The sequence below is a fragment of the Streptomyces sp. NPDC001604 genome (assembly GCF_042893475.1).
Lineage (GTDB): Bacteria > Actinomycetota > Actinomycetes > Streptomycetales > Streptomycetaceae > Streptomyces.
Map to the genome: position 1 here is coordinate 1 of NZ_JBIAUY010000013.1, position 229515 is coordinate 229515.

General features: G+C 69.8%; 202 protein-coding genes and 13 pseudogenes. 102 read left to right on the forward strand and 113 right to left on the reverse strand.

Going from position 1 to position 229515, the window contains the following annotated elements; translation table 11 throughout:
* The first annotated feature begins 711 nt into the window (after positions 1-711).
* The 12 genes and pseudogenes from ACFY1E_RS29940 to ACFY1E_RS29995 all read left to right on the forward strand — a co-directional run.
* Positions 712-1275 carry a hypothetical protein gene (locus ACFY1E_RS29940; protein WP_389081090.1) on the forward strand — a complete coding sequence of 188 codons (564 nt, stop codon included), beginning with the start codon at positions 712-714 and terminating at the stop codon, positions 1273-1275.
* A gap of 214 nt (positions 1276-1489) precedes the next feature.
* Positions 1490-1630: a hypothetical protein gene (locus ACFY1E_RS29945; protein ID WP_389081092.1), complete on the forward strand. Its 141-nt coding sequence runs from the start codon at positions 1490-1492 to the stop codon at positions 1628-1630.
* 105 nt (positions 1631-1735) lie between these two features.
* On the forward strand, positions 1736-2380 hold the full coding sequence (locus ACFY1E_RS29950; RefSeq protein WP_389081095.1) for a hypothetical protein: 645 nt from the start codon (positions 1736-1738) through the stop codon (positions 2378-2380).
* A gap of 303 nt (positions 2381-2683) precedes the next feature.
* Positions 2684-2884 (forward strand): hypothetical protein, encoded by a 201-nt coding sequence (locus ACFY1E_RS29955; RefSeq protein ID WP_389081097.1) that lies wholly within the window; start codon positions 2684-2686, stop codon positions 2882-2884.
* Between the two features lie 146 nt (positions 2885-3030).
* Positions 3031-3744 (forward strand): protein phosphatase 2C domain-containing protein, encoded by a 714-nt coding sequence (locus ACFY1E_RS29960; RefSeq protein ID WP_389081099.1) that lies wholly within the window; start codon positions 3031-3033, stop codon positions 3742-3744.
* 211 nt (positions 3745-3955) lie between these two features.
* Complete coding sequence (locus tag ACFY1E_RS29965; RefSeq protein WP_389081102.1) at positions 3956-4225, forward strand: hypothetical protein; 270 nt, start codon at positions 3956-3958, stop codon at positions 4223-4225.
* Positions 4222-5436 (forward strand): DUF6573 family protein, encoded by a 1215-nt coding sequence (locus ACFY1E_RS29970; protein WP_389081104.1) that lies wholly within the window; start codon positions 4222-4224, stop codon positions 5434-5436. Before ACFY1E_RS29965 ends, ACFY1E_RS29970 begins: the two co-directional genes overlap by 4 nt.
* Positions 5437-5495: 59 nt before the next feature.
* A complete protein-coding gene (locus ACFY1E_RS29975; protein WP_389081106.1) occupies positions 5496-5804 on the forward strand; it encodes a hypothetical protein in 309 nt (102 codons plus the stop codon).
* 71 nt (positions 5805-5875) lie between these two features.
* Positions 5876-7396, forward strand: coding sequence for a ParB/RepB/Spo0J family partition protein (locus ACFY1E_RS29980; protein ID WP_389081108.1), 1521 nt, complete (start codon positions 5876-5878; stop codon positions 7394-7396).
* A gap of 87 nt (positions 7397-7483) precedes the next feature.
* Entirely contained in the window at positions 7484-7747 is a 264-nt protein-coding gene (locus tag ACFY1E_RS29985) for a hypothetical protein (protein WP_389081110.1), read from the forward strand.
* A 28-nt stretch (positions 7748-7775) separates the two neighbouring features.
* Positions 7776-8108: a hypothetical protein gene (locus ACFY1E_RS29990; protein WP_389081112.1), complete on the forward strand. Its 333-nt coding sequence runs from the start codon at positions 7776-7778 to the stop codon at positions 8106-8108.
* A gap of 180 nt (positions 8109-8288) precedes the next feature.
* Positions 8289-8489: pseudogene (locus tag ACFY1E_RS29995) on the forward strand (ATP-binding protein); the annotation flags it as partial.
* Positions 8490-8505: 16 nt separating this feature from the next.
* Here ACFY1E_RS29995 and ACFY1E_RS30000 read toward each other — a convergent pair.
* From ACFY1E_RS30000 to ACFY1E_RS30010, 3 genes and pseudogenes are all read right to left on the reverse strand, one after another.
* Positions 8506-8980 (reverse strand): annotated as a pseudogene (locus tag ACFY1E_RS30000) (hypothetical protein).
* Positions 8981-10327: 1347 nt separating this feature from the next.
* Positions 10328-10795, reverse strand: coding sequence for a hypothetical protein (locus ACFY1E_RS30005; RefSeq protein ID WP_389081115.1), 468 nt, complete (start codon positions 10793-10795; stop codon positions 10328-10330).
* A gap of 386 nt (positions 10796-11181) precedes the next feature.
* Complete coding sequence (locus ACFY1E_RS30010; protein ID WP_389081118.1) at positions 11182-11520, reverse strand: hypothetical protein; 339 nt, start codon at positions 11518-11520, stop codon at positions 11182-11184.
* 436 nt (positions 11521-11956) lie between these two features.
* On the opposite strand from ACFY1E_RS30010, the gene ACFY1E_RS30015 reads away from it, so the two are divergent.
* From ACFY1E_RS30015 to ACFY1E_RS30025, 3 genes are all read left to right on the forward strand, one after another.
* The gene (locus ACFY1E_RS30015; RefSeq protein ID WP_389081120.1) at positions 11957-15589 is read left to right on the forward strand and encodes a hypothetical protein; all 3633 of its coding nucleotides are present in this window, start codon (positions 11957-11959) and stop codon (positions 15587-15589) included.
* A gap of 715 nt (positions 15590-16304) precedes the next feature.
* The gene (locus tag ACFY1E_RS30020; protein WP_389081122.1) at positions 16305-17234 is read left to right on the forward strand and encodes a hypothetical protein; all 930 of its coding nucleotides are present in this window, start codon (positions 16305-16307) and stop codon (positions 17232-17234) included.
* A gap of 29 nt (positions 17235-17263) precedes the next feature.
* Positions 17264-17524 (forward strand): hypothetical protein, encoded by a 261-nt coding sequence (locus ACFY1E_RS30025; RefSeq protein ID WP_389081125.1) that lies wholly within the window; start codon positions 17264-17266, stop codon positions 17522-17524.
* Positions 17525-18063: 539 nt separating this feature from the next.
* Here ACFY1E_RS30025 and ACFY1E_RS30030 read toward each other — a convergent pair.
* A complete protein-coding gene (locus tag ACFY1E_RS30030; RefSeq protein WP_389081127.1) occupies positions 18064-18636 on the reverse strand; it encodes a flavoprotein in 573 nt (190 codons plus the stop codon).
* Between the two features lie 118 nt (positions 18637-18754).
* Between ACFY1E_RS30030 and ACFY1E_RS30035 the strand changes: the two genes are divergently transcribed.
* The 6 genes from ACFY1E_RS30035 (at position 18755) to ACFY1E_RS30060 (ending at position 24029) form a co-directional block, all read left to right on the forward strand.
* Complete coding sequence (locus ACFY1E_RS30035; protein WP_389081129.1) at positions 18755-19939, forward strand: helix-turn-helix domain-containing protein; 1185 nt, start codon at positions 18755-18757, stop codon at positions 19937-19939.
* Between the two features lie 395 nt (positions 19940-20334).
* Complete coding sequence (locus ACFY1E_RS30040; protein WP_389081132.1) at positions 20335-20835, forward strand: DUF6415 family natural product biosynthesis protein; 501 nt, start codon at positions 20335-20337, stop codon at positions 20833-20835.
* Positions 20836-21111: 276 nt separating this feature from the next.
* On the forward strand, positions 21112-21678 hold the full coding sequence (locus tag ACFY1E_RS30045) for a hypothetical protein (RefSeq protein ID WP_389081134.1): 567 nt from the start codon (positions 21112-21114) through the stop codon (positions 21676-21678).
* Positions 21679-21909: 231 nt separating this feature from the next.
* Positions 21910-23019: a radical SAM protein gene (locus tag ACFY1E_RS30050; RefSeq protein WP_389081136.1), complete on the forward strand. Its 1110-nt coding sequence runs from the start codon at positions 21910-21912 to the stop codon at positions 23017-23019.
* 2 nt (positions 23020-23021) lie between these two features.
* Positions 23022-23162, forward strand: a complete 141-nt coding sequence (locus tag ACFY1E_RS30055; RefSeq protein WP_351483166.1) for a hypothetical protein — start codon at positions 23022-23024, stop codon at positions 23160-23162.
* A gap of 63 nt (positions 23163-23225) precedes the next feature.
* Positions 23226-24029, forward strand: a complete 804-nt coding sequence (locus ACFY1E_RS30060; protein ID WP_389081139.1) for an aminoglycoside phosphotransferase — start codon at positions 23226-23228, stop codon at positions 24027-24029.
* 905 nt (positions 24030-24934) lie between these two features.
* Here the strand turns inward: ACFY1E_RS30060 and ACFY1E_RS30065 are convergent.
* The 7 genes from ACFY1E_RS30065 to ACFY1E_RS30095 form a co-directional block, all read right to left on the reverse strand.
* Positions 24935-25396 (reverse strand): ATP-binding protein, encoded by a 462-nt coding sequence (locus ACFY1E_RS30065; RefSeq protein WP_389081141.1) that lies wholly within the window; start codon positions 25394-25396, stop codon positions 24935-24937.
* A 235-nt stretch (positions 25397-25631) separates the two neighbouring features.
* Positions 25632-25931: an ANTAR domain-containing protein gene (locus tag ACFY1E_RS30070; RefSeq protein WP_389081143.1), complete on the reverse strand. Its 300-nt coding sequence runs from the start codon at positions 25929-25931 to the stop codon at positions 25632-25634.
* A 399-nt stretch (positions 25932-26330) separates the two neighbouring features.
* Positions 26331-26786: a hypothetical protein gene (locus ACFY1E_RS30075; protein ID WP_389081145.1), complete on the reverse strand. Its 456-nt coding sequence runs from the start codon at positions 26784-26786 to the stop codon at positions 26331-26333.
* Between the two features lie 429 nt (positions 26787-27215).
* Complete coding sequence (locus ACFY1E_RS30080; protein WP_389081147.1) at positions 27216-29468, reverse strand: substrate-binding domain-containing protein; 2253 nt, start codon at positions 29466-29468, stop codon at positions 27216-27218.
* Positions 29468-29686, reverse strand: coding sequence for a hypothetical protein (locus tag ACFY1E_RS30085; protein ID WP_389081150.1), 219 nt, complete (start codon positions 29684-29686; stop codon positions 29468-29470). Before ACFY1E_RS30085 ends, ACFY1E_RS30080 begins: the two co-directional genes overlap by 1 nt.
* 840 nt (positions 29687-30526) lie before the next feature.
* On the reverse strand, positions 30527-31966 hold the full coding sequence (locus ACFY1E_RS30090; RefSeq protein WP_389081152.1) for a hypothetical protein: 1440 nt from the start codon (positions 31964-31966) through the stop codon (positions 30527-30529).
* The gene (locus ACFY1E_RS30095) at positions 31963-33393 is read right to left on the reverse strand and encodes a hypothetical protein (RefSeq protein WP_389081154.1); all 1431 of its coding nucleotides are present in this window, start codon (positions 33391-33393) and stop codon (positions 31963-31965) included. Before ACFY1E_RS30095 ends, ACFY1E_RS30090 begins: the two co-directional genes overlap by 4 nt.
* 706 nt (positions 33394-34099) lie before the next feature.
* On the opposite strand from ACFY1E_RS30095, the gene ACFY1E_RS30100 reads away from it, so the two are divergent.
* The 26 genes from ACFY1E_RS30100 (at position 34100) to ACFY1E_RS30225 (ending at position 62518) form a co-directional block, all read left to right on the forward strand.
* Positions 34100-35032 (forward strand): conjugal transfer protein, encoded by a 933-nt coding sequence (locus ACFY1E_RS30100; RefSeq protein WP_389081157.1) that lies wholly within the window; start codon positions 34100-34102, stop codon positions 35030-35032.
* Positions 35029-35370, forward strand: coding sequence for a hypothetical protein (locus ACFY1E_RS30105; RefSeq protein ID WP_389081159.1), 342 nt, complete (start codon positions 35029-35031; stop codon positions 35368-35370). The genes ACFY1E_RS30100 and ACFY1E_RS30105 overlap by 4 nt, the downstream gene beginning before the upstream one ends.
* Positions 35367-35939, forward strand: coding sequence for a hypothetical protein (locus ACFY1E_RS30110; protein ID WP_389081162.1), 573 nt, complete (start codon positions 35367-35369; stop codon positions 35937-35939). Before ACFY1E_RS30105 ends, ACFY1E_RS30110 begins: the two co-directional genes overlap by 4 nt.
* Positions 35936-38626 carry an ATP-binding protein gene (locus tag ACFY1E_RS30115; protein WP_389081164.1) on the forward strand — a complete coding sequence of 897 codons (2691 nt, stop codon included), beginning with the start codon at positions 35936-35938 and terminating at the stop codon, positions 38624-38626. The genes ACFY1E_RS30110 and ACFY1E_RS30115 overlap by 4 nt, the downstream gene beginning before the upstream one ends.
* On the forward strand, positions 38626-38976 hold the full coding sequence (locus tag ACFY1E_RS30120) for a hypothetical protein (protein WP_389081166.1): 351 nt from the start codon (positions 38626-38628) through the stop codon (positions 38974-38976). The genes ACFY1E_RS30115 and ACFY1E_RS30120 overlap by 1 nt, the downstream gene beginning before the upstream one ends.
* A 1-nt stretch (position 38977) precedes the next feature.
* The gene (locus tag ACFY1E_RS30125) at positions 38978-41737 is read left to right on the forward strand and encodes a hypothetical protein (protein ID WP_389081169.1); all 2760 of its coding nucleotides are present in this window, start codon (positions 38978-38980) and stop codon (positions 41735-41737) included.
* 38 nt (positions 41738-41775) lie between these two features.
* Positions 41776-42885: a C40 family peptidase gene (locus ACFY1E_RS30130; RefSeq protein WP_389081171.1), complete on the forward strand. Its 1110-nt coding sequence runs from the start codon at positions 41776-41778 to the stop codon at positions 42883-42885.
* 272 nt (positions 42886-43157) lie between these two features.
* Positions 43158-43538, forward strand: coding sequence for a hypothetical protein (locus ACFY1E_RS30135; protein WP_389081173.1), 381 nt, complete (start codon positions 43158-43160; stop codon positions 43536-43538).
* A complete protein-coding gene (locus ACFY1E_RS30140; protein ID WP_389081176.1) occupies positions 43514-46132 on the forward strand; it encodes an ATP/GTP-binding protein in 2619 nt (872 codons plus the stop codon). Before ACFY1E_RS30135 ends, ACFY1E_RS30140 begins: the two co-directional genes overlap by 25 nt.
* Complete coding sequence (locus ACFY1E_RS30145; protein ID WP_389081178.1) at positions 46123-47037, forward strand: replication-relaxation family protein; 915 nt, start codon at positions 46123-46125, stop codon at positions 47035-47037. Before ACFY1E_RS30140 ends, ACFY1E_RS30145 begins: the two co-directional genes overlap by 10 nt.
* 247 nt (positions 47038-47284) lie before the next feature.
* Positions 47285-47410: a hypothetical protein gene (locus tag ACFY1E_RS30150; protein WP_389081180.1), complete on the forward strand. Its 126-nt coding sequence runs from the start codon at positions 47285-47287 to the stop codon at positions 47408-47410.
* A 546-nt stretch (positions 47411-47956) separates the two neighbouring features.
* Positions 47957-48559, forward strand: a complete 603-nt coding sequence (locus ACFY1E_RS30155) for a hypothetical protein (RefSeq protein ID WP_389081182.1) — start codon at positions 47957-47959, stop codon at positions 48557-48559.
* On the forward strand, positions 48505-49401 hold the full coding sequence (locus ACFY1E_RS30160; RefSeq protein ID WP_389081185.1) for an ATP/GTP-binding protein: 897 nt from the start codon (positions 48505-48507) through the stop codon (positions 49399-49401). The genes ACFY1E_RS30155 and ACFY1E_RS30160 overlap by 55 nt, the downstream gene beginning before the upstream one ends.
* Positions 49402-49422: 21 nt before the next feature.
* A complete protein-coding gene (locus ACFY1E_RS30165) occupies positions 49423-50133 on the forward strand; it encodes an SAF domain-containing protein (RefSeq protein WP_389081187.1) in 711 nt (236 codons plus the stop codon).
* Positions 50133-50960 (forward strand): hypothetical protein, encoded by an 828-nt coding sequence (locus tag ACFY1E_RS30170; protein WP_389081190.1) that lies wholly within the window; start codon positions 50133-50135, stop codon positions 50958-50960. Before ACFY1E_RS30165 ends, ACFY1E_RS30170 begins: the two co-directional genes overlap by 1 nt.
* Complete coding sequence (locus tag ACFY1E_RS30175; RefSeq protein WP_389081192.1) at positions 50950-52434, forward strand: CpaF family protein; 1485 nt, start codon at positions 50950-50952, stop codon at positions 52432-52434. The genes ACFY1E_RS30170 and ACFY1E_RS30175 overlap by 11 nt, the downstream gene beginning before the upstream one ends.
* Complete coding sequence (locus tag ACFY1E_RS30180) at positions 52431-53387, forward strand: type II secretion system F family protein (RefSeq protein WP_389081195.1); 957 nt, start codon at positions 52431-52433, stop codon at positions 53385-53387. The genes ACFY1E_RS30175 and ACFY1E_RS30180 overlap by 4 nt, the downstream gene beginning before the upstream one ends.
* Entirely contained in the window at positions 53384-54268 is an 885-nt protein-coding gene (locus ACFY1E_RS30185) for a type II secretion system F family protein (protein ID WP_389081197.1), read from the forward strand. The genes ACFY1E_RS30180 and ACFY1E_RS30185 overlap by 4 nt, the downstream gene beginning before the upstream one ends.
* Positions 54269-54310: 42 nt before the next feature.
* Positions 54311-54631 carry a hypothetical protein gene (locus ACFY1E_RS30190; protein ID WP_389081200.1) on the forward strand — a complete coding sequence of 107 codons (321 nt, stop codon included), beginning with the start codon at positions 54311-54313 and terminating at the stop codon, positions 54629-54631.
* Complete coding sequence (locus ACFY1E_RS30195; protein WP_389081202.1) at positions 54631-55056, forward strand: TadE/TadG family type IV pilus assembly protein; 426 nt, start codon at positions 54631-54633, stop codon at positions 55054-55056. Before ACFY1E_RS30190 ends, ACFY1E_RS30195 begins: the two co-directional genes overlap by 1 nt.
* A 14-nt stretch (positions 55057-55070) precedes the next feature.
* Positions 55071-55517 carry a TadE/TadG family type IV pilus assembly protein gene (locus tag ACFY1E_RS30200; RefSeq protein ID WP_389081645.1) on the forward strand — a complete coding sequence of 149 codons (447 nt, stop codon included), beginning with the start codon at positions 55071-55073 and terminating at the stop codon, positions 55515-55517.
* Positions 55514-55960 carry a TadE/TadG family type IV pilus assembly protein gene (locus ACFY1E_RS30205; protein ID WP_389081205.1) on the forward strand — a complete coding sequence of 149 codons (447 nt, stop codon included), beginning with the start codon at positions 55514-55516 and terminating at the stop codon, positions 55958-55960. The genes ACFY1E_RS30200 and ACFY1E_RS30205 overlap by 4 nt, the downstream gene beginning before the upstream one ends.
* Positions 55960-59424: a hypothetical protein gene (locus ACFY1E_RS30210; RefSeq protein WP_389081207.1), complete on the forward strand. Its 3465-nt coding sequence runs from the start codon at positions 55960-55962 to the stop codon at positions 59422-59424. Before ACFY1E_RS30205 ends, ACFY1E_RS30210 begins: the two co-directional genes overlap by 1 nt.
* Positions 59425-59612: 188 nt before the next feature.
* Positions 59613-60851: a DUF2637 domain-containing protein gene (locus ACFY1E_RS30215; RefSeq protein WP_389081210.1), complete on the forward strand. Its 1239-nt coding sequence runs from the start codon at positions 59613-59615 to the stop codon at positions 60849-60851.
* Positions 60852-61330: 479 nt separating this feature from the next.
* Positions 61331-61690 (forward strand): hypothetical protein, encoded by a 360-nt coding sequence (locus ACFY1E_RS30220; RefSeq protein ID WP_389081212.1) that lies wholly within the window; start codon positions 61331-61333, stop codon positions 61688-61690.
* 57 nt (positions 61691-61747) lie between these two features.
* Positions 61748-62518, forward strand: a complete 771-nt coding sequence (locus ACFY1E_RS30225) for an aminoglycoside adenylyltransferase family protein (protein ID WP_389081215.1) — start codon at positions 61748-61750, stop codon at positions 62516-62518.
* A gap of 986 nt (positions 62519-63504) precedes the next feature.
* Here ACFY1E_RS30225 and ACFY1E_RS30230 read toward each other — a convergent pair.
* The 4 genes from ACFY1E_RS30230 to ACFY1E_RS30245 all read right to left on the reverse strand — a co-directional run bounded on the left by ACFY1E_RS30230 (position 63505) and on the right by ACFY1E_RS30245 (position 67206).
* Complete coding sequence (locus ACFY1E_RS30230) at positions 63505-64755, reverse strand: amidohydrolase family protein (RefSeq protein WP_389081218.1); 1251 nt, start codon at positions 64753-64755, stop codon at positions 63505-63507.
* Positions 64752-65933: an MAB_1171c family putative transporter gene (locus ACFY1E_RS30235; protein ID WP_389081221.1), complete on the reverse strand. Its 1182-nt coding sequence runs from the start codon at positions 65931-65933 to the stop codon at positions 64752-64754. Before ACFY1E_RS30235 ends, ACFY1E_RS30230 begins: the two co-directional genes overlap by 4 nt.
* Complete coding sequence (locus ACFY1E_RS30240; protein WP_389081223.1) at positions 65924-66313, reverse strand: hypothetical protein; 390 nt, start codon at positions 66311-66313, stop codon at positions 65924-65926. Before ACFY1E_RS30240 ends, ACFY1E_RS30235 begins: the two co-directional genes overlap by 10 nt.
* A gap of 425 nt (positions 66314-66738) precedes the next feature.
* Positions 66739-67206 (reverse strand): helix-turn-helix domain-containing protein, encoded by a 468-nt coding sequence (locus ACFY1E_RS30245; RefSeq protein ID WP_389081225.1) that lies wholly within the window; start codon positions 67204-67206, stop codon positions 66739-66741.
* Between the two features lie 867 nt (positions 67207-68073).
* Here ACFY1E_RS30245 and ACFY1E_RS30250 point away from each other — a divergent pair.
* Positions 68074-69060, forward strand: a complete 987-nt coding sequence (locus ACFY1E_RS30250; RefSeq protein ID WP_389081228.1) for an AraC family transcriptional regulator — start codon at positions 68074-68076, stop codon at positions 69058-69060.
* Between the two features lie 40 nt (positions 69061-69100).
* Here the strand turns inward: ACFY1E_RS30250 and ACFY1E_RS30255 are convergent, their stop codons facing one another.
* The 5 genes from ACFY1E_RS30255 to ACFY1E_RS30275 all read right to left on the reverse strand — a co-directional run bounded on the left by ACFY1E_RS30255 (position 69101) and on the right by ACFY1E_RS30275 (position 74834).
* On the reverse strand, positions 69101-69922 hold the full coding sequence (locus ACFY1E_RS30255; protein WP_389081230.1) for a hypothetical protein: 822 nt from the start codon (positions 69920-69922) through the stop codon (positions 69101-69103).
* Complete coding sequence (locus ACFY1E_RS30260) at positions 69919-71727, reverse strand: ABC transporter ATP-binding protein (protein WP_389081233.1); 1809 nt, start codon at positions 71725-71727, stop codon at positions 69919-69921. Before ACFY1E_RS30260 ends, ACFY1E_RS30255 begins: the two co-directional genes overlap by 4 nt.
* A gap of 35 nt (positions 71728-71762) precedes the next feature.
* Positions 71763-72824, reverse strand: coding sequence for a cupin domain-containing protein (locus ACFY1E_RS30265; RefSeq protein WP_389081235.1), 1062 nt, complete (start codon positions 72822-72824; stop codon positions 71763-71765).
* 287 nt (positions 72825-73111) lie between these two features.
* Positions 73112-73276: a hypothetical protein gene (locus ACFY1E_RS30270; protein WP_382244195.1), complete on the reverse strand. Its 165-nt coding sequence runs from the start codon at positions 73274-73276 to the stop codon at positions 73112-73114.
* Between the two features lie 871 nt (positions 73277-74147).
* Positions 74148-74834, reverse strand: a complete 687-nt coding sequence (locus tag ACFY1E_RS30275; RefSeq protein WP_389081238.1) for a rhomboid-like protein — start codon at positions 74832-74834, stop codon at positions 74148-74150.
* Between the two features lie 114 nt (positions 74835-74948).
* On the opposite strand from ACFY1E_RS30275, the gene ACFY1E_RS30280 reads away from it, so the two are divergent.
* Both ACFY1E_RS30280 and ACFY1E_RS30285 read left to right on the forward strand, forming a co-directional pair.
* Positions 74949-76151, forward strand: coding sequence for a sensor histidine kinase (locus tag ACFY1E_RS30280; RefSeq protein ID WP_389081240.1), 1203 nt, complete (start codon positions 74949-74951; stop codon positions 76149-76151).
* Positions 76148-76834: a response regulator gene (locus ACFY1E_RS30285; protein ID WP_389081243.1), complete on the forward strand. Its 687-nt coding sequence runs from the start codon at positions 76148-76150 to the stop codon at positions 76832-76834. The genes ACFY1E_RS30280 and ACFY1E_RS30285 overlap by 4 nt, the downstream gene beginning before the upstream one ends.
* Positions 76835-76997: 163 nt before the next feature.
* Here the strand turns inward: ACFY1E_RS30285 and ACFY1E_RS30290 are convergent, their stop codons facing one another.
* The 3 genes and pseudogenes from ACFY1E_RS30290 to ACFY1E_RS30300 all read right to left on the reverse strand — a co-directional run.
* The gene (locus ACFY1E_RS30290; RefSeq protein WP_389081245.1) at positions 76998-78329 is read right to left on the reverse strand and encodes a hypothetical protein; all 1332 of its coding nucleotides are present in this window, start codon (positions 78327-78329) and stop codon (positions 76998-77000) included.
* A gap of 332 nt (positions 78330-78661) precedes the next feature.
* Positions 78662-79159, reverse strand: coding sequence for a DnaB-like helicase C-terminal domain-containing protein (locus ACFY1E_RS30295; protein ID WP_389081248.1), 498 nt, complete (start codon positions 79157-79159; stop codon positions 78662-78664).
* Between the two features lie 42 nt (positions 79160-79201).
* Positions 79202-79420 (reverse strand): annotated as a pseudogene (locus tag ACFY1E_RS30300) (MBL fold metallo-hydrolase); the annotation flags it as partial.
* Positions 79421-79713: 293 nt separating this feature from the next.
* Between ACFY1E_RS30300 and ACFY1E_RS30305 the strand changes: the two are divergent.
* The 3 genes from ACFY1E_RS30305 to ACFY1E_RS30315 all read left to right on the forward strand — a co-directional run bounded on the left by ACFY1E_RS30305 (position 79714) and on the right by ACFY1E_RS30315 (position 83162).
* Positions 79714-80190, forward strand: coding sequence for a hypothetical protein (locus tag ACFY1E_RS30305; RefSeq protein WP_389081250.1), 477 nt, complete (start codon positions 79714-79716; stop codon positions 80188-80190).
* A gap of 261 nt (positions 80191-80451) precedes the next feature.
* Positions 80452-80940 carry a hypothetical protein gene (locus tag ACFY1E_RS30310; RefSeq protein WP_389081252.1) on the forward strand — a complete coding sequence of 163 codons (489 nt, stop codon included), beginning with the start codon at positions 80452-80454 and terminating at the stop codon, positions 80938-80940.
* A 77-nt stretch (positions 80941-81017) separates the two neighbouring features.
* Positions 81018-83162 carry a tetratricopeptide repeat protein gene (locus ACFY1E_RS30315; protein WP_389081255.1) on the forward strand — a complete coding sequence of 715 codons (2145 nt, stop codon included), beginning with the start codon at positions 81018-81020 and terminating at the stop codon, positions 83160-83162.
* 46 nt (positions 83163-83208) lie between these two features.
* On the opposite strand, the gene ACFY1E_RS30320 is transcribed toward ACFY1E_RS30315, so the two are convergent.
* Positions 83209-85014 (reverse strand): helix-turn-helix domain-containing protein, encoded by a 1806-nt coding sequence (locus tag ACFY1E_RS30320; protein ID WP_389081258.1) that lies wholly within the window; start codon positions 85012-85014, stop codon positions 83209-83211.
* Between the two features lie 1127 nt (positions 85015-86141).
* Between ACFY1E_RS30320 and ACFY1E_RS30325 the strand changes: the two genes are divergently transcribed.
* The 3 genes from ACFY1E_RS30325 to ACFY1E_RS30335 all read left to right on the forward strand — a co-directional run bounded on the left by ACFY1E_RS30325 (position 86142) and on the right by ACFY1E_RS30335 (position 88625).
* Positions 86142-86765, forward strand: coding sequence for an RNA polymerase sigma factor (locus ACFY1E_RS30325; RefSeq protein ID WP_389081260.1), 624 nt, complete (start codon positions 86142-86144; stop codon positions 86763-86765).
* A gap of 44 nt (positions 86766-86809) precedes the next feature.
* A complete protein-coding gene (locus ACFY1E_RS30330; RefSeq protein ID WP_389081263.1) occupies positions 86810-88039 on the forward strand; it encodes a sugar transferase in 1230 nt (409 codons plus the stop codon).
* Between the two features lie 151 nt (positions 88040-88190).
* Positions 88191-88625, forward strand: coding sequence for a hypothetical protein (locus tag ACFY1E_RS30335; RefSeq protein ID WP_389081265.1), 435 nt, complete (start codon positions 88191-88193; stop codon positions 88623-88625).
* Here ACFY1E_RS30335 and ilvY read toward each other — a convergent pair.
* Positions 88622-89506, reverse strand: a complete 885-nt coding sequence (gene ilvY / locus ACFY1E_RS30340) for an HTH-type transcriptional activator IlvY (RefSeq protein WP_389081267.1) — start codon at positions 89504-89506, stop codon at positions 88622-88624. The genes ACFY1E_RS30335 and ilvY overlap by 4 nt on opposite strands.
* Before the next feature lie 74 nt (positions 89507-89580).
* On the opposite strand from ilvY, the gene ACFY1E_RS30345 reads away from it, so the two are divergent.
* The gene (locus ACFY1E_RS30345; protein ID WP_389081270.1) at positions 89581-90297 is read left to right on the forward strand and encodes a class I SAM-dependent methyltransferase; all 717 of its coding nucleotides are present in this window, start codon (positions 89581-89583) and stop codon (positions 90295-90297) included.
* A 35-nt stretch (positions 90298-90332) separates the two neighbouring features.
* Here ACFY1E_RS30345 and ACFY1E_RS30350 read toward each other — a convergent pair.
* Positions 90333-91409, reverse strand: a pseudogene (locus ACFY1E_RS30350) (IS630 family transposase).
* Positions 91410-91480: 71 nt separating this feature from the next.
* On the opposite strand from ACFY1E_RS30350, the gene ACFY1E_RS30355 reads away from it, so the two are divergent.
* Positions 91481-91615 (forward strand): hypothetical protein, encoded by a 135-nt coding sequence (locus ACFY1E_RS30355; protein WP_389081667.1) that lies wholly within the window; start codon positions 91481-91483, stop codon positions 91613-91615.
* A gap of 787 nt (positions 91616-92402) precedes the next feature.
* Positions 92403-92951, forward strand: a complete 549-nt coding sequence (locus ACFY1E_RS30360) for a GNAT family N-acetyltransferase (protein WP_389081272.1) — start codon at positions 92403-92405, stop codon at positions 92949-92951.
* A gap of 51 nt (positions 92952-93002) precedes the next feature.
* On the opposite strand, the pseudogene ACFY1E_RS30365 reads toward ACFY1E_RS30360, so the two are convergent.
* From ACFY1E_RS30365 to ACFY1E_RS30385, 5 genes and pseudogenes are all read right to left on the reverse strand, one after another.
* A pseudogene (locus ACFY1E_RS30365) lies at positions 93003-93152 on the reverse strand (ATP-binding protein); the annotation flags it as partial.
* A 432-nt stretch (positions 93153-93584) separates the two neighbouring features.
* The gene (locus tag ACFY1E_RS30370; RefSeq protein WP_389081275.1) at positions 93585-94319 is read right to left on the reverse strand and encodes a nucleic acid/nucleotide deaminase domain-containing protein; all 735 of its coding nucleotides are present in this window, start codon (positions 94317-94319) and stop codon (positions 93585-93587) included.
* 69 nt (positions 94320-94388) lie between these two features.
* The gene (locus ACFY1E_RS30375) at positions 94389-94961 is read right to left on the reverse strand and encodes an SUKH-4 family immunity protein (protein WP_389081277.1); all 573 of its coding nucleotides are present in this window, start codon (positions 94959-94961) and stop codon (positions 94389-94391) included.
* A gap of 39 nt (positions 94962-95000) precedes the next feature.
* A complete protein-coding gene (locus ACFY1E_RS30380) occupies positions 95001-95828 on the reverse strand; it encodes a nucleic acid/nucleotide deaminase domain-containing protein (RefSeq protein WP_389081279.1) in 828 nt (275 codons plus the stop codon).
* Positions 95825-96547 (reverse strand): hypothetical protein, encoded by a 723-nt coding sequence (locus tag ACFY1E_RS30385; RefSeq protein ID WP_389081281.1) that lies wholly within the window; start codon positions 96545-96547, stop codon positions 95825-95827. The genes ACFY1E_RS30380 and ACFY1E_RS30385 overlap by 4 nt, the downstream gene beginning before the upstream one ends.
* 165 nt (positions 96548-96712) lie before the next feature.
* Between ACFY1E_RS30385 and ACFY1E_RS30390 the strand changes: the two genes are divergently transcribed.
* Positions 96713-96853, forward strand: coding sequence for a DedA family protein (locus tag ACFY1E_RS30390; protein WP_389081284.1), 141 nt, complete (start codon positions 96713-96715; stop codon positions 96851-96853).
* A 458-nt stretch (positions 96854-97311) separates the two neighbouring features.
* Here the strand turns inward: ACFY1E_RS30390 and ACFY1E_RS30395 are convergent, their stop codons facing one another.
* Positions 97312-97983, reverse strand: coding sequence for a hypothetical protein (locus ACFY1E_RS30395; RefSeq protein WP_389081286.1), 672 nt, complete (start codon positions 97981-97983; stop codon positions 97312-97314).
* A 607-nt stretch (positions 97984-98590) separates the two neighbouring features.
* On the opposite strand from ACFY1E_RS30395, the gene ACFY1E_RS30400 reads away from it, so the two are divergent.
* Both ACFY1E_RS30400 and ACFY1E_RS30405 read left to right on the forward strand, forming a co-directional pair.
* Complete coding sequence (locus ACFY1E_RS30400) at positions 98591-99175, forward strand: VanZ family protein (RefSeq protein ID WP_389081289.1); 585 nt, start codon at positions 98591-98593, stop codon at positions 99173-99175.
* A gap of 821 nt (positions 99176-99996) precedes the next feature.
* A complete protein-coding gene (locus ACFY1E_RS30405) occupies positions 99997-101802 on the forward strand; it encodes an alkaline phosphatase family protein (RefSeq protein WP_389081291.1) in 1806 nt (601 codons plus the stop codon).
* Between the two features lie 78 nt (positions 101803-101880).
* On the opposite strand, the gene ACFY1E_RS30410 is transcribed toward ACFY1E_RS30405, so the two are convergent.
* The 16 genes and pseudogenes from ACFY1E_RS30410 to ACFY1E_RS30485 form a co-directional block, all read right to left on the reverse strand.
* Positions 101881-102453, reverse strand: coding sequence for a transcriptional regulator (locus ACFY1E_RS30410; protein ID WP_389081293.1), 573 nt, complete (start codon positions 102451-102453; stop codon positions 101881-101883).
* Positions 102454-102480: 27 nt separating this feature from the next.
* Positions 102481-104040, reverse strand: a complete 1560-nt coding sequence (locus ACFY1E_RS30415) for a helix-turn-helix domain-containing protein (RefSeq protein WP_389081295.1) — start codon at positions 104038-104040, stop codon at positions 102481-102483.
* Positions 104037-104327 carry a helix-turn-helix domain-containing protein gene (locus tag ACFY1E_RS30420; protein ID WP_389081297.1) on the reverse strand — a complete coding sequence of 97 codons (291 nt, stop codon included), beginning with the start codon at positions 104325-104327 and terminating at the stop codon, positions 104037-104039. Before ACFY1E_RS30420 ends, ACFY1E_RS30415 begins: the two co-directional genes overlap by 4 nt.
* Before the next feature lie 224 nt (positions 104328-104551).
* The gene (locus tag ACFY1E_RS30425; RefSeq protein WP_389081300.1) at positions 104552-106036 is read right to left on the reverse strand and encodes a peptide MFS transporter; all 1485 of its coding nucleotides are present in this window, start codon (positions 106034-106036) and stop codon (positions 104552-104554) included.
* A gap of 81 nt (positions 106037-106117) precedes the next feature.
* A complete protein-coding gene (locus ACFY1E_RS30430; RefSeq protein ID WP_389081302.1) occupies positions 106118-106426 on the reverse strand; it encodes an antibiotic biosynthesis monooxygenase family protein in 309 nt (102 codons plus the stop codon).
* Positions 106423-106746 (reverse strand): antibiotic biosynthesis monooxygenase family protein, encoded by a 324-nt coding sequence (locus ACFY1E_RS30435; RefSeq protein WP_389081305.1) that lies wholly within the window; start codon positions 106744-106746, stop codon positions 106423-106425. Before ACFY1E_RS30435 ends, ACFY1E_RS30430 begins: the two co-directional genes overlap by 4 nt.
* 1 nt (position 106747) lies before the next feature.
* Complete coding sequence (locus tag ACFY1E_RS30440) at positions 106748-107497, reverse strand: SDR family NAD(P)-dependent oxidoreductase (protein WP_389081307.1); 750 nt, start codon at positions 107495-107497, stop codon at positions 106748-106750.
* A 29-nt stretch (positions 107498-107526) separates the two neighbouring features.
* On the reverse strand, positions 107527-108285 hold the full coding sequence (locus ACFY1E_RS30445) for an SDR family NAD(P)-dependent oxidoreductase (RefSeq protein WP_389081648.1): 759 nt from the start codon (positions 108283-108285) through the stop codon (positions 107527-107529).
* Positions 108277-108735 (reverse strand): annotated as a pseudogene (locus tag ACFY1E_RS30450) (SRPBCC family protein); the annotation flags it as partial. The gene ACFY1E_RS30445 and the pseudogene ACFY1E_RS30450, both read right to left, overlap by 9 nt.
* Before the next feature lie 25 nt (positions 108736-108760).
* A complete protein-coding gene (locus ACFY1E_RS30455) occupies positions 108761-110020 on the reverse strand; it encodes a ketosynthase chain-length factor (protein WP_389081310.1) in 1260 nt (419 codons plus the stop codon).
* A complete protein-coding gene (locus tag ACFY1E_RS30460) occupies positions 110017-111300 on the reverse strand; it encodes a beta-ketoacyl-[acyl-carrier-protein] synthase family protein (RefSeq protein ID WP_389081312.1) in 1284 nt (427 codons plus the stop codon). Before ACFY1E_RS30460 ends, ACFY1E_RS30455 begins: the two co-directional genes overlap by 4 nt.
* On the reverse strand, positions 111297-111728 hold the full coding sequence (locus ACFY1E_RS30465) for a cupin domain-containing protein (protein ID WP_389081315.1): 432 nt from the start codon (positions 111726-111728) through the stop codon (positions 111297-111299). The genes ACFY1E_RS30460 and ACFY1E_RS30465 overlap by 4 nt, the downstream gene beginning before the upstream one ends.
* A complete protein-coding gene (locus ACFY1E_RS30470; protein WP_389081317.1) occupies positions 111725-112096 on the reverse strand; it encodes a TcmI family type II polyketide cyclase in 372 nt (123 codons plus the stop codon). The genes ACFY1E_RS30465 and ACFY1E_RS30470 overlap by 4 nt, the downstream gene beginning before the upstream one ends.
* A gap of 92 nt (positions 112097-112188) precedes the next feature.
* A complete protein-coding gene (asnB, locus tag ACFY1E_RS30475) occupies positions 112189-114066 on the reverse strand; it encodes an asparagine synthase (glutamine-hydrolyzing) (protein WP_389081320.1) in 1878 nt (625 codons plus the stop codon).
* Positions 114063-114617: a hypothetical protein gene (locus ACFY1E_RS30480; protein WP_389081322.1), complete on the reverse strand. Its 555-nt coding sequence runs from the start codon at positions 114615-114617 to the stop codon at positions 114063-114065. The genes asnB and ACFY1E_RS30480 overlap by 4 nt, the downstream gene beginning before the upstream one ends.
* Positions 114614-115066: a DUF1772 domain-containing protein gene (locus ACFY1E_RS30485; protein ID WP_389081325.1), complete on the reverse strand. Its 453-nt coding sequence runs from the start codon at positions 115064-115066 to the stop codon at positions 114614-114616. The genes ACFY1E_RS30480 and ACFY1E_RS30485 overlap by 4 nt, the downstream gene beginning before the upstream one ends.
* A gap of 246 nt (positions 115067-115312) precedes the next feature.
* Here ACFY1E_RS30485 and ACFY1E_RS30490 point away from each other — a divergent pair, with 246 nt between their 5' ends.
* The gene (locus ACFY1E_RS30490; RefSeq protein ID WP_389081327.1) at positions 115313-116902 is read left to right on the forward strand and encodes an FAD-dependent monooxygenase; all 1590 of its coding nucleotides are present in this window, start codon (positions 115313-115315) and stop codon (positions 116900-116902) included.
* 76 nt (positions 116903-116978) lie between these two features.
* On the opposite strand, the gene ACFY1E_RS30495 is transcribed toward ACFY1E_RS30490, so the two are convergent.
* The 5 genes from ACFY1E_RS30495 to ACFY1E_RS30515 all read right to left on the reverse strand — a co-directional run bounded on the left by ACFY1E_RS30495 (position 116979) and on the right by ACFY1E_RS30515 (position 124410).
* Positions 116979-118583 carry an FAD-dependent monooxygenase gene (locus ACFY1E_RS30495; protein ID WP_389081329.1) on the reverse strand — a complete coding sequence of 535 codons (1605 nt, stop codon included), beginning with the start codon at positions 118581-118583 and terminating at the stop codon, positions 116979-116981.
* A 43-nt stretch (positions 118584-118626) separates the two neighbouring features.
* The gene (locus tag ACFY1E_RS30500; RefSeq protein WP_389081331.1) at positions 118627-119658 is read right to left on the reverse strand and encodes a methyltransferase; all 1032 of its coding nucleotides are present in this window, start codon (positions 119656-119658) and stop codon (positions 118627-118629) included.
* 275 nt (positions 119659-119933) lie between these two features.
* Positions 119934-121520, reverse strand: coding sequence for an MDR family MFS transporter (locus tag ACFY1E_RS30505; RefSeq protein ID WP_389081333.1), 1587 nt, complete (start codon positions 121518-121520; stop codon positions 119934-119936).
* A 223-nt stretch (positions 121521-121743) separates the two neighbouring features.
* A complete protein-coding gene (locus tag ACFY1E_RS30510; protein ID WP_389081335.1) occupies positions 121744-122721 on the reverse strand; it encodes a zinc-binding alcohol dehydrogenase family protein in 978 nt (325 codons plus the stop codon).
* 153 nt (positions 122722-122874) lie between these two features.
* Positions 122875-124410, reverse strand: coding sequence for an FAD-dependent monooxygenase (locus ACFY1E_RS30515; protein WP_389081337.1), 1536 nt, complete (start codon positions 124408-124410; stop codon positions 122875-122877).
* A 124-nt stretch (positions 124411-124534) separates the two neighbouring features.
* On the opposite strand from ACFY1E_RS30515, the gene ACFY1E_RS30520 reads away from it, so the two are divergent.
* Positions 124535-125047, forward strand: a complete 513-nt coding sequence (locus ACFY1E_RS30520) for a MarR family winged helix-turn-helix transcriptional regulator (RefSeq protein WP_389081340.1) — start codon at positions 124535-124537, stop codon at positions 125045-125047.
* Positions 125048-125064: 17 nt separating this feature from the next.
* Here the strand turns inward: ACFY1E_RS30520 and ACFY1E_RS30525 are convergent, their stop codons facing one another.
* The 15 genes from ACFY1E_RS30525 to ACFY1E_RS30595 all read right to left on the reverse strand — a co-directional run bounded on the left by ACFY1E_RS30525 (position 125065) and on the right by ACFY1E_RS30595 (position 142885).
* On the reverse strand, positions 125065-126675 hold the full coding sequence (locus ACFY1E_RS30525; protein ID WP_389081342.1) for an FAD-dependent oxidoreductase: 1611 nt from the start codon (positions 126673-126675) through the stop codon (positions 125065-125067).
* Positions 126676-126757: 82 nt separating this feature from the next.
* Positions 126758-127720, reverse strand: coding sequence for a GNAT family N-acetyltransferase (locus ACFY1E_RS30530; RefSeq protein WP_389081345.1), 963 nt, complete (start codon positions 127718-127720; stop codon positions 126758-126760).
* Positions 127721-127887: 167 nt separating this feature from the next.
* A complete protein-coding gene (locus ACFY1E_RS30535) occupies positions 127888-128091 on the reverse strand; it encodes a ferredoxin (RefSeq protein ID WP_389081347.1) in 204 nt (67 codons plus the stop codon).
* Between the two features lie 6 nt (positions 128092-128097).
* Complete coding sequence (locus tag ACFY1E_RS30540; protein WP_389081350.1) at positions 128098-129348, reverse strand: cytochrome P450; 1251 nt, start codon at positions 129346-129348, stop codon at positions 128098-128100.
* A 70-nt stretch (positions 129349-129418) separates the two neighbouring features.
* Positions 129419-130192: an SDR family NAD(P)-dependent oxidoreductase gene (locus ACFY1E_RS30545; RefSeq protein ID WP_389081352.1), complete on the reverse strand. Its 774-nt coding sequence runs from the start codon at positions 130190-130192 to the stop codon at positions 129419-129421.
* On the reverse strand, positions 130189-131622 hold the full coding sequence (locus tag ACFY1E_RS30550; RefSeq protein ID WP_389081355.1) for an FAD-binding oxidoreductase: 1434 nt from the start codon (positions 131620-131622) through the stop codon (positions 130189-130191). Before ACFY1E_RS30550 ends, ACFY1E_RS30545 begins: the two co-directional genes overlap by 4 nt.
* A 68-nt stretch (positions 131623-131690) precedes the next feature.
* Positions 131691-132059, reverse strand: coding sequence for a hypothetical protein (locus ACFY1E_RS30555; RefSeq protein ID WP_232655997.1), 369 nt, complete (start codon positions 132057-132059; stop codon positions 131691-131693).
* Positions 132060-132169: 110 nt separating this feature from the next.
* On the reverse strand, positions 132170-132367 hold the full coding sequence (locus ACFY1E_RS30560; protein WP_389081357.1) for an acyl-CoA carboxylase epsilon subunit: 198 nt from the start codon (positions 132365-132367) through the stop codon (positions 132170-132172).
* 17 nt (positions 132368-132384) lie between these two features.
* On the reverse strand, positions 132385-133953 hold the full coding sequence (locus ACFY1E_RS30565) for an acyl-CoA carboxylase subunit beta (RefSeq protein ID WP_389081359.1): 1569 nt from the start codon (positions 133951-133953) through the stop codon (positions 132385-132387).
* Entirely contained in the window at positions 133950-134234 is a 285-nt protein-coding gene (locus ACFY1E_RS30570; RefSeq protein WP_389081361.1) for a DUF6059 family protein, read from the reverse strand. Before ACFY1E_RS30570 ends, ACFY1E_RS30565 begins: the two co-directional genes overlap by 4 nt.
* Positions 134235-134281: 47 nt before the next feature.
* A complete protein-coding gene (locus ACFY1E_RS30575; RefSeq protein WP_389081363.1) occupies positions 134282-135502 on the reverse strand; it encodes an NtaA/DmoA family FMN-dependent monooxygenase in 1221 nt (406 codons plus the stop codon).
* Between the two features lie 127 nt (positions 135503-135629).
* Positions 135630-139064, reverse strand: a complete 3435-nt coding sequence (locus tag ACFY1E_RS30580) for a condensation domain-containing protein (RefSeq protein ID WP_389081366.1) — start codon at positions 139062-139064, stop codon at positions 135630-135632.
* A 122-nt stretch (positions 139065-139186) separates the two neighbouring features.
* A complete protein-coding gene (locus tag ACFY1E_RS30585; protein WP_389081368.1) occupies positions 139187-140077 on the reverse strand; it encodes a 4'-phosphopantetheinyl transferase family protein in 891 nt (296 codons plus the stop codon).
* A gap of 76 nt (positions 140078-140153) precedes the next feature.
* Positions 140154-141923, reverse strand: coding sequence for an acyl-CoA dehydrogenase (locus ACFY1E_RS30590; RefSeq protein ID WP_389081370.1), 1770 nt, complete (start codon positions 141921-141923; stop codon positions 140154-140156).
* The gene (locus ACFY1E_RS30595) at positions 141920-142885 is read right to left on the reverse strand and encodes an SRPBCC family protein (protein ID WP_389081373.1); all 966 of its coding nucleotides are present in this window, start codon (positions 142883-142885) and stop codon (positions 141920-141922) included. The genes ACFY1E_RS30590 and ACFY1E_RS30595 overlap by 4 nt, the downstream gene beginning before the upstream one ends.
* Positions 142886-143324: 439 nt before the next feature.
* Between ACFY1E_RS30595 and metK the strand changes: the two genes are divergently transcribed.
* The 6 genes from metK to ACFY1E_RS30625 all read left to right on the forward strand — a co-directional run bounded on the left by metK (position 143325) and on the right by ACFY1E_RS30625 (position 151531).
* Positions 143325-144545 carry a methionine adenosyltransferase gene (gene metK / locus ACFY1E_RS30600; protein WP_389081375.1) on the forward strand — a complete coding sequence of 407 codons (1221 nt, stop codon included), beginning with the start codon at positions 143325-143327 and terminating at the stop codon, positions 144543-144545.
* Between the two features lies 1 nt (position 144546).
* Positions 144547-145530: a carbohydrate kinase family protein gene (locus ACFY1E_RS30605; RefSeq protein ID WP_389081378.1), complete on the forward strand. Its 984-nt coding sequence runs from the start codon at positions 144547-144549 to the stop codon at positions 145528-145530.
* Positions 145527-149000, forward strand: coding sequence for a methionine synthase (gene metH, locus ACFY1E_RS30610; protein WP_389081380.1), 3474 nt, complete (start codon positions 145527-145529; stop codon positions 148998-149000). The genes ACFY1E_RS30605 and metH overlap by 4 nt, the downstream gene beginning before the upstream one ends.
* On the forward strand, positions 148997-149863 hold the full coding sequence (gene metF / locus ACFY1E_RS30615) for a methylenetetrahydrofolate reductase [NAD(P)H] (protein ID WP_389081383.1): 867 nt from the start codon (positions 148997-148999) through the stop codon (positions 149861-149863). The genes metH and metF overlap by 4 nt, the downstream gene beginning before the upstream one ends.
* Entirely contained in the window at positions 149853-151304 is a 1452-nt protein-coding gene (ahcY, locus tag ACFY1E_RS30620; RefSeq protein WP_389081385.1) for an adenosylhomocysteinase, read from the forward strand. The genes metF and ahcY overlap by 11 nt, the downstream gene beginning before the upstream one ends.
* 65 nt (positions 151305-151369) lie before the next feature.
* Positions 151370-151531, forward strand: a complete 162-nt coding sequence (locus ACFY1E_RS30625; RefSeq protein WP_389081387.1) for a hypothetical protein — start codon at positions 151370-151372, stop codon at positions 151529-151531.
* A 102-nt stretch (positions 151532-151633) separates the two neighbouring features.
* On the opposite strand, the gene ACFY1E_RS30630 is transcribed toward ACFY1E_RS30625, so the two are convergent.
* From ACFY1E_RS30630 to ACFY1E_RS30670, 9 genes are all read right to left on the reverse strand, one after another.
* A complete protein-coding gene (locus tag ACFY1E_RS30630) occupies positions 151634-151897 on the reverse strand; it encodes an acyl carrier protein (protein WP_389081390.1) in 264 nt (87 codons plus the stop codon).
* 74 nt (positions 151898-151971) lie between these two features.
* Positions 151972-152826 carry a thioesterase II family protein gene (locus ACFY1E_RS30635; protein WP_389081392.1) on the reverse strand — a complete coding sequence of 285 codons (855 nt, stop codon included), beginning with the start codon at positions 152824-152826 and terminating at the stop codon, positions 151972-151974.
* A gap of 92 nt (positions 152827-152918) precedes the next feature.
* The gene (locus tag ACFY1E_RS30640; protein WP_389081395.1) at positions 152919-153740 is read right to left on the reverse strand and encodes a BTAD domain-containing putative transcriptional regulator; all 822 of its coding nucleotides are present in this window, start codon (positions 153738-153740) and stop codon (positions 152919-152921) included.
* A gap of 211 nt (positions 153741-153951) precedes the next feature.
* Positions 153952-154824: a BTAD domain-containing putative transcriptional regulator gene (locus ACFY1E_RS30645; protein WP_389081397.1), complete on the reverse strand. Its 873-nt coding sequence runs from the start codon at positions 154822-154824 to the stop codon at positions 153952-153954.
* A 223-nt stretch (positions 154825-155047) separates the two neighbouring features.
* Positions 155048-155638 carry a ScbR family autoregulator-binding transcription factor gene (locus ACFY1E_RS30650; RefSeq protein ID WP_389081399.1) on the reverse strand — a complete coding sequence of 197 codons (591 nt, stop codon included), beginning with the start codon at positions 155636-155638 and terminating at the stop codon, positions 155048-155050.
* A gap of 228 nt (positions 155639-155866) precedes the next feature.
* Complete coding sequence (locus ACFY1E_RS30655) at positions 155867-156529, reverse strand: ScbR family autoregulator-binding transcription factor (RefSeq protein WP_389081402.1); 663 nt, start codon at positions 156527-156529, stop codon at positions 155867-155869.
* 387 nt (positions 156530-156916) lie between these two features.
* Positions 156917-157687 (reverse strand): SDR family NAD(P)-dependent oxidoreductase, encoded by a 771-nt coding sequence (locus ACFY1E_RS30660; protein WP_389081404.1) that lies wholly within the window; start codon positions 157685-157687, stop codon positions 156917-156919.
* Positions 157680-158423: an HAD family phosphatase gene (locus ACFY1E_RS30665; protein ID WP_389081407.1), complete on the reverse strand. Its 744-nt coding sequence runs from the start codon at positions 158421-158423 to the stop codon at positions 157680-157682. The genes ACFY1E_RS30660 and ACFY1E_RS30665 overlap by 8 nt, the downstream gene beginning before the upstream one ends.
* Positions 158424-159207: 784 nt before the next feature.
* On the reverse strand, positions 159208-160449 hold the full coding sequence (locus ACFY1E_RS30670) for a cytochrome P450 (RefSeq protein ID WP_389081409.1): 1242 nt from the start codon (positions 160447-160449) through the stop codon (positions 159208-159210).
* 363 nt (positions 160450-160812) lie between these two features.
* Here ACFY1E_RS30670 and ACFY1E_RS30675 point away from each other — a divergent pair, with 363 nt between their 5' ends.
* The gene (locus ACFY1E_RS30675; RefSeq protein ID WP_389081412.1) at positions 160813-161754 is read left to right on the forward strand and encodes a ScbA/BarX family gamma-butyrolactone biosynthesis protein; all 942 of its coding nucleotides are present in this window, start codon (positions 160813-160815) and stop codon (positions 161752-161754) included.
* Positions 161755-161909: 155 nt separating this feature from the next.
* On the opposite strand, the pseudogene ACFY1E_RS30680 reads toward ACFY1E_RS30675, so the two are convergent.
* A pseudogene (locus ACFY1E_RS30680) lies at positions 161910-162095 on the reverse strand (ATP cone domain-containing protein); the annotation flags it as partial.
* On the opposite strand from ACFY1E_RS30680, the pseudogene ACFY1E_RS30685 reads away from it, so the two are divergent.
* Positions 162086-162631, forward strand: a pseudogene (locus ACFY1E_RS30685) (ATP-binding protein); the annotation flags it as partial. The pseudogenes ACFY1E_RS30680 and ACFY1E_RS30685 overlap by 10 nt on opposite strands.
* A gap of 28 nt (positions 162632-162659) precedes the next feature.
* On the opposite strand, the gene ACFY1E_RS30690 reads toward ACFY1E_RS30685, so the two are convergent.
* The 3 genes from ACFY1E_RS30690 to ACFY1E_RS30700 form a co-directional block, all read right to left on the reverse strand.
* Positions 162660-163160: a GNAT family N-acetyltransferase gene (locus tag ACFY1E_RS30690; protein ID WP_389081414.1), complete on the reverse strand. Its 501-nt coding sequence runs from the start codon at positions 163158-163160 to the stop codon at positions 162660-162662.
* An 83-nt stretch (positions 163161-163243) separates the two neighbouring features.
* Positions 163244-164406 (reverse strand): IS3 family transposase gene (locus ACFY1E_RS30695; protein ID WP_389081417.1). Its coding sequence is split into 2 segments (ribosomal slippage): positions 163244-164119 and positions 164122-164406, totalling 1161 coding nucleotides; the frame shifts between segments, so codons are not numbered across the junction.
* A gap of 109 nt (positions 164407-164515) precedes the next feature.
* Positions 164516-168157 carry a CHAT domain-containing protein gene (locus ACFY1E_RS30700; RefSeq protein ID WP_389081419.1) on the reverse strand — a complete coding sequence of 1214 codons (3642 nt, stop codon included), beginning with the start codon at positions 168155-168157 and terminating at the stop codon, positions 164516-164518.
* A gap of 567 nt (positions 168158-168724) precedes the next feature.
* On the opposite strand from ACFY1E_RS30700, the gene ACFY1E_RS30705 reads away from it, so the two are divergent.
* The gene (locus ACFY1E_RS30705; protein ID WP_389081422.1) at positions 168725-169675 is read left to right on the forward strand and encodes a hypothetical protein; all 951 of its coding nucleotides are present in this window, start codon (positions 168725-168727) and stop codon (positions 169673-169675) included.
* 140 nt (positions 169676-169815) lie between these two features.
* Here ACFY1E_RS30705 and ACFY1E_RS30710 read toward each other — a convergent pair whose 3' ends face one another.
* The 3 genes and pseudogenes from ACFY1E_RS30710 to ACFY1E_RS30720 all read right to left on the reverse strand — a co-directional run bounded on the left by ACFY1E_RS30710 (position 169816) and on the right by ACFY1E_RS30720 (position 175353).
* Positions 169816-170331: a DUF6262 family protein gene (locus tag ACFY1E_RS30710; protein ID WP_389081424.1), complete on the reverse strand. Its 516-nt coding sequence runs from the start codon at positions 170329-170331 to the stop codon at positions 169816-169818.
* 166 nt (positions 170332-170497) lie between these two features.
* A pseudogene (locus tag ACFY1E_RS30715) lies at positions 170498-171034 on the reverse strand (RNA-guided endonuclease TnpB family protein); the annotation flags it as partial.
* Between the two features lie 428 nt (positions 171035-171462).
* Positions 171463-175353 (reverse strand): helix-turn-helix domain-containing protein, encoded by a 3891-nt coding sequence (locus ACFY1E_RS30720; protein ID WP_389081427.1) that lies wholly within the window; start codon positions 175351-175353, stop codon positions 171463-171465.
* 247 nt (positions 175354-175600) lie between these two features.
* On the opposite strand from ACFY1E_RS30720, the gene ACFY1E_RS30725 reads away from it, so the two are divergent.
* The 9 genes from ACFY1E_RS30725 (at position 175601) to ACFY1E_RS30765 (ending at position 181961) form a co-directional block, all read left to right on the forward strand.
* Positions 175601-175747 (forward strand): hypothetical protein, encoded by a 147-nt coding sequence (locus ACFY1E_RS30725; protein WP_389081429.1) that lies wholly within the window; start codon positions 175601-175603, stop codon positions 175745-175747.
* 8 nt (positions 175748-175755) lie between these two features.
* Positions 175756-176757: a peptidoglycan-binding protein gene (locus tag ACFY1E_RS30730; RefSeq protein WP_389081432.1), complete on the forward strand. Its 1002-nt coding sequence runs from the start codon at positions 175756-175758 to the stop codon at positions 176755-176757.
* Positions 176758-176800: 43 nt separating this feature from the next.
* Positions 176801-177205, forward strand: a complete 405-nt coding sequence (locus ACFY1E_RS30735; RefSeq protein WP_389081434.1) for a hypothetical protein — start codon at positions 176801-176803, stop codon at positions 177203-177205.
* An 85-nt stretch (positions 177206-177290) separates the two neighbouring features.
* Positions 177291-178232 carry a hypothetical protein gene (locus ACFY1E_RS30740; protein WP_389081437.1) on the forward strand — a complete coding sequence of 314 codons (942 nt, stop codon included), beginning with the start codon at positions 177291-177293 and terminating at the stop codon, positions 178230-178232.
* 7 nt (positions 178233-178239) lie between these two features.
* Entirely contained in the window at positions 178240-178794 is a 555-nt protein-coding gene (locus tag ACFY1E_RS30745) for a SigE family RNA polymerase sigma factor (protein WP_389081650.1), read from the forward strand.
* 83 nt (positions 178795-178877) lie between these two features.
* Positions 178878-179282: a hypothetical protein gene (locus tag ACFY1E_RS30750; RefSeq protein WP_389081439.1), complete on the forward strand. Its 405-nt coding sequence runs from the start codon at positions 178878-178880 to the stop codon at positions 179280-179282.
* Positions 179279-180583: a caspase domain-containing protein gene (locus tag ACFY1E_RS30755; protein ID WP_389081442.1), complete on the forward strand. Its 1305-nt coding sequence runs from the start codon at positions 179279-179281 to the stop codon at positions 180581-180583. Before ACFY1E_RS30750 ends, ACFY1E_RS30755 begins: the two co-directional genes overlap by 4 nt.
* 539 nt (positions 180584-181122) lie before the next feature.
* A complete protein-coding gene (locus ACFY1E_RS30760; RefSeq protein WP_389081444.1) occupies positions 181123-181797 on the forward strand; it encodes a hypothetical protein in 675 nt (224 codons plus the stop codon).
* Positions 181776-181961: a hypothetical protein gene (locus ACFY1E_RS30765; RefSeq protein WP_389081447.1), complete on the forward strand. Its 186-nt coding sequence runs from the start codon at positions 181776-181778 to the stop codon at positions 181959-181961. The genes ACFY1E_RS30760 and ACFY1E_RS30765 overlap by 22 nt, the downstream gene beginning before the upstream one ends.
* 144 nt (positions 181962-182105) lie before the next feature.
* On the opposite strand, the gene ACFY1E_RS30770 is transcribed toward ACFY1E_RS30765, so the two are convergent.
* Positions 182106-182312, reverse strand: a complete 207-nt coding sequence (locus tag ACFY1E_RS30770) for a hypothetical protein (protein ID WP_389081449.1) — start codon at positions 182310-182312, stop codon at positions 182106-182108.
* 212 nt (positions 182313-182524) lie between these two features.
* Positions 182525-183040 carry a hypothetical protein gene (locus tag ACFY1E_RS30775; protein ID WP_389081451.1) on the reverse strand — a complete coding sequence of 172 codons (516 nt, stop codon included), beginning with the start codon at positions 183038-183040 and terminating at the stop codon, positions 182525-182527.
* A gap of 280 nt (positions 183041-183320) precedes the next feature.
* On the opposite strand from ACFY1E_RS30775, the gene ACFY1E_RS30780 reads away from it, so the two are divergent.
* Positions 183321-184778 (forward strand): NF041680 family putative transposase, encoded by a 1458-nt coding sequence (locus tag ACFY1E_RS30780; RefSeq protein WP_389081653.1) that lies wholly within the window; start codon positions 183321-183323, stop codon positions 184776-184778.
* An 8-nt stretch (positions 184779-184786) separates the two neighbouring features.
* On the opposite strand, the gene ACFY1E_RS30785 is transcribed toward ACFY1E_RS30780, so the two are convergent.
* Positions 184787-185476 (reverse strand): hypothetical protein, encoded by a 690-nt coding sequence (locus ACFY1E_RS30785; protein ID WP_389081453.1) that lies wholly within the window; start codon positions 185474-185476, stop codon positions 184787-184789.
* A 418-nt stretch (positions 185477-185894) separates the two neighbouring features.
* Here ACFY1E_RS30785 and ACFY1E_RS30790 point away from each other — a divergent pair, with 418 nt between their 5' ends.
* Together ACFY1E_RS30790 and ACFY1E_RS30795 are read left to right on the forward strand one after the other, a co-directional pair.
* Positions 185895-186338, forward strand: a complete 444-nt coding sequence (locus ACFY1E_RS30790) for a hypothetical protein (RefSeq protein WP_389081456.1) — start codon at positions 185895-185897, stop codon at positions 186336-186338.
* Positions 186339-186361: 23 nt separating this feature from the next.
* Positions 186362-186832, forward strand: coding sequence for an ATP-binding protein (locus ACFY1E_RS30795; RefSeq protein WP_389081655.1), 471 nt, complete (start codon positions 186362-186364; stop codon positions 186830-186832).
* 429 nt (positions 186833-187261) lie between these two features.
* Here ACFY1E_RS30795 and ACFY1E_RS30800 read toward each other — a convergent pair.
* A pseudogene (locus ACFY1E_RS30800) lies at positions 187262-188130 on the reverse strand (IS5 family transposase).
* A 512-nt stretch (positions 188131-188642) separates the two neighbouring features.
* On the opposite strand from ACFY1E_RS30800, the gene ACFY1E_RS30805 reads away from it, so the two are divergent.
* Positions 188643-188795, forward strand: a complete 153-nt coding sequence (locus ACFY1E_RS30805) for a hypothetical protein (RefSeq protein WP_389081458.1) — start codon at positions 188643-188645, stop codon at positions 188793-188795.
* Positions 188796-188884: 89 nt separating this feature from the next.
* Here the strand turns inward: ACFY1E_RS30805 and ACFY1E_RS30810 are convergent, their stop codons facing one another.
* Positions 188885-188971, reverse strand: coding sequence for a DUF3761 domain-containing protein (locus ACFY1E_RS30810; RefSeq protein ID WP_341869859.1), 87 nt, complete (start codon positions 188969-188971; stop codon positions 188885-188887).
* Positions 188972-188984: 13 nt separating this feature from the next.
* Between ACFY1E_RS30810 and ACFY1E_RS30815 the strand changes: the two genes are divergently transcribed.
* Complete coding sequence (locus tag ACFY1E_RS30815; RefSeq protein ID WP_389081669.1) at positions 188985-189353, forward strand: hypothetical protein; 369 nt, start codon at positions 188985-188987, stop codon at positions 189351-189353.
* Between the two features lie 579 nt (positions 189354-189932).
* Here ACFY1E_RS30815 and ACFY1E_RS30820 read toward each other — a convergent pair.
* Positions 189933-190301 (reverse strand): hypothetical protein, encoded by a 369-nt coding sequence (locus ACFY1E_RS30820; protein WP_099933756.1) that lies wholly within the window; start codon positions 190299-190301, stop codon positions 189933-189935.
* Between the two features lie 894 nt (positions 190302-191195).
* Here ACFY1E_RS30820 and ACFY1E_RS30825 point away from each other — a divergent pair.
* On the forward strand, positions 191196-191822 hold the full coding sequence (locus ACFY1E_RS30825; RefSeq protein WP_389081460.1) for a hypothetical protein: 627 nt from the start codon (positions 191196-191198) through the stop codon (positions 191820-191822).
* Positions 191823-192488: 666 nt separating this feature from the next.
* On the opposite strand, the gene ACFY1E_RS30830 is transcribed toward ACFY1E_RS30825, so the two are convergent.
* From ACFY1E_RS30830 to ACFY1E_RS30845, 4 genes are all read right to left on the reverse strand, one after another.
* Positions 192489-193124, reverse strand: coding sequence for a hypothetical protein (locus ACFY1E_RS30830; protein ID WP_389081463.1), 636 nt, complete (start codon positions 193122-193124; stop codon positions 192489-192491).
* A 931-nt stretch (positions 193125-194055) separates the two neighbouring features.
* On the reverse strand, positions 194056-194634 hold the full coding sequence (locus tag ACFY1E_RS30835; protein ID WP_389081465.1) for a TetR/AcrR family transcriptional regulator: 579 nt from the start codon (positions 194632-194634) through the stop codon (positions 194056-194058).
* Positions 194635-194711: 77 nt separating this feature from the next.
* Positions 194712-195602 carry an SDR family NAD(P)-dependent oxidoreductase gene (locus tag ACFY1E_RS30840; protein ID WP_389081468.1) on the reverse strand — a complete coding sequence of 297 codons (891 nt, stop codon included), beginning with the start codon at positions 195600-195602 and terminating at the stop codon, positions 194712-194714.
* 74 nt (positions 195603-195676) lie between these two features.
* Complete coding sequence (locus ACFY1E_RS30845) at positions 195677-196243, reverse strand: hypothetical protein (RefSeq protein ID WP_389081470.1); 567 nt, start codon at positions 196241-196243, stop codon at positions 195677-195679.
* 368 nt (positions 196244-196611) lie between these two features.
* Here ACFY1E_RS30845 and ACFY1E_RS30850 point away from each other — a divergent pair, with 368 nt between their 5' ends.
* Entirely contained in the window at positions 196612-197097 is a 486-nt protein-coding gene (locus ACFY1E_RS30850; RefSeq protein WP_389081472.1) for a hypothetical protein, read from the forward strand.
* A gap of 132 nt (positions 197098-197229) precedes the next feature.
* Here the strand turns inward: ACFY1E_RS30850 and ACFY1E_RS30855 are convergent, their stop codons facing one another.
* Positions 197230-198855, reverse strand: a complete 1626-nt coding sequence (locus tag ACFY1E_RS30855) for an esterase-like activity of phytase family protein (protein ID WP_389081475.1) — start codon at positions 198853-198855, stop codon at positions 197230-197232.
* A 709-nt stretch (positions 198856-199564) separates the two neighbouring features.
* Between ACFY1E_RS30855 and ACFY1E_RS30860 the strand changes: the two genes are divergently transcribed.
* Positions 199565-199858, forward strand: a complete 294-nt coding sequence (locus ACFY1E_RS30860) for a hypothetical protein (protein WP_389081477.1) — start codon at positions 199565-199567, stop codon at positions 199856-199858.
* A gap of 729 nt (positions 199859-200587) precedes the next feature.
* A complete protein-coding gene (locus ACFY1E_RS30865; protein WP_389081479.1) occupies positions 200588-201115 on the forward strand; it encodes a hypothetical protein in 528 nt (175 codons plus the stop codon).
* A gap of 28 nt (positions 201116-201143) precedes the next feature.
* Here the strand turns inward: ACFY1E_RS30865 and ACFY1E_RS30870 are convergent, their stop codons facing one another.
* The 4 genes from ACFY1E_RS30870 to ACFY1E_RS30885 form a co-directional block, all read right to left on the reverse strand.
* Complete coding sequence (locus ACFY1E_RS30870; protein ID WP_389081658.1) at positions 201144-202376, reverse strand: IS256 family transposase; 1233 nt, start codon at positions 202374-202376, stop codon at positions 201144-201146.
* A 292-nt stretch (positions 202377-202668) separates the two neighbouring features.
* Positions 202669-203289, reverse strand: coding sequence for a hypothetical protein (locus ACFY1E_RS30875; RefSeq protein WP_389081482.1), 621 nt, complete (start codon positions 203287-203289; stop codon positions 202669-202671).
* 213 nt (positions 203290-203502) lie between these two features.
* Entirely contained in the window at positions 203503-205149 is a 1647-nt protein-coding gene (locus tag ACFY1E_RS30880; RefSeq protein ID WP_389081484.1) for a hypothetical protein, read from the reverse strand.
* 1004 nt (positions 205150-206153) lie between these two features.
* A complete protein-coding gene (locus tag ACFY1E_RS30885) occupies positions 206154-206531 on the reverse strand; it encodes a hypothetical protein (RefSeq protein ID WP_389081486.1) in 378 nt (125 codons plus the stop codon).
* 832 nt (positions 206532-207363) lie between these two features.
* Between ACFY1E_RS30885 and ACFY1E_RS30890 the strand changes: the two genes are divergently transcribed.
* The 4 genes and pseudogenes from ACFY1E_RS30890 to ACFY1E_RS30905 all read left to right on the forward strand — a co-directional run bounded on the left by ACFY1E_RS30890 (position 207364) and on the right by ACFY1E_RS30905 (position 209066).
* Positions 207364-208209, forward strand: coding sequence for a thermonuclease family protein (locus ACFY1E_RS30890; RefSeq protein WP_389081489.1), 846 nt, complete (start codon positions 207364-207366; stop codon positions 208207-208209).
* Between the two features lie 18 nt (positions 208210-208227).
* Positions 208228-208410 (forward strand): hypothetical protein, encoded by a 183-nt coding sequence (locus tag ACFY1E_RS30895; RefSeq protein WP_389081491.1) that lies wholly within the window; start codon positions 208228-208230, stop codon positions 208408-208410.
* A pseudogene (locus tag ACFY1E_RS30900) lies at positions 208411-208758 on the forward strand (hypothetical protein); the annotation flags it as partial.
* A complete protein-coding gene (locus ACFY1E_RS30905) occupies positions 208758-209066 on the forward strand; it encodes a cytochrome d ubiquinol oxidase subunit II (protein ID WP_389081494.1) in 309 nt (102 codons plus the stop codon). The pseudogene ACFY1E_RS30900 and the gene ACFY1E_RS30905, both read left to right, overlap by 1 nt.
* Before the next feature lie 74 nt (positions 209067-209140).
* Here ACFY1E_RS30905 and ACFY1E_RS30910 read toward each other — a convergent pair whose 3' ends face one another.
* The 3 genes and pseudogenes from ACFY1E_RS30910 to ACFY1E_RS30920 form a co-directional block, all read right to left on the reverse strand.
* Positions 209141-209686, reverse strand: coding sequence for a hypothetical protein (locus ACFY1E_RS30910; RefSeq protein ID WP_389081496.1), 546 nt, complete (start codon positions 209684-209686; stop codon positions 209141-209143).
* A gap of 73 nt (positions 209687-209759) precedes the next feature.
* Positions 209760-210029: a hypothetical protein gene (locus ACFY1E_RS30915; RefSeq protein ID WP_389081498.1), complete on the reverse strand. Its 270-nt coding sequence runs from the start codon at positions 210027-210029 to the stop codon at positions 209760-209762.
* A 221-nt stretch (positions 210030-210250) separates the two neighbouring features.
* A pseudogene (locus tag ACFY1E_RS30920) lies at positions 210251-210394 on the reverse strand (IS5/IS1182 family transposase); the annotation flags it as partial.
* A gap of 131 nt (positions 210395-210525) precedes the next feature.
* On the opposite strand from ACFY1E_RS30920, the gene ACFY1E_RS30925 reads away from it, so the two are divergent.
* On the forward strand, positions 210526-211395 hold the full coding sequence (locus ACFY1E_RS30925) for a phosphotransferase enzyme family protein (RefSeq protein ID WP_389081501.1): 870 nt from the start codon (positions 210526-210528) through the stop codon (positions 211393-211395).
* 305 nt (positions 211396-211700) lie between these two features.
* Here the strand turns inward: ACFY1E_RS30925 and ACFY1E_RS30930 are convergent, their stop codons facing one another.
* The gene (locus tag ACFY1E_RS30930) at positions 211701-212450 is read right to left on the reverse strand and encodes an SDR family NAD(P)-dependent oxidoreductase (RefSeq protein ID WP_389081503.1); all 750 of its coding nucleotides are present in this window, start codon (positions 212448-212450) and stop codon (positions 211701-211703) included.
* Between the two features lie 227 nt (positions 212451-212677).
* Here ACFY1E_RS30930 and ACFY1E_RS30935 point away from each other — a divergent pair, with 227 nt between their 5' ends.
* A complete protein-coding gene (locus ACFY1E_RS30935) occupies positions 212678-213595 on the forward strand; it encodes a LysR family transcriptional regulator (RefSeq protein WP_389081505.1) in 918 nt (305 codons plus the stop codon).
* Positions 213596-213938: 343 nt separating this feature from the next.
* Here ACFY1E_RS30935 and ACFY1E_RS30940 read toward each other — a convergent pair whose 3' ends face one another.
* The 5 genes from ACFY1E_RS30940 to ACFY1E_RS30960 all read right to left on the reverse strand — a co-directional run bounded on the left by ACFY1E_RS30940 (position 213939) and on the right by ACFY1E_RS30960 (position 219865).
* Positions 213939-215699, reverse strand: a complete 1761-nt coding sequence (locus tag ACFY1E_RS30940) for a S8 family serine peptidase (RefSeq protein WP_389081660.1) — start codon at positions 215697-215699, stop codon at positions 213939-213941.
* A 998-nt stretch (positions 215700-216697) separates the two neighbouring features.
* Positions 216698-217534, reverse strand: coding sequence for an HD domain-containing protein (locus ACFY1E_RS30945; protein ID WP_389081508.1), 837 nt, complete (start codon positions 217532-217534; stop codon positions 216698-216700).
* Positions 217531-217875: a PadR family transcriptional regulator gene (locus tag ACFY1E_RS30950; RefSeq protein ID WP_389081510.1), complete on the reverse strand. Its 345-nt coding sequence runs from the start codon at positions 217873-217875 to the stop codon at positions 217531-217533. Before ACFY1E_RS30950 ends, ACFY1E_RS30945 begins: the two co-directional genes overlap by 4 nt.
* A gap of 180 nt (positions 217876-218055) precedes the next feature.
* The gene (locus ACFY1E_RS30955) at positions 218056-218718 is read right to left on the reverse strand and encodes a response regulator transcription factor (protein ID WP_361267441.1); all 663 of its coding nucleotides are present in this window, start codon (positions 218716-218718) and stop codon (positions 218056-218058) included.
* Positions 218693-219865: a sensor histidine kinase gene (locus ACFY1E_RS30960; protein ID WP_389081513.1), complete on the reverse strand. Its 1173-nt coding sequence runs from the start codon at positions 219863-219865 to the stop codon at positions 218693-218695. Before ACFY1E_RS30960 ends, ACFY1E_RS30955 begins: the two co-directional genes overlap by 26 nt.
* A 175-nt stretch (positions 219866-220040) precedes the next feature.
* Here ACFY1E_RS30960 and ACFY1E_RS30965 point away from each other — a divergent pair, with 175 nt between their 5' ends.
* Positions 220041-222305 (forward strand): MMPL family transporter, encoded by a 2265-nt coding sequence (locus ACFY1E_RS30965; RefSeq protein ID WP_389081515.1) that lies wholly within the window; start codon positions 220041-220043, stop codon positions 222303-222305.
* Between the two features lie 442 nt (positions 222306-222747).
* On the opposite strand, the gene ACFY1E_RS30970 is transcribed toward ACFY1E_RS30965, so the two are convergent.
* On the reverse strand, positions 222748-224151 hold the full coding sequence (locus tag ACFY1E_RS30970) for a membrane-associated oxidoreductase (RefSeq protein ID WP_389081517.1): 1404 nt from the start codon (positions 224149-224151) through the stop codon (positions 222748-222750).
* A gap of 150 nt (positions 224152-224301) precedes the next feature.
* Here ACFY1E_RS30970 and ACFY1E_RS30975 point away from each other — a divergent pair, with 150 nt between their 5' ends.
* Complete coding sequence (locus tag ACFY1E_RS30975) at positions 224302-224472, forward strand: hypothetical protein (protein ID WP_389081519.1); 171 nt, start codon at positions 224302-224304, stop codon at positions 224470-224472.
* Between the two features lie 383 nt (positions 224473-224855).
* Here ACFY1E_RS30975 and ACFY1E_RS30980 read toward each other — a convergent pair whose 3' ends face one another.
* The gene (locus ACFY1E_RS30980) at positions 224856-224987 is read right to left on the reverse strand and encodes a hypothetical protein (protein WP_389081521.1); all 132 of its coding nucleotides are present in this window, start codon (positions 224985-224987) and stop codon (positions 224856-224858) included.
* Positions 224988-225005: 18 nt separating this feature from the next.
* On the opposite strand from ACFY1E_RS30980, the gene ACFY1E_RS30985 reads away from it, so the two are divergent.
* From ACFY1E_RS30985 to ACFY1E_RS30995, 3 genes and pseudogenes are all read left to right on the forward strand, one after another.
* A complete protein-coding gene (locus ACFY1E_RS30985) occupies positions 225006-225266 on the forward strand; it encodes a hypothetical protein (protein ID WP_389081524.1) in 261 nt (86 codons plus the stop codon).
* 313 nt (positions 225267-225579) lie between these two features.
* Positions 225580-226215: an HAD family hydrolase gene (locus tag ACFY1E_RS30990; protein WP_389081526.1), complete on the forward strand. Its 636-nt coding sequence runs from the start codon at positions 225580-225582 to the stop codon at positions 226213-226215.
* A pseudogene (locus ACFY1E_RS30995) lies at positions 226202-226456 on the forward strand (hypothetical protein); the annotation flags it as partial. The gene ACFY1E_RS30990 and the pseudogene ACFY1E_RS30995, both read left to right, overlap by 14 nt.
* Positions 226457-226529: 73 nt before the next feature.
* Here the strand turns inward: ACFY1E_RS30995 and ACFY1E_RS31000 are convergent.
* From ACFY1E_RS31000 to ACFY1E_RS31010, 3 genes are all read right to left on the reverse strand, one after another.
* The gene (locus tag ACFY1E_RS31000) at positions 226530-226907 is read right to left on the reverse strand and encodes a toxin Doc (protein ID WP_389081529.1); all 378 of its coding nucleotides are present in this window, start codon (positions 226905-226907) and stop codon (positions 226530-226532) included.
* Positions 226907-227146 (reverse strand): hypothetical protein, encoded by a 240-nt coding sequence (locus tag ACFY1E_RS31005; RefSeq protein ID WP_389081531.1) that lies wholly within the window; start codon positions 227144-227146, stop codon positions 226907-226909. Before ACFY1E_RS31005 ends, ACFY1E_RS31000 begins: the two co-directional genes overlap by 1 nt.
* A 416-nt stretch (positions 227147-227562) precedes the next feature.
* The gene (locus ACFY1E_RS31010) at positions 227563-229170 is read right to left on the reverse strand and encodes an alpha/beta hydrolase (RefSeq protein ID WP_389081534.1); all 1608 of its coding nucleotides are present in this window, start codon (positions 229168-229170) and stop codon (positions 227563-227565) included.
* Between the last annotated feature and the right edge of the window lie 345 nt (positions 229171-229515).

Sequence of the window (229515 nt, forward strand, 5' to 3'; positions counted from 1 at the left end):
TTGCTCCGCAATCCCACCAGGAATTCGCTCCGCGAATTCCTGGAAAGCGCAGCTACCAGGGTGGGACGGGATCGTCTCCGGGGATAGAAGGAACTGACACGTACTCAGAAATCCCACACTGTTACGGATACTGAATTCTTCGAATCCTCTTCCCAGAGTATTCCGAACTGACTTCCTCTCAATTCCCCTATCCTCAACAGAAATCGAGAATACGCCCCTCGAATCATTCCCGGCAAACCAATAGCCACAGCCCACGCCGAGCATGGACGCCCCCCCAGCTCCACACCCCGCCAGAACTCCACCTCTCCAGGCCCCCGTTCGGGCCGCCGAGCCCCCACCCCGGCGCGGCGGCGGAGCCGACGCGCAGCAGTCACCTAGGCCGCGCCCGATCCCCGAGGCCGCCGCTCGACCGCCCCCGCCCCCATTCCTCACTCTCCTTCAATCGGTGCGGGACAAGTGGCAGCAGAGGGGATGTCAGACCCCCGGCCATGCGTAGAACCCTTGGTTGACCAGCGGGAACGTGGAGCCGTGCCGCGAGGGTCACGCAAGAGATGTTGCAAGAGAAGGCGCAAGAGTAGCCGGAAGAGAAGACGCAAGAGATGTTGCAGGTTCCGGTGTGTGGGGTGCCCGGACCCGATAGAGAGTGTATTATTGATTTCGAGTTCAGGCGGCAACCTGGCTCAGGCTCAATCACCAACACGAGGAGTTCCCTTGAACACGGAAACCGTTGACGCGGTAAGCCGGCTCACGATCCACCTTGCTGGAGAGCACGAGACCGACGCGCATATTGGTCTGACGCTCATTCCCCTTCTCAAGATCCCGACAGCCATCATCGAATTCCGGCACCCTACCGGCGCACGCGTTTGGTGGGAAGGCTGGTGCGAGGCCGCCGCAATGCTCGACCGGATTTTCCCCGAGCAGGTAGACGCAGGCGAATTGCGTGAGCCCGAACTCACCATCAATTCATTTGTGATCCTGGACGACGCACCCCGCCGCGCCAAAATCCGGGCCCGGAGCGCAGCAGTCAGCCCGGATGGAATCGGTGCCCTGTCCGTGACGGTCGGAGGTCTGACGATCGCGTGCGCGTCCCGGGCCGCCGTCGAGTGCCAGGTGCGCGGGTGGCGCGAGGCGTACGAAGTGCTCGCCCTTGACGGAGGGTTCGGGCTCCCGTCTGCCGACGAGGTCGCCGAGCGCGTACAAGCCGACCACGCCCGCCACGGGGTCAACGAGCTGTCCACGGCCGCCGAGCAGCAGCGGGCAGCCCGGACGCAGTGACGCGCCCAGGGTGGGGCGGTCGCCGGTCGTCCCACCCTCCCGGAGTCACAGCTACCGCAGAGAGGACAGCATGACCGCCACAGGACCGATCAGCCGAGGGCAGCGGGTACGCATCGAGCGCACCCCCACGCGGGGTCTGGCCGCACACGCCCGTCCGAGGACCGCGAACCTGCCCGCCCCGTGGCCAGAGGTATGGGAAGGCACTGTCTTACAAGTGACCTATGACGAAGGTGAGTTGACCGACGTCGAGGTCTACGGCAAGCGCGAGAGTACCGGCGAGACCAAGCGGGTTGGATTCAGCCTCACCCGCAACCCGTTCTTCCGTACGACCGTGACGCCGGTCGAAACGCTGTAACTGCCCACGTCCTGGTGGTGAACCTCCCGGTAAAGTGTATTATTGATTCTGCGGATGAGCGGCAACTCACCCGCCGCCAACTCGACAACCACAGGCAGGGCAACGATGAGCGAGTACCAGAACCACGTACGGCAGAGCCTCGAAGGGCAGAACGTCGACCCGGACCAGGATCTCGGCATGGACGAGATGCGGTGGACTCCCGCACCCGTCAGCGAACCCGTGACGGACAACGCGATGCACGCCGCCGCCGCCACGGCACACGCAATGATCGACCGCGCGACAGATGCGTATCTGTCCCTCGTGGGTGACGTTCTCGGCGACGGGACACACCACCTGGTGGCCAGCTCCAGCACGCCGCACGGTGAGCTCACGGAAGGCCAGCAGCTCACCGTGATCGGTGACCTCCTGGTCGTCAACGAGGCCGCCGCCCTGCGCGTAGCCATCGTGATCGCGGCAGGCATGGTCGGATGCTCCACCGGTGGACTGGTCGTGCGCACCTTCGGCCCCGACGGGTCGGAGTTCGTACGCGGCTGGAGGGTCCGGAACTTCTGGCTTCGACCGCTCACCGCACGGGAGATCCGGGAGGCGTACACCGTCGACACCGAGACGGGTGCGCCGGTGGCCCCGCAGCCAGGTCTTGAGTACCGGCAGGCCGAGCGGGTGCCCCGCCCGGACCAGGCCCCGACGCACGGCGAGAGCGCCAGCCACACCGCGCCCCGAGACAACCGGCCTCCGAACCGCCGCAACTGAGCACCACCCCGCCGGGGCCGGTCGTGCGACCGGCTCCGGCGGGAACGCCCCTGCCTCCCGGTGTGAGCGGCAACTCACCCGGCACCAACCCGACCAGGAGTGACCCGACATGAGCGCGACCACGCGCCCCGCCATCAGCTCGCGCACCCCCCGCCCAGGAGCCGGCCCCGGCACCTGCCGAAGTGCCGGCGCCCACCGCCCCGCTTGCGATCTGCCACGCAACCTGGCCCAGCTCACCACCCGCGCGGAAACGGCTGGATGGACGGCCGCCGTCGAAACGCAGCGTCCGGACACTGCGCCCTGGTGCCCACCGCCCACCAGGAGGCCCGGGAAAGCGTCCTGCGGTGCGTGTGGCGGCTCACCGCCCGGGGCTACCGGTGGGACGGCGCCACCCTGACCCGCAACAGCCAGCGGGCCGCCGAGGGCATCGCGTGGCGCGCCATCGCGGACCTGGTGACCGCTGAGACGCCCACCGCCCACACACAGCCTACCGCGCAGCCGTGACGGCGGACGTTCCGGCCGAGACCGAGTTCACGGCTGCGTCGCCGCCGACCTGACCGTCACCACCGCGCTTCCCGAACCCGCCCCACCGCCTGACCCACGCCCTTCGGCCGGGCGCCACGGCGCCCGGCCCGCCTCCTGGAGTCCTCATGCGCACCCACGCCACCTACCAGCTCATCGGCGCCCGCTCCCACCAGTGCGACGCCACCGCCACCTACACCCACAATGGCGCCCGCGCCTACGTCCTGTGCGACGGCATCGGTTCCAGCGACGAGGTACGCGACTGGACCCGCACCGCCGCCCGTCGACTCGCCCGCGCCGCCGCCCACCGCGCCGACGCCGAAGCTGGCCTACGGGCCGTCTACGAGGACTACGCCGCCGAACCGGAGCGGCAGGACAAGTACGCCCGCTACGACCTGCCCTCCGCGTGCGCCGTCGTGGCCGTCACTGCCCCCGGCAAGCCCCTCACCGTCGCCTGGTGCGGAGACGCCCGCGCCTACATCCTCACCCTGCGCGGCACCCTCCACCACCTCACCGCCGACCACAACCTTCGGCGCGTCTTCGGAGGCAGCCGCAACCGCGTCACCTCCTGCCTGGGAGCAACGGAGACCGACGAGGAGACGAAGGCCGTGTACGGCCACCCCGCGATCGAGTCCGTCACCCGCGGCATGGAGAACTGCCGCCTCCTGCTTGCCAGCGACGGCGCGTACGAGCCCCTGGAGGACTCCAACCGCAGCCTCGAAAGCCACCTCACCGGATCCGCCCAGGCAGCCGCGCGCGCTGTCGCCGCAATGGCGATCGGCCACGCAGGGCCCTATCCCGACAACTCAACCGCCCTGGTCGCCGACCTGCGCACGAGGTGACGCCCACCCGCACCCGAGCCCCGGCCGGTCCGGGCAGTGCCCGGACCGGAGCAGACCAAACAGCACAACCGGGCGCACGAACTGGTCGACATGGACCGGGACTTGACCGAGAAGGAATCGTTCTTGACCACCCCCACGAGTCCACGAACATGGGCCGCACTCTGGACGGAGCGTTCCTCACCCCGGCCGAGCTCGCCGGCGAACCCACCACGTGGTCCCGGGTGACCGGATCATCGACCTGTGCGCGGGCATCGGACGCCTGGCCTGGCACGCCCGAGACTCCTGGAACCGGCGTTGGGTGCGTCTGCCGCCGGGCGGCATCTCGGTACCACGGCTGGACGCCACCCGCGCGGCCCTGTGCCGCCGAGTCGGCCGCCAGGGCCTGACCATCCCGCCGGGCGCCGACCATGGCGCCCGGCCCCCTACCGGATTGAGCGGCAACTCATCCGGCACCAACTCACAGCAGGAGGACACACCATGACCACGATCCGCCGGAACTGGACCAAGCGCGTGACAGAGATCCGCACGGCAGCCCGCACCTGCCACGCCTACGACTCCGACAGCGGCAACATGGTGCCGGTCGACCCGGCAGACGCCTTCAGGGCGTGGGAGAGTATGCCGCGCGCCCGGCTCACCGAGGACACCCCGGGGCAGAAGTGGACGGTTCACGTTCACTCCAACCGGTTCTACGTCCTGACCGCCGAGGAGCCCGCCACCCCGGCCGACGACGAGCCAGCCCCCGAGGTTCCCGCGGCCCCCACCGCCGCGCCCGGCTCCCGCCCCGCCGACCAGGCCGCCGGACCGGCCAACGCGCAGGACCGCAGCGCGGCGCGCACGCTCGCCCGGCACGCGCGGGCATCCGGTGTGCCGGACGGTGACCGCCTGCCCGGTCACCTGTCCGCCCTGGCGGTCGATCTCGTGGGAAAGACCGTCCGCGTGAAGCTCGCCCAGGGCTACGGCCACGAGCGGATCCGGGATGAGTTCGAGCAGGAGCGGGCCGAGGCCGAGGCCTCCGGAGACGCCGGGAGGGTTACGGCCCTGGGGACGATGCTGGAGGTGCACGCGGCGATGGTGGCCGAGGAGGGCACCGCCCCGTCGCCCACCGGCCCCGCACCGGCCGACCACGGCCCCAGCTCCCCTCAGGAGCAGCCCGCCCGGCACCGCCCCGCCTCGCCGCGCGAAGGGCAGGTGAGCCACGACAGCGTGCTGTCCCGCATCGACTCGGTGCTGCACGACGCCGCCGTCACCGACGACGACACGGTCAGCGCCGACGCCATGCGGTCGCTCCCCCTGGCCGACCCGGGCGGCATCATCCACGCCTACACCCGCGCCCGGGCACTGGCAGACGGCGTCCTGGTCGCCGCCGACGCCGAGTTGGCCCGGGAGGCCGGCTTCCGTGTCCCGGTCGCCCTCACCAGCGCCGTATGGGAGGGCTGCGTGGCGTGGAACGAGTGCGATAGCGAGCGGCAGACGCCGCAGGACGAGCGTGGTCGTCTGTGGGACGTGCTGACCATGACCCGCCACGCGATCCGGCGCAGCGGCGGAGGCGGCGGTCGCGTCATCGTCGACCTGCGGCGGGTGCCGCGCGACGGCCGCACCCGGCAGGCCCGGCCGGTCCGGCTCCTCTGCGCCATCGGCCCCGGCGACCACGGCGAACCCGTGATCACCATCATGGAACCCCACGAGGACTGATCACCTGGCCAGCCCGGGGGCGCACCGCCCCCGGGCCCGGCCCGAAAGGACCAGGCCCCATGACGACCCCCGCATCAGTCGCCGACCGCGTCGCCGAGATCCTCGGCGGCAACTGGACGGTCACCGCCGGCCCATGGAAAGCCTCCGGCCACCTGGACGCCCCGGGAGCCGACAGGTACGAGCTCCACGTCGACGAACACGGCGAGCTTTGCCTGTGGGCAAGCCTCACCCCCCTTGGCCCCATCGCCGTGTTCCGCGAGGTCCACACCCCCGAGGACATCGAGGCGGTTGCCGAAGGTGTCGCAGAGGAGATCCGCAGCACCGCGCCCCAGCCGACCAGGGATAAAAGGCCTTGCCCCAACCCCTAAACGGCGTATAATTGATTTCACGGGCAAGCGGCAACTTGCTCAACACCAACCGATCGCACGAGGAGCAATCCGTGAGCGACACCGCAACAACCACACCGATGCAGCGGGTCACCCTGCAGCTCGGCCAGATCCGCGTCAATGAGCACAACGTCCGCCAGGACCTCAGCCTGGACGAGAAGTTCCTCAAGTCCGTCGCGGCCAACGGCGTGAAGGTCCCCGTCGTGGTCCTCCCGCTCGGCGAGGACGCCTACGAGCTGAAGATGGGTCACCGGCGCTACTTCGCCGCCCGGGCCACCAAGGAGACCGAGCCGGAGCAGGACGCGATCGAGGTCCCCGCGTACGTGCTCGACCCCTCCATGCGCGAGGCGGGCGAGGACTTCATCGACCAGCTCATCGAGAACGACGACGACTACCGCCGGGGCCTGACCGAGCTGGAGCAGGCCGACGCTCTGTTCGGCGCGGTCGGCGCGGGCATGAAGCAGGCACGCGTCGCCGAGCTCACCGGCCGCTCCCGCAGGGACGTGTCCCAGGCGGTGAGGACCGCCAAGTCGGTGGGCGAGCGGACCCGTTCGGCACTCGCCGAAGCCGGTACGTACGACCTCGACCTCGAAGTCCTCGGTGTGCTGGGCGAGTTCGACGACGACGCAGACGCCGTCAACCGGCTGCTGGAGGCCTACGCCAAGGGCCGCTTCGAGTTCCAGGTGCAGTGGGAGCGCGACGACCGCGCCGAGCAGCGCGTCCGTGAGCAGGTCCGCCCCCAGCTGCAGGCCGCAGGCGTGCGACTGGCCGAGGACGGCGACACGCTTCCGGCCACCGCCGAGCCGCTCAGCGAGCTGGACGGCCCGGACGGCGAGCCCATGGCCGCCGAGGCGCACGCCGAGTGCCCCGGGCACGTGGCGACCTGGGCCGAGAACCCCCGTGAACCCGGCGAGGTGGAGTACTTCTGCACCGACCCGGAGCGCTTCGGCCACTACCCGCCCCAGGAGGACGCCCCCGAGACGGACGGCGGCCAGGACGAGGAGCAGCCGCAGGCGACCGGTGCGGCCCAGACGTCGGAGCCGTCGCGCGAGTACGTCAAGGCGGGCAACAAGGCCTACCGCGCCGCCGAGAAGGCCCGGCAGGCGTGGCTGAAGGACCTCCTCAGCCGCAAGACCGCGCCGAAGCCGCTCGCGGCGTTCGTCACCGAGCAGCTCCTTGCCTGCCCCAAGCCGGTGGCTCAGTGGGTGGGCGACGCGGGCCGCCGCGACCTGGTCAAGGAGCTGACCGGCTACGACAACCCGGCCGAGCGCGTCCAGTCGGCGAACCCGGCCAAGCTCACCCTGCTCAACTTCGCGGTGCTGGCCGCGACGTTCGAGAAGCGGATGGGCGAGGTGCGGATCTGGCGCACCGACCCCACCGCCCGTTCCGCCGTCTACGAGCTGCGCGAGATGCGTGCCGACGCCCGCACATGGCTGACATTCCTCGCCGAGACCGGCTACCCGCTCTCCAGCATCGAACAGGCCATCGTCAACGACGAGCCCTACCAGGAGGGCGAGCCGGACGCGGCCGACACCAACGGCCAGGCCGACGAGGACACCGAAGACGCGTCCTGATTCGCCGCCCGGGCCGGACCTCACCGGTCCGGCCCGGGCCCCCTCTCCCTTCCCTCTCTGCGCGCCGCCCGCCCGGAAGGCCTCGCCATGCTCCGCTCCGAACTCCGCCTCACCACCTCGCTGTTCGTCGCCCAAGCCGCCGTCAGCAACCACACGGGCCTGATCGCCCGGTCCGGGCTCGCCATGCCGGCCGCGCCGTTCGGCTCCCCCGCCTGGCAGCTGCCCGCCCTTCTCTCCTACCTTCACCGCCTCCACCAGGACGAGGAGGACCCCCTCCCCCGAACGGTGGCGCGCGCACACCGAGCGCCAGACCGGCCCGGTTCCCCGGCCGCACATCCGCTACCAGGCTGACGGCCTGCACGATCCGGACGCGGTGTGCGTGCTCGACATCCAACTCGGCCCCCGCGACGAGGACACCGGCTGGCCCGCCGCCGACCTCGCCGTCATCGAGCAGGAAGAAGGCACCTGCCCTTTCGGGCGCGTCACCCGCCGCCACGGGGCCGAAGCGATCGCCACGTACACCGCCCAGGAACTAACCGCCGAGCACGCGGCGCTCATGGACCGCGCCCGCCAGCACCAGGACGCCTCCTTCATGCGCCTCGCCGAACTGGCCCAGCGCGCCGCCGACTGGGCCGACAAGGTCCGCGCCGCCGCACACACCGACGCGATCCACGTCCAGGCCGACAAGGCCCGGGCCCGCATCACCCACTGACCAGCACCACCCACCGCCGCCGTGGAGGCCTGCGCCATGTCCGAGTTCGAGCCCGTCTCTCCGACCTACGGCCTGTCCGACGCCGTCGTCGCACCCCGACGTCCGGCAGCGGCGAGCGTCTCCGCCGACCTGCCCGGCGGCTACCAGCTGACCCTGCGCACCCGCGAGCGGCGCGGGCCGCTTCAGGCGGCCGAGGAGAAGAACAGCGTCGCCATCGCCTCCGACGAGTCATTCTCCGGCTGGACCAAGACCTTCACCGACCCCCGTCTTTGCCCGGCCATCGTCGACCGCCTCACCTTCGGCGGCAACATCATCGAGACCGGCACCGACTCCTACCGCCTCGCCACCACCCGCGCCCAAGCGGAACGAGCAGCCGTCTGAGCGCAGTCCGCCTGCTCTATCGAACTGGCCCAGACTCATCGACGATCACGGTCGGCTCTGACAGGAAGATATCCCGGTCGACGGGGCCATAGGCGATGTTGAACGTGTCCAGCCAGTACGACCAACCACGGATCCCCAGGGCGCTGGTGAACCGGTAGTTCAACTGCCAGCGGACCCACTGCCCGGGAAGCAGTCGAACTGCCGGCGGCCTGCGCGGCCGAGGCGGCAACCCGAAGAGCGGCTCCACACGAGCGTGCACTCGGAGCCGATCACCTTCGTCCCGCAGGCTGACACCGACCTCGCGGAGGTCTTTCTGGCTCGAACGTGGCTCGAAGCCGTCACGCTCGGACATCTGGACGAAGTGGGCAAACCCGGAGGCCACCTGGGGCAACGAGAAGCCGACCGGCACCGCGTTCCTGCGGGGCATCGGCCTCCCCGCCCCGAGACTCCTTCGTCCAGGACGTCTTGATCCACTGCACCGTGATGTCCACCGCACCTGCCCTTCGCCGAGAGCCTACGGTCAACATCTGCTTGACGTCATCCAGGTTCCAACGCAACTGCCTGCTGCCAGTTCTCAGCAACATTCCACAAGGGTGCAGACCCAGACCGCTCTCCGGAACCGCCTACAAGCGCGCTCCGGTCTCACCTACGCAGCCACCGGGGCTACGGCCGGTTGTCGCGCCTACTGCCAGGGCCGTGGGGTGCACCCGTGTGCAGGCACTGTCGGGTAACCCGGAGGCGGGAATCCAGGAGTACGAGGCATCCAGCGGACGTGAACTGTGCGTCCACTGCTCTCGGTATGCGGTGCACGATTTCTCCTTCTTGGCTCAGGATGAGCACGCTGGCGTCGGTGGGTAGCGCGATTGACCCTGTATCCGGATCCGCGTTGGCTGGGTGCAGGCCGGGGTCAGCGCGTTGCCACTTGACGTGGCCGGAGGTGTCGAGCAGCCGTGTCGTGGTCTGTGGACCGTGAACGGTGTCGTCAATGAAGCGCTGTACCAGGATGGTGTCTGTGGTGACCGAGCACCGGCCGATGTGGGTCACTGGCAGGGCTCGTAGGGCGCCGCGCCCGGGCTGCGCCAGCGAGGCGTGGTTCGCGTCATACAGGACCATGGGGGTTCGCTGCCCGGCCAGACAGGCGCTGGTGGCGGCGGTGTGGCTCGGTTTCGAGATGGTCCACCCCGCAGGTCCGCGGGTGAGGAGCCGGTATTCCGCTTCCTGTCCCTCAAACGTGAGAAGGACAGCAAGTGACCGGTCTCGGGCGGTGAACAGCTGAGGATTACTCCCGGCGAGCGGGTACCGCTGGGACCTGTGGGAGCGACGAATCTCCAAGACCTGGGTACCGCCTGGGACCGTGCGGGCAACGATGGCGTCCGACGGGGCGTCGGCCCAGAGCACCAGCCCGGCTGTGGCGGCCTCCACACGTCGCGCCGAGCCGATCCGCCAGATGGTCGATGAACGCCCAGTAGCGTCGGCGGATCCCGAGCCGACCGCATCCGGACAGCGCCTCAGGCACGAGACATCGGCCGAGCCAGCCATGTTCCGGTCCCTCCAGCGCACCGTACCGTGTTCACCGACTCCCACCACTGTTGCTGAACGCGGTTCCAGTACGAGGGCTCCATAGCGGTCCGCATCCAGGATCACGGGTGCGGAGAAGGCAGTCTCCGGCCCGCCGTCGTTTCGGGGCGAGCTGTGGGTGACCGTCCCGCCCCATGGGACAGCCACGGCGATGAGGCACAGCAGCACGAGGCCGCCGAGCGCCGTCCTGGCCCTTGCGTTCCCAGACTGCCGCCCGCCCGCGGCCGGCATACGCCGGCCGCGGGCGGGCGGCATGGCCGCTAGTACTTGATGTAGGCGGCGCACGAAGGGTCCCGTCCTGTCACGTCGAAGGTCGCATGGCCCTTCAGGTACGGCCTGGAACTGCGCGGGACACGCTTGCTCACGGTCCTGGTCTTCGTCTGGCCTCCCCACACGTCGTCCTGGCTCGTCCACGCCCACACATCCGTGCCGTCACCTTTGCGAAGCCGCAGGTAGACGTTGTTGTGGTGGCCGCCGTTGCGTTCGATGGTGAAGCTGGCGTTGGTGACCCAGACGGTGTTCTGGCTGGCGAAGTTGTACTCAGTGCCGATGGACAGGATTCCGCCTCGGCTGCTGCAGTTGCTGTACTTGCTCGCGGCGGACGTCGTGGTGGTCGCGCCCGCCGTGACCGCCAGCCCGATCGCGGCGATCGATACGGCGCGAACGACCCTCTTCCTTCGTGCTGTGCGTTCCGTGGTCGCTGTGTCGTGGTTCTGACGTGAGGTCATCTGCCATCCTTTCGTTGGTATTTCGCGTCCTGATGCGGAATGGCGGAGGACGGTCCGCCCGTTCGGAGCTCGGCCCGAGCGGGACGGCGCCGCCCACCCCCGTGGGGCAGCAGTTGCTCCGGCAGCGGTGCCACTGTGGCGGCATGTGATCGAGTTCAGCCGACTGGGGATTGAATGGGCAGTCGGCTTTGCCAGCCTGATCAACGGAGCGCATGTACCGGACGGGTTGCAGGAGCTGCTCCAGCGGGTGATCCCACCCGCTCCATCGCGGCGGCAGGGCGGCGGCCGGCGCCGAGCCTGGTACCGGTAGCCGGAACGCAACAGCGCCACCGCCCGGATGCCGATCGAGGCGCTTGCTTCGGCTGGCTACCTTGCGGGGACACCAGTCAGCAGACAACCGTCTTACGGTAGTGCTCGGTGATTCGGTTCCAGGACTCGCTGCGGACACTGTGGTTGGGCATTTTGTGGCAGCTGCCGGTGCCTCCGAACAGGCCTCCTGTGACGACCGCGACGTACATGGTCTTGCCGCAGTAGTTGCTGAGCCTGACGTAGGCAAGATGCGTGTGTACGTGGCGGTGGATGCAGGCTGGCGCGGTCCCACCTGCCGCCGTAATGGCAGCCGTCGGGGCAGCAGCCGTGGCGGCGGGTGCCGTGATGCCGAGGGCGGTCAATCCTACGAGCGCTGTGGTGGCTGCGAGCGCACTGATCCGCTTGCCGGTGCTCATGTCCCGACTCCTCCTTTGCTGCCGGCTGCGGCCATCCGATGCAGGCATTTCGTTCTCCCTTCCTCATCGTGCTGAGCGAGCCACCGGGAGAGCCTCGGGCGAAAGGCTCTTCAGTGGCCCTGCTGCGTTCACGTCATCGAGTTCAGCGGCCCGTGGATTGAATGGGCAGCCGGTTTCGCCACTCGGATCAATGGCCGCACTGCAGGTCACACGCCACTGGCCAAAGAAGGTGCCTGTGGTTTGCCTTCCGCCACGCACCTGCCTAGCGTGGCGGCTCGTCGTGCCGTGTCCACGGGGGACCGGGGGACAGTTGGGGGTGCTGTCGATGGCGGGGCGTCGGGAAAGCCCACTTGACCCTAGTGCCGGGCCAGTTGCGCGCTTCGCGTTCGAGTTGCGCAAGCTCCGCGCGCAGGCCGGCAGTCCGACGTACCGGTCGATGGCGCAGCGCACCAGTCAGGGGGCAAGCACGCTGTCGCAGGCAGCTGGGGGAGAGCGGCTGCCGACCCTGCCGATCGTCCTCGCCTATGTCCAGGCTTGTGGCGGCGACCTGGAAGAGTGGGAGGAGCGGTGGCGTGAGGTAGCCGCAGAGGAGGCTGCTCAGCCTCGCCTCCCAGACGCAGGTGCGGAGCCTCCCTACCGGGGGCTGGCCCGCTTCGAGGCCGACGACGCCGACCTGTTCTTCGGCCGCGACAAGCTCACCGACCGCCTGCTCGAACTGACCCGTTCCCGCCGGTTCACCGCTGTGTTCGGTCCGTCGGGCAGTGGCAAATCCTCCCTGCTACGCGCCGGCCTCATCCCGCGCCTGCGCAGCCCGGGGACGACCGGTCCGTGGCCGGCCGCCGTACGCGTCCTCACTCCTGGGGAGCATCCCCTGCGCGTCCATGAGCAACGGCTGCTACCGAAGGACGCCGACGGGGACACGTGGCTGATCGTCGACCAGTTCGAAGAGCTCTACACCCTCTGCACCGACCCGGCCGAACGCGACCAGTTCATCGACCGACTCCTGGCGGCAACCGATGCCGCGAGTCATCTGCGCGTCGCCATCGCCGTGCGGGCCGACTTCCTCGGCCGCTGCGCCGAACATCCTGCCCTGACCGCCGCGTTACAGGACGGGACCGTGCTGGTCGGCCCCATGAGCCGCGACGAGTTACGCGAGGCCATCATCAAACCCGCCCAGGCCGCGGGGATGATCGTGGAACGCGCCCTAACCGCACGCATCCTCGACGAGGTCGAAGGCGAACCCGGCGCCCTGCCGCTGATGTCCCACGCCCTGCTCGAGACCTGGCGCCGCCGCAAAGGTCGCGCACTGACCACCCAGGTCTACGAGGCGGCCGGCGGCCTCCATGGCGCCATCGCCCGCACCGCCGAAGACGTCCACACTCAGCTGACCCCGTCGCAGGCTGCCCTCGCCCGCCGGATCCTGTTGCGCCTGATCACCCCGGGTGAGGGAATGCCCGACACCCGACGGCCCGCTTCCCGTACGGAACTCGACTTCGGCGACCCCGACGACACCGCCCAGGTCATCGAACACCTCGCCCGCGCCCGCCTACTCACGCTCGAGCACGACACCGTCGACCTGGCCCACGAAGCCCTGATCACCGCTTGGCCCCGACTGCGGCAATGGATCAATGAAGCCCGCGATCTCCTGCGACTTCACCGTCAACTCACCGAAGCTGCACGGACGTGGGATAACCTCAATCGCGATCCAGGGGCACTGTATCGCGGCGCCCGGCTGGCCTCTGCCGAGGAAGCATTCGCCTCCGAGCGCTCCGTTGGCCTTACTCCCGTTGAAAAGGACTTCCTGTCCGCCAGCCGCGTGGGCCGCAGTAAGGAACGCCGCCGACTACGTACCTTCGTTACGTCCCTCTCGCTGCTGCTGGCGCTCGCCCTGATCGCTGGCACGATCGCCTGGCAACAGAACCGTGAGAATGACCGGCGCCAGGAGGAGGCCGCAGCCCGGCGCATAGCCTCCCTAGCGAGCTCACTGCGCTCCACCGACCCCGCATTAGCCATGCGACTCAGCGTTGCCGCCTGGCGAATCAGCGCCAACACGGACACTTCGGCGGCCCTGTTCGCAGCCAGTACACAGCAGGAACGCGACTCGTTTGCCATACCGGAACAGCCGGCAGACGGTAATACCTTTCTGAGCGGCGATGGCCGAACTCTCGTAATTACTGGTGGCAACAGGGTGCGACGCTGGGACGTCCGCACCCGTCGACCCGCCGGATCCTTCCCACAGGTCGATGACGGGCTTGGCATAGACATTTCTTCCGATGCGCGAGAACTTCTCGTCGGCAACCTGCTGCCCAACTCTCTTCAAGTTCGAGATCTGATGTCGGGCAAATCAATCGGAAGGCCATTCCAGCTTGCATGGTCTGATGCGAAACTGAGCCCGAACGGTCGCACGCTGCTCATCGAGGGCGAGAAGTCCGTAGAATTGTGGAACATCCGTAGTCACCGACTACTCCTCAAGCGTCAGATAACAGACCTTCAGCAGGCTATTGTAAGCCCCGACGACAGATTCGTTGCGATATGCACCAACTCGGGCTCCTTCGAAGTGTGGGATGTCTTAAACCGACGACAAGTCCATGCGGCCTGGGTGAAAGTGGCCAGGCAGAGCGCTTGTGACGGCTTTATGGCATTCGGTACAGGTGACCTCCTGGCCATGCCCACGGACGACGGCGTGCGGATCTGGAACACGGCTACCGGAAGGAGGCTGCCTGGCATCTCCACTGATGTTCAATCAGAGGTCACTTTTAGCGTCGACGGGAGGTATCTGGCGGTCGTCGGCGACGGGGACGTCACCCTGTGGTGCATGAAAGGCCCGCAACGTCGCATCCTTCGTTATGACTTCTCTGCAGAGGTGGGTGGGACCCCAAACGCTGTAGGTGCCAGTTCGAACGTAAGGGTCGATGCAAAAGAAGGAGTTGTCCGCTACCTGACTGCGTCAACGGTCAATACCGTCGCCTTTGACACAGGCGCCGACTCCGACTGGCATCGAGACACTAACTACCAGGCGAGATTCAGCCCGGATGGACGTTTCTTAGCTACCGCTCGACTCGACGGAAACACTGTCACGTTCGAACTGCGGAAGACTACCGGAAACCGCCGCACCAAATTGCTGCCTGGACGCTGCCAGTCGGCGGAAGATAGCGGATGCACAGTCCACATGACGTTCAGCCCCGACGGACGAACCTTCGCCTACGGCACCAGCCCAGCAGTGCAGTCGTCTCACCAGTGGCCGGAGCGGATCAGACTCTGGGATACCGGCGAGAACCACGAAATATCATTGTTGGACCTCACCGACAAGGGCCGAAACCCCAGCAATGTCTCTGGCATACTGCTAGGCCCAGACGATCACTCGCTGCTGACGTACCGGATGCGGGCGGAAGGCGAGAGCGAGTGGGAGCAGTGGTCTTTACGCAGTGCGAGCCGGATCTGGAGGCGCACTGTTCCGGAACACGCCGAGATCGGCCTCCCGTTCGGGGACACAGATGAGCCATTGGCGCTGCGGCCCGATGGAAGGCTCCTGGCGACCGTTTACAGCAAGCTGGTTGCGCTCCCGTCCGGCCGATGGACAGGTCGCGCACTCAGCCGCGATGGCGTGCCCACCCAGCTCCAGTTCAGTCCCTCGGGTGATCGACTGGCGGTCGGCGACGACGCAGGCTGGGTCTTCCTGTGGGACAACGAAGGCCGACGACGTCTAGCGCGGCTCGCCGCCGGGACACAGGACGCTGAGGCCGTCTCGGCACTCGCTTTCTCTCCAGACGGTAGCTTGCTCGCCGTGGGAGGGAAGGAGGGAACCGTACGCCTATGGGACGTCGTCTCCGCGCAGCCGCTGGGCTCGACAATGTCAACTGCCAGTGACGCGATCCGAGCCCTCTCCTTCAGCCGCGACGGCCGGACGCTCCAAATCGCCGGGGAACATATACCCCTGCGAACCCAAGCCACCGACCTGGGGCGCGTTGCCACTGCCGTATGCAAGCGGGCCGGCGGGGGACTCACACACGAGCAGTGGGAGACATACCTCCCTGAGTTGCCCTACCGGGATATATGTTGGCCTCAATAGTCTCGATGCTGTCCATCCTGGGAGACGTACGTCGGAAGTGCGAGATCGCCGATCAATAGGGCAGAGACGTAAGGCTGCAGTACACCCAAGAGGTTCTGCCTACTCGCACCACGTCGCCTCATGAGAGAGCTCACCTACCCGCGGGCCCTGCATCACGCGCGGCGGTTCTTGCCGTCGCGAAGGCGGGCCCCGACTCGGCGCGGGCGGGCGATGCGCTCGGCGGAGCGGGACGACGTGGGCCGACATCTGCTCTCGGCCGGAGGCTGCGGAGCGTCTCGGAGCGGCACGGCGTCCCGGTCGAGGTCGACGAGCGCTACGGGCGGGTGCGGGCGTGGGTCCAGCAGCGGGGGCCGGAGCTGCCGACCGTGGAGGAACTGATGGTCACCGCCCCGTTTCCAGGTCCGGGACAAGAAGGTGCCGCATTTCGAACGGGAGTGGGCCGCGCACCGCCGCAGTCGGCTGTGACGTGCTCTGGGTGCCGGCGAGATTGACAGCCACCCGCTAAGAGCGTCATATTGATTACGCGAAACAGGCGGTAAAAGCGGTGGGCGGCGGAAGGCACCCCCTCACGAGGGTGTCGACCCAGGGCGGCAACCCCGGCCGAACGTCCCGCCGACCACCATCACCAACTCGACTCGCCGCCGGCGCGTGAGCGCCGGAGGAAGAAGAGGAGCAGGCCCTCAGTATAGGGCCGCGGACCGAACCGGAGAGTGCCATGTCCAAGGCCCTGAACCCGCAGCGTCGCCTCGTCGGCGACCGTGCCGTGGTCAACCGCGACTGGATCCGCGAGTTCACCGGCGCCAGCGTCGGCACCGCGGCCCGCTGGTACAAGATCCGCCTCGAGCAGCCCGAGGAGCACCGCCACCCGGAGAAGGAGCGCATCGACGGAGCCGACTTCTACGACGAGCAGCAGTTCCGCGACTTCTACACCTGGTTCCAGCAGGAGAAGGCGAGCAAGGTCCTCAAGGCCGACCCTGCCCTGCACGAGGCCGACCCGGAGGACGTCGTTTCCATCAACACGGCTGCCGAGTGGCTGGGCTTCAGCGGAGCGTCGGCGATCCGCAAGTACCTGAAGGACAACCCCGACTACTTCCCCAAGCCCCTCGCCGAGCCGGTCGAGGGTCCGACCGGCCGCATGATCCCCGCCTTCCGTGTCGGCGACCTGCAGGACTTCGACAAGAAGCGCACCGGGGACAAGCTCGGCAAGGCCGGCCGCCGTCCCGGGCCCCAGGCCGGCGCGGCCGTCGGGCGGCCCTCCGCCCTCGAGGAGATCCTCGCGGCCGAGCTGAGCGCCCGCGCCGGCGGTGAGCCGCTCACCGCCACGCAGCTCGCCGAGCAGTACGCCGCCGAGCGAATCGACCGCGACGGCTACCACCCGGGGCTGGCCGCGGAGCTCAGCGTGCAGTACGGCGGGCCGCAGAGGTCCTGGGAGTACGTCGTACGCAACGCCCTCGAGCACCGGACCGCGGCCGCGCCGGCCCGCTCGGAGGCCGACCGGCGGGCGGCCGTCGCCCTGGCCGCCCTGCGCGAGCGCGGCGACATCCGGGGACTCGCCGCCTCCCTCTCCCGCGAGCACGGAGGCAGCCCCGACGTCTGGTCGCGCGCCGTGAACGCGGCACGCAAGATCGCCGACCCCGCCACCTAACCGCCCACCATCAGACGGACGAGCCGCGCATGCCTCACTACCAGGTCCGCGACACCACCACCCGCGAGCTCCTCGCCCGGGACCTGGCCGACTACGCCGCGGCGGAAGCCGCCCTGGACCGCCTCGACGACGAACTGGAGCAGGACCTGCAGCGCAACGGCGAAGGAGCCGGACGCATCCGGCTGCGTCTCGATGTCGAACGAGTCACCGACGGCGTCACCGAGGCCGTCGGCCACCACGTCCTGCTCCTAGGAACCGAGGATCCACCCGGTCCGCTCCCTGCTCTGTAACCGGCGCTACTGGGCCGCCACCCGGACCTCGACCACGACGAACCGCGGCCCTGCCCATCACCCCCACCACAGCAGCCACCGGTCATGCGCAACCGCACCGAGCCTGCGCACGAGGACAGGCATTCCGCGCATTCGCATGCGCACCATGCGCCAACGGCGCAGTTATCGAGCCGCCCGAACGCGGCATACGACAGGGCTCGAGGCGGCTGCGCAGGCCGGCCTGAGACCGACCATGGACCCGACCACGACAGACCGACGGGCCGACCACGGCTGGATGCCACCACTCTCTCCACGTGCGCAGCCCGGCTCACTGCCCACCCACTGCGCACAGGAGACCGGTTCGCGACCGCAGCACATCCATCCACAAGTACACGGCAGGCAACCGTAGACATGCGGATCGGCCCGAGCCCGTGCAGCGTCGTCAGCCTCCCGGCCGACCTCGATGGGGTTTCGCAACAGCCCTGGCATGAGCCGCAGTTCCTGGCGAGGGGAAGAGCAGGCTGCCGCCGCGATGGACGAGGCGGCTGATTCCCGTCGGCTCATCGGCTCCCATGCCCGGGTTGCTGGGTCTCAACCAGCTCCCGAGCAGCGTCGAGGACCAGAGCCCAGGGGTACTCCTTCGGCCGACCTTGGCCTGGCTGGTTGGGCACAAAGCCGCCCTCGCCATACAGGACCCGTACGCCCATCGTTCGCAGTTCGGCGACGCTACGCTCGAACTGCCGGTGCTGCACGTAAGCGGCGTTCACGCACGGCATCGCCACCATCGGGATGCCCTTGCCGATGCCCTCGGCGACGACCCCGACCACGAAGTCACGGGTCAGGCCCAGCGCCCACGCGTTGATCGTGTTGAACGTGGCCGGCGCGACGGCGATCACATCCGCCTTCGGCCACACATCCGGCTCGTGCGGCATCTTGTACTCGCTGCGGACCGGGTGCCCAGTCAGCCGCTCCAACTCAGCCTGCTGCGGCGCCAGCCAGCGCGCGGCGGTAGGGGTGAGACCGAGGCACACGTCCCAGCCCTGGTGCTGGGCGTGCCGGATGGTCTTCGCCACGTCGAAGACGGGCGGAGCCGCCGAGCCGAACAGGTACAGCACGCGCGAAGTGGTCGTCATGCCGGCTATCCGATCACACCCAACGGCCCGCGGGCGCAGGGGCGTCTGAGTCGTGTGCGCCTGTGAGAGCGAACGCCGCGGGTACTGTTTCTGTGGGCGCTGAGAACGGAGAGCTGGTATGCCCACGCGGGATGAGAACCACACGGGCGCGCGTATCAAGGAGCAGCGCAGGCTGGCCAGGATGACGCAGCGTCAGATGGCTGATGTGCTGCCGTATTCGTACAGCCTGCTCAACCAGGTGGAGTGCGGCGCCCGCCCCGCCACAGCCGACTTCGTGGCGGCGTGCGCGAAGGTTCTCAACGTGGACGTGACGGTGTTGACCGGGCAGCCGTATGTCACCGAGTTGCAGCGTGACCGGCTGGCCGAGCTGATCCGGCCGATCCGCGAGGCGCTCGACCTGTACGACCTGGGCGTCAACCCCGACCTGACGGCACGGCCAGCAGGCGAGCTCATTGCGCAAGCCGACCGGATGTGTGCCGAGGTGCGGGCGACGCATCTGCGCAGCGCGGCCCGGCAGTTGCCGGACCTCATCGCCGAACTCACGCACACCGCCTGGGCGGCGCCGTCCAGCGAGCTGTGGCGGGCGCTCGCCTCCACCTATCGCACCGCGCACGACATCAGCGTCAAGCTCGGCTACTACGACCTGTCCTCCGTGGCCCTGGACCGCATGGGATGGGCTGCCGAGCGGGCCTCGAGCCCCTGCCTGGGCGCGGTGCGCCAGTACATGCGGGCCCTGGTGTACTTTCGGGAAGGCGAGTACCGCATCGGGCAACGGCTGATCGCCGCCGGACGCGAGGTCGTCGGCCAGGCCGACCAGAGCCGCGAAGCGCTCGCCGTCACCGGACAACTCCACCTCGGCGGCTCGGTCATCGCCGCGCGCGCCGCGAGCGAGGCCGCCCTCGAGGGCCACCTCGCCGAAGCAGGGGCGATCGCGGCCAGAACCGGGGACGCCTCCGACGTGCACTGGCTCAGCTTCGGGCCGGCCAACGTCGACCTGCACCGCATGTCCGCCGCCGTGGAGATGCGCCGCTACGACGACGCACTCACACAGGCCCGGAAGATGAGACTGCCCACGCAGCTGGCCACGTCCCGCCGCGCGCACTTCCTCATCGACAAGGCGCGCTGCGAGATGGAGACCGGGCACACCGAGGGCGCCTTGACCTCGCTGGTCGAGGCCCGCCGCCTGGCGCCCGAGCAGACCCGCTACCACCCCGCGGCCCGCGAAACGATCACAGGACTCGTCCACCTGTCCCGGCGCGCCCCGGACACCCTCCACCACATGGCCTCCTGGGTCGGCCTCTAGCGCCGCGCTCCCCACTCACAGAACTGTGAGCGTTGTACTCCTGACTGAGCGTCACGCTGGTTACGTGCACCGTTGAGGACACTGCGGAACAGTCGTACTGGGCGGCTCGAAATGCCGGTCTTCCCCTTCCTTGACGGTGCGCCCAGCAGTCACCCGACTTCTGGACCGGCCTACGCTGCGAAGGAGCGCCTGCAGATGAACAGCGACCCCCACGCGACCGTCCGACAGTGGCCGCAGCGCAGCACCGGCGCCCTTCCGGTCGGCCGGACCGGGCCGGTCTCCCCACCGCGCACGACAGTCAAGAGAGCGCGCCGGCACGTGCCCGCACCCACAGCACTGGCCCGCCATCCAGCGTCGCGGCTCTGCCGCGGCCACCAGCCCGCAGGTGCTGCGCGATGACCGGCACCGCACAAACCACCGCCGGCACCGTGCCGGTGGACATCGACACCATGCGTCACAGCATCAGCCAGCTGCTCGGGCCGGATGCGCAGCCACCCGCGGGCGAGGGGCTGGCCACGCTGCAGGGTCTGCTGCGCGGACACCTGCAACTCCTCATCCCCGAAGTCGAACACGCCGCCCTCAAGCGGGACACGGACGACGTGCCCCGCTACGTCGCCCTCGCCTGCATCGGCGAAGCCCGCACCAGGCTCCGCACCACAGTGCATGAGGGCGAACAACACGGGACCCTCGTCCACGCACGCCGGCTCGCCCGCCGCCTGACGGCCCTATGCGACCACTACGAAGCCCTCACCGAAGTGGCCATGTGCCTGGCCTGCGACCACCCCCTCCACGACAACGAAGACACACTCCCCTACGACCACATCAGCCCCAGCGGGCCAGCCGTACGGACCGGCCGGATCCACGCCCGATGCGCCCACACTTACCGCCGCCACTAACCCCCACTGCGCGCCAGCGAACCGGGCCCAGCAGCGGCCGCGGGATCTGCCCTGACCGGTAGCCCTCGATCACCCGCCCCGAGCCCCCGGCCCCTGGACAGGTCGAGCCTCGGGGCGGGCCCATCCCCTCAGCCAGCAGCCCGAAGAGCTGCGCCCTTGCCTGCGGTGGGAGGGAGACGCAGGCCCACCGCCCCCTGCCAGGCATCCCCGGACCGCCACGCCACACGATCCCCCGGGCCCACCACACACCGCCCACCCCACCGGAGACCCCTCGTCATGAACCCCCACCTCCAGCCCACCGAGCCGAGCCTGCCCCTGCGCAGCGACAGACACCCCGATCCCCCCGAGGTCGTCAAGCACTGGCTCGCCACCGCCCACCCCACACCCCAACGCGCGTATGCGGAATGGACCGACCAGGGCGTTGCCCTGATCCCTCTGGGCCGACGCTTCAACGCCATCCGCATCCCCGGCCCCCTTATCCACGCCGCCACCGGCAGCGACCAGCCCGACCACCTCGCCCAGACCATGCAAGACAGGCTCGACGGGCCGGTCATCCACGACCACCTCACCACCGGAGCCACCTATTACGCCCTCGTCCCCTACGGGCCCGGCATCCCCTGGCTCGGCGCCAACGACACCCCCTTACTCGGGCACGGTGTGTACCTAGGCGTCCCCGCCCTCGAACGCACGGCGCCACCTGGCACCTACTGGATCACCCCACCCCGCCACCGAAATGATCTCTGCGCGCACGACGCCGTCTTCGACCTCGTCCTCGAAGGACGCCGCCACCTGCGCGCAGCAGCCAGCAACAACACCAACGCCCCACCGTCCGACCATCGTTGACCACCCACCAGACAGCGGTGCCTGACCTCGGGCTGCCGTACCTCGAAACGTCGTGGGGCCGCGCCGACTTGGATGCGGGCCCGTACCGGTATGCCGGCGTCACCCTCCTCAGCGTGACGCCCATCTGAACCCCGGCGGCGGGATGTTCTCCCCGTCCCCCGCCGCCGGCCGCAATCCCGCGCAGGGCCCCTGAACCCACCAGCGGCTCTCCCCAGAGGAAGGGAAGACGACGTGCACCAGCTCGTTGCAACACCGTTCGGAGAGCGGCGTCTCATCCTGCGGCCGGGCAGCACGAAGGCCATGCAGCTCCCGCGTGCCAAGTTCGATGAGCTGCGCACCATGGCATCGCATCACAGCACCGTGCCGCAGTGGCTGGTCGACGCCGTGCGCACCCAGTGGCGCGTGGACCTGATCGGCCGAAGCGTCGACGAAGTCCTGCTGTTTCGGGAGGCCGGACCATTCGCGTTCAGCCGGGCAACGTGGGAGATCAACCTCGGCTGTGACTACGACTGCGTGATGTGTTACCTCGGCGAGAAAAGGTTCCAGGGCCTCGACATGGCGGGCAAGCGGGAACTGCTCTCCGCTATGCGCGACGCCGGCGTGATCTGGCTCCAGATCACCGGCGGGGAACCGCTCATCGACCCGGACTTCCCCGAGTCGTATCGGCTCGCGAACGAGCTGGGCATGCAACTCGAGGTCCTGTCGAACGGATCGCGGCTGCGCAAGCCCCACCTCCTGAATCTGCTGCGCACGTATCCGCCGACCAGGCTGACGCTGAGCGTGTACGGCGCGACGGCAAAGACGTACGACGCGGTGACCCGCTCGCGCGGCGGGTTCGATCGCTTCCGTGAAGGGCTGGAGAAGGCCGTCGCCGCCGGGTTGAACGTCGACCTGAGCCTGATCATCGTGCAGGAGAACACGCACGAGGTCGACGCCATGAGGGCCTGGGCGAGTCAGCTCGGGGTGCGGTACCGCGAGTACGCGAATATCTCGCCCACCATCCACGGCACCGCGGAGCCGCTGCCGTCGCAGTCGCCCCAGTACCTCACCAGCCGGGCGCCGTTCACTGGCTGTCCCGCCGGCGTGACGTTCTTCCACGCCGACCCGTTCGGGCGGGCCTCGATCTGCAAGGTCGGCCGCGAACCGAACATCGACCTGACCGCCGAAGGCGTGAAAGGTCTGGCCCGGCTCAGCGAGATAGCCGAGTCCCTGATGCTTCGCACCGGAGGATGCAGCGGCTGCACCCTGTCTGGCACGTGCCGGGTGTGCAGGCCGATGGCGAAGGTCTTCCAGGAGGCGAAGGCACCGCTCGCGAACTACTGCCAACACGGAACGAGGTAGAGATGACTGCTGTCATGGTCGAGCTCACGCGCAAGCCGGAGCCCGTCATCGAGGACCCGGATGCGATCGTCCTGGTCGAGGACGTCGAAGCGCTGACCGCGCACACCCTGCCGGGCTGCGGCGACGACAACCCCTACAACTGACCCGCTGCCAGGGCCGTGCGTGGCGCGCGGCCCTGGCTCTGGCCCCGCACCCTTGGAGGCTGAATGCCCACCCCGCGTCTGGCCGAGCTCCCGGACGCAGTGCTGCGGCTGATCGAGAATTCCAGTGGTCCCGTTGTCGACGTCGGGACCGTGAACGCTGGCCGCAACAGTGCCATCGCCGCCCGCGTGCGGACGACGGATCGCACACTGTTCGTCAAGGGCCTGCCACTCGACCACCCGTGGATCTGGACACAGAAACGGGAAGCGGACATCGGCCCGCACGTGAGGGGCATCGCGCCGGAGCTCCACTGGCACGTGGAAGACAGCGGGTGGAGCCTTCTCGGCTTCGAGTACCTCGAGGGAGGGCACGCCGACTTCACGCCCGGTTCTCCCGACCTCCCGGCGGTCATGGCCACCATGGCGAGGCTGGCCGAGGTACCCGCACCGGACGTCGAACTGAAGAGCATGCCGCACCGGCTCAGGGCGTACGTCGACGATCCCGCCGACCTGTCATGGTTTTCCGGGAGCAGCCTGCTGCACACCGAGTGGAACCCGCACAACGTCCTCATGACCGACCGCGGAGCCCTCTTCGTCGACTGGGGGTGGGCGTCGCTCGGCGCGGCCTGGATCGATCCCGCGCTGTGGCTGCTGTGGCTCATCGCCCACGGCCACGCCCCCGGCCAGGCCGAGAGCGAGGCCGCCGCGCACCCGGCGTGGGAGCTTGCCCCGCCCGCCGGCCTCGACGCGCTCGCCCGCGTCCAACGCCGGCTGTGGGACTCGATCGCGGACGAGAGCCCAGACGACTGGGCGAAGCCGATGCAGCGCGCGGCGCAAGCCTGGGCCGAGCACCGGACCGCCAAACCCTGACCGCCGAAACTCCCGTCCCTGGCGTCCAGACGCGCGGATCCATGTCCCGGCAAGACGGCCGCGCGGCCGGGGACGGGCCCCTTCCCTGTCCTGACAGCACCCGGTGGCGACCGCCACCGTAGGAGCGACCGAGCGACGAGGAGACCCATGCAGGCCCCCGCGCCGGACGATCGGGGCACCCATTACCTTCCTTGTAGAGCCCGGTTGGGGCTCGTGGCCTTCGGGGCCGGTATGACTCTTTGCCCCTGTCCTTGATGATCAGGGGGGTGCTGTCGCCGGTTCGGGCGGCGCCGGATGGTCGCTGATGGAAGCGTGTCCGCCGACAGACAGGCACCCACCCGTGACGACGACACGATGACGTTCGCCCGCATCGCCGTCACGCCGGGTCCCGGCGAGGGTTCTGCGCCGGACCTGGCCCGTCACCCCCGATGTGCAGCAGCGGGTGGCCGTCCGGTGAGAAGGCCAGCGCCGACACGTCGGTGGATGCGCCGCCGTCGGTTTCGGCAGGGTGGGACGGGAGTACGGCCCTGGGTCGGCGGACGTCTCTGTCCCAGACGGTGACGCCCGGACTCGTCGCCTGCGGCCAGATACCTGCCGTCCGCACTGAACGTCAGGGCTGTGACGTCGCCTGAGGTGAGGGTCTGACTCTCACCCGGCCGGAGCGGAGGTCCATCAGCTGACCGTGCGAGACAAGGAGACGCTAATCGGGCCGCACCGCAAGGATCTCACCGCCCACGCGGGCATCCGCCCGACCACGGTGTTCCGGCCCACGTCCCAGGATTCGATTTCCTCGTCCACCGGGATGCGCGAGGCCGGGATTTCACTCGCTTGTCGAGCCGTCCGCGAGCAGACCCCCTTGTACGGGTCAGCGCCGGGGGCTTCATCGCAGGTTCCGACAAGTTCGGTCACATCAGGCGGCCGACCGGATCCCCGCCGGGATCGTCCGCCAGCACGATCGCAGCCGTGACGCGTTTGCCCACGGGCTCGCGCCGCACCTCGAAGCTGCGGCTCACCGACATCGCGATCTCCAGGCCGTGCTGCCCGACGCGTCCCGGATCGGTCGGGCAGGCCGCCGGCAGGGTCGGGTCGCTGTCCCAGATGCTGATCTGAACGGCACCGCCGTCGATCTCCAGGTCCAGCAGGCACGGTCCGGGCGCGTACTTGTAGGCGTTGGTCACTAGTTCACTGACCACCAGTTCGACCAGGCCCATCGCACGCTCCGACACCGGAATCCCGTAAGCGGCCTGCACCTCGGTCATGAACCGGCGCGCGGCATGACGGGCCTCCGCGATGGGCTCGCTGCCCTCGAAGGCCACGGCGGACAGGATCGGCCGGCTGACCAGCGGCTGATAGTCGTCTTGGTACATCGCCGAGCCGCACCGCCACCTTCGTCCTCAGCAAACGGTTAACGGCCCGCGAATACCCCCGAAACGGCGCCGCACACCCTCACACGGTGGGCGGCCCCGCCGCCTTTCGGGCTTCGATGTCCTCGGCCCGGCCGAGGGCCTTCGCGCTGTCCAGGAGGCGGGAGACGGCGCCGGACCTCCCCAGGCGCTGCGCCGCCTCCCGCCGGCCCAAGCCGACTACCCGCAGACCCGCGCCCTACGCACCGTCAGCTCGGCGAGCGCGCCATACCGCCACCGCCGCCGCCAGGTGGTCTTGAAGATCGGCCGGCATCGGCACCTGCTGCGTGACCGCGACCACGGCCTCGGCCACGTCGTGCAGCTTGGTGTTGGAGTGCTGAGACACCCTGACCAGCATCTGCCACGCCTCTTCCTCGGTGCACGACCAGGTCGCCATCAGCACACCGCGGGCCACGTCAATGACCGGCCGCCGCTCCAACGCCTGCTTGAGCTGCTCCGTCTCCTCATACAGCAACTCGGCCTGCTCGCCGACCGGCAAGTCGGCCAGGGGACCGGGGTTTTCCTGGCCCTCGTGCTGCGCGTCACCGGGCGTCTGCCCATGCCGGGGACCAGGGCCTGAGGAGGTCGCATGAGATCAACCTGCCCGGCGTCACCCCGCCCACACCCGATCGCCACACGATCGGTGCTGAGCCCTACTGAGCAGCCAGACCATGGTCACCAGGGATGCCCGCCAGGCGATGGCCGGACCGTCTGGGGCCCTCAGACCACCACTTCAGAATCAGCCACTGACACCACTTCTCACGGTGCTCACGCGAAGGCGCGCCATGTGACTCGCGAACTCAGGTCGAAATGACAGCCACGGCAGGTGACACGACCAGTGGCCGGGTACGCGGTCGAGCACCTAGACGTCGAGGGCGCCTCTTGCACGTGGGACGGGTCAGAAGCCCTTCTGAAAGTCGTACGTGTACGGCCCAGCCACGAAATGGTCGGTCGAGACCAGCTCGGCAGTGGTCGTGTGACCGGGCAGCACGTCGTTCGCCGAACCGTCGAGCGTGGCGATGTCCTTTCCGCCCTTGAACACTGTCACCGTGAAAGTGTTGGTGCCGCCGCTGGGGCTACTTCCCGTGTACGTGATCCGCGCACGGCCAGTGAAATCGCCTAGCCCATCGTCGCGCACCGTAATTGAGTCCATCCGCCAGTCGCCGCTTTGGATGGGCGGCTGCTTGCCCCGGGTTCCTGCCTGAGGCGGTGAGCTGCTGCTCGGAGATGGTGAGCTAGTTGTCTTGCTCGGTGCCGGGCTGCTCGATGACGCCCCACTCTTGCTGCCGGAGGTACTGCATGCTGCAAGGCCAGCCACCAACAGCAGCACCAGGAGGATCACCAGTCTCTTCATGTCGGCCTCCCCATAACCTCATGCCTAGCCTGGCACTCCAGGTCAAACGGTTCAATCGCGGGAAATGCCTCATACAGTGACGGCGAAGACAGGCGGTTTCGCGCCTGGGGGCGGGTCCCGGGTATCGCCGAGGTGAGCCCAGAAGCTCGGCCCCACGCCGCATTCGACGGCGAGGGGCCAACCTTCGATCCGAGAGCTACTGGCGGGCTACGTGTCACCTGCTTCGCCGCTCGTTAACGGCACGCCCTGACAGAGAGCTTGCTGAAGCGTATGCCCGGGTGGCGGTCATCGAGCGGTGAGAGCCGACTCGTCAGCACCCGCGGCTGGCCCGTCACCAACACGGAAGGCAGCTCCGGGCGCCCGGCCTCAAGTGCGGTGCAAGAGACACGGCCCCGAGCGGTGCTCGGGGCCACGTCCGCGTGCTGCGATTCAGAAGTTGGAGATGACGTTGGTCAGGACGTTGTCGATGGTGTTGGGGTCCTTCGCGTCGTAGGCGCGGGCGTGGCTGGCGGTGGCGATGTCCTGGAGTTTGTCGCGGCAGGCGTCGCTGCCGTAGGCGATGGTGAAGACCCGTACGGGGCGTTCGTCGGGGTCGCCGAGATTGCCGGTGACCTCTTCGAGGCCGGGTCCGCCCGGCGCGGTCTGGTCGCAGCCGTCGGTCAGGACGACCACGGCGTTGATGGCGGTGGTGTCGTAGTGGTCGCGCAGGTTTTTCACGGCGTCGTCGATGGTGGCGTACAGGGCGGTCCCGGCGTCCTTCTTGAGGGCGTCGACATCGCGTTCGAGGCGCTGGCGCTGCGTCGTGCCGTCTTTTCCGGTGCTGTCCATCCGGGCGATCGGATCGTCGGTGGTGTGCTGGTCGGAGAAGTGCCACAGGCCGACCTTGTCGGTGTCGGTGAAGCCGTCGAGCAGGGCGCCGTGGGCCTTCTTGACGAGGTCGAGCTTGCTCGGCTCGCCGGGGACGCGTTCTTTGCCCTGGGCGTTGCGGTCCATCGAGGCGGAGGTGTCGATGAGCAGCAGCACGTTGGCGGGCTTGCGTAGCTGGCGCCACACGGTCAGCAGTTGGTCCAGGACCTCGTCCGAGGGCTCGCCCAGCGCGTCCGGCAGCCGTTCATGCAGGACTCCGTTGGCGGGGGTGATGCGGGCGGTGAGGCCTCCTTTAGGGGTGCGGAAGCCGACGGCGGCGAACGCATCCTGGGCGGCCTGGGAGGTGGTGAGGAAGTGCCGGAAGTCGGCGGCGATGTCCTTCTTGGCGGCGGACAGGCCGCCGAGGGTGATGTAGGGGTGGTCGGAGTAGATCGTGCCGACGCCGTCGGCGTTGGTGGGGTGGAAGGCGACCAGCTTGGTGCTCGGCGGCTTCTTGGTCTTGCCGCAGCCGGGCTCCCGGGACTGTACGCCGCAGGGGTAGCCCATGTTGTAGGCGACGACGCTGTTCTCCTCGACCGTGACGGCGGAGACGTAGGCGGCCGCCTGGCCGGCCTCGTCGTAGCGGCGCAGGTTGGCCAGGTAGGTCAGGGTGGTGTCGCCGTAGTGCAGGACCGACTTCTCGATCGCGCGGACCTTCTCCTGGGTCGCCTGGTCGTGCAGGCTCTGGGTGGTCAGTTCACTGCTGGTGCCGGTCTGCGCGTAGAAGGAGGCGAAGGTGGCGTTCAGCCCGGAGGTGGAGGTCTCCGGGTTGGTCTTGCCGAGCTTGAAGCCGGGCGTGTTCGCCAGGCCGGCCAGGTCCTGCCAGCTGATCTTCTTGTCCGGCCAGCCCAGCTTCTTCGCGGCTGGCTCCGGCATGGCGATGGTCAGCGGGCTGGTGACGATCGAGGCGTCGGCGGATTCCGGCAGCCGGTCACGGTCCTGGGCTTTCACCGCCCGGTGGCGGGCGATCTGAAGCCACACGTGCGAGGCGGGCGACCACACGTCCGGGCTCGGGCCGTCGGCCGCGGTGTTCCAGCCGTCGGCCAGGGCCCGCATGGCGGTGCCCGAGTCGATGCTGTCCACCGCGACCCGCACGCACTGGCCATGGCTCAGCCTCGGCCCGTAGTCCGCGGCCAGGTCGGTGAGGGTCGCGGACTTGTCGGTCGAGGACGCGATCCGCAGCGTCTGCGTGGGCTTGGCGCAGGACGAGAGGCCCGCTCCTGCCGTCCCCTTGTTGCCGGGCCCTTCCCACGCGACGAGAAGAGCGCCCGTCACCACAGTCACGGTCAATACGGCCCCGCCGGCCACGAGTACCGGCCGCCGGCGCCACCACGGCGGGTCCTCGGGTGCCCATGCGCTGACGAGCTCCTGTGCCGATCCCAGCTGTTTCCGGTCCGCGTCGGGCAGCACCTCGCAGGCCGAGACGAGCGCGTCGGCGAACCGCCCGAGCACGCTCTTGTCGCCGGGCTGAGCGACGGTCTGCTCCGCGAGGTCGCGCAGTTCCTTCCATTGGCCGACGTGCAGCTGACCGACGTTCTCCTTGCACGCCGCTGCGTACGCCTCGAGCCGGTCTGGGCCGGGAAGAGTCTCTCCGTTGGTCACCCGGGACAGGGTGTGCTTGCTGAAGTGTGCTTTCTCGGCCAGCTGGTCCAGAGTCAGGTGAGCGTGGGTGCGTATCCGTACCAGTGCCCACGCGAATGCCTGGACGGTGTTCTTGCGCGGGTCGAGCGGGCGGCCCGGATGCCCTGGGCTGCTCTTGTGGTCCGCCGGGCCCATCACGCCTCCCGAGCCGGGAGCGAGACGGCGAACAGCCGGGCGGTCACGTGCGCAGCTGCCATGCCACCACCGGCCGCACAGGCCAGCGCGGTCTGCGGCGGGTAGCCGGCCGCCACCAGGACGACCACCACGATCTGGATCAGGACGAACACGCCCACCCGCCAGCTCGGTGGCACGAGGACGCATTCCCCTACGACGGAGTGCTGTGTGGAGTTCACAGTGGATTCCTTCGGTCCGGACTTCGATGCGGTCAGCCGCAGGCCGTACACACAGGTGAAGGGCTGCAACCCTTCACCGGGCCTCGGCGTCTGTCTCAAAGCCTCTGCCAATCGACCACCGCAGCACCACAGTTAACTCGGCATCAGCAACGTGGACCGCGTGTTCGCAACATCTCCCCGCCCCTGCCCGTCCGTCGACTCCCGGACGGTACCCGACCTGTGCAACACCCATCGCGCCCCAGCCAGACCCCGCGTGCCTTCCCCTCCAAAACGACACAGTGACAAGCGTTTCTCCAGGTGGCGCGGGGTTCGCATTGTTGCGGAACGCATCGTGCAACAACATGCACCCACCAACCGGCAGTGGATCAACCACACTGGAGGGCGGTCTGGTTCTACGGGACCGGCCACAGCGGACGTCCTTTGGTCCGGACACCGCAGGAACAGGGCCGGCCCCCCGCTGCAACGGCGGGCCGGCCTGTCTGCTGCACCCGGCAACAACTCCTCGACTGGCGAACCCCGCGCCCGGCAGCTCAACACCTGCCCCGCCTGGCCGGGTTCGAGAGACCGGGCAGTTCACGCGCGCGCGGAGAGGCCAGGGTCGTAATGGCGATGCCCGGGCCCCGTGCCGTCAGGCGAGTTCGGTGAGCCCGCACGAAGTTGTCCGCATCGTCCCCCACGGGCAGCGTGGTCGGTGTCGTCAGCGGGGGGCGTTCCACGTGCGGGCGGGATTTACGGGCAGTGGACGAGCCGATGCAGCATGCGCCGCAGTTCTGCCCAGACGGCTCGCGATTCGTATCCGAACATGGCCTGCTCCCCTCGCTGCGGCCGGGCTGATCGCCCTCAGGCGCGCCAGCCCGCCAGCGGGGGCAGGAGGCTGTCCCCCGGCCAGAAGGGCTGCTCGGTGGCAATGCCGGTGAGGAACATGCCGACTTCGTCCAGGACCGCGGCGCGCTCCGAAGCACCGTAGACAACGACGTCGTCGGTCGCGGCGTCATAGGCGCGGACGTGGCTGTGGGGGCCCGTGCAGACGAGGGCGCGCGCGATCTCGGGCAGGCCGAGGCTGAGGGCATCGCAGTCCCCGTCGCGGACCAGCTGCAGCAGGTCGATGGTGACGCTCTCCCAGTCCCCCACGGTCGGCCAGTCGGCGCCGCCGTTTAGTTCGTGAGTGAGGGTGGCCAGCGGGATGATCTCGCCCGGCTGCCTTCCCTGGGTGAGGAGGTCGTGGATGCGGGCGCCGTCGGGCTGGCGCACCTGCGGGTGGAGCAGCGAGTCGGCAGCGACCAAAGTGGTGTTGATCTCCTGGGTTCCGGGGCCGGGGTAGTACGGCTCGTGCGCGAAGAGGAGATAGACATCCGGGGTGCGGTCGGCCGGGACGGATTCGGGCTGGGGCATGAGCAGGGTTCCCTTCCAAGGTGATGGGGCGGTCAGGGGCCGTGTCGTCGGCTCGAGGCTCGGTGAATGCCGGTCGAGGGGCGCGAGGTCGCGGGCCTGGACGTTGTTGGCGGTGGTGTCCTCGTCGGCGGTGCGCTGGATGATCTGAGCGACCTGGTGGGCAAGTTGCAGCATCAGGCGTTCGCGGGCGACGAGGCCGTCTGAGACCGTGCAGGTGTCCCGGCCCTGGAGCAGACCGGCGGCGTCCCACAGCAGGTGGTGGCCGATCTCGGCCGCACGGCGCAGTTCGTAGCGGTCGCTGCCGGCGGCGGCCTGAACGAGCGAGGTGTGCAGGGCGGCGAGGCGCTGCAGGTAGCGGCAGGCGTCGTCGCCTTCGACGGTGTGGACGTGTTCGCGGGCCTGGCTGTCCAGCCGCTCGGGCAGGTGCTCGGCGAGCAGCGGGGCGAGGAGCATCGCCGGCACGGCGACGTCGACGGGGGCCCCGTGGCGCATGGCGACCAGGCCGGCAACCAGACTGACGAGCGCGACGGCCGCGGCGGACAACCGCAGCGACCAGGCCCTGTCAGAGGCGATGCGCTGGGCGGGGCGCCGGGCCAGCCAGCGCAAGCCAAGGCGCTGCGTACGCGTCGCGCCGGGGGCGAGCACCGCGATCCGGTGGGGGATCTCGGGCGTGCTGCCGTCGCCGGGGACGGTCCAGGCGAGCCAGCCCCACCGGGTGCGCTCATGGACGAGCGCCAACTCGCAGGCGGCCGCGCAGGTGTGGTCGCGGACGTGACCGGTCCGCAGGGCACGGGAGCGTTCCCTTTCCCACCGGCCCGGATCGCCGGTGAAGGGGCGCTCGTGGTGCCCGGCCGCTGCCAGGGGTGGTGTGTGACACGTGGCTGTCACGGGCTGAGTCCTTCCGGTTGTGCGGTCAGGGCGGAGGCGCACGTGGTGCAGCGGCCATCGCCGTCGGGGTGAGCGCGCCGGGGTGTGGGGCCGGGGCAGGTGCGGCACAGCGGCCAGCCGAGGCAGGCCGGGCAGAGGTCCTCGCCGGGGGCGGTTCCTGGAACGCCGCAGCCGGCACATTCGGCAAGGGCCCGGTAGGTCAGGGCCTCGCTCACCGTGCGCGCGGCGGCGGAGCCGGTCATCGACTGCGCCGGAGGGTCATCCCACACGAGTGCGTCGCGGTGATCGGCCGCGAGAGCGGGAGGCGGGTAGGCCTGGGCGGCACGCAGCCGTGCCGCGATGATCGCGCCGACCGTGGTCCGCACCTGATGAGGCAGGGGCCTCGCGGCGATGACGTGCCGCAGCTGCTCAGCGTTCCAGCCGGATTCCAGCATCACGCTCACGACGCGGCCTTGGTCGGTCAGCGCCTGCCCGGTCAGCAGCAGCTCGGGGCGGGCCGCCCCGAGCTCGAGCAGCAGCCGGATCCCCGGGTGCATCTCATCCGCCGCGGGCGCGGCCGACGGGGACGTCGGCGTGTCCGACCGGTCCGTCCGCCCATGTGCTCGCGACGCGTCGCCGCGGCACGGACGGAGGGGTCTGGTGTTCTGCTGAGTGGTGTTCTTTCTGTTGGTGTTCTTAGTGCCGGGATCAGCCAACGTAGGCTCAGCCAATCTTGGAAAACCCGACTCTGGTCGCGACCTGGGGTTTTGTAGGGCGGGCAGGTCGGTGATGAAGTACAGCGCCTGGCCGAGCGTGCCGTCGGGGTTCCGCTCGCGGGTGCGGTAGAGGAATCCGTGCCACTCCAGCTGCTTGAGACCCGTGGTGACTGCGTCGACGCTTTCCCGGCCGCGGCGCACCAGTTCGGCGACGGTGACCTGCCAGCCGTCCCGGTGGGTGCTGACGTATCCGAAGAGACCCTTCGCCTTGTAGGACAGCCTCGAGTCCCTGAAGAGGCCGTTGGCGATCTGGGTGAACTGATCGGCCGCCATCACCCCGCGCCGGATCCCCGCCCCGGAGCCCGTCTCGTCTTCGATCGTGAGGGTGGAGGCGGCTTCGAGGAGGGCGACGTCGAGGGTGGCGGGGCGGTCGGTGATCGAGTAGACGACCTCGCCGAGCGTTCCGTTCGGGCGGCGCAGGCGTTCGCGGATGAGGTAGCCGTACCGTTCCAGTTCCTTCAGGCCGGCGCGAACCGCCTCTCGCCCGTCGGGGCCGACGGCGACCAGGTGGTCGAGGGTGACCTGCCAGCCGTCCCGGTGGGTGCTGACGTATCCGAAGAGACCCTTCGCCTTGTAGGACAGCCTCGAGTCCCTGAAGAGGCCGTTGGCGATCTGGGTGAACTGGTCGGCCGTCATCACGCCCCGGCGGACCCCTGCCCCGAAGCGGCTCACCGCCGTGCTCCCACCGCGGCCCGTGCGCGGCGGCCAGGGCAGCGCGCCGCGCCCGCCGAGGCGAGGCGGTCGTCGATCCTGGGAGCGCGGGCGTGCGTGTGATCCATGCCGTCAGCTCACCCGCCGACCCCGACCACGCTGACGGCCACAAGCCCCGGCCATCGGTCACGATCCGGCAACGGAGCCGTCTAGCTGCCATGGTCGGGCTCATGGTCGGGCCGACCACGGCGCCTTCAGCCCGGGCGCTCGGTGATTGCGCAGTCGACTGCGCAGCCTCGGACGGGCGTTGCGCAATCGGGCTGCGCAACCGGCCTGAGGATCCTGCGCAGTCGAGTTGTGCCGGGTCGGCTGCGCAGTCGCCCCGAGACTCCTGTTCTTCTCTTGCGCAGGTCCGTCTGGCGCACTGCGCAGGAGTCTGTCTCGGCCCGGCCGGCTTCCGTCTGCGCATCGATGTCCGGGCCCCGTGGCCTGGCGGCAGGTGATCGCGCAGCGGCCGCCGGTGCGGGGACCAACGCCTGAGGCGATGGCCTGTCGCCGACTCCCGGCTGACCCGTGGTCGGGGCCATGGTCGGGCCGACCATGGCCCCGACCACGGACTTCGTGTCCCCATCGTGACCATGGTCGGGGGTTCATGGTCGGTGGTCGGGTCGAGGTCGCCCGGTTTTCTCGAGGTCAGCAACAACCGTTCTGACCTGGGAGTTTGACCATGTCCCCTGGCAAGCAGGCCTCACAGATCGAGGCCGCTGCTCCGATGGCGGCCGGCGCCCGGCTGGAGGCGATGCGCCGCCGAGTACGCCTTTCACGGGTGGCGGTCTGGACCGTCATCGCCGCCGGTCCCATCGCCCTGTGCCTCGCCGTCACCTCCGCCCCGACCACGGTCGCAGCGGCCCCCGCGGCCAAGCTCACCGCCGTGCGCACCGCGACGGCCGCCAACAACCCGGGCGGCTATGCGCAGGTGTTCATCGGCGCGTGGCTGCGCAGCGACGCGAAAGACGAGACGAGTGCGCAGGCCCGGCTTGCGCAGTCGATGGCGCCGGACGTCGAACTGCCCGACCCGGCCGCCGATGCGCAATCGGCGCCCCAGTCGGTGACGGCAGTGCGCAGTGCGCAACGCGGCACCGGCGCGTGGTCGGTGACGGTGGCTGCGCAATACGCAGGCGGATCGGTGCGCTACTACGCCGTGCCGGTGGCCTCCGACAGCGCAGGCTCGTCGTTCACGGTGACCGGTGCGCCCGGCGTGGTGGCCGGCCCGGCCCGCGCCTCGGTGCCGAAGTCGCCGTACACCGTGACCGTCCCGGACGGTGATCTGTCGTCCTCGGTCGGAGAGTTCCTCACCGCCTATCTGACGGGCGCCGGCGAGGTCGACCGCTACCTCGCGCCCGGCGTGAAGCTCACCGCCGTCTCCCCCGCCCCGTACAAGGCGGTTGCCGTCCAGCAGGTGTTGGCCATCGAGGAGGCCGCGGCCGCCGAGCAGGTGCCGGCGGACGGCACGACGGTGCACATCCTCGCCTCGGTCGAAGCCCGGGACGCGACCGGCCGGTGGCCGCTGGCATACGAACTCACGCTCAAGGCCCGCTCTGGCCGGTGGGAAGTCGCCGCGCTTGAGTCCGGCACGGCCCAGGACGGGGGCGGGCGATGAACACCGTGCACAGCCTGATGCTCGCCGGGCAGCTGGACGACCTCGGCAACTCGTGGATCACCATGTTCAAGGACTGGGCGACGAAGGGTCTGCAGGCCGGCCTGATCTGCCTGGTCGTCGTCATCATGATCCAGAAATTCTCGCTGAAGGCGGGGATCGGCGCCCTGCTCCTGATGGTGATCGCCCTGGGTCTGTACAACTCGCGCAACGACCTGGCGAACATGTTCACCGACGAGGTGAAGAACCCGTCCAAGGGCGCGCCCGCCGTTCCCGGGGTCGTCCGGTCCGAACTCCCAGCCTCGCGTGACCACTCACCGGGCGTCGGGGGCTGGCTGTGAGCGCGGCCGCCGCGGCACGGGTGGGCCGCTTCTACACCTCCGCCCGCCGCCACCCGTGGGTGCTGGGCAAAGTCGCGGACTGGAAGATCCCGCTCGGCCCGTACACGCCCGCACAGATCGCGGTCGCCGTCGGCGGCGGCTTCCTCCTGGTCAAGACGATCGGCTGGTGGTCGTGGATGGGGCCGGTCCCCATCGTCGGGTGGGTCCTGGTCATCTGGATGGTGCGCCGTCCCAAGGTCCGGGGCCGTGCCACGATGCAGGCCGCGTTGGGCTGGGTGCTGCTTGGCTGGCAGCCACGGGGAGGGCGGATCGGCGGGCGGGCCGCCCGCGACCGCGCTCCGCACCCGATGCTCGGCGGCTTCACCATCGAGGCCGCTCCCGCTCCCCACCCCGCTGTGCACGCCGCACCCGCCCGTGCGGTTAAGCAGCGTCCTGCCCGGGCGCCGCGCCCGAGCCCGGCCGCGGGCCGCCCGTCCTCACCTCGCCGCACACAGCCAGCTGCTCCCGCGGGGCCGGTGTCGGGCGTGCAGCAGCTGCTCGCACTCGCCCAGCAGGGGGGTGCGCGGTGAGGGTTCCGATCCGTCACATCGCCGGGCATCTGGTGTGGTCGACGCAGGGCAGCGTGTGGGCCGTCTACCGTCTGCACCCGGGCCCGGACGCTCAGGGGCGCCGTGAGGAGACCGTTCAGGGCACCTACGTGCCTGCGGCCGTCCGCGACGAACAACTGGCAAAGATCACGCACTTGGTGCGCTCGTTGTCCGGGGCCCCGCGCCTGTACGGCATGTGCGCGCAGGTTGACCCGGGTGAGATCGCCCTGAAGATGATCGAGGGCATCGAGCCGGCCGAGCAGGCACCCGGTGGGGGCCGACACCCGTGGGTGGAGAACGTCGAGGCCACCCTCGACCTGCTGGACGACCAGGAGATGCACCGCCGCACCTTGTGGCTGGCCGTGCCCCTGCAGACCGAAACGGGCGGCCTACAGGTGTCGGCGTCCCTCAGTGCGGCGTGGGCCGAGGTCGCGCCGATGCTGGGCATGCGGCCGGCGCCGGTGGCCCGGCGCGAGGTGAACGCGTATCGCGAGCAGGCCTCGCGGGTGGAGGCCGCGCTCGCTGGCGGCATCGCCTTCCGTCCGGCCCGCCCGGCGGAGATCGTGTGGATGATCCAGCACGCCCTGCACCGCGGCCTGGCCGAGCCGCTGCTGGCGGAGGCCGAGACCAGCGAGATGTACGGCGGGCAGCTCCGGGACGGGGTGCTGCGCTCCCCCAGCTACGCCGACCTCGGCCAGGTGCGCCTGCAGGAAGGCGGCATCGACCCCGACCTCGACGACGTCGACGAGCTCAAGAGCGCGGGCCGGATCACGCGGTCGGGCCGCACGGCCTGGTGGCGGGTGAACACCGGGTCGCCGCTGGGGCGGCGCTGGCTGCAGGTCGAGTCCGACCACGGGGTGGGCTACCAGGCGCAGTTGGCGCTGGCCGAGTGCCCGCCCGCGGTCAGCCAGGACGCCGCCGACCTGTTCGCCCAGCTGGAGATGTTGGACTTCCCTGTCGACTACACCGTCGACCTCACCCTGGTGCCCGCGGAGAAGGCACGCGACCAGGTGCGGCGCAAGAAGAACGAACTGATCGACCAGGCCGACCAGTACGACGCCCGCCCCACTGGCATGCCCGCCTCTCTGACGGAGGCCGCCCGCGACCTGGGCGAGCTCGATGCCCGCCTCTCCCGCACCAGCGTGGAGGTCGAGGTGCAGTCCGTCACCGTGCTGACGGTGTGGGGGCCGACCGCCGCCATCTGCGACGCGAGGGCCCGCGCCCTGGCCGCGCTGCTGGGCGGCGCCGACTACCGGGCCGTGCGCCCGGCCGGCCTGCAGGAGGCCCTGTTCACCCTGGGCCTGCCCGGCACCGTACGGCCCGGCGTCGTACGGGAGTTCACCCAGCACCAGGTCTCCGAAGACTGGGCACTGGGTGGGGCCTTCACCGCTGCGGAGGTCGGCGACCCCAACGGGATGTTCCTCGGTATCGACCTGGACTGCGGCACCACCCGCCCCGTCATGATCAACGTGGCGGACGCGCCCAAGGTCGACGCGTCCGCATCAATGGGCATCGTCGGGGATCTAGGCGCGGGCAAGAGCGTGCTGCAGAAGCTGATCGCGGAGGCGGTGTGGGCGCGCGGCGGCTGCGCGATCTGCATCGACCGCACCCCCGTGCGCGAGTGGGCCACCTTCGCGCGGACCGCAGCCAAGGGCCGCGTCCAGATCATCGACGCCGCCCAGGCCGAGGTGTCCATCGACCCGCTGCGCATGTTCGACGGCCCGGAGGGCCGCCACTACGCCCTGTCCTACCTCACGCTGCAGCTCGGCATCGGCCCGATGAGCACCAACGGCGAGGTCCTCCACCACGCCGTCGAGCAGGCCGCCGCCAGTCCCGAGCCGTCCATGCACCGCGTCCTTGAGGTCGTCGAGGAGATGGCCGCGCGCGAGGTGGGCAAGCGCAAGGACGCGGCCTCCACTCTCGCCGGCCTCATCCGGGTCGTCGCCACCAGCTCTCTGGCGAGGATGGTCTTCGACCCGACGCTGCCGCCGGTGCGGCTGGACGCCTCCAGCGCCTCCGACATGATCGTGATCACCACGACCGGTCTGAAGCTGCCCCCGAAGGCTGCCTTCGCCAACCCCGAGATCCTGCACCAGCAGCCGCTGGAGGCGCTGATCGGCCGGGCGGTGCTCTACCTGATCGCCGCGATCGCCCGGCAGACCGCTTTCGAGGATCCCGAGCGGTTCAACGCGGTGGTTCTGGACGAGTTGTATTGGCTCACCTCCTCCGCCGAAGGCACGGCCCTGGTCCACGAGATCCTCCACGACGGCCGCAAGCACGGCGCCGGCCTGCTGGCGGGCTCGCACGACGCCGAAGAACTCGGCCCCGACCGCGGCCTGATGGCCTACCGGGCACTCGCCCGCACCGCCGAGCGTGAACGCGCCCGCCGCGGCCTGGAGTTCGTCGGGCTCGACCCGAACGACGGCGAGCTGCTGCGCCTGGTGACCACCGGCCTGTCCCCGGTCGGCCAGAAGGGCCGGGAGGGCGAGTTTCTGCTGACCTGCCCGCGGCAGAACACCGGCCGCATCAAGGTCTCCATCCCCCGCATCCCGCGCATCACCACCTCCATCACCACCACGCCGGGACGCCGCACGAACACGGTCTCCCCCTCCGCGTTGGAGCCGCTCGCCGGTGAGGCCGCACAGACCCGTCCGAAGGAAACCGTCTGATGACCACCTTGTCGTGGGACCGCTCGCGGCGCGTCGCCGCCGCCGTGAGCGTCCTGACCGTGATCGCCGTAGTCGTCGCCGCGATGGTGCTCGCCCTCGGGGCGGGCGTGCCGCAGGCGTGGTGGCCGCACACCGGACAGGCCTTCGCCGCCGACGCCGCGCACCGTGATCCCTGCGCCCTGATCGTGGGCCCGGCCAAGGCGTACTGCGAGCGAGGCGCCACAACCACCGCCTCCGCGGGTCATCGGGATGTAGCCGGCGGGGCATGGGGGCTGGTGCCCGCCGGTGCTGGTGTGAGTGCTCTCGTGGTGTGGCGGCTGAGGTCCGCCGCCGGACAAAGGCGGCGCTGACGTGTTCCGTCCAGACCGCGCGACCCTGCGTTCCGCCGGCTTCGTCGTGCTGCTCACCGGCGTGTTCCTCCTGGTGAACACCCAGGTCGTGTACGCGGCCGGCAGCAACAGCGAGACCGGAGACCTGCTCGTCCCGCTGAACATCACCTCCTCCGAGGGGGTGCCGATCGACGGGTACGACCTGAACGCCTCCGGCGGCTCCATCGTCGCCTTCAAGACGCAGGCCCTCGCCTTCGCCCTGTCCGGGCTGTTCACCCTGATCCGCCTGCTGGTCGGGCTGGCCGGCTGGGCGATCGAAGTGGCCTTCCGGTTCCCGCTGCTCAAGCTCCTCACTCACCCGGCACAGAAGGTCGCCGACACCTACGACACGGTGGTCGTCGACACGCTCGGGATCAAGGGGCTCTTGCTGGCCTGGGCGTTCGTGTTCGCGGGATTCATGATCGTGCGTGGCCGGGTCGGCCGCGGTCTGGGCGAAATCTTCCTCACCCTGCTCATCGCCGCGTTCGCCGCCTCGGCTCTCATCCGCCCCGACACCCTGCTCGGCCCGGACGGGCCGCTGGGACAGTCCCAGCAGGTGGCTGCCGAGGTCGCGCAGCAGAGTGTCAACTCCTACGACTGGGGCGGCAAGATCGCCAGTTATGACCCGTGCGCGGGCATGGCCGGCAACGCCGAGATCAAGTGCGAGGAGCGGGAAGGCGAAGGACCGGTCTCCTCCACAGAAGTGGCCCGGCCCATCCAGGATTCGGTCACCAACGCCTTGATCGTCAAGCCGTACATGCTCCTTGAGTACGGGCGCATCCTCGACCCCGCCAAGACTGCCGACCGCAAGGCCTACGCCGTCCACCTGAAGTGGGTCACCGGCGGGTACCTGCCCAATTCGACCAGCGACAGCGCGGACAAGGCGAACGACCCCTGCAGGCTGATCCACGGGCCGGGCAAGCAGTTCTGCGAGCGCGACGTCGACGACAAGAAGAAGGGGGGCAACTGCGCACTGCTCGACGGCCAGGCCAAGAAGGTCTGCGAGAGCGACGGGCTGCCTGCGCTGACGCCGGGCGGCGAACTGCTGGACGCCACAAACGCGATCGTCACCGACGAGGACCAGGCCTTCGCCGCGTTCCTCTCCGATATGAAGAAGGCCGGCCCGGTCGGCAAGTCGTGCGCCGCCTACGCCGAAAAGCCCACCTGGTGGCGGGTCGGCGGAGCCTTCCTGCTGCTGATCGCCGCGCTGTTCATCTGCGGCATGCTGCTCTCCAGCGCGATCGTGCTACTCGGCACCCAGGGAGTCTGCGCCGCGGCCGCGGCCACGGGCGGGGTCACCTTCGTCGCGGGCATGCTGCCCGGCCCGGCGCGCCAGTCCGTGTGGAAGTGGCTGTCCATATGGGGGATCGCGGTCCTGGCAGTCGTCGGGATCTGCGCGTTCATCCCCTTCTTCGGGATCGCCATCGACGCCACCATCACCAACGGGCCCGACCTGATGGTCGAGCGGATCCTGCTCATCGACGTCCTCGCCATCGCCGGTGCAGCCGGGCACCGCAGACTGCTGACCGGGATCGCCTCCTTCGGCCGGCGCATGGCCATACGGATGCGCTACGCCAAGGTCGGCGGCACCCACATGCCCGGCGACACCTCCGAACTCGGCGCCGCACTCGCCATGAACTCCCCCGCCGCGATGGGCGGATACGGAGCAGGGCTGCGCGCCTTCACCGGCGGAGGTATCGGCAGGTTCGGGCTGCTCGGTACCCGGCAGCGGCTGATGGGCGCACTCGCCTCGCTGGCCGACGGTGCCGGCATGCCGGTGGACACCGGCGGTCTCCTCGCCGACGCCACCGCCGAAGCCGGGCGCGGGCTGGCCCCGCTGACCGCGGCCGCGGCCATGGGCGGGCTGGGCGCACGGCTCGGCGCCAAGGGCGCCCACTGGCTGCTGATCGGACGCCGTCCGGATCGGGAGCAGTTGGCCAAGTGGCGCAAGCCCACCGCGGAGGGGGACCCCGGCGCGGGTGGCCCGTCGGACGGTGGGGACGGTGGCCTCGGCGGCACGAGTCCGATCCGGCCCTCGGGGCCGCCCGACCGGTACCGCGACGACCAGGGGCAGGTCGTCGACCGCAACACCGGCCGCGTACTGCACGACCAGAACAGCGACCGCACTCTACTGTCGACCCGGGCCCACAACCGGCTGGTCCGCTTCCGCGGCTACCGCATCCTCAACCGCAGCGGCCGGATGGCGTATGGGGCGACGGTAGGTCTGCCGGCCAACGTCCGCCGAGCCCGGTCAGGCGGGTCGCGCTATTCCCAAGACGCCCGCCAGCAGGTGCAGGTGTGGGGCAACACCTGGAGTGAGGACGGCCGGGCCTGGGGCGACACGAGCCGGCACGTGGCCCGCGTCCTGCGGGAGAACAGAGACGACCGCGGCGGGCCCGGGCCATTCACGGGCCGCAGCATGCCGACCGCAGCCACACCTGCCACCTCCCCACGCCCGGCTACGCCCGCGCGGCCCGCTCCCCCAGCGCGGCCAGCTCCGCCAGCGGACGGTCCCGCGACCACGCCACCGGCACCGCTCCCACCCCGACGCCCGTCCCCAGTGCCTCGGTCCGATCTCGGCAATCCGGCTCGTCCCGAAGGCGGAACCGCGCGCAACCCGCGGGACGAGGCACGAGAGCGGATGCGTGAGCTGCTGCGGCACACCGATTCCGACGCCGACCGGCAAAGCCGCCTGCGCCAGGTGCGGGACAGGTGGCAGACCGAGGACGGTGAGGACGAGTGAGGCCGCCGACACGCCGCAAGAGGCGGTGGGGATGTGTCGTGGCGCTGCTGATGTTCGCCGCCGTGTGCTGTGCCGCGCCGGTGGGGAACGCGATCAGCACGTACGTCGCGCTGAAGACGGGGGCTCAGGACGACGGGGGGATCGCCGAGGGCGGCAGCGCCGCGGACATCCCGCCGCGGATGCTGACCGCGTACAAGAAGGCGGTCCAGCATGTCGGCACGTTCGTGGCGAAGTGTCAGGGCATGCGCTGGCCGATCCTCGCCGGGATCGCGAAGGTCGAGTCCAACCACGCGGTGGGCCGCAATATCGCTGGCAACGGCGACATCCGCCCGAAGATCTACGGGGTGCTTCTCAACGGCTCCGGCGTCGGCGGCAACACCACCGTCTTCCCCGACACCGACGGCGGCAAGTGGGACGGCACCTCGCGGGGTGAGCGGGCCGTCGGCCCCTTCCAGTTCATGCCCTCCACCTGGGAGTCGGTGGGCAAGGACGGCAACGGGGACAAGACCGCCGACCCGCACAACGCCGACGACGCCGCGCTCGGCGCCGCGATCTACCTGTGCGGGAACGGACGTGACCTGACCAAGCGTGCCCAGCTCAAGGCCGCGATCCTGCAGTACAACCACTCAAGCGAGTACGTCGCCAACGTGCTGGGCTGGATCGATCAGTACACGGCGGCCGCCAAGGACCCGGGCCTGAAGAACGTCTCGGGCAAGGTCCGTACTGCCATCGAGGCGGCGCTCTCCCAGCGCGGGGTGCCGTACTCCTGGGGCGGCGGCAACGCGAGCGGCAAGTCGTACGGCATCTGCTGCTCCCCCAGCGGCAAGAGCGGCGCCAGTATCAAGGGCTTCGACTGCTCGGGCCTGACCGTGTACGCGTACGCCAAGGCCGGCGTCAGGCTGCCACGCACGGCGGCCGCGCAGGCCGGTGTCGGCCAGCGCCTCCCCGCCGGTCTTGGCACCGGCGTCCTCAAGCCGGGCGACCTCGTCTTCTACGCCTACGCCCCCGGACGCGATTCCACGATCTACCACGTGGGGATCTACGTCGGCAGCGGTCAAATGATCAACGCAGCTCGCCCGGGCACGGTCGTCCGGCTCGACTCGGTCAACGCCATGTCTGGCTACGCGGGGGGAGCACGGCTGCTGTGACCCCCACCCCACGCTCACCGCGTCTGCTGTTGCTGAGCACCGTTCTGCTGGTTGTCGCCGGCGTCGCTCTGCTGGGTCTGCTGCACAGTCCTCGGAAGCCGCCAGCTCCAGCTAAAGCACCGTCGCCGACCGCGGGCGCGACCACTGATCCGTCACCCGCGGCCAGGCGGCCTCCCGCGGGAGCGCCGACCGTCAGCACCGATTCCTCCACGACGTCCGCCGCATCGACGCCGTCGGGCCTTGAGCCGGCTCTGCCGCCGCACGGCGAGGGCGTGGCCGGTGACCGGGTCATCCAGCGGTCGCTGGAGGCGGCTTGGCCCGCCGATCTTTCCGCCGCCGACGAGCGGGAGTTGCTCGCCGCAGGGCGCGCGCTGCTGCGCGCGGACGCCACCGGTGTCGGCCGCGCGAAGTGGCCAGACGTCTTTCCCGACTCGGATCAGGAGGTGGCCCCGGCGTTCGCGACCGCCCGCTTCCGCATCCAGGCCGCGATCGCCCGCCGCGATGGCAGCCCCAGCAAGGCGGTGGTCCACCTGGTGTGGGCCGGCATGGACCGCGGCGGCACCTTCACCGACCTGCGCATCACCGACTGGCACTTCGCCCGTACTACTTCGAAGAAGGGAGCAACGTCGTGGACTTGGCAGCCCCGTACCTGACGGGCCGGGCCGATGACATGGCCACCGGTCAGGTTCCCGGCCTGGTCGACGCGGCCGGCTGGCTCTACCACCACTGGTATCTGCTGGCCCTGGCGGTCGCCGTGTGCTGGGGCGTGAGCGAGTGGGTGGTCCGCCGGCTCGCGGCCAAGGGGTCCGCGCAGCGGATGGCCCTGGAGCTCGTCTCCACCCGGCACTTCGACCCGAGCCTGGAGGAGATCTTCAGGCGTGGTGCCCAGCTCGCCCGCGCGTCCACGGCCATGCCCTGGTGGGCGCCCCGCCGGTCGAAGACCGTGCAGATTAGGCTGCGTGCGGACGGCAGTACGCCGCTGCGTTACCGCATCGAGGGTCCGGCCGGCGGTGAGCGGCTGCTGTCCATCACGCCGTTCGGGCCGGACGTCACCGTCAACCGGGCCCGGCCGATCGTCGACGAGCCCAGGACGCACACCGTGCGCGCCGAGTTCATCCTGCGCGGCAAGCCCACCTCCCCGCTGCGCGAGGTGCCCCTCACCCCCGATCCGCTCCAGCCGCTCATCGACGCCGTGGCCGACCTGCGCTGCGAGCTCGGCGACCTCGCCGAGATACGGCTCGACATCCAGCGTGCCCCGAAATGGGCGCTCAGGGCACGCCGCCTGCAGCTCATGGGTGCCGCACGCCGCTCCGAGCGCCGGGAGGCCCAGCGGGCCGCGCGCTGGCTGCGGCAGGACGCAAGCGGCATCGAGGACTCCCTTACCTGGCAGCTGCAGCAGTTGCTCACGGACAAGCCCGGCGCGGGCTCGGGGCGGCGGCTGGTGATGCCGCCGGTGCCCCGCCGGGTCGAGCCGGTCGAGGCGCTGGGCAAGCTCGCCGAAGACGACCACCTGGTACGGGTGCAGCTGCTGGTGATGTGCGCGTCGAACACCGAGGGCCGCCCCCAGGCCCGGCTCGCCCAACTTCAGGCCGCCTTCGATGTGTTCGGCGGACGCTCGCGGTGGGCGATGCGCGGATGGCGGCTGGGACCGTGGCGGATCGGCGCCGATCACTGGCCCACCACGCGCGGGTTCGAACGCCGGTGGAATCTGGGGCACTGCCAGCCTCCCCGCGCGAACTGGGTTCGGTTGGAAGAGCTGACCGGCCTGCTCAAGCCGCCCACCATCAACTGCCGTCTGCCGGTGCTCGCCGGTGACCTGCCGACCTTCTCCTTCGGCGATCCGGAGTTACTGCTGCAGGGCATCTACCGCGGCCCGGACGGCCGAAAGCGGCTGGTCGCCACCTACGCCGAGGAGACCTTGTTCGAGGTCGGGGTCGGCAAGGCCGGCGGTGGAAAGACTGAACGCGCCCTGGCGCAGGCGATCGGCTGGGCGCACGCCGGCGGCGGGCTGGTCTTCGTCGACCCGCACCGCGACTCGTGGCCGCGCGCGCTGCCGTTCCTGGCACACGACCACCTGATGCCACGAGTCGCCCTGATCGACCTGGGCGGCCTCGGCCCCGACCCGCGGGTGAGTTCGTGGAATCCGCTCGGCATGCACCACGGGCAGGCTGCGCACGAGGTCGTCGAGGCGATCTCCGACGCCTACGCCTCCGCCCTGGCCTGGGACGACGCGACTGCCCCGCGGGCGCTGACCATCCTCACCGCTGCGCTGACCGTCCTGGTCGCGGTCAACCAGGCGGCCTGCCAGGCCGGCCAGCCTGAGGACCAGGCCACGATCTTCCACGTCCGGTCCCTGCTCACCGATGGCGGCTTCCGCAGGGCAGCGCTCGCCGCGGTGGCAGGCGGTCTGGATGAGGAGACCCGCGCCTGGTGGCAGTCGGTGTTCCCGACGCTGCCGCCCGACGGGTTCGCCGTCGTCCTCAACCCGATCGCCCGCCTCGCTGCCAACCCCATCACCCGCGCCTTCCTCGGTCAGCCCGTCGGGGTCTACGACATCCGGGCGGCCATGGATTCCCAGATGATCGTATGGGTGTGTCCGGGCGGCAACGGGCCCACCGACCGCCTGTTGACCGCGTTGCTCGCCCGGGATCTACTGCGGGCGGCGCGCTCCAGGCGCGACACCCCGCAGGAGAAGCGGGTGCCGTTCCGCCCGTACTTCGATGAGCTGATCACTCTGACGGGTGCGGCGCCCGAGACCATCGCGGCGATGTTCGAGGACCTGCGCAAGTACCGGTGCCACGTCCACGGCATGACGCAGTTGCTGTCCCGCCTGCCTACGCCGGTGCGGCTGTCCTTGGTGCAGAACGCGTCCACGCTGGCCACGACCGCCGGGTCGAAGTCCGCGATCGCGCCGATCACCGCGGAGTGGGGCGATGACCCCAGCCCCGACCGGGTCGCCACCATGGAGCGCTTCGAGCACTACCTGTCCGTGACCGTACGCGGCCGCCGTGTCGGGCCCGTTCAGCTGCACGGGCCCCATCTCGACGACGTCTTCGCCGCCCAGGCCCGCCCCCAGCAGGCCGGCGCGCTGGAGCGGGCCGCCCAGGCGAACGCTGGGGCGCTTCCGCTGCACCAGCTCACCGACCGCGCCGTGAAGCAACTCGGGCGCGTCGCCGCCTTCCTCGCCGCGCACGCCCCTGCCGGCGCCGCCGCTGTCCACCTGTCGAAGGAGAACGAATGGAACTGACCACCACCCGGCCCAAGGACGGTACGCCGGCCGGGTTCACGCCCAGCCCCGTCGAGCCCCTCAAGCATCAACTGCTGGCCACACTCGCCCAACACCGCATGGCCTCCACCAACCAGCTGCATCTCCTGCTGCGGCCCGGCCGCTCCCGGCAGTCGGTCTCCCAGCGGCTGAACGATCTGCTCGACGAACGGCTCGTCGACTTCGTCGTGCTACCGCAGTCGCATCGCACCCGGGTCTGGTACCTCACGCCGAAGGGCGCCCGCCTCACCCGGGACTGGCCCGCGCTGCGGGGCCGCCCGCCGTATCCGATCACCTCGGCGACGGCCGCCTCGCTGAAGACCCCCCACACCCTCACCGTCCTGCGCACGCACCTGGCATTCGTCGCGGACGCCCGCCGCCGCGGCGACGAGCACGGTCACCTGGACTGGACGCCCGAGGTGTTCCATTCGATCGGTGACGGAGAGAAGGTCGTCGCCGACGCGGTCATGCACTACACGCTCATCGGGGGCGAACAGCGCCGCAAGCTGCGGGCGTTCGTCGAAGTCGACCGCGCCACCATGAGCAGTGAACGCCTCGCGGCGAAACTGATCGAGTACGCGAGGCTGTGGGCGTACGAACCGCAGCCTGTCGGCCGACGCCGCCAGACGGCCGGGCCCGGCTGGCTGCGCTGGTATCCGGTGTTTCCGCGGGTGCTGTTCGTCCTGACCGGCGCCGGACGCCAAGCGATGAACAACCGGATCAGCGACCTCAGGGCCATGGCAGCCCATCATCCACTCGTGGCCGACCTGGCCCGTGAGGTGCCGATGGGAGCGGCCGTCCTCGAGGACCTGGACAAGTACGGCCCCACGTCTGACGTGTGGGTTCCGCTGGCCGGCGACAAGTCCCGTGCATGGACCGAGCTGTGACGCACCATTCCCCGCGGCGGAATGTCGCAGCCTTGCAACTACACCCCAAACCAGTTGATATTTGCTCACGCGAATGCATAGATTACTCCTGCATAGCAGAGCCTCTCCTTGAACCCCCGTGCTGTGCACCGATGTTAGGGGACATCACATGCCACACGCTCCTGGCTCAATTCGCACTTCAGAAACGGTCTCACGCATCGATTGGCCGCCCCGGACCAAGGGCGTCTCGTATATCGGGGACGCCTGCGTGGTCCAGGGCATCGGCGACTTCGACTTCGACGACCTGAGCCGGGTGCAGCGCCGCTTCCCCGACCGGCACGTCACCCTCGATGGCGACGTGATCACCGTCTGGCCGCCGGTCCGGGCGCAGTGAGCATGTTCGCCACCACCTCCCCCGCTCGCGACGCCGAGCGCACTGCACCGCGATGACCAGGTTCCAAATCTCACCGAAAGGAAGCAGTGAAATGACCAGTTGGCACGCGGCGCGGGGCCGCTGCCCCACGATCACATCGGGCGAGCTCTCCCGCCGCCAGCTTCGACACCCGCGGGTTCGAGGAAAAGCATCCGATGGCGTTCAACACCACAACAGGCCAGCCGACACAAGAATCGGCGAGTCAAGATCTCGTCCTCTCCAACCACGAGCGGCCCCCAGTGACCGGCCACTCCGCCCGAATCGCGTGCAGACGGAATCAGCGAAGAAACCCAACGCCACAGCACTGTTAGACCCCAAAGGGACTGCCGACACCTCGAGTTATTTCAGTCAACTCCACAAGCCTCCTGGGAAGTCGCCAGCCACATGCGTAGCGTGACGACTACGCACACGCATCACCGCAGCTCCCCCAGGCCATAGACCTGCGCTGCCGTGCGCCGGCGGCTCAAGGCAGCGGTCATCTGACACCACGCCGCACGGGAAGACAACATGACAGCCACACCACGAGGCTCATCAGGGCACAACATTGCCGCTGTTCGCACTGGGAAGCACGCAACTGCGCTGCTTCTTGCCAGCAGCCTGCTGGCACTGGCCGGTTGCAGCGGCAGCGACGCGGACACCTCATCCTCCACACCCAGCCTCAGCAAGGCAGCTGGCTCATCGTCGCCCAGTGCCACAGCCAACGGCGAGGCCGCCGCTGTCATCGCGGCTTACACCAGCTCCTGGGACGCGCAGACCCTGGCCTACAGCAAGGCCTCCTCCGCGGGCACCGACCTAAAGGAGAACACCACCTTCAAGGCGCTGGCCGACATCGAGAAGGACCTGGCGGTCATGCGGAAGGCCGGACAAGTGACGACCGGAAAGCCAGCGATCAATCCGAAGGTCGTCAAGGTGACCGACGCCAAGATCCCCAGGGCCACGGTCGCGGACTGCGTCGACACGACGCACTGGATCCTGACCGACAAGGCTTCGAAAAAGCCGGTCCCGCTGCCCACGACGCGGCTCATCAAATACGTCAGCACCGCAACGCTTGAAAAGTGGGGGACGAAGTGGATGGTCACAAAGTTGACCGCTCAAGAACAGTCCTGCTGACCCGACGTCTCGCCGCACTCGCCGCCGCGCTCGTCCTCGCCTCGGCGGGCACCGCGCATGCCAGCGACGATCCCGACGTCGGCGCCGGCAAGTGCCAAGTCATCAAGTTCTGTGTCGACGTGGGCGTCGGTGACGATTCCGGCGGCAGCGGGAACCAGGCGGGTGACTCGCAGGGCGGCGGCAGCAGCGACAGCAAGATGAAGTGCACCTACACCAAGGTCGATCCGAAGCCGCCGGCCAACCACCCGGCGTGGAAGGGCAAAGACCCCAAGAAGAACGACCTGTTCTTGATGGAGTGTTCGGACGGTGGTCAGGACAACCCAGCCAGCTTCGTCGTCGTGCCGACGGGCCAGAATCCCGCCCCGCAGATCGACCCTGGGGAGTTGGCCCAGCGCGCGGTGGATTCCATGACGCTGCTCGGTCCGGATGTCGCCAGCCCGCAGGCAGCCCGGAAGTACACCGTGGGTGTCCCGATGTGGATGTGGGTCAACCAGAGCGCCACGACCTACGGACCGAATACCGCGTCGGCCACGGCGGGTGGAATCACCGTCACCGCGACGGCGAGAGTGTCGAAGATCGTGTGGACGATGGGCGACGGCGCCTCTGTGACGTGCAACGGCCCCGGCACGCCCTACACATCATCCGAGGGCATGGCCGAGTCGCCTACCTGCGGACACGTGTACGCCAAGACCTCTGCCAGTGCCCAGAGCAGCAAGTTCCCCGTGATCGCGACCTCGACGTGGACGATCAACTGGCAGGGCGGCGGACAGGCCGGCCAGCTCACCGAGGTCCGGCAAACCAACGTGCAGGTGGCGGTCGGCGAAGTCCAGGTCGTCAGGTAACGCCACCGGAAGGACACAACGGTGAGCAAGACCCAAGAGCTTGTAGGTACAGCCCCGAACGGCGTTCCCCAGCAGGGGCGCGCGGCCGGACCGGTGGCGCCACCCCGGGTCTCAGCGCGCAGGCGACGACCAGGGGTCATTGCCCTGTCGCTGGCGCTGATCGCCGCTGGTGGCGCGGGTGTTGCGGTCCTGCTGCTGCAGGTCGGCAACCGTATAGACGTGGTGACCGTGGTCCGCGACGTTCAGGTCGGCCAGGTCCTCAGCGAGGACGATCTGGGCAAGGCATCCGTCGCCCTGGACCCGGCGGTCAAGGCGGTGCGCGCCGGCGACCTGAGGTCGGTGGTGGGCAAGCGAGCCGCCGTGGAGCTCAAGCCCGGCTCCCTGCTTGCCCCTTCGCAGGTGACGAAGGACAACCTGGTGAGGGCTGGCGAGCAGTTGGTGCCGGTCGGCCTGGAGCCGAAGCAGATCCCGGCCACCGCGCTGGTGCCGGGCCAGAGGGTGGAGTTGGTGCACGTGCTGGCCCAGGGCACCACGGAGACGGGCACGGGCAAGACGTCCGACACGACGCCGCAGACCATCGACGGCCGGGTCGTGAAGACCTCTGGCGCCGCCCCCGGCACGGGGATCGTGGTCGTCGACGTGGCCACCTCCGCCACCGACGGTCCCACGGCCGCGGCGTGGGAGGCGGCCGGCGCGCTGCGTCTGGTCCTCGCTGCCCCGGACGGTGACTGATGGCTGTGATCGCGCTCGCCGGGTGCAGCGGCGCGCCCGGGGTGACCACGAGTGCCCTCGCCTTGCTGCTGTCGTGGCCGCTGGAGGCGGGCCGGCGGATGATCCTGGCGGAGTGCGACCCGGACGGCGGTGCTGTGCTGCACGGGCTGCTGCAGGGCACGCTCGGCGACCGGTACGGGCTGCGCAACCTCTCCGTCGCCGCCCGCAAAGGGGAGTTCAGTGAGGCCTTTTGGCGGCAGCTGATCGACCTGAGCAGTGAGAACGGCGAGCAGGACTCCCCGCGCGACCGGCTGCTGCTGCCCGGCCTCACCGACCCCGCGCAGGCGGCGGGTCTCGGCCAGGTCTGGAAGATCCTTGCGCAGATGTTCCGCGGCATCGAGGCCGAGAGCGGCCACGACGTCCTGATCGACCTCGGGCGCCGCGGCGCGTACGGGCCCTCTGGGGTGCTGGCCGAGCAGGCCGACGCCACCTTCGTGGTGGTCCGCAACACCTTGCGCTGCCTGCAGGCAGCCGAGGGCCGGGTGCGGTCGCTGGAGGAGCGCATCGGTGATGTCAGCGTGCTGCTCATCGAGGAGGGCCCGTATCCCGCGGGTGAGGTGCAGCGCGTGCTGCAGGTGCCGGTGATCGCCACCCTGCCGTTCGCGCCGAAGGATGCCCGCGTGCTGTCCGACGGTGCCGAACAGCCCCGGCACTTCACGAAGTCGGCGCTGATGAAGGCCGCCCGCACGAGCAGCACGCTCCTTCTCCAGCGGGCTGCCCTGCGCCGGGCCCGCCTCGATCCTCGCGTCGCGCGCGCGGCGGGCGGGGAGGTCACCCATGCACGCTAGGCCCTTGCACCCCGACCCCACGGTGGCCCCGCTGTCCCAGGAGTGGGCACGCCAGGCCAACGGCGCGCCAGCAGTGGCCGGTGCTGCCTCGGGCACCCAGGTGCTCGGCACGGGGGTTCCTCAGGTCACGGTCGACTACCGGGTGGCGAGGGACATTGCGTCCCAGGTCGCCAAGCAGCGGGAGGATCTGCTCAAGACGAAGCCTGGCATGGACCGGGACAGCGAGGAGCAGCGGTGCCTGAGCTGGATCGCCGAGGCCGTCGCGCTGTGGTCGGACGCGCAGGCGATGACGCCGCAGGAGGACGAGGCGCTGCGGCGCGCCGTCTACGACCTGCTGTTTCGGGCCGGTCGGCTGCAGCCGTACCTGGACGACGAGCGGGTCGAGGACATCATCATCCAGGGCCCGCACGAGGTGTGGCTGGACTACGGCGACGGCGAACGCCGCCGGGTCGGACCGATCGCCGACTCCGAAGAGGAACTGCTGGAGCTGCTGCGGGAGTTGGCCCGGGGCTCGGGGCACAGCGAGCGCACCATCTCCACCGCGAACCCCACCCTCGCCCTGTCCCTCCAGGACGGCTCCCGCCTGCAGGCCATCACCGGGCTGGGGCCGATGACGTATGCGGTCATCCGCCGCCACCGGGTCTCCCACGCCGATCTCGATGACCTGGTCCGGCTGGGCACGATCGACCCGATCCTGCGTGAGTTCCTCGGCGCCGCCGTGCGTGCCGAGAAGAACATCATGATCGCGGGGAAGCAGAAGGCCGGGAAGACCACGCTGATGCGGGCGATGCTCAAGGAGTTCGACCCGGAGTGCCGGTTCGCGACCATCCAGACCGAGGACGAGCTGTTCGCCCACCAAAACGGCTACCACAAGCAGGTCGTGTCCCTCGTCGGGCGGGAGTCCAACGGGGAGAAGGACGTCACCGGGCGTGGCGCCGGTGAGGTCACGCTCCTGGACCTGATGCACCCGGCGCTGCGGATGTCGCTGGAGCGGATCGTGGTCGGCGAGGTCCGCGGCCCCGAAGTCGTCGCCATGATGCAGGCGTTGACGAACGGCTCCGGCGGCAATCTGTGCACCATCCACGCGCGTCGCCCGGACATCATCTTCGACCGGATCGCCGAACTGTACGCGCTCGCCCAGGAGAACCTGTCCGAGCAGCTCGCCTACCGGCAGACGGCCAATGGCCTGGACTTCGTCGTGTACGTCGACATGACGGACGAGACGCAGATCGGCGGCCGCCGGCACCGCTACGTGTCCCACGTGCTGGAGCTGACCGGGATCGGCGAGAACGGCCGGCCCGCGACCAATGAGGTCTTCTCCCCGGGGCGTGAGTGGGGGGAGCTGCGGGCGGTTCCGAGGATGGATCCGGGCTGCATCGATGATCTGCGCCGCGTCGGCTTCGACTCAGGTCTGCTGCAGGAGTCGTACGGGGCGTGGGCGGCGCCGCTGCCTTTGAAGGTGGGGGCGCGATGACGCTGTTGTTCGGGCTGCTGTGCGGCATGGCCGTGATCGGTGGGCTGATCGGTGTCGTGGCGGGCGTCGTGGGTACGACTGCGCCGCGCCGGGCCCCGCTGCTCAAGCGCTGGCAGATGGCTCTGCGCGGCGGGAAGAACCAGGGCGAGGACGCCCGGCTGCGGCGGCGGACCCTCATGGTCGCGGCCGTCGTGGTCTTCGTGGCGGTGTGGCTCGTCTCGGGGAACTTCGTCGGCGGTGCGCTGCTCGGGGCGGCCGTCATCGGCGTGCCCTGGTTGATCAGCCCGGCGCAGATGGCGCAGGAACGCATCGGGCAGCTGGAGGCGCTGAGCGAGTGGACGCAGCGGCTGGCCGGTCTGCTGCGGCTGGGCATGGGCCTGGAACAGGCGATGATCACCAGCCGTCAGGGGGCGCCGGACGAACTTGCCCCGCAGATCATCAACCTGTCCGACCGGCTGCGCCTGGGGTGGCGGCCGGACGGAGCGCTCCGCGCATTCGCCGAGGAACTGGACGATGTCACCGCGGACAAGGTGGTCGCCGCGCTCATCTTGTCGGTCAATGACCGCGGCCCGGGCCTGGCTCAGGCACTGGAGGATCTGTCCGGCACCGTCCGCGAGGAGGTCGCCAGGAAACGCGCCATCGAGGCGGACCGGGCCAAGCCCCGCACGACCGTGCGGTGGATGACGATCATCACCGTGGGTGTCGTGGTGGCCGGGTTCTTCGTGCCGTCTTACACGAAGCCGTACTCCACGCTGCTGGGACAGCTCGTGCTGGCCTTCCTGACGGCCGGGTTCGTCGGCGTGCTCGCTCTGATGCGGCAGCTGGGCACGTTCCGGCGCGTCCCGCGCTTCCTGGTCACCGACCCAGCCAGCACTGTCCGGCTGCCCGCGCCCACGCCGGAGCCGGAGAAGCCGATCGCTGCCAGGGAGGAGCCGGAAGGGGTCGCCTCGTGAACCTGTTCCCCGTTGTTGTGACTGGCGGCACGGTCGGCGCGGGTGTCGCCCTGCTGATCCGGGAACTCTTGCAGCCTCAGCCCGCGTTGGGGCCGGCTCTCAAGCGCAGTGCCCCGGCCACCTTGGCCACGCCCGAGCCGGAACTGGACCGCGAGGAGGTCTGGGGCCGGTGGCTGCTCGCCCGCCTTGAGCGGGTGCCGGGTGTACGGGTGCCGACCACAAACCTGGCCCTGCTGGGGCAGGGGGCGGGCCAGTTCATGCTGAAGAAGACCGCGCTCGCCGCGCTGGGGCTGCTCTGCCCGGTGATCGCGACGATTCCGTGGATCATCGCCGGGGTGGGCCTGCCGTTCTACGTGCCTGCCGGTGTCGGGCTCCTCGTCGCGGTGCTGCTGTTCATCACCCCGGATCTCGCGGTGCGGGACCAGGCTAAACGGGCGCGGGAGGAGTTTGCGCACGCCCTGTCCGCCTACCTCGACCTGGTCGCGCTCAAGCGGGCCGCCGATGCCGGTCCGGCCGAGGCGCTCGAGAAGGCCGCTGAGGTCGGCGAGGGCTGGCCGTTCTTGTATCTGCGAGGCGCGCTGCGCCGGGCCCGGCTGGAGAAGATCCCGCCGTATCAGGCGCTGACCGAGCTCGCCCACGCATACGACCTGCCCGTCTTGGATGACGTCGCCGACATCATGCGCGGCTCTGCCACCGATGGCGCCGCCGTCTACAAGGCGCTACGGGCCCGTACCGCCGCGCTCAATGCCGAACTCCTCGCGGATCAGGCCGCCGAGGCGAACACGGCCAGCGAGAAGATGACCGCCCCCGGTGCCCTGCTCGCGGTGCTGGTGATGCTGCTGATGGCGTTCCCCGCGGTGATCCGCATGCTGACCGTCTGAGACCACCACGACTCGTACAACGCTCCAGAGAGGCATAGGAACATGAAGCACACTGCAGCCCGCACCCGCCGTGCTGTGCTCCGCGCGACAACGCACCCACACACCAGCCCGAATGACGCGTCCCGCAGGCCGGAGCGTGGTGGCCGGGGCCCGCACACCTGGGCGCGCGCCCATCGTGCCGTCCTGCGACTGACCAGCCATGTGCAGGAAGGCCTTCGGGAGGCCGCCCGTCGGCCGGACCGCGGGGACATCTCCACCACCACCGTCATCATCTGGGTGGCCGCTGTGACCGGTGCCGTCCTGATCGCCGGGACCATCGCCGTGGTGATCGGCAAGTACAACGGCATCCTCAACGGACTGTGATGAAGCCTGACGAGCGACTGCAGGCGTGGTGGCAGGGGCGACGGTGGCGCGACGACCGTGGCGATACCAGCATCCAGATGGCGATCGTCTTCCCATTCGTGCTGCTCGCCGCCCTCGCCGTCATCCAGGCGTCGATGTGGTACTACGCACGGCAGATCGCCCTGACTGCTGCCCGCGAGGGCGCCAGCGCGGCCCGCGCCTACCAGTCGAGCCCGGCCGCCGGCGCGGCCCAGGCACAAAGCGTGCTGGGGCGCACCGCCGGTGACAGCCTGCGCGACTACAGCGTGTCCGCCAGCAGCAACGGGCAGCGGGTGCGGATCCAGGTCTCGGGCACGGCCCTGTCGATGATCCCTGGCGTGTCGGGGCTGCGGATCACGCAGTCGGCCTCGGGCCCGCAGGAGCGCTGGACTGTCCCCGGGGGGTGAATGACGTGCGATACATGGCCCGTTGGGCGCGCCGACTTAACAGCGATGAGGGCAGTGTCGCGATCGAGGCGGCCATCATCCTTCCGGCGCTGATCATGTTCCTGTGTATGGCGATCGCCGGCGGCCGGATCGTCACCTCCGGCTCGAAGATCGACTCTGCGGCCGAGGACTCGGCCCGGGAGGCGTCCATCCACCGCACGGCGGCGGCCGCCCAGGGCGCCGCACAGTCGGCAGCCGCCGAGTCTCTTGACGACCAGGGCATCAAGTGCGCGTCGACCTCCGTCCACGTCAACACCGGGGGTCTGAGTGTGCCGGTGGGCCAGGTCGGCACGGTCACCGTGACGGTGACCTGCACGGTCCATCTGTCCGACCTGCTCCTTCCCGGCGTGCCCGGGGCCAAGACGCTCACCTCGACGGCGACCTCGGTCGTCGACCAGTACCGGCAGCGGGGGGATGGATGATCTTGCGTCGGATCGTGCGGGCACCGTACGACGACCGGGGAGGCGTCACGGTGTTCGTTGCCATCTGCGTCGTCGCGCTGATCGGGATCATCGGCGTTGCCGTTGATGGCGGCAGGAAGATGCGCGCCACCGAGCGCGCCGACTACATCGCCGGCGAGGCCGCCCGGGCCGCCGGACAGGCCATCGACCCCGCCCAGGCCATCAACGGCACGGCGATCGTCGTCAACCCCGAGGACGCGGCCGCCGCCGCACAGGCCTACTTGCGCTCCGCCGGCGCCACCGGCACGGTCAGCGTGTCCGGCGACAGCAAGGCCCTCACCGTCACGGTGACCGGCTCGATCGACACCACGTTCCTGTCGGCGGTCGGGATCGGCTCGCTCTCGGTGACCGGCCACGCCACGGCCACCCTCCTGCACGGCGTCACCGCTCCTGAAGGAAACTGATGCGCGCCACCCCCTCCCCCGCCGCAGCCTGGCGCACCCTGGGCCGGCTCCTCACAGCAGTTTTGAGTCTGCTGGTCCTGACCGCCGCTGTTGCCGGGCTGCCGCTGCTGCTGGCCTGGGCCACCCCCATCATCTGGGCTGCCACCCACGACGACCTCACGCACCTGCTGGACCGTCAGGACACGGGTTCCGCGTTCCTGCTGCTGCTCGCCTGCGTGGGCTGGATCGCGTGGGCGCAGTTCGCGTTCTGCGCCGTACGCGAACTGATCGCGCAGATGCGGGGCCGGACCTGGCACGCCCCGCGAGGGATGGGTGCCTCTCAGCGCGCCGCGGCTCTCCTGATCGGCAGCATCCTGGTGCTGCTGCCGACGAGTTCGGCCCTGGCCTCCGGCGCCCAGGCCGCCCCGACCACCGCGGCAGCCCACGACCCGGGCCAGACCCAGACCCCGCAGGCCGCCGAGACCGAGCTCGCTGCGAACCCCTCGGCGAGCACCGCGGTGTCCAGCACGTCGTACACGGTGCGCGAGATGCGGCCTGCGGAGAGCCTATGGGGCATCGCTGAACGGGAGTTGGGCGACGGTGAGCGGTGGCGGGAGATCGCTGCCCTCAACGAGGGCCACACCATGGTCGACGGCATGACCTTCCGTGCGAACAGCTTTCTGCAGCCCGGCTGGCAGCTTCAGATGCCCGACACGTCCATGGGAGTGGGAGGCCTCCGGACGCAGTTGGGTGAGGTCGCGCCAGCTGCTGGCGAGAAGAGCGAGCACGTCCTCACGGTCCGCTCGGGCGACTATCTGTCGAAGATCGCGGAGAAGGAGCTCGGTGACGGTGACGACTGGCCCGAGCTGTTCGAGGCCAGCCGGGGCCAGGAACAGCCGCACGGCCTGCCCAAGATCACGGACCCGAACGTCATCTACCCGGGGCAGCAGGTCACCGTGCCCGGCGCGCAGGCCGAGGAGCCGTCCCAGGACCGTGACCAGGGTGATGAGGCGGGCAGCCAGGAGACTCCCCCTGCCAGCCAGAACCCGGACGGTGAGCAGAAGCCGGGCGAGGGCACGGTCACCGGCCAGGCGCCCGCGCCGCGCCAGACCACCACGCCCGCACCCCGGTCGTCGAGCCCCAGCCCGCCGGCAAGTCGCCCTGCCGAGCAGCCCGGGCAGAATCAGGCATCGCCCTCGGCGACGGCCTCCGCGACCGCGCAGCCCCGTGTCAGCGCGTCGCCCTCTGCCGCCTCCCCGTCGGCCTCAGCCGAAGCGCCCGGCTCGGCTGCTGCCTCCTCCCCCGCCCCGACGGTGTCCAAGACCCCGGCGTCGGCTCCGGCCAGCAGCCCGCTGAATGTGCGCACCGTTCTTGGTGCCGGCGCGCTGCTGGCGGCCGCCATCACCGGCGCCCTGGCCCTGCGCCGGACGCTGCAGCGTCGCCGCCGCAAGCCCGGCGAGACGATCGCCATCGCGCCGGAGACATCCGCGGCAGAGGCGCAGTTGGCGGCGGCCGCAGAGCCGGGCGGCGCTGCCCGCCTGGACGTCGCGCTGCGGACGCTGGCCCACCAGGCGGCCCAGGATCAGGACGCGATCCTGCCGCGGCTGCGGGCTGCCCGGATCGGCGCCCGCGCGGTGGAGGTGCTGCCCGAGGATCTCACCGAAGCCCCTGCGGCACCCTTCAACTCCGGGAAGGGCGGATGGTGGGTCCTGCCCGCCGACGCCGCTCTCCTGGACGGGGACGACGCCCGCGAAGTGCCGGCACCGTATCCGGGGCTGGTCACGATCGGCAGCACCGCGGCAGGCGACCTGCTGCTGCTCAACCTCGCCCACCTGCCCGCGCTCTTGCTGGACGGCAACCCCGTCCGCATCACCGAAGTATGCACCTCGCTCGCGCTGGAACTCGGGATGAGCCCGTGGGCAAGCGAAGTCGAGGTCGTCACCGTGGGGTTCGGCGAAGACCTGCCGCACCTGCTGCCCACCGCGCGGATCGCCCACATGCGGCAGCCCGCACACGCCCTGCGCGATCTAAGCGAACGGCTGCTGGAAGCGCACCAGCTGCCCGAAGCCCAGCACCAGCCGTACGTGCTGCTGTGCGCGTCCCCTCTCGACGAGGACACGGCCTGGCAGTTCGCCGACGTCATCGACCGGGCGGGGACGGTGCCCGTCACCCTGATCGCCCCGGCGAGCACGGCCGCTGCCAGCTTCCCCGAAGCGGAGATCCTCAACGTCTCGCTCAGCGAGCCACAAACCCTCGACTACGTCGGCGCCGACGTCACCGTGCAGCGCCTGGAACACGCCGCCTACCTGCAGATCACCACCGCGCTGACGGTCTCCGGACAGCCCTCCCACCCGGCCGCGGGGCCCTGGCAAGACGTACCGGACGAGCCCGACCGCGTGCAGCACCCCGAGCGCACCGAGCCGGAGGAGCCAACCGCGTCCGCGGCCGGCTCCGTCCCGAGCGTCTCGCTGGCGGTGGCATCCGACGCGGACAGCGGCGTGTTCCCGGCGCTGCTGACCGCTACCACCGATCCGTCCGGACTGCGGCTCCTGCCCGCGGCCGCGCCCTCAACTCCGGTAGGCGACGATCCTGGCCCGGATTCTGAGGCCGTGCCCCCACCCTCGCCCGCAGTTGAGACCACCGACGGCGACGAAGCCCCGGAGGCCGACAGCCACGAGGCCTCGCTCGAGGCAGGCGAAGCACCAGAGCACGACGAGGGCGAGACGCAGGACCTGCACGCTCCGGAGATCCGCGTCCTGGGGCCGGTTGAGGTGACGGGCGTGGACAGCACCGGCCACGGCCCGAGAATGGCCCAGCTCGCCGCCCTGCTGTACTTCCGGCCCGGCCGGAGCGCGGATGTCTTGTGTGCCGACATGGATCCCGTCAGCCCCTGGTCGACGAGCACCCTCAACGCGCGGATGCAGGGCCTGCGCAGCTGCCTGGGCAGCGACTCAGCCGGCAACCTCTACGTGCCACGCCGCAAGACGGCCGAGGATCCCTACCAGCTCGCCGATGGCGTCCGCTGCGACTGGACGCGCTTCCTCCAACTCGTCGAACACGCCCTGCCGCTGGGCCCGGCCGGCCTGACCGACCTGGAAAAGGCGCTGACCTTGGTACGCGGCAAGCCCTTCGGCGGCCGGCCCCTGCCCTGGGCCGGACCCCTCCAGCAGGAAATGATCACGCGGATCATCGACGTCGCCCACACCGTGGCCACCTACCGCATCCCCGCAGGCCCCCACCACGACCTCCACGCCGCGCGTCAGGCCATCGCGACCGGCCTCGAGGTCGACGACACGGCCGAGCTGCTGTACCGGGCGTGGATGCGACTCGAGGCAGCCCACGGAAACCGCACCGGACTACACACCGCCATCACCCGCCTCCAACAGATCAACCAGGCACTGGACTGCTCACTCGAGACGGAGACCACACAACTCATCAACGAACTCCTCAGCGGCACAACCGACTTTCGCCAGCCACTGCCGTGATGACCGGCATGCGATCAGCGCCACCCACCCCGACCGCGGCCCAGCTGACGACGCCGCCCTGTCCCGTGGACCGAAGCGCGGACGCCGAGCCGCCAGGGGCGCCTCCGGCCAGTCCGCGCAGCACACAATCTGCCCTCAGCCGCCCCCAGCGAGGCCTTATCGCCACGGTCGTTTCCGGTGCGGTCATCATGGCTGGCATCGGCTTCGCCGGTTCGTATGCGGCGGTCCGTGAGTTGGCCATCAAGAAGGGCTTCGGGACCTTTTCCTACGTCTTCCCGATCGGCATCGACGCGGGCATCTGTGTGCTGCTCGCGCTGGACCTTCTCCTCACCTGGATCCGCATACCGTTCCCGCTGCTGCGGCAGACGGCCTGGCTGCTGACGGCGGCGACGATCGCCTTCAACGGCGCGGCGGCCTGGCCGGATCCGCTGGGTGTGGGTATGCACGCGGTGATCCCGGTGCTGTTCGTGGTGTCCGTCGAGGCGGCCCGGCATGCGATCGGCCGTATCGCCGACATCACTGCCGACCAGCACATGGAGGGCGTGCGCCTCACGCGCTGGCTGCTCTCCCCCCTCCCGACGTTCCTCCTGTGGCGCCGGATGAGGCTGTGGGAGCTGCCCTCCTACGAGCAGGTCATCAAGCTGGAGCAGGAGCGTCTGGTGTATCAGGCGCGGCTGCGTTCGCGGTTCGGGCGTGCGTGGCGGCGTAAGGCTCCGGTGGAGTCGTTGATGCCGCTGCGGCTGGCCCGGTACGGCGTGCCGCTCGCCGAAACGACCCCGCCAGGCCTCGCAGCAGCAGGCATCGAAGCACCCCACCTGTTCCCGGTCGAGCAACCCGCATCGCCACCCGCACTTGAAACGGCTGCTGATCCGGTCAAGCACCCTGCCGCCAGACGGCACCCGGATACGAAAGCGCTGCAGACGGCGCCCTCGGCTGAGTCCGCACCGGCATCCGACACACGAAGCGGCCCCCAAGTGAACGCCGCCCGCCAACACCCCCACACCACCTGGGACTACGACGCCGACCGCCAACCACCGGCCACCCTCACCGCCGTCGACCGCTACTACCTCGCCTGGGCGGACCTACAAAAACAACACCGCGATGCCGCACACACCTCCACCCCAGCGGCCCAACAACTGTCCACCTACCTGGCCACCCAGGGGATGCACGGTCGCGACGGCCGACCTCTCAGCCCCGCCACACTGCGCCGTTATCTCCTGCCCTTCCGCCTCTATAGCGTCTGGGCTCAATACCGGCAACACACACCCAACCCACCACTCGAGACCATCGCCCAGCAGTGCACGACCCATGGCATAACAGCCCAATACAACAAACCCATCACCGCCGCCTACCTCACCCAACACGCCACCGACTTCGAACGACGCTGGCACGCCCTCGCCCGTCACCGCATCCACCACCAGCAGTGACCACACCCGGCCAGGCCGAGTGAGACCACCCCGTATCCGGCGGGGATACTTGACCCGCCCACAAGCCTCGACGCGCTCCCCCGCGTCTAGCGCCGCCGGCCGCGAGAACAGCCACCGACGACCCGCCACTGCCCAGCACCCGCGTCGAGGAACTCCTCACCGCGTTCAAGGGCGCCTTCGCCCCCCACGCCCCGCCCAGTCCCCTCTCCTGAGGCGCTGCCTCGCCGCCCCCATCCCCGGCGCCACCCACTGGGACGGCCGATAGCCGCTCGCGAGCACCGAGCCCAAGGATCAAATCCCGGGGTCCTGAGCGCCGTTCGCCGCACGGCACCTGCGCTGCTGTCGGCCCGGCGTCCACGGCCGGGGCGCGGTAGGACTTACCGCCCCGTGCGGGTGAGGAGACGACGAAGGCCGGGCGTGCCGGGCACCGGGCTCGCTACGAAGATCACAACCGTCTGGGATCTTCGAAAGGGAGCCTCGTGCGTTCCACCCGCGCCGTACGAACCGCGGCCGCCGCGCTGTTCGCGCTCGCCGCCCTGCTCACCCCGACCACCGCCCACGCCGCCGACCCCGGCGACACCGTCGCCCTGCCCGTCCGCGACGCCCTGGCCGCACTCCCCGTCCACGATGAAGACCGCACCGGATACGAGCGGTCGAAGTTCCGCCACTGGATCGATGCCGACCGGGACGGCTGCAACACCCGTCAGGAAGTACTGAAATCCGAGGCTGTCGTCGCCCCGGTGCAGGGTCCCAACTGCGCCTTGACCGGAGGTGAGTGGTACTCCCCGTACGACGACACCTACTTCACCGCCGCCCGCGCCCTCGACACATCGCCCTGACCAGCCGAAGTCAGATAATGCGGTGCAGCCGGCCGGACGACAGGAGACGCTGGTGCAGTGAATCAGGTTCAGCAGATCGTGGAGCTGGCCGACGGTGTGCTGGGCCAAAATGTCATCGGCACCTACCTCCACGGCTCCTCCGTACTCGGTGGACTCCGGCCGGCCAGCGACGTCGACGTGCTCGTCGTCTCCCGGCGGCGCATGAACGAGCAGGATCGACGGACACTCCTCGGTGGACTGCTCCAGATGTCCGGCTCCCGGAACAAGGCCCGTCCCATCGAGCTCACCGTGGTCGTCCAGTCCGAGGTCCGGCCGTGGCGGTACCCGCCGACCGGCGACTTCCTCTACGGCGAGTGGCTGCGCACCGAGTACGAGGCCGGGGAGGTCCCCCAGCCGGAGCCGATGCCCGATCTGGCCCTGCTGATCACTATGGCGCTGTCCGGCGACCACCCCCTCACCGGCCCGCGCCCAGCGGAGGTCCTCGACCCGGTTCCGCAGGCCGACCTGGTCTGGGCGAGCGTGGCGGGTATTCCCGGCCTGCTCGACGACCTGGACAGCGACACCCGCAACGTCCTGCTGACCTTCGCCCGCATCTGGACCACGCTCGCCACTGGCCAGATCAAGCCGAAGGACGCCGCCGCCGACTGGGCCCTCGCCCAGCTCCCGCCCGCGCACCGTCCCGCCCTCGAACACGCCAGGCAGCTCTATCTCAACTGCCCCTACTCCGAGGAGAGCTGGAGCGATGCATTGCAGGCGCAGGTGCGTCCGCATGTGGACCGGGTGCTCGCTGAGATCGACCAGCTGCGCAATCGAACCCCGCGGACGTGAGGGCCACGGCCTGAAGCCCCAGGAGCCGAACCTGACAGTTGCCCACCTGCATTCGGCCGAGCCTTCCAGCACGGAGTGAGCAACTCAGCGGCGGCGATGTAGCCCACTGCACACGACCAAGCAGGTCCAGTACCCATCAAAGGGCGCACCTTGGCCAGGCCGAGCCGGAGTGAACGCCGTGCCACGGGCGCATGCCTCGCCTCACCATCGTCGACCGCAGCGTGCGCAGCCAAAAAAATGACAAAAACCTCCGCCTGCCGCAGCAGTTTCTGGATCTGCCGTATCTCCCAGGAGGCGGCCTCCCCGGCCGTCCGGGGCCACGGAGGCCGGTGGCCCTGTTGGCCGAGCGTCATCGACCATGCCGCGTCCCGCTCGATGCCTTCGGGCTTGTCCGCCATGTCGGCAAGATCGCTGTGCAGGAGCACAGTGTGCAGCTCGGTGACGACGTTGTTGATGTTGTTGGCGAGCATCATCTGCACCCACGTGTTACCGGTCAAATGCCGCTGGGTCACCTCCCGCAGACGGGGCGCCGTCCTCGCGGAGCAAGCCGCCGTCCACTGCCCGGCGCTGTCCCTGCTGCGCTCTCGCTTGCCCCGGCTCGCTTTGCCCACCCGGCAACCTCCCCCAGACGACGGCCAGTTGCCGAAGCCGTACCCGACCACGCCATGGGCGACACGGCGCGATCCAGCCGTGCGACGTAGGCGACGGGCCTCGGGATCGACGGTGCCCGTGCTGCTTCACGGCCGACGCGCGTCGTCGAGGACCGGTGGGCTGCGGGTGGGGCCGGCACTCCCTGCTCCCGCCGGCGGGCACCGCTAGGACTGCGGCGATGACAGCGAGCCGGTAGTGATCACCGATCCCGGTGAGCAGCAGTCGGGCCATACGGGCGGAGTTGGCAGCCGCCGTCGCCCCGTTGCCAGGCGCCGGCGGCTGGCCTACCGTTCTCGGACTCTCGAACAGAGCCACGGCTCCGTTCACTTCGAGCGTCAGCGCTCAGCCGGCTCCGCTGCGCCGGGCCGCCGCCGGGCCCATGACAGAGCTGCGGAGTCCGGGACATGGAGACGGCCACCAGCCAGCACAAGCCGCACCGCCCGCAGGGCATCCAGGCCGGCCAGAGGGTCACCGTCTACGACCAGGATGTCGGCGCGGCACCCTTCGGCGAGACGCCCGGTCTGGTCGCTCAGTCGGAGTGCGGTGGCGGCGTTGGTGGTGGCCATGTCGATGATGCGGTGCCTTGGAAGGCCCAAGTGCTCGAAGAATTCCAGGCTGGAGATGAGACCGCCGAAGAAGGCTCGGGGGATGCCGGCATCCGTCCCCGCTACGAGCTGCACTCCGCTCTCTGCCATCCGTCGCGTGGGCGCGAACAGCTCAGCGGCCTTTTCGGGACCGACCCGGTCAGCGAAGGACCGCCAGTTCGGGTGGTTGGCAAGGCAGACGTGCATCTGCTTGGCGATGATCTGTGCGAGGAGGTCTTCGCGCAGGTCGGAGGTGCCGTCTTCGGTCATCCAGCTGCAGTGCTCGATCGTGTCGACCCCTGCGGTGATCGCGGCGGCGATACCCTGTACGCCGTGCGCGTGGGCGGCCACCGGCAGACCGAGCCGGTGGGCTTCCTCCACCACGACGGTGAGTTCTTCGGTGGTGAACTGAGGCTGCCAGATCGAAGGGCCGCCGCGGGTCAGCCCTCCGCCTGTCGCCATCACTTTGATGACGTCCGCGCCTTCCTCGGCGTTTCGGCGCACCTTGTGCCGGATCTCTTGCTCGCCCTCGACCTCGCCGCCGAGGAACCAGCAGTGCCCCTTGGGGGTTGTCAGCGGCGCGGTGGCGGCGAGAATCCGCGGCCCGGCCACGGTGCCTTCGCGGATGGCATCCCGGAGTTTGACGGTCAGGCCGCCACGGTCGCCGAGGTCACGGGCGGTGGTGATGCCGGCGTCGAGCAGTTGCTGAGCTCGGCCTGCCATGCCCAGGAGAAGCGTCGCATCGTCGCTGTCGGTCAGCGTGGTGACCGGGTCCGGTCCGGCGTCGAAAGCCAGGTGGACGTGGCAGTCGATCAGCCCGGGCAGCACGGTGGCATCGGGAAACTCCATCTCCTGGCAGCCCGGTTGTGTGTGAGCGAGCACGTCGTTGCGTGCCCCGGCCGCCACGATGGTGTCGCCTGAGACGAGGACAGCGCCGTCGTCGATGTGTGTGCTGCTGGGACCCAGCAGTATGCGTCCTGCGGTGATGAGCAGCTGGTTCACGACGTCTCGCTTTCTGCGTCGGTGTGTTTGGCCCCGGCGAGGACGCGTCGTCTCACCGCGTCCGACAGCTGGACCAGCTGCCGCACGTCGTCTTCCAGGCTTTGCGTCAGCGGCATCGCGACGGCGACAGCCTGGACGGGCGTATGTGGATGATCGCTGTGCAGCGCGGCGTAGAGCCGGTCAGCCATCGCGTCGGCCCACCCCGGCTGGTCCTCCCCCAGGCCTGCGGTTGGCGCCAGGTAGGGGCTGATCCGGACCAGGCCGTCACGGCACTCGATGACGCGGCGGTAATAGCGGCGGTGCAGGCCAAGCGGGAGCAGGCGGTCGCGCCACGGTGTGGCCGGCATCCGGTAGAGGGAGTGCTCCGGGTATGCCTCATGGAGCATCTGCCACAGCGGCCCTAGCCTGTGATACATGCGGCGGTGCTGGCGGCGCACCCGCACTGCCGCCAGCCGGGTGGCGGCCCCGGGGTAGCTGACCCCGAGGAGGAACAGCGGCACTGCCAGCGCGATGATCACGCTGGAGGCCCAGGTGACGGTCCGGGGTACGGTGCCGCCCTGCCAGCGAACCACGGTCAGCACAGTGCGGATCGTGCAGGACCCGGCCATGGCGCCGATCCCCACCGCCGCCATCCAGAGTCCCGTGGCCAGCGGCCGCTGTGAGGCACGGGCGTAGGAGCAGGTCCATCGCAGGGCCATGGACAGGGCGTAGACGAGATACACATCCGCGATGAGGTAGAAGCTCACCAGAGCCGGATCGCGCAGGTCGGATCCCTGGAAGTCTGCGCCGTGGTCGCCAACGCCTGCCGCAGCTGTCGCCGTAATGAGGCCGATGGCGGCGAGAGTCAGCAGAAGTGCCTCCCGGCGGGCGCGTCTGTTGCCCTCATCCGCATCGGGGGCGGCCGAGTACAGGTAGAAGCACATCAGCCAGAACACCATGCTGAGCACGCACAGGTTCTGCACAAGCCGAGGGGCGCTTGGCCCGGCCAGAGAAGCGATCCAGCCGGAAAAGGGCTGTCTGGCCAGGACGAAGGAGCAGGCGGCACTGATCAGGCACAGCGTGACGGCGCGCAAGGACGCGTCCCGGGGGGCCTTGATCAGCTGAAATATCTTCCATCCCAGCGCTGCGACGAAGGCCAGGATCATGGCCACCAGGATTACGGAGACGATCACAGCCATCCCTGCCTGTCACCCAGCGCCGTCTGGACTCGCCGCACTGAGGCGTCCGTTGGCTGCGGTGGTGTGACCCTGTTCAGTACCGAGGCCCACTCCAGGATGATGGTGGCGACGAGTTCCGCCTCCCGCTCGTGCTCCTGGTCGTAGGACGTGCGGCCCAGTGCCCGGCGGATCGTTTCGGGCGAGAGGTCGGGCATCATCAGGGCCCACAGCTCCTCGTCGCCGTCGTCACCGTGGTGATCGGCCAGGATGTGGCCCACCTCGTGCAAAATGATGTGGTCCTGGTGGGCCTTCGTCGTCTCGCTCTGGCAGACGATGAAATCGCTGGCACCCGTGGCAATCCAGACCCCGAATGGGCCCGGCACCGGCAGGGCGTAGGGCACCACATGAATCGGCCGGCCTCGGCGTTCGCCCAGTGCGCGGCACAGGACCTCCACCTGCAGGGGTGGTTGAACGTCCAGCGCTTGGAGCTCCCGTTTGCAGCGGCGACGAAGCTGTCGCTCCTTCAACCGTTCCCCCTAGATCCAGGTTGAACTTCCTTAATGCGACAACGGCTCATGCTGTAATGCGGCATCCGTACTGGTTGGCCACTACAGTCCGAATCGCACCAGGCCTGGTCAGGGCATGACACGACTCGTTCACAAACCGTCTGCGACGGAACATTAGCGAAGGGTTGACGAGGGGCGGCAAAGGCCCCCGTCAGAGGGCTCCGGTCCAGCGGCTGCGGCCAGCCGCCGGTGAGCTGCAGTCCGGGCCGAGACGGCGGGTACCCCCCTGTGGGCGTACTGCGGGTGAGTGGACGCGACGGTCAGGCATCACCGCTGTGCGAGTCCGGGTCTTCTTGCAGTCCTTCCAGCTTGCGCAGGTGACTCACGACCCCGGCCAGGGTCTGACGGCTGGAATCGGAAAGCCCATGTGCCCGAAGCGCGATGTTGCGCACATCGCTCTCCTTCAAAGCCTGCAGCAAGGCGAGTTGCTCGTCGATGCGCTGCGCCTGCTCGTTGTCGAGGAAGTAGGCGGGGCTGACACCGAAGTACCGGGCCAGAGCCTCGAGGTGCTTCATGGTCGGGTTAGTCTTCCTGCCGGTACGCAGCTGCCAGATGTAGGCGCCGCTGATCGCCCGCTCCCCCGCGGCGATGTTGATGGCAGCGGCGACGTCTTCGTGAGACGGCGCCTTCTGGCCCTTCGGCGTCGAAGTTTCGAACAGGTGATCGAGCTTTTGTGCGAGCGTGCGGCCCGCCTGGCCGCCGGCATCATGCTCGGTCGCGCTGCTCATCCCCCGACTCCTTGCCAGTTCATGGGCTTCCGGGCCTGAGTGTACTGAAGGAACCTCAACTATTGCTCAGTGCCCGCAATTTTACTGGTCACGAAGTGGATCTCGTGTCTAGTATCAACCGCGGTCATGAACTGACGTTAATGGGGGAGTGATGGCAGCACGCACCCGTCCCGCGGGACACCAGCCGAAAACGGTAACGACCAGACCCTGCCTGCCTCGACTGACCAGCGAGGGACAGCAGGCCACTCCCCTGTCGCCGTGGACCGGACACAGCACCAGACACAATCACCCAGGCGGCCGCGGGTGCTCTGACCCACGGTGCGAAGACGTGGGCCCCGACCTGAATGCCATGACTGCGGCAGGCCCGTGATTGGTCCAGCACGCCCCGATGGCATCTGCCGCGACTGCAGACAGGACATAGGGGTGCGCACAGCAGCTTTCGACGAGCCGTGTGACGGCGACAGTCTGCGGCTCAACAGCCCCATCAAGAAGAGACCAGCTGGCCCCAGATCTGGGGTGTGGTTTCGCGTGTGATCACGTCCGCCGGGACACCCATGAATACACAGTGGTCATGTACATGACCAGTACCAAATTCGGCATCTTTGGCAATCATCGAGAAGGCGGGGGCACTGTGGCGTTTTGCGCAGAGCGGAGAAGAAGCACGAGGCGGATACGGCACTGGACAGGCTGCCATCTCTGGACCCGGCCGCTTGCCGTGGCTTCCGCCTCCTCGACGGTGGTCAGCGTGGCGATCCAACCCACGCCCCTGGCCTCGGCCACCACCCGCCAACCACCAGCTGGGAGGCACACCAAGCCTGTGCCCGTGACGGTGGTCGTTGCCCACTGCCACCAGCTCAAGCTCCCGACATGCTGACGCAGACTGTCTTCCGCAGCGAGGACTTACCGGTTGCCGACCGGTTCGACGCCTGGTGCGAGATCATGGGCCGCGTACCAGCGCCCATGGAAATGACCAGCGAGTTCGCGGCAGACTTCCAGGCTCGCCTCCGGTGTATCCCGCTCGGCAAGGCGAACGTGTACCTGACGACGTTCCAGCAGGCAACCCTCTGCCGCACGCCGCGCCTGATCCGCCAGTCCGACCCGGAGGCCTACAACCTCTCGGTCCTCCTGAGCGGAGACGGCGGGACGGCATGGGACGGCTACGAGGCCGCCTATCGGCCACTCGACTTCCACATCGCCTCCACCTCCCTGCCGTTCGAGGTGTGGAGCGCACGGCCGCCGGCCACGATCGTCGGCGTCGAGATTCCGCGGGCTGCGCTGTCATTTCCGTCTGGCCGGGCAGACCAAGCGATCGGGCGGCAGGTGTCGGGGCGGGAGGGCGTAGGGGTGCTGCTCAGGCAGTTCCTCACTCATGTGACCGCCGATGCCTGCCCGTACCGTCCGGACGATGCCCCGCGCTTGGGGACCGTGCTCACTGACCTGGTCGCGGCCCTTTTCGCCCACACCCTCTCCGCCGAGCCGCTCCTGCCGCCTGAGGCCCACCGACACACGCTGCTCCTGCGGATCAAGTCGTTCATTCACCACAACCTGGCCGACCATGACCTGACGCCCAGTCGGGTCGCCGCTGCCTTGAACCTGTCTCGTGGTTACCTGCATCGTCTGTTCCAGCAGGAGGGCATCACGGCGGCTAGCTACATCCGCCGCCTGCGCATGGAAGCCGCACGCCGGGACCTGGCCGATCCCGCCCAGCACCGCATTCCCATCCATGCCATCGCAGCCCGCTGGGGATACCCGCGCGCCGCCGACTTCACCCGCGCCTTCCGGGACACCTACGGCATGCCGCCCATCGAGTACCGCCGGGACGGCGCTCGACGGCAGGCTGCTTATGCACGGTGACGCAAGGGCGCGTCACCGGTCCCATATCAGCTGATACCGGTCAGCGGGCCTCCCGCTGCGGCTTGATGGCGCCGAGGGCCAACAGCAGGCGACGGTCCTCGGCCCGCTCGAACTCATGGAGGGCATCCTGCCGCAGTTCGATCAGGCGCTGGCTGAGATCCGCATCCAGATTGCGCCCGGTACGGAAGAGACCCGGATCGCCGGCGAGTTCGATAGCCCTGGCGAACAGGGCTTCCTGCGGCCGGGTCATGCCGGTTCGAGAGGCCCGGTCCCGCTCCAACGCCTCGATCCACAGACGGCTTCGTACCTCCGGCGGCGAGGCATCGAAGATCGCCCGCTGGTAGGCGACCGGGTACGCCGTCACGTCGTCGTAGGAACACGGGAGTTCGTCGCGGTGGGCCACGACCCAGTGAGCCGCCACACTGTTCTCCCGGGCAGCGGTCGTGGGAGGTTTCCCAGTGAGCAGCATCCGCGCCGCGGCCAGAGTGCCGCTCCACAGCACCCGCAGGGAAGGAGTGCCGGAACCGGCCGTCTGGGGCGCGGATTCGATGTAGCGCATCCGGCCAAGCGCGCACACGACGCTGATGGTGCGCCGCAGTCCGAGTCTGCGGATCAGGGGCACCGCCATCGCAGAGCCCGTCCAGGCCCGGGCCTCGTCGTCGTAGATCCGCAGCAATGTTGGTGCCCACGGCGCGTGTGCGCCCAGTGCCTGCGCGCGCCACTGCCGGACGTCAGGGCGGTCGAGGGGCACGACGGCGAGCCGGTCGCCGGAGGCACGGGCGACCTCGCGGGAGATCTTCCGGCAGGTGCCGCAGGTCGCGTCGTAGGCGAGCAGGAAGAGTACGGGTGTTGTCGTGGTCATCGGTGCTTCTCCATGAGGCGAACCGGCCGGGGCGCAGGGCGCTGGGCGTTGTCCTTGGCGAGCAGCGAGGCGTAGAGCCCTCCGCGTGCCTGGAGTTCGTCATGGGTGCCCTGTTCGACGACGCGCCCCTGGTCCAGCGCGATGATCTGATCGGCGTTGCGGACGGTGGACAGGCGGTGGGCGATGGTGATGGTGGTCCGCCCTTTTGACAGCTGGTCGAGGGCCTGCTGGACAAGATGCTCGGTGCGGGTGTCCAGGGAGCTGGTGGCCTCGTCGAGCACCAGTACGCGTGGGTTGCGGAGCATGGTGCGGGCGATGGCCAGGCGTTGCCTCTCGCCGCCGGAGAACCGAAAGCCGCGTTCGCCGACAACTGTGTCGTAGCCGTCCGGCAGGTCCTCGATCAGGTCGTGGATGCGGGCGGCTTTCGTCGCGGCGATGACCTCGTCAGCCGTGGCCTGGGGGTTGGCGAAGCGCAGGTTGTCCCCGACCGTGGTGTGGAACAGGAAGGTCTCTTGGGAGACGATGCCGACGATGGAGGCCAGGGAGGCGAAGTCCAGGTCGCGGACGTCGACACCGTCGATGGTGACCCGGCCGGCGGTGGCGTCGTACAGCCGTGGGATCAGGTAGCCCAGGCTCGTCTTTCCCGCGCCGGTCGCTCCTACGATCGCCAGGTGGCTGCCGGCGGGAACGTCTAGGGTGATGTCCCGCACCACCGGCCTGCTGCCGTAGGAGAAGCCGACGTTCTCCAGTCGGACGTGGCCGCGGGGATTGCGCAGCTGTACCGGGCGCCGGGGCTCCGCCATCTCGATGGGCAGGTCCAGGTACTCAAAGATCCGCTCGAACAGGGCGAGTGAACTCTGCAGGGTGATGCCGACCCCGAGCAGCGAGACCGTCGGCCCGAAGAGGCCCTGCTGCAAGGTGGTGAATGCCACCAACGTGCCGATGGAGATCAGTGGACGGCCGTGTTGCCCCGTCACCCCGGCCGTCCAGTAGATGGCGATGGGCATCGCTGCCATGATGAGCTGCATCGATGCCGCGCGCCATCGCCCCGTCATGGCTGATTTGATGGTCAGCTCCGTCAGGCGGCCGGACTGCTGGCCGAACTGCTCGATGAGCGTGGGCGTGCGGCCCATGACGCGGCCCAGCAGGAAACCGCTCACCGACAGCGTCTCCTCCACCATGACCGACAGCACAGCCATCTGCTTTTGGCGCTCGCGGGTGATCGTCCGCCGCTGGTTGCCGACGTTCCGGCTGATCAGCGCAAAGATCGGCACCATGAGCAGCGAGACGATCGTCAGCTGCCAGTCCAGGGCGACCATGGCGATCAGGCTGGACACCACCGTGGTGATATTGCCGACGATGCTGCCGGACAGCGTGGTGATGACCGATCCCATCCCGCCGATGTCGTTGGCGATCCGGGACTGCATCTCTCCGGTGCGCGTGCGGGTGAAGAATGCCAGCGGCATCCGCTGTAGCCGCGCGTACACGGCGATCCGTAGATCGTTCATCATGCGCTCGCCGACCGCCAGCGACAGGTAAGCCTGGCCGACGGCCACCCCGTTGGAGACCAGCACCACCGCGAGCATGCCAGCCGCCAGTGCGCTCAGCAGCCCGGCCCGCCCGTGCGGCAGCGCCACGTCCAGGACGGTCCGCAGCAGAAACGGCGGCACCATGGCCAGCATCGAAGACGCTGCGACCAGAGCCAACATCACCCCCAACCGGCCCCGGTACGGCCGCAGCAACCCCAGGATCCGCCGCAACGGCACCGTTGGCACCGTGTGCGGATCCGACTTCGGAGCGCCCATAGAGTCCTTCTCCGTCCCGTGTGCGTCCATAGCTGTCAGCGCAGGGTGAGGAAACCCTCGCCCAGCAAGGTGCGCACCAGCGTCAACCGGCCGGCGTCGTCCAGGTCTCCGGGGATCGCCTGTGCCGTGAACCACTCGATGCCGTGCCGGGCGATGTGGCGCACTTCCTCCGCAACCGCGTCGGGGAACTGCACGGTCTTGTTGTGGAAGTGCAGCCGCGCTACCCCGTCGGCCACCGTGAGCTGCCATTGCAGGCCGGGGCGGCGGCGCAGCCGGGTGTCCAGGCCCGTGCGCGGAAGCTCCTCCAGGTCCAGCAGATGGCCCCGCAGCAGCGGGGAGGACATCGAGGTCACTCGCTCGACCGCGCGGGAGGTCATCTCCGCCGGGGACAACTGCGCCCGCAGCGCGTCCAGCAGCTCGGCGAACCCTGCCTCTGCCCGCTCGCGTATGGCCGGGTCCCGATCGAAGCCGACCGGCAGTGATCGGCGGAACCGCACATCCGCAGCGGCCAGTTCCGCGAGCGCGTCCTGGAGCGCCTGCGTCCACAGCACCGGGTGAATCCCGAGCGTCACGTGCAGCGAAGCCGTCTCGTTCGCGGCGCCGGAGTGGATCGTCCCGCGCGGCATGTACAGCAGATCCCCGGCCCGCAGTTCGAACTCCCGCGTCGGCTCCGGGGCTGGCTGCGACTTGTCATAGGGGCGGTTCTGCAGCGGCAGCTCGTAGGGTTCGTCGGCCAGCCGCCAGACCTTGCTGCCATAGACCTGGGCGATGAACACATCGTGCATGTCGTAGTGCGGCGCGAAACCCTGCGAGCCGGGCGGCGTCAGATAGATGTTCATCTGCACCCGTGCGCCCAGTTCGCTCCCCAGCGCGGACGCGATCCGCTGCAACTGCTCTCGCCGGTCCTGCAGCGAGTTCACCACGATCGTTGATCCGCCGCGGTAGCGCGCGTAGAGCGATTCCAGGGAATTCGTCCCACTGTTGCGGCCCGGGCCCGTTCCGAGCTCCGATACCGGAGTCTCTTTGCCGTTCACCACCACCCGGATGTTGTCCAGCCCTATGCCCGCGAGGGACAACGTGTGGTCGATGCCGTCCAAGGTCAGCAGATCCGCAAAGTAATCCGGGTCGTTCCGGTGGACTACCAGGGGTTGTTGCTCCCAATACTCACCGAAAAAGTTGCTTACTGGAACAGGCCGAAGCAACCGCTCAAGCTCGGGAGTGGAAAACGTCGATGGGGTAGCGGGTGCACCAGTCGAGACAACCGTCATTTTCATTCTTCCCTTGTGCGGGCTTTGGAAATTTTTTACAGGGCTGGGGCCGACGGGGTTCCTGGCCGGTGTAATAGACAGGCCAGGAACCCCATTCAACGAATCAGCAGTGACTGCTAGTGGCAGCGGTCACTGTCGTCCCCGGCCCAGCCGTCGTGGCCGCCAGAGTCGCGGGAGTCGTTGTCGTCACTTGTGTTGTGGGGGCTGCAGTCGAACGGGCTCGCGATGATCCCGCTGCCGTGGGTGACCACGACATCCGACGCGTCAAGCGACTTCGCCATTTCCATCCATCCTTCGGTGTCGAAGAAAAGCGCTGACATTTCCCGGCCGACAGCGTTTCGTATGCACGTCATCGACCGGACGGCCGACCCGGGCAGGCGAGTTCTGTGCTCACCCGCCTGAGAAAGCACTCGGCCCTGAGTGGAACAACAGCAGAATGGTCGAGAGGAGGTCGCTGCGTCGTTAGCGGAGAGTCCACGGCTCCTTGGCAATGCGAAACATCCTGGACCGCAGAGGGTGGGGCCTTACCCTCTACACAGTTCGCATGGGTTCGGCCGTCGTCGGTCGGCATGCAACTTCACCGAGAAGTGGCCGGCGGTCCCCTAAGCCGCAAACTGGGCGTTGAGCGGGGTTCACCTTGCGGAATGCCCTCAGGGGAGTGAGGGCGTGTGCGAGGCGGAGACTTGGCGGCACGTCGCGCGACGTCCGGCGAGGGTGAGGAGCAGGGCCGTGGTGCGCCGGAAGCCAGGTCAGTTGGTCATGGCTTCATACGTTGCGCCGAGGCCGTGGCCTCTCCGTCCGAGGGCTGGACCAGAATGTCCAGTAAGTACCCCCCTGGTCCACCGTGCTCGACAGGTACTGCTACTCCCTATTGATCTTGATGAACACCCCGCCAAGAGCCCAGCTGCCGCCCGGCCTGCGGACGACAACGGCGCAGGGCGGCCGCGTACGGGGGATCAAACTTCCCGTATTGCTGCTGGACCGCTTTGTGGGAGACGACAGCCGCGCGCGCGAGCAGCCGCTCCTCCACCTCATACCGCCACACCGCATGGGCGGTGATTTCCGCCGGAAACCCTGCTACGCCCCCGGCGGGCCCCACAGTCAGCCTTTCCTGGTGATCAACAAACCCGTCCCACCTCCGAGGTCACGAGCTCAAGTGGACAGTGCCCGGCCATCGGGACGCTCCTCGGTCTGCAGTGGCGCTGCGCGTAGCGTCAGTCGGTGCAGGGAGCGATGGTGGGCGTTGGACGCCCGCAGAGCCCACGCCAGCAGCATCCCGGTGAACAGTGCTGTCACGTGGCCGACGGGAGTGACCCCCAGCGTGGTCAGGCCGCTCGTGATGTGCGGTGCACGCACCACGAGCGCTGCGAACGCGGTCCATCGATGCCACCGCCTGGCCCCTGCTACCACCACGGCGGCCAGGCCAGAGACGATCACGTAGGAGGGGCCGACGTCCACCATCACACGCAGGGCCGGGTCTGCCTGGCCTGCCGCGATCCGCGCTGCCAGCAGCCCTTCACTCACCAGTGTGCCGAGGACCTGGCCGGCCGCGACCAGCGCGAGCGCCCGCATGCTGCCGAACCGGATGGCGAGAAACGCCAGCATGGCCCCGGCGAAGGCGATGCCGCGCAAACTGGCCCAGGGATCGGCGCCGAACAGGAAGGCGGAGGTGGTGAGCGCCTCCACAGGATGATCACCCAAATTGGCCAGGTTGGTCGATGCCCAGGCGTTCACCGCTTGATCACCGCCGTATGTCAGAGACGATACGGCGGCGAGCAGGGCGAAGCCCCAGGGCACAGGGGAAAGCCAGCGGCGGGCGGACGTCCGGGAGAGATCCATGCGGCCGACCCTGGCAGAGGGTGCCCGCCCTGCGGATCTGGCCACGGAATGACGGCCTGATCTCTGTCTCTGGACAGAGGCGGATGATCCCTCCACCCGGCTAGGGTCGGATGCATGCGCATGATGATGAGGCATGACGCGGCACCCCATGCCAGGAGGCTGACGCCACATCAGCTGATCGCGCTGGACGTGCTTTTGGCCGTGGTCCTGATGGCGTCGAACGTCTTGTGGTGGACGCTTGGCACGCATCACACAGGCTGGCCGGCCTGGCAGACCGTGCTGACGGGCTCGTTGGGCATGGCCGTCGCCCTGCGGCGACTGCTGCCACTGCCTGCACTGGCGGTGGGGTCGGTGGTGATGGCCACCGACGGCGCGCTCAGCCTGACGGGGGTGCTGGCGACTGCCTTGCTGGTATACGGGGTGGCGGCCGCCCGACCCATGCGTGTCGCCGCCTACGCGTGCGTGGTGGCAGGCGCCGCACAACTCGCCTTGATGATCCCCATGCAGGACATCACAGGACACGACTACTGGGGGTGGCCGGGGATGACCCAAAGCCTCATCGTCGAGGCCGCCGCCTGGGCGATCGGATGGTCCACCAGACAGGGCCGCGCCTACACCCGGGGCCTGGTCGAGCAGGCCGAGGAGCGGGCACAACTCCTCCTCGTCGAGGAACGCATGCGCATCGCCCGGGAGTTGCACGATGTCGTCGCGCACAGCCTGAGCATCGTCGCGGTCCAGGCGGGCGTCGGTCACCACGTCATCGGCAGTCGCCCCGACGAGGCCGCGAAGTCCCTCTCCGCCATCGAGACGACGAGCAGGCAAGCCCTGGGAGAGCTGCGTTCACTGCTGGGTGTCCTGCGCGATGACGACGGCGCCGAGTGGCTGCCCGGCGGCCTGGACGACCTCACCACGCTCCTCGAGCAGATCCGACGGACCGGTGTCCAGGTCGAGTTGACGATCAGCGGTCACCCGCACACGCTGCCCCGAGGCGTGGACCGCGCCGCCTACCGCATCGTGCAGGAAGCACTGACCAACGTCGTCAAGCATGCCCACACCGGCCACGCCCGGGCGACGGTCGCCTACGCGCCAGGCGAGGTCGCTCTCACGGTCGTCGATGCCGGAGTCGGCCGCACATCCACTCCCATCACCGAGGGCCACGGCCTGACCGGTATGAAGGAACGCGCCGCCCTCTACGGCGGCGAGGTTCATGCGGGCCCGCTCTCGCCGCACGGCTTTCGCGTCGCCGCCCGGCTGCCGTACGCCACGGACGAGCGCACAGCCCAGTTCCCCGTGGGCGCCAACCTGGAGAGCGCATGACAGTGCGGGTCGTCGTGGTGGACGACGAGACGCTGGTACGCGCCGGGTTCCGGGTGCTGCTCGAGTCGGAAAACGATCTCCAGGTTGTCGGAGAGGCCGCCGACGGGACCGAGGCGGTCAGGGTGATCCGCGAACTGCGCCCCGATGTAGCCCTGATGGACATCCGGATGCCCGGGCTCAATGGCATCGAGGCCATCCGCACGCTGTTCGGCAGCCCGTCCCCGGTGCCCGTCCACGTCCTGGTGCTCACCACCTTCGACCTGGACGAGTACGTCTTCGAAGCGCTCCGCGCAGGCGCCGCGGGCTTCCTCCTCAAGGACACTCCACCCGCACGACTGATCGACGCGGTGCGGGTGATCGCCACCGGGGAGTCGCTGCTGTCCCCCGGCGTCACCCGCAGGCTCATCGAGACCTACGTCCGCCGGCCCGGCTACCCCGGCCCGGTCACCCATGCGCTGGACGGTGTGACCGGCCGCGAGCGTGACGTGCTGGGACTGATCGCACGTGGCCTGTCCAACAGCGAAATCGCAGCCGAGCTGTATCTGACCGTCGGCACGGTCAAGACCCACGTCAGCCGTCTGCTGACCAAGCTGGGGGCCAGGGACAGGGCCCAACTCGTCATAGCGGCCTACGAAAGCGGCCTGGCCAGTGCTTGGGGTGCACGACCTCGCGGCGGACAATGATCCGCCGCCGGCGCCGGACGGTCAGGCCGAGCAGGTCAGTGATCTCACCAGGCAGTCCCTTCGCGGGGGATTGCCCTTCGCAGCGAGCGCGGGCATCCAGTCAGACGTTTCCGGTGCGGTGCCCGCCGCCGTGACGGCGGGCACGTGCCAGGATCCGCTCGCTCTACAGCTCTGCCGGATGCCGGACGGCCTGCCGCAACTGCTTTTCCAACTCATACCGGTTGAGACCCCGCGATCTTGCATATCGGGTCACGGCAGCTTGTACGGCCTCAGCGGCTTCGAACCACACTCGACGCTGCTGGTCGCGCTCCTCATGGTCATCGAGCTGCTGTAGCTGGAGATGAGCGTCGTCGGCCGCCTGCTGCAACGCAATGAGCTCATCGGGGAGACCGGTTGGGCGCAGCGTGGGGTGGGGGCCTGGCTGAGCATCTGCCGGGGAGTGGACTGGTGCCGTCTCAGCAACGGGAGGAGCAGACTGGGCCGGGACGTGGGTCACGGGGTAGTCCTGGCCGATGTCCGGAGTGTTTGAGGCAGGAAGGGACGGCTTGCACGTGGGCCGGTTGCGGCTGGCATGAGCAGGGGTGTCGGGCTCTTGGGCGGGCGGCAGCTGGGTGTCGTCGCTGCGGAGATCCTCGAGGCGTTCGCGGTCGGTGTCCGTGACCCAGAAGCGGTGAGTCGTACCACCGACACGGAACTGCACCGGCACGATGGTGCCGGCCGCCGTCCGGCGCACCAGATCATCGAACAAGACGTCACGTGGCTTGGGCGTGGCGTGGAAGCGGCCGCAGCGGCGCACGCCGTCCGGGCAGGGGTACACGGCGTGGATGTCGCAGTGCCAGAAGTCCAGGGCGCGGAAGCCGGAAACGACGCGCAGGTCCCCGGTCTTGGCGATCACGTACGCGGGCAGGTTGTCGCTGCGGGTCCAGTGCGTGTCGTTGCGGCGCGCGTAGTCGGCCCTGTCGGTGTGCCAGGCGGGAGTGATCCCGTTCTTCTCCGCCTTCGCCGCGCGGGCGCGGACGCTGCGGGGCCCCTCGGCGCCGGCGGACGACAGCTGGACCTCCCATCCGATGCGCAGCCCATCGGCTCCTTCGACGAGCGTGTCGGTCTGGATCCAGCTGCGGCCAACGCGGGTGCGGACCTCGCTGTCACCGTGGAAGCCCTCGTCTGTCGCGACCCGCAGGATGCGCTCCTGGTAGGCCTTGTGCTCGTCGCTGACGGGGACAGTGTGGCGCTCTTCGTCTTCGCGCCGTTCGTGGACGGCTTCTCGTCGGCCGTTGGCCCGCAGGCGCAGGTACATCGGAGCCTGGACGCCGGCGTCCTGGCATACGCCTCCACACTGGAGATCGCGTTCGGCGACCGGAACTCCGCGCGCGGCGTACATCTTGTCCATGCGGTAGATCATGTCCCAGAGCCCGGGATGTTCCTCGTGTCCGAGGTCGTCCTTGTTCAGATCCAGATGGATGCGCAGCTTTGTATGCCAGACGATGTTGGCCAACCCACTACCTGCCCTTCTGCGTGAAATCCCCCGAAAACCACGGTAAGGGGCGGCACTGACAACGGGGCATGCCCTGTTGCTGCGCATCGCCCGGTACCGTCTCCGGCGCAGGCTGGCTGAGCTGCGCCGTTCGTCGGAACCGGCGGCCATGCGGTCGCTCCACACGCTCAGACCCCACCACCCCGGTACGAGTAAGGGGCCTCAGCTGCGGCGACGGCCGCGTTCTCGGCATCGGTGCGGTTGCGATGCGCGGTTCCTTTGACGCGTCTCAGAAGTGTTTTGACCTGCTTGAGATCCGAATCAGCTGTCGCCTCCGCCAGCTCGCCGATGCGTCAGGTCTGCGCCATGTCGACGAAGCGGGAGTAGTGGCCCTGGAAGGCGACGGTGATGGTCGCGGTGGTGGCCATGGCGGTGCTTGGCGACGATGAAGTCGGCCTCGCTGGCCGGGGCGAGTCCTTCTCGTACGCGTCTTCGCGGTGCAGGAGGATCACCACGTCGGCGTTGTCCTCGAGAGCTCCGGAGCCCCGCAGGTCGTTGATCATCGGTTTCTTGTCGGTGCGCTGCTCGGGACTGCGGTTGAGGGTCGAGATCGCGACGATCGGCAGACGAAGTTCCTTGGCGAGGAGTTTCGGGCAGCGGGCGATCTCGGAGATCTCTTCGTAGCGGGAGCCGAGCGGCCTGGTGCCGTAGGTGAGCAGGTGAACCGCGTCGACGACGATGAGCTGTACGCCTGCCCGGGCCTGCAGGTAACGGCAGTCGGCGCGCAGGTCGTGGACGTTGGAGTAGGCGCCGTCCTGGATGTAGATCGGGGCGGCGCTGACCTCGGGCATGCCGGGCGAGGCGGGTCCAGTCCTCGTCGGTCATGGTGCCGGAGCACCGCCGGCATGGTCCTCATGAAAGTGGGTGAGCACGATACGCCGCAGGTCCCCGGGCTTCGAGCCCATGCTCACGATGGCATCGGCGACTGCCCGACCGGCCCCCGCAACCCCAGAATCGATCAACGTGAGCCCGTCCGCGTCACGCCACAGATACGCCTGCCCGACCTCGAACCGGAGCATATGCAGCTCCGGCAACAGCTCAACGATCTCCATACGAACAACCTAGGCACCGCCGAAGCCGTGCACTCGCCGCTTCGCCTGCAGCAGATAACAACGCGCCCGGTCACAAGCTCCGTTGGCAACCACCAACTGGGGCCAGCCCGGTCCGGAACCCGGGGCCAGTCCAAGCCGGAACTTCACCCCTCCAACCCTCGCCCCGGGGCCAGGTCGGACCGGAAAAGTGGGGCCACTTCAGAGCATTAATGCCACCCAGGCCTCCAAAGCCCGCCCGACGGTGCTTCGTCGGCACAGGCCGGGTCTTCGACCGCTTCAGGAACAACCCCACCGTGAACGCAGAATTCTGGGTCGCCTTCGGCACCGGCATCATCGCCCTCGCCGCGCTGATCATCAGTTCGGCCAGTGCCGCCAAAGCCCGCGTCAAAGCCATCGAGGACGCCTACATCGCCCGCTACTGGCAGATCCTCGACCGCTTCCCCGCTGACGCCCTCGTCGCCGAGGACGGCACCGGATGCGAGGGGGAAGAACTCAAAGCCGTCCGCCTGTATCTGCGGCTGTGCGAAGACGAACTCGAGCTACGCCAACTGGGCTGGGTTGGCCGCAAGACCTGGCAGCAGTGGCGCCCCGGCATCCAGGCCCAACTCACGCAATGGCCCGTCGCCGGTGAATGGGCTCCCATACGCGACGGCCAGCGCGCCCCCCACCAATTCACCCTGCTACGCCAGTTGGCCGCCGATCCCGGCTACGACCCCTACCAACCCCATGGCCCCGTCGACCACATCACCCGCACATGGCGAGGCCTGTAAGAACGTACTCATCACGCCTCTCCCGTCGCTGCAAAATGCCCCTTCCATGCCATCGGCGTGCCAGGTCCTGTCACTCGAACCCGCACACCATTCCCCTCAGCGCAGCCCGTCGCGCCTCATGTTTTTGGCTCCTGCACGGTCAGGAACAAGCCAAAGCCAACTGGTGGGCTGTACCGGGCGTTTAGGCCGGGCAGAGTAATCAAACCGGTCTATCGCGGGCCGGAGACGGCGAACAGGCACGACACAACATCTCGGGGGACGATGATGCTGTCGGAGTCGCTGGTGGCTCTTGCTGCAGCGGGAGGTACCGCGGTGGTCCAAGCCGTGGGCACGGACGCGTGGGCAGCGGTGCGTGACCGCACGGCTCGCCTGTTTGCCCGGGGTGACGCTGAGAGGCAGACAGCGGCGCTGGCGCGGCTGGAGGAGACCGCCCACGATCTGTCAGGCCAGGCAGATCCCAGCTCTGCGCTGATCCGGTGGGAGTCTGCCTGGCGGGCTCGGTGGGAGATGTTGCTGGATTGCCTTTCCGACGCTGAACTGTCCGCGGCTGCCGAGGAATTAACACAGGTGATCGATATGGCCGGTCGGCGCGGTGGGGGCACCGGCATCTCATCCGGTGATCATGGCATGGCCGTCGGTGGTGACGTCTCGGTGACCGCCGAGTCGGGTTCGCTGGCCGGGGGCGTGGTGAACGTGGAAGGGGGCATCTCGCTGGCCGACCCTTTCGAGGGCCGCTCGCGGCCGCAATAGCGGCAACTCCCGCTGGTTCTGTCGATCCTGTACCGCGTTGGGTGTCGGCTCAGCTGGGAGGTGTGGCAGCAGGCCGGATGGACATCGGCCAGTTGGTGCTGGGGGGCCCGCCCTCTCCCGACCGGCAGATTCTGGTGACGCTGACCCCGCCGATGGGTGAGCGAGATCCACACTACCCGGTGCGTGGCCGTGAGGCGCTGCTGGAGCATGTAGTGGGGTTGTGCCATACCGGTGGCGGGGGGCAGCTGGTCGTCCTGCACGGTCTGGGCGGCAGCGGGAAAACGGCCGTGGTCTTGGAGGCAATTGCGCGCACGCAGGAGTGCTGCCCCGCATGCCGCAGAACCGTGTGGTGGATCGACGCGCGGCAGGAGGAAGGCCTGCTGGCCGGTTTGCGGGCTGTGGCACGGCAGACCGGGCTTCAGGAGGCCAGCGCCTGGGGTGCTGATGCAGCCGATGTGCTGTGGCATCAGTTGAATCTGCTGGCAGGCAGGTGGCTGCTGATCCTGGACGGCGTGGACGATCCGGCGCTGCTGGACGGTCCGGGGCACCTGGCTTCGGGTACCGGCTGGATCCGGCCGCAGGCGTGCCCGCGGGGGGTGGTCATCGTTACGACTCGCAACGGCGCGGATCCGTCCTGGGGCAGTGGCGCGCTGCTGCTGGCCGTGAAGTCGCTGCAGGCGGAGCGGGCCGCCGAGGTGCTGCTCGACCACACGGGTGACGCGGCGGGGCCGGTGGCGGATGCCCGCGAGCTGGGCCGGCGCCTGGGCGGGCTGCCGTTGGCGTTGCATGTGGCCGGGTCGTATTTAGCTGAGGTGATGGGGATGCCGGACGCGTTCAAAGGCCCGGAGACTCCCGACAGCTTTGCCGCCTACCTGCGGGCGATGGAAGGGGGGTCGGGGCCGGCGGATGCGCGACAGGCGGTCGCCGAAACGTGGCGTATGTCGATCGAGTTGATGCGGCGGCGCGGTTTTACCGGGACGGATCGTCTGTTGGAGGTGCTGGCTGCGTTCTCCGATGCGCCCATCCCCCATGCGCTGCTGTTGCGGCCCGCCGCGCTTTCTGCGACCGTCGAGGGTTTTTCTGGGGTCGACGGGCCGACGTTGTGGCGCATGCTGAAGGAACTGGCGGCCCTGGGGCTGCTGGATCTGGTCTCGTCGTCCCACGCCCCCGACGATGTGGTGGCCGTGCGGCTGCACCCCCTCATCCGTGACCTCAGCCGGACGACTGCCGTGTTGGCCGCGGCGGTCCGGCTGATGTCGGCGGCCTTGGAACTTGAGGACCTTGGTTCACCGGAGGACCCCGGGCACTGGACGGCGTGGCAGGCGGTGACGCCGCATGCGCTGGAGCTGGCTGATCAAGTGGCCGGCTGTGCGGATATGGACGTGCAGACACGGCTGGCGAGCGCCGATGTGGCCGAGATGGCGGCGCGTCACCTGCAGGCGCTGGGCCTGTTCGAGCAGGCACGGCAGCGGTATGAGGCGATCTTGGCGGTGCGTCGGGCGCTGCAGGGCGATGAGCATCCCGCCACGCTGGATTGCCGTCACCTGCTGGCCAGTGCCATGCATGACCTGGGCGACCTGCCGCTGGCCCGCGCCGGATACCAGGCGGTGTGGCAGATCAGCGGCCAGGTGCGCGGCGAAGAACACACCGATACCCTCACGGCCCGCCATGAGCTGGGACGGGTCTTGCACGATCAGGGGCATCTGGAGGAAGCCCACGGGCACTTGGCCCACGTGTTTGCCGCGAGCGGCCGGCTGCACGGGCCCAGCCACCCCTATACGCTCACGGCCCGCCACGAGGTGGCCCGGGTCCTGCACCACTCGGGCCAGCTTCCCCAGGCGAGGGCCGAGTACGAGGTGGTCCTTGCCATGAGGCGGGAGGCGTTCGGCGCCGGGCATCCCAGCACGCTGACGGCACAGCACAACCTGGCGGCCGTGCTCCACGACCAGGGCCAGCCGCAGCTGGCCCTCACGGAGTACCGGTCGGCGCTCGCGGGACGCCGGGAGGTTCTGGGAGACAGGCATCCGCGGACCCTGCATACCCAGTACAAGACTGCTCTGGCCCTGCGTGATGTGGGTGAGCATGCGGAGGCGGTGGAGTTGATGACCGACACGCTGCGGGTGAGCATCCTGGTTCTGGGTGCCTCGCATCCCCAGACGACCCGGGCCGAGGATGCTCTGCGCGCCTGGACAGAGGGCCCCACGCTGGCCGTCGAGTCCTGACGTCCGTCTCGGTTCGCTGCGGTGTCCGATGCGGTCAGACGAGGACTCAGGATCTGTCGCGTCGTGTCCTGGCCGGGCGGGCGGGTCGTGGCGGGTAGGTGGTCAAGGACCTGACGACTGCGGTGACCTCACGCAAAGAGCGAACCGTGGTCTTCGCGCCCGCCCGTTTGAGCATGGTGGCCTGATCGGGGGTGCTGGCCACGCCGATGAACCGCACGCCTGCCGCCTGTGCGGCCAAGGCGTCAGCGACGGACTCTCCCAGTAACAGGGTGTGTTCCCGCGACGAGCCCAAGGAGGCGGAGGCCAGAGCGACGCCGTGAGGATTGGGTTTCATCAAACGGGGGTCTTTGGGCCGTCCGAAGACTTTCAGCTGCTGGCTGTCGACCAGCGGTGCCAGGTTGTCCAAGAACGCCTTGACCGCGCTTGCGGAGTGGTCGGTCACGACGGCGAGTTGCCAACTGCCCGTGGTCAGGACGCGGAACAGCTGCTGGACGCCCGGTAGGGGGGAGACTGAGCGGGCGGCTTCTATCTCGTGCGCCGTCAGTGTGTGGTCCAGGCGGCGGATCTGGGAGGGGCTGCCGGAGGGGGCCAGGGCCCGCAGCAGACCGACCGGGTCGGTGGGCGTGCGCGGCCCCGTGGCCAGCCGCAGGGAGTGTGCCTCATGGACCAGGCTTTGGGAGACGGCTTCGACGTTGGCGGCGAACAGACGGCACAGCAGCCCGTCGAAGCTGAAGAGCACAGCATGAGCCGAGGTGAAGTGCTCGCGCAGCTCCCCGGCCGGAACGTGCCCGGACAGCTGTGACTCCCGCTCGTGCAGCAGTCTGCTGACGTTGGGGTGCAGGGCGTCGTACCAGGGCCGGTAGCTCTGGCAGTGGTGGTCTCCCTCCTCGGAGATCTGGTGGACTGCCGGGGTGCCGTCCGGGTTCGGCAGCGAGCGGCGCATGCTGGTGGGAATGCTCAGCACGCTCTCTTCGCTCTCCTGCAGCTGCGCGGGCGACAGCCACAGGCCGAAGCGGCCGACGAGGTGGAGCAGGGCCAGGGCACGCCAGGAGTCACTGGGCAGTGCGCAGCGGAAGAAGGCGTCCAGCCGGCCGGGCAGGCTTGTCGTGAGCCGCTCGAGGCGGCGTCGTTCGGCCTGTACGCCGCGGCGGGCGGCGGCTTGCTCATCGGCGGAGGCGCCGTAGTGTGCGGTCGCCTCGTAGTTGGCTAAGCGGCGTCTGATCGCGCGGATGCGGGCGACCTCCTGGCCCAGGAGGCGGGCGAGGACGAGGGGTGGCCTGCTGAAGACCTCGGCAAGGTGCTGCACCGGCGGATCGTCGGGGGTGGGCAGGGCCAGTTCTCCGGGCGTCACGTAGGCGTCCTGCACGCTGGCCAGCAGCGGGCGCGCCTGGGCCACTCGCTCCTTGGATGCGGGGATGTTGGACAGGTGCACCTCCAGTGCGGCCACGGAGATGCCGAAGAGTTCGGCGGCCGCGGGCACCAGGGCATAGCTGCGCGGGGTGACCAGTCCTTCGTTTTCCAGGCGCCGGTAGTTGGCGTAGGAGACGTCCAGTTGCCCCACGACGTCGGTGACGCGAAGCCCGCTGGCCCTGCGCAGTTCCGCCAGGGTCCATTGAGGAGCCGCGTCGTAATCCGTCAGCTCCAGCGGGGAGATGCCCAGCGCCGTCGCCAACTGCCGGATGCGGGGCGGATCGGGGCTGTAGCGGCCATTTTCATAGGCCAGGATCTGCGCCTTGGTGGCCTTCACCTGCCGGGCCAGCTCCTCGGCACTCATGCCCTGGCCATGGTTGGCGTGGGCTCGCGCCCTGCGTAGCGACGGCCCGTCAAACGGTGTGTGTGCTCCGCGCGTCATGACGATGCTCCCCTTGACGTCGGGGTACAGTTTAGAAGCAAGTCGTCAGGCACCAAGCGGCTAACTTGCCCAGCGGTCTTAGTCCGTGAGCTGGCCTTGCAGGGAATGTGGCTATGCGCGAGGGCGTGACGCGTACGCGGACCGGGGAAATTAACTCCTCGCGGGCCGGCCGCCAGCCAGGTCCGTGGGGTGTTGCCTGCGCATGGAGTCTCATGACCCCGCATCCGCTGGATGCGGAGCGGGATCACGAGGTCTCAGGACTGAAGCGGACCAAGCAACACTCAGAACCGTCCTGATACCAGCAGGATGCGGTTCATCGGCTCCGGGGCCCCGGTTGCCGAGCGGTAAATCCCTTATGCGCTCGTGGTGCGTTGGTCCCCGTCTCTGGGCCCTTGTGTGCCCGTAGGCGGCCCTCCAGGCGGGGAGCTTTTCATCCTCTTGTTGCACCTCCCTTCTTCCGAAGGCGCGACGGTCGTCAATCAACCAGAGGTGAGGGTCACCCTATAACGCACCCGTGGCACAAGTGAACGCGGTTGCCCTGCGGGGCGGTTGTGCACGAAAAACCGCAGTTGACGGGGAGAAATCCGCTCATACGACCGATCCGTCGCCGGTGGCTCGAGGCGTACCGGTATTCGCAAAAGAGCACCCGATAAAGGTTCTTGAGGAAGTGTCACTTTCATATTTTCTTGCTCGGGGAGAAGGCGCCGGGTGAGCACCAGGCGCCCGGAAGCACACCACGGGCGCGCGTACCCGGGCGTGCGCCGCCGACCGGACGGCGGCGTCAGGCCGTGATGCCTTGGCCGAAGTTGTGCTCATGCTCCTCAGGGGCACCAGGGACCTGCTTGCGTGCAACGACCTTCCAAGATCGTTCAAAACTTTCGGGCGCCGGCGGCGCCGGGAACGGCATTCGATGACGACCGGCGACCTCCGGCCACGCCGGCCACGGACGAGCCGAGGCCTGTACGCCGGCGTCGTGGGGCGGTCCCGCGTGATCAGCGGGTGGGGCCCGTACGCTCGGCGCGGCGCCGCCGGCGCCGGGCAGTTGAAAGAATCCCGCCGTGATGTTGCACGTTCCGCGGCCCCCACTCCCCTGACGAGTATGAACAGAACGTGGATGGGGATGCCGCGTGTGGCGGCGTAAGGGGCACCGCCGTGCCTCGCTGAGTGCCGCGTCGGCGCCGACGAGCGTCTCTGCAGCGGCCGGGCCACCGCTCAGCCCCGAGGAACAGGCGGTCTACGACGCCTTCTACCGCGCCGAGTTCGCCTCGCTGATGCGGCATGTCGTCCTGTGGGGCGCTTCGAAGGAGGAAGCGGCCGACGCGGTCCAGGAAGCGCTGACCGACCTCTTGCAGCACTGGCGCACCGTCACGCACCGCAAGGCCTGGTGCCAAAAGGCGTCGCTGCGCCACTACCTGCGCAGCGACGCACGGCTCAACAACGGAGTCCGCAAGGCCCAGCAGGATTTCCAGCAGCGCAGGTCCGCAGACCCCCACACGCTCGGATCGCACTACGAGGAGTGGGACTTCGTCATCGCCTTCGTCAACCGGCATCTGAATGGTGCCCAGCGACAAGTCATGGCCTTGCACATCGACGGGTACGAACCGCAGGCGATCGCCCGGGAATTGAACAAGGACCCCCAGACCGTACGTTCCCATCTACGGCACGCACGGAACAAGCTGGCCGCCGCGCTGGAAAAAGAACATCCAGAGCTGGCGCTGTCATCCAGGGGGACCCAAAGAGGGGGAATGTAATGGCAATGGAGTCGGAGTGGAGGCTCAAAGAACCGGGAGGAGAGATGCCAGGGCACAACGCCTACAACGCCCACACGCCGCTGGGACCCGATGACCGCGTGGATGCCTATGTAGCTCGCCTGCACGAGATCACGCCCCAGCTCATCTCCGACGACGAAATCGAAAGAAGGCTGCTGGCCTCGAAGCTGGAAGTCGCACGCAGGCGCACCATCGACGCACACCGGGCCGCAGCCGCACACCACCGCCCGCCTCCACGGCGCACCGCAGACGAGAGCGCGACCGTTCGCAAGGCCGCGAACCTCATCGGCGACATCATGTCGCTCTGGCTGTTCGGCACCATCGCCTCGATCACCTTCCTGCTCGCCAACGGCTCCATCAAGGCAGCAACGGCATGCCTGGGCAGCGCCGTCGTCCTCGTGGTCCTGTGGGCGGATTCCAGGCTCAAGGGACGCCACTACAGACAACAGGCCGCCTGCCCGCTGTCCGACCCACCCTGGTGGCACGAGCGGATGCGCAGCATGGCCGAGCAACTGGGCAGCAAACGCCCAGGACACCTGACACGTGCCATCGACATCGCATTCGCCTTCACTGCTCTGCTTCTGACGACTCCCACCCTGCTCGCCGCCCTCGCCCTGGCACTGCTGCGCCGCGGTCCCGCGTGGGACCGCCAGCCACGCGTCGGGCAAGGCGGCCAGATCTTCACCCGCTACACGCTCTACGTCCGCAGAGACCAAGACGGCGCACCGGCCACCCCCACCGACCGGATCCTCATCCGCTCGGGCATCGAACACCTCCCCCGCCTGTGGAACCTTCTGGTCGGAGACCTCACCCTGGTCGGGCCGAAGCCTGAAAACCCGGCGATCGCCATCCAGTACCCGCGATCCTGCCGCTGGGTGTTCGAGCACCGCCCCGGACTCACCGGCCCCGTCAGCAAGGAATTCCGAGACTGGATGGTGCAATACCAACACGACGTCGCGAAATACCTGGCACTCGTCGTTCCCCTACAGGTTTCCTTCGACAGAAGCTTCATCGACATGAGCCGCAGCCAACGACTGCCCATCATGCTGCGGGCAATCGCTCTGCTGCTGCAACCGATCATCGTCGAGAACGCATGCCTGAGACACGGCGATTCCCGCACCGACGGCACCCGCGCACCCGGCACATCGGGCAGCACTCCCAGCAGCCCTGAGCCGGCCATCCACGAAGACCAACAACCAGCAACCATCCGGCTCACCAAATGGTGCCGGCACGAGATCGGCCCTGCCCTAGCCTGACCACGATGGGGCGGGCACTCAGGCCCGCCCCGTCCCCAGATGTTTCTGGAGGCGGAGAGGAGCCCTGCAACCTGCATCATCTGGCAAGCGCTCCGGCATACCACCGCCGCTCTCCTACCCACGACGGCGATGGACGTGCTGGCATGGAGCGGTGACCCAGGTACTCACCAGCCTCGTCGCTGTGATCGGCACACTTCTCGGCGCCGCCCTTGGCTACCTCTTCCAGCGCCGGCACACCGTGCGCAGCGACCGGCAAGCAGCCGCCCTCGCCTTCAGCAACGCGATCACGGACGTGATCCGCAGCCAACAAGAGTGGTACCACCGCAAATCCGAGAACCCACAAGGAACGGAGTACCGCTCCGCCCGGTTCGAGGGGCACCGGCTACGCGGCGTCGCGCGCCAGGCCATCAACGGCCTGACCTTCCACCTCCCCGACCCCGACCTACTGCGGCAAGCAGACGAACTGCTGCACGCCTCCAGCAGCATCCACAAAGCCACCGACCCAGACGACCTCGCACAGCGCACCGACCAAGCCCGCCAAACTCTGCGTACTTTCATCCAGACTGCCGCCGTCAAAGCCCGCTAGTGCTGTGACCGCAAAGCTTGACCGGGTCCTGTGACAGCCCAAGCGGCGGCGACCAGGGGGCGGTGGAGATCAGTGCGCCGGATGCACGCCCCGATGGTGAGTTCGCCTGGACTGGACGGGGTGGGGACGACCTGGAGCCGGTTCCGGATGCTGCAGTGCTGTAGAACGAGGTCGGGGATGATGCCGGTGCCGTAGTCGAGAGCGACCAGCGTGAGCAAGGCTTCGTGTCCGTCGGCCTCCGCGGCTATGCGGGGGGTGATGCCGATATGGCGGAACCACCGGTTTGCGATGTCTCGCACCAAGCCCTGCCTCGGGAGCACGAACGGCTCGTCGGGATCAGGAGGCTTCAAGCTTGATCGTGGTTGGTCGGCTCGGACGAGGACGAGTGGGGTGCGGGCGACGGTGCGGGCGAGCAGGGTGGCCGGAATCCGAGAGGGCAGGGCCGCGACGGCGAGGTCGGCCTCGCCGTCGTCGAGGAGCGCGAGGGCGGCTGCGGCGTCACCGGTCCGCACCGAGATCTGCACCCGGGGATGGGCGTCTCGCAGAGGTGCGAGCAGGTCGGGCAGCAGACTCTGGCAGGCCGTGACTGAGGCGAATACCCGTAGTTGACCGCCGAGTTGGTCCCTTGCAAGGTCGTCGTCACAGTAGCGGTCCCACAACTCCAGGGCATCTGTCACGTAGCGGCGAAAGCGGTGACCGTGCTCTGTCAGCGCGACACCGTGCGGGCCTCGGTCCAAGAGCCGACGCCCGGTCGTGGCCTCCAGCCGCTGCACGGTCCGGGACAACGTCGCGGGGCTGACATGGCAGTCGGCCGCGGTTCGGGTGAAGCTCAGCGTGGACGCGAGATGGAGGAAGAGCCGGTACTGGTCGTGGTCCTGCATCTTTCACCTTCCGGAACGCCATGCTGCGGATGTTGCTGTTGCCGCCGGGTCTGCCCGGACCCTACAAACGGGTCATGCCACGAAGCGACACCACCCGCCCACGCCCCGCATGGTTCTTCCGTGAGTACGAGCCTGTCGGCATCGACCTGGGCAGCGCGGCTGCGGTGGCTTCATACGACAGCAACCAGGGCACCGACCCGGACGCCGACGATGCGCTGCTCGACCGCCTCGATGTGGTCGCAGGCACCCGCCTGGTCGATTTGGCCTGCGGCACCGGCTCGCTGGTGGTCCAGGCAGCACGTCGCGGAGCCGAGGCCCACGGCGTCGACGTCTCGGAGGAAATGCTCGCCTTCGCCCAGACCAGAGCGAAACGGGCCGGTGCCAGCGCACACTGGCACCGGGCCGGCTTCTTGGACTACACCCACCAGGCAGAGCCTGCGGACGTGGTGACCACCAAGTCGGCTCTGCACCAGCTCCCGGACTTCTGGAAACAGCAGGCGCTCCTCAACGCTGCCGGCATACTGCGGCCGGGCGGCATCTTGTACCTGTGGGACGTCGTTTTCAGCTTCCCGCCCGCCGACGCCGCTGAGCATCTGCAGCAGTGGATCGACACCGCAGGCCGACCCGAGGGCCGGGGCTTCACCCGGGCGGACTTCGAGGCGCACGTGCGGGAGGAGTTCTCCACATACACCTGGATCCTGGAGGGCATGTTGGAGCGGGCCAGCTTCGACATCGTCTCGCATGCGGCCCGCACACCGACGCACGGTGAATTTCTCTGCCGCCGCCGGTAGCTTCTTCAGCTGGTACGGCCGAGGATCCTGGCTGGTCAAGCGGTATCGGCGAGGGGGCGTCCGCCCCAGCGGATGCCCTTTTCGCTGCGGATGCGGGCGCGCTCTTTGCGTTCGGCGGCCAGGACGTCGCGGTGGCGGGCGTTGGCGTTGCGCCAGCTCAGGTAGGCGTGCAGGGCACTGCCGCAGCGGTCCGAAGTGGGCTTCGATCGGGTTCGCCCAGGATGCGTAGGTCGGGGTGAAGCACAACTCGACCTTGTTCTTCTTGGACCATCGGCGGAGGTCGGCGCCCTTATGCGCGGACAGGTTGTCCAGGATCACGTAGATCGGGGCGCCGTCGGGCCGAGCGGCGCGGATCGACTTCAGCGCGGCGAGCGTGTTCGCGGCACCCTTCTTGCGGCGGTTGACGCCCCACAGGCGGTCGTCACCGACCGAGTAGCAGCCGTGGAAGTACCGCACGCCGTGGGTGCGGTGGTAGGTGGCGGGCAGCCGGTCGGGGCGTTTGCGCGCGGCCCAGCCCGAGCCTGCAGTGGGCCGGATTCCCAGCGGGCCGAACTCGTCGAAGGCGAAGACCCGGTCCGGGAAGCGGTCCAGGACCTCCTCGATCCGGTCCAGCCTCGCCTCGCGGTCCGGGTCGGGGGACTCTTTCCAGGTCTTGGTGCGCTGGAAGCTGACACCGCGGCGGGCGAGCAGGCCGCGTAACGCCTCGCGGCCGATGAGGATCACCCGGCCGTGGACTTTCCGGAGGTAGGCGACGAGTTTGCGCAGCGACCAGCGGGTGAAGGGCTGACCGAGCTTGGTCGGGCGGGTGATGGCCGTCTGGATGACGAAGTCCTCATCGTCAGGGCTGAGTTGGCGGGGAACGGCCTCCCGCCCACTTTAGGGTCCAGACAGGCCAGGCCGATCTCGTTGAACCGGTGGATCACGTCCCGGACGGTGTCCTCGTCGGCCTGCACCAGCTGGGCGATCACCGGAACCCGGTTCCCGCCGGCCGAGGCCAGCAGCATCATCGCCCGCCGGTAGCGCACCGAACTGGTACTGCCGCGGCGCACGATCTGCTGCAGCTTCTGCCCTTCCTGGTCGATCAGTCTGCACACACGGACAGGCTCGGCCACCGCGCCTCCAGCGGTCGGACCGGACGTCACCGCACATCCAACCCTTCGCGGAGCAGGACCCGCAGGCCGTCGTGGCTGATGTCGTCGACCACCCCCTCAGCGACCAGGAAGTCGCCAGCTTCACCAGGCAGGTCACCCTCTCCGCCGCGCAGAAGGCGATCGTCACCGACTGGACCACCGCCCTGACCACCCTCCACGTCGGCTGACAGGACGGGTGGCGAGTCCCGTTCATGGCCGGGCGTTCGCGGCCGGCCGGGGTGCCGACCGCGGTGCCCCAGCGGGTCCCCTTGCATACCCAGCATGACGGCACTGGCTCCGGGAACGAGGCATGTTCGCGGTTCATGCCGGGGCGGCGGTGGGAGAGTGCGGTGCGGTCGAAGACTGCCGTGCCCTCTTCGGTGATCTCCCAGCCCGCGGTGTGCGTTCGCGTGGAGGCTGCCTGTGGCGTAGGCACGACGCAGCCGTGCAGCATGGTCGTGAATCGGGTCGGCCAGGGATGCGAGCCGGCGCGAGGCCGGGGATCACGACCTGAGGGTGAGCCGGTCGAAATGGCGCCGCTTGGCCGACTGCGGTGCGGCGCGGCAGTACACGCCGCCAGCCCGCTGGACTGGCACGATCACGCCGCAGCGTCCCGACCTGCACCGGCCAGCTGCAGTAGCGCGGTTGAAGCCGGCCGATCGCGGCGAACAGGTCCACGAGGTCGCTCAGGCCGGCGAACTGGCCCGGGGCGATGGCCGGCTTGGTCGCGGTGGGCGCGGGCCATGACCCGGGCACGCAGCAACTGCAGCATGAAGACGTGAAAGACCTCCCTGGTCGTTCACTGTCATCGGCAGCGTTTGTCGATCGGTTTCAGCAGCAGTTGGTGATCAGCGGCTCGGCGGATGTTCACGGGAAATGACGTCACCGGCAGCAGCGTTGTGCTTCGTTGCCGTTGGACTGGCGGTGCTCGAAACCCGAGTGCGGGCCGGACTCGGACCACGGCAGGATGGGCGGATGGAGCAGCCCCTTGAAGTGCCTGAACTCGCCGCTGACGCGGGATTCGCGCTGCGGCCGTGGCGTCTTTCTGACCTTCCGCTGGTCCGTGAGGCGTCGGAGGACGACTACATCCCGTTGATCACGACGGTGCCCTCGCCGTATTCCGAGCCGGCAGGCGTCGCGTTTGTCGAACGGCAGTGGGGCCGGGCGACCACGAGGGCGGGGTATACGTTCGTCATCGTGACCTCTGCCGGTCTGCCGGTCGGCCAGGTGGGGTTGTGGTTGAGGGATCGGGAACAGGGCCGTGCGTCGCTGGGCTACTGGGTCGTCAAGTCGGCGCGTGGTCAGGGAGCCGCCGTAGCTGCTGTCAACGCAGTGGTCGGCTGGGCCCTGCGGGATCTGCGGATTCCCCGGCTCGAACTGTGGGTGGAGCCGTGGAATACAGCCTCCGTGCGCACTGCCGAGCGTGCGGGGTTCCAACGCGAGGGACTGCTGCGGGGGTGGCAGCAGATCGGGAACGAACGTCGGGACATGTTCATGTATTCGCTGCTGAATGACGAGACGTGATGTCGTTGGTCCCGCCACCGGGCTGGCAGGACCAACGGGCTGGAAGCAGGGTCAGCCGACCTTGGCCGGGGCTTCGACCCGTGCCCGGGCGCTGGCGAGCCGGTAGGAGTCGATGCCGGTCTCGATGATCGTGCCGTTGAAGGTGAGCCGGTCGACGATGGCCGCGCAGAGCCGGGGGTCGGTGAAGGTTTTCGTCCAGCCGCACATCGCAGGCGTGCGCGGCGCTCCCTTTTCCCAGGACTGGGGCGGGTTTCATCGCAGGGCCTCCTTCAAGACGGTGGTGACGAGGTGGAGGCCTGAACGCACCTCCATGCCACGGACACTGTGGAGCGCCAGGGCTCAGACACCGGCTCTAACCCACGTCGCTGTGCACCCGGTGCTCATCGTGCGGTGGTCTACGCGCGTGTGCGCGCTGGTGCGGGGGTGGCTGGCTGAGCCGAGGAGGAACCAGGTCAGCAGGTGGCTCTTTCCGCTGCCGCGGGCCCCACGGATCAGGCAGACCTTGGCGCGGCTGGTGTGTCGGCCGCCCAGTCCAGCAGCGTCGGCCCATGGGTCGCGGTGACCCTTCCCGGGGCGGCCATACGGTGATGTCGGGCCCGCCGAGCGCGGGCGCCGTTCTCGCCGGCCGACTGCTCACTGGCTGGCCTCCTCGTTCTCGCGGAGCAGCCGGATGCCTTCCGCACGCGAGTCGGCCGACTCGCCGTAGGGGTAGTGGTGGGTCAGCTGGGCGTCCGGGAACACCTGCGCCAGCCACAGGGAGCAGTAGTGGCCGGGCATGAAACAGGGTGCCAGGTCGGTGTGGATGCGCAGGACCTGTTCCGGCTCGATTCCGGCCGCGCTCAGTCTGTTCCACAGCCGCTCTTCGGGGTGCAGTGCGATGGCGCCGGACTGGGTGACGATCTGCTTGCTGCCCTTGGCATCGACGTATTCGAAGGCCGTGTACCACGCGGCGCCGGCCGTGTCGCGGATGTCGTCGAGCACCAGGGGCCACCAGTTCTCCCGCTCGGCGAATGCGCGCGGATCCTGTGCGCGCAACCGCTCCCCCAGCCTGTCGAAGGCCGCCGAGGCGACCCGCGGCTGGTCCGTGCTCAGGATGACACGCAGGGCCTCGCGCGCTTCCGTGAGGCCGGCTGCAAATGCTTCGGGCGAGGAGCTGACGAAGCGGTTGGGTTCGTCGTAGCCCAGGAGCACCGACCACACCGTCCCCTCCGTGTCGGCGCACAGTTCGAAGCCGCCGTCGCTGCCCAGCCGCGCCCAGCGTGTGTACTCCTCTTGGGATACGCGGAGCCCGGCTGAGGCAGCGTATTCGCCCAGGTGCACCGGGTCGCTGTGATCGGTCACGAAGTAGGGCCCTACCTGCACCGGCATGGAAAGTCCGGCAAGCTCCGGCCCGAAGTTCCGCACGTGTCCGTCGTCAGTCACCGATTCCGCGCTCTCTCATTCGAAGTGATGTTCCGGGTCCACGATGGAGGTGAGGACCTCGAACCAGCAGGAATCCGGGTTCTGCAGAGCGGCCGGATCCACGGAACTCATCTCTTCCCGGATGCGCAGGCGCACAGCCTCAAGCTCTTCCTTTCCATGGGATTCCCAGTCATAGTTCGGACTCTCAACCTTGAGGAGATACAGGAAGTGAACGAATGACCGCAGCCCGCTGTTCAGCAGATAGATTTCTTTGTCTTGAGGCAGACAGTAGACCTTGCCGGTATCCGGATCGAACGCGATATCGTCATAGGGGATCATTCCCAGACCGATCCAGCCGTCCGCCCCCGGCGGGACCTGGTCGAAACGGTTGGAGAGTTCTCCGTCCCACTCCGCGACCCGCTCCAGTCGCTCGCCAATCCCGTCATCCAGGTCGAACCAGGGGTTCTCCCAGACCGGAATACCCAGCGTTCCCAGGACATCCCGGGCATCCGCGTCCGCCACGGGCCCAAGAATGGTCTCCGGTGACCTGATCAGCTCGTCCGGATCGAACACGGCCTCGAGCATGTCACGACTGAGGTTGCTGCTCATTTACCCTAATCCCGCCGAAAGTAGATAACTCGCGAGATCTTATCTACTCAGTTTCAGCTGGTCAAGATAGCTCTCCATGATGGCGTTACCGCGTTCCCTGGATGCCTTGTCGCCGTATTCGACGCTATGACTCACTTCGGTTCCCGGGAATCTCTCCGCCATCCATGAGCTGCAATTCGCCCCCGTGCTGCAGGGTTCTCGCTCCGTATAGAGATGACGTATTCGGGCCGGTTCCCCCTCTCTCAAGAACGGCGTCCCGATCATCCGCTCGGAGTGCCGGCGCCCATTGCTGCGGGCCACGAGAATAAAGTCCCCGCTGCCGTCCGCACTGCGCACCCGCGCGGCCGCGTAGTTGTTGCTCGTGAACTCTCCGTCCTTGTTGTGGGTGCCGTAACTGCGATCCGCGTGGCGGGCCAGCTGGGTGGCCTGGGAGAGGTCGGTGCTGCCCAGCGGAACCTGCTGGGACGATGCCTTTGGCCGTGGATCAGTGCGCCCCTCGCTTTTGTCCTTCAGCTTGGCGTTCTGTTCACCTTTGACCGGACGTCCGATCGAGGTGCTGTCGAGCCCGAGCTTCGCCCGGTCCGCGTCCGTCAGGTCCGAGTGGGAGCGGTCAGCATTCAGCCGGCGAATGCTTCCGTCGTCGGCCATGTGGTAGACCGGCGTCTCCTCGGTTCGGGGGCGCTTGGCGATCCGCTCCAGCTCTGCCGCGTGCTTCGCATCGGTCTCGAGGTGGTTGTCCGCGACCCTCTTCAGCCGTTTTCCGGTGTCGTGATAGAGATCCTTGACGGCCTTGCCGGCGTCTTCTCCGACGGCTTTGCCAGTCTTCTCCGCGGCGTGCTCCAGCGCCTTGACGATCTGGTTGGTCACTCGAAGCTCACCCCCGCCAGCTTGGACTTGAACTCCTCGGCGTGCGCGGCCACCTTCTCCGCGTGACCGTGCATCAACTCCGCGCGGGCGTGCACCTGTTCCGGGTCAATGGAGAAACCGGTCCCCGCATCGCCGCCGCCGACTCCCGCCGCAGACACAGCCGCCTGGAACACCAGTCCGCTCACCGCCCGCCCGACCACCTCCACCAGCGGTTCCACCGCCGCCTCGATGACCTGCCCGATGATGTACTGCTCCAGTTGCTGCTCCAGGTAGTCCATCAGCTTCTCGGCAGCCTCCACAATCAGCACCTCGGCCGCCTCCGCGAGCCCGAGAGTTGCCACCGCCGCCGCCTGATCCGCCACGAACGACGCAGCCAGCACCGCCAATTCCGCGATCGCCTCGACCTTCATGCCCACAATCACGTCCGCCGCCACGTCGAGCGCGGTGGCAACCGTATGGCAGGCCGTCAGCAACTCAGACATGTGGCCGGAGGACAACTGCGACCACTTCGCCAGCAACGCCTCATAGGAGGGGCCCTGGTACACATCGGCCATCCGCTTGAGCGTCGCCGAGGAATCCTGGTGCGTCTGGTCCAGCTTCTCCGCGAAGTCCCGCACATGGGACGCAAACTCACGGACCTTGTCCTCGTTCACATTCGGCCAGTTCACCCCGATGAACTGCAGGAAGGAAACGACTTCTTCAGGCAGCTCAATAGCCACAGTGCCCCCGTCTGGCAACAGCAAAAACCAGCTCAGCACGTTAGTGGAGCGCGGGCAACGGTAGGGCAAACACTCCCTGTTGATACCTCCAACCCTGTCGGCCTCAGCGAATGTGTGGAGCAGTCAGGTCTGGGTGGGCACGCGTTGGCCCGATACGGCTGCTACGTGCTGCTCACCCCGGCGCGGGTCGCCAAGGCGGAGGTGTTCTTCGTCCGCAACGGCGGCAAGGTCGTCGCGGTCGCTCGCTTCGTCGAGGGCCTGCGTCAGGCGAACGGTATCGTGGCCGGACTGAGCGAGATGCCCTGACGCCGGTTCTCCACCTGCTGGAAGTCCTCGTCCAGGACGAGGCGCTTCCCGTCGACGCCTGGAGCAGTCCTACCACGACCCGGCGTAGCGCGCGGACTTGCGCCGCCGGCGAACAGCACTGGTGGGAGGAGAGAGCGCCCGCACGTACAGCACCCACCCGCCCCAGGTCCACACCTTGGGGCCAGAGCGGAACCCAGCGGCCTTGCGGAACTGGCCGTAGAGGTGAACTGGGCCTCGGCTGCGGTCAGCGCCGCATCCGCGCTCCGTTCCTGGCAACGTTGATGGTGCGGACACCGTGGTTCTTCCACCACGTCGCCAGACGGGCCCGGCCCACCCGCCGCAGGCTGGCGGGGGTCTGGTACTTCGTCAGCAAAATCAGCTTTCGCGTGCCGGCGACCGACGCTGCCCGGTCAGGAACACCCTGGTCGTTGGCGGCAGCCCTGCAACGCCTGCTCGTCTCAGCCGAGGTGGAGGGTGGTCAGGGCAGTGGTCCAGTCGGTGACGATCGCCTTCTGCGCGGCCGCGAGGGTGACCTGGCCCTTGCAGACCGCGGTGTGCAGCTTCGTCTCCACCGGGTCCTTCTTGTTGTTGATCCCGGAACCCTTGTGGCCGGGGTCGGCGGGCTCCACCCACAAGTTCCGGTGGTCGTTGGGGTCGCCGCCGAGCTGCAGGCTGATCAGGTGGTCGTACTCGGCATTGCCCATGCGGCCGGTGTAGCCGTAGGAGGCCGCGTTGAGCCGCTTCTCCTTGCCCGTCACGTACGCGGGCGGGCGCACCCCGGAGGTGTAGCCGCCCGTGCGGCAGATCGTCGACTTCAGATTCGCCTGGGTCACCGCCGGGGAGATCGCGCCCGGCGTGCACTTCGGATCCTCCAGCGGCTCCCCGTGCTCGTACCGGTAGTGGCAGGAGCCAGCCGGCGGCTGCTTCTGCACCGTGTACTGCTTCTGCGGACCCGCCCCCACCGCGATCGTGCCGGATGACCGGCCGGGCGGCGCGGCCGTGCCCGATGCACCCGCTCCCGGGCTCCGGCCGTCCGACGACGTCGACGTGCCGAGCGAGCCGGACTTACAGCCCGCCAGCAGCAGGCAGGCGAGCACCACAGTGGATGCGGCGCGGCGGGTGGAACGCATGATGACACCTCACGGGCAGGCGACGGCTGAACAGATGCTGCCCTACCGGTCCGATAGGACACCGCGCGGGGTACCGCGCGAAGAAGCACACTGATGCCCCGGCGCGGCATCGCCTGCCTCCGGCTCATGGGGCCCACGGCTGTCAGTGGGGCATGGCTGTGGGCGATCACGTGATTCCCGCGACTCCGTGAGCGGGCGCGCTCAGCCGGCCGAGCCGTCGATCACCACATGGCAGCCGAGCACTGTTTCGTCCCCGAGCGCATTGATCGCGGCGGTACAGGCTCCCAGGCGACGGCTGATGTCTGCCTGCCGCTGATCTGTGTTTTCGCGGAACAGCGGTCAGATTCATTCTCGGTCCGACGAAATGCGGGTCCCCGAGGGGACGGTTGGGCGGAGCGGGGTCGGCGGGCCGTACGGCCGCCTCGTGCCTGTCCTGTCTCATCGAAAGGTTGAGCGTTCTCACCGAAGCTTGATCGGCGCTGAGTTCAGGGTTTGCCGTCGGGATGATCTTGGTCGTCGCGGCATCACACGCCGATCGATACGCCGCCGATACGTGCCGTTGGTGAGACTGCCCCTGGCAACCGGATGGAAGCAGAGGGGTGGCAGGGTGCGGCTCGAAGGATGGCACGGCTGGGTCGGTACGTTCACCGGGGTGGTGCTCCTCACGGTGGCCGCGTTGCCGTTGGCGGCGCTGGTGGCGTGGTCTTTGGCCCGCTGGCGGAGGCTCGCCGGTGCCGGGGCGGCGAGGGCGTGGCGCATGTCGCTCGCTGAGGTCGGCGTCGTCTACGGGACAGTGCCGCCGGTCTGGTTGATCCTGCTGCCGGGCGACGAGGACGGGGCGGTCGTGAGCCTGGTGCCGCTGCGGGACCTGCTCACGATGGACGCGGGCCAGATCGTCGGCAACCTGCTGGTGTTCGCTGCGCTGGGGTTCCTCGGCCCGCTGCGGTTCGCGGCGCTGGCATCGGTACGGCGGGTTCTCGCGCTTGGGGCGGGCTGCTCGGTCCTGGTCGAGACAGCGCAGTACGTCCTGCAACTGGACCGGGTGTCGTCCGTGGACGACGTCCTGCTCAACACCGCCGGCGCCGGTCTGGCCGCACTGGCGTCACGCCGCTGGTGGCGCGCCGGCAGGAGCCCGCTCCCCGCGGGAGGAACGGGCCGGGAACGCGGGGCGGTGAGCGGGAGATCCGCATGACGTGTGACGACGACCGTTGACGACAAGAAGGGCCTCCGAAAGGAGCCCCTTTCGGCGAGTAGAGACCTCGAATCAAGGGGCGCATACCGACGCAGAGACAGCCTGAGCTCTGAGCCTGGTCCCTGTCGCGGGCCGCTCAAGGTTCGGTGAGAACGCTCAACCTTCGATGCGACAGGTCAGTGCCTGCGGGAGGCCGTCGTGCAGTTGCTCGATCGGTGGGGCTGCAGCGGCCGAGGTGTCTCAGGGCTGTGCCGGCGCGGGCACCTCGCCCCTGGGCAGCTGCCCGCCGGGCCGGTGCTGTGGGACGTACGGTGGTGTGGCCCTGGACCGGGGGCCGGCCGATGAGCAGGACTCGAAGAGTTGCTGTTCTCCTGGCTGGGGAACGTGTGGGTGGAGTCGGTTGAGATGACCGGCGGGGTCGTCCGGGTGGAGGTCCTGCGTACGGCCCGGCAGGCGGCCTGTCCCGGCTGCGGGAGTCTGTCGCGGCGCCTTCGCATGGAAGGGGCCAGAGCCCGTTCTCGCGTGCGCAGCCACGCGGTTGAGGTCGGTGCGATGGACGCGGGGCCGCCCGCCCGCCTGGCCGTCGTCTTGCGGTGGGCGGCCTGGTCATCGCGTGCACCTGCCACGGCGGCCAAAGAGCCCGTCATGGCCCGCGCGGTGATCAAGGGCTCTATCTGCCGTGAACTTGTCTGGTCAAGTTCGGGCGGAGTTCTTCCGCTTGACGGCGGCAACCAGTAGTCATGTCCCGTTCGTTGCGCGCCTTCAGGCCGTGCGGGCGTGTCCTGCCCGGCATCCTTATTCAAAGGGACGAGGTACCACGTATGCGACTGCGCTGGAGATCCCTCGGCGGGCTTCTCGCTCTCCTCGGGGCACTGATCGTCGTCGTTCCCTCGCCTGCCCGGGCGGCCGGAAGCAGCGGCAACCTGATCGTCAACGGCGATGCGGAGAGCGGCGGTTACTGCACCGGCGACTGGGCGGCGGCCACGACGGTCCCCGGCTGGAGCACCGAGGCCGGCGGTTTGAACGTCGTGTGCCACTCCGTGGCCGCCTTCGGGTATCCCAGCGACGGCAAGACCCCGGGCAAGGCCTTCTTCGGGCCCGGGAACTTCGGCGACGGCGCGATGACGCAGAGCGTCGACGTCTCCTCGGCCGCCTCGGCCATCGACGGCGGGGGTGTGCACTACGACCTGTCCGGCTGGCTCGGCGGCTGGACGACCTACAGCGGCCACGCCGCAGTGAGCCTGCACTTCCACGACGGCAGTGGCCACTCGATCGGCCCCGTCGCCAAGCTACCCACGGTCTCCGCGAGCGACCGGGGCCTGGCCACCACGTTCCTCTCGCGCAGCACCACCGGCGCAGTCCCGGCCGGCACCCGTTCCCTCCAGGTCGAGGTGCAGTTCCTGTCGACGAGCAGTGAGACCGGCTACCTCGACAACCTCGCCCTCACCCTGGACACCCCGCTCGCCGCGCCGGCACCGCTCGCCCCGCCCCTCTCCAAGGTCCCCGGCTACGACCACGTGTTCATGGTCATGATGGAGAACACCGACTACTCCGAGGTCATGAACGACCCGGCGGACACGCCGTACATGCACAGCCTCATGAGCCAGGGCGCCACGCTCACCGACTTCCACGGCGTCTACCACCCGAGCGACGAGAACTACCTCGCCATCGCCGGCGGCGACACCTACGCCAAGGGCGCCACGTACTTCCCCAACATCAACTCGCCCCAGCGCAACCTCGCCGACACCCTGGAGGCGGCCGGCAAGACCTGGAAGGCCTACGAGCAGGGCATGGGCACCCCCTGCAACACCAAGAACGACCACGACAGCTACTACGAGCCCGACGACGCTCCCTTCATCAACTACACCGACATCAGCGGCAACGCCTCCCGCTGCGCGGCCCACCTGTTCGACACCACGCAGCTGACCACCGACCTGAAGTCCGCGGCCACCACCCCCGACTTCTCCTGGATCGCCGCCGACGACTACTACGACGGAGAGGCCTCCGGCAACGGCAATGCCACCAGCCTCAAGACCCAGGACGGCTGGCTGAAGCAGACCCTCGCGCCGGTCCTCGCCTCTGCGGCCTTCACCCAGCAGCGCTCGCTCCTGCTTTTGACGTGGGACGAGAGCCAGGGCGAGGCCTACAACCACATCGTCACCACCGTGGTCGGCTCCCAGGGCACCGTCCCGGCCGGCACCAGCAGCCCGCTCCACTACGACCACTACGGCATAGGCCGCACCATCGAGGCGGCCCTCGGCCTGCCCGCACTGACCGCCAACGACACCTACGCCACGCCACTCAACGCCGCGTTCGCGCCGTCCACCGCGACCCTCCCGACGCTCACCGGCGACCTGAACGCGGTCGCGAGCGGCGGCAACGTCACCTTCCGCTACTCGCTGCCTTCGGCTTCCCAGGTGAGCGCCAAGAACTGGATCGGCATCTACCCGAGGGGCGTCACCCCCGGCAAGCAGGCTTCCCTCACCTGGTCCTACGCCCCCAACGCCAGCGGCGCCCTGACCTTTCCGGCCGACAAACTGGGCGGCGCGGGTACCTACGACGTGTACTACCTCGCCAATGACGGCTACTCGGTGCTGGGTGGCCCCTTCTCCCTGACCGTCGGCTGACCGGCCATGACACGGGGGAACGCCCTCCCCCGTGCTGAGCGTCCTGGTGAAACACCCGGCATGGGAAGGCACGTGGGGTCAGGCGGCGAAGCCGATGTTGGTGACGTACTCGTACTGGCCCCACTGCGATCCCAGGTCGGCGATCTGCTCGATCCAGGCGTCGTCCAGGGCCCGGTCGTCACCGGTGGACCAGGCCGCGACGAGGGCCTCCCAGTGGCGGATGTTGAGGGTGCGGAACTCCACGACCCGCTGGTGGGAGGGACGCACCCCGGACTGGTTGAGCGGGTGGATCTCGACGCGGGTGCCCCGGCCGGCGCGGTTGAGGCGGGCCAGGAGGTAGCGGGCGACGTTATGGCGGCGCACGGTGCGGTAGGCGTCGTCGATCCGGGCGAGGTTCTGCTTCGTCGGGCGGCGGCTGCCGGCCAGCCATGCCTTCAGGGTGCGGTCGGTGACGGTCAGGCCCGCGTCGTGGGCGGCGGCGCGGGCGTGGGGGGTGCGGGTGAGGTAGTGCAGGCGGGCCATGAGGCCGCGCCGGGTGGTGACGGGGGTGGCGATGAAGTCGGCGAGGGCGTCGAGCTGACGGGCGACCGCCTGGTGGCCCTTGATTCCGCTGGCGCCGTACTTGCCGAACTCGGCTGTACGCTCGGGCACTTGAAGGTCCTTCTTCCCTGTCCGTTCTCAGTCAGCGGATTCGTGGGCGGCGCCCGGGTCTGCGGTCGCGGCACCGACGGTGTAGACGTCCTTGACCTTCACTTCAAAAACCCCGCGGCCCTCGGGGAAGACACGGCGCCAGTCGCCGATGACGTGGAGTTCGTCGGTGCCCATCGCGCGGACGACACTCAGGCCCTCGTCGTGCGCCTTGTGCGCCTTCATCCAGAGGTTGGCGAAGGCCTGGGAGCGGATGAGGTGCATCCAGTCCGGGCGGTACAGCTCCCGGTTGTAGTTCGACTCCCCCATCGTGGAGACGAACTTGGAGTACATCGCCTTCACATACTCCAACGTCACCTCGTCACCCTCGGCGAGCGCCTGCTCCCGGGCGTCCTTCAGCGCGATACGGAACTTCTCCAGCAGGCCCTCGGTCGCGCCCGAGGTGAACGACTCGTGGATCTGAGGCGGTTCGCACAGACCGTACCTGGGACCGGACAGGCGCAGCAGCAGGCGCAGGGTGGGTTCGGTGACCCAGAGCGGGCCGGGCTCGTCCCGGTTGCCGATCGGGTTGGGCAGGTAGGCGCTGTGCTCCCATGCGGGCGGGGTGATCAGGTGAACACCGGCGCGGCGGCGGTCGTGGTGGTTGCCGGTGGAGTGTTCCAGCTGCCCGATCGGCAGGTGCGTCTTGAGCGCGCTGAGATAGGCGCCGTTGATGTCCAGGGCCGTCACCTCGTGCGTGCCGGCAGGCAGTTCGGGGCGCGTCCACTTGGGGCGGGCCTCCCAGATCTGGTCGGCGCCGCGGGCGGAGGGCTTGCGCAGGATGTCCGGGATCCAGGGGTGGGCGACGATGGCATAGCGGCCGCCCTTGCGGGAGTTGTCCAGGAGGGCCATCGCGTCCGGGATCGCCCGCTTGACCAGCGCTGCCGTCGCCGCCTCCACATCGCCCTCGTGCGTGGCGAGCGCCTCGGCCACGGCCGCCGCGATCGGGTCGGCGTCGGACACGGTCCGCACACGGCGGCCTGCGGGGACGGTCTGCACGGTCTGCGCCGTGCGGCCCTGCGGCCGCTGGGCGGGGGCGGCGGGTGCGGGGGCTGTCGTCGCGCACTGGGCAGGGTCGAGGTGCTGGGGGAATCCGGCGACCTGGTGGCGGGCGGGCTGCCCGCACAGGACGCACGGCTGTGGCACTGCCAGGTCCTCGACGTCGTCGGCCTCGGGCGCCGGGTGCGGCTGATCAGCCGTGCCCGGCTGCTCTGCAGCCGTCGCAGCCTCGCCGCCCGAGGTGGCCGGCCCGGGGTGCGGAAGACCGGTGGGAGCAGCGGTTTCAGCCTGCCGGGCGGCATCCAGGCCGGCGAGCTTGGCGTGAGCGCCGTCGAGGAAGTAGGCGTACCGCTCGCGAACGTCACCGGCCGGGTCGCGGCCCGCTTCCCAGCCGCCGACCGTGGAGGGACTCACACCCAGCGCCCGGGCCACCTGCGCGCGGGAGAGGTCCAGTGCTTCACGCAGGGCGCGGCGCTGCTCGGCCGGGGGCAGTTCGGCCTCTTGGCGGGCCGTGGCCAGCAGCGCGTCGATCGCCTCGAACTGCCCTTTCACCGCGGTCCCCCCTTCACGGGCGGCCGTCGCCGTCCGGCGCGGCGCGCGTCGGGCAGCGCCTCGCACGCCCGGGTCGGGCCCGCCAGGAAGTCCAGGACATCCATGCCGTAGTGCACGGCCAGCGCCTCGCAGTCGGCCAGACTCCAGGCAGCGGCCCCCGACTGACGGCGGCTCACCTGCGCTTGCGTCACACCCAGCGCCTCGGCCAGTCTCGCCTGCGACTCGCCCGAGGCATGCATCAGTGCCGCCACCGCCAGCCGCACCCGTTCCGGCAAGGACATTCCCATAGCCCTCACCCTACCACAATCATGCGATTCAAGCATGATCTATGAGTGATTCGCATAGTCTTTGTGGGGGCCCGCGACCGGGGAGCGCCGGGCACGGCCGGGCGGCAAGAGGCGGGCGCCACAGTGCATCGGGGCTCCGCACCCGCCGCGGCCACGTCCGGGAGCGGAATCTCGATGTCGTGCACCGCTCCCCCGGGCGCCGAGGGCCGAGGCGCCCGGGCCCGTCAGCTGCCCGGCAGGTGGGGGCGCAGGCGGGAGGAGCGGGCGGCGACGAAGGCGCCGGTGGCCAGGGCGAGGGTGCCCGTGAGGAGGAAGTAGGCGGGCAGGGGCATGACGGCTGTGAGGCGGTAGAGCTGGCCGCCCAGGACGACTCCGACGGCTGCGAACATGCCGTTGAGGGCGAGGAACCGGTTGAGGTAGCCGGGTGGGGCGACGGCGGCGGCCAGGGCGAGGCCGGCCGGGGCGAGGACCACCTCGCCCAGCGAGTACACCAGGTAGACGGCGATCAGCCAGGCCACCGAGACATCGCCGGTGCGGGCCAGCAGGGCGGCGGCGGCCATGACGAGGAAGCTCAGGCCGGCCGCGGCCAGGGCGCCGGCGAACTTGGCGGTGGTCGCCGTGGTGCGCAGCCGGCCTGTCAGGGGGGCCAGCAGCAGGATGAACAGCGGGTGCACGCACTGCAGCCAGCTGGCGGGGAGGGTGAAGCCGAGGATGCTGCGGTCGGTGTGGTGGGCGGCGAACAGTGACAGGACGGAGCCGCTCTGGGCGAAGATCATCCAGAAGGCCGCGGAGGCCGCCATGAGGGTGGTGAAGGCGGTCAGCCGGGCGCGGTCCACGGTGGTGCGCCGGGCCAGGGAGCGCAGGTACACAAACGGCAGGCACACCGTCGCCAGGCCCAGCAGGGCCAGCAGGGCGAGCAGGGGCAGCACGCCGGCGGCGACGGCGGTGGTGGCCGCGGCGCCGGCCGCGAGGACTGCGGCGGCCCGCCGGGCGGCCGTACGGGCCTGCGGTCGGGTGAGCGGGCGGGTGGGGGCGTGGCCGGTGGTGTCGAGGGCGCGCAGGCCGATACGGAACTGGGCGAGGCCGGTGGCCATGCCGAAGGCGGCTGCGGCGAAGCCGAGGTGCCAGGTGACCTTTTCGGCGAGGTAGCCGGTGACGAGGGGGGCGAGCAGTGCGGAGACCTGGATGCACATGTAGAAGCGGGTGAAGGCCTCTTCCCGCCTGGCGGTGCCGCTGACGGCGGACACCAGGGCGGCCAGGGACGGTTTGACCAGGCCGGTGCCGGCCACGACCAGTGCAAGGCCGGTGTACAGGGCGGGCGCGGCGGCCAGCGCGAGGACGGCGTGGCCGCAGGCGATGAGGGCGCCGCCCACAAGGACGGCCCGGCGGGCGCCGAGGAGGCGGTCGGCGAGCCAGCCGCCGGGCAGGCCGGCCAGGAAGTTGAGGGCCATGTAGGTGGCGAACAGGGCGGTGGCGGTCTGCTGGGACATGCCCAGGCCGCCGTCGGCGGGGGCGGCGGTGAGGTAGAGGACGAGGATCGCCGCCATGCCGAAGAAGCTGAAACGCTCCCACAAATCGACGCCGAGCAGGATGAGAAAGCCCCGGCGCCTCTGCTGCCCCGCGGGGGTGTCGGCTGGCGCGGGCGGCACGTACAGGCCGTTGCCGCTGCGGCTCGCGCCGGGCGCGGCATGGGTGGGGTGCTGGGGCATGGTGCCTCCTTTCGGCCATAGCACCGGCGGAGGGCGCGCGTCGGCGCCCCCCGGCCGGTGCTGTGTCGTGCCTGACTGCCGTCAGTAGTGGGCGAGGACCTTGTAGATCTCGAAGGGGCGGGCGCGGTGGGTGTCGCGGAACTCGCGCAGGGGGGCGGTCTGGTCCTTGTGCTGCGCCCCCCTCTCCCACGTCTCGAAGGACTCCCAGCTGTCCCAGTGACTGACCACCACATAGCTGTCCGGGCGGCCCAGTTCGCTCATGAGCTGGTTGCCCAGCAGGCCGGGGGTGCCGGCCATGCGGCGGCTCGCCTCGTGGTAGGCGGCCAGGACGTCCTCACCGCGCTGGGAGAGGTGGTAGAGGACCACTTCCACCGCGGGGGCGGTGCTCATGCGGCCGCACCTTCGAGGCTGGCGACGATCCGCATGGTGGCCATGGAGCCGCCGCTGCGGAAGGGGTGCAGCTTGGTGCGGTGCTGCAGGTGGGTGTCGCTGGTCTCGAACGCGCGGAACTGCGGTTCGTCCACCCAGTCGCTGACGATGTAGTAGATGCCGTCCTCGCCCTCGACGGTGCTTTTGGCCAGCCACTGGCCGCGGTTGGCGGGGTGGCCGGTGACGGAGTCGCCGACCTCCTGCCACATCTGCTCGAAGCCGGCCTCCATGCCCGGCTTGATCTGCATCCGCAGCATCACCCGGAACGTGGCGTCGCTCATGTCAGATGCCTCCGTCGACGTTGAGGGTCTCGCCGGTGATGTAGGCCGACAGGTCGCTGAGCAGGAACAGCACCGGGGCGGCCAGCTCGTCGACGCGGCCGAGCCGGGCCAGAGCGGTCTTTTGGGAGTAGGTGGCGCGCAGGCCCTCGGCGCGTTCGGCCGGCAGCGTGTCGAAGGCCTCGGTCTCGATGACGCCCGGGGCCACCACGTTGACCCGGATGCCCTTGCCGCCCAGTTCCTTGGCGAGCGAGCGGGTCAGGCCGATCATGGCCGCCTTGGCCGCGGTGTAGTGGGCGCGCAGCGGGATGCCCGCCGCCGCGCCGCGCGAGCCGATGTTGATGACGGAGGCTCCCGCACCCAGCAGCGGCAGCGCCTGCTGGATGATGCGGTAGCTGGCCGTCAGGTTGGTGTCCAGGACGCGCGACCACTCCTCGGGGGCGAGGTCGGTGAAGGGGATGTGGCTGATGACTCCGGCGTTGTTGACGATGCCGTCGAGGCGGCCGTACTTCTCCTTGGCGGTGGCGACGAGGGAGTCGACCTGGGCCAGGTCGCCCACGTCGGCGCGTATGACGTGGTGGTCGCCGCCGGTCTCCTTGAGCTCTCGGCGCAGGCTCTCGACGTACTCGCTCTCCTGCACGTAGCAGGTGATGACGTCGGCGCCGGAGCGGGCGGCGGCGAGCACGATGCCCCGCCCGATGCCCCGGGTGCCGCCGGTGACCAGGAGTTTCTTGCCCTGCAGTCCGAGTTCCACCTGATGTCCTTCCGTGGTGTGACGGTGGGTCACACGCAGCCGTCTACGTGGATGTTCTGTCCGGTGATGTAGGAGGCCTGGTCGCTGATGAGGAACAGCACGACGTGGGCGATCTCCTTAGGGGTGCCGAGGCGGCCGACGGCGGCGAACTTGGAGAAGATCGCGCGCTGCTGGGCCGCCGCCTCGGGCGGCAGCTCGTCCAGGGCCTCGGTGTCGATGCGGCCGGGCGAGATGGTGTTGACGCGGATGTTTTTCGGGCCGAGCTCGCGGGCCAGGGAGCGGGTGAGGCCGATCAGCCCCTGTTTGACCGCGGTGTAGTGGGCGCCGCCGGCCATCCCGATGCGGGCCACCGTGGAGCCGAAGTTGACGATGGAGGCGCCGCGGGCCAGGAGGGGCAGGGTGGCCCGGGTGACCTGGTGGGTGCCGGTGAGGTTGGACTGCACGGCGGCGGCCCAGGCGGCGTCGGTGAGGTCGTCGTAGGGGGCCGGGGTGAAGTCGCCGGCGTTGTTGACGACGGCGTCGAGGCCGCCGAACAGGTCCCGGGCCCGGTCGGCCAGCAGCCGGGCGCCCGCCGCCTCCGAGGCGTCGGCGCGCACCAGGTGGCCGGTGCCGGGCAGCGCGGCGAGCTCCTTGCCGAGCGTGGTGACGTGGTCGTTGTCCTGCCGGTAGCAGGTCAGGACGTCCGCGCCGGCGCGGGCGGCGGCGAGCACGATGCCCCGTCCGATGCCCCGGGTGCCGCCGGTGACCAGGATGCGCTTGCCGGTGAGGTCGGCATACGGGGTGCGCAGGGCACTCGCCGCGGTCTCGAGCTTGCGTTTGATGATGTTCATCTGGACGACGGTGTTGCGGTTGATGCGCTCGGTCATGCCGTCGTCGTCGAGCGGGGCTGCGTCCTTCATGTGGAAGTCCTGGGTCCACTGCATCCGCACGCCCCGGTCGGTTTGGGTGTACTCCCAGTGGATGTTCATGTACTCGAACGGTCCGGTCTCCACGCGGTGGGCGCGGACGGTGCGGGTGGCGGCGTCGGTGGTGCGCTGCGACACCCAGCTCCACACCTGGCCGTTCTCGTCGGGGTGCAGGGCGAGCCGGAAGGTGACGGTGGGCCCGTCCTGTTCGAGGATCTCGGCGAGGGAGTACTCGCTGAACAGGTCGGGCCACGACGTCACGTCGTTGGTGCGCTCCCAGACGAAGTCCATGGGGGCGTCGATGACGATGGAGTTGCTGGTGTGTCCCGCCATCACTGGTGCCTTTCGGGTTTCGGGGTTACGTGAGGTGGTCGGTGCGGTTGCCGGCGCCGAGCACGAGCGCGGAGGTGAAGCCGCCGTGTCCGCGGGCGAGCACCACGGCGGTGCGCAGCGGGGTGTGCCGGGGCCGTTCGACGACCAGGTCGATGCCGAGGTGGCTCGCGTCGAGGGGGCCTGCGGTGTGCGGGATGACGTCGGCGGCCAGGCTGAGCAGGGCGGTGGCGACGTCGAGTGCGGCGCCGCCCGCGTACAGCCGGCCGGTGAGGGTCTTGGGGGCGGTCACCGGCACCCGGCCGGCTCCGAACACCTCGTTGACGGCGGCGGCTTCGGCGCGGTCGGCGTCGGGCAGGGCGGCGGCGTCGGCGAAGACCACGTCGACGGCGTCGGCGCGCAGCCCTGCGTCGGCGAGGGCGCGGCGGATCACCGAGGCGAGGACGGGCGCTCGCCCCGAGCCGGGCGGCGGGTCGAAGCCGGCGGCGTGGCCGAGGATGCGGCCGTAGTGGCCCACTCCGCGTTCGCGGGCGCCGTCCTCGGTCTCGACGACCAGGATGGCTCCGCCCTCGCCGGGGACGTAGCCGCGGGCCGCCTCGTCGAAGGGCAGGTAGGCGCGGGTCGGGTCGTCCTCGGTGGACAGGTGGCCGGTGGACAGCTGGGCGGTCAGCCCGTAGGGGCACAGGGAGGCGTCGGTGCCGCCGGAGAGCACCAGCCGGGAGCCGGTGTCCAGCAGCCTGCGGGACTGGCCGAGAGCGTCCAGGGCGCCGGCCTGTTCGGCGCAGATGACGCCGCAGGGGCCGCGCATGCCGTGCCGGATGGACACCTGGCCGGTGGTGGCGGCGTAGAACCAGGCGATGGACTGGAAGGCGCCCACCCAGGCCGGTCCGCGCTGGTAGAGCTGTTCCATCTCGCGCTGGCCGAACTCGGTGCCGCCGGAGGAGCTGGCGGTGACCACCGCCATCTCGTACTCGGGCAGCGTGGCGGGATCGGCCTGCGCGTCGGCCAGGGCCGTCTCGGCCGCGGCCAGGGCGAAGTGGGTGAAGCGGTCGGTGCGGGAGACGAGGATGCCGGGGATCTGCTGGTCCGCCTGGAAGCCGGGCACCTCGCCGGCCACCTTGACCGGGTAGGTGGTCGGGTCGAAGCGGGTGATGCGGGCCAGGCCGCTCTTGCCGGCCAGGACGGCCTCCCAGTGCCGGCGTGCGCCGATTCCGGTGGGGGCGATGACGCCGAGGCCGGTGACGACCGCGGGGCGGCGCCGCCCCTGGGGTATGCCGAGCGCGCTCATGCTGCTTCCCTTCCGCTGCCGGCCCCGGGGCGGCTGAGGATCATGGCGCTCTGGAAGCCGCCGAATCCGCTGCCGACGCTGAGCACGTGGTCCATGCGGTGCTCGCGGGCGGTGACCGGTACGTAGTCGAGGTCGCACTTGGGGTCGGGCACCGACAGGTTGGCGGTGGGGGGCACCACCTGGTGGCGCAGGGCCAGCGCGCAGGCGGCGACCTCCAGGGAGCCGATGGCGCCCAGGGAGTGCCCGATCATCGACTTGATGGAGCTGACCGGGATGTCGTAGGCGTGCTGTCCCAGGCTGCGCTTGAACGCGGCCGTCTCGTGGCGGTCGTTCTGCTTGGTGCCCGAGCCGTGCGCGTTGATGTAGCCGATGTCCGTGGCATCCAGGCGGGCCCGGTCGAGGGCGACGGTGATGGCCTCGGCCATCTCGCGGCCGTCGGCCTTGAGTCCGGTCATGTGGTAGGCGTTGGAGCGGCTGGCGAAGCCGGCCACCTCGGCGTAGATGCGGGCGCCGCGGCGGCGGGCGGCTGCTGCGTTCTCGATCACCATGACGGCGGCGCCCTCGCCGAGGACGAAGCCGTCGCGGCGGCCGTCGAAGGGCCGCGAGGCACCGGCGGCGTCGGCGTCGTTGTTGGGTGTGGTGGCCTTGATGGCGTCGAAGCAGGCCGCGGTGATCGGTGACAGGGGGGCATCGGTGGCGCCGGCGAGGACGAGGTCGCAGGCGCCCTCCTCGATGAGCTGCACGCCGTGCGCGACGGCGTCCAGGCCGGAGGTGCAGCCGGTGGAGATCAGGGCGACGGGCCCCTGCGCGTCTGCCTGCCAGGCGACTTCGGCGGCCAGCGTGCTGGGCACCATGTAGCCGTACAGGTGGGGCACGCCGTAGGAGTGGTCGACCAGCCAGTTCCTGCCGCTGTCGGACAGGACGACGTACTCGTCCTCCAGGCCGGTGGTGCAGCCAACGGCGCTGCCGATGCTGACGCCGGTGCGGTGCGGGTCGCCGGCCGTGGTGTCGATGCCGCTGTCCTCGATGGCCTCGCGGGCGGCGACGACCGCGAACTGGGCGGCGCGGTCCATGCGGCGGATCTCCTGGGCGCTCAGGCCGGCGGCCACCGGGTCGAAGTCGCACTCGGCGGCGATGCGGGAGCGGAACTTGGCCGCGTCGAACAGGGTGATGTCGCGGGTGGCGGTGCGCCCGCCGGCCAGCAGGTCCCAGTACGCGTCGCGGCCGACGCCGCCGGGGGCGACGGCGCCGATGCCGGTGATGACGGCGCGGCGGCTCATCGCGGGCCTCCGACGTCCGGGTTGGTGCCGCCCTCGACGAGCGGCGTCTCGGTGTCGACGTGGCCGAGCTCCGGGCGCGGCGCCAGCGGGGAGAGGTGGAAGACCACCTGCGCCGTCTCGCGGCCGGTGTTGACCAGCCGGTGGCGCACCCCGATGGGCACGAGCAGGGAGTCGCCGGGGCCCAGGGCGACCGGCTCGCCGTCCAGCGTGATGCTCAGCTCGCCCGCAACGACGTGCAGGAACTCCTCGGAGTAGGGGTGCAGATGCTCGGTGACGAACTCGCCGGGGCCAAGCCGCAGGGTTCCGCCGAAGCCGGAGGTGCAGCCGACGGTGCGGGGGCTGAGGGTGATGCGGATGTCGCCGCCGCGCTTGCGGTTGGCGGCGACCTCCTTGAGGTTCACCTTGGTGGTGGGGGCGGCTTGGGTCATCGGGTGCCGCCCAGGGTGGGGCCGGACGGCTGGGTGGTGACGGGACCGTCGGTGGGGGTCCAGGTGTAGAACGGCACGGCCATCGCGTCGCGCGGCTCACGCCAGTTCGGGTCGTAGGGGGAGATGAACTCCTGCAGGCGGGTGTTGATGTCGTCGTACAGCGGGTGGCTGCGCGCCTTGTACAGGTTGGGGCCGATGTCGTGGTCGGCCTCCACGAGGTGGAAGTACAGGTCGTGGAAGGCGAACAGGGTCCGCCGGGAGACACCCACCATGTGCGGCAGGTCGGTTGAGTCCGAGTCGGCGAAGACCTTGGCGACGCCCTCGGCGTCGGCGAGGTTCATCCGCGCCACGATCAGTGTGCGGTGCACGTTGCCCTCCTGGCTTCCTTGGGTCGTTGCTCCACCCTCGTGGGCGGCTCTCGAAGCTGTCTTGAAACGGTCTGGACCGGCGGCCGGGAAGGTCACAGCTTCAGGTCGATGCGGTAGTCGGTCAGCCAGGTCTCCAGCTGCAGCACCATCTCCATGCTGGCCCGCTCGACCCAGGCGAAGGCGCCCTCGGGGGCCTTGTCGGCGTCGGCGGCCGCCGCGGTGGCGCCGGCGTCCAGCAGGCCGGCGACGGCCGCGCCGCGGTCGGTGGCCACGTCGATGAACCGGCGGCGCACGAAGTCGCCGTAGGCCGCTTCCTGGGTGGTCGGGTAGGCGCTCTTCTTGCGGCGCAGCACCGGCTCGGGCAGCAGGTCGGCGACCGCGGAGCGCAGCAGGCTCTTCTCCACGCCGTCCACCCGCTTGAAGGCGGCCGGCACGTTGTAGACGTACTCCACCAGGGCCCGGTCGCAGAACGGGGGCCGCAGCTGCACACCGTGGGCCATGCTCATGCGGTCGGCGCGGTCCAGGTGCGTGGGGGCCCAGCGGGTGAGGGCGAGGTAGGTGACCTCGCGGGCCCGGCGTTCGGCCGGGGTGTCGCCGTCCAGGTGCGCCACTTCGGTCAGGGCGTCGCGGTAGTGCTGGTCGGCGTAGCCGAGGAAGTCGAGGTCCGTGCGCAGCCGGCGGTCGATCATGGAGGTGCCCAGGCCGCCCGCGGCGGCGTCGTGGCCGCGTTCGAAGGACACCCAGGGGAACGTCTGGGAGTTGCTGTGCTGGGGGTCGTAGGCCCAGAAGTAGCCGTTGAAGACCTCATCGGCGGTCTCGCCGGACAGGACGGCGGCGAAGCCGGCCTCACGCAGCCGGGCGAAGAACTGGATGAGGGAGACGTCCATGTCCCCCAGCGGGGAGGGGGCGTCCTGGCTGCGCAGGGACATGGCGTGCACGGCCGGGTCGGTGAGCGCCGCGGTGTCCAGGAGGATCTCGGTGTGCTGCGAGCCGATGTGCTCGGCGGCGAGGGCCGCGTAGGGGGCGTCCGGGGTGGAGCGCATCGTGGGGTGCGGCTGGAAGTTCTCGGTGTAGCCGGTGAAGTTCACCGAGAAGCTGCGCAGCGGGCCGGCACCGGTGGCGGTGAGGGCCTGGTGGGCCAGGGCGGTCAGGGCGCTGGAGTCGATGCCGCCGGAGAGCATGGCGCCCACCGGCACATCCGCGCGCAGATGGCCCGCGACCGCGGAGGCGAGCAGGTGGCGGACGGTGGCGATGGTGTCCTTAAGGCTGTCGGTGTGCCGGCGGGCCGGCAGCGACCAGTAGCGCTGCTCGCTGCTGCCCGAGGGGCGCACGAGCAGCACATGGCCGGGTATCACCTCCCGCATGCCGCGGAAGACGCCGGTGCCGGGCTTGCGGCTGTGCGCGAACAGTTCGCGCAGGCCGTCGGCGTCGACGACCGGGGCGACGTCGGGGTGGGCGAGCAGCGCCTTGGGTTCGGAGCCGAACAGCACGCCGGTGGGCGTCGGGTAGTAGCACAGGGGCTTGACGCCGAGGCGGTCGCGGGCCAGCAGCAGCTCCTGGCGGCGCACGTCCCACACGGCGAGGGCGAACAGCCCCTCCAGGCGGGTGAGGAAGCCGGCACCCCACTGCAGGTAAGCGTGCAGGGCGGTCTCGGCATCGCCGCGGCCGGTGAACCGGTGGCCCTTCGCGGCCAGTTCGGCACGCAGGGCGTCGTGGTTGGTGAGCGCGCCGTCCAGGGTGAGCACCGCGACGGGCGTGCCGCCCTCGGTGCGGTGCACGACGGGCTGGCGGCCGGTTGCGGTCACGTCCAGCAGGGCCAGGCGGCGGTGGGCGAGCGCGGCGTGGCCCTCGGCCCACACCCCCTGGCCGTCGGGTCCGCGGTGCGCGAGGGTGGCTGCCATCGCCTCCACGACGCGGGTCTGCGGGGACAGGTCCCGCTGGAAGTCGACCCAGCCGGCGATTGCGCTCATCGGGAGGTCCTCTCATTCACGGCGAGTTCAGCGGTGTCGGCGGTGTCGGCGGTCTTGAGGGTGACGGCGACAAGGGTGAGCGGGATACCGGCGACGGCGGCCCGGAAGTCGTCCAGGGTGGGCTCCGGCCCGTCGGCCACGGTGATGCCCAGGCGGCGCGGGCCGCTTTCACGGTCGTAGCGCTGCCACAGCTCCAGGTAGCCGCGGGCGGTCAGGCCGGGGTCGGTGACCAGACGGAAGCGGGCCGGGGTACGCCGGCCCTGCCAGGTGAGCTCTCCGTCGGCGGCGGGGGTGAAGTTGTGCCGCCACGGGCTGGAGGTGGCCAGGTACAGGGCGCCGTCCAGACGGTGCACGCCCGCCGGCACGGTGTAGGGCCGGCCGCTGCGCCGCCCGGTGAAGTGGACCAGCGCCAGATGCGTGGCGACCGGGCCGGGGTCGGGCCTGGACAGCAGGGCGGTGATGCGGGCGTTGGCGGCTGCCTGCTCCTTGTCGTCGCGCGGCGCACGGCTGATGCGCGGGACGGCGAGGGCCGGCCTTCCGGGCGCCGTCACGAGAGGACCACCGCGGCGGCGGTCAGGGCGCAGCCGGCGATCGCGCAGCAGGTGCGCACCAGATGCCAGTCGCGCCACTGGCGGCGCGGGTCCGCCCAGGTGGGGCCCAGATCCTGCGGCCGGGTCTTCTTGACCCGGTTGTTGATGGGCACGTTGCGCATCTGGGAGACGACCGCGACACCGGCCATGGCGAGCGCCCCGGCGATGAACAGCGCACGCGGCCCGGCCTCGTGCGCGCGCACCGCGAAGGCGGCGTCCACGATCACCGAACCGCTCACGATGAACGGCATGATCCGGTCGTAGCGCTTGCCGAGCAGCTTGTGGGTGTCCACGTAGCGGTCGGGGGTCATCGCGATCAGGGCGGGCATGACACTGATCGCCACGGCGAACAGCACCCCCGCCACCAGGCCGGTGCCCAACAGCACCAGCACACTCAGTGTCTCCACCACGGCCTGCGGCCCTTTCGTCCGGAATTGCCAACGTCACGAGCGGTTCGACGATCGCAGCGGCTCCTCGTACCCGGCTCGAACCCATCTGGACGCCCCCCGCCCCGCCACCGGCGGTGCCGGCGGCCGGGGCGCGGGCGCGGGCGCCGTCCGAGCGGGCCTCGAGGGGGGCGCTGTTGGCTGGCCGGGACTGTCCGGAATCGGGTCCCTCCCCCGGGCACGACGGCATCGAGACAAGGAGCACATCCGGTGGCTGAGCGAACCGACGTACTGATCGTGGGCGGCAGCATGGTGGGCCTGGCCCAGGCCCTGTTCCTCGCCCAGCAGGGCATCCGGCCCATCCTGGTCGAGCGGCACCCCCACATCTCGGCGCATCCGCGCGCGCAGGCGGCCAGCCCCCGCACGATGGAGCTGATGCGGGCGCTCGGCCTGGAGCAGGCGGTGCGTGCGCAGGAGAACCCGCATGCGCAGTACGGCGACATCCTGCAGGTGGCGTCACTGACCGGGGCTGAACTGGGCCGGTTCGACGGCCCGTTCCGCCACGACCCGAACGAAGTGAGCACGACCGGCTGGACGCTGATCGGGCAGGACCGTTTCGAGCCGGTGCTGCGGGCGAAGGCCGAGGAACTGGGCGCGGACATCCGCTTCGGCACCGAGCTGGTGAGCTACGAGCAGGACGCCGACGGGGTCACCGCCGTGCTGCGCGATGTGCGGCACGGCAGCGAGAGCACGGTCCGCGCCGCCTACCTGGTCGCCGCGGACGGCGTGCGCAGCCCGATCCGGGACGGGCTGGGCATCGGCACCCACGGGCAGGGCGTGTTCGGCCGGCAGATGAACATCATCTTCCATGCCGCGCTGGACGAGTACGTCGCCGGCCGGCGCTTCTTCCTCTGCTTCGTCAGCAACGACAGGGTCAAGGGCGTGCTCGGCCGGCTCGACGACGCGGACCGCTGGGTGCTGGCGCCGAGCCTGCCGCCCGAGGAGACGCACGCCGAGTACTCCGAGGAGGACTGCATCGAGATGGTGCGGGCCGCGGTCGGCGTGCCGGACCTCGACGTCGCGGTGGAGACCAGCACCAGCTGGGAGATCGCCGCGCGCATCGCGGGCCGGTTCCGCTCAGGCCGCGTCCTGCTGGCCGGGGATGCCGCGCACATCATGCCGCCCACCGGCGGGTTCGGCGGCAACATGGGGCTGCAGGACGCGCACAACCTGGCGTGGAAGCTGGCGCTGGTGCTGCGCGGGCAGGCCGGCGAGCAGCTGCTGGACAGCTACGAGCAGGAGCGGATCCCGGTCGCCGAGTTCACGGTCGAGCAGGGCGTGATCCGCTATCTGCAGCGCAGTGGTCTGGCCGAGGAGGCCGCGGCCCGGCACCGGCCGGAGACGACCGTGCTGTTCGGGCACGTCTACCGGTCGGGCGCGGTGCTCGTCGAGCCCGGCGCGGACGACGGCGCCCCGGTGGAGGACCCCACCCAGCCGTCGGGCCGGCCGGGCACCCGTGCACCGCACGTCGTGCTGCGTTCCGGCGGCACGGACAGCCCGCTGCATGACCTGCTGACGGGTGGCTGGCTGCTGCTGGCCGGTCCGGAGGCCGGGTTGTGGGAACGGGCGGCGGGCGGGGTGTCCCGGCTGACCGGCATCGGCCTCGCCTTCCACCGGGTGGGCGCGGAGGAACCGGCGGAGGTGGTCGAGGAGTTCCTGAAGAAGTACGGCATCACCGCCTCCGGTGCCGCGCTCATCCGCCCCGACGGCTTCCTGGCCTGGCGTTCGGCCGGGCAGCCCGCGGACCCGGCGGTCGAACTGTCCGCGGTCGTGCACCGGTTGCTGTCGCGCCCGGTCTGAGCGGCCGGCCGCCCCGCACGTGACTGGGCGCGCCTCCCGGGTCCGGGAGGCGCGCCCAGTCATGTGGGGGTGCCGGTCAGTGCAGGCAGAGGATGCCGCGCAGCACCTCGGTCACAGCCCGGGTGACGTCCTCGGCGGGGTGGGCGGGCGAGCGCCAGGCGACGAAGCCGTCCGGGCGGACCAGGACGGCGCCGCCCTCGCTGATGCCGTAGCGCTCGGTGAAGGTGTGCTCGACGTCGGCGTAGTGGCCGCCGGCGCCGATGCCGCGGACGCTCAGCACCAGGCCGAGGTCGCGGGCGGCCCCGGTGGCCGCCGCCCACGGCCCGGCGGGGCCCGCGGTCAGCAGGGTGAAGCCGACCGGGAAGAGATCGGTGGTGGAGAACGGGCCGTGCTCGCCCTCGACGACCACGTGCGGGGCACGGGTGCCGGGCCGGCCGCTGGGCTTGTCGGGGTTTTCGGTGATGGTCCACCCCTGCGGGTCCTCACCGGCGAACGCGCCCTCGGGGTAGGCGTATCCGAAGGTCATCGTGGTCTCGTCGACCAGGTCCTTGGCCACCTCGTCGAACGCCTTGCCCTCGCGGACGGCGAACCGCAGCATGGCCTGGCGCACCGTCTCCTCGGCGACCGGACGGCGCTCCAGGTCGTAGCTGGCCAGCAGCTGCTCGCCGGCCTTGCCGTCCAGCACCAGGGCCAGCTTCCAGGCCAGGTTGTAGGCGTCCTGGATGCCGGTGCTGGCGCCGAAGGCACCGGTGGGCGGCATCACGTGGGCGGCGTCGCCGGCGATGAGGAAGCGGCCGCGGGCGAAGGTGTCGGCGACCCGCGCCGAGATGTCCCAGGCGGGCATGTCGACCGACTCGATGGTCAGCGGCAGATCGGCGACGCCGACGGCGGCCCGGACCAGTTCGGTGCAGCGCTCGGGGGTGAAGTCGTCGGCGCTTTGGCCCTTCTCCGGGAAGAAGGAGACGTTGATGACCCACTTGCGGTCGTTGTCGAGGGGGATGATCGTGCCGCGCACCTGCGGGTTGTTGACGTAGGCCGCGATGATTTTGCGGCCGCGCAGGGCGTCGGTGAGGTCGGCGTCGAAGAAGAAGCTGACCAGGTTGGTGAGCGTGCCGCGGCCGTGGGCGCCGATGCCGAGCAGTTCGCGCAGCGGGCTGCGGCTGCCGTCCGCCGCCACCACGTAGGAGGCGCGCAGATGGCTGCTCTCGCCGGTGGCGAGGTCGGTGAGCGTGGCACTCACCCCGTCGCCGTCCTCCGCGACCGCGTCCAGGCGGGTGTGGAAGCGCAGGTCGACGCCCACCTCCTCGGCCCGCGCGCGCAGGATCGGCTCCAGCTGGTTCTGGTCGATCAGGGTCCACTGGGTGGGGCTGATCCGGCTGATGTCCTCGATCGAGGCGTTGGGCATGCGGACCCGCTCGTTGCCGGCGAGGGTCTCCACGTGCACCAGGTCGGTGTTGCCGGAGATCGGCGAGCGCCCGGCCCGCACCCGCTCCTCCATGCCCACCGCGCGGTACAGCTCCATGGTGCGCGGGTTGATGGCACGGGCCTTGGGGTGGACGGACGTAGAGGGGTGGCGCTCGACCAGGGTGGCCTTGACCCCGTGGTGGGCGAGGAAGACCGCGGCGGACAGTCCGGCGAGGCCACCGCCGACGATGAGAACGGGCACCTTCTCCTGGCTCATGTTGATTCCTTGGATCGTTGGGCGGCCGTGCCGTCCAGGGCGGTCATCGGGTCGCGGTCACCAGCGTGTGCGTGCCGAGCAGCGGCTGTGCGGCGGGGGCGGTGAAGCCGGCCTCGGCCAGCCAGTCGTTCAGGTCGCCGGTGCGGTACTCGGAGCCGTCGGGGCTGACCAGGCGCATGTGCAGGCTGGAGAGCAGGCGCTCGGCGCTGCGGCGCTCGTCGTCGATCATCCGGTCGTAGACCAGGATCTGCCCGCCGGGGTTGACGGCCGCGTGCACCCGGCGCAGCAGCTGCCGGCGCCGGTCGGTGTCGAAGCCGTGCAGGATGTGCCCGAGCACGATGACGTCGGCTCGGGGGATGTCGTCGGTGAAGAAGTCGCCGCCGGTGAACTCGATGCGGCCGGTGTGTCCGAGGCGGCCGACGTGCTCGGTGAACAGCGGCCGGGTGCGCTCCAGGTCGAACACGCCCGCCTGCAGGTGGGGGTGCTCGCGGACCAGGACGGAGGCGAGGTTGCCGCGGGCGCCGCCGAGGTCGACGAAGGAGGAGTGGCGCGACCAGTCGATGCGGGCGGCGAGTTCGGCGCCCATCCGGTCGCTGTAGGCGTCCAGGCCGGCGAAGAAGCGCTTCATCTTCTCCGGGTCCTTGTGCTGGTCCCCCACGAACCCGCCCTTGTCGGGGTCCAGGTGCTGCGGCGCACCCGTGGTCAGGGCCTCGGTGAGCCGCCCCCACGTCCCGTACAGCGTCTCGTTGGTGAGCTCCACGAAACCGCCGAGGTAGGTGGAGGTGCCGGGCACGAGATAGGCCTCGGCCAGCGGCGCGTTGGCGTAGTGGTCGCCGGTGCGCTCCAGCAGGCCGAGGCCGGCCAGCGCGTCGAGGAAGTCGGCGGCCATGCGCGGGTGCAGACCGGTGGCGGCGGCGATCTGCTCCTGGCCGGCCGGCCCCTGGGCGAGGGCACCGAACACGCCGAGCGTCACCGCGCTGTGCAGCACCTTGGCCGCGCAGTCCGCGATGGTCAGCTTGATCAGCGGACCGGGGTCCACCGCCGCGGCTGTCGTACGGTCATCGGTCAGTGTCACGCGAGCCTCCTGGTCAACCGTGGGGACCGCTGCGGTCCTGGCCCGAGGATGGCGGGTGCGCGTGGAGTCCGGCTCGAAGCGGCCTGCAGCACGGCAAGGGGCCCCGGTGGCCGCCCCGGACCGCGCGGCGCGGCGGGGCGCGGCGGGGCGGCGGGGCGCGGCGGGGCGCGCGGCGCGGCGGGGCGCGGGGCTCGGGCATGGGGAAGGGCCGCCCTCCCGCACCGTGGCGGGAGGACGGCCCCGGCCGTGGATCACGCGCGGGGGATTCGCGTGGATCAGGCCGCTTCGGGAGTGGCCCCGGTGGGCGCCGCGTCCGTGGCGGGGGCGGACGTGCGCCCGCCGTGGTGCTGCGAGCGCAGCGTGAGGTTCTTCATGCACAGGGTGATCAGCAGGCCGGCCACGAGGATGGGCACCGCGGTGACGAACACCGGGGTGAGGGCCGCGGCGTAGGCCTGTTCGACGGAGTGGCGCACGGGGGCGGCCAGCGAGTCGAGGACGGACTGGGACGAGAGCGCTTCGTGGTCGACGCCGCGCAGGGCACCGGCCGGGACGCGTGCGGTGATCTCGTCGGTGAGGCGTCCGTAGAAGATCGAGGCGAACAGCGAGATGCCGATCGAGGTCCCGAAGGAGCGGCCGAAGGTCGCGACACCGGAGACCGCGCCGAGGTCCTTGGGCGGCGCGGTGTTCTGCGCGGCCTGGGTGAACACCTGGGCGGACAGGCCGGAGGCGAAGCCGAAGACCACCATGAACAGCACGGACACGATCCGCGGGGTGGAGGCGTCCATGGTGGACAGCAGCAGCGCGCCGACGATGCCGAGGGCCATGCTCAGGACGGGGAAGATCTTGTACTTGCCGCTCTTGCGGATGAGCTTGCTGGAGCCGACGGAGGAGAGCACCAGGCCGAGCATCATCGGCAGCAGCACGAAGCCCGAGGTGGTGGGGCTGGCGCCGGTGACGACCTGGACGTACAGGGCGAGGAAGTTGACGGAGCCGACGAAGACGACGCCGCAGATGACGGTGCCGAGCAGCGACAGGGTGAACGTCGAGTCCTTGAACAGGCGCAGCGGCACGATCGGTTCGGCGGCGCGGGACTCGGCCGCGATGAACAGGGCCAGGCACAGCACCGCGGTCACAGCGAGGCCGATGATGCGTGCGGAGGTCCAGGCGTACTGGACGCCGGCCCACGAGGTGAGCAGCGTGAAGCTGATGATGGCGCCGGAGAGGGTGACGATGCCGGCGTAGTCCAGGCGGGAGGCGCGGACCTGGCGGGGCAGGTGCAGGTACTTGGTGAGCAGGAAGAAGACGACGGCGCCCAGGGGCAGGTTGACCAGGAAGACCCAGTGCCAGCTGAGCACGTCGGTGAGCAGGCCGCCGATGGCGGGGCCGGCCAGCGAGGCGCCGGCGAAGATCATGCCGAACATGCCGTAGAAGCGGGCGCCCTCACGGGGCGTGAACAGCTCGCCGATGATGGACAGGACGGAGACGAAGATGCCGCCTGCGCCCATGCCCTGCACGACGCGGAAGGTGATGAGCGCTTCCATGGAACCGGAGGCGCCCGAGAGCGCGGAGCCCACCATGAACAGGGTCATGGCGGACAGGAAGGTGGCCTTGCGGCCGAAGAGGTCGCCGAGCTTGCCGTAGATGGGTGTGGTCACGCTGCTGGCGATGACGTAGGCGATCGTGACCCATGCGAAGAGGTCGATGCCGTGGAGGTCGCCCACGATGCGGGGCAGGGCGGTGGCGACGATCTGGGTGTCGAGGATGCCGAGGAACGCGGCGAGCATGCACCCGACCATGGTCGGGGTGGTGCGGGTGCCGGAAGGGTGAAGCCCTCCCGCAGCCTGCGCGGTGGGAGCGGACATGGTGAGCCGCCTTTCGAGTCGGTGTGTGCGGTCCCCCTCGCACCGACCGCTCGAGGCGGCGGCGATCTTTTCGCGGGCCCTTCAGGGGCGTGAAGGGCTTAAAGGGGAGGTCACTTCAGGGTCGTGTGCAGTGGGTCGGGGTGCGGCCGGCCCGGCGGGGGGTCCGGGCCGGCCGCGGCGCTGCAGAGGTGCAGAGGTGCAGAGGTGCGGAGGTGCGGAGGTGTTACGGGACCAGCACGACCTTGCCGAGCTGGGCGCGGGCCTCCATCAGCTCGTGGGCCGTGACGGCCTCCTCCAGCGGCAGCCTCTTGTGGACCACGGGCCTGACCTGGCCCGAGGAGATGAGGTCGAGCAGATGGCGCCGGCCGGCGGCCACGGCGTCCTGCTTGTTGTAGAGCATCGCGTAGAGGCTGAAGCCGGCGACGTTCTTCATGCGGGACAGGGCCAGGGTGGGGATCGGCGGGATGTCGCCGGAGGCGGAGCCGTAGAAGACGAGCGTGCCGAACTGGGCGGTGATGCCCAGGGACTTCAGCAGGACGTCGCCGCCCACGGTCTCCAGGACCACGTCGGCGCCGCGGCCGTCGGTGGCGGCGAGGACCTGGTCCGTCCAGTCCTCGTCGGTGTAGTCGATGGCGACGTCGGCGCCGAGCTCGCGCACGAAGTCCAGCTTGGCCTTGGAGCCGGCGGTGGCGATGACCTTGCCGGCGCCCAGGGCCTTGGCGATCTGGACGGCGAGGTGGCCGACGCCGCCGGAGGCCGCGTCGATCACGATCGTCTGGCCGGGCTGCAGGCGGCCGGCCTCGCGGATCGCGTGGTAGGCGGTCTGGGCGGGGCTGGGCAGCAGGGTCGCCTCGGCGGCGTCCATGTCCTGCGGGATCTTGATGAGGAAGTCGGCGCCGGTGACGACGTGGTCGGCGTAGGCGCTGTGGTCGACGTCGCCGACCACGCGGTCGCCGACGGCGAAGCCGGTGACGCCCTCGCCGACGGCCTCGACGGTGCCGGCGACGTCGCCGCCGGGCGCGCCGGGCAGTTCGGCGTGGCCGCCGATCGGGATGCCCTGGCGGCGCTGGACCTCGGCGAAGGTGACGCCGATGGCCTCGGCGCGGATCAGGACCTGGCCCGGGCCGGGCTGGGGCGTGTCGGCCTCCTCGAGGCGCAGGACGGACGGCGCACCGTGCTCGTAGTGGCGGACGATTCGCATTGCTTGTCTCCAATGGGGGGTGATCCGTCGAGCCGCGTCGCGCGTGCGCCGCCGTGGCTCCGTCCGGCAAACCGGATTACGTATGCATGTTGTCATGCATTTGATTGCTAGTCCACATCGTATGGGGTGGTGCGGGGGTTCTTTGCCATGCCGTTACTTGAAGACCGGGCGGGCGGGGTCCCCGGTCCCCGCCCAGGCGGCCAGGGCCGCCCGCAGTCCCTCGGCGGTCTCGGCGGGCGAGGTGCCCCGGTCGGCGGCCCAGGCGACGTAGCCGTCGGGGCGCACGAGCAGACCGGCGAGCTCCGGCTCCTGCTCGCACACGCCCACGACGTGCTGCACCCGGCCGGGCCAGGCGATCGGCCCGGCCCACTCCTGGTACACCTCGGAGATCTCCGGACGGCCGGACAGGTCCAGCAGTGCGAAGGTGCCGCGGCGCAGCAGCCTGGGGAGGGTCACGGCGCCCTCGGCGGTGGTGACGGTCAGGTCGCGCGCGAAGTCGCCGAGCAGACGGTGCCCGGGGCCCGGCAGGTCGTAGCGGACGCCGACGCCGCTGAGCATCTCGGCGATGTGCCGGTTGACCTCCTCCTTGCGCATCAGGTCCTCGAAGAGCTCGCGCAGCGGCGTGACGTACGGGTCGGGGTTCATCAGGGCGATCTGCGCGCGGGTGTTGGCCAGCACCTGGCGGGCCGGGCCCTGGCGCTCGCGGTCGTAGGTGTCCAGCAGCCCCTGGGGAGCCCAGCCGTTGATGTCGGCGGCGAGCTTCCAGCCGAGGTTGAGCGCGTCCTGCAGGCCGAGGTTGACGCCCTGGCCGCCGACCGGGAAGTGGGTGTGGGCGGCGTCGCCCGCCAGGAAGAGGCGCCCGGCGCGGTAGTGCTCGGCCTGGCAGGCGGAGTCGGTGAACCACGACAGCCACCGCGGCCGGCTCGCGCCGAGGTCCTCGCCCCAGATCTCGCGCAGGCTGTCGGTGAACTCCTCCAGCGTCAGCTCGCCCTGCGTCTGCCGGGCCTGGTGGAAGTCGAAGGTGGCGACGCGGTGGTAGGTGTCGTCCAGCGGCACGCAGAAGAGCAGTCCGCGCTCGGTGCGCTCCATGCCCATCGGGGCCTTCTCGCCGTCGGCGAGGACGACGTCGGCAAGGCGTGCGGTGACCTTGCCGCCGGTGCCGGGGAAGGCGATGTCCGCGGCCTTGCGGACCAGGCTGCGGCCGCCGTCGGCGCCCACCAGGTAGCGGCCGCGCAGGGTGTAGGACCCGCCGGGGCCGGTGACGTCGGCCTCGACGCCGTCGGCGTCCTGGCGCACCGCGGTCACCTCGTGGCCGCGGCGGATCTCGACGCCGAATTCCTGCGCGCGCTCCTCCAGGAGGCGCTCGGTGCGGGTCTGCTCGGACAGCAGGGCGTAGTTCTGCGCGCTGTCCAGCAGGGAGAAGTCGACCCAGACGTCGAGGCCGGCGAAGTGGCCGTTGCTCCAGGAGGGGGCGCCGTCGCAAAAGCGCTCCAGCAGGCCGCGGCGGTCCAGCGACTCCATCGAACGGGCGTGCAGGCCGAAGGCCTTGGAGTGGGGGGTGCGCTCGGGCAGCCGCTCCAGCACCACCGGCTTGGCGCGGGAGATGCGGAGTTCGGAGGCGAGCAGCATGCCCACCGGGCCTCCGCCGACGATGAGGACGTCGAAGTCGAAGTCCTGGTTGTCCGGCATGGAAGTCCTTTCAAGGGGGGAACGTTGGGGAACATTGACGAGAGACTATATGCATGAAATCATGCAAGGACTTGCTAGCATACACATGCTCGCCTGCGTGTAATCACCGGCCTAGGATGGGGACATGGAGACTTCGACCAGGCAGACGAGCGTCCCGTCGAGCAAGGGGCCGCTCGCCGCGGCCGACCCCCTCGACGCGGTGGGTCCGGCCTTCTCACGGCTGCGCCGCGCCTCGGCGCTGAACGCCGAGACGCCGGTCTCGCGCAAGGACATGACCCGGACCCTGGTCCTCAACATCGTCGAGGAGGGCCCGGAGGAGGACGGCCAGGAGATCACCGTCGGAGTCGTCGCCGAACGGCTCGCCGTGGACCCCTCGGTCGCCAGCCGCATGGTCACCGACTGCATCTCCGCCGGGTATCTGGTCCGCGCCGCCTCGCAGCAGGACGGACGCCGCACGATCCTTCAGATGACCGAGGAGGGGATGGCCATGCTGGCCGCCTTCCGCCGTCACCAGCGGGCGGCCTTCGAGTTCATCACCCGCACCTGGCCCGAGGCCGAACGCCTGCAGTTCGCCCGCCTGCTCATCAAGTACGTCGACTCGGTGGCCCAGGCGCGCCACGCCCCGGCCGGCGACTGACCTCCCGCCCCGCATCCTCAGCGCGCCAGGACGTGGCGCAGCGCCGCCGTCAGCGCCGCGGCCCGCTCGCCGGCGGGCAGGGCGCCCCGGCTGCGCCAGGCGACGATCCCGTCCGGGCGCACCAGGACGGCACCGCCCACCGGCACGCCGTAGGCGCCGGCCCACCGGCCACCGGGATCGGCCGGCCCCCCGTCGCCGTCCGCGGTGATCAGGTGCACGTCGAGCGCGACGTCCAGCCGCGCGCCGGCCGTCCGCGCCGCCTCCGCCCAGGAGGGCCCGTCCGCACCGGCCAGCAGCACGAAACGGGAGCCGAACAGGTCCAGCGTCGCCAGCGGCGCCCCGCCTTGCTCGAGCACCACGTACGGGGCGCGGGTGCCGGGCCGGCCGGACAGGCTGCGCGGATCCCTGGTGAGCGCCGGCGCACCGGCCTCCTCCTCGGCGACGAAGGCGCCGGCCGGACAGACCTGGCCCATGGTCACGGTCATCGCGTCGTCGGTTTGGGCCAGCTGTTCCTCGGTGGCCGTGCCCGAGCGCAGGGCCAGTTGCAGCGACCCCTGCCTGGCGGTGTAGAGCCCGATGGGGCGGCGCTCCTGCTCGTAGGTGTCGATCAGGCCCGCGCCTGCGGTGCCGTCGAGCACCAGGGCCAGTTTCCAGGCCAGGTTGAAGGCGTCGGCGATGCCGGTGTTGGCGCCGTACCCGCCCGTGGGCGGGATCTGGTGGGCGGCGTCGCCGGCGAGCAGCACCCGGCCCTCGGCGAAGCGCTCGGCCACCAGCTCGGCCATGTCCCACGGGAACCGGGAGCGCACGGTGACCTCGACCGTGTCCGAGCCGATGGCCGCGCGGACGAGTTCGGCGCACCGGGCGTCGGTGAAGTCCTCAAGGCTCTCGCCGCGCTGCGGGTCGTAGCCGACGATCAGGGTGCCCTCGGTGAGGGTGTCGTCGTGCACCAGGATGCCGGTGACCGTGTCGTTCTTGACGTGGACGACGCTGTAGCGGCGCTCGCCCAGGACCGATGAGAGGTCCGCGCCGAAGGCGATGCTGACGTGCCGGGAGAGCACCCCGCGGCCCTGGCGCCGGATGCCGAGCGCCTCGCGCACCGTGCTGCGCGGGCCGTCCGCGGCCACCAGGTAGGCGGCGCGCACGGTGTGCTCGGTGCCGTCCGCCTCCCGCAGGACGGCATGGACGCCGTCGTCGTCCTGCGTGAAGGAGACCAGCTCGGTGCCGAACCTCAGGTCGGCGCCCAGCTTTTCGGCCCGCGCCCGCAGCAGGGGCTCCAGCCGGTCCTGCGGCAGCAGCAGCAGCTTGGAGGGGGTCAGGTCCGCGAGGTCGTCGCCGCCCTCCAGTTCCTCCTTGCTGAAGAGCACCTCACCGGCCAGCGAGACGACGCCGGCGCGCGTGGTGTGCTTCTCGAAACCGGCCGCGGCGCTCTTGGCAGCCTCCTCCACGCCGACCGTGCGCAGCAGCTCGGCGGTGCGCGGGTAGTAGCCGACGGCGCGCGGGTGGACGGAGGTGCTGGGGTGGCGTTCGACCATGATGCAGGGCACGTTGTGATGGGCGAGGAACAGCGCCGTCGACAGGCCGACGAGACTCCCGCCGGCGATCAGTACACGTGTGCTGCTGGTACTCACAGGGAACCCCTCTCGCGGATGCCGGTCTGTGCCGGATCGTGGCAGCGGCCACTGGATCCCCGCTCGAGGCGGACTCGCGCTGTCAGCAGGGCAGGCAGTACGTCGACCAGGAACTGTCCGCGCAAAAGCCGAGGCGGCGGTTGAGGGCGACGATCGGGGTGTTGGCGACGTCGTTGAAGGCCTGCACCAGCGCCAGGTGCCCGTTGTCGCGGGCGGCCCGGGACAGCACGTCGGCCTTGAGCCAGGTGCCCAGCCCGCGGCGGCGCCGGCCGGCCAGGACGAGCGTCTCCCCGGTGTCGGCCATCGGGCTGTCCCGCACCAGGAGCGTGGCGTACCCGCAGACCTCGCCGGTGTCCTCGGCGAGGACGGCGCTCACGTACTGCCGGTGACCGGAGCGGGCGGCCTCCGCCTCGCGGGAGCGCACGTCCTCGGCGGTCACCCGGCGCACCTGCGCCCGGCCGTTGACGGGTGCGTCCAGGCTCTGCCAGGCGCGGGCGTAGGAGTCGACCAGTTCCTGCGGGCAGGAGCCCTGCCAGTGCACCAGGCGGTGACCGGCGACCGCCCGGCCGGCGAGGCCGGTCAGGCCGGCCCGGGCCTCAGGAAGCAGCACGAGACGGTTGCGCAGGCTGGTGCCGCGCCGCTGCGCCCCGCAGGAGGCGGCGAACGCCTCGGCGGCCGGGGTGTGCGGGGCGTCGATGAGGAGCGGGCCGCGGCCGCGGCCGCGCAGCGCGGCACGGGCGGCCTCGGCCAGGGCCGTGCCGGCACCGCGGCGCCGGAAGGACGGGAAGACCCACAGGGAACCGTGGCCCGGGCCCTCGGGCTCGCCCTCGTCCAGACCCAGCTTGACGCACCCGGCCGGCCGGCCCTCGTCGAAGGCGGCCAGGACGATCCGGCCGGCGCCGTGCCGGCGCTGCAGCAGCCGGGCCAGCAGGGCGGCCGACAGGGGCGGGTCGCCGGGCAGTTCCAGGCTCATCGTCTGGCGGAACCCGGGCAGGAGCAGCGCGATCGCCGCCGGATCGTCGCCGTCGAGGCTGCGGATGTCCATGACGTCCTTCCGTGGGCTTCAGGGGGTGCGGGTGCGGGGCGACCGGAGCACCGGCGCCCGGAAGAAAGGCGGCCGGAAGAAAGGCGGCCGGAAGAAAGGCGGCCGGTGGCCGGGTACGGGCGCCGCACCGCCCTGCCCGGCCACCGGTGGTCTTGGCCGGGGCGGGGTCAGGCCCCGTCCGTCTCGGTGAGGGTGATGGCCTGGACGGGACAGGCCCGCGCGGCCTCGCGCACCAGCGGCTGCCCGGCGCCGTCCTCGCGGCCCGCGATCACCGTGGACAGGCCGTCCTCGTCCTGTTCGAAAACGGCGGGGACGGTCACCGCGCACTGGGCGGAGCCGATGCACCGGTCGCTGTCGATCGAGATGCGCACGCCGGCCTACCAGGTGACGGGCAGTTCGGTGACGCCCTGCAGCACGAACGGCGCGTTCACGCCGATCTGGTCGGCGGGCACGGCCAGCCGCAGCGTCGGGACCCGGCGCAGCAGGGTGGCCAGGGCGATCTCCATCTCGGCCCGGGCGAGGTTCTGGCCGATGCACTGGTGGATGCCGTAGCCGAAGCCGACGTGGCGGCCGGCCTGGCGGTGGATGTCCAGCTCGTCGGGGCGTTCGAAGGAGGCGGGGTCCCGGTTCATCAGCATCGTCGACAGGATCACCCCGTCGCCGGCCTGGATGAGGTGGCCCTCGATCTCGATGTCCTGCTTGGCCACCCGCATCAGCATGTCGCCGATGGAGGTGTAGCGCATGAGCTCGTCCACGGCGCGCGGCATCAGCGACTCGTCGGCGCGCAGCGCCTTCAGCTGCTCGGGGTGGGCCAGCAGCGCCATCGTGGACAGCGCGATCATGTTGGAGGTGGTCTCGTGCCCGGAGACCAGCAGGACGGTGGCGAGCATCGCCAGCTCGTGCCGGTCGACCTTGCCCTCCTTAAGCTGACGGCTGATCAGCTCGTCCAGCAGGGTGTCGCCCGGCTCCTGCTGCTTGCGGCTGATCAGGTCGTCCAGGTAGGCGAGGATCTCGGTGAACGCCTGCTGCGCCTGGGCCGCCTGCTTGGGGCCGGAGGAGGACAGCACGTGCCGGGAGCGCTCGTCGAAGTAGTGGTGGTCCTCGTAGGGGACGCCCAGCAGCGTGCAGATGACGGCGGACGGCATGGGCAGCGCGTACGCGGTGAGCAGGTCGACGGTGGTGCCCGGCCCCTTGGCCAGCATCGTGTCCAGCAGTTCGTCGGCGTACTGCTGGATCACCGGGCGCAGCGCGTTGACCTGCCGGATGCCGAAGCTGGGCAGCACCATGCGGCGCTGGCGGGCGTGCACCGGGTCGTCGACGCCGACCAGCGGCGGTGCGGCGGCCTGCTGGCGCTGGGCCTCGATGCGCGGCGCGAGCAGCGGGAAGTGGGGGTCGAGGACGTCGGAGGACAGCCGCTGGTCCGGGAAGAGGCGGCGGCCGGCCTCGTTGCCGGTCACCAGCCAGGCCACCCGTCCATTCCACAGGGTGACGCGGCAGATCGGGCTCTTGTCGCGCAGCTGTTCGTATCCGGGGGGCATGTGGTAGGGGCAGGTGCGCTTGATCGGGTAGGCGGGAGCGTCGTCGCTCCCGTCCGCCAGCGTGATCGGCGCGTCGAGTGTGTCGGGCATGGGTTCTCCAGGGTGTGCGGCCGCCGGCCTGGCGACGGGTCCGCTGGTGGATACGGGGCGGGCAGGGCGGTCACAGGCCGCCGGTGACGCGCAGCGCCTGGCCGTGGACGTTGCCGTTGGCGGCGGAGCCGAGGAAGACGATGGTGCGCGCGACGTCGTCCGGCGTGTTCATCCGCCCGGAGGGCAAGGACTTGGCCTTGTTCTGCAGGAACTGGGGCGAGGCGTGGGTGAGCACGTTCTCGGTCAGGGTCTGGCCCGGGACGACCAGGTTCACCAGGATCCCGGCCGGCCCGAGCTCCCAGGCGAGGCTGCGCACCAGGCCGTGCAGGCCCGACTTGGCGGCCCCGTAGGCGCCCGCGCCGACCATCCCGGCATCCGCCAGGCCCGCGCCGAGCAGGACGATGCGGCCCCACGCGCGGTCCCGCATCCGGGGCAGCACGGCCTGGACGGTGTCGAAGACGGCGTCCAGGCAGGTGTGCAGCACCCGCCGCCACTGCTCGGGCGGGACGTCCTCGAAGGCGGGCATCTGCCGGCCGGGCCGCGGGATGGCGTCGCCCCATTCCATGGCGCAGGTGACCAGCACGTCGATGCCGCCCCACTGCGCGGCGACGGTGCCGGCCGCGGCGTGGACCGAGTCCGGGTCGGCGAGGTCGTGGCGGACCACGAGGGCGCTGCCGCCCGCGGCGGCCACCTGCTCGGCCGTCTCCTTCGCGCCCGCCTCGTCCGAGTGGTAGGCGATCGCGACCCGCGCGCCCTCGGCGGCGTAGGCGAGGGCGGTGGCCCGGCCGATGCCCCGGGAGGCGCCGGTGACCAGCACCACCTTGTCCGTGAGGTCCGTCTTCATCGTCCTGTCTCCGTGGTCCGGCCGGGCTTTGGGCGGATGCTCTGCGCGTGCCGGAAGAAGTCGTCGGGGTCGTAGTGGTGCTTGACCGCGCGCAGCCGGGGCGCGTTCTCGCCGAAGTGGTCGGCCTCCCAGCCGGGGCCGGGGCGGGAGGCGGGGAAGTTGATGTAGGAGCCGGTGGCCAGGCCGGCGAGCGCACCGTCGCAGCGGTCGGCCCATTCCTGCAGTTCGGCGGGGTGGCGGGCGGCCTCCTCGGCGTCCCGCGTGGCGATCTGATAGCCCATCAGGAACTGGGCGTCGCGGTGCACGTAGGCCGTCTCGGTGCGGCCGACGCGGTTGGCGGCCCCGCCCAGGGCGATGCACAGCAGGTAGCGCTCGCCGTCCAGGTCCGGGTCCCACGCCTCAAGGAGGGTGGCCGCCTCGGCCCGGGTGACGGGCCGGCCGGTGAGCTTGTAGGCCTGCCGGGTGTAGGGGTGGCGGTGGCCGACCGCCTCGGGGTGGGTGCCGGTGCGGTGGCACTGCTGGACGGTCTTCGAACCGCACAGCGCCTCGTGCATGACGTCGGCGTACGCGCCCGGGGCGCCCGTCTCACGGTGCACGGGTTTGGTGCCGGTGCGCTCGGTGAGCTCGTCCAGGGCGCGTTCGAGGTCCCCGGGCGCGCCCAGGTGCACGCCCCAGGCCTTGACCACCGGCCGGCCGCCGGGGCCGAACATGCCGGGCAGCACGACCAGGGAGGTGCCGATGTCCTCGCTGCCCTGCGCCGCCCAGGCCTGCCAGGCCGCCAGCACCTCGGCGGCGTCCTCGTAGGCCCACAGCGTCTCGAACGAGGTCAGCCGGGGCGCGTCGATGGGCAGCAGTTCGAAGTCGGTGACGATGCCGAAGGTGCCGCCGCCTCCCCCGCGCAGGGCCCAGTACAGGTCCGGGTGCTCCTCGGCCGAGGCGCGCACCAGGCGGCCGTCGGCCAGCACCACGCCGGCGGAGACGATCCGGTCGCTTGCCACCCCGAAGGCGCGGGTCTGCCAGCCCAGTCCGCCGCCGGTCAAAAAGCCGCCCTGCGCGACCGTGGGGAAGGTGCCGGTGATGATCTGGCGGCCCAGCGGCCTGAGCCGGTCCAGGGCGTCCAGGGACTGGATGCCGGCACCGATGCGCACGGTGCCGGCAGTGGCGGCGACCTGGTTCATCCGCGACAGGTCGACCACCAGGCCCTCGCCGGTGGACCAGCCGTTGAAGCTGTGGCCGCCACTGCGCACATGGACGCGGACCCCGGTGTCCCGGGCGTGGCGGACGCAGGCCAGCACGTCCTTCGCCGAGTGGCAGTAGGCGACGGCGGCGGGGGTGACGGTGTCGTACTCGGTGTTCTGCAGCCGCGTGGCGAGTGCGTACCCCGGATCCGACGGGAGAACGAGCTCACCTTCGAGGCGATCGCGCAGCATGGCGGGTCCTTCCTGCGTGGCGTGCCGGCCGGGGTGACGACGGCGGCGGGGCCGGCGTTGCGGGCGGGCTACTTGTCGATGCCGAACTTGCGGGCGACGACCTTGGAGCCCTCGTGGCCGCGCAGCAGTTCACCGGTGGGCGAGTAGAAGTTGGCGCCGCCGGTGCCCTCCCAGCGGTCGTCGGAGACGAACTCGCCCTCGACCAGGACGTGCGCCTCGCCCACGTGCTGGCCCTCGGGGCTGACGGCGAGGATGTGGAAGTTGTAGTGGAAGGAGTCCTTGCCGGTGGACTCCCAGTTGCCCAGGCCGATGTTCTTGGCGTTCACCTGGTAGCAGGTGACGCCTCCGTCACCGGTGAAGGACGCCAGTCCGAACACGGACTTGCCGTCGTCCTCCAGCTCCGTCGTCCAGGTTCCGACCAGCCGTGCGTCGGTCATGGCGCATCTCTCCTGACAGGGTTCGTGGAGTATGGGGATGTTCGCCGCTACGGTGCCGCCCCCGCCTGGAGCGGTGCTTGAACGGCTCTGCAGCCGCCCGCGCGGGCAGCTCAACCGGTCCGCCACGCCCCCGCGGGCGGGTGCGGGTTGCGGTGCGGGCGGTGCCAGCAGGCGGCCGCCGCCCCCTCGGCTGCCTGCGCTTCCTCGCGCGCGGCGGTGTGCCGGGCCAGCACCGCGGTGAGCACCGCGGTGAGGGCGGCCGTCTCCTGCGCCGTGGGGGTGCCGCCGGTGATCCGCCAGCAGGTCATGGTGTCCACCTCGCCCCTCACACCGGCGGGTTGCCGTGCTTGCGCGACGGCAGGTCGGCGTACTTCGAGCGCAGCATCGCCAGCGCGCCGATCAGCGCCGAGCGGGTGTCGGCGGGGTCGATGACGTCGTCCACCAGGCCGCGTTCGGCGGCGTAGTAGGGGTGCATCAGCTCCGACCGGTACTCCTTGATCTTCTGCGCGCGGACGGCGTCGGGGTCGTCGGCGGCGGCGATCTCCCGGCGGAAGATGACATTGGCGGCGCCCTCGGCGCCCATGACGGCGATCTCGTTGGTGGGCCACGCCAGGGAGACGTCCGCGCCGATGGAACGCGAGTCCATGACGATGTACGCGCCGCCGTAGGCCTTGCGCAGGATCAGCTGCACCCGCGGCACGCTCGCGTTGCAGTAGGCGTACAGCAGCTTGGCGCCGTGCCGGATGATGCCGCCGTGCTCCTGGTCCACGCCCGGCAAGAAGCCCGGTACGTCGACCAGCGTCACCAGCGGGATGGAGAAGGCGTCGCAGAACTGCACGAACCGCGCCGCCTTCTCGCTGGCGGGGATGTCCAGGACACCGGCGAAGGCGGCCGGCTGGTTGGCGACGATGCCCGTGACGTGCCCGTCGAGGCGGACCAGCGCGCACACCACGTTGGCCGCCCAGTGCGGCTGGATCTCGAAGTACTCCCCGTCGTCGACGACCTCCTCGATGACCGCGCGGATGTCGTAGGCCTGGTGGGGGCCGGCCGGGACGATCTCCCGCAGCGCCTCGGTGAGCCGGCCCGCCGGGTCGCCGGAGGGCCGGCGCGGCGCCGTCTCACGGTTGTTGGACGGCAGCAGCGACAGCAGGAACCGCACGTCCTCCAGGCAGGCGGCCTCGTCGTCATAGGCGAAGGCCGCCACCCCGGACACGGTCGCGTGCACGTCGGCCCCGCCGAGCCCGTTGTGGGTGATCTCCTCGCCGGTGACGGCCTTGACGACGTCCGGCCCGGTGATGAACATCTGTGAGGTCCCGCGCACCATGAACACGAAGTCCGTCAGGGCCGGCGAGTACGCCGCTCCCCCGGCGCACGGGCCCAGCATGACGCTGATCTGCGGGATGACCCCGGAGGCCTTCGTGTTGCGCTGGAAGATGCCGCCGTAGCCGGCGAGCGCGGTGACACCCTCCTGGATGCGGGCGCCGGCGCCGTCGTTGAGCGAGACCAGCGGGGCGCCGGCGGCCAGCGCCAGGTCCATCACCTTGTGGATCTTCGCCGCGTGGGCCTCGCCGAGCGCGCCGCCGAAGAGGCGGAAGTCGTGCGCGTAGACGAAGACGGTACGGCCCTCGACGGTGCCCCAGCCGGTGACGACACCGTCGGTGTAGGGCCGTTTGTCCTCCAGCCCGAAGCCGGTCGCACGGTGCCGGCGCAGGGCTTCGATCTCCTGGAAGGAGCCCGCGTCGAGCAGCAGGTCGATGCGTTCCCGGGCGGTCAGTTTGCCCTTGGCGTGCTGGCGGGCGGTGGCCTGGTCGTCGGGGCCGTCGACCGCCAGCGCCTTGATCTCGGCGAGTTCGGTCAGACGGTCGGGTACCACAGCCTCGGTAGCGATGGTCATGCGAGGTCCTCCGGGTGCGACAGCGAGCGTGCCAGGTGCCGTTCGACCGCACTGAGCGGGACATCGGGGCGAAGCCGCTCGGGGTGCCCCGGCGGGGGGGTGAGCAGGATCCACTGGCGGGCCGATTCGTCCGGGACGGGGACGGGGACCCAGATGGCACCGGCGGCGGCCAGCGACCGGCCGATGGCCCGCAGGATCGAGGCGGTTATCGACCAGGCGTCCACGTCTCCCCCGTCACCGAGGACCTGGTCGTCTGCAGCGGCATGGACCGTCCTCCTCATGTTTCCCGATACGCAGTGTCGGACCCGCCCACCGTCACAGGACCCGCTCAAAGGTGCTTGGAGAGGCGCTTGAGAAGCGGCCCAGAACCGTTCACGGCCGTGGCGGGGCGGGCCAGGCCCAGGTGGTCGCGCAGGGTGTAGCCGTCGTAGCGGGCCCGGGCCAGGTGGCGGCGGCGCAGCTCGGGGACGACGAGGTCGGCCAGCGCGGCCAGCCCGGCGGGCAGATGGCCGGGCAGGAACACGAAGCCGTCGGCGGCGCCCTGGGTGAACCACTCCTCCAGCTCGTCGGCGACCTGACGCGCGGAGCCGAGCAGGAACGCCGGGCCGCCGGGCGCGCTGCCGGAGGCGGGCCGGGCGGCGGGCTCCAGCAGGTCCTGGAGCGTGGCGTAGGTGTCCTCGGCCTCCGCCCGCGTGCGGCCGGTGACCACGAAGACCGTGGCCAGGACGGGGACCTGCTGCGGGTCGCGGCCCCGGCCGGCGACCAGGGCGCGCCAGGCCCGCCGTTCCGCGCGGGCCCGCCCCACGCTTTGCTGCCCCATCAGCACCACGTCGGCCCACTGCGCGGCGAGCTCCCGCGCCTCCACACCGGCGGCGGGGTGCAGCAGCACGGGGCGGCCCTGGGGCGGGCGCGGCACGGTGAGCGGGCCGCGCACCCGGAAGTGGTCGCCCCGGTGGTCGGGCACGTGCACCTTGGCGGGGTCGAGGTAGCGGCCGCCGGCCTGGTCGTAGAGGAACGCGTCGTCCTCCCAGCAGTCCCACAGCCGGCCGGTGACCTCCAGGAACTCCTGGGCCCGGTGGTAGGCCATCTGCTCGCCCGGTGCCCGCTCCAGGCCGACGTTGCGGGCCTGGGTGTCGCTGACGGGCACGGTGACGTGCCAGCCGCAGCGGCCGCCGCTGAGGAAGTCGAGCGAGGCCAGGGTGCGGGCCAGGGCGAAGGGTTCGGTGCAGGTGGTGCTCGCCGTGGCCGCCAGGCCGATGTGCCGGGTGTGCACGGCCAGTGCGGACAGCAGCGTCAGCGGCTCCAGGTGGGCCACCGCGCTGTCCCGGCCGCGGGCGGCGGCCTCACCGGCCCCCGCGGCCGGGCTGTCCCCCAGCAGCAGGAAGTCCAGGCCGCCCCGCTCGGCGGTCTGGGCCAGCGTGCGGTAGTGGTCGAAGCTGAACGCCCGCTCGGGCCGGACGTCCGGGTGCCGCCACGCGGCGGCGTGGTGTCCCAGCGCCGGGGCGGGCAACAGCGCCCCCAGCCTCATGGGTGTGCGGTCGGTACGCATCGGCGGCCTGCCTCCCAGGAGCGGCCCGGCCCGGCGGCCGGCCCTCACGCCCGGGAGTGCAGCACAAGCCCCTCGAAGAACACTCAGGCCCGCCGGGAGGGGCCCGTGACCGGCCGCGGGGGGACGGTCACGGGCGCGGGCCGTCACCGAGGGCGGCGAGGACCTGGTCGAGGGCGCGGGCGAGGGATGCGGCGTGGGCCTGTCCCGCTCCGTGCGTCACGATCACCGGGTCGTTGCGGCCGGCGGCGGCCACGTGCGCGGCGATGCGGTGCGCCGGCTGTCCGCTGCCGGACCAGCCCGCCAGCACCAGCGGGCGGCCCGCTGCCAGGACGTGCAGCAGCGCCTGTGCCACGGCGTGCGGCTCGGCCTGCGCGGTGCTGACCGCCAGCAGCGGCCCCGCACCGGCGTGCAGGGGGACCAGGACCTCGTAGCAGGCGTGGCCGGCGCCCGGCGGAGGGACCAGGCAGACGGCGGGCGCGTCGGTGCGCCGGCCCGGGCTCAGCGTGACCAGCACGGTCTCGCCGGGGTCTGCGGCGGGCGCCATGCTCGGCACCTGCGAGTCGGACAGGGCCTCAAGGACCGCGGAGACGGGCCGGCCGGCGTCCGCGAGATCGGGGAAGACGCGCAGCAGCCGCATGCTCTGCGCGAGCAGCTTGGCCGCCTCGGACTCGGCGAGACGGCTGCGGTCGTGGATCGCGGTGACCACGAGGCTGCCGAGCTGGTTGTAGCGGGCCAGCAGGGCGATCGGCAGCGTGCCGGAGGCGCCCGTGCTGTGCGGCGGCTCGAAGGTGATGCCCTGCCCGGACAGTTCGGCCACCAGCTCGTCGCCCGGCCGCACGGGACGTTCGACCAGCACCGCCGTGGCGAACAGCTCCTCGTCCTCGCCCCGCCCGCTCCAGCGGCGCAGCTGCTCGGTGCTGACCCATTCGTACGCGGACAGGTCCAGGGCCCGGTCCCGCAGCGCCGTCAGCAGCTGGGGCACCGTGCCGGCCGGGTCGACGTCGACGCTCATCGGGAGCACGCCGAGCAGCGGGCCGGTCAGCTGCTCCACGCCCTCCAGCAAGATGCCCCGGCCGTCCACCGAGACGCCGAAGGTGACGGTGGCCGCCTGCGCGCTCGCGGTGGCCCGGTGCAGCAGCAGCGCCCAGGCCGCCTGCAGCGCCGCCGTCTCGGTGACGCCGCAGCCGGCCGCCCAGTGGACGAGCCGCACGGCGTCGTGCCGCGACAGCCGCCGGGAGATCCGCCCGACACCGGTGTGCGCCGTGGGCGCCCCCACGCGCGCCGGGTACACGGCCGCCCGGGGCGGCGCGGCGGCGCCGGCCCAGAACTGGCGGGCGGCCGCGGTGTCCTGCCCGGCGAGCCACCGCGCGTAGTCCCGCAGGTCGGGCCGCCGCTCACCGCCGGCGGCCATGCCGTCATTCAGGTAGGCGCGGTAGAACTCGCGCAGCAGCACCTGCGCGCTCCAGGTGTCGACCAGGGCCTGGTGGAACGTCATCAGGACGCGGGTCTGCGCCGTGCCCGCCGCGGAGGCCGGCCCGTCGTGCAGGGTGATCCGCAAGGGGCCCGGCCGGTGGACGTCCACGGCCCGGCGGCGGTCGCGCTCCAGCAGCGAGGGCCAGCTGATGTCCTGGTGGGAGAGCCGTTCGACCTGGACGGTGGCGTGCTCGTGCAGGGTGATCCGGGTGGGGTCGCGCGGGTCGAACGCGGCGCGCAGCAGTGTCTCGCTGTCGGTCACCGCCTGCCATGCGGCGGTGAACCGCTCACCGTCCAGCGGCCCGTTCCAGGTCCACTGGAGCTGCTCGATGTGGTGTCCGGCGCCGGGGCGGGCCAAAGCCTGGGCGAGCAGCTGCTGCTGGCGGGGGGTGGCCGCGACGACCGGCCCGGCAGATGGCTCCGCCGGCTGCTCCGCCACCGGGCCCGCCAACTGCTGCGCCACCGTGCGCAGATGCCCGCACAGCACGTCCAGACCGGCCCGCACGGCGCCCGCGGCGAGGGCCCGCACGTGCAGCCGGCCGTCCGCCACGTGCGTGCGGACCTCGATCCCGTCCTCCCCCAGGCCCCCGGCACGCCGGGGCGGGTCGTCCTCGTCGCTGGACACGACGGTGAAGCGCGGAGAGGGCGGCGGGAGCTCTGCGGCGTCGTGGTGGGTCAGACGGGCCCGGGGCAGGCGCTCTGCCGCGGGCGATCCCGGGGGGCGGGTGCGCGGGGGCTCGCCCGTGGTGAGGGCGGCGGCCGCGGCGGCGAGGAACCGGGCGGGCGCCAGGTCCGGGTCGGCGTGAAGGCGGATGCGGCGGGCGCGGGTGAAAGGGCCCACGGCCCGCGCGTGGGCGGGCAGCAGGGCGCGTCCGTCGGTGCACAGGTCGACGACCGTCTCGCGCGCCCCGCCCCAGCGGGCCAGGGCCTGCCCGACGGCCGCGGCCAGCACCTCGGCGGCGGACAGCCGGTGCCGGTGCGGCAGGACGGTGGTGAGCAGCCGGGTCTCCCGCGCGCCCAGGCTGAAGGAGATCAACGCCGCCTCGGGCCCGCCCGGCACAGTGGTGGTGTCCTCGGCCCCGACGCCTTCGGCTGCGGCGTTTTCGGCTGCGGCGCCGCAGGCGGCGTGCGGCGGGCTGCTGCCGGCGGCCGCGGGCAAGGCGCGTGCCGGGGCGGGGCCGGGCCTCTCGTCCGCCCGGCCGGCGCAGGTGGCGGCCAGCCGGGCGGCCCACTCCTCCAGCCAGCCCGCGTCCTGCCGCAGCGGCGGCGTCGTTTTGGCGGCGCGTGCTGCCAGGGCCGCGTCCAGGTCCTCCAGCAGGATGCGCCAGGACGCCAGGTCGGCGGCGAGGTCGTGCACCGCCAGGAACAGCAGGTCACCCTGGGCGAGGCCGGGGACACCGCCCTGGGCGTGCACGGCCCGCAGCGAGGTCCCGGTGCGCGGGTCGAGGCTGCGGCGCGCGTCGGCGACGGCCGCGTCGAAGGCGGCCGGGCCGGCGAACCGGGCGGTCACCAGCAGGCCCTCGGGCGCCGGCACGGTGGGGGTGCGGGTGCCGAGGAGCAGTGTGCCCGCCGGGCCCGCCCGCAGCGGGGTGCACAGGATCGGGTGGGCGGCGGCCACGGCGGCCAGCGCGTCGCGCAGCATGTCCGGGCCGACGGCGTCCTCCAAGCGCAGCAGCATGCCGCGGTGAGCGCGGTGCGGGGCCTCGTCCAGGGTGCGCAGCACGGCGCGCAGGGCGGGTTCCAGCGGCAGCGGGCCGGGCGGCACGCTCAGCAGGTCCGCCATCAGGCCGGCCGCGTCGATCGCGGCGTCGGGGCCGTCCGCGCGTGCGGGGCCGCCGGCGGCCAGGTGCAGCGTGTGGTGGCCGGCCCCGTGCCGTCGCAGCCGTGCGTGCAGCACGCCCGCCGTGCCCTCGTGTGCGGGTGGTTCCTCGTCGCCGTCGAGGCGGAAGCCGCCGAGGTCGGGGCGGCGCACGAGGGCGCGCGCAAGGGCGCTGTCCACCGCGGCCGGGCCGAGCGGGCCGTACAGCTCAAGCACCGCTCCCTCGGCCACGACGGTCAGCGGCGCTGGGGGGGAGCTGCGTCCGGTCATCAGCCGCCTCTCCTTTCGCCCGGCCAAAGCCCTGCCGCCTCCTCATGCTCCGGGCCGGCAGATGTATGCAGGGGGCACGTTATCCCGGCCCGGACGAGACCGCCGGTGGCCTCCAGGCATCGTTAAGCGGCCCCTGAGCGGGGCTGATGCGGCCCTGCGGCGTACTCCTGCCGGGGCAGCAGCTGCGCCACCAGGCTCATGGACCTCTCGTCGGCCACGGGCCGGCCTGCGGCGCCGGGCGCTCCGGCCGGACCCGTGTCGTAGCGGGCCACCGCGACCAGGTAGCGCGCCATCGTCGGGTAGGTGCCCAAAGACCAGGTGCCCGGTGCGGCGGGGCTGCCGTCCGGGGCCAGCAGGCCCGCTTCCTCCCCCGCGGCGAACTCCCCCTCGGCATCGGGGGGAAAGCCGAACTCGGTGAAGTCCAGCCGCAGCCCCTGCCCCAGCGCCTTGGTGTAGGCCTCCTTCAGGGTCCACAGCCGCAGCAGGGCGGCGGTTTGTGCGGGGTGGTCCAGGCCGGTGAGGGCGGCCCGTTCGGCGGGGGTGCACATCCGTTCGCGCATCACGTCGTAGCTGAGGGTGCGGGTCAGCGGTTCGGCGTCGACGCCGATGCGTCCGCTGCGGCTGACGCCGACGACGATGAGCTCGTCGGTGTGCGACAGACCCACGTCGACCTGGTGGATCCCGCGCAGGTGGGGGCGTCCGCCGATCTTGTAGGCGAGGTCGAGTCCGGCGGCGTCGGTGCCCAGGGCGGCCGCCGCCGTGTACTTCAGCACCAGCCGGGCGGCGGCGAACCGGTGCCGCACCAAGGGGTCGGCGGTGCGCCGGTAGCGGGGCCAGTCCCGGCCCAGCAGCAGGCACAGCCGGGGTTCGGTGACCACCGCGCTCAGCCACTCCCCCCAGGTGGTGAAGACCACCGCGCTGCCGCACCGCTCCATTGCCTCCGCCACCTCCTCCCACGGCCCGGAAGGCCCCGGCACGTGCACGGGCTGGGTGATGCGGGATGGCTGCGTCATCCGTCCGCTCCTTGGATCACTGCGTGGGTGGGGCCGGCCGCCGGACGGGCAAGCGTGGCATGGGGGCGGGCGCCGCTCACAGGGTGAGTGCGGCCGCGTCGAGGTCGAGGCCGCGTCCCTCGAGGTGGCGCCGCAGCAGCTCGTCGAGGACGCCCGTGGTGCAGGTGGCGGGCAGGTCGGGCAGCGCGAGAGCGAGCCGGCGGCCGAGCCGGGACAGGGCGAGCAGCACCCAGCCGGGGTCGGCGAGGAACGGGTCGTCGCCGTCCTGGCCCTCCCAGACGGCCAGGACGGCGGCGGCCGCGGCGATCAGCCCGTAGCGGTCGCTCAGGGCGCAGGCCGCCGGGCCCGAGAGGGCCTCGCCGAACTGCCCGGGCAGCAGGGCGCACTGCTCGCGCAGCTGGCGCAGCTCCGTCAGGAACGCCTCGGCCAGCTGCGCCAGCAGGGCGATGCGGCCGCCGGCCCGGCGCGCGCGGCCCAGCCGTTCGGCGGTCCCGGTCAGTGCGGCGGCCAGGAAGTCCCCGCCGCCGGCGAAGGCCAGCGCCCCGTGGTCCAGCGGAGGCAGGTCGGCCCGGGGGCAAAACAGTTCGGCACCCGGCTCCTCCTCCACCAGCCAGGACTGCTGTGCCAGCGCGCCCAGTTGGGGAACGATGACGGCCTGGCAGGCGGCGGCGCCGTCGCGTCCCAGGCCGGCGGCCGGCAGGTCGCGCACCAGCTTGGCCAGGATGCCGGGCAGCAGGCCGCCCCCGCTGTGGGTGCCCAGGAGGGCGGACAGCTCCTCCAGTGCGTCGGTGAGCAGCGCGGGCACGGTGTAGGTGGCGGCCACCGTGGGCGCGTGGGCCCGGTCGGGCAGCAGGCCGACCGCGCGCAGGCACACCGTGGCCAGGGCGTCGCAGACGAGCAGGTCGGTGAAGACCCCGGCGAGCGGCCGGTGCCAGCGGCGGGCCGGCGGCCCGGTGCGGCCCTCGGTGGCACGGTGGACCGCGGCGCGCAGGACCGGGTCGAGGGCGGCGGTCGCGGCGCCGGCGACGAGGCAGCGGTTGACCTGGTTCATGCGCAGGGCCAGCTGGGCGCCGTCGCCGGGCCGGCCCACCAGGGCCTCGTCGCCCGCCGGGCAGCGGGTGAACCGCAGCCCGGAGAAGACGGCGCCGCGCATCCCCTCGGTCGCCACCCGCGGCAGCCGCTGCAGCGACGTGCCGGGCAGCCGTGCGCCCTCCAGCAGGAGGACCGAGTGGGTGCGCGGGCCGGTTTCGGCGGTGCGGGCGTGGACGACGTAGACGTCGGCGCGTGCCGCGTCGATGATGACGTCCTTGCCGCCGCTGACGAGCATGCCGGTGTCGTCGGCCGTGCGCCGGGCCGTGACCTCCTCGCGCCGGATGCCGCCGGCCGGGGCGAGCCCGGGGTGCACCACGGTGGCCCGCCCGCCGCCCAGCAGCAGCCGGGCCAGCGCCCGCTGCTGTGCGTCGGTGCCGGCCGCCCATACCGCGGAGGCGGCGAACAGCGAGGTGACACCGCCCGCGAAGCCGAGCGCCACATCGCGGCGGAAGACGGGGCGCAGCACCTTCATGAGCAGGTCGGCCCGGGTCAGGCCGCCGCCGTGGCGGGCGGGGACGAACTCGGCGGCCAGGCCCGCATCGGCGAGCAGCCTTTCCGCGGACAGCACGGGGCGGCGCCGGCGGTCGGCGGCCAGGAACGCGGCGAAGCCGTGGGCGCCGCCCGGGTCGTAGGGGTTGTCGAGCAGGGCGTCCAGGCGGGCGGCGCGGCGCAGCGCGGCCCTGCGCCCGTCCGAGGCGGCGGGCCGGGGGTCTGTGGCCTGCGGTGGGGCGGCGAGGTGCGGGGTGAGGGTCACGACGGGCCCGGCAGGCTGCTCGGGGTGAGCGGGCGGACGGCGTCCTCCGCGTGCCGCTTGGCGAGGCGGAGCAGGGCGGCGCTTTCCCGGCCGACGCGCTCGCGCACGTGCCGGCGGGCGTCGGCCAGGCCGGCGCTCTCTCCCAGCACCCGCACCACGTCGTGCTCGTCGAGCACCAGCCGGTGCCGCGCCCGCACCGTCACCCCGGTCGGGTCGGGCTCCACCGACCACTCCCCGGCCTGTCCCGAGACCAGCTCGGGCGGCTCGGTCACCTTGTAGACGATGACCCCGCCGTGCGTGAAGCACAGCCGCACGGCGACGGTGTGCCCGGCGCCGCCCGCCGGGCCCGGCGCGCACAGGGTCTGGATGCCGGGCACGTGCTCCACCAACTGCACGCCGGCCACACCGGGGACGGTGCCGGGCCGGGCGGCGGCCCCGTACAGGAAGCCGTAGACGAGCTCGGAGGGCCCCTCGATACGGACGGCGTCCTCGACGGTGACGACCAGCTCGTCCAGGTGAGCCCACCGCTCCGCCAGGCTCTTGAGGCTGGCCAGGTGGGCGCGGATGTTCGCGTCCCCGGTCGACTGAGCCGCGAGGCGGCCGCCGGGCAGCGAGAACTCCCGCTCCAGCGTCAACAGCGACCAACCGTCCGCCCTCTGCTCGACGTTCCAGAGGCCCCGCATGCTGTCCACGGCCGCGGAGGTCACCTCCTGGCAGAAGGAGATGCGCCGGGCACCGGGGTCGAGGGTGCGCCGGGTGATCCAGGAGGTGATCCGGCCCTGGGCACGCGCCCACATGCGCAGCCGCTGGGCGGGGCCCTCCCCGTCCAGCGGCTCCACATGCACGTTCGGGGCGAAGAACAGCGGCCAGCGCTCGGCGTCCGCGATGAGCCCGTAGACCACTCCGGCGGGAGCGGCCACCTCGATCCGATGCGATGTGCGGTGTACGGCCGGTACCGGCATCGGCGTTCACCCCCTTCTTTTCCCGTGTGTGACGACTGTGCGGCCGCCTGCTCGAAGTCCGGTCGAACCCGGGTGGACCACCGCTGGGGCCGCCGCCGGGGGCCCGGCACGCGCCCGCCCGCCGTGCGATGGCTGCGGCACAGGTGGGCGGCGCGGTCCGAGCGGCCGTGGTGCGTTCGGGCCGCCGGGTTCGAGCGTTCTTCCAGCGCCCGGCGAGCGGCTGGCGACCGGGAGCCGCCCGGACGCCGAGCATCCGCCCCGGCGGGGCGGGACCGGGGGGCGGAAAGGGGTGGTCGAGCTTGTTTCCACCCGCGCTCGGCGCAGGTGGCGTCGAATCGACACCACCTGCCTCCCGGGCATCCGGGGCGGCTCTTCTGGGCGGCATGGACATCTGGCGCACGGCTTCCCTCATCCGACCTGAAAGCGGAGGAAATTCGCCATGGGGCTTCTGTTCACCTCGGAGTCCGTGACCGAAGGTCACCCCGACAAGATCGCTGACCAGATCAGCGACACCATCCTCGACGCGCTGCTGCGCCAGGACCCGGCCTCCCGGGTCGCCGTGGAGACGCTGATCACCACCGGTCTGGTGCACGTGGCCGGCGAGGTGACCACCCAGGCCTACGCGGACATCGCGGCCCTCGTCCGCCACAAGATCCTCGAGATCGGCTACGACTCCTCGGCGAAGGGCTTCGACGGCGCCTCCTGCGGTGTCTCGGTGTCCATCGGCGCGCAGTCCCCCGACATCGCCCAGGGTGTCGACACCGCCTACGAGGCCCGCGTCGGGGGTGCCCGCCCAGGGGAGGAGGGGGACGAGCTGGACCGGCAGGGCGCGGGCGACCAGGGCCTGATGTTCGGGTACGCGACCGACGAGACGCCCACCCTGATGCCGCTGCCGATCTTCCTGGCGCACCGGCTGGCCAAGCGCCTGTCCGAGGTGCGCAAGAACGGCACCATCCCCTACCTGCGCCCGGACGGCAAGACGCAGGTCACCATCGAGTACGACGGCGACAAGGCTGTGCGCCTCGACACCGTCGTCGTCTCCTCGCAGCACGCCAGCGGCATCGACCTGGAGTCGCTGCTGACCCCCGACATCCGCGACTCGGTGGTCGAACCGGAGCTGCGGGCCCTGGCGCAGGACGGCATCAAGCTCGACACCGAGAACTACCGCCTGCTGGTCAACCCGACCGGCCGCTTCGAGACCGGCGGCCCGATGGGCGACGCCGGACTGACCGGCCGGAAGATCATCATCGACACGTACGGCGGTATGGCCCGCCACGGCGGTGGCGCCTTCTCCGGCAAGGACCCCTCCAAGGTGGACCGCTCCGCCGCGTACGCGATGCGCTGGGTGGCGAAGAACGTGGTCGCCGCGGGGCTGGCCTCCCGTTGCGAGGTGCAGGTGGCGTACGCGATCGGCAAGGCCGAGCCGGTCGGTCTGTTCGTGGAGACCTTCGGCACCGAGAAGGCCGATGTCGTAAAGATCCACAAGGCGATCGGCGAGGTCTTCGACCTGCGTCCGGCCGCGATCATCCGCGACCTGGACCTGCTGCGCCCCATCTACGCCCGGACGGCCGCCTACGGCCACTTCGGCCGTGAGCTGCCCGACTTCACCTGGGAGCGCACCGACCGGGCCGACGCGCTGCGCCGGGCCGCCGGGATCTGACATGCCGATCGCCGTCACCGGGTCCATCGCCACGGACCATCTCATGGTCTTCCCCGGCAGGTTCGCCGACCAGCTCATGGCCGGCCGGCTGGAGCGCGTCTCGCTGTCCTTCCTCGCCGACTCGCTGGACGTCCGGCGCGGCGGCGCCGCCGCCAACATCGCCTACGGCCTGGGCCAGTTGGGGCTGGCGCCGGTGCTGGTCGGTGCCGTGGGCAGCGACTTCGAGCCGCACCGGGTGCTGCTGGAGGAACAGGGCGTGGACACCGAGTCGGTGCGGGTGAGCCCCCATCTGCCCACCGCCCGCTTCGTGTGCACCACGGACGCCGACCAGAACCAGATCGCCACCTTCTACACCGGTGCGATGGCCGAGGCCCGGCACATCTGCCTCGCCCCCGTCCTCGCCCGTACCCGAGGACTCGACCTGGTCCTGGTGGCGCCCAACGACCCCGAGGCGATGCTGCGGCACACCCGCCAGTGCCACGCACTGGGCCTGCCCGTCGCCGCCGACCCCTCACAGCAGCTGGCCCGCCTCGACCGCGACCAGGTCCGCGCCCTGATCGACCGCTCCCGGATGCTGTTCACCAACGAGTACGAGTCGGTCCTCATCCAGGAGCGCAGCGGCTGGACACAGGAGCAGATCCTCCACCGCACCGGCCTGTGGATCACCACGCTCGGCGCGGCCGGCTCCCGCCTCCGGCAGGCGGGCCGCACCACCGTCGAGGTCCCGGCCGCCCCGCCCCGCCGTGTCGCCGACCCCACCGGCGTCGGCGACGCCTACCGGGCGGGCTTCCTGGCCGCCCTCGCCCGCGGGGCGCAGGCGCGGGACGCGGCCCGGCTCGGCAGCGTCAGTGCCGTTCTCGCCCTGGAGACGGTGGGCACCCAGGAACACACCCTGTCCCGCGCCGAGTTGCTGACCCGCCTCGAAGAGGCCTACGGCCGTACTGCGGCACACGCCCTCTCCTGCCGTCTGGTGGTGCGCTCATGACCGAGACCGCCCGTGTGTCCGCGCTGCGTGAGGCGCTCGCCACCCGTGTGGTGGTCGCCGACGGAGCGATGGGCACCATGCTGCAGGCGCAGGACCCCACGCTGGAGGACTTCCAGCAGCTGGAGGGCTGCAACGAGATCCTCAACGTCACCCGGCCGGACATCGTCCGCTCGGTCCACGAGGAGTACTTCGCGGCCGGCGTGGACTGCGTGGAGACCAACACCTTCGGTGCGAACCACACGGCCGCCTCGGAGTACGAGATCGCCGGCCGGGTGCACGAGCTGTCGCAGGCGGGGGCGCGGATCGCCCGTGAGGTGGCCGACGAGTGCGCGGCCCGCGACGGCCGGCAGCGTTGGGTGCTGGGGTCGATCGGCCCCGGCACCAAGCTGCCCACGCTGGGCCACGTGGCCTACGCGACGATCCGCGACGGCTACCAGCAGAACGCTGAGGGTCTGCTCGCGGGCGGTGCGGACGCGCTGCTCGTGGAGACCACCCAGGACCTGCTGCAGACCAGGGCCTCGGTGCTCGGTGCCCGCCGTGCCATGGAGGCGACGGGCACGGATGTGCCGCTGCTGGTGTCGATGGCGTTCGAGACGACCGGCACCATGCTGCTCGGCTCGGAGATCGGTGCCGCGCTCACCGCGCTGGAGCCGCTGGGCATCGACATGATCGGCCTGAACTGCTCGACCGGTCCGGCCGAGATGAGCGAGCACCTGCGCCATCTGGCCCGCCACTCGCGCATCCCGCTGCTGTGCATGCCGAACGCGGGCCTGCCGGTCCTCGGCAAGGACGGCGCGCACTTCCCGCTCGGCCCCACGGGCCTGGCGGACGCGCAGGAGACCTTCGTCCGGGAGTACGGGCTGTCCCTGGTCGGCGGCTGCTGCGGCACCACCCCCGAGCATCTGCGCCAGGTCGTCGAGCGGGTCCGCGGCCTGGCCCCCACCGGGCGCCATCCGCGGCCCGAGCCGGGCGCCGCCTCCCTCTACCAGAGTGTGCCGTTCCGGCAGGACACCTCGTACCTGGCGATCGGTGAGCGCACCAACGCCAACGGCTCCAAGAAGTTCCGTGAGGCCATGCTGGCCGGGCGGTGGGACGACTGTGTGGAGATGGCCCGCGACCAGATCCGCGAGGGCGCCCACATGCTGGACCTGTGCGTGGACTACGTCGGGCGGGACGGCGTGGCGGACATGCAGGAGCTGGCCGGCCGCTTCGCCACCGCCTCCACCCTGCCGATCGTGCTGGACTCCACCGAGGTCGACGTCATCCAGGCCGGCCTGGAGAAGCTCGGCGGGCGCGCGGTCATCAACTCCGTCAACTACGAGGACGGCGACGGCCCCGAATCCCGCTTCGCGAAGGTCACCCGGCTCGCGCGCGAGCACGGGGCGGCGCTGATCGCGCTGACCATCGACGAGGAGGGCCAGGCCCGCACCCCCGAGAAGAAGGTCGCCATCGCCGAGCGGCTGATCGAGGACCTGACGGGGAACTGGGGCATCCGGGAGTCGGACATTCTCATCGACACCCTGACCTTCACGATCTGCACCGGTCAGGAGGAGTCCCGCAGGGACGGCATCGCCACCATCGAGGCGATCCGCGAGCTCAAGCGCCGCCACCCCGACGTGCAGACCACGCTGGGCCTGTCGAACATCTCCTTCGGACTGAACCCGGCCGCGCGGATCCTGCTCAACTCGGTCTTCCTGGACGAGTGCGTCAAGGCGGGTCTGGACTCGGCGATCGTGCACGCCTCGAAGATCCTGCCGATCGCCCGGTTCTCCGAGGAGGAGGTCACCACCGCCCTGGACCTCATCTACGACCGGCGCGCCGAGGGTTATGACCCGCTGCAGAAGCTGATGGCCCTGTTCGAGGGGGCGACGGCGAAGTCGCTGAAGGCGGGCAAGGCGGAGGAGCTGGCCGCGCTGCCGCTGGAGGAGCGGCTCAAGCGGCGCATCATCGACGGTGAGCGCAACGGCCTGGAGGCCGACCTGGACGAGGCCCTGCAGACCCGCAAGGCCCTGGACATCGTCAACGAGACGCTGCTGGACGGCATGAAGGTCGTCGGTGAGCTGTTCGGCTCGGGGCAGATGCAGCTGCCGTTCGTGCTGCAGTCCGCGGAGGTCATGAAGACCGCGGTGGCCCATCTGGAACCGCACATGGAGAAGGTCGAGGGCGACGAGGCCGGCAAGGGCACCATCGTGCTGGCCACCGTGCGCGGGGACGTGCACGACATCGGCAAGAACCTGGTCGACATCATCCTGTCCAACAACGGCTACACCGTGGTCAACCTCGGCATCAAGCAGCCGGTCTCCGCGATCCTGGAGGCCGCCGCCGAGCACAAGGCCGACGTCATCGGCATGTCCGGGCTGCTGGTCAAGTCCACGGTGATCATGAAGGAGAACCTGGAGGAGCTCAACCAGCGCGGCCTGGCGGCCGACTACCCGGTCATCCTCGGCGGCGCCGCGCTCACCCGCGCCTATGTCGAGCAGGACCTGCACGAGATCTACCAGGGCGAGGTCCGCTACGCCCGCGACGCGTTCGAGGGCCTGCGGCTGATGGACGCGCTGATCGGCGTCAAGCGCGGCGTGCCCGGCGCGAAACTGCCCGAGCTCAAGCAGCGCCGGGTGCGCGCCCGGCCGGCGGTCGAGGTGGAGGAGCGCCCGCAGGAGGGGCACGTGCGTTCCGGCGTCGCCACCGACAACCCCGTCCCCACCCCGCCGTTCTGGGGCGCCCGCGTCATCAAGGGCATCCCGCTCAAGGAGTACGCGTCCTGGCTGGATGAGACGGCTCTCTTCCGCGGGCAGTGGGGCCTGACCAAGGACCTGGTCGCGACGGAGGGCCGGCCGCGGCTGCGCGGTCTGCTGGACCGGCTGCAGACCGGCAACCTGCTGGAGGCGGGCGTGGTGTACGGCTACTTCCCGTGCGTCTCCAAGAACGACGACCTGATCATCCTGGACGAGCAGGGCAACGAACGCACCCGCTTCACCTTCCCCCGCCAGCGCCGCGGCCGCCGGCTGTGCCTGGCCGACTTCTTCCGCCCCAAGGAGTCCGGCCACAGGGACGTCGTCGGCCTGCAGGTCGTCACCGTCGGCTCCCGCATCGGTCAGGAGACCGCCCGTCTCTTCGAGGCCGACGCCTACCGCGACTACCTCGAACTGCACGGCCTGTCGGTGCAGCTGGCGGAGGCGCTCGCCGAGTACTGGCACGCCCGGGTGCGCTGCGAACTCGGCATCGCGGGCGAGGAGCCCGAGGCGCTGGAGGGCATGTTCCGTACCGAGTACCAGGGCTGCCGCTACTCGCTGGGCTACCCGGCCTGCCCCGACCTGGAGGACCGCGCCAAGATCGCCGGCCTGCTCCGGCCCGAGCGCATCGGCGTCCACCTGTCCGAGGAGTTCCAGCTGCACCCGGAGCAGTCCACCGACGCCCTCGTGCTCCACCACCCGGAGGCGGGTTACTTCAACGCCGGAGGCCGCGCATGACGGCCCGGCCCACGTTCTCCTTCGAGTTCTTCCCGCCGAAGTCGGCGGCCGGGGAGCGCACCCTGTGGCAGGCGATACGCCGCCTCGAGCCGCTGCGGCCGGACTTCGTCTCCGTCACCTACGGCGCGGGAGGCTCCTCCCGGGGCCGCACCATCGAGGTCACGCGGCGCATCGCGGCCGAGACGACCCTGCGTCCCGTCGCCCACCTCACCGCCGTCGGCCACTCGGTGGCCGAGCTGCGGCACATCATCGGCGCGTACGCGGACGCGGGCATCCGGGACGTCCTGGCCCTGCGCGGCGATCCGCCCGGCGACCCCCAAGGGCCCTGGGTGGCGCACCCGGACGGCGTGAGGCACGCCCGTCAGCTGGTCGAGCTGGTGCGCTCGCTGGGCACCTTCACCATCGGCGTGGCGGCCTTCCCGGAGCGGCATCCACGCTCGTCCGACTGGGACGGGGAGATCCGGCATTTCGTGGCCAAGTGCCGGGCGGGCGCCGACTACGCCATCACCCAGATGTTCTTCCACGTCGAGGACTACCTGCGGCTGCGGGACCGGGTGGCGGCCGCCGGCTGCGACATCCCGATCATCCCGGAGATCATGCCGGCCACCGACGTGCGCCAGATCCGCCGGTTCGCCGAGCTGAGCGGTGCGGCCTTCCCCCAAGACCTCGCCCACCGGCTGGAAGCGGCCCGAAACGACCCGGCGGCGGGCCATCACATCGGCGTGGAGTACGCCACCGCCATGGCCGAGCGGCTGCTCGCCGAGGGCGCGCCCGGCCTGCACTACATCACCCTGAACAGGTCCACCGCGGCCCTGGACATCCACCGTAACGTCATGAGCGCAAGGAGCTGTCGTGTCAGCTGAGTTCACGGATTTCAAGGTCGCCGACCTGTCCCTGGCCGGCTTCGGCCGCAAGGAGATCACCCTCGCCGAGCACGAGATGCCCGGCCTGATGGCGATCCGCAAACAGTACGCCGAGACCCAGCCGCTGGCCGGCGCCCGTGTCACCGGCTCCCTGCACATGACCGTGCAGACCGCCGTGCTCATCGAGACCCTGGTCGCGCTCGGCGCCCGGGTCCGCTGGGCCTCGTGCAACATCTTCTCCACCCAGGACCACGCCGCAGCGGCCGTCGCCGTCGGCCCGAACGGCACGCCCGAGAACCCGCAGGGCGTCCCGGTCTTCGCCTGGAAGGGCGAGACCCTGGGCGAGTACTGGTGGTGCACGGAGCAGGCGCTGACCTGGCCGGACAGCCCCACCGGCGGCCCCAACATGATCCTCGACGACGGCGGGGATGCCACCCTCCTCGTCCACAAGGGCGTCGAGTACGAGAAGGACGGCAAGGTCCCCTCCGTGGACACCGCCGAGTCCGACGAGCACCGCGTCATCCTCGAACTCCTGCACCGCACCATCACCAACGGCTCGCAGAAGTGGACCCAGCTCGCCTCCGAGATCCGCGGCGTGACCGAGGAGACCACCACCGGCGTCCACCGCCTGTACGAGATGCAGCGCGACGGCGTCCTGCTGTTCCCGGCGATCAACGTCAACGACGCCGTCACCAAGTCGAAGTTCGACAACAAGTACGGCTGCCGGCACTCCCTGATCGACGGCATCAACCGCGCCACCGACGTCCTGATCGGCGGCAAGACCGCGGTCGTGTGCGGCTACGGGGATGTGGGCAAGGGCTGCGCGGAGTCCCTGCGCGGACAGGGCGCCCGCGTCATCGTCACCGAGATCGACCCGATCTGCGCACTGCAGGCGGCGATGGACGGCTACCAGGTCACCACGCTGGACGAGGTCGTCGAGACGGCCGACATCTTCATCACCACGACCGGCAACAAGGACATCATCATGGCCGGCGACATGGCCAAGATGAAGCACCAGGCGATCGTCGGGAACATCGGTCACTTCGACAACGAGATCGACATGGCCAGCCTCGCCCGGATCCCCGGCATCGTCAAGGACGAGGTCAAGCCGCAGGTCCACACCTGGACCTTCCCCGACGGCAAGGTGATCATCGTGCTGTCCGAGGGCCGCCTGCTGAACCTGGGCAACGCCACCGGCCACCCCTCGTTCGTGATGTCCAACTCCTTCGCGGACCAGACCCTGGCCCAGATCGAGCTGTTCACCCGGCAGTCCCAGTACCCGACCGGCGTGTACACGCTGCCCAAGCACCTCGACGAGAAGGTCGCCCGTCTCCACCTGGACGCGCTCGGCGTGCAGCTGACCACGCTCCGCCCGGAGCAGGCCGCCTACCTCGGCGTCGCCGTCGAGGGCCCCTACAAGCCGGACCACTACCGCTACTGACACGCGCCGGCGCGGCGCGGGGCGGCGGCGGCCGGCCCGGGCCGGTGCCGAAGAAGGAGGACAGCGTGGACGATATCCCTCTCGAAGGCCGCGAGGAGCACCTCCGCCTCGCCGCCTCGCGGCACGCCCTGCCGGTGGGTGCGGTGCTCGCTCCGCCGCTGCTGCTGGCGGGGGCGGACGAGGACGACGACGCCGTGGACGGGCACATCGTCCGCGGCATCGACTGACCCGGGCGGCCGGCAGGCATCAGCACGGGCGACACCCGTGGGGGCGGTCCGGGAAGGGACCGCCCCCACGGGTGTTGAGGTGGGGCATCGGGGGATGTGGGGTCAGGCCGCCCGGGAGGAGGCGAGGACCTGGTTGACGACCTGAAGGTACTGGCGCGGGGTCTGGGCCTCTTCCAGTGCCTCCTCGTCGAGGGTGACCTCGTAGTCGCGCTCGATGGCACCGGTGACCTGCAGCAGCGCCAGCGAGTCGTAGTTGAGCTCGTCGAACGGCACGTCCAGCACATCGCCGTCCAGGTCGAAGGTGTCGCTGTCACCGGCGTTGGTGCGCAGGAGAACGACCAGGTCCTTTATGTGGAGGGGTTGCATGGTGGTGACTCTCTTTCTTCTCGTGCCGGACACTGTCAGCGGTGAATGGGATCAGTGCAGGGGCCCGGGCCGGGTCACCCGGCCGGGACGGCTCGCCGGCCCGGCCCCCGGGGACCGCGCTGCGGCGCTGCCGGTGCGGCCCGCCCGTCCTTGACGGGGGCGGTGGCCAGCCGCCGTACGACGCGGCCGGCCCGGCCGATGAGCCGGGGCAGCGCGTCACCTCGTACGAAGAAGTGGTCACCGGCCACGGTGCGGGTCACCACCGGGCCGGCGGACCATCTGCGCCAGCCGGCGACCATGTCGGGCGGTGCCAGCGGGTCGCGGTCGCCCGCGACGGCCAGCAGCGGCACCGGCACCCGGCCGGTGCCGGCCGGGCTGCGGGCGAACGTGCGCAGCGCGTGCGCCAGGCGCAGGTCGTCGCGCAGCACCGGCAGCGCCGCCCGGTGCCAGTACCCGTTTGGTCCGGCCCTTTCGGGGACGGCCCCCAGGGCGTGGAGCCGCTCCAGCAGCCCCTCCTCGGCGGTGCAGGCGTCGGCCAGTTCGCTGGGCTCGTCCGGCGGCGGGCAGGCCCCCAGGGCGAGCAGCGCGGGAAGCGGGCGGTGCTGTTCGTCAAGGGCCTGGGTGAGGGTGTGGGCCACCATGGCCCCCAGGCTGTGCCCGTAGAGGATGAACGGCTGGCCGGGCTCGGGCCTGACCTGGTCGAGGAGTTCGGCCACGAGTGCCGCCCGGTGGGTCAGGCGCGCCTCGCGGCGCCGGCGCTCACGGCCCGGCAGCAAAACGGGCACGGTCTCCACGTCGGGACCCAGGCTGCGGGCCCAGCCGTGGAAGGCGGAGACCCCGGCCCCCGCGTGTGCGAAGCAGTACACCCGTACGGGCGGCACCGTGCCGGCCCTGCCCGCCGTGTCCGCCGTGTCCGCCGTTTCTGCCATGTCCGCCCTTCCCTGGCCCCTGGTGTGGTGCCCCACCAGGCTTGCCGACGGTGCTAGAGGCGGGCTCGAAACGCCGCGGGCGGCCGCTGCCGTCAGGAGGCGTACAGGTCGAAGGTCGAGCCGCGGCGGGTGCCCGCGGCCACGTCGAGCGCGGGGTCGACGGCGAGCATGGCCTGGTGCAGGCGCTGCAGCTGCGGGGAGGGTTCCACGCCCAGCTCCTCGATGAGCCGGATGCGCAGCTGCCGGTAGACGTCGAGTGCCGCGGCCTGCCGGCCCGACCGGTACAGGGCCACCATGGCCTGGGAGTGCAGGCCCTCGTGCTGCGGGTGACGGACGATGAGGTCCTTGAGCTCGGCGAGCAGTTGGGTGTGCCTGCCCAGCCGCAGGTCGGCGTCGATGCGCCGTTCCACGGTGACCAGTCTGCTCTCCTCCAGACGCAGGGTCTCGATGGACAGAATGGAACCGACGCGTACGTCGACCAGGGCCGGGCCCTGCCACATCTCCAGCGCCTGGCGCAGCGTCTGGGCGGCGCGGGCGTCGTCACCGGCCTCGAAGGCCGCCCGTCCCGCCCCCACCAGCCGCTCGTAGACGTGGGCGTCCACGCTGTCCTGCGGGATCTGCAGCAGGTAGCCGCCGTGCCGGGTGGCCAGCACCTCCTTGGCGCTGCGCGGCGCGTCGGGCCCCATCGCGGTGCCCAGCCGCCGGCGCAGCTGCAGGATGTAGGTCTGCAGGGTGGTCAGGGCGCTGACCGGGGGGTCGGCTCCCCAGATCTCCTCCATCAGGGTCGGCACGGGCATGACCCGGCCGGGATACAGCGCGAGCAGCGAAAGGATCTGGCGGGGTTTGCTCGCCGTCGGCACCACCGGCACACCGCCGATCTCGGCGTGCAGCGGGCCCAGTACCTGGATCATCATGGTTTCGTCTCCCCCTCTGTGGCGTCTTCTTCTCCTCGACTGCGTGTTCGAGGCGGGTGCGCCTGACTGGCACCGTAACGGCCGAAAACCGTGGGCGCCCGCTTCCTTGAGCCCCCGTCGAGCAGGCCTGCACCCCTTTCGCTGCGGCGCTGTTGCGGCGCTGTGGGGGTGCTGTGGCGGGGCTCGGGCGGCCTGCGCGTGCGGGGCGGCTTCAGCCTGCCGCCGGCGCCAGCCGGGGCGCCTGGTCGGGGGTGCCGGCCGCCTGTTCCGGGCCGGCCAGCAGGATGGAACGCTGCAGGCGGCGCAGTGCCACGGAGGGCTCGATGCCCAGTTCCCGCACGAGCGTGGTGCGCAGCCTGCGGTACACCTCGAGCGCCTCGCTGCGCCGCCCCGAGCGCTGCAGCGCCAGCATGAACTGGGCGTGCAGGTTCTCGTGGGTGGCGTACTGGCTGACCAGAACGGTCAGTTCGGCAAGCAGCTCGCGGTGCCGGCCCAGCCGCAGGTCCGCCTCGATGCGCTGGTCGAGCGCGCACAGCCGGCTCTCCTTCAGGCGCCTGGACTCGATGTCCAGCTGGGAGCCCGCCTGGACGTCGGCGAAGGGGGTGCCGCTGAACAGGCCGAGGGCCTCGCGCAGCAGCCGCGCGGCCCGCGGGTGGTCACCGGCGTCCATCGCCCGGTAGCCCAGACCGGCCAGCCGCTCGAACTCACGCACATCACTGCTCCCGCCCCGGGTCTCCAGGCGGTACCCGCCCGGGCAGGTCACCAGGACGTCCTTGGCGGACACTCCCCCGGCCGCCTCCCCGGCCGCCTCCCCGGCCGCGTCCCCGGCGGCGTGCCCGGCGGCGTTCTGGGCGAGGGCGGCGGTGATGAGCTCGCGCAGCTGCAGCACGTAGGTCTGCAAGGTGGTGCGTGCGCTGCGCGGCGGACGCTCCGCCCACAGCTCCTTGACCAGCGCGGAAACGGGCACGACCTGGTCGGCGTGGAGCGCCAGCAGCGCCAGCACCTGCCGCGCCTTCGGTGCCGTGGGGGTGATGGAGACGCCGCCTTCCCTCACCCCGAGAGCGCCCAGTACCTGAATGTCCACGCCAGTCCCCCTGTCGTCGCCGTCGGCGCAGTGACTCTCGCCTGTAGAGCGGGTAGGTCAACGATTGAAAAACAATCCAGACGGTTTGTCAATATCAAACCATCTGGACTGTTTATTTTCGGTTCCGGTGCCGGTACCGGCGGTTAAGTCCCTATGTGTCCGCTGTGCGGGAACGCCGGGGGCGGCGGGGGCGCGGGGGGAAACCGGCAGGGCCCGGCTGTTTTCAGGAGTCCTGCCGGGCCGGCGGCCCGGACAGCAGCACGCTGAACACCTGGTCCACCCGGGCCGCGGACCGCCAGGTCTCGTCGGAGGCGGCCAGCACGCGCAGGCCGGCCGTCGCGGCGACGACGGTGGTGGTCATCGCGCGCGAGGTGACCCCCTCGGCCAGCTCGCCGTCCCGCTCGGCCTGCCGCAGCACCTCGCCGACCCAGGCCTGCCAGCGCCGGGAGAAGGCGCGGCTCCCCTTGCGCGTGAGGTCGCCGTCCATCCGGAAGCCGGCCCGCACGACCGCGTCGCCGGCCATGCAGGCCATCAGGCGGCGCATCACGTCGGCCAGCAGCTCCAGCCGGGTCAGGCCCGGCCGCAGCTGCGCGGCGTCGATGATGCGCCCCACCGCGCGGGCCGCCTCGTCCTCCACCGCGCGGGCCAGGGCGTCCTTGCTCTCGAAGTGGAAGTGCAGGGCCCCCTTGCTCACGCCGGCCCGCTCGCTGATCACCGGGAGGGACGCAAGGACGTACCCCTCGCCGGCGAAGGTCTCCGCCGCCGCCTGGATCAGCGCCCGGCGGGTGCGGGCGGCACGCTCCTGCTTGACCATCCGGTCCTCCCTCTGGTCGGTCCGGGGAGCCGCCCCCTGCGGCGGCCCCCTGCTCACCCCGTCGCGCCTCGGCGGGGCACGCGGCAGGGCGGCCCCCACCCTATCAAACCGCACGGGTGGTTTGTTTCTTGTTCCGGGTGGTGCGCTGCAGGGGCGGACGGGGAGGTGACGGCTACCCGCGTGCCGGCGGGGGGCCTGCGGCCTTGCGCGGCGGCGGTAGCGGGCGGGTCACTGGCCGGCGCCGGCCAGGGCCGCGGCCTGCTCGCGCACCTCGGCGATGACCCGGGCCCCCCGGTCGGGGGCCGTGTCGAGCCGGACCAGGACGGCCGGTGCGGTGACGGCGGGCAGCATGTGGTTGAACAGCGCCGACATGCGCGCCTCCAGGTCCGCCCAGCCGGCCATCGCCTGCGAGACGTACTGCACGCCGATCCAGGCGCCCAGGAAGACCTGCGCGGTCTCCTCGGGCACCACGTGCGGGAGCACCTCGCCGCGCTCCTTGCCCTCGGCCAGGAAGGACGTGGTGACCTGGGCCCAGGCGGGCCAGGCACTGCCGACCACGTCACGGCTTTGCAGATCCGCGGACAGGCGCACGCCCGCGAGCAGCATCGGCTCCCTGGGCAGGCGCCTGGCCAGCGTCATGCCCGCGTCCACCCACTCCTGCAGTTTCAGCTCCCGGGGCACGTGGTAGTCGTTGCTGACCTGTGCCTGCAGCACCCCCCGGGCGAGGGCCACCTTGGAGTCGAAATGGAAGTACAGGGCGCCCTTGGTGACCCCGGCGCGGTGGAGGATCTCGCCGATCGTGGCGGCCGCGTACCCACGCTCCGCGAAGACCGCCGCGGCAGCCTCCAGAACAGCGCGCCGGGTCCGGACAGCTCGTTCCTGCTGCGCCATGGACCCTCCTCAAGCTGAAAATTAAACCAAACAGCTCGTACCTTACCGCATGCCGCAGCAAAAAGAAGCAGCGCGGTCCGTTTGATGCCGGGCCCATGCAGGGCGCGGCAGGGCGCGGCGGACCGCAGGGGTGCGGGACCGCGGGGTGCGGACCGGAGGGGTGCGGACCGGAGGGGTGCGGGACGCAGGGGTGCGGGGCTGCTGGGTGCGGGGCGGCGGGGCCGGCCGTCCCGCACCCCCCGGGGCCGGCGCGGCGGGGGCCGGGGCGGGGCCGGGTCACCAGGCGGTGCGGCCTCCGTCCACGGCCCGCAGCGCGGTCCGTTCGGTGCGGGACCAGGCAGGGCGCGGCAGCCGCAGGGGGCGGGACGGCGGCGGCCCAGGGCCGGGTCACCAGGCGGTGCGGCCTCCGTCCACGGGCAGGGTCGCGCCGGTGACGAAGGAGGCGGCGTCGCTGCACAGCCAGGCGGCCGCTTCGGCGACCTCCCCGGGATCGGCCGCGCGCCGCTGCGGCGCCGACTGCAGGGCCCGCTGCTGCGCCTGGGGGTGGCGGGCGAACCACTCCTCGACCATCTCGGAGCGGGCCAGCCCCGGCGCGATCGCGTTGACCCGGATGCCGTGGGCGGCGTACTCGACCGCGGCCGCCTTCGTCAGGCCGATGACGGCATGCTTGGAGGCGATGTACGGTGCGGCCACCGAGGAGGCGATGAGCCCGCCGACGCTGCTGGTGTTGACGATCGCGCCGCCCCCGCAGGTGAGCATCGCGGCGATCTCGTGGCGCAGGCAGTTGAACACGCCCCGCACGTTGGTGGCCATGACCTGCTCGTAGGCGAGGTCGTCGATCAGGTGCAGGGGCGTCTTCTCGATCGCGGTCCCGGCGTTGTTGAACGCCGCATCCAGCCTGCCGTAGCGGTCCATGGCGTGCTCCACCAGCATGCGGGCGTCTTCGCTGCGCGAGACGTCGGCGACGACGTGGGTGACCGTCGCGCCCTGCCCGCGCAGGCGGCCGGCCAGCTCACGCAGCCGGTGCTCGCGGCGTGCCGAGAGCACCAGACGGGCGCCGTGGCGGGCGAAGACACCCGCTGCGGCCGCACCGATCCCGCTGCTGGCCCCGGTGATGACCACGACCTTGTCCTTCAGCGGGACGGCGGTCTCAGACACGCTCCGCCCCCGCCCGGCCCAGCGCCGCCCCCCGCCCGCCCACCGGACCGAAGACGCCCGCCGCCGCCTCGCCGTCCACCCGCCGCAGCAGCCCCTCGTCGATCTCCTGCAGGCTGCGCACCACATGCCGGACGCCCGCCCGCCGCATGAGCGCGTGCTGGTGCCCGTGCTCGAAGTCGCCGGGACGGCCGATGAAGGGCACACCCAGCCGGCCCGCGGCCTGTGCGACCCGGGCCACGTCGTCGATGAACAGCACCCGGTCGTAGGGCAGCCGGAAGACCTCCCGGGTGATCTCCCGGATGCCGGGACGGAAACGGTCGGTGCACACATAGCCCGGGCCGTCGAAGAAGTGCGCCAGATGGCCCAGATGCCGCTCGAAGTGCGCCCGCTCCAGCCCGCCGTAACACACCATCCGCAGCCCGAGCCCCCTCAAGCGGGCCAGCAGACCGGCCGCACCCGGAAGGACCTGCACCGGGGTATGGGCGAGATAGCGCTCACGCTCGCGCAGGTAACGCTCCAGCAGCTCCCCGGGGCTCAGCGTCACCTTCGCGGCCTCGGCGAACACCCGCGCAGCCACCAGCTGGGACTGGGAGAACAGCCCGTACTCGACCTCGGCGGTGTACTCACCGCCGTGCTCGAGCACCATCTGCCGGATGACAGGACTGAAGGTGTCATTCAGCAGAACACCGTCGATGTTCACCGCGGCAAGACGAAGATGGGACAGAGCAGCAGGCATATCGGTCTCCTCCAGGAAGGCACAACGCACGGCCGGACAACGGGGCCAGGACCACGGGAAGCCCGCAGCGGCCACTGCAGACGAAACACTCCAGCCGGCACAGCCACCCGGCCGGCACCACCCACGACGCAACTCACCGCCGGACAGCGGAAGTCAGGACCACGAGAAGCCCGCGGCAGCCACTGCAGACGAAACACTCCAGCCGGCACAGCCACCCGGCCGGCACCACCCACCGCACAACTCACCGCAGGACAGCGGAAGCCAGGACCACAGGAAGCCCGCGGCAGCCACTGCAGACGAAACACTCCAGCCGGCACAGCCACCCGGCCGGCACCACCCACCGCACAACTCACCGCCGGGCCCCGGGAGTCAGGACCACCCAAAGCTCGCGGCGGCCACTGCAGACGAAACACTCCAGCCGGCGCAGCCGCCCGGCCGGCACCACCCACCGCGCGGCTCACTGCGGGGCTGCGGGGGTGAGGACCACGGGAAGCCCGCGGTGACCGCTGGAGATGAAACACTCCAGCCGGTGCAGCCGTGCGGCCGGCACCGCCCACCGCGCGACTCACGGCGGGGCTGCGGGGGTGAGGACCACGGGAAGCCCGCGGTGGCCGCTGCAGATGAAACACTCGAGCCGGCGCAGCCGTCCGGCCGGCACCGCCCACGGTGCGGCTCACCGCAGGACAGCGGAAGTCAGGACCACCCAAAGCTCGCGGTGGCCGCTGCAGATGAAGGACTCCGGCGGGCGCAGCCGTGCGGCCGGCCGCACCGCCCACGGTGCGGCTCACTGCGGGGCTGCGGGGGTGAGGACCACGGGAAGCTCGCGGTGGCCGCTGGAGATGAAGGACTCCAGCGGGCGCAGTTCCTGGGCGGGCACCGCGAGGCGCAGGTGCGGGAAGCGGGTGAAGAGGGCCGCCAGGGCCGTGGTCGCCTCCAGCATCGCCAGGGGCCGGCCCAGGCAGTGGTGCACCCCGTGCCCGAAGGCCAGATGGTCCCGGCTGGTGGGGCGGGTGGCGTCGAAGCGGTCCGCGTCCGGGCCGTGCCGCTCAGGGTCGCGGCCGGCGGCCGCCAGCGACATCACGATCGCCTCGCCCCGGGCGATGCGCAGGCCGCCCACGTCGATGTCGTCGACCGCGAAGCGCAGCGGGATGGTGGCGACCGGCGCCATGCAGCGCAGGGTCTCGTCCACCACCGCTTCCCAGGACACCTCGCCCCGCTGGGCCAGGCCCAGTTGGCCGGGGTGGCTGAGCAGGGCACAGACCGCCTGGTCCAGGAGGTTGACGGTGGTCTCGTGACCGGCGCCGATGATCAGCAGCAGGGTGTCGAGGAGTTCCTTCTCGCTCAGCCCCGAGCCCTCCTCGTCGCGCACCGCGATCAGCTCGCTCGTCATGTCCGCTCCCGGCCGGCGCCGTTTGCCCGCCACCAGGCCCGACAGCAGCGCATACAGCTCCGCCTGGTTGGCCTGCGCCGCCTGCGGGGTGGTCGTGGTGGTGAACAGGACGTCGACCACCCGGTGCAGGTCCGGCCAGCCGGCCCGCTCCAGGCCCAGCACCTCGGAGATGACCTGGATGGGCAGCGCGAAACAGAACTCTTTGCGCAGGTCGACGACCTGACCCGGCGGCACCTGCGCCAGATGCTCGGTCAGCTCGCCGACGATCTGCGTGATCCTCCCCTTCAGCAGGGCGGTGCGCCGCCCGGTGAAGGCCGGGGCCACCAGCCGGCGCAGCCGCCGGTGCTCCTCGCCGTAGGCGGTGAGCATGTTCCGCACCGACACCCACATGGCCAGCGGCCAGGAGCCGTCGACCTCCCCGCTCCTCCAGGCCGGCCAATGTTGGTAGGCGTCCTTGGACACCCGCGGATCGGCCATCAGACGCTGGACGAGCGCGTGCCGGGTGATCGCCCAGGCCCGCACCCCGCCCGGCAGCTCGACCAGGACGGCCGCACCCCGCGCTCTCAGACAGGCACCCTCGCCATGAACATCCCGACCCGTGGGGTCCAGGACAGCAGGCACGGTTGGTTCTTCCATCAGTCGGCTTCCCCCCTGAAGGCCGTGCAGACGGTACGGAAATCGAAAACAAACACCGCACACGACCAGCGCGCGACCAGCATGCGACGGCGTGCGGTGGAGGAGATAGTGCCACGGAAGAACCCGCCGCACGCCCCAATTCCTAAGAAACAAACGGCAGTCAGCTTCAGAACAACGGATCGTCCCCGCCGAAGCCCCGCATCTCAGCCCCCCGCTTCCGGAACCACGGAATCCGAACGCTTGACCGTTCCTTTGCCCTGGTTCCGATTGAGAATAAAACCGGTAGGTCCGTATCTTACATGACGGCTTCCCCGACTTCCCCGACTTCCCGCCCCTGCCCGCCACTTGCTCCGGGAGACGCAGATGCAACCGGCACCGCCAAAGCCCCACGAACCGGCCCCCGCTCTGCCCCGCCTGACCACCACCGTCCCCCGGGAGTACGTCCACCGGGCCTGCCTGGCCGAGGTCTTCCTCACCGGCTGCACCCAGCAGAGCGAGACCCGCTTCGCCCTCTCCGGCCAGTGGCCCCGCGCCCACACCTTCTTCCAGTCCGCCGACGGCACCGCACACGACCCGCTGCTGACAGCAGAGACGTTTCGCCAGGCCGGACTCTTCCTCGCCCACGCCGAACTCGGCGTCCCCCTCGGCCACCACTTCGTCATGTGGGAACTCGCCTTCACCACCAACCCCGACCGCCTGCACATCGGCCCCCGCCCCACCGACATCGAACTGACCGCCACCTGCACCGACATCACCCGCCGCGCCGGGCGGGCCACCGGCTTCCGCATGGAACTGTCCATACGGCGCGACGGCCAGGCGATCGCCGCCGGCGGCGGCCGCTTCACCGTCATCGCACCCGCCGTCTACCACCGCCTGCGCGGCACCCACCCCACCACAGACACCCACACCCCGCCCGGCATCCCCCGCCAGACGATGCCGCCGACCGCCGTCGGACGGGCCCGCAACACCGACGTGGTCCTCTCCCCCACAAACACACCCCACCGCTGGCTGCTCACCCCCGACCCCACCCACCCCGTCCTGTTCGACCACACCGGCGACCACCACCCCGGCATGGTCCTCCTCGAAGCCACACGACAGGCCGCATGCGCCCTCGTCGCCCCCATGACCGTCACCCCCTCCGCCATCACCACCGTCTTCCACCGCTACGCCGAACTCGACCAGCCCTGCCACATCGAAGCCACCCTCGCCCCACCCCAGGAACACCACCACGTGACCGTGAACGTGACCGGACACCAAAACGACACACTCGTCTTCACCTCCCAACTCACCGGCCCCCTCCACTGACCACAAACCAGCACCCCACACCGCCCTGCCACACCCCCCAGGACGGCTCCCCAGCGGAGGGGCGGAGCACCCCAAGGACAGTGCGGGCACCTTCCGGACCGGCGGACGAAACCGACCCTGACAGGACCGGCCGGGGCCACGGCACAAACACCACGGACCCGCTGGCCGAGCTGGGCGAGTGCGTCCTCGGTGACAGGCCGTCCCTGGCATGCCTTGCGCACACCATTGATGACCTTGGTACGGCTGAAAGGCTCGGTGACTCCGGACCGCTTGACCACCATGAGCGAGCACGTCTCCACGGTCGTGAAACGACGGGAGCAGTCCGGACACTCGGGAGTTCGACTTCGACGCCAACCCCAGCATCGACCCCGCCGTGATCCACACCCTGGCCACCTGCGAGTGGGTGAGGAAGGCACAGCCCCTCTGCCTCATCGGTGACTCCGGCACCGGCAAGTCACACCTGCTGATCGCACTGGGCACCGAGGCGGCGATGGCCGGCTTCCGGGTGAAGTACATCCTGGCGACGAAGCTCGTGAACGAGCTTGTCGAGGCCGCGGACGAGAAGCAGCTGACCAAGACCATCGCCCGCTACGGGCGCGTCGATCTTTTGTGCATCGACGAGCTGGGCTACATGGAACTCGACCGTCACGGCGCCGAGTTGATGTTCCAGGTGTTGACAGAACGGGAGGAGAACAAGGCCATCGCGATCGCCTCCAACGAGTCCTTCGGCGGCTGGACCAGGACGTTCACCGATCCCAGGCTCTGCACCGCAATCGTCGACCGGCTCACCTTCAACGGCACGATCATCGAGACCGGCACCGACTCCTACCGCCTCGCCCACACCCGGAGCAAAGCCGGTCAGTCAGCAGCTACCTGACGTCTGCTAGTGGGCCTGGAAGTCCCCCTCACACCAGGGCTGATGGCCGGTTCAACGAGTACACCGTGACAGGGTTTCCCAACAGTTCGTCCTCACGAAGAGGGGTGAAACCGAGCCTCTCAGCCACCCGCACAGAGGCGGTATTACCCGGCCGGATCATGGCGGTGAAGTAGTCCGAGTCCAAGGCTGCGAACCCCCACTCCGTGCATGCGCGAGCCGCCTCGGTGGCATAGCCGCGACCCCATGCTTCGGCCTTCAGCGTCCACCCGAGTTCCACCTCTTCGAACACTTCCCAGAAGTTCAGGCCACACCGGCCGATGAACTCCCCGCTGGACTTCAGCTCGACCGCGCACAGCCCGTGACCGCGCTCAGCCCACTGGCGCTCGATCAACTCCAGCCGCTCCAGCGCCTGCTGGCGCGAGTAGGCGCCGACGAACTGGTTCACGCGTTCGTCCTCGTGGAGTGCCACGAACACGTCGACGTCCTCGACCCGCAGAGGCCGCAGCAAGAGCCGTTCAGTCTCGATCATTCGACCAAGCCTATCCACCCAGCCCTCGCGCGGTCAGCCAAGTGATCATAGGGGTCTGATGCAGGTTTGGGTGACAGGTGCGGTCACGCGGCGTGGAGGGCCGGTGTGGTCATGACGGTTTCGAATTCGATGGGGGTCAGCCGGCCGAGTGCGGCTTGTCGGCGGCGTCGGTGATAGGTCCGCTCGATCCAGGTCACGATCGCGATCCGCAGGTCTTCGCGGCTGGTCCAGCTCCGTCGGTCGAGGACGTTCTTCTGCAGCAGGCTGAAGAAGGACTCCATGGCCGCGTTGTCGCCGGCAGCTCCGACTCTCCCTATCGAGCCGGCCATCCGGTGGCGGTCCAGCGCACGGACGAATGTCCGTGACCGGAACTGCGAGCCGCGATCGCTGTGCAGGATGCATCCGTCGACGTGTTCGCGCCGGGCCACGGCGTTTTCCAGGGCGGTCACGGCCAAGCGGGACTTCATCCTTGCGTCGATGGAGTAGCCGACGATCCTGTTACTGAAGACATCCTTGATCGCGCAGAGGTACAACTTCCCCTCACTGGTGGCATGTTCGGTGATGTCGGCAAGCCACAGCCGGTTCGGGGATGTCGCGGTGAAGTCACGGCTGACGAGGTCGTCGTGCACCGGCGGGCCGGCCTTCTTGCCCCGGCCGCGTCTCTTCCCGAACACGCTCCACCAGCGGTTATCCCGGCAAATCCGCCATGCGGTCCGGTCCGCCATCACCGCCCCGACACCACGTGCTTCATCGGCCAGGAACCGGTAGCCGAACTCCGGGTCGTCGCGGTGGGCGTCGAACAGCGCATTCGCGCGATGCGCCTCCTCCAGCACGGCATCGGTCACCGGCTTGCCGAGCCAGCGGTAGTAGGGCTGTCTGGCGAGCTTCAACACCCGGCACGTCACCGTGACCGGCACCCCGTCCACGGCCAGCTCTTTCACGAGCGGGTAGATCCTTTTCCCGGCAGATGCGCCTGCGACAAATAGGCCGCGGCCCGGCGCAGGACCTCGTTCTCCTGCTCCAGCAGCTTGATCCGCCGACGCGCTTCCCGCAGTTCCGCGCTCTCCTGGCTGGACACCCCCGGCCTGGCCCCGTCATCGATGTCGGCCCGGCGCATCCATTTCCACAACGTCATCGGGTGGACTCCGAAGTCGGTGGCCACCTGCTCGACCGTCACACCCGGCCCGCGGTTCCTCGCGACCCGCACGACGTCCTGGCGGAACTCTTCCGGATAGGGCTTTGGCACAGCGACATCCTTCCCACCTGCCCCACAGGGCAAGCCAGTTCAGATGTCACCCGATCGTGCGGCAGACCCTCTGCCGAACCGGCACCTCTCACCGGCGAGGTCGTGGTGTTCACGCGCCGGCATGCAGGTGGGCGGCCCACAGCAGAGGAACTTGCCTGCGGTCGATGAGGCCTGGCAACAGGTCGTGGCCGTCGCGGACCTTGCGTACGGCATTGTGGAGAGCGTGGGCTGCCAGGTCAGGGTCCAAACCTGCGGAGTCGGTCTGTAGAGCGGCGTAGAACAGGTCGGCGATGGTGAAGGCGATGTCGTCGTTGATCTCCCACAGGGTGCCGATCACGTGGGGGAACCCGGTGAGCTGGAAGGCGGAGGTGAGGTGGATGGCCTCATCGAGCAGTTTGGCTGTGTCGATGACTGCGGTGCGGCAGGCGGACAGGTAGGCCAGTCTGGCCTGGCCGAGCATGACGGGGGCGAGGCTGGCGACGGTCAGCGGATCGTCCGCGTGGTCGTGGAGCAGCAGCTGGCTCTTCGAGGGGTCGGCGGGGTTGCTGGCACCGTGGCAGGCGAAGTGCGCGATCGCGCACTGCGGCAGGTGTTCCAGAACGTGGGCCTTCATCGGCAGGGACGGAGACGGATCGGCAGGTCCGTCAGCGGGGTCTGGCTCCTTCAGCAGCACAGGGTTGGGCAGGCGGGATTGGAGCATCGTGGCTTCGGCATCGACGAAGCGCAACCGGCCGTGGCCGGGCAGCCCGGGTGTGGTCGGCATGGCGACGATCAGATTCCGCGCCGCTGTGGGGGAATGGGCGCGCTCGCGCGCGTACCGTAGCGCGCGCACGCTGGGCGTGTAGGAGGAGATGACTCTGTCCATCACGGAACGCTGACGTGGGTCGTCAGGCGCATCGGTGTGGTAGCCCGCCGCATGTAGCGGCAGCAGACCCAGCAGTCCGCCCGGTGCCCACCACACCTGTGGCCATCGCTCCTCGCAGTCCTCGCTCTCTACTGCAGGCGCACCGTCGTATCCCAATTTTTCCAGCACGGGGCCGGTGGCTGCGTCCCATAGCCACTGAAGGATCTCCGTGAGCGCGGCCTGAGCGTTCTCCCGCTCGGACGAGTCAGCCCCGGACACCGCCAGATGCAGCGCCCGCCGGAAGGTGTTGATCTGGTCGATCACCGTGTTGGGGGTGAGGCGGGGCAGTTCCAGACTGGTGATGCCTTCGGTGGTGAGCAGCAGGGCATCGCTGCGGAGATCGCTGATGTTGAACACCACCACCGGGCCCTGGGATGCCTGCGTAAGCAGTTCGTCTGTGGTGGGTGGCAGGGCGAAGGAGGAAAAGCCGTCCAGGTTGCGGATCTCGGTCAGGAGGGCGGTGAACTCCTCCGCCAGCCGGTGCCGGTCCTGCACCAGGCGGTCCTGTTGCAGCTCCAGGACTTCGGCTTCGATGCTGGCTTCTGTGGCGGCCGTGGTACTCGTGGGCTCATCGAGCTTTTGACGCAGCTCGGCGAACCGGCGTGCCAGCCCGGGGTGGTGCTCACTCAGATCGGTCAGATCGCTTCGGGTTTCCAGCGCCTGACTGAGCAGCACCGCCCGGCCCGCCTCCAGCAGCCCCAAGGCCCGCTCCGCCCGGCTGGTAGCGGTTCCGCCAGGGGCGGCGAGCGCCAATGCAGCGGCCGTACCGGCAAGCCCGGCGACACCTCCGAGCGCATGCTGCTGATCCATGCGTTCCAGACGGCGTGGGGCCACTTGGGGCAGCAACCGCACTGCCGCCTCCGCTACTTCCGCTGCCCGCCCTAAATCACCGGACTGCGCAACCAGACGAGCCGCCGCCGCCCCAGCCTGAACACGGAGTGCGGGAGCCGCCGCGTCAACCTCTGACGCCTCAAGCCAACAAGACGCTGCCCTATCCAAGTCCTCTGGCGCCCCGGCCTGATCGAACCGGGTATGCAGGACGTCCCCCAGGTTCCACAGAAACTGCCCGCGTTCAGGGTGTTCGTCGGGAGTGGCGTCCACCGCCTCCCGAAGATGACCGACAGCGGCATCCACATCTTCCAGCGCGGCAGTCCGTATGAACCGCGCGCCCAGCGCGGCCGCAAGGTTCGACAGCATTCCAGGACGATCGGGGTGGTCGGCGAGTGTGGCTACCACCGCCTGGCGGTGGTAGCCGATCGCAGATTCCAGATCCTCCAGCGCAGCAGTCCGCCCAAACCGGATCTCCAACGTGCTTCCGAGGTTGGACAGCATCACCGGGCGGTTGGGATAGTCGGCGGGGGAGGTGTCCACGGCCTCCCGAAGATGACCGATAGCCGCATCCACATCCTCCACCACACCAGTCCGCTCGAACCTGGCTCCCAGCACGCCCCCGAGGCTGGACAGAATCAAAGGGCGGTTTGGATGGTCGGCCGAAATGGTGGCCACCGCCTGCCGAAGATGACCGATAGCCGCATCCACATCCCCCATCGCACCCGTCCGCCTAAACCGGCTACTCAGCGCGATGCCAAGGTTAGACAGCATCCTGTGGCGGTTGGGGTGGTCGGCGGAAGTGGCGTCCACCGCCTGGTGGTGGTAGCTGATCGCAGTGTCCAGATCCTCCAGCGAACCTGTCCGCTCAAACCGGACTCGCAGCGCACCCGCGAGACCAGACAGCCTCTCGATGCGGTTGGGGTGGTCGGCCGGAGTGGCGTCCACCGCCTGCCGAAGATGACGGATAGCCGCATCCACATCCTCCAGCGCACCAGTCCACCTAGACCGGCTGTTCAGCGCGTTCCCGAGGTTGTAGAGCCACAGCCCGTGGTTGGAGTGGTCGGCCGGAGTGGCGTCCACCGCCTGCCGTAGATGACGGATAGCCGCATCCACATCCTCCAGCGCACCAGTCCGCTCGAACCTGGACCTCAGCACGTTGCCGAGATTGGACAGCCTCATGGGGCGGTTGGGGTGGTCGGCCGGAGTGGCGTCCACCGCCTGCCGTAGATGACGGATAGCCGCATCCACATCCTCCAGCGCACCAGTCCGCTCGAACCTGGCTCCCAGTACGTTGCCAAGGTTGGACAGCATCCCAGGGCGGTTGGGGTGGTCGGCGGGGGCGGCGTCCACCGCCTGCCGTAGATGACCGATAGCCGCATCCACATCCTCCACCACACCAGTCCGCTCGAACCTGGCTCCCAGCCCGGCCCCTAGGCTGGACAGCATTCTGATGCGGTTGGGGTGGTCGGCGGGGGCGGCGTCCACCGCCTGCCGTAGATGACCGATAGCCGCATCCACATCCTCCACCACACCAGTCCGCTCGAACCTGAATCCCAGCACGGCCCCGAGGTTGGACAGCCTCTCGGGGCGGTCGGGGTGGTCGGCCGGGGTGACCTGCACGATGCGCTGCCAGAGATCTGCCGCGGCGGAGAGCTGGCCGAGGTCGGGCGAGAACTGCGCATACTGGCCCATCTGGACGGCAAGCGGGGCTACGGCATCAGCAAGAAGCGGCAGTAACGGCTCTGGCAGACCATCGATGCCGGCAGCGAAACACGGAGTGAACGCTTCAACGGCGGCCGTCAGAGCTGCTTGATCTGCACCTTCAGGTAGCGCGTAGTAGCGGTGTAAGTGGAACCAACCGAGTGTGAACTGGACTTCCAGATCACGCTCGTCGTGATTGTCGGCGAGTTCCTGCGCTTCTCGGAGAGCTTCGAGTTCAAGTATGGCGGACAGATCATGGGTCTCGCCGATCCACTGCAGTCGTGCCCACACTGCAGCCAGCCGTTCATCACGCACTGCACCCCCGACCACTCACGTAATGTGATGGTTGTAGCACAATCCGTTGAGTGATGGGGAGATGCTGGGATACGCTCCCATTGTCTGGGCGGTCTGGGCAGCGTGAGCAGTAGCGCTGACCGGACCAAGCCAGGGGGCTGGGGGAAATGCATGACTGATCTGGATGCGATGGTGCAGGACAGACTGGCGATCGTCTGTGCGAAAGCGGAGGACATTCGCAGGCGTCTGTGTCAGAGCCGGGCCGGAAACGACACCATTCTCGAGGAAGTGCTGACCGCAGCACGCAGCGGCGGGGAGATAGCTGGCCCGGTAAATGTGCTGCACGCCGCACTGCAGGCTCTCGGCGACGTCCAGGGCCTGTACGCATACAGCGACAACGGGGGTACAGCAGATCGCAGTGGAGTTCACCCCACGGGCGTTGATCGGGAGCGCTCGCCTGAGCCTGTGTACCTGTGCCCGGCCGGGCGGTGCACACGCTTTTGGTGGCCCCAGGGACTTGTCCCCGTGCCCTGCTGCGCGATCAATGGGGATGCTCTGCGCCGGGACCAGTTGTAGCAGATGGGGGGCATGCTGGCGGAACTCGGCAAGAAGCTCGCTGAACGATGGCTGTCCCTACTGGTCCTGCCCGGAGCTCTCTACCTGGCCGTAGTCGCTGCTGCCCGCACCCTTGGCCATAGCCACCCCTTCGACCTTCACCGGCTCACCGGCCAGATCACCGAGTGGGCCAACGCCCCTGCCGCTGGGAGCGCCGGAGGCCAAGTGATTCTGCTGGCCTCGGTGCTGGGGGGCGCCGCCGCGGCGGGAGTGGTCGCGCAAGCTCTCGGTTCCCTGGCCGAACAGCTTCACCTCGCCGCTGACTGGCACACCTGGCCTGTCGGGGCCCGCAACCTGGCAGGCCGAGCCACCGCATGGCGGCAAACCCACTGGGTGACGGCCGCCGAAGCCTGGCACCGCCACCGAGACGAAGCAGCCCTCGCCCGTGCCCGAGGCGCACAGGTCGACCCCGCGGCACGGCGAGCCGCCCGTGCGGCGATGATCCGCATCTCCCCCGAGTGCCCCGAACGCCCCACCTGGAGCGGCGACCGCATCCAGGCCGTAGCCGTACGCCTGGAGCGCGACTGCCACCTCGACCTGGCTGCCCTGTGGCCGCACCTATGGCTGATCCTGCCCGACACCGTGCGCACTGAGATCACCGCCGCCCGCCAGGCCCTCGCCCGGGCCACGACCCTAACCGCCTGGGCCCTGCTCTACCTCCCCCTTGCCGCGTGGTGGTGGCCCGCCGCCGCCGTCGCGGCAGTCCTCGCTGTCACCAGCTGGCGCCGCACCCGCTCTGCCGCCGACATCTACGCCACCTTGCTGGAGGCCGCCGCCCGCCTCCACGCCCGCGACCTCGCCAGCCGCCTCGGTCTGGACCCCGCCGGCCCCTTCACCCGTGAATCCGGCGGCGCCCTTATACACCACCTGTCCCCCAGCCCTCCTCCGCAGCCACCAGATGACACCCGTGTCATCGGCACCTGAAAACCGGCCTGTTCGTCCTGTGCCGCCAGGAAGGCGGCAGGATCTTCGGTGGAACCACGACGGACAGGAGGCGACCGGCCGAGCAGATCGACCGCTAAAGGTGACGGGCGTGAACAGATGTCGGGGCTGCGCAGATGGCGTCAGCGGGCGTGGTTCAGTGCCCGGGTCAGTTCCCGGTTGGCCGCTCGCGCGGCATCGAGTTCCTCGGTCCGCTCATCGAGCAGGCCCCTGATGTCGGCCAGGTCTTGTTCGAGCATCGTGATGCGGCGTTGAAGCTGGTCGATGTCGGGTGACGCACCGAGGCCGGATTCCTGCCAGGCGGTTTCACCGAGGTTCTCCGAAAGACGCTTCTCCAGCTGCCGGACCCGGACTGCCATCCGTCTATTCCGCTCCAGTGCGTTGGTCAGGTCTGCCCGCAGCGAGGCCCGGCTGACGGCCGCGATCCGGCCTTCATCCGGTGGGGCGGCTGCGGCGGCGTGGACGCGTTCGAGGAGGTCGCGGTGCCGGTAGAGGTAGGTGCGGTCCACGCGTGCCGCGCGGGCCAGGCCGGAGACCGTGATGTCCTGGCCGCTTCGCAGCAGGGCATCGAGGGCCTTGAGGACACGTTCGCGGCGGCGGGCCGAGTCAGCCCGCCGCCCGTCGGTCATGTGGGTCATCCGGTTCTCTCCGGGCGAAGGTCAGGCAGGGGCTGGCGGATGCGCGGCATGCCCAGGGACACGCCGCGGCTGCGGCGGACCAGTGCGACTGCCTCACGGATCTGGGCCCGGTCCTCGTCGCTGCGCTCACCGCCACCGCCGCATTCGCGGGAAGCACTGCCTCGGCAGAGCCGATACTGTCGCGGTACACGCGCACGCTGGATGGGGCTTGGGGAAGCTCGCGCGACCACACCACGGTCACGACGATCCCGCCCGCCAAGTGCAGCCTGCCGTCCTTGAGGCGGAAACCGCGCTGAGTGTAGTTGAGGCTCGGGTCGGCCTCGCACTTCTTCTTCCAGCGGGGCATCCCCGCCCGCTGCTGCATCGGCAGCCGGGCCTTGATGTCCTTCAACGCCTTCGCCCTGGACTTCGCGAAGTCGCGTATCACCTGCTGCTGCGGAACCGAGGCACCTTCCGAAAGCCACGGCGTGCGCTTGCGGGCCTCGGTCAGCCTCTTGTCCAGTTGGGCCGGACCACACGTCAGGCTCTCGCCGGTCGCCTTGTTGTGCAGGTACAGGGCCTTCGACTTCGCGGCACATTCGTTCCAAATCCACCGGCATCGGTCCCACTCCGCTTCCAGAGCACGCCGGGCAGTTGCCGACAGGCGCACACGGAAGGTGTATCGGGCATGCCCGACCCCCTCCGCTTGCGCTGATGTCGCCATGAGCCTGAACCTACCTGGGCGGACCGACAGTTGAGATCTCTTGATCAAGGTGGGCTTGCCCACCCCGCCGTGTCGTGACAGTGGGGCGACTCACGGGATTCGGTCCGGTCCGGCTGGCCACTCACGCGGGTCTGGCCCGGTGGCCGGTCGAACGGTGCAGCTGAGGAAGCTCATCCCCGCTCCGGCCCTGGACTCGGGCTTGGTGGGCGGACGAGCAGGTCGAGGACGTCAAGGCGCGCCGCGTCCAGATTCGTCGAGGTGCTCGGCACGCACCCTGGGTACGGCGCGAGCCGCGGCGCGCAGTTGATGGCCGTGACAGCATCTGAATGCCGATCTGACACCCGGCTCGGGTACTTGACCGACGGGTCAGTGTCCGATCGCGGCCTGCTGATCCTCGCGGGCCCACTCCGTATCTGCTGCCCTCCCGTTCAGCAGGAGGCGGCGTACGGTACATCCGGGATGTATCTGTGCCAGTCGGCGCGCGACAGACCAGACCCGACGCGTCGACATACATCGGTGGCCATCCGCCGCGCGTCGACGCTGTATGTCAGCACCGGCATGTGCTGGGCGGAGACGTACAGGGTGCGATCGTCCTGGCTGAAGGCCAGCGCCATGACCCCGCCCCCGGGGGTGGAGAAGGCCGATCCGACCGGGCGCCGGGATGCGACGTCCCACAGGCGGACGGAACCATCCTGTGTTCCGACGGCAAGCGTTCCGCCGTCGTGTGAGAAGGCCATGGCCGACACGCCGATCGACGAGCCTGTGTCGTCGGCCGCGGCGTTGGCCGACTCGGGAGGGAACTCGGCCAGCCACTGCCGGGCGTGGCGGCCCCAGAGGGTCACCCAACCCGACTCGTCGCCTCCGGCCAGGTAGCCGCCGTCATGGCTGAAGGCCACGAGGGTGGGGGACCCTTGCATGAGCGCACGGTGGGTGACCGCCAGGGAGTGCAGATCGACCACGTCACCCTGGGTGGTTGCCAGGACACCGTCATCGTCCGTGACCGCCAGGCTTTCTCCCCAGACGCCGGGCAGCCGGCTGGATCTCGCCCTCCGGCGTACGTCCCACACCTCGGTGCGCTCCCCGGACAGCGACACCAGGAGGCTTCGGCCACCAGGCGCGAGTGCGATCGCGTCGATGGTCTCGATGTCATCTGCTGTGGGCGGGAACCGCAGTGTGGTCGGCCGGTTCGGATGGCTGGTGTCCAGCACCTTGACCCAGGGCGGTTCGTCGGACGCATCGTCCATAGTGGAATAGGCAAGAGTCCGGCTGTCCGAGGCGAACGACACGACGTCGGAGCACTGTGGCCCGTCCTCTCCCGTCGTGCAGGGCGCGGTGGGCAGGCGGTCGGTCAGCACCTTGCCGGTCGGTACGTCCACCAGCCGCATCCGGTGCCTGCCTCCGGCCTGCCGGGTCTGTGCGAGCAGGCGCCCGTCGGGGCTGAAGCCCGCGCTCACGGTGACGTCTTGCTGCCAGGCCCGATCAAGGGCGTGCCCCAGTGAGACCGTCCACACGGTTGTACTTGAACTGCCTGTGGCATAGCGGAGCACGCCTGCCTTGAGATCGAGCCGGATGGCTCCGAGGTCCTGGCCGTCGGCCCACGGGATCCGGAAGACCGGGGTCGTCGGAGCATCTGCCCGCCACAGCTGGATCTCGTTGTCGTCCGCTGTGGCGACGAACCGCCCGTCCTGACTGAACTCCGCGTCCGTCAGGCCGTGGTGCTTGATCTGGGGCAGTTCACGTCCCGCCGCCACATCCCAAGTGCGCAGGCCGTTGCCAGAGGCGACGGCCACCTTGCGGCTGTCGGGTGTGAAGGTGATGATGCCCATGCGGCATCCGCCCTTGCGGAACGCCGTCTTCCAGGCGCCCGGCACCTGACGGTGCCTTGCCACGTCCCACACTTCGAGCTGCTTGTCGGTGCATACGGCGGTGAGGCGGTCGTCAGGACTGACGGCGTTCAGGCCGGGTGTGGAGGACTCGACCATTGCGGCCGGCCAGGCGGTCACGGCATCGCTCACACCACCACCGGAGCCCGCGCTGTGCTTGAACACCACGCGCCGGTGCCGCAGGTCCCACAGCCGCGCCGCGGATCTTGTCCCGCCGTCCAGCGCGGAAGCCGCCAGCGTATGTCCGCTGGGACCGAACCAGACCGTGTTCTCGCCGTGCCCGGGCAGTTGTCCGGTCTTCTTGCCGGTGGCCAGGTCCCAGAACTGGATGCCGGATCCAGCGGACGCGAACGCCAGGATACGGCCGTCCGGGGAGACGTCCGGCAATGAGGAGGTGTCGGCCACGCCCGGAATGCTGAACGCCGAGAGTTTCCGATGGCTGCGCACGTCCCACCGAGTGACCCGCTCCCCGGAGACGGAGACCGCGGTCCGGCCGTCGCGGTCGAGGAACGCCTCGGGACCGTATGCCTGGTCGGGTATTCGGAACGCGTCCTGTTCCTTCTGCGCCATCGAACCCATCAGCGCCGACCGGGTCTCCGGCAGTTCGGCGATCTTCCACGCCGCAAGACTGAGTCGCATCGCGATGGCAGGCTGGGAGGAACGCAGGCTTTCCGCGACGGCCGCGATTCGGCGGGCCTCGTCCTGGAGGCGCTGCCGCTCACCGGCCCGGTTCTGCTGCCAGGCGACCAGGCCGGCCATCAGCGCCAGGACGACCAGGCACGACAGGGCCACCACGAACGTACGCAGCCGCCTTGCGGAACGCGCTGCCGACTGCCGCTCCCGGTCGCGGGCCGCGAGGCCGGCGGACAGGAACGACTGTTCCAGTGGAGTGAGGTGAGCGTGCTGCTCTGGTGCCGCGAACGCCTCCTGGGCGATGGCCAGCCGATTGCCTCGGTAGAGGGCGCCTGGGTCGCGGTCGAGGTCCTGCCAGGCTCGTGCGGCCTCGGTCAGCTGGCGGTGGGTTCGTATGCGGTCGCGTTCGGCGTCGATCCATCCGCTCAGCCTGGGCCACGCGCTGATCAAGGTCTCGTGGGCGAGGTCCACCGCGCCGTCGTCGAGGATGATCAGCCGGGCGCGCGCCCATCGTTCCAGTACCACGTCTGCATCGGCTCGAGCGGTGTCCGGGGCGCTGCTGACGAGTTCGCCGCGATCGGTGGGCCGTCGGGTGTCGGGCGTGCCGTCTCCAGGGGTGATCAGCCGCAGCAACATGTGCCGGGCAAGGTCGGCCTGCGCGGGGGTGAGCCTGCCGAAAGTGTCTTCGGCCGTGCGGGCGATGGCGCCCTGCAGACCGCCCGCCGCTTCGTACGCCGCTTCGGTGAGGGCACGGCCATTGCGGCGGTACCAAGTCTCCAGGAGAGCGTGGGACAACAGCGGCAGCGCACCGGGTTCACCAGAGACCTCCTCGATCAGCCGCGTCGTCAAAGAGCGTTCGACGATCATCCCCGCGGCCTGGGCAGGCTTGGTGATGGCCTCGCGTAACTCGTCGCGGCTCATGGGGCCGGCCAGCACAGTCGCATCCTGTAACGCGGCGGTCAGGGCGGGGTGTTCGGCGCAGCGGCCGAGGAAGTCCGCCCGGACGGCGATGACGACGCGCAGTCCGCTCCCAGGATTGGTGGCGGTCAGGAGCTGGTCGATGAACTGGTCGCGCTCGACCGGATCGTGGCACAGGGTGTAGAGCTCTTCGAACTGGTCCACGATCAGCCACGTGTCCCCGTCGCCGTCCTTCGGGGTCAGCCGCTGCTCGTGGGTGCGCAGGGGGTGCTCGCCGGGGGTGAGGACGCGTAGCGCGGCCGGCTGTGGGCCAGCCTGGTCCGGGGTGCGGAGGCGGGGGATGAGGCCGGCGCGCAGGAGAGAGGACTTGCCGCTGCCCGAGGGGCCGAACACGGCGGTGAACCGGCGGGAACGGGTCAGCTGGGCCAGGCGGTCGGTGAGCTCGCCGCGGCCGAAGAACAGATCGGCGTCGCCCGGCTCGAAGCGGGCCAGCCCCCGGTACGGAGGCTCGACGTCCTCATCCTCGGTTCGGGGTTCCGCCGCTACTTCGGCGGCCGCCTGCCGCCAACGCTCCTCCCACTCCTCCGGATCACCGCCGCACGCCCTCACGTAGGCCAGCACGACAGGCAAGGTCGGCAGCCGCTCGCCACCAGCAGCCTGCGACAGGGTGCTTGTCCCCTGCCCCGCGCGCTGCGCCATCACCCGGTAGGTCGGGCTCCCGGCCTCCGCCCGGAGTTTGCGTAACTCGGCCGCGAACCGCGCCACCGGCCCGGCGCTGGGATCGAGTGGACTCTCCGGACGTCCCGCCATCGACAGCTCACCCCTCCAGCCGCCCGCTTCCCCCGTGGACGCGGCGTTGAGGCCGGACAAGGTACGCAACCTCACGGAAGAAGCGCAATCCGAAGGTGTCTCCTTTGGCCATCGCCGAAACACCGTGCCCGTGACCTGCAGCGAGTCCATTGTTCAGGGCGACGAAACCGGCTGCCCATTCAATTCCCGGCCCGCTGAACTCGGTGATGCAAAGCGGTCGCCCCGGCCCAGCGTCAGTTGTCGGACGGCTCAACGGAATCCGGCACAACGTCGTGTCCAGGCGGCCCACCACTCGAATGAAGCAATGAAGGAGCAAGTGTTCATGAGCGAGAGCGAACAGACGCCGCCGTACCCGCAGGGTGGCGCGGGGGTCTTCGACGTCGACCCCGACCAGACCGGCGTCAGCCAGGACCCCGCCCACGAAGTCGCCTCCGACCTCGACGCACTCCCCGACGACCTGGAGCTCTGAGATCTACCATGGGAACCGCGAACGGAATGATCGCCGCCGCCCGCAAGCTGCTGGGCACCACCGAGCACCCTCCGGGCTCGAACCACAACCTCATCACCTCGTGGTACGGGTTCTCCGGCCCGTGGTGCGACATGTCCATCAGCTACGAGGCCGCCCACTCCGACAACCTCAAGGCCGTGATGGGCAAGTTCGCCCTCACCACCGCGCATGCCCGCGCCTTTCAGAGCCACGGCCGCTGGCACTACGGTCTGGGCGGTATCCGCCCCGGCGACGTCGTCTTCTTCGACTTCTCCGGCGGCCGCTCCATCAGCGGCATCGACCACGTCGGCCTGGTGGAGGCCGTCCACTCCAACGGCACCATCACCACCCTGGAGGGCAACACCTCCGACGCCTTCCGCCGCCGGGTCCGCGGCCGCGCCTGCGTGGTCGGCTACGGCCGCCCCGCCTACGACGGCGCGGCCCCCATGCCGAGCCACGACGGCATCCTGCGCAAAGGCTCCACCGGCAAGGCCGTCAAGACCCTGCAGCAGAACCTGAACACCGTGCAGAAGGCCGGCCTCACCATCGACGGCCAGTTCGGTGCCGCCACCGACAAGGCGCTCCGGACCTTCCAGTCGAAGCACAAGCTGACCGTGGACGGCGAGTACGGCCCGCACACCGCCGCCGTGATGAAGGCCGCCCTCGCCGGGCGCAGCGGCGTCATCAAGCCCAAGGCTCTCGTCGCCGCCCCCGCACCGCTCGCTGTGGACGGCGAGTTCGGGCCCGCCACCTGCGCCGCCCTGCAGCGCACCCTCAACACCAAGACGGGGGCCGGGCTGGACGTGGACGGCGCCTTCGGGCCGCTGACCGTCAAGGCCCTGCAGACCTACCTGCAGGTCACCGCCGACGGCATCACTGGACCCGACACCGTCACCGCCCTCAACAAGCACCTCGGCCTCACGCCTCAGGACACCTGGGACACCGCCACCACCGCCCAGCTCCAGAAGGCCCTCAACGCCAGCACCTTCTGACCGAGACCAGACGGCACCACATCCATCAACCCAGGGAGATCCCATGCGCCTTGCCAGGCACGCCGCCATCGCGGTCACCACAGTCATGCTCAGTTGGGGCGTCATCGCCGCAGCTCCCGCGCCCGCCGTCCAGGGCCCGGTCAGCAGCCTCTCCGCGTCCTCTTGCAATGGGCCGCTGCACACCTACCGCGACGCCGGCTACCGGGGTGGCTGGAAGAAGTTCTGCTCCTCCGACAAGGACCTGTCCAACAACAAGTTCGACAACGGGACAAAGGTGGACGAGCAGATCACGTCGGTGAACAACACCGGCGGCTGCTACTGGAGCCTGTTCCGCAAGAAGAACTTCCACGGCGTGAGCACGCGCTCCTACCCGCACACCAAGGACTCGAACCTGAGCAACGACGCGGTCGGAAACGACGCGGCCCGCTCGCTTCGGCAGGAGTGCTGAGCCCCCGCACCTGTGCGACCCGCGGTTGCCCCGCCGTCACGTGCGGCGGGGCAACCGCTCTCTTCAACGCCCCAGGAGGCCAGCCATGCGTCACCGCCGCATCGCCGCTCTCGCCGCCGTACTTGCTGCCGCCGTTCTCGCGCTGGCCTGCTTGCATCAGCTCCCCACCGTGTCCGGCAGCCGCCGCCCGCTTTCCCCGGCCGTGCCCGCAGCCGACCAGGAGGCGAAATCCCTGCTCCTCCCCGTCGACGACTACACCCTCGACACACCGCAGACGACATTGATCCTGTCCGCGGAGGACCAGCTCACCGCCGCGTGCATGGCACGCCTGCACCTGAAGTGGCCCCAACTGACACGCCACCCATCGCCGTTCACCCCGAACAGACTGCGGTACGGCCCCATCGAATCCCAAGTCGCCGAGCGATACGGATATCACGAGCTTCCCGACCCCGACCTGTCCCGGCGCGAGCAACAGAGCGCCGAACGCGACGCCGGGCTCAGCCGCCGCCAACGAGCCGCCGCTTACGGCACCCCGCACCGGCCGGGTTGCCGTTCCCAGGCTCACACCCGTCTGCTGGCACAGGTGCCGGACGCCCCCTGGGACCTGCTCAACCAGATCACCACCACCAGCTACGACCTCGCACGCCAGTCGCCCGCAGTCACCACCGCCGGCCGTCGCTGGAGCACCTGCATGCGCCAGCGTGGTTTCCACTACGCCGACCCGGCAACCGCAGCCGACGATCCCCGCTGGAACACCAGGTTTGCGAGCCGTGCCGAAATCGCCACCGCCCAGGCCGACGTCGCGTGCAAACAGCTCACCGGCCTGGTCCGGACCTGGTGGCGGACCGAGACCGCGCTGCAGAACGAAGCCATTGCCCGGCACGCCCGCCAGTTCCGCGCCATCGCCGCCGCCCGCAACCAGTACCTGACCCGAGCCAGGCAAGTCCTCACCATCACGTCGACAGCTGAGACAGCCGCGCTCTTGCGAGACCCGGCTCTCCCTTCCACTCACGACGGAGCCAACTAGGATGAACATGTACAAGAACCCCGGTGACGTACTCGACTTCGAGGAGTACGTCCGTACGCGGCAGGACGCTCTGCTGCGCAGCGCCCGACGCCTGGTCGGCGACCCCCTCGACGCTCAGGACCTGCTACAGATCGCGCTCGCACGAACGTACCTCCGATGGGGACGCATAGCGGACAAGCGACTCGCAGACGCCTACCTGCGCCGCGTCATGATCAATACCCGGACGGAGTGGCGGCGGGCCAGGAAGCTGGAAGAGCTCCCTGTCGGGCAGTTGCCGGACGCGTCCGTCGAGGACTCCACCGGGCAGCACGCCGACCGCGACCTGCTCATCGGCATCATGAAAACGCTGACGCCCCAGCAGCGCAGCGTCGTCGTGCTGCGGCATTGGGAGCAGATGTCCACCGACGAGACGGCTTCCGCCCTCGGCATGGCGCCCGGAACGGTCAAGAGCACTCTGTACCGTTCCCTCGCCCGGCTCCGCGAGGAGTTGCAGCGCCGCGACCCCGCTTCAGCGGCACCCGCCGGTCATGGATGCCCAGCAGCCGGCCGCCAGCCGCAATGATCCGCGGGACGCACCGCGTCCCCGCCGCCAACGGATGTGAGACGTCTGAGATGTTCAGCCGCTGTTGTTGGCACGATGGTCACATGGAGAAATGCGAGGACAGCCAAACCCCGTCTGCAGGCTGCACCTTGAGGGTGCAGGTATCGGCCGAGCCGGGTGTGGAGACAGAGACGCATCTGGTGTCGCTTCGGGATTGGCTGGCCGCGGAAGAAGCGCTGCGCGGCCGGGTGGAACTGCTGGCCCGGACGCCGCAGCCGGGGCAGATGGGGGCCGCGCTGGACGTGCTGGCGGTGGCACTGGGCTCCGGCGGAGCCGGAGCTGTGCTGGCCCGGTCCGTGTCGACCTGGCTGGTGCAACGCCGCGCGGACGTCACCGTGCACGTGAGCCGCAACGACGGGCGGGAGGTCACCGTGGAGGTCCGCCGGACCAGCGATCCGCAAGCGGTGATCGGTGCGGTCGGGCAACTGCTGGAAGGCGGGCAGGAGTGAGGCAGAGCGCGCCGCGCTTCCCTGACGGTGCCGCTTCCCGGGCGGTCCTCATCGGGTGCAGCGACTTTGACGACATCGATCTGCCTGCGATCCCCGCAGTGAAGTCCAACCTCACCGACCTTCGCTCCGCGCTCACGCAGGACAACCACGGCATTCTGCCGCCGGAACACTGCCGGGTGCTGGCCGATCCGGCCGATCACCGCAGCGTCGGCATGGCACTCGCCCAAGCCGCACGCGAGGCCGAGGACCTCCTGCTCGTCTATTACACCGGCCACGGACTGCTGGACGAGGACGGGCTGCTCCACCTCGCCCTGTCCTCCACGGACCCCGCTCATGTCGGCTTCACCGGTGTCCCGGCCGACCTGGTCAAGCGCTACCTCGGCCGGGCCCGGGCACGCCTGCGGGTCCTGGTGCTGGACTGCTGCTTCTCCGGCCGCGCAGTGGCTGCCATGACCGAATCCGGCAGCCTGCTGTCGGCCCAACTCGACGTCAGCGGCACCTACACCCTCACCTCCACCACGGCCACCGCCCCCTCCCATGCGCCGCCCGGGCAGCGTCACACCGCCTTCACCGCCGCCCTGCTGGACGCGCTGAACCAGCCGCAGCCGCTCACCCTGGACGCCATCCACCAGCACATCGACACCGTGCTGCACGGGATGGGGCTGCCACGGCCGCAGCGGCGCTCCGTCAACGCCGCCGGAGACCTCGTCCTCGTCCGCGGCCCCGTCCAGCCGCACGCAGGGCCGCCGACCGGCAGCGACGGAGAGATCCGTTTCCGTGAGCCGCCGCCCGACCCGCCGACCAGGCGCGACACCATCAAGGCCAGCCTGCTGCTGACCGTCATCATTGCGGTGATGACGCTGTTCGGTGGATGGCGCGTGACCTTGATCTGGAGCGGCGTTGCAGCCCTCCTTCTCGGTCCGGTCCTCGTTGTGAATCTCCGCCGAAGAGATGTCCACTACGACCTCGTCGTGGACGGGGACGGATTGAGCACCAAGCACGGGACGCGTTCGGCTCACGTGCCGTGGAAGGACATCGAGTGCGTGGGCGTGCTGCGCAGGCCGGGGACCGTACTGGGCCCTAACGTGCTCATCGTGCGCCTGAAGGCCGACGCGCCGCGCCCGACAGGGTTCCACAAAAGGCTCAACCAACATCTCCCGGACCAGCGCTACGTCATCGCGGGAATGCTGGGTACCTACGGCGCCGACCCCATGCGCCTACGCTCGGCGATCGAACGCTTCGCCGGCGGTATCTACCGCACCGAGCAACAGCTACTGGAGATGGACCCACGGCTGCGTTAAACACGGCCTCGGTGCTCATGGGCTTGCTCCACCGTCAGCTGCCGATCCGTCCCATCGCAAAAGCCTCAAGCGGGTAACGCTTGTCGGCGCTTCATGAGACAGCTGCGTACAAGACCCTCACTGTCAGTGCGATGCAGCGACAGCCGGTCCGTTGAGACAGCGCTCGCCCTGAGACACCCGAACTGTTCCTAAGCTGCGCAACATCGGAAAAGTCCGGCGGTCCCCGCTCGCCGCTCTGGTGAAGGCCAGGCGGCAGGAGAAGGAGGCCTCCGTGGTGTGAGCGGGCGCCACCGTGTGGGTGATGACAGGCGGGCGGTTCGCCGAGACGTTCAGCAGAAAGCTCGAAAACCACAGACCACTTCAGGGCCCGGTCGCGCGGCGCGGCCGGCTCGAGCCGTGCGGCGGCGCGGCCGTACCGCAGCGGCCTGGCCGCCCGGGCCGCCTGCTGGCAGCGCGGGAATAGCCAGCAGGCGGCCGGTGTCCCAGGGGCGCAGGCTGAGGAACTGGAGTGGCCCGTAGACGTCGCCCTGGCCCACCCGGTGACGCAGCTTCCGACGGGACCGTGGGCTTATGAGATCAAGGTCGACGGCCACCGGACCGTGCTGTGGCCGACCGAGGACAGTGTCCGGCTGCAGTCGCGTTCCGGCCGCGACGTCACCGCGCTCTGGATGGATCTGGCCGTGGCCGCCATGCGACTGCCGCCCGGCGTGATCCTGGACGGCGAGGCAGTGGTGTACCTCTCCGACGCCGACGGCAACGCGCGGATCAGCTTCGAGGCAGCGCAGTCCCGCGCACTCTCCAGGCCGCGCCGGGTACGGGAAATCGCCGACCGGCATCCCGCGACGTACGTGGCGTTCGACGTCCTGGCCCATCCTGCGGCGGGCTTTCCTGACCTGCGCCCGCGTCCGTACGTGGAGCGCCGCCAGGTCCTCCTGGACGTGCTCGCCGACGCCGGTCCGTCGATCGTGCCCGTGTGGTCGACCACCGACCTGGACGAGGCTCTGCTCTGGTATGCGCCGCTCGAAGGCACCGGTGTGGAGGGATCGTGGCGAAGCCGCTGCGAGGGGCCTATAAGGCGGGCCGGGTCTGGGCGAAGATCAGGCACGCGGACACCGTCGACGCGGCCGTGGTCGAGTTCGCCGGCAGCGCCCGGCACCCGAAGGCGCTCGCCGTACGGCTGCCCGACGGACGCGTGGCTTTGTCCCAACGGCTGACCACGGCCCTGTCCTCGGTCGTGGCCCCGCGCCTGGTCCCCCAGGCCGCGCGGGCGTTCACGACGGCCGGTGACTCCTACACGCCAGCCGGGGGCGATGCCGTGGTGGAGGTTGTGGCGGGCACGACCCGGCACGCAGTCGTCACCGTGGTCCGGCTGCGCTGATTCGGCCGCTGCTGCAGGCCGGTCTGAGTGCCCCCCGCAGGGAGGTCAGCCGGGAGAGCCGGCCACCACCAGAGCTCCGTCACTCGCTCTCCGGGTCTCGCTCAGTGTCAGCCGCGGTGATGAGTAGAGCAGCGCATTCTCGCGCTAGAGCTCATACCGGTACGAGGCGGCTCGTTCCAGGTCGCGCCGCTGCTGGGGGTCGGCGTCGGGCAGGGTGAGCTCAACGAAGCCGCGGCCGTCGCGTACGACTCCCCGGGAGGTGATGTTCCCTGTGATGGTCACCGAGGTGGTGCCGATGGTGAGGTAGACGCTGTCGCCGCGCAGCGGGTGGGGTCCGGGGAAGTCGCTCACGCCTCGACTCCCGCTAGAGGCACTTCGGCGATCGGGTTCCACATGATGTGCACGCCGTCGTGCCACTGCTCGGGGCATGAGGCGGGGGAGCGCATCCCTAGAGCGATGGGGACCTGATCAGCCACCGGGCGGTGGCCACGAGGTACGACAAGCTGGCCGTCCGCTACGAGGCCACAGTCACCATCGCCGTCATCAACGAGTGACTGTGATCGCTACAACGATCCGCCACTTGCTGGGCCGGAGTGCGACCCTCCGATCCAGAAGGTCAGCGCCTTCCGTCCACCTCCCAGCGACCGCCGCATCGCATTGACCAGTCGCACCTGCGCCTGCGCCACCTCCGCGCTGGCCTCCCGGAACTCCTCTTCGCCGAGTGGCGTACGGACCGGATCGACCTCCCGCGCGACGCGGTCCAAGAAGCGGTCGACCGACTGCCCAAAGCTGCCGACCTCTCCCGCAACCTCTGCGGGAGCGATCAAGCTGACCCTCGTCAGTACCGCGCTCCACTCGGCCCAGTCGTAGTCCCAACCGCGATGGTCGGCGTGTGCTCGCTTGATCACCATTGTGAACTTGGCGTAGTGGCTCAGGAGTTCCTGGTAAGCCACCAGCTGCTGATCCCGCGACCACTGATGGTCCTGGCCCCGTCTGGTGACGATCCCGCCCACCAGCACTCCGACGGTCGCCGAGGCCGCTCCAGTAACGGTCGTGATCAGCGCTTCCAGCAAAGCCACCCCAGCCCAGTGCCCAGCAACCTGCGGTCGATCCCCGATCGGAACATAGCACTGGTGCATCTTGGCGCGTCACCGCATGCGATGACCCCGTAGCGGGCGATGACATCGGTGGCCGACCGACGCTGTTGAAACACGCCCTAGCTTGATCTTTAACCTCGGGCCTCGAACAGCTCGTCGTACTTGATCACTCGCGTCGGTAACTGCCGTATGTGCAGGCGGCCTTCGGCTGACCATGTGCTCCGACCAAAGAATACACGTGATCAGCACGAAGGCCGTGGGAATGAGTCTGTTGCACCATGCTGTCCGGCAGGAAGCGTTCGCGGAACTGTCATGCTTCCGGGGCGAGTTCTACTCCTGCCTGGCCAGGCGTTCGGATGCGCTGTTCGAGCTGGCCGACGCGGTGCTGTGTGCAGACGGCCCGGTCCGCTCGCTGGTGGAGCTCTCGCTGGTGGGCGAACATCGCCGCGGACACGGTGGCCTGTATGACGCCCTGGCCGCGGGGCGGGTGGACATCGCCCGGCTGCGACGGGCACTGGCCACGGTGCCGCTTCCGCGGGCGGCCGACGGCCGGCTGGTGCTGGCCGCCGACATCACCTGCTGGCTGAGGCCCGACGCCCACACCTCACCCGAGCGGATCCTGTGTCACACCTACGGACGCGGCAAGGACCAGCACATCCCCGTCCCCGGCTGGCCCTACTCGGTGATCTGCGCGCTGGAAGCAGGCCGCAGTTCCTGGACCGCGCCGCTGGACGCCCTGCGTCTGGTGCCGGGGGACGACGCTGCCACCGTCACCGCTCGGCAGATGCGTGAGCTCATCGAGCGGCTGATGGACGCCGGGCAGCGGAAGAGTGATGACCCGGACATCCTCATCGTGGTGGACGCCGGATACGACGTGCCTCGCCTGGCCCACTTGCTGGGGGACTTGCCGGTGCAGGTGCTGGGCCGGATGCGCTCGGACCGGGTCCTGCGCCGGGCGGCCCCGCCCCGCGAGCCGGGCACGCTCGGCCGTCCGCCCCGCCACGGCGGCGAGTTCGTCTTCGGCGACCTGGCCACCTGGAACACTCCCGATGCGGCGACGGTGACCAAGACCCGTCTGTACGGCACGGCCACCGCCCGGGCCTGGGACCGGCTCCACCCCAGGTTGACCCACCGCTCTGCCTGGGTCTCCCAGCTGGGCGCCCTGCCGGTCATCGAGGGCACCGTGATCCGCTTGCAGGTCGAGTGCCTGCCCAGCGGCGCGACCCCGAAGCCGGTGTGGTTGTGGTGGTCGGGCACCGATGCCACCGCCACCCAGGTCGACCTGCTCTGGCAGGTCTTCCTGCGGCGCTTCGACATCGAGCACACCTTCCGGCTGTTCAAACAGACCCTGGGCTGGACCTGCCCGAAGGTCCGCACTCCTGAGGCAGCCGACCGGTGGACGTGGTTAATCCTCGCCGTCTACACCCAGCTGCGGCTGGCCCGACCGCTAGCGGCCGACCTGCACCGGCCGTGGGAGAAGCCGAGCCCGACCAACAGACTCACCCCGGCCCGCGTCCGCCGCGACTTTCGACACCTGCGCCCGCAGGCCGCATGCCCCACCAGAGCACCCAAACCCTCCCGCCCCGGACCGGGACGACCCCCCGGCCGCAAGAACACCCGCCCCACCCCGCGCTACGACGTGCACACAGTCCGCAAACCAGACACCCCGAAACAGCGAACGAAGAAGTCAACAACCCCAAGACCCCGCCGCACAGGTTAAAGATCAAGCTAGTCGGCCCCGACCTCCACGATGTCGTGCGGCGACCGCGGATCGATTTCGTAGTGGGTGCCGAACTGGCTGCTGAAGCCGATCACCCGCACCCTCTGCCCCTGCTTCAGGCCGGAGACGTCGATGCCCGTCTGCACATTGACGAAGACCGGCACGGGGCCCGAACCGTCGTCGACGGACAGCTTGTACCCGTAGGGGAGGTCGCCCGTGGGTGCTTGAGCGATCCTGCCGACCACCTTGACGAGCCGCCCCTCGGTGGCCTCTCCGACCCCGGCGGTGCCGACCCGCTGCGGTTTCACCGGCCGGCCCTTGCGACCGAGCTCGACATCGGAAGGATCGGCCGGGACCAGCGTCAGCAGTCCGGAGCTGTCCCGCAGCGTGCCGGTGATGCGTGCGCGCCGAAACAGGTACGCATGCACGTCGCTGCGCAGGCTGACGTAGATACCGGCGGTCCTGTCCTGCAGCCCGAATCCCTTGTCGCCGAAGCTGGATTCGAAGGCACCGGAGGGAGTCGTCACCGAGCCCGTCACGGTGACCACTGTCCCGACCGGCAGGCCGCGGGCCTGAGCGATCGAGATCGTCTTCGCCTGCGGTACGGCGACTGCCGAACCGGTTCCCAGCACGGGCGCCGCCATCAGGGCGAGCAGGGGCGCGAAGAGCAGCATGAGAAGCCGACGGGTCAGGCCCATGAATGCACTGTCCTTTCCAAAAACCAATACCTCCCAAGTGTGCGTGCACGCCGCGCACTTCACACACACGCGACCGCCGAGTGACCCTTGGTCAGGGCCGAACGCTGTGCGTTAGTGCCACCTGGAGTGAGAGGTGTGGCAGTCATGGTCTTTTTCTCGGGGTGGGGTAGCTGAGTCCTCGCGATACGCGTGCGTACACAGCGCCAGGTCCCAGACCTGTCGACGGTCAGACAATTCCTCATGATCTGCATGATCAGCGTCAGGCAATTCCCCACCCCCGTGGTGACGATTCCTACCGGGACGCTGACCATCGATGGTGCTGCTGACCGCGCTGGGACCGGCGTGAGAACTGTGCCGTTGATCCGCCGACGATGCCATCTCATCCGCAGAGGCTCGGGCGCTCGTCTAGGGTGACGCAATGGGGCTTGAACTGCGGGAACGGTGGAACACACAGCCGTTGTGGGCGAGATGGGTTCTCGCGGTGTACTTGATCGGTCTCATTGAGGGCACCGGTTCTCACGTCGCAGATCTGGTCCGTGGCGGCATCTATGCCTATGCAGCGTTTCATCAGGTCTCTCTGCAGGTGTTCTTCGTCAGCTTGGTGATCCTCGATCCGTTGGCTGCCGTGCTGGTGGGGCTTGCGCGGCGGGAAGGGATCTGGCTGGCGAGTGCCGTGATGGTGTTGGACGTCAGCGCGAACTGGTGGGCCAATCGGCACTGGCTGAGAGACGACCCTGCGCAGTTGCTCTGGCTGTTGCCCATCACCGTCTTCGGCTTGTTCGTTGTTGCGTTCGCGGTCCCCTTGCACCATGCGGTTGCCGGGGCGGCGAGCAGGTCGCCGGCGGCTCTGCCATCGGCCTGACAGCTCACGATTCTCAACCACTGCTGAACTCCGGTGAGTCCGTCATTCTGTTCGGACCCGTCGGCGTCGGGAGGACTCACGTCGCGCAGGCCCTCGGCCACCAGGCCGTCCGCCAGGGCGCCAACGTCCGCTTCGCCAAGACCAGCCGCATTCTCGCCGAGCTCGCCGGCGGCCACACGGACCGCACCTGGGACAGACGCATGCGCGAGCTCATCCGCCCCGACCTGCTCATCATCGACGACTTTGCGATGCGCCAACTGTCCGCATCCCAGGCCGACGACCTCTACGAGCTCGTCTCCGAGCGGCAGGGCCGGTCCCTGATCATCACCAGCAACAGGGCGCCCAGCGACTGGTATCCCCTCTTCCCCAACCCCGTCGTTGCCGAGTCGCTCCTGGACCGGCTGATCAACTCCAGCCACCAAGTCATCATGAACGGCCCCAGCTACCGTCCCAACAAACGGCCGAAGGGAACCACCGGGCCCCCGACCCAGTAACTGAAGCCGACCCCAGGGGCTGGGGAATTATGTGACCACGTCCCCTGGGGAATTACGTGGTCGTCGACAGTCAGTAACGGCCGGATGCCGTCGCAAGCCAGGCTGCGCCCGCCCTGCGTTCGGGGATGCTGTTCTCAGCCGCGGACACGAAACGGTTCGCCCTGTGGTCCGCCACAAGGGACCTGGGCGAACTGCCCGAAGAGCTGTGACACGGTCGCATCCAGAACGCCTGGACCGTGGAAGCCGTGTCTGTCGAGGTGCCCTGCGGCTGAACTCGCAGACCATTACGAACCAGACGTCGCGAGACTACGCCGAGGCCCTGGGTGTCCGGGCAGGACCCTCTGTCCTCTAAACGACCTGGCCACTTCCTGCCAATGCTCACCGCAATGGCAGAAGGTTGCGTCTGAGAGGTCGTTTTCTCCGGTTGTTTCATACCGGGATGCGAATTTGATCCAATGATGTCGGGTCGCGCCAGGAGATGGTGGTCTCGCCCGTGAGGCGGCGGGCCATCAGGTCGGTCATGGCGAGATGGATCATGGCTTCGGATCGGTGCGGGTGGGTTTCGTAGTCGCGCGCCAGGCGCCGGTGCAGCATGAGCCAGCCATAGGTCCGCTCCACCGCCCAGCGTTTCGGGATGGGGGTGAATCCCCTGGTCCCGTGGGCGCGTTGGACGATTTCGAGGTCGCTGCCGAGGGCAGCGGCGTGCTCGACGAAGTGCTTGCGGTAGCCGCCGTCGACCCAGACCTTGCGCAGGGTGGGGTGGTCGGTGGCGGCCTTCTCGAGCAGGGTGCGGCCGGCGGTGGAGTCCTGGACACCGGCCGCGGTGACCAGCACTGCCAACAGCAGGCCGAGGGTGTCGGTGATGATGCGGCGCTTGCGGCCCACGATTTTCTTGCCCGCGTCGATGCCCTGCGTCCGGGCGGGCACGGAGGTGGAGATCTTGACGCTCTGGGCGTCGATCACGCAGGCCGAGGGGTGACGGTGCTTGCCTTCCTGCTGGCGCACCAACTCCCGTAACAGGCCGTTGAGCTGGGCAAAATTGCCGTCGGGCTGCCATTTGGCGAAGTAGCCGTAGACCGTCTGGTGGGGCGGAAAGTCGTGCGGGAGGTAGGCCCACTGGCAGCCGGTGCGGTCCACGTACAGGATCGCGTTCATGATCTCGCGCAGGTCGTGCCGCGGTGGCCGGCCGAAGTCCAGGGCCGGCCCCGGCGTTCGAAGCGCCAGGCGGACAGCACCGGCTCGATCAACTCCCAGCGGGCATCGGACAGATTACTCGGATATGCACGACGGTCGGTCATGACCTGGGCATACCGCCCTTCGGAGGCGTGCGCCCAGGCGTGTTCTGGCTTGCGGGAGCACGGGACACATTCGGGCGTCCTGGAATGAGACAGGCGTAAGTCGACCCTCTCCCCACACGCCACACCATCCGCCCCGCGAGCCGCGGCCCGCACTACAGAATCACCAACACCAGACCATCAGCAGACGCAAACTCGCGGATAACACCGCACTACAGAGGAAAACGACCTCTGAGCAGCCGTCTTCAAACGCCCATACACGACCTCGCCTAGAAGGCAGCGGGTTCAGACACAGGCTCTGAACCTGGGCCGCCACGGCCGCAGGTCGACGTACAAGCCGCTCTCTCCGTCATCGGCAGGAACCCACTCGGCGGCCGGACAGTACAACACAAGGACAGCCCAGCAGGGCGTCAGTTAGCCCCCGAGCCGCGGCCGCCGGAACCTGAGTATCAGCATCAATGTCAGACCCGCCTGCCACGCTTGGTTACAACTCTGCACGGAGGGAGGTGAAGTGAGTGTCGAAGCAGCAGAAGGCTGCGGTCGGGATGGTCGTGGCGCTGGCCGCGAGCGCGTACCTCAGCAAGTACGCCAAGCAGCAGGGCGCAACGCTCGGACTGTCGGCAGCTGTGGTCAGCGTGATCGGCCTGGCCGTGGGCCACGCCATCTGATAGCGGCACCAGGGCCCCGCCCTCCCCGTTGACAGCAGGGAGGCCGGGGCCCTGTCGTGCCGACTCACCAGTCTGCGCCCAAGCACACCTCAGCGGTAGAAGACGGCCACACCGCCGTGATGCGAGCACGCTCCCTGATGGTGCGCGGCATAGGAGTAGCTGCCGTCGTTGCACAGCGCCGTCGCACCGTTGCCAGCCGAGGACGATCCGCCCGACGAGGACGAGCCGCCACTGGACGACGACGAGCCGCCCGAAGTCGACCCCGAACCAGCAGCAGCCGCGTGCGCGGTGACGGTCACCTTCACCTTGACCGTCTTCGTCACAGTCGGCGCCGGCTCAGGTTTCGCGGTCGCGGTAGCCGTCGCGGTGACGGTGGCCGTGGCCGTTGGGCGGACCGTGTCGGCCGCAGCGGTCTTCGTGGTGTTCGGGTCGCTGGCGCCGGCGCCGATGCCGAGGAAGAAGGCGAAGCCGAGCGCGGGCAGTACGAACCGCTTCCGTGCCCACTTCGGTGCGATGCGGACAGGCTGCGGTCCGCGCTGCGGCGGCATGGGCGGTTGAGGCGGGTAGTAGCTCACGGGTCCCCCCAGGTTGCGTTGCGTGCTGGGTGAAACTACAGGCGCCAAATCGTCCTATGTGAGAGAAGCGTAAAGGTAGTGATGGAGTTGTGATCTATCCGTTTATGGGCCAGGGCACCACCACCCGGCCAGTGAACCCTCCGACGGTCAGACCCGCGCGACACCGCACGAGCACCGCACGCGACTTCCTGCTGACTCTCCGATGCAGCAGCTGCTCGATGCTCCACGATCACACGAAAGCCCCGGCCGGGTGACAGTGGCCGGGGCCTTCAACTGCGCTCACGTCTGCGGCGGATCGTCTTGGCTGGCGAGCTCGATGCCGCGCCGCTTGGCGAGCCAGATCGTCGCCCCCGTCACGAAGGCGCACGTCACCGCCAACCACGACAGCCCGAGCGTGACCAAGGCATGCAGGCCGTTCGCTCCCGCGACATGGATGGCATGGATACCGACGACCGATGTCCGGAAGCCATCGCGGCGCGGCTTCGTGGGCAGTGCGACGACGGGACCGCCGGGACCGGTGTGGTCCGGCCCGGCGGTCCCGTTCTCCGTGGCGAAGGGTGCGCTACGGTCGGTCGAGGGTGATGGAGTTGATCGGCGTGAGGTTCTCGTACGCCCAATCGTCCTGGAAGAGGATCTCGACGCAGTTGGTGCCGCCGTAGTTCTTGCACAGGTGGGCGGTGGCGCCGCCGTACTGGTTGTTGAGGACCGCGTGGTCCCCGTACTGGTTGCTCAGGTTGTGGTAGCCGTAGCTGGAGTACTGGACCGTCGGGTGCGGGTCGTCGAAGGGTTCGACACCCTGGGCCCAGATACACACGTTGCCGGACCTGCATCCGTACACCGTGTCGTCGCCGGCCTGGGCGGCACCGCTCATCGCCACCACTGCCGTGGCCGCGGTCGCGAACGCGGCCACGGCGCTCATCACCTTGCGCATGTTTCCCCCTAGCGTATGGCCTGCATCGTCGCAGGCAGAGCTTCGAGTTGACGGGAGCAGATGCGGTGATCCCTCCATCCACTCACGAGTAGCAGCCCGGGTGACCGAGCAGGTCCTAGCCTTCAGGGCCGACCGCCGCGAGTCTTGTACGAAGACGCAATCACAGCGGAGGAACATCAGCAGTGTCCGAACCGATCGACCAGCCCGGCGAGTACCCCGGGCGGTCGGCCGCTTCCTTACGCGGCATCGTCATCCCATCGCGGCCACCACATGGCAGGGGCGAGGCCCGCAAGGGTCACCCTGTCCTCGGCGAGCGTCACTCTGCTCCAAGAGCGACCGCCATGGACGTGCGGGTTACAAATCTCTTGATCGACTGCATTCAGACCTTTCTTGTCCTGATCACCACTGGATCGGGGCGTTGTGCTGTTCGGCCCAGTAGGGGTTCGCCGAGACATCCATTGCTGTTCACTCCGCGCCTCTGTGGCCAAGCCTTTTGATAACGGTCAAAGAGCGCTGGTCAGGGGATGGAACGGTGTCCGGACAGCGCAGTGCGTGCCTCGTGGGTGCGGTCACTTCGGCCTGCCGCTCGTCTTCGTGAGGCTGTGGTGACGGGCGCTGTGACTCCGACCGGTTTCGTCGGGTCAGAACGTACGTTCCGGGGGAAGAACACCGCCATCATTTCGAAGACCATCGAAACGTGCCCGGCTGTGGGCTCCCACTCGGTGCCGCCCCGATGGTCCCGTCAGGCGAGGGGGCTATGCCCCAGCGAACCCGGTGGCAGGACGGTGACAATCGGGACGGATCCGTAGCGGACGTACGGGGCAACCGGCGCGGGCGGTGGTGGGTCGTACGGGGGGCAAGGGCACAAGCCCGCGCATTCGACCGGGGGAACCAATGGGGGAAACCATGCAGATCCGTACCCGAGGCATCCGTACCACCGTGTCCGCGCTGGCGGCCGTGGCCGGTGTCGCCGCAGCCGCTGTCCCGGCCGCCGCCACGCCGGCCTCCGACACACCCCGGTTCCTGGAGCCGGCCGAGCTGCCGCCCCACCCGTCCTCGCCGTGGTACGCCGGAGCGGTCGCGGCCGGCCAGCCCGACCCGCTGCCGATGTGCGTGGGCGACGCGCTGCCGTCCACCACCTCGCACCGGGAGTACTGGACGGAGTACGACACGAACGCCCAGCAGCTCACGGTCGAGGGGCGCAGCGAACAGTGGGCGAAGGACTTCGCGGCGCTGCTGCGCAAGGACCTGGCCGGCTGCGCGAAGAAGCTCATGCAGCAGGACCCGGACATCACGGCGACGCAGAAGTACTACGGCCGGCTGAATGCCGAGGAGGGCGCCGACGTCTACGGCATCCACACAGCCTCCGCCCGGGGCTCCTCCGACATCAGTCTCTTCTCCGTCGGCCGCGACGGCGCCACCGTGACGATCGTCCGGTGGAGCCAGATGGGCACCTTCCAGCACGCCCCAGTGGCCGACTTCAAGGCCACGACCGTCACGGCGGTGAACAAGCTGTACTGAGCTCGTCGCGCACACCACGGCGCCCCCCGTTCCCCGGGAGGGCGCCGTCGCCGTTCCGGGCCGGGGCCCATGCAAATACTGCGCTGCCTCCACGACACCACGTTCCTGGCATCCCAGGACCACCACCATGAGCAGCGCCAGGTCCTCGCCGCAGGCCTTCGCCTCACACCGGACAGCCTCACAGCGCACCCTGTCCACCAGGGAAAACAGGGTTGTGTGACTCACAGCAGGAGCCGGGTATCAGCGAGCGGCGAAGGTTCAGAGGAGGGGGGCCGTGCAGGGCGCGGCGGTCGCCGTTGACCGTTTGCCAAGCGATCTTGACGACAGTTCCTAGTGCACCTGCGCACTCGCCCTGGAGACGGTCACCCACCACCTGCTGAAGCTGGAACTGGCCAACGCCGCCCGCGGCCGGCTACTGCTGCACCGTGTAGTGCTTCTGCGGGCCCGCCCGCACCAACGCCCTTGCATTGGAGCGCTGTTGACCCGAGCCACTCCGCACGCCGCCCTCTTCGCCCGCACCCATGGCCGTCTCCGTCCTCGACGTGCCCCTGCGTGGCCCGCGGCAGCCGCCGCACGAGGCATCCTCCCACACGGTATGGATCGTTCAACGATCCTACAAGAGGGCGTTCTTCCGGCCGGCACCACACTGCCGCAGCCGCTATCCCTTCAACAGGCCCAGCTGTCCTGGCTCGACACGAGCCGCAAGGGAGCGTTCAGGGCTTCGTGGCCACAGTCTTCCTGGGCCAGCGGAGCAGGGCCTTCGCGCGGCCGAGGCGCCCGCACAGCGCCGGACGGGAGTCGCGGTCTCATCCTGGCTGGGGTCCACTCAGTCAGAGGGAGCCACCGGCCCATGCTGGGTTCCGTCGCGGTGATGCTGAGCAGGCGTTCCATGCGGCTACCGCAGCCTGCACAGTCGGGCCCGTCGGGCGGCTGGGTCCATCCCGGGTAGCCGCCGACCTTGCTCTGTTGGGTGGTGGCGACTTCGAAGTAGTCGTGGCCCTTTTCCTCTTCCTCCTTCAGGGCCTGGAACCGCTGGTCTAGTAGCTCGCCGAGTCCCTCCGGCAGGTCCCAGTTCGGGTACTCGATGGCCGGAGTGGGGGAAACGGTGCATGGACGCGGCAGGTAGTCCTCATCCGCGGTATGCGGACGGGGCGGCTCCCCCACCATGGCGTCGGCGGCCGTCAGCGCCGCGCTGCGCCAATGGAGCCGGGGGTTGGCCACGTACTGGTCGTCCTCATGAACGAGCGGGCACCACAGGATCTGCAACAGGTCTGTGCCAGCGGGAAAGATGAGGCCGGGCACATCCCGTGCCTACAGCTGGACAACCGGGACCATCGCGACCGGCTCGGGCCCGACGGGTGGCTCGAGCGGTTTGTAGTGGCCCGGTTCGGCGCGCATCGGCCAGGGCTCGTCGGCCGGCCACAACAGCGGCCCACCGATAGAACTGTCACCCAGACCCGACTCCCCGGCCCGGGGGTACAGAAGGGTGGCCTTCCGCGCTGTACCGATCAGCTCCGGAAAGACGGCCTCGACATCGCAGGGAAGCGGAGCCAGCAGCCGGGGCCAGGCCGGCTGGTCCTCGACGGTGTCCCGCTACGCGTTCCCTGGCGGCATGGCGCCTCCTGGTGCTGTCAGTCCCTAACGCGCCAACACTAGCCCGCGCGCGACCCGTCCCAGCAGGGGGCATGATGCTCCCTGAAGCTCTCCACTCCGTAGAACCTCGTACCGAATGAGGCGACGAGCACCCCTGGTCGATTCCAGGGCTCTGTCCGCAGTTCCGTGAACCCACGAAGGACGTGGGTGGACAGGCGGTGCGTGAAGTTCAGAGAGCCCCGGGGTGGCCCGTGGCGGCGAACTGATCAATGACATCGTGAAGTTGCTCAAGGAAGTCGCGCAGACTGGCGGCCACGGCATAGAACTTGTTGTTCCTTCGACAGCACCGGAACTCCACGGCAGCGTGAGTGCGGCAGTGACGGCGTCGAGGTCCTGGCGGAGGAAGCCGGCGAAGCCCTTCATGGGCTTCGCCGGCTTCCTGTTCGGCCTGGCTGTCGGCGGTCACGTAATTCCCCATCCTCGATCAGTTCCGCGTCACGTATTTCCCCACCCGCGCGGTCAGGATTCCCCAGGGGGATCGCGATCGTGGACGTACATCGACACGCCTCCGGTCGTGGTCGATCTTGAGTGGCCGGGCGGGTGCGCCTGGAGGCCGTGGGTACACCGTGGGGCGGGTCGCTTACGCGCTCGGTGGTGTCGTGCGCAAGCCTTCGAGGAGGGCGGCGAGGTAGCGGTGGGCGGCGTCGACCCGGTCGGCGGGGGTGCCGCCGTGGACGCTCGCGGCGTGGGCGATGCCGCACATGAGCGGGACGAGGTCGGATGCGGCGAGGTCGGGGCGGACCACTCCGGCATCGCGGGCCCGGGCGAGGAGGGTGGCGCCGACCGACGCGAGTGACTTCTTGAGTTCCGTGGTGCGCGGCACGGCGTTCGTGGCCGCGGCGGCGACGGGGGGCAGGGCGGCGTCGGTGACCTGCGCCTCGACGGTGTGGAAGAGGAAGCCCGTCAGGCTGCGCCAGGGGTCGGCATCGGTCAGCGCCTGCTGGCCGTGGGCGGCCAGGGCCTCCAGGCATGGGGCGGCAACGGTCTCCAGCAGCGCCTCGGGCGTGGCGAAGTGCCGGTAGACGGTGCCAACCCCGAGTCCTGCCCGGCGTGCGACGTCGTTGAGCTGCAGTAGTGTGCCCTCGTCGACCAGGTCGCGGGCGACGGAGACGATCCGCTCCCAGTTGCGGGCCGCGTCCTTGCGTAGAGGCGTCGTCATGAGGCCATGCTAATCGGATGGTTCATCCGCATAGATCCGTCGCCCGCCCGGTGGCCGCCCCGCCGCGCGCATGACGCTCAGGCGAGGGCGAGCGGTGCGTGCCGTTCACTGAGTCGGCGTACCGCTTCGGCGACGCGGGGGTCGACCGCCGCGCGGTGCGGGGCGACCGGGTGTGCCTGGGCGCCGATGACGATGCCGGTTCGGCCCGTCAGTGTGTCGTCGGTGGCAGCCATGATGGAGGGCCTGGCTGCCGCGGATGCCGGACCCGAGGTCGAGCGTTCGAATGTGCGGCGCACCAGGGGCCACAGCAGTCGCAGGGCGGGTGAGACGATCTTCGGGTCGGTCATGGTGCCGTTGGTCATGTCGGTCGCGGCCCCTCCGGGATCGGCGGCGAAGACCGAGACGCCCGTGCCGTCCAGCCGGGCCGCCAGGTCCAAGGTGTAGGCCAGGTTGGCGAGCTTGGCGCGGCCGTACCAGTGGAAGCCGTAGTAGCCGCCCGGCGGCTCGATGGCGTCGAACACCCGCTTGGCCAGGGCGACTGCTCCCGACGTCACGTTCACGATCCGGCTCGGCGCACCAGCCGTGAGTGTGGGCAGCAGCAGTTCGGTCAGCAGGTAGGGCGAGAGATGGTTGACGACGAACGACGCCTCGACACCACCCCGGGTCTGGCGCTCGGCGAACATCGCCCCGACGTTGTTGACCAGCACCGTCAGCGGTTCCCCCGAGGCGGCGTGGTCGGCCGCGATCCTACGGGCGAGCGCACGCACCTGGTCGAGCGAGGCGAGGTCCGCGGACAGGAAGCGGGCTGGGTGTACCGGGCCCGTCGCGTTGATCCGCCCGACGGCCTTGGCTCCGCGTTCGGCGTCGCGCCCGATCACCGTGACCGCGAACCCGGCGACGGCCAGCCCCAGCGCCGTCTCCAGGCCGATGCCCCCTGTCCCGGCCGTGACCACTGCTGTCTTCTTCATGCGCTCCTCCACCCTGGCATCCAATCGGATAGATCATCCACTTAGTCCCGGACGGTAGCACACATCCGGATTAACTATCCGGTTGAGACTTCGGCGCAGCGGCGGTCCGCCCGCCGACAGGAGACAGGTGGATGCCTGGGGAATTGCGTGACGTTTGCCCTGGGGAATTGCGTGACCGTCGACAGCCTGGCGGTCCACTCCATCAGCAGGTATCCCCGCCGGTGACGCACCAGATCTGCGAAGGCCCGAGCGAGGTCGCAGGCCCGGGCGAGGTCGCAGGCCCGGGTGATGTCGGGGCAGGCGAGCCGGACTTGAGGAAGTCGTTTGTCCTGGCTTTCGGTGAGCGTCTCCCGGGGCCGCATGATCCACGAGGTGATCTTGCGGGGGCTGGGGATGTCGGCCCGGACCGGTTCGGCGGTGCCCGCGCGGAGGGCGGCGGGGTGTTTGCGGACGACCTGGCGGCTGCCGCGGTAGCCGCGAGCCGGGATGTCCAGGAACAGTCGGGTGCCGCTGACCTGGCCTTGGGCTTCGGTGAAGCAGGCGTTGAGGTATGCCTTGAACGGCTCCAGGACGCCGTTGGGTCGGCGGTCGCGGACGGAGGCCAGCAGCTCGTCGAGGTCGGTGTCGCGGAAGCGGCGCACGGACTTGCGGTCGAGGTTCGCCGGCGGGCGATGGCGCTGATCGTCCAGCGTTTTTCCAGCCGGCGTTGGACGTCTTCGTAGCGGTGGCGGGTGCGTTCGATGATCTGGGTGCGGGGCAGGTCCTGTGGTACGCGTTCACCGCCGGTGCCGTCCGCGTGATCAGCCTCAACAACGACGACGTCGCCTACCAGGACGGCGGCAACTCCTATGTACGGCTACTCGGGCGGCGCTCACAAGCGCTGGCTGGAGACGGAACTCGCCGCCTCGCCCGCGAAGCCGGACATCGATTGGACCGTCGTGTGCCTGCACCGGGTGGTCGTCTCCACCGCCGACAAGTTCAACGGCGCCGACCTCGGCATCCGCGAGGAATGGGTACCGCTGGCCGCTACGGCGTCGACCTGGTGGTCTGCGGCCACGATCACCACTACGAGCGTTCGCACCCCATCCGCGGCCAGCAGCCCAACGACACCCGCACCCCCATCCCGGCCGCCACGAACACGGACGTCATCGACACGACCAAGGGCACCGTGCCCATGGTGATCGGCGGAGGCGGCACCTCGGCCCCGTCCAACCAGCTCCTCTGCCCCACCCCGCAGTGCCAAGTGATCACCGAGGTGGGCCCGACCGACCCGTCCACCGGCAAACGCCCGCCCGTCTACGTCCTGGAGGACGCCCCCTGGTCAGCCGTCCGTGACGCCGAACAGCCCTATGGCTTCGCCGCGTTCGAGGTCGACCCCGGCCACCCCGGCGGCACCACCTCGATCCACGTCGCCCACTACACCGCGGGCGGCCCCTACGGCGACCTGACTCCCGTCGACCACTTCACCCTCACCCGCCCGCCCCGCGACCGCTAAGCAGGGCGCGTGAGCCGTGCCCCACGCCGGCGGGCGCGTCGGCCTGCGCCGCCAGCGGAGGCCGACGCCAGGGTCACGGCAGGGACGACTCGGGATCTACGGCATGGTTCCTGCCGGGGTTCATCCGGGAGGTCACTTGATGGTGATCGTCACGGTCGCCGTGCTGGTCGCGGCTGGGAGACGGGTGGTGTCGACGGCCAGGTACTCGCCGTCGTCCTGCGTGCCGTTGGGCAGGATCTTGGGGTGCAGGGCGTAGGGCGGTGTGGAAGTCGAGGGAGAAACGCCGTCGACGCCGAAGTCGCTGTCGTTGCTGACGACGACGGTGCGGCCGCCGTCCGTGGTCGCGACGCCCTCGATCTTGTCGTGGCCGAAGAAACCGCCCGTGGGGTCGAGGCCGCTGAGCAGGCCGCCGAGGTCGAGGTCGAGGCTCTTGGCGGCGGGGGTGACGCCTGCGGACTCGAGGGCCGCGGTGGCGGTCGCCGTGGTGCCGGCGCCCACGTAGGCTTCGATCGTCTGCTGGGCCGGGCCGACGAGCAGGCCGCCCTTGGCGCCGTCGTACGTGGCGCCCGGCACCGTGGAGGCCGGGCCCACGTCCGTGGCGCCGGAGATGTCGATGGCGAACAGCCTCTTGTAGGCGCCGGGTTCGACGTTGCCGTCCCGCTCGTCGACGAGGAAGCGGGTGCTGCTCAGGGCGGTGATCTCGCTGACCGCGCCGCTGTTCGTCTTCGGGTCGGTGAGCAGGTAGACGTACTCGTGCGTGGCGTGGGTGCGCAGGTCGTAGGTCACGATGCGCAGCGTGGTGACGTTCTTTGCCTTGACGCCGCTGGGCAGGTCGGGCTGCTGGAGCGCGGACTGCATGATACCGACGAGCGTGCCGCCGTCGGGGGTCACGGTCAGCCCCTCCATGCCCTTGTTGGGCACGCGGTGGGCCAGTTCGGCGGGGAGCGAGCCGTCGAAGGGGGATAGCCGCTCGATGGCCCGGCCGTCGCGGCCGAAGTGCGTGATGTAGGGCCCGTACTCGTCCGACACCCAGAAGGTGCCGTCGCGCATGGCCACCAAGCCCTCGGAGTCGTAACCGTAAGGAGAGTGCGGCAGCACGGTGCCGTTCAGGTCGACAAGGCTCTCTCCAGTACTCGCCTGGGAGTTGACGAGCCCGTTGTACGGACTGCCGTCGGCGGCGCGCAGCGGGATCGTCCGTTCCAGTACGGCCTTGGTGCCCTTCAGCCGGAACTTCCCGATCGCGGGGTCGAAGTGGGGCAGCGGCAGCACCTTGTCACCGTTGGGCGCGTCCACGTTGGGGCCCCGGTCGGTGAGGCCGTAGAACTCGTCCTTGGAGCCGGGCACCGGGCACAGAGAGGAACCGTAGCCCCCGGCGGTGATGGGCACGCCGCCGATCACGGCGAGGGGCTTGAGATGGGTCTGGTACAGCCGTACGGCGTCACTGATCTTGTAGGTGAAGGTGTCGGTGCCGTGGTAACCGGCGTCGGGGGTGTAGCGGAACGAGCCGTCCTGACGGAGGGTGAGCGTGCCGTGGGCGGTCTTCGTGTGCGCGACGAGAGTTGCCGGGCTGCCGGTGTCGCCGGCCAGTACGCCATGCCCCGAGCCGACGGTCAGCGTCCGCCCGGCGTGCACGGTGTAGGCGTTGTCGCGTGCCTGGAGCTTCGGTACGCCAGCGCCGAGTGCGCCGGCCGGTCCGGTGCCGGCCAGGGACAGCACAACGGCCGTAGCGGCAGCGGTCACGATTTCCAGACGGTTCATCTGATCCCCTCCTCCTCGCGCGTCACCACGACGCGCGAGGAGAAAGTCTGATCACCGCGCATGGCCGAGGGGCATCCGGAAGGCACAGAAGCGGTAAAGCGCAAGACCCTCGGCAGGCCAACTGCCCCTGCTGCGCGCCCTGTACCGGGCCACTGCTGCTGTCGGGCCCATCATCTACAGCCTCCTGCCCGGCCGGCGCATCCGTCATCCTGGCGAGCTCATCGGCTGGGGCCGGACCAGCGAGGCAGACCCGCTGAGCCAGTTCGGGCGCATCGAACTCCCCTTCCTCGGCCGTCAACTCGGCATCCCCGGTCACCTTCTCGACGTCGGCGCCGGGGTCGTAGGGATGCACCTGGTTGACGGGCGGGCTCATTCCGGGATAGTCGTGGAAGACGCCGCCTCTCTCTACTCAGCGATCACCCGAGGGCGCGCAGTTCCTCATCAGCGGTCGAGTCGTCGTGTGGCGCCGGGCGGCCACGTTGAGCGAGCCATCACGGGTAACCACCCACAAGCCAGACTCGGGCCACTGGATCCTCCGGCCCCTACGACAGCCCATCCGACCCACCAACAGCGATGGACCAACCAAGCACCGCAAACTCCGGCCGCCTTCCGCGAGGGGCTGGGATGTGCCAGCCTCCTTGGTTTGTCGCTCTCGTTCATCGGCGCCCCGCCCTGCCGGGGTCGACGCACTGACCTCGACCGGGCTCCGATGCGTCGCGCCGGTCAGCGGCCGATCAGCGACGACTACGCAGCGGATGTGCGGGACGTGTCCCCCGGCGAGGCGGGAGGCGGCAGCCGAACGTGCCGCCGTGCCGGTGGTGACGACCGCAAAGCAGCGCAGCTCAACGAGAGTGTTGACGTGGGCGGCCCCGCGGCGGGCAGGCGGTATCGCTGTCCCACCATCTTCGAGGCGCTCGTCCCGGCCATCTCCCCCATCGCCGCCCAGGTGCCCGTCGTGTCCGTCGTGCCCGCGTCCGCGGATGTCAGGAGACAGGCCCGGTAGCGGTGTCGACGTGCGAGACCGGCGCGGGAGGCGTTGCTGCGCCTGGAATCCGGGCGCAGAAGCAGCGCGGCGAAGCTGGACTCTGCGGCGGTCGGCCGCCGAAGTTCGACAAACAGCTGCGGCGCGCGCACCTTGCCGGACCGAGGTTCATCGCGCTGGTGCCGCAGACTGCCCCGGGGCCCAGGGAAGAGCTCTACGCCAGCCGGGCCGGCCAGTCCTGGAGCACTTCGGCAATCGGTTTCACAGCGAAGACCTCGTGTTTGCAGGCCACATGGGCGTGGAAGTGCCGGTCTGGGCCGCCCTCGCGGTATTCACCTGCTAGCTGAGGTCGTCGTTGAGCTAGACCTGCATGCAGTGCTGGCCGACGGGTTCGAGTCGAGTCGCTGCACCACGACAAGCGCCAGGTGAGGTCGTGTCCCTCCTCCTGGTGTAGGCGATCAGGCCGGGGCGTGCGCTGGTGTGCACTGTGCCTACAGTTGCGCGCAAGCGGGCGCCCGGAGTGCCCGCGCTTCACCCGACGCTCCCCGGTGAAGCCTCGGCCCGCGAAGCGCGGGCTCTTCGGCCTACCCTGCGCCAGAACCTGGTGGCGCCCGCGGAAGGCGAAGAAGCAGACTGTGATCGTGCATCTGAGCGGCGCCCAGCGAGAATTGCCCCTTGCTTCATTGCTGATGACGCGTTAGGGCGGGGCACCCGAGGGTGGTCTGCTTATCCACCGTGAGGAGATGTGGCGTGACTGTCTCATGGGACCTGCTGATATCCACCGCTGGTGGCGTCACCGCCACCGTCGTGGGCGTCATCGCAGGCGGTGTCGTCGGGCGCCGCGGCCAGAACCGGCAATGGCTGCAGGGAACGCAGACCGCCGCCTACGAGAGGTTCCTGCAAGCGTTCGGGGCCGTTGAGGCGGAGCTGCGCGAGGCATTCCTCGACGAGCGCAGGCCGGCCGTCGACTGGGGACCTTTCGTAGCTGCTCAGCACTCGGTCAGCCTCGTCGCCGACCCAGCAACCAGCACAGCAGCCGAGCAGCTCTGTGAAGTCCTGGAGGACTACACCATCCTGTTCCACGGCCGTCAGCCGACCGATCTTGAGGAACTGCGGCCGATCCATACTGCACTGGGCGAGGCACACCTGAAGTTCGTCAATGCGGCACGGCACTCCCTCGACGCGTCTCAACAGCACCTGTCCAGATCCCTGGGCGGTCCCTCGCCATGGCGCGGTGTTGAGTCCTTCTACGCCCGTGCCGACAGAAGCCTGGACTGACTGCCGCTTTTCCGGCACGTGTCGCTGATCAACCGGCGGTGGTGTTGGCTAGCACGGGGGCTCGTTCGGGCAACTCGGCGGGGTAGAGCTGGTCCATGCTTCCCTCGGGCAGGTAGCGACGGGGGAAGGCGATCCACTCGTCGTGCAGTTCGAAGAGCACGGCGGTGACCAGTCGCAGGAGCGCGTCGTCGTTGGGGAAGACCTGGACGACGACGGTTCGGCGCTTGATCTCCCGGTTGATCCGCTCGAGCGGGTTCGTCGATTGGATCTTCTTCCAGTGTCGCTCGGGAAACACGGCGAAGGCGGTCAGGTCGTCCTTGGCCTCCAGCAGCATGTCCCTGACCTTGGGGAACTGGCCTCCAAGCATGTCGGCGACGGTGTCGACCTGGGCCCTGACCGCCTTCTCGCTGGGCTGGGCGAAGATCGTACGGATCGTCGCGGCGACCATCTCACCGGCCTCCTTCGGGATCACCCCGAAGACATTCCGTAAAAAATGGACGCGGCATCTTTGGTAGGCGGCGCCGATCATCACCTTGCGGATCGCGTTGACCAGCCCGGTGTGGTGGTCAGCGAGGACCAGGCGGACCCCGCTCAGGCCGCGTTCGCGCAGGTGACGAAGGAACTCGGTCCAGAATGCCTCGGTCTCACTGTCGCCGACCATCACGCCCAGCACCTCACGGCCGCCGTCCTCGGTGATGCCGGTCGCAATCACCACGGCCCGGGAGGCGATCTGGTGCTGGACTCGGACCTTGCAATACGTCGCATCCAGGTAGATGTAAGGGAAGCGGGTGTGGTCCAGGGGGCGGGTGCGGAACGCGGTCAGCGGCTCGTCCAGGGCCGTACAGATCCTCGAGACCTCGCTCTTGGATATCCCGGTGTCCGCCCCCAACGCTTTGACCAGGTCGTCCACGCTCCGGGTGGAGACGCCCTCGACGTACGCCTCCATGATGACGGCGTACAGGGCTTGATCGATGCGGCGCCGCCGCTCCAGCAGGCAGGGGAAGAAGCTCCCCGCCCGCAGTTTCGGGATGGCCAGCTCCAGGTCGCCGGCCTGCGTGGTGAGCGTTTTGTCCCGGTGCCCGTTGCGGTAGTTGGTGCGGGCATCGGTGTGCTCGTTCCACTCGGCGCCGATCTTCGCCGCGGCCTCGGCCTCGATCAGCTCCTGCAGCATCCGCTCGGCGGCACTGCGGACGAGTTCGAGCCCCTCGGCCGAACGTAGTGCATCCAGCAGGCGAAGTAGATCAGGCTGGGACAGGGCCACTGCGTGTCTCCTCCCCTCGATGAACTGGTCGTCTATCAGGGAGAGTTGCATGGTGGCCCGTCCCGTGCGCAGGGAGCGTGCATCACCAGCCGGAGCACACCGGCGCACTACACAATGTCGATCGCCTACACCATCACGAGGGACACGATCCCAGGTGACGCTCACGTCGGCTAGCAGATCGACGGGACGGGTCGCCCCACGACGTCCCGTCCCACTCAACGCCCGCAGTACCGGGGCTGCCACGCAGGCGACTGTATTGGGTGATCGTGCTTCGCACACCGGCGGGCGTCGCTTATGAAACAGGCGCCAGCCCCTTCTCCTTGATCAGCGTGGTGAACGCGACCGTCTGCTGTTCATCGAGGGCGGAGGCCGGCAAGCCCATGGCCATTTGCGGCGAGACGCGCAGTACCCAGAAGTCGCCGACTCGCGAAACGCTGCTGAAGGTGGTCCAGGTCCTTGCCGTGGCACGGTCGGGTCCCTGGGTGCGGTACTCGGTCTCGGTGAGGGTGATCGTCACTTGCCGGGCGCCCTGGCGGTAGGGGGCAAGCTGCTTGCGCACCGAGTGTTCACGCCACGCGAAGAAGGCAATGCCGTACAGGGCCAGCACCACGCCGGGCCACAGCAGCCGGAGAACTCCGGCCAGGGATATCGCGACCTCGGCCAGTCCCACGGTCACGCAGGTGATCACCAGAGCCACGCGGTTCCGGTAGAGCCGCCGGTGGCAGGCGCGGTAGGACTGCAGGACCAAATCCGGCGTAAAGGTGAAGGTGGTGACGATCGGAAAGGCGGACACGGGATGACTCCACTCCACGGGAGAGGCTTCGGCCTGATGGGCACTGTTCTGGCGGGCGGGGCGACAGGTTAGCTCCCCCTGCCGGGAACGCACGGCGGTCAGCGTGGCGACGGTGTCCACGGCGATGCCTTCGTCGCGGAAGATGCCCCCGATGGCAGCAGAGGCCTCTGGCTCCTCGAACGGGGCCTGTTACCCCAGTAACTCGACCACAGTGCCGCGTGGAGAGGCGGGAAATAAGGTGGGCCAGTTCCAGACCGAGGGCGTTGCCACTGTCCTGGCGAGTGGGGCGGGACAAGCAGATCGGTCGCTGTCCCGCCCCAGTCGGCCGTGCCCCTACTTGTCAGCCGGGGTGATCTCCCAGGTGGTGTTGTCGCCGTGCTGCTGGGTCCAGAACAGCCGCCAGCCGTCACGGAACAGCCTCGGCACCTTGGCGCCGAGGATGCCGTGCGTGCCCGGGTCGCCGTCGGAGACGTGGATGCCGGTGATCTCGTTGTCACCGTCGTTCTGGATGCCGCCGTTCACCGAGGACAGCATGTTGTCCAGGGTCGCCGAGGGGTCGCGGCCCTCGGCCAGGAAGCGCACCGGCTGCGCGCCGCGCGAGTAGTCGGTCGTCGTGGCGAAGACGTACCCGGAGTCGAAGGCGCCCCGCTGGGTGTGCACCGTGTCGCTGGCGTCCTCGACGAAGGCGACGTGCGTGCGGTCGAGGAAGGTGACGTTGTCGATGCCGGTGTGCGCCTTGTCGCCGGTGTAGAAGACGCTGAGCTTGCCGTCGTCGGAGCGCGGGTTGCTCTGGGTGAGCTTGTAGAGGGTGCCCCAGCCGCCGTAGCCGTCGTTGGCTGTGCTGGTGGTGTTGGTGTCGCCGGTGGCATCGAAGTAGAACTCGCGGAAGTCCGTGCCGGGGCGGAACTGGCCGTTCTCCGGACGCTTGAACGGGGTCGCCTTGGCCGCCTTCGCCAGGGCGTTGGCGTCGAACGCCTTCCCGCTGGTGTCGGTCTTGGTGTCGTGGATGGTCACCCAGTGGGTGCGCAGGGCCGGACCGTAGTTGGTCAGGTCCTTCTCGTCGTCGGTGAACGCTCCGCCGGTGGGGTGCGCGCTGTCGATGTCCTGGTACGCGATGGGCGAGCCGCTGCGGCGGGAGACCACCTGCAGGGCCTGGAGCCTGCCGCCCTTGGTGAGGTCGTGCTTGTCGTAGGGGATCAGCCGGTAGACGAAGCTGTTGGGGACCTTCGCCTTGGTGGCAACCGTCGTGCCGCCGCTGTCCTCAACCATCAACAGGTTGCCGGCGGAGTCGTTCTGGATGCCCTCGTAGCCGGCCCGCCCGGTGACGGAGGAGATGTCCTGGACCTTCGAATCGATGTCCGGGGTGGCCTGGAGCACGGCACCCTCCGCCCCTTCCTCGGAGGTGAACAGCAGCCGCTTCGCCCACGGGTCCCAGGTGGAGCCGTCGATGGCGGGAATGCTCGTGCCATCGGTCTTCTTGGTGGCCAGCAGCGTCACCCGGTGCGCCTGGTCGGCGTCGAGGTTGATGCGGGTGATGTACCCGGCCTCGCCGCCCTCGTGGCCTTGGAAGAGGAAGTGCGTGCCGTACGGGTACGACGCGTCGGCGCCGTGCAGGCCGGACAGCCTCAGGTAGGTGTTCTTGTCGGGCTCGGTCTTGCTGGCCTCGATCTTCACGCCCGGAGCCTGCTTGATGGTGGGGTCGGGCAGCAGGGTGCCGTCGCCGAGGTATCCGTAGTAGGGGACCTGGTCGGTCGGGTTCTCCAGCTTCAGGGAGCCCTGCGCGACGGGGTGCTCGGCGAGCCCGGGCGACAGGACGTTCGGGGCGGTCACGCCGCGGGCGTCGGTGACAGCCGGCACCGACGACCAGGCGGCCACGCCGCCACTGGCATCGGCGGCACCGGGGGACAGTGCGAGGCCGACACCGATCACACTCGCCGCCACCGCCGTTGCGACAACGCTGCCACGTCTCTTTTTGGCCATGTGCGATCACCTTCCAGATGAGCGGGGGGCACACAGTCAAGACACAGCCGCCGTCACAGGATGGCTGGATTGGTGTCGGTCCGATTGATGATCTGTGAACTTTGTGTGGCCTTGCCCGGCAGGGAAGGGCAGTCTGGTCGAAAGGAGCCACCGTCTCCGCACGCCCGGCGGTGGTTGCTGCACAGCAGTGCGGACGCGGTACACGGCGTCCGAGCTGAGCTGCACTGCCTGCCACAGCGAGCAGTCGTCTCCCCTGGGGCAGGAACGCGGGATCGTTTCGGCAGGCTGTTTCCTGCCACGGCGAGCAAGACGGTCGACGCTGTGCTGTTTCCTGGGATCGATGTGCAGGTGTCGCGCGTCAACGACGCCTGCGACGCCCGGGCGGCCAAGGCGGTGGCCATCGGCCGGCCGGTCCGGTGCCCGAACTGCCAGAGTGGGCAAGACGCGTGCACAGCACCTACCAACCAACGCTCCCTGGATGAACGGCCGTTGGGCGCCCGCCACGATGATCGCCGACCCGCGAGTGCGGGCCGGAATGAACATGAACGGCGCCTTCCACCCGGCCCCCGATGCCCGGCCAGATCAACCGGCCGTTCCTCATTTTGGGTGCGGCCGCCAACCACTCGGCCGGCGGCCGCGACACCTCGTGGGCGGGCAGACCTGGGCCGCCCTCGGCGGCACACGCCGTGCGCGCCAGTGATACGGGCCAGCTTGGGGATCGGCTGAAGGGCGCCGGTCTCGTTGTCGGCCGCCATGACCGAGACGAGGACCGTGGCCTGCGCGAGAGCCGCGGACGGACAGCGGGTTCGACCAGGCCGTCGCGGGCGACCGGCAGATACGTCGCCTCGACCCCGTGCTCCTTCCCCGGAGGTGAGGTGCAAGCCGGAGTGGAGGCCGCCTCGCGATCCCGCGGGCTCGGCAGACGCGGTCTCGCCGCTCCCAGTGAGCATCCTGGGGCTCAAAGGATTCGGCGTTCAACCATGCTGGTCGCCCGCACCGATTTCTCAGCCGCCTTGCTGCTGGCTCATCCACTCCGCGATGGCTTGCTCAAGTTCGGCGAGCTGCTCGGTCGGGCTGAATTGCAGGAGTTCGGTGCCGGCTTGGACGTAGGGCCGGTGACCAGGCGGGGTGTAGAACGCATCACCGGACTCGTACACCTCCTCGTGGTCGTCGAAGACGAAGCGCACGTGTCCGGCAAAAACGTAGCCCCAGTGAGAGCAGGGGCACTGATTCCCGGGCAGGGCTTTGAGCGGGCCATCGAGGTCGGCGTCCCCGGAGAAAGACACGAACTCGACCGTGTAACCGTCCATATCCTCGCGCCGGTCGGTCACCGGACCGAACTGCTGTACCCGGGATGCGGTGAGTTTGGAGATCTTGGGCATAGTCGAGACGACACCATAGATCGCGCGCCCCGACCCTATGGAAGGTCCTTCAGGGTGAACCGAGCTCAGAGCAGCGCGAGATCAGTCCCCACAGCGCCAGGGCGGCGGGCAGTGAGACCAGGGCGAGCGCGGCGAAGGCGTAGGCGCACCACATAGTGCCCACGGCGTGGGCGATGGGACGGCCAGGCGGTCGTTGAGTGCCGACGCGTGGCCTTGATGGCGGCCGTCAGGTTCCGCGGTTCCGGTGCGGGCGCGGGGTACTGAGTTTGGGCGATGCCGGTCAGCCGTCCATGATCAGACGATCTCGGTCAGGTGGGCCCGCCGATCCCCCCGAGGAGCCAAGGCCCGATCAAACCCGCACGCCACAGGCACGCCACCCGGCACACGTACACGGTCAGAGCACCAGCTGGACAAGAACGGCGAGAACCCGGCCCTCGTCCTCAGGCTGGAGGCGGCCGCACCGCGCGCGAAGCCGGCCAGCCCCCCTCCCCCCGTCCCCTGGTGAATCCGCGTCTCCGGCAGCGACAGGCGAGGAGACGACCGCTTCGGCCTCGCCCCAGGCGGCCGGCACCGGGAAGGACGGCGACGGCGGGGTGCCGGCGGGGTCCTGGACCAACATCACACGGCACGAACTGCACCACGGCGCACCGCTGACGGACCCGTCACCCTGCCGTGACAAGCAGTAACCCATTCGGACGGGTCCAGAGGCATATGCCAGAGGCGTCGCATAGCTTGCGAGTCAGGGGCGGCCACTTCCCTCGTCCGATCCAGATGCGGATGGTTCGAGCGGCATCGCTCCATCCCCTCCGGCCTCATCCCCACAGGAGTCACCATGCCCATGCTGCTCATCAAGGGCTCGTTCCACCTGAAGGACACCCAGCCCGACGGCGACACCGTCCACTTCACTGCCGACAACCCCGACGACTGGCAACTCGTCGGTGGCAAGAACCCGATCCAGCTCACCGCCGCGAGCCACGCGCTGCGACTGGAAGGCATCGACGCGCCCGAGACCCACTACCACGGCGCCCACCAGCCGCTGCAGCAGGCGCACGCCGCCGCCGCCGAGCTCCTCAAATGGCTCGGCTTCACCAACGTGCAGCGCGAGCCCGACGAAACCGTCACCGCGTCGACGCCCGCCAGCACGCCCGGCTACATCCTCACCCGGGGAGCCGACATGTACGGCCGAGTGATCGCCCTGGTCGGCAAGGGCAACCCGCCCGGGACCAGCGGCACGGACATCAGCGTCGGTGTCCCTCTGCTGAAGCAGACGGCCAACCACCATCTGGTCTCGACCGGGCTGGCATACCCGACCTTCTACCGCAGCCTGTTCGCGGATCTGCGCGCCGAACTGACCACCGCGGCACAGCAGGCCCAGACCGCCGGCAAGGGGCTGTGGCCCGACGACGTCACAACCTCCGGGGTGAAGATCACCGGGCTGTCCTCCATCACCGACGAGGCGGTGATCCTGCCCAAGCTGTTCCGGCGACTGGTGGACTTCCTGAAGCTGGGCATGCCGATCACCTCCTTCCCCGCATACCTCGCCGGCAAGGAAGACAAGTTCACCGTCCTGTCCACCGGTCAGCGCTTCGCCGGTCTGCACGAGGTCGTCGACGTCAGCAACGGCAGCACGGTCCGCATGACCCACCCCGCCGACGATCTGCTCTTCGACGAGGGGTGAACCCATAGGGGTGAACCCATGACCGACGCCACCGGCTTCCTGGCACTCTCCGAGCTGCTGACCAGGGAACCCGTACTCGACCCCACGCTGGCCGACGCATATCGGCAGCGCCTCGCGGGCGCCTGTCCGAACGACGTGACCAGGCTCCTCGATGCGTACCGCACGGCCGAAGCGGCGCCCGACTCCGCCGGTGCCCTGTAGACGGCTCCCAAAGGCGCCGACATCCGACGATGGGCGAAGAAGAACAAGGTCGAGTTGTACTTCACCCCGACCTACGCCTCCTGGGTGAACCCATCGAGGCCCACTTCGGACCACTGAGGCAGTTCACCATCGCCAACTCCAACCACCCCAACCACACAGTCCAGCCCCGGGCCCTGCACGCCTGCCTGCGCTGGCGCAACGCCAACGCACGCCCCCCGACGCCTGGCTGCCCAGCGCAAGGAACGCACCCGAATCCGAAGCGAAAGGGACATCCGCTGGGGCGGGTCACCTCACGGCCAGCCTCGGCGGGCCCGACGACCCCCAACCCGGCTGGCACCGGCGCGCTGATGCGGCGGTGGGCGCTGCCGCTCGTCGTTCTCAGCGCGATCAGCGGTGTCGCGGGCCTCGGCCTGCTGAAGCGGCGGCGATACGTCGCGGCCTGGGGAGCGGCTGCGCTGGCCGTCGCCGCGATCCTGTGGACATGGGGCGCGGCCCAGTACCCGGCCATGCTGGTCGGCAGCCTCACCGTCGACCAGGCCGCTTCCCAGCCCGCCGTGCCCTGCGCCCGTCTCCTCGGCCCTGGCCTGCGGCGCAGTGCTGCTTATCCCGGCCCTGTGGCTGCTGTACGGGACCTTCCAGCGGGCACACACAGGTGACGTATCGAACACGCAGGGTCACACGTCCCCACAATGATCTCGCTGCGTGGGCTGTGACTCCCTGACGCGGAAGCTCAGTCGGCTGTGGCGGCCAGGGCCTCCTCGGCCTGGCGGACGCGCCACTCCTCGATCCTCTCCTGCTGCTGCCGGGCTCGCTCGAGCAGCGTGTCGAGCCGGGCCGGGTCCAGGCGCTCGTCGACGGCGCTGAGCCTGCGCAGGGTCTGCCAGCCGGCCGCCTTCCCCTCGACTCCCAGCCGTAGGGCTTCAAGGTCCACTACGGTCCCGAGCGGGGAGGGGCGTAGCAGGTGGCCGTTGAGCTTCAGCCGTCCCAGCTTCTCGCCCGCCCAGCCCGCGCACACCTTGTAGCGGCGCACGGGGATGCCGAGGTCTCGCATGATGTCCAACAGCGCCTTCCGGTCCTGGACGATCTCGGCGGCTACGGGCTCGATCGCGCGGCCGAGCGCGGAACCACGGGCGGTGCGCACCAGGCGGGTGGTGCGTTCGGTGCCGGCGGTGGCGCCGGCGAGGTGGTCGTTGAGATAGATGCCGAGCAGCTTCGTGTCGGTGCTTCGTCCGGTGGGGCGGCGCTGGGCGACGCCGGAGTGCGGTACGACGTTCATCTGCCAGTCTCCTCAGGTTGTGGGTGTCGGCATGCGTGTGGTGGACCAGCGCGGAGCCGGGCGCCACCGGGGTTCAGTCCGGGCCGCGGGGCAGGTAGTAGGTCTGTCTGAGGAAGGCGGCCATGTCCTGAAGAGCCTGTCTGTATCCGGCCTTGTAGTGCGCGTCGACGTCCGTCCGGTGGCCTTCGGCCTCCGCCCAGGAGTCGAGGTGCCAGGCGATGAGCAGATGATTGCGGTACAAGGCGCCATGCCTTCCGCCGAGGGCGGCTCGCGCGCGGTCCTCGGACCAGTCCTCCAGTTCGCTGGTGTCGAAGGCGAGCAGTTCATCGTCTGTCTGCGGCACCGTTTCCCTCCTCGGGTCGGTCTCCGCCGTCACGGGTACCGCGGTAGCTCCCCGGAATGTTCGAATCGGCCAAGTTGCCTCGTGCAACAGGGCACGGACGTCGTTCCGCGTTGTACCGGGCCCGTCCGGGTACCTGGGGGGGACGTGAAGATCCGGGAACCCCGGCAGGCGTCGCGGCCAGGCTCGGAGCACGCGCGGAGCGAACCATGCCGAAGACCATCCTTCGTCTGGTCCAGGAGGCGGATTCCTAAGGCGTTTTCCGACAGGCCTGCGGCGGCCACGGTGACGGCGAGGATGAGGCCGATCGCGTCCGTGAGAATGGCGCGCTCCCGACCGACGATCTTCTTCGCGGCGTCCGTTCCGCGGCAAACGGTCACAGTGACCGCATCACGACCGCACCCGAATCGCATCTCCGATCACATCTCCATACAAGCCGACCCGCGCCTGACGCAGAAATCGAGGAGACTACCGGCGGCCGGTGTACCAAGATCCGAGAATGGAGATGTCCAACGTTACGCGTGCGATCGCGGCTGCGACTTCGGTCGCCGCATCGCTCGGCTTGCCAGCCAGCGGCGCAATTGTGCTCCACAACTCGAACAAGCTGGCACTGCGGATGACGCCATGCGACGTCTTTGCCCGGGTCGCCCATGCGGGACAAGAGGTTGCACAGTTCGAACTCGAGCTCGCTCAGCGGCTCGCCGAGGTCGGATGCCCGATGTGTCCCTTGGAGCCTCGGGCGGACCCGCGTGTGTACACACGCGATGGCTTCACAGTGACGCTGTGGACCTACTACGAGCCCGTGACACCTCACGTCTCACCGTTCGACTACGCAAAGGCGCTGGAACTGCTGCACGTCGGCATGCGCAAGGTCGATGTGCCGAGCCCACGGTTCACGGACCGGATCGGGGAGGCGGAAGAAGTCGTTGCCGACCCGGATCTCTCGCCGGAGCTCGCCGACGCAGACCGCGCCTTTCTCAGCGGCAGACTGGCAAGCCTACGACGAGCGATCGAGGAGCGCGGCGCCGTGGAGCAGTTGCTCCACGGCGAGCCGCATCCAGGCAATGTGCTCAGCACGAAAAACGGCCCGTTGTTCATCGACCTTGAGACGTGCTGCCGCGGCCCCGTCGAGTTCGACCTCGCTCATGTTCCCGAGGCGGTCTGCGGGCACTACACGAACATCGACCAAGGGCTGCTGGACGAGTGCCGGCAGCTCGTCCTCGCGATGGTCGCAGCATGGCGTTGGGAGCTTGGCGACGAGTTTCCGAATGGGAGGCTATTCGGAGAAGAACTCCTGCGCGCGCTGCACGACGGTCCTCCTTGGCCGACACTCGACGCGATGCACAAGAAGCTGATTCGGATCCGGTGATCTGTGACGTTCTGGGTTGGACGGTGGGATGCTTCAGGGTTCGCACCTCAATGAGCCTTCCCGCTGAACATGGCGACTCCTCTGACGCGCCAGATGCTCCACCCGCCGCATCGGCACCATCACCCAAGCCGTCCACACCCAGGTCATGTCGACGGACAGACCCGTGGTGACGAAGCAGACTGACATAAGGAGCGCGGTGATCTGACGGGCCGGGGCGGTGATCTGACGGACCGGGGCGGCGAATCTGTTCGCTCAACTCGTGTCCGAGGCCGCAGCGTGCCTCTTGCGCCGGGCGGGCTCTGTCATCAGACAGCGAGCCGCCCACCGTCGACGGGTAGGACGGCGCCGTGGATCATCTTGGCGCCGGGTGACGCGAGGAAGACGACCGCGCGAGCGACGTCCTGCGGCATGCCGACCTGGTTGGCCGGTGCTTGCGCGGCCGTCGCCTCCAGCATGTCGTCATAGCCCGCCATGCCCTCCGTGCGGGTGGGGCCGGGGCTGACGGCGTTGACCCGCACCCCGGCGGATGCGAACTCCGCCGCCCAGGACTTGGTGAGCATCTGCAACGCCGCTTTGCTGGAACCGTACAGAGAAAACCCTGGGATACCCCGATTGGCCACGATCGTCGTGATGTTGACGATCGCGCCGTCACCACGTTCGGCCATCCTCGGCGCCAGTGCGCCCACCAGCAACAGCGGGGCGCGGACGTTGACCGCCATGACGGTGTCGAACTCATCGACCTTGACGTCCGCGGTGGCCGCATAGGAGAGCAGGCTGGCATTGTTGACCAGCACATTCACATGCCCACCGGCGAGGTCGAGTGCCTGCTGGGCGAGCCGGAGCACGCTATCGGCATCGGCCAGGTCCGCAGCGACGAAGTGGGCACGACCGCCGTCCTGGGCGATGACGGCGACCGCTTTCTCCCCACGGGCCCTGTCCCGCCCGGTGATGATGATGCGGGCACCGCAGGCAGCGAACCGCCGCGCCGTCTCGCGGCCGATACCGCTTGTCGAACCGGTGATCAGCACGGTCTGACCGGCGAAGTCCTGGCACATGAAGAATCCTTCCACGAGGTCGGCGGGCAACGACGCGACGCGAGCGGAGCCGCGAAAACCCGCCGTAGCGCAAGAAACGAGAGCGAGCCGGTGCAGCCACCCGCACACCCGCTCCGTGTCGCCGATACTGCGGCGCCCGCCTTCCCCATGTCCAAGCCCTGATCCGTATCGAGTTATACGAAACAGGCATACCTGCACGTCGCTGCTTTCCTGTACCGAGCGGCGCCATGGTTCGGCGATACGCTTCTCCCGTGCCCAAACCGTCGGCGGACCTCGACCTGCGCCTGGTGCGGTACTTCACTGTGCTCGCGGAACACCGGCGGTTCGCCAGCGCCGCCGAGGAGCTGCGCATCACGCAGCCCTCACTGAGCCGGCAGATCAGCAAGCTGGAGACGCAGGTCGGCGCACGGCTGCTTGAACGAACCGCCCGGGGCAGCCGACTCACCGAAGCGGGCGTAGCGTTCCTGCCCCGCGCCAAGGCGTTGCTCCGCTCGGCCGCTCAAGCCACGGCCGCTGCCCGCACAGCGGCACAACCGCAGCGCATCACCATCGGCTACACCGCAGACCTGCTCATCACCGCCGCCGTACGCCACATGCGCCACCACCACCCGGACGCCGACGTCCACACCTCGTACCTCAGCTGGGACAGCCCACGCGAGGCACTGCTTGATCACCGTGTCGACGCTGTGGTCACCCGGCTGCCACTGACCACCGACGGCCTGGCGGTCACCACCCTGTACGACGAGGCCCGCGTGCTGGCGGTCCCCCTCGACCACGCCTTGGCCGGCAGGGAATCGGTCACACTCGACGACATCGCCGACGAGCCCCTGCCCCGGGTGCCCGACCCGGCATGGAACGCCTACTGGCGCATCGACCCTCGCCCCGACGGCCGCCCCGCCCCCGGCGGTCCGCTGGCCCAAGTCGCCGAGGACAAGCTGGAGTTCGTCGCTTCGGGACAGGCGGTGGCCATCATGCCGGTCACCGCCCGCCTACGACCCGACATCACCACGGTCCCCCTGCGTGGCGTCGATCCCGGACAGGTCGTGCTCGCCACCCGCGCCGCCGACCCCAACCGGCTGGTCGCGGCGTTCCTGAGGTCGGCCCGCACCCACCTCACCGGGCCGCCCCCACAATCCTCCTCCTAACGCCGTCCCCCTGACGCCGAGGCCGCGCCACACCATGCACGCTTCCTGCGGCATCCGTCAGGAAGGAGCGGGGCCCCGGCGGAGCTGTCCGGCAGCGCCTGTCCTTGCCCACCGGATGAGGCCACTGCGGACCGCGCTATCCGCGGTTCAAGGGCCGATCACCGCACAGGAGCTGCATCTGACATGGCCAATTTCAACCCCAGCATCAGACTCCCGACCGGCCCAGCACTCACAGAGCACACCCCTCACCAATTCTGTGAGTAGACCGCCGCCGAGGCCCATGTTCCGTCTGCCGCCCAGCAGTTCGCCCCCGTACCGTACGCGGGCGTTGCTGAGCCCTGCGCTAGAAGGTCAGGTTCCAGGCGTCGATCTTGCCTGTGTCGGAGGCGGCGTTGTCGTTGACGCGCAGCTTCCAGGTGCCGTTGGCGACCTCCGAGGATGCGTTCACGGTGTAGGTCTGGGCGATGTTGTCGGCGCTGCCGCCGGTGTGGTTGTGCAGCGTGTAGACGGTGCCGTCCGGTGCCACCAGGTCGACTTTCAGGTCACCGATGTAGGTGTGCTTGATGTCCACACCCACCTTGAGGGTGGCCGGGGCGTTGCCGGTGACACCGGTGACGGTGATCGGGCTCTCCACGGTCGCGTTGTCGTTGATGGCGAAGTCCGCGAGGTTCTCGAAGTACTTGCCGGCCGGCGGGGTGGCCCCGACGGCTTTGAGGGCGTCGACCTGTCCTTCGCCGAAGAACGAGTTGTTGGCCGTCGTGCCCGTGCAGCGGCTGTCCGAGGGGCAGGCGATGTCGTTGGCCTGTTCGGCCAGCTTGGCGCGGAGCTGCGCGGGGGTGATGCCCGGGTTGGCGCTGGCGATGAGCGCGGCGACGCCGACCACGTGCGGGGTGGCCATCGAGGTGCCGCTCTTGGTGCCGTAGCCGCCGCCGGGGAGGGTGGAGTACACGTTGCTGCCCGGCGCCGCGACGTCGATGACGCCTTGGCCGTAGTTGGAGAACGAGGCCTTGGTGACGCCGGTGCCGTTGGCCGCGACCGTGACCACGCCCGGCAGCTCGGTCGGGATGTCGAGGCAGGCGTTGGTGATGGTGCGGGTGACCGGCGTGGAGTCGTTCGGGCTCGCGGAGTCGGTCGTCTTGTGGGCGAGGTCGTAGTTCTCGTTGCCCGCGGCGGCGATCTGGAGGGAGCCCTTGCTCTCGGCGTACTCCTGGGCGCGCTTGACGCCCTCGATGATGGCGGCCTGGTCGATGTTGTCCGGGCAGTTGAACTGCCACGGGTCCGTGTAATAGCTGTTGTTGGTGACCTTGAAGCCGTGGTCACCGGCCCAGACGAAGCCGCAGATGGTGTTCTCGGCGAAGAAGAAGGAGTTGCCCGGCTCGGCGACCCGGACCGCGGCGATCTTCACCCCGGGGGCCACGCCGACGACGCCCTTGCCGTTCTTGGCCGCGGCGATGGTGCCCGCCACGTGGGTGCCGTGCGTGTCGACGTCCCGCCAGGCGCCGGGACGGGTGTCGGGCTTGCCGTAGGCGCAGGAGACCGAGTCGGCTGCGTCGAAGTTGGGCGCCAGGTCCTGGTGTTGGTCGTCCACGCCGGTGTCCAGGATGCCGACGGTGACGGAGGCGGAGCCCGGGTTCACGGCCCAGGCCTGGTCGGCCTTGATCTGGCTCATGTCGGCCCGGACCGGTTCTCCGGCCGGGGTCGAGGACTGGGCTGGATTGGCCGGGAGCGCCGGGTTGTAGGCGTCGGCCGGGACGTCCGAGGTGCGCGTGGCGCCGACCTGCTGCACGCCGGCGACGCTGCGCATGGTGGCGGCGAAGGTGCTGGACGCCGAGTGGGCGACGATCACGCCGATGGCGTCGAAGCTCGAGAAGACGGTGCCGCCGTTGGCCGCGATCGCGGAGCGGACCGCCGAAGTGTCACCGGGGGTGGTGATCACGAGGTAGGCACGCGTGCCGGCCACCCAGGCCGCACTCTGGGAAGCCGGCGTGGCGGCCGACGCGTGGGCCTTGGCGGCCTGCGTGGTGGAGGGGACGACCGGGAGCGTACCCGCGAGGGCGCCCGGGGCGCCGAAGGCGAGGGTGGCGCCGAGCGTGGCCGCCAGCACCAGCGTGCGTCTCTGTCGGCTGAATATGTGGGGTATCAATGCGTCCTCCGAAGACGGCCCGGCCGCGCTTATGGCACCGGCCGGGCCGTACGAAACGAGTGGTGGGAGCAAGATGTCAGGTGCATGCCCGTGTACGGAAGTACCTTTCCGTACAGGGACGTCGTGGAGGCATGGCTGAAAAGCGACGTCCTGTGTGCCGACACGGCGGCGCGGGCGTAGGGGGCGTCGCAGACGGGATGCCAAGGAGTTCGCCGCGGTGGCGGGCGACGGGGAGCGACGGGCACGCAGTGATCGACGCCGGCCGGGCGCGGTGACCGGCTCGTTCAGCGACTCCAGGTCCAGGATTCGTCAACGCGCAGGATCACGCGGCCGTGCGGGCTGCTGCTGGTCGTAGGGGGCGTCGAGTTGGCTTGGTGTTCGACCGCAGCCGTTCACCTGACCCGCTCATCTTGGGCCGTTCCCGGGACAGCAGGGTGGCCGTTCTTCACGCTTCGAGGTGCATGACCGCCGCCCAGGCACTGACCGACCTGGGAGACCAGCGTGGCCGACAGATCAAGGGCGGGATCTCAGCCGACCTCTGAGCGCACAACAGCTCCGAGGCCTCCGCGTCCCACTCAAGATCACGATGGTCGAGGGACTGGGCAGGGGCGCCCCTGGATTGCGGCTCTGGCTCGCGAAGGCAAGTGGTGAACAGCAGCTCGCATCTCGCGGGACTGGGGTCACCTGTCATCTGCCGTCTGGAGACATCTGGGATGGAGCCGCAGGGGGCTGGACCGGCTCAGACCTGACGGAAGCTTCGGCGGGGGCCCGCCATGCCTGGATCAGCTGGCCCAGTCGGCGGGCTGGTGTCTCGCTGGGGATGAACAGGACGACCGCGACCAGGACAAGCATTCCTGCCGTGAGAGTTCCGGCCGTCCAGGCGGACAAGCCGCCACGGGCCGTGGCGATGGCGAAAGCGGCCGCCGCACCCAGCATGCTGCCGATGCGGGCCGCGGTGCTCACCACGGTCGTTCCCGGAAGGCTGTTCGGCGCAGCGTCCACGACAGCCTGGGTGTGCCGAGCAGGACTCGGAGAGTGAAACGAGTGCGGGTGCGGCGGGTGGTGAGGGTGGCGATTTCGGCGTGCCATTCCTCGCGCCACCGTGCGCGTGTCGGGGTGGGAAGCAGCAGGCTCAGCATGGACAGCGTGCGCGTGGTGACCGCGGCGGTGGATGTGGGCTGGAGGACGCCCGAGGAGAGGTCGTGCAGTTCCCTGCTTACGTCGGTCAGGCCTGCCGCGCGGGCCAGCGGTGCGATGACATCGAGGGTTTCACGGGCGACGCGGTAGCGCCTGGTCGGGGCGACGAACGCGATGGTGCGCAAATTGTGCAGCCGGTCGGCGAGGCGGATGGCCAGCACGGCCTCCTCACGGGCGGGCTGGAGCGCTGCCGGCCTCGCTGTGCCGAAACGGAGGGCGGTGAGTGGGATCGTGCTGAGCTTGGCGGTGCGGACGGCTGCAATCAGATCGGCGGTCTCTTGCCCGAAGTGCTCGGCCACGCGGCCCGGCGGGCAGGGACTGTCCTCAACGTCGTGCAGCAGAGCCGCGCAGATCACGGGGGCCGGCATGCCGATGTCGGCGACGATGGCGGCAACGGCGAGGCAGTGGGTGAGGAACGGGTCGCCGCTGCGGCGGGTTTGGCCTGCGTGCCAGAGGGCGGCCTCATCGTGGGCGTGCTGGATGAGCGAGGTGTCGGCGTGCCGGTGGTGCTTACGGACGACGGCCAGGATGTCGTCCAGGGACGGGGTGGCGGAGCGGCGCCTGCTCGGTCGGGGTGCTAACCGGCGCCCGGCCCTCATGACACTCCCCCGTCGGCGATCGGGCGGGCGGCCCAGCCCGGCAGGGGCTGTTTGCGGGCGCGGTAGGCACGGGCGAGAGCGTCCCGTGCCTGCTCGGCACCGTCCTCGGTGATCCGGTAGAAGCGACGGCGAGGGCGGCCGGCTTCCTCGTGTACGGCGGGATCTTCCCAGCTGCTGTCCACCCAGCCGACTTGTTCCAGGCGGGCGAGGATCGGATAGATCGTGCCCGACGGCAGTCCCGCCAGCTCGCACAGCTCCAGGCCGTAGCGTTCTTTGGCGGGGTCTTCCAGCAAGGCCCGCAGCACCAGTTGGGTCTGCAGGGTCATTCGCGGACTACCCATACTCGTACTCTACATAGCCCATATATGGTCTGTCTAGAGTTTGTCGATGTGCCTGCCACCCCGGCGTCCCGGTACTGCCCGGCGACGTCAACCCCTCCCCCCAGGCAGCACAGGCGTGAAAGCCCCGCGTGGTTGCTCCGGTGCCCAACCCGCGCCCCGAAACCTGGCCCGGCCCCCGGCTCAGGTTCCGGGGAGGATGCGGCGCGTTTCGTAGGCCCACATCGCGATCTCGACCCGGTTGCGGGCGCCGAGTTTGGCCATCAGGCTGGCCAGGTGCGTCTTCACGGTGCTGAGGCTGATGTGCAGCGCATCGGCGATCTCGGTGTTGGTCAGCCCCCGAGCGACGGCGAGGAGCACCTGCTCCTCGCGGGCGGTGACCGGGGAGACCGGTTGGGCCGCGGGCCGGCCGGCGGGCAGGTCCGCGAATGCCTGGAGCAGACGGACGGTGACACTGGGCGCGATGAGCGCCTCACCGTCGGACGCCGACCGCACGGCCTGGGCCAGAAGGTCTGGTCCCGTGTCCTTGAGGAGGAATCCGCGGGCGCCGGCACGCAGCGCGCCGTAGACGTACTCGTCGAGGTCGAACGTGGTGATGACGACCACGGCCAGTGGGTCGGCGACGCCCGGGCCGGCGACCGACCGGGTGGCCTCGAGCCCGTCGATCACGGGCATGCGGATGTCGAACAGGCAGACGTCGGGGCGCAGTTCGCGGGCCAGACGCACCGCTTCCTGTCCGTCGGCGGCCTCGCCGACCACCTCGATGCCGGGCTGGGCGTTCAGCATGATCCGCAGCCCGGTGCGGATGATGGTCTGGTCGTCAGCGACGAGGACGCGGATGGGCACCGCTCTCGGTCCTCCCTCTCGGCAGCTCGGCTTCGACATGCCAGCCCTGGTCGGTGCCGGGGCCGGCTTGTAGTGTGCCGCCGAGCAGGTCAGCGCGCTCGCGCAGTCCGGCAAGTCCGTATCCGGCACGGCCTCGGCCGGTGCGTTGGCCGTTGTCCCGCACGCTCACCCGTACCGTGTGCCGTTCCGCGGTGACCCGGACTACAACCTCGGTCGCGTTGACCGCATGCCGCATGGCGTTGGTCACCGACTCCTGCACGATGCGGTAGACGGCCGCGTCCACGGCCGGGGGCAGCGTGTCCATTTCGCCGTCGAGCCCCAGGTCGACCCTGAGGCGACCACCCGGGGTGCGCACCAGGCGCTCCAGATCCGCGACACCGGCAGGCGGCGCCAGCTCGGCGCCGGCCCCGCGGTCGCGCAGCGCGGCGACCATGGCTCGCATCTCCTCCAGCGTGCGCGCCCCTTCCTCCTCGATCCCCTCCAGCGCTTCGACGGCGGCGGACGGGTCGGTGCCCGCGAGCACCCGGCCCGCCTGGGCGCGGATCACGATGGCCGAGACGTGGTGGGCCACCGTGTCGTGCAGTTCCCGGGCGAGTTGCTCGCGCTCGCGGGAGCGTACCTGCTCCAACTGCCGCTCGCGGGCGGTCACCCGGAACCGCACGGTGGCCCCCATCAAGCCGGGCAGCAGCAGGAAGACGAAGCCCCCCACCTGATCGGCGGCCGGGGTTTCCTCGGTTACGACCGACAGCGCGAAGGCCGCGAGGATCACCGCGCCGCCCAGCACGATCTCCCGTCCCGCCCCCCACCGGGGCAGCGCATACACCAGCACGACCACGACCGCGCCGATGTTCAGGCCGACGTGCTCGCGCGGCGCGGCGATCAGCGAGGCGATCTGGAGCAGGATCACCGAGCCGAACGCCAGCGCAACTACGGCCAGCGGGCGGGTCCGGCGCCACAGGGGCAGCACGCACAGCCAGACGGCCAACACCACCGCCACCGGCCGCCACATGACGTGCTCGCGCAGGGTGGCCTCCAGCACCACACCGCCCAGACTCGCGGCGAGCAGCGCCCAGTCCCGCCACACCCGGGCAGGGGCGTCGGGCGGCCGGGGTTCGGTCCACAGGGTTCGCAGGTCGTCGCGCAGCACGGTTCTCAGCCTAGGGACCACGCCGGTCCGCGCATCGGCCGAAAGGACGGGACGTCACTCCGTCCTGGGGCCGACGGATCCGCGGCCCCCGAGCCGATGCCGCGGAGCGCCGTGGCGACGAACCTCGGCGTCGGCGGCCGTACAAGGACGGCCGACGAGGTGGTTGGAGGACCCGATGCTCTCGAAAGCCCTGTTGCGCCTGGGCACAGGCGCCGCCCGCCATCCCTGGCGGGTGATCGCGGCATGGCTTGTCGCCGCCACGCTCGCCGTCCTCGCCGCGATCGCCTTCGGCGGGCGGACCGCGGACTCGATGACCGCTCCGGGACTGGACTCCCAACGGGCCGCGCAACTGATCGAGCGGGCCGGCACCGGGCAGGAAGGGATAACCGCCCAAGTGGTCGTCACCCCCCTCGACGGCGCGGCGACGTTCTTCGACGACGGCAGCGTGCGCACCGCTCTGACGCGGCTCCAGGACGAGGTGCGGCGGCTGCCGCACGTGCTCGGCACGACCGATACGGCGGGGGCACTCGACACGGGCGGCGACACGGCTGTGCGCGACGGCCTTGTCTCGGCCGACGGGCGGATCGCGGTCGTCCGGGTCCAGTACCCCGACCAGAGCCGGCTGTCGGCCGAAGACCTCCACGCCCTCGTCGACCTCGGCGACCGGCTGCGCGCCGAACTGCCCCTGCGCATCGAGATGGGCGGAAACCTCTTCTACGTCTTCTCCAACGCCGACGGCGGCGCAAGCGAGCTGATCGGCCTCCTCGCCGCGGCCGCGATCCTGTTCCTGGCGTTCGGTTCGCTCGTCGCCGCCGCGCTGCCGATCGGCATGGCGGTCTTCGGGCTGACCGTCGGGGTTGCCACGATGACGGTACTGGCGGGGGTGACGGACATCCCGACCTTCGCCCCTGTCCTGGGCAGCATGGTCGGGCTCGGAGTGGGCATCGACTACGCGCTGTTCGTGCTCGCCAGGCACCGCGAATACCTCGCGCGCGGGCTCGATCCCCGCGAGGCGGCGGGGCGAGCGGTGGCCACGGCGGGGAGGCCCGTGGTCTTCGCCGGCGGCACCGTCGTCGTATCGATCCTCGGCCTGGCGGTCGCGAACGTGCCGTTCATGACGGTCGGCGGGTTCGCCGTGTCGATCGTCGTCCTGATCATGGTCGTCGCGTCGGTGACGCTGTTGCCGGCCTTCCTCGGCCTCGCCGGCCCGCACCTGGCCCGAGCCGGCCGGATCGGCCGGGCTCTTCAGGCCAGGAAGCCGGGCCGACTCGCACGGCGGCGGGACTCGGCGGCGGGCGCCATCCCCGCCGCCGCCGGGTGGCGGCGCTGGATCGGGCACGTCAGCCGGCACCCGGTGCCGTACGCGGTCGGCGCGGCGGGGCTGCTGCTGACCGCGACGCTGCCCGTGCTCGGCCTGCGCGTCGGCCTGCCCGACGACGGCTCACTGCCCCACAGCCGTACCGAACGCCGGGCCTACGACCTCGTCGCCGAGGGGTTCGGCCCGGGCACCAACGGTCCCCTCGTCATCGCAGCGGACCCGGCCGGTGATCCGGGAGTGCTGGACCGACTCGTCGGGGCGGTCGCGGCGGATCCGGGCATCGCATCCGTCGCGCCGACGCATATCGATCGGGCCACCGGCATCGCGACCCTCGTGGTGTTCCCGACCACCAGCCCTCAGGACAAGGCCACGGCCGACACCATCGCCCGGCTGCGCACCGACGTGCTGCCCGCGGCGATCGGGCACGGCCCGGCCAGGGCCCACGTCGGCGGCGCCGCCGCGAGCCTGTCCGATGTGGGCCAACGCACCAGCCGGCGCCTGCCGGTGCTCGTCGCCGCCGTGCTGGCGATGTCGTTCCTGCTGCTGATGCTCGTCTTCCGCTCGATACTCGTACCGCTCAAGGCGGTACTGCTGAACCTGCTGAGCATCGGCGCGGCCTACGGCATCATGGTCGCGGTCTTCCAGTGGGGCTGGGGAGGCGCACTCATCGGACTGGAAGCGACGGTTCCGATCGTGTCGTTCATCCCGATGTTCCTCTTCGCCATCCTGTTCGGCCTGTCGATGGACTACGAGGTGTTCCTCCTCTCCCGCGTACGCGAGGAGTACCTGCGCACCGGCGACAACGGCACGGCGATCGTCGAGGGCGTCTCGGGCACCGCCCGGATCATCACCTCAGCCGCCCTCATCATGGTGGCGGTCTTCCTGTCCTTCGCCGTCGCCGAGGACCCCTCCACCAAAATGTTCGGGCTCGGCATGGCCACCGCGATCTTCATCGACGCCACGGTCGTACGCATGGTGCTGGTACCGGCGACCATGACACTCCTCGGCCGGACCAACTGGTGGCTGCCGGGGTGGCTGGACCGGATGCTTCCCCGCGGCCCGGTCGGCACCGCCGCGGAACCCACGGGCGAGACCCCACGTCCACGGCTGGTTGACCGGTGACTCAACTCCTTGCCCGCCCCTGGCGTCCGGCACCCGAGCGCGTCACCCAGGGGCATACCGAGTCGTGATCATCGGGTGGTCCCGGTGAGGTCTTTGATCCAGATCATCAAGGCGCACACGTGGAGACCGGAGAGGTACCTGTCGGGAGTCTTGCCCTATCGGGTGGCGATGCCTCGCCATACCGCTCGCACCCAGGCCTTCCTGCCCGCTCTCCGCCGGCGATGATCTCCTGGGTGCCTGGGCGGTCGATGTAGAGCCGGGGGGTGGTGATGGTGCGCCTACCAACTGCGCCTCGCCCCGATCACCACCGCGACAGCCCCAGTGGCGCCACCTTCCGTGTGACGAACTGACCCGCATCGCCAGAAGCGCCGGCGCCTCCAGGTCGGCGCCGACACGGAGGCGTCACCCCACGTCCGCACGGCCCTGATGGCGGCACCGAGATTCAGGTTCTGCGTAGGACGCGGCCCGCTCCAGCCGCGACGGTTGTCGCCAGCAGCCAGCCAGTTCCGATGAGGACAATCGCGATCCATTGCATGGCACCGGACGAGCTGTAGGCGCGTTCCTGGCTGAGGTCGACGAGGGGTAGCAGCAGATCGAGGGTGTAGATGACGGGCTGGAAGCGCGGATACGGACCTCCCCCCACCGGCGTGGGATGCCAGATGCTGAAGAGCGTGGAGCCAAGGGCCAGAAGGCAGAGAAGAAGCCATACGGCCCGCAGCGGGCGATACCCATAGCCGACGGTCGCATCCTGCACAAGGCTCCACATCCGGGCCGGCAACGCCAGGGTCGACCGCATGCTGCGCTGCTTGGCGACCAGGACGGTCCGTGCGTCGGCATCCCGGCCGTGCCGCTGGTAGACGGAGGCGAGTTGCTCGTACGGCTGAGGCGTGAAGCCTTGCGGGTCCCGCCTGAGCCACGGGAGTCGTTCGGTCGCCGACAAGCCGGGGCGGAGGTTGTCGTAGACGGTGCCCTCCATGGTCAGGTAGGCAGGCCAGGCCGCCGGCTCGTCCTGTAACAGGTCCACCCTGGTACTGCTCAGGTCGACGATGCCCAGGGGTGCCTCACGGAGCCGAAGCAACAGAACGGCTGCCGTCGTGCCGCGGCAGATGAGGGCCTCCTCGTCGACGGCCGTATCCAAGAGTGCATCGTTGAAGGACAGGGCGCTGCGGATGGTGGCGCTGCTGAGGCGGATCCTGCCGTGGGCGATGAAGCCGTCGCGGAGGTTCACCACGCCGCCGACGTCGATGCCGTTGGCTCTCAGGACGGTCCTGCTGCTGTCGGGAGCCGTCAGTTCGGCGGCGTCGAACTGGACCGACCCGCCGATCCGGGCGTCGGCCAGATTGATAGTGCCGTGTACGGTCAGCCCGTGTCGGCAGTCGAGATCGCCTCCGATATGGATGCGGCCTGCCATGAGCGCCGTACCCGAAGGGAAGTTCAGGTGGGCGCCCTTGAGTACGACACTGCCGCGGATCGAGGTGTCCGCGAGGGTGGCAGGGCCGTGCACGACAAACCCGCCGTCGGCCTGAATGTCACCTCCGATTTGCGCGCACCCCAGATGGAGTGCGTAGCGGCCCGGACCGGTACCCGGCCCGGTGAGGGTGGTGTCACTCAAGTCCACCGATGCCCCGATCGAGGCCCCACAGAGGTTGACCATTCCGGTACAGGAGAATCCGTGCCCCAGAGACAAGCCACCACCGACCGTGATCTCGGGCATCTGGAGATAGCCTTCAGGACCGCTGATCGTGGCTCCGCGAAAAACGAGCGCGTCCTGCACGCGGGCGTTGTTCAAGTAGAAAGGGCCGGCGCAGTCCATGCCCGCTGCCCACATGTACTCATCGACGGACACAGACTGAGCATCGACTCCCGCTTCTCCTCGCGCGGGGCGGACCCTGGTGTCCTTGAGAGACAGAAGGGTGCCGACGCTAAGGGAGCGCAGGTCCAACGTGCCGTTCACCGTGCAGCCGTTCACCTTGAACTCCCGGGCGATGCGGGCACCATGTGCGTGCAGACCGGGGAGTTGGCACTCGGTGAGCTCCAGGGCGTCGAGTTGGGCGCCCTCCAGCCGAGGTGCTTCATCGAAGTGGCACCGCTGCAGACGGACGGTGCCTTGTACGGCAACCTCGGAGAGGTCCAACTGACCGCGTATTCGCACGTCGCGCAGTCGTAGTCGGGCTATACGTCCAGGTTGCGGGGAGGGCGGGGAGAGCAGCAATCTACGCATGGCCTCGGCGCGGACCTCCGGCGCGGCGTCGCACCAAGCGCCACGCTGATACGCCTCCCACATTCGGCATTCTCCGTCGTCCCACCCGGAAGGTGGGGCATCACCTTCGGCCACTGGAGTCCCCCTCTTGTCGCGGCGATGCCGGTGGAGCACCTCTTCGTTGCCCACGACGGGGGTTGATCATTCACCGTGAGGCGTGCTGCAGGCTGATCATCTCGCCGGTGTACGGGCGAGTTTGGTTTGGTTCGCTGCCGAAGCCCGCGTCCTCAATTGGCCGTAGCCATCACGCAACCGCGGTCACAACCAGATGCGGCCCTCAATCACACCGGTCAGGCGTACGGCTCGACGATGACGATGCCCTGCTGGCCGGCGGCGTCGTTCACCGCACCGCCGAACGACAGCGAGCCGCCGGCGCCGCCGCCATAGCCGCGGCCCCCCTTCTCGTGCAGTACGGGACTCACGCGTTCGAGGGACCGGCCGTGTTCACGCTGGACCTTGCCCGGCAGTTCGAGATCAACGACGCTTCCGGCGAGCATGATCATTACATCCAGCTCCACTGCGAACTTCGATACGAGCCAGTCCCTCAACTTCGGGCGCTGGGGCACTTCGAGTCCTGGTTCTTCCACGATACGGACGACGAACTCGTCCGCTGGGCGGACCGCCTGGGCCGCCAGGAATTCTGGACGATCGTCCGCCACTCCCATCCCCAGAAAATCTGGATCTACCAAGAACAAGTGTGATCACAGCCGCGAAGCGACCTGCCCGGTCACGCTCCGCGACCGCTCCCCAAGATCTGCGCCAGAGCAGAGTTGCCGACAGCGTTTGTTGACGAATTCTGACGTCAGCGTCTGGTCGAGGGCCTCGCGGATCGTCACGGGCTTTGAGGGCACCTGCTGGTTCGGTCGAGCCGGGTCGGCGGGCAGCGACAGAGCCGTCACAAGATTCCAAGATCGCTTGACCTTGCCCCAGCGTGAAGGACAACAGTGTCTCCATCGATCACATGAGCGGGCGGTGTGTGCTCGCCTGCCAGGCAGGACGAAGAGGGGAGTTCGCGTGACCGCGACCTGCATCATCCTCGACATCGGCGGCGTGCTGGAGATCACGCCGAAAACGGGTTGGGGGCAACGGTGGGAAGAGCAGCTGGAACTGCCGCTGGGCACGGTGAATGAGCGGATGCGCGACGTATGGCAGGCCGGAAGCGTCGGGAGGATCAGCGAACGAGACGTGCACTGGGAAGTGGCAGCACGCTTGGGTCTTGACGCGCCCCAGGTGGAAGCCTTCATGGCTGATCTCTGGACGGACTACCTGGGGACGCCGAACGAGGAACTCATCGCCTATGTGCGAGGGCTGCGGGGACGCTGCAGGCTGGGCATCCTGAGCAACAGCTTCGTCGGCGCCCGGGAACGGGAGACGGCGCTGTACCACTTCGACGAACTTGTCGAGCAGATCGTCTACTCGCACGAAATCGGCATCGGCAAGCCTGACCTGCGAGCCTATGAGGCCGCATGCGCCAGCTTGGACGTGCGACCAGAGAACTGTCTCTTCATCGACGATGTCGCAGTCAACGTTGAAGCCGCCCAAGCGGCGGGAATGCAGGGGCATCTGTTCGAGGACAACGCCCGGACCATCACGCGCATCGAAGCTCATCTGGACGCCGGGCCCCTGGTTCCAGGGCGTGTCCCACTTTGATGACGTCGACCTGGCCGACACTCAGCGGTTGTCGGCCAGGTCATTGAAGCGGTTGCCCAGCCCGCTGCTGCGTGTTCGGCCCGGGCTCGGGTGCTGGCCAAGCGGTAGGAGTCGCCAGATCGCTGTCCGCACCAACCGCTACTCCGTGCCGGTCCGGTTGATCGGCAGGCAGGTCCGGGTGATGCTGCACGCCTCTCACCTGGTGGTTTACGACAGGAATGTGGAAGTGGCCCGCCATGAGCGGCTGATCGCCAAGGTCTGGCCCGCCGCTACGGCGAGACAGTCGTGCCGCGCTCAGGGAGCGACCAGCGCTGTCAGATCTTCCAGGAGCGCAACTGGTCGGCGATCTCGGGCACGCGCAGACGCGTGTCGCGGATCTTCCGTACGAGATCGGACAGGGCGCCGTAGGGCGGGTCGATGCCTTCGCCGGACTGGTCCATGTACTGGGCCGCGACGAATGCGGCATACAGGCTGTTGCGGTGCGGGAGCGGTTCAAGGCGCACGATGGTGTGCATGAGCGCGGCCGCGCGCCAGGCGGCGTCCGGGTCGGCTGTCTGAAGGGTGGGCAGCTTGGTCTTGTGCCGTGCCACGGCGGCGACCAGGGCGGAGTAGTCGGCGACCGACATGTCCTCGGAGCCGAGCGCGGCCTCCTGGACATCGAGGAGCCAGGAGACGTCGATGTGCAGGTGCATCAGGCGGCCGTGGCGCCGCCGGGACGCTCGGAAGGGGGCACTTCGTCGGGGAAGGCGTCGTCGAATTCCTCGCGCAGCCGGTCGGCCCAGGCGCTCGCACCCGTGATGAACTGCTTGCGCTGCATCTCGCGGACGCCGAGGTCATGCAGGTACTGCTTGAGGCTTTTGCCCTCGGCGGCCGCGGCCGCGCGGACGCCTTCGAGCTCTTCCTCGGTGAACGGCACGTTCAGAGATGGCATACCCGGATGGTACCTAGTAGGTACCTGCCGTGTGAACCCGCTCTTCAGGGCCTCACCGCCCGACATGAAATCGCACCCGCCGAGACGGCCCATCACGTGACAGGACTGCCGGAGTCGGGGCCCCCGGCACCGCGGTCCTCGCCGATGGCGTGAGCCCGACACGCGGTGTGAGGTGGCAATCTCCCTGTCGATCACGCCGCTGCCGCTCTTCGTTGACCTGGGGCGATTGGGGGGCCTCGTGACGCGGGACACACGACTGGTGCAGACAGCGGTGATCGGCGACGAGCACTGACGTGCCCGACCGAGGCGATGGAGCTGGATGCGTTCCGGCATCGGATCGGCTGGTTGCGCGCACCAGTGGCCTCGAGGCGACTCCGACCGGACGGGCCAGACAGGGAAAACCGCGTTCCGGCGGGCTACTTCTGCGTGACGTCGGTGCAGTAGACGTCCTTGTCCGGCAGGTGGCCGGTGGTCAGGAAGCCGACGGTGGCCTTGTCGGCGCAGGCGGAGCCTTCGTTGTAGACGTAGTGCCCGCCGTTGTCGACGCCGACGAAGGCGGAGCCGTCACCGAGGGCCTTGTGCAGTCCGACGCCGCTTTCCCATGTGGTGGCGTTGTCCCGGCGGTTTTGCAGGATCAGGGTGTTGCTCGGGCCGGCGGGCACCACCTTGACCGTCGCCTCGGCAGGCTTGTCCCAGTAGGCGCATGCCCAGATGTTGGCGGGCATGCCCGCGGTGAGCGGCCACTTCTCGCGGTCGGCGGCCGTGCGGGTGGCGTAGCCGTCGACGTCGTGCGGCCATTCGGCGTCGCCGCAGGTGAGAGCCATGAACATGGTGGCCTGGTTGTCCGCGGGGATGCCCGGGGACGTCGGTGTGTCGGCCAACACCTCCTTGAGAACCGCGGCGTCGGCGGCCGTGGTGCTGCCGTGGGTCAGGTCCTCGGCGGCTTTCCAGAACTTGGCGAGCACGGGAAGGGTGTTGTTGTGCAGGAGCAGGGCGTAGGTCATGTTCCGCAGCAGCGCTCCGTCCAGCGAGACTGATTGGCCGGGAATCGCTGCGGGCGTGCGGTCGAGCCGGTCGGCGAGGGTGAGGTAGGTGTGGGTCACCTGCGCGACGTTCGTGCCCAGCTTGAGGGTGCTGTTCTGCGTCGCGGCGACGCGGGCGGCGTCGGGGAACCGGTCGGCCATGCCCTTGCCCCAGGTGTCCGCGACTTGGTTGGCCCAGACCCTGGTGGGGTCGACGTTGCCTTCCAGGATCATCCGGTCGGTGTGGTCCTGGAAGAGGGAGCGGTAGACGGCGCCGAGGTAGGTGCCGTAGGACTGGCCCCAGTAGGACATCTTCTGCTCACCGAGCGCCTGGCGGATGCGATCCATGTCGCGGGCGGTGTTGGCGGTGTTGTAGTACCGCAGGTTCTTGCCCGCCGTGTCGGCGCACTGCTTGGCGTCGGCCTTGGCGAGGGCCACGTTCTTGGTGATCGAGCCGTCCGCGGCGGGATAGGGGAAGAGCCCGGACACGCTGGGGTCCTTGAGACCGCAGCTCTGCGGGGTGCTGTGTTCGACGCCGCGCGGGTCGAAGCCGATCAGGTCGTAGCGCTCCAGCACGGACTTCGGCAGTGTGGATGCCATGGTCTCGGGCATGTCGAGACCGCCCAGGGCCGGCCCACCGGGGTTCAGCAGCAGGACACCACGTCGCTTCCCGGGCTTTGCGGTGGACAGCCGGGAGACCGCCACGTCGATCTTCGTGCCGCCCGGGTCCTGGTAGTCCAAGGGCACCTCCAACGTCCCGCAGGCCAGGTGGGTGTCACGGGTTTGTCCCTCGGCCGGTGCCGGGCACTTGCCCCAGATGATCCCGGCGGCGCCAGCAGTCCGGTCGGCGTTCTTGCCTGAGACCTTGGCCGGCTGTGCACCCTTGTCATCGGCACCACATGCGGCCAGTGCGGCTCCTGCCAGCGTGGAAACCAACACAGCCGCGGCGATTCGGCGGCCTCTGGGGAAACCGTGCTTCGCGGAACTGCGTGTCGTCGTCATGGCGTTGTCCTTAGCTGCTCGCTGGTCGGCCGGCCTGGTGCGGCCGTTGTGTTCGCGATTCGAGTCAACAAGAGACCCCCGGTGGCGCGCGTCACCGCAGAGAGGACAAATCAGGTGGCTCGCTCGGGGGATCCTGCACCGACCCTGAGAACGGAGCGGCCGCCGTAGGGCGTGTCGGATGAGCTGTCGGCGCGGATCGAGCCGTTGCTGCCGGCTTGCCGCGCCGCACGGATCACCCGAGGTGCAAGCGTCAGACGACCGGAAGGGGTGCCGTCCGGCATCCTGCTTCGTGCCGGCATACCGTGGGTGGCCGGAACGACGTGGGCCGCCCGGTCCTGGTGGACC

Excerpts from the sequence above, each read along its gene's own strand:
- ACFY1E_RS30675 (WP_389081412.1), top strand. The coding sequence starts at position 160,813 with ATGCAACCGGCACCGCCAAAGCCCCACGAACCGGCCCCCGCTCTGCCC.
- ACFY1E_RS31005 (WP_389081531.1), bottom strand. The coding sequence starts at position 227,146 with ATGCCATCTCTGAACGTGCCGTTCACCGAGGAAGAGCTCGAAGGCGTC.
- ACFY1E_RS30200 (WP_389081645.1), top strand. The coding sequence starts at position 55,071 with ATGGCCCGTTGGGCGCGCCGACTTAACAGCGATGAGGGCAGTGTCGCG.
- ACFY1E_RS30595 (WP_389081373.1), bottom strand. The coding sequence starts at position 142,885 with ATGCCGGTACCGGCCGTACACCGCACATCGCATCGGATCGAGGTGGCC.
- ACFY1E_RS30205 (WP_389081205.1), top strand. The coding sequence starts at position 55,514 with ATGATCTTGCGTCGGATCGTGCGGGCACCGTACGACGACCGGGGAGGC.
- ACFY1E_RS30510 (WP_389081335.1), bottom strand. The coding sequence starts at position 122,721 with ATGCGAATCGTCCGCCACTACGAGCACGGTGCGCCGTCCGTCCTGCGC.
- ACFY1E_RS30295 (WP_389081248.1), bottom strand. The coding sequence starts at position 79,159 with ATGCCCGAGGTCAGCGCCGCCCCGATCTACATCCAGGACGGCGCCTAC.
- asnB (WP_389081320.1), bottom strand. The coding sequence starts at position 114,066 with ATGAGCGCAATCGCCGGCTGGGTCGACTTCCAGCGGGACCTGTCCCCG.
- ACFY1E_RS30840 (WP_389081468.1), bottom strand. The coding sequence starts at position 195,602 with ATGAAGAAGACAGCAGTGGTCACGGCCGGGACAGGGGGCATCGGCCTG.
- ACFY1E_RS30530 (WP_389081345.1), bottom strand. The coding sequence starts at position 127,720 with ATGGACATCCGCAGCCTCGACGGCGACGATCCGGCGGCGATCGCGCTG.
- ACFY1E_RS30560 (WP_389081357.1), bottom strand. The coding sequence starts at position 132,367 with ATGACCTGCTGGCGGATCACCGGCGGCACCCCCACGGCGCAGGAGACG.
- metF (WP_389081383.1), top strand. The coding sequence starts at position 148,997 with ATGACGGCCCGGCCCACGTTCTCCTTCGAGTTCTTCCCGCCGAAGTCG.
- ACFY1E_RS30250 (WP_389081228.1), top strand. The coding sequence starts at position 68,074 with ATGCTGACGCAGACTGTCTTCCGCAGCGAGGACTTACCGGTTGCCGAC.
- ACFY1E_RS29975 (WP_389081106.1), top strand. The coding sequence starts at position 5,496 with ATGACGACCCCCGCATCAGTCGCCGACCGCGTCGCCGAGATCCTCGGC.
- ACFY1E_RS30735 (WP_389081434.1), top strand. The coding sequence starts at position 176,801 with ATGCGCCTTGCCAGGCACGCCGCCATCGCGGTCACCACAGTCATGCTC.
- ACFY1E_RS30515 (WP_389081337.1), bottom strand. The coding sequence starts at position 124,410 with ATGCCGGACAACCAGGACTTCGACTTCGACGTCCTCATCGTCGGCGGA.
- ACFY1E_RS30935 (WP_389081505.1), top strand. The coding sequence starts at position 212,678 with ATGGTTCGGCGATACGCTTCTCCCGTGCCCAAACCGTCGGCGGACCTC.
- ACFY1E_RS30155 (WP_389081182.1), top strand. The coding sequence starts at position 47,957 with ATGACAGCCACACCACGAGGCTCATCAGGGCACAACATTGCCGCTGTT.
- ACFY1E_RS30650 (WP_389081399.1), bottom strand. The coding sequence starts at position 155,638 with ATGGTCAAGCAGGAGCGTGCCGCCCGCACCCGCCGGGCGCTGATCCAG.
- ACFY1E_RS30310 (WP_389081252.1), top strand. The coding sequence starts at position 80,452 with ATGATGCTGTCGGAGTCGCTGGTGGCTCTTGCTGCAGCGGGAGGTACC.
- ACFY1E_RS30120 (WP_389081166.1), top strand. The coding sequence starts at position 38,626 with ATGACCACCTTGTCGTGGGACCGCTCGCGGCGCGTCGCCGCCGCCGTG.
- ACFY1E_RS30370 (WP_389081275.1), bottom strand. The coding sequence starts at position 94,319 with ATGCCGGTGCAGGTAGGGCCCTACTTCGTGACCGATCACAGCGACCCG.
- ACFY1E_RS30885 (WP_389081486.1), bottom strand. The coding sequence starts at position 206,531 with ATGCCCAAGATCTCCAAACTCACCGCATCCCGGGTACAGCAGTTCGGT.
- ACFY1E_RS30035 (WP_389081129.1), top strand. The coding sequence starts at position 18,755 with ATGCCCACGCGGGATGAGAACCACACGGGCGCGCGTATCAAGGAGCAG.
- ACFY1E_RS30425 (WP_389081300.1), bottom strand. The coding sequence starts at position 106,036 with ATGCCCCAGCACCCCACCCATGCCGCGCCCGGCGCGAGCCGCAGCGGC.
- ACFY1E_RS30360 (WP_389081272.1), top strand. The coding sequence starts at position 92,403 with ATGGAGCAGCCCCTTGAAGTGCCTGAACTCGCCGCTGACGCGGGATTC.
- ACFY1E_RS30890 (WP_389081489.1), top strand. The coding sequence starts at position 207,364 with ATGCCCATGCTGCTCATCAAGGGCTCGTTCCACCTGAAGGACACCCAG.
- ACFY1E_RS30260 (WP_389081233.1), bottom strand. The coding sequence starts at position 71,727 with ATGGGCGCTCCGAAGTCGGATCCGCACACGGTGCCAACGGTGCCGTTG.
- ACFY1E_RS30420 (WP_389081297.1), bottom strand. The coding sequence starts at position 104,327 with ATGGGAATGTCCTTGCCGGAACGGGTGCGGCTGGCGGTGGCGGCACTG.
- ACFY1E_RS30100 (WP_389081157.1), top strand. The coding sequence starts at position 34,100 with ATGTCCCCTGGCAAGCAGGCCTCACAGATCGAGGCCGCTGCTCCGATG.
- ACFY1E_RS30170 (WP_389081190.1), top strand. The coding sequence starts at position 50,133 with ATGGCTGTGATCGCGCTCGCCGGGTGCAGCGGCGCGCCCGGGGTGACC.
- ACFY1E_RS30580 (WP_389081366.1), bottom strand. The coding sequence starts at position 139,064 with ATGACCGGACGCAGCTCCCCCCCAGCGCCGCTGACCGTCGTGGCCGAG.
- ACFY1E_RS30705 (WP_389081422.1), top strand. The coding sequence starts at position 168,725 with ATGCTGGCGGAACTCGGCAAGAAGCTCGCTGAACGATGGCTGTCCCTA.
- ACFY1E_RS30835 (WP_389081465.1), bottom strand. The coding sequence starts at position 194,634 with ATGACGACGCCTCTACGCAAGGACGCGGCCCGCAACTGGGAGCGGATC.
- ACFY1E_RS30520 (WP_389081340.1), top strand. The coding sequence starts at position 124,535 with ATGGAGACTTCGACCAGGCAGACGAGCGTCCCGTCGAGCAAGGGGCCG.
- ACFY1E_RS30465 (WP_389081315.1), bottom strand. The coding sequence starts at position 111,728 with ATGACCCAAGCCGCCCCCACCACCAAGGTGAACCTCAAGGAGGTCGCC.
- ACFY1E_RS29985 (WP_389081110.1), top strand. The coding sequence starts at position 7,484 with ATGCTCCGCTCCGAACTCCGCCTCACCACCTCGCTGTTCGTCGCCCAA.
- ACFY1E_RS31000 (WP_389081529.1), bottom strand. The coding sequence starts at position 226,907 with ATGCACCTGCACATCGACGTCTCCTGGCTCCTCGATGTCCAGGAGGCC.
- ACFY1E_RS30745 (WP_389081650.1), top strand. The coding sequence starts at position 178,240 with ATGTACAAGAACCCCGGTGACGTACTCGACTTCGAGGAGTACGTCCGT.
- ACFY1E_RS30175 (WP_389081192.1), top strand. The coding sequence starts at position 50,950 with ATGCACGCTAGGCCCTTGCACCCCGACCCCACGGTGGCCCCGCTGTCC.
- ACFY1E_RS30905 (WP_389081494.1), top strand. The coding sequence starts at position 208,758 with ATGCGGCGGTGGGCGCTGCCGCTCGTCGTTCTCAGCGCGATCAGCGGT.
- ACFY1E_RS30320 (WP_389081258.1), bottom strand. The coding sequence starts at position 85,014 with ATGACGCGCGGAGCACACACACCGTTTGACGGGCCGTCGCTACGCAGG.
- ACFY1E_RS30730 (WP_389081432.1), top strand. The coding sequence starts at position 175,756 with ATGGGAACCGCGAACGGAATGATCGCCGCCGCCCGCAAGCTGCTGGGC.
- ACFY1E_RS30345 (WP_389081270.1), top strand. The coding sequence starts at position 89,581 with ATGCCACGAAGCGACACCACCCGCCCACGCCCCGCATGGTTCTTCCGT.
- ACFY1E_RS30235 (WP_389081221.1), bottom strand. The coding sequence starts at position 65,933 with ATGGCTGTGATCGTCTCCGTAATCCTGGTGGCCATGATCCTGGCCTTC.
- ACFY1E_RS30635 (WP_389081392.1), bottom strand. The coding sequence starts at position 152,826 with ATGGCAGAAACGGCGGACACGGCGGACACGGCGGGCAGGGCCGGCACG.
- ACFY1E_RS30910 (WP_389081496.1), bottom strand. The coding sequence starts at position 209,686 with ATGAACGTCGTACCGCACTCCGGCGTCGCCCAGCGCCGCCCCACCGGA.
- ACFY1E_RS30255 (WP_389081230.1), bottom strand. The coding sequence starts at position 69,922 with ATGACCACGACAACACCCGTACTCTTCCTGCTCGCCTACGACGCGACC.
- ilvY (WP_389081267.1), bottom strand. The coding sequence starts at position 89,506 with ATGCAGGACCACGACCAGTACCGGCTCTTCCTCCATCTCGCGTCCACG.
- ACFY1E_RS30455 (WP_389081310.1), bottom strand. The coding sequence starts at position 110,020 with ATGAGCGCGCTCGGCATACCCCAGGGGCGGCGCCGCCCCGCGGTCGTC.
- ACFY1E_RS31010 (WP_389081534.1), bottom strand. The coding sequence starts at position 229,170 with ATGACGACGACACGCAGTTCCGCGAAGCACGGTTTCCCCAGAGGCCGC.
- ACFY1E_RS30430 (WP_389081302.1), bottom strand. The coding sequence starts at position 106,426 with ATGAGCACCGCCCCCGCGGTGGAAGTGGTCCTCTACCACCTCTCCCAG.
- ACFY1E_RS30080 (WP_389081147.1), bottom strand. The coding sequence starts at position 29,468 with ATGGGCCCGGCGGACCACAAGAGCAGCCCAGGGCATCCGGGCCGCCCG.
- ACFY1E_RS30880 (WP_389081484.1), bottom strand. The coding sequence starts at position 205,149 with ATGGCCAAAAAGAGACGTGGCAGCGTTGTCGCAACGGCGGTGGCGGCG.
- ACFY1E_RS30655 (WP_389081402.1), bottom strand. The coding sequence starts at position 156,529 with ATGGCGCAGCAGGAACGAGCTGTCCGGACCCGGCGCGCTGTTCTGGAG.
- ACFY1E_RS30850 (WP_389081472.1), top strand. The coding sequence starts at position 196,612 with ATGGGTACCGCTGGCCGCTACGGCGTCGACCTGGTGGTCTGCGGCCAC.
- ACFY1E_RS30630 (WP_389081390.1), bottom strand. The coding sequence starts at position 151,897 with ATGCAACCCCTCCACATAAAGGACCTGGTCGTTCTCCTGCGCACCAAC.
- ACFY1E_RS30055 (WP_351483166.1), top strand. The coding sequence starts at position 23,022 with ATGACTGCTGTCATGGTCGAGCTCACGCGCAAGCCGGAGCCCGTCATC.
- ACFY1E_RS30330 (WP_389081263.1), top strand. The coding sequence starts at position 86,810 with ATGCCAGGGCACAACGCCTACAACGCCCACACGCCGCTGGGACCCGAT.
- ACFY1E_RS30895 (WP_389081491.1), top strand. The coding sequence starts at position 208,228 with ATGACCGACGCCACCGGCTTCCTGGCACTCTCCGAGCTGCTGACCAGG.
- ACFY1E_RS30640 (WP_389081395.1), bottom strand. The coding sequence starts at position 153,740 with ATGATGATCCAGGTACTGGGCCCGCTGCACGCCGAGATCGGCGGTGTG.
- ACFY1E_RS30975 (WP_389081519.1), top strand. The coding sequence starts at position 224,302 with ATGTGCGTGCAGACCGGGGAGTTGGCACTCGGTGAGCTCCAGGGCGTC.
- ACFY1E_RS30010 (WP_389081118.1), bottom strand. The coding sequence starts at position 11,520 with ATGAGCACCGGCAAGCGGATCAGTGCGCTCGCAGCCACCACAGCGCTC.
- ACFY1E_RS30015 (WP_389081120.1), top strand. The coding sequence starts at position 11,957 with ATGGCGCAGCGCACCAGTCAGGGGGCAAGCACGCTGTCGCAGGCAGCT.
- ACFY1E_RS30270 (WP_382244195.1), bottom strand. The coding sequence starts at position 73,276 with ATGGCGAAGTCGCTTGACGCGTCGGATGTCGTGGTCACCCACGGCAGC.
- ACFY1E_RS30690 (WP_389081414.1), bottom strand. The coding sequence starts at position 163,160 with ATGATCGAGACTGAACGGCTCTTGCTGCGGCCTCTGCGGGTCGAGGAC.
- metK (WP_389081375.1), top strand. The coding sequence starts at position 143,325 with ATGGGGCTTCTGTTCACCTCGGAGTCCGTGACCGAAGGTCACCCCGAC.
- ACFY1E_RS30925 (WP_389081501.1), top strand. The coding sequence starts at position 210,526 with ATGGAGATGTCCAACGTTACGCGTGCGATCGCGGCTGCGACTTCGGTC.
- ACFY1E_RS30045 (WP_389081134.1), top strand. The coding sequence starts at position 21,112 with ATGAACCCCCACCTCCAGCCCACCGAGCCGAGCCTGCCCCTGCGCAGC.
- ACFY1E_RS30375 (WP_389081277.1), bottom strand. The coding sequence starts at position 94,961 with ATGAGCAGCAACCTCAGTCGTGACATGCTCGAGGCCGTGTTCGATCCG.
- ACFY1E_RS30930 (WP_389081503.1), bottom strand. The coding sequence starts at position 212,450 with ATGTGCCAGGACTTCGCCGGTCAGACCGTGCTGATCACCGGTTCGACA.
- metH (WP_389081380.1), top strand. The coding sequence starts at position 145,527 with ATGACCGAGACCGCCCGTGTGTCCGCGCTGCGTGAGGCGCTCGCCACC.
- ACFY1E_RS30790 (WP_389081456.1), top strand. The coding sequence starts at position 185,895 with ATGGGGCTTGAACTGCGGGAACGGTGGAACACACAGCCGTTGTGGGCG.
- ACFY1E_RS30550 (WP_389081355.1), bottom strand. The coding sequence starts at position 131,622 with ATGCTGCGCGATCGCCTCGAAGGTGAGCTCGTTCTCCCGTCGGATCCG.
- ACFY1E_RS30145 (WP_389081178.1), top strand. The coding sequence starts at position 46,123 with ATGGAACTGACCACCACCCGGCCCAAGGACGGTACGCCGGCCGGGTTC.
- ACFY1E_RS30565 (WP_389081359.1), bottom strand. The coding sequence starts at position 133,953 with ATGACCATCGCTACCGAGGCTGTGGTACCCGACCGTCTGACCGAACTC.
- ACFY1E_RS30855 (WP_389081475.1), bottom strand. The coding sequence starts at position 198,855 with ATGAACCGTCTGGAAATCGTGACCGCTGCCGCTACGGCCGTTGTGCTG.
- ACFY1E_RS30395 (WP_389081286.1), bottom strand. The coding sequence starts at position 97,983 with ATGCGTTCCACCCGCCGCGCCGCATCCACTGTGGTGCTCGCCTGCCTG.
- ACFY1E_RS30785 (WP_389081453.1), bottom strand. The coding sequence starts at position 185,476 with ATGGGCCTGACCCGTCGGCTTCTCATGCTGCTCTTCGCGCCCCTGCTC.
- ACFY1E_RS30780 (WP_389081653.1), top strand. The coding sequence starts at position 183,321 with ATGAGTCTGTTGCACCATGCTGTCCGGCAGGAAGCGTTCGCGGAACTG.
- ACFY1E_RS30950 (WP_389081510.1), bottom strand. The coding sequence starts at position 217,875 with ATGGGTAGTCCGCGAATGACCCTGCAGACCCAACTGGTGCTGCGGGCC.
- ACFY1E_RS30245 (WP_389081225.1), bottom strand. The coding sequence starts at position 67,206 with ATGAGCAGCGCGACCGAGCATGATGCCGGCGGCCAGGCGGGCCGCACG.
- ACFY1E_RS30740 (WP_389081437.1), top strand. The coding sequence starts at position 177,291 with ATGCGTCACCGCCGCATCGCCGCTCTCGCCGCCGTACTTGCTGCCGCC.
- ACFY1E_RS30405 (WP_389081291.1), top strand. The coding sequence starts at position 99,997 with ATGCGACTGCGCTGGAGATCCCTCGGCGGGCTTCTCGCTCTCCTCGGG.
- ACFY1E_RS30825 (WP_389081460.1), top strand. The coding sequence starts at position 191,196 with ATGGGGGAAACCATGCAGATCCGTACCCGAGGCATCCGTACCACCGTG.
- ACFY1E_RS30495 (WP_389081329.1), bottom strand. The coding sequence starts at position 118,583 with ATGAGCCAGGAGAAGGTGCCCGTTCTCATCGTCGGCGGTGGCCTCGCC.
- ACFY1E_RS30190 (WP_389081200.1), top strand. The coding sequence starts at position 54,311 with ATGAAGCACACTGCAGCCCGCACCCGCCGTGCTGTGCTCCGCGCGACA.
- ACFY1E_RS30555 (WP_232655997.1), bottom strand. The coding sequence starts at position 132,059 with ATGACCGACGCACGGCTGGTCGGAACCTGGACGACGGAGCTGGAGGAC.
- ACFY1E_RS30545 (WP_389081352.1), bottom strand. The coding sequence starts at position 130,192 with ATGAAGACGGACCTCACGGACAAGGTGGTGCTGGTCACCGGCGCCTCC.
- ACFY1E_RS30585 (WP_389081368.1), bottom strand. The coding sequence starts at position 140,077 with ATGACGCAGCCATCCCGCATCACCCAGCCCGTGCACGTGCCGGGGCCT.
- ACFY1E_RS30505 (WP_389081333.1), bottom strand. The coding sequence starts at position 121,520 with ATGTCCGCTCCCACCGCGCAGGCTGCGGGAGGGCTTCACCCTTCCGGC.
- ACFY1E_RS30180 (WP_389081195.1), top strand. The coding sequence starts at position 52,431 with ATGACGCTGTTGTTCGGGCTGCTGTGCGGCATGGCCGTGATCGGTGGG.
- ACFY1E_RS30605 (WP_389081378.1), top strand. The coding sequence starts at position 144,547 with ATGCCGATCGCCGTCACCGGGTCCATCGCCACGGACCATCTCATGGTC.
- ACFY1E_RS30570 (WP_389081361.1), bottom strand. The coding sequence starts at position 134,234 with ATGAGGAGGACGGTCCATGCCGCTGCAGACGACCAGGTCCTCGGTGAC.
- ACFY1E_RS30540 (WP_389081350.1), bottom strand. The coding sequence starts at position 129,348 with ATGCCCGACACACTCGACGCGCCGATCACGCTGGCGGACGGGAGCGAC.
- ACFY1E_RS30315 (WP_389081255.1), top strand. The coding sequence starts at position 81,018 with ATGGACATCGGCCAGTTGGTGCTGGGGGGCCCGCCCTCTCCCGACCGG.
- ACFY1E_RS30280 (WP_389081240.1), top strand. The coding sequence starts at position 74,949 with ATGCGCATGATGATGAGGCATGACGCGGCACCCCATGCCAGGAGGCTG.
- ACFY1E_RS30965 (WP_389081515.1), top strand. The coding sequence starts at position 220,041 with ATGCTCTCGAAAGCCCTGTTGCGCCTGGGCACAGGCGCCGCCCGCCAT.
- ACFY1E_RS30075 (WP_389081145.1), bottom strand. The coding sequence starts at position 26,786 with ATGAAGAGACTGGTGATCCTCCTGGTGCTGCTGTTGGTGGCTGGCCTT.
- ACFY1E_RS30195 (WP_389081202.1), top strand. The coding sequence starts at position 54,631 with ATGAAGCCTGACGAGCGACTGCAGGCGTGGTGGCAGGGGCGACGGTGG.
- ACFY1E_RS30030 (WP_389081127.1), bottom strand. The coding sequence starts at position 18,636 with ATGACGACCACTTCGCGCGTGCTGTACCTGTTCGGCTCGGCGGCTCCG.
- ACFY1E_RS30670 (WP_389081409.1), bottom strand. The coding sequence starts at position 160,449 with ATGGAAGAACCAACCGTGCCTGCTGTCCTGGACCCCACGGGTCGGGAT.
- ACFY1E_RS30020 (WP_389081122.1), top strand. The coding sequence starts at position 16,305 with ATGTCCAAGGCCCTGAACCCGCAGCGTCGCCTCGTCGGCGACCGTGCC.
- ACFY1E_RS30215 (WP_389081210.1), top strand. The coding sequence starts at position 59,613 with ATGGCTGGCATCGGCTTCGCCGGTTCGTATGCGGCGGTCCGTGAGTTG.
- ACFY1E_RS30065 (WP_389081141.1), bottom strand. The coding sequence starts at position 25,396 with ATGTACCAAGACGACTATCAGCCGCTGGTCAGCCGGCCGATCCTGTCC.
- ACFY1E_RS30435 (WP_389081305.1), bottom strand. The coding sequence starts at position 106,746 with ATGAGCGACGCCACGTTCCGGGTGATGCTGCGGATGCAGATCAAGCCG.
- ACFY1E_RS30025 (WP_389081125.1), top strand. The coding sequence starts at position 17,264 with ATGCCTCACTACCAGGTCCGCGACACCACCACCCGCGAGCTCCTCGCC.
- ACFY1E_RS30725 (WP_389081429.1), top strand. The coding sequence starts at position 175,601 with ATGAGCGAGAGCGAACAGACGCCGCCGTACCCGCAGGGTGGCGCGGGG.
- ACFY1E_RS30820 (WP_099933756.1), bottom strand. The coding sequence starts at position 190,301 with ATGCGCAAGGTGATGAGCGCCGTGGCCGCGTTCGCGACCGCGGCCACG.
- ACFY1E_RS30750 (WP_389081439.1), top strand. The coding sequence starts at position 178,878 with ATGGAGAAATGCGAGGACAGCCAAACCCCGTCTGCAGGCTGCACCTTG.
- ACFY1E_RS30460 (WP_389081312.1), bottom strand. The coding sequence starts at position 111,300 with ATGAGCCGCCGCGCCGTCATCACCGGCATCGGCGCCGTCGCCCCCGGC.
- ACFY1E_RS30945 (WP_389081508.1), bottom strand. The coding sequence starts at position 217,534 with ATGAGGGCCGGGCGCCGGTTAGCACCCCGACCGAGCAGGCGCCGCTCC.
- ACFY1E_RS30575 (WP_389081363.1), bottom strand. The coding sequence starts at position 135,502 with ATGCGTACCGACCGCACACCCATGAGGCTGGGGGCGCTGTTGCCCGCC.
- ACFY1E_RS29950 (WP_389081095.1), top strand. The coding sequence starts at position 1,736 with ATGAGCGAGTACCAGAACCACGTACGGCAGAGCCTCGAAGGGCAGAAC.
- ACFY1E_RS29970 (WP_389081104.1), top strand. The coding sequence starts at position 4,222 with ATGACCACGATCCGCCGGAACTGGACCAAGCGCGTGACAGAGATCCGC.
- ACFY1E_RS29960 (WP_389081099.1), top strand. The coding sequence starts at position 3,031 with ATGCGCACCCACGCCACCTACCAGCTCATCGGCGCCCGCTCCCACCAG.
- ACFY1E_RS30710 (WP_389081424.1), bottom strand. The coding sequence starts at position 170,331 with ATGACCCACATGACCGACGGGCGGCGGGCTGACTCGGCCCGCCGCCGC.
- ACFY1E_RS30275 (WP_389081238.1), bottom strand. The coding sequence starts at position 74,834 with ATGGATCTCTCCCGGACGTCCGCCCGCCGCTGGCTTTCCCCTGTGCCC.
- ACFY1E_RS30860 (WP_389081477.1), top strand. The coding sequence starts at position 199,565 with ATGCGTCGCGCCGGTCAGCGGCCGATCAGCGACGACTACGCAGCGGAT.
- ACFY1E_RS30285 (WP_389081243.1), top strand. The coding sequence starts at position 76,148 with ATGACAGTGCGGGTCGTCGTGGTGGACGACGAGACGCTGGTACGCGCC.
- ACFY1E_RS30105 (WP_389081159.1), top strand. The coding sequence starts at position 35,029 with ATGAACACCGTGCACAGCCTGATGCTCGCCGGGCAGCTGGACGACCTC.
- ACFY1E_RS30005 (WP_389081115.1), bottom strand. The coding sequence starts at position 10,795 with ATGACCTCACGTCAGAACCACGACACAGCGACCACGGAACGCACAGCA.
- ACFY1E_RS30210 (WP_389081207.1), top strand. The coding sequence starts at position 55,960 with ATGCGCGCCACCCCCTCCCCCGCCGCAGCCTGGCGCACCCTGGGCCGG.
- ACFY1E_RS30060 (WP_389081139.1), top strand. The coding sequence starts at position 23,226 with ATGCCCACCCCGCGTCTGGCCGAGCTCCCGGACGCAGTGCTGCGGCTG.
- ACFY1E_RS30040 (WP_389081132.1), top strand. The coding sequence starts at position 20,335 with ATGACCGGCACCGCACAAACCACCGCCGGCACCGTGCCGGTGGACATC.
- ACFY1E_RS30665 (WP_389081407.1), bottom strand. The coding sequence starts at position 158,423 with ATGCCTGCTGCTCTGTCCCATCTTCGTCTTGCCGCGGTGAACATCGAC.